Annotated in this window: 201 protein-coding genes, 2 tRNA genes, 1 other RNA gene and 1 pseudogene (2 of these 205 running past the window's edge); 94 read left to right on the top strand and 111 right to left on the bottom strand. The window is 50.4% G+C overall.

Going from position 1 to position 230,686, the window contains the following annotated elements; translation table 11 throughout:
* Positions 1-165, top strand: the 3' portion of a protein-coding gene (locus tag AWQ24_RS13675; RefSeq protein WP_065717129.1) for a type II secretion system F family protein. Its footprint begins 762 nt before the window's first position; 165 of the gene's 927 nt are visible here — the last part of the coding sequence; the start codon falls outside the window, past its left edge; the stop codon is at positions 163-165.
* A 65-nt stretch (positions 166-230) separates the two neighbouring features.
* Here the strand turns inward: AWQ24_RS13675 and murF are convergent, their stop codons facing one another.
* Positions 231-1,583 carry a UDP-N-acetylmuramoyl-tripeptide--D-alanyl-D-alanine ligase gene (gene murF / locus AWQ24_RS13670; RefSeq protein ID WP_198161481.1) on the bottom strand — a complete coding sequence of 451 codons (1,353 nt, stop codon included), beginning with the start codon at positions 1,581-1,583 and terminating at the stop codon, positions 231-233.
* A gap of 373 nt (positions 1,584-1,956) precedes the next feature.
* On the opposite strand from murF, the gene AWQ24_RS13665 reads away from it, so the two are divergent.
* The gene (locus tag AWQ24_RS13665; RefSeq protein WP_030007381.1) at positions 1,957-3,258 is read left to right on the top strand and encodes a hypothetical protein; all 1,302 of its coding nucleotides are present in this window, start codon (positions 1,957-1,959) and stop codon (positions 3,256-3,258) included.
* A 12-nt stretch (positions 3,259-3,270) separates the two neighbouring features.
* Here the strand turns inward: AWQ24_RS13665 and AWQ24_RS13660 are convergent, their stop codons facing one another.
* Together AWQ24_RS13660 and AWQ24_RS13655 are read right to left on the bottom strand one after the other, a co-directional pair.
* Positions 3,271-3,828 (bottom strand): universal stress protein, encoded by a 558-nt coding sequence (locus AWQ24_RS13660; protein ID WP_012308284.1) that lies wholly within the window; start codon positions 3,826-3,828, stop codon positions 3,271-3,273.
* A gap of 94 nt (positions 3,829-3,922) precedes the next feature.
* The gene (locus tag AWQ24_RS13655; protein ID WP_065717128.1) at positions 3,923-5,641 is read right to left on the bottom strand and encodes an ABC-ATPase domain-containing protein; all 1,719 of its coding nucleotides are present in this window, start codon (positions 5,639-5,641) and stop codon (positions 3,923-3,925) included.
* Positions 5,642-5,820: 179 nt separating this feature from the next.
* Between AWQ24_RS13655 and AWQ24_RS13650 the strand changes: the two genes are divergently transcribed.
* Positions 5,821-6,273: an EVE domain-containing protein gene (locus AWQ24_RS13650; protein WP_062436150.1), complete on the top strand. Its 453-nt coding sequence runs from the start codon at positions 5,821-5,823 to the stop codon at positions 6,271-6,273.
* A 100-nt stretch (positions 6,274-6,373) separates the two neighbouring features.
* On the opposite strand, the gene AWQ24_RS13645 is transcribed toward AWQ24_RS13650, so the two are convergent.
* The 10 genes from AWQ24_RS13645 to AWQ24_RS13600 form a co-directional block, all read right to left on the bottom strand.
* Positions 6,374-7,192, bottom strand: a complete 819-nt coding sequence (locus tag AWQ24_RS13645) for a hypothetical protein (RefSeq protein WP_065717127.1) — start codon at positions 7,190-7,192, stop codon at positions 6,374-6,376.
* Positions 7,193-7,313: 121 nt separating this feature from the next.
* Positions 7,314-8,474 carry an energy transducer TonB gene (locus AWQ24_RS13640; protein WP_065717126.1) on the bottom strand — a complete coding sequence of 387 codons (1,161 nt, stop codon included), beginning with the start codon at positions 8,472-8,474 and terminating at the stop codon, positions 7,314-7,316.
* 6 nt (positions 8,475-8,480) lie between these two features.
* Positions 8,481-9,650, bottom strand: coding sequence for a hypothetical protein (locus tag AWQ24_RS13635; RefSeq protein ID WP_065717125.1), 1,170 nt, complete (start codon positions 9,648-9,650; stop codon positions 8,481-8,483).
* Between the two features lie 40 nt (positions 9,651-9,690).
* A complete protein-coding gene (locus tag AWQ24_RS13630; protein ID WP_083993544.1) occupies positions 9,691-13,014 on the bottom strand; it encodes a CHAT domain-containing protein in 3,324 nt (1,107 codons plus the stop codon).
* A complete protein-coding gene (locus tag AWQ24_RS13625) occupies positions 12,980-13,984 on the bottom strand; it encodes a DUF1822 family protein (RefSeq protein WP_065717123.1) in 1,005 nt (334 codons plus the stop codon). The genes AWQ24_RS13630 and AWQ24_RS13625 overlap by 35 nt, the downstream gene beginning before the upstream one ends.
* Positions 13,985-14,018: 34 nt before the next feature.
* Complete coding sequence (locus AWQ24_RS13620) at positions 14,019-15,437, bottom strand: hypothetical protein (RefSeq protein ID WP_065717396.1); 1,419 nt, start codon at positions 15,435-15,437, stop codon at positions 14,019-14,021.
* A gap of 107 nt (positions 15,438-15,544) precedes the next feature.
* The gene (locus tag AWQ24_RS13615; protein WP_083993542.1) at positions 15,545-15,958 is read right to left on the bottom strand and encodes a hypothetical protein; all 414 of its coding nucleotides are present in this window, start codon (positions 15,956-15,958) and stop codon (positions 15,545-15,547) included.
* A gap of 41 nt (positions 15,959-15,999) precedes the next feature.
* Positions 16,000-16,428, bottom strand: coding sequence for a hypothetical protein (locus AWQ24_RS13610; RefSeq protein WP_065717122.1), 429 nt, complete (start codon positions 16,426-16,428; stop codon positions 16,000-16,002).
* 86 nt (positions 16,429-16,514) lie between these two features.
* Complete coding sequence (locus AWQ24_RS13605; RefSeq protein WP_065717121.1) at positions 16,515-16,994, bottom strand: hypothetical protein; 480 nt, start codon at positions 16,992-16,994, stop codon at positions 16,515-16,517.
* Between the two features lie 98 nt (positions 16,995-17,092).
* Complete coding sequence (locus AWQ24_RS13600; protein WP_065717120.1) at positions 17,093-18,727, bottom strand: hypothetical protein; 1,635 nt, start codon at positions 18,725-18,727, stop codon at positions 17,093-17,095.
* A gap of 80 nt (positions 18,728-18,807) precedes the next feature.
* Here AWQ24_RS13600 and AWQ24_RS13595 point away from each other — a divergent pair, with 80 nt between their 5' ends.
* From AWQ24_RS13595 to AWQ24_RS13560, 8 genes are all read left to right on the top strand, one after another.
* Positions 18,808-19,317 carry a 2Fe-2S iron-sulfur cluster-binding protein gene (locus AWQ24_RS13595; protein ID WP_012308271.1) on the top strand — a complete coding sequence of 170 codons (510 nt, stop codon included), beginning with the start codon at positions 18,808-18,810 and terminating at the stop codon, positions 19,315-19,317.
* Between the two features lie 390 nt (positions 19,318-19,707).
* Positions 19,708-20,523 (top strand): hypothetical protein, encoded by an 816-nt coding sequence (locus AWQ24_RS13590; RefSeq protein WP_157096873.1) that lies wholly within the window; start codon positions 19,708-19,710, stop codon positions 20,521-20,523.
* A 23-nt stretch (positions 20,524-20,546) separates the two neighbouring features.
* Positions 20,547-21,059, top strand: a complete 513-nt coding sequence (locus AWQ24_RS13585; RefSeq protein ID WP_030007395.1) for a 2Fe-2S iron-sulfur cluster-binding protein — start codon at positions 20,547-20,549, stop codon at positions 21,057-21,059.
* 65 nt (positions 21,060-21,124) lie between these two features.
* On the top strand, positions 21,125-21,832 hold the full coding sequence (locus AWQ24_RS13580; protein WP_030007396.1) for a V4R domain-containing protein: 708 nt from the start codon (positions 21,125-21,127) through the stop codon (positions 21,830-21,832).
* A gap of 29 nt (positions 21,833-21,861) precedes the next feature.
* The gene (locus AWQ24_RS13575) at positions 21,862-22,344 is read left to right on the top strand and encodes a hypothetical protein (protein ID WP_065717118.1); all 483 of its coding nucleotides are present in this window, start codon (positions 21,862-21,864) and stop codon (positions 22,342-22,344) included.
* Between the two features lie 134 nt (positions 22,345-22,478).
* Positions 22,479-22,949: a phycocyanin gene (locus tag AWQ24_RS13570; RefSeq protein WP_065717117.1), complete on the top strand. Its 471-nt coding sequence runs from the start codon at positions 22,479-22,481 to the stop codon at positions 22,947-22,949.
* A gap of 2 nt (positions 22,950-22,951) precedes the next feature.
* Positions 22,952-23,629 carry a hypothetical protein gene (locus AWQ24_RS13565; protein WP_012308265.1) on the top strand — a complete coding sequence of 226 codons (678 nt, stop codon included), beginning with the start codon at positions 22,952-22,954 and terminating at the stop codon, positions 23,627-23,629.
* 98 nt (positions 23,630-23,727) lie between these two features.
* Positions 23,728-24,531: an alpha/beta fold hydrolase gene (locus AWQ24_RS13560; RefSeq protein ID WP_083993541.1), complete on the top strand. Its 804-nt coding sequence runs from the start codon at positions 23,728-23,730 to the stop codon at positions 24,529-24,531.
* Between the two features lie 48 nt (positions 24,532-24,579).
* Here AWQ24_RS13560 and AWQ24_RS13555 read toward each other — a convergent pair whose 3' ends face one another.
* The gene (locus tag AWQ24_RS13555; protein WP_065717116.1) at positions 24,580-25,158 is read right to left on the bottom strand and encodes a GAF domain-containing protein; all 579 of its coding nucleotides are present in this window, start codon (positions 25,156-25,158) and stop codon (positions 24,580-24,582) included.
* Between the two features lie 496 nt (positions 25,159-25,654).
* Here AWQ24_RS13555 and AWQ24_RS13550 point away from each other — a divergent pair, with 496 nt between their 5' ends.
* From AWQ24_RS13550 to AWQ24_RS13540, 3 genes are all read left to right on the top strand, one after another.
* Positions 25,655-27,199 carry a DASH family cryptochrome gene (locus AWQ24_RS13550; RefSeq protein WP_065717115.1) on the top strand — a complete coding sequence of 515 codons (1,545 nt, stop codon included), beginning with the start codon at positions 25,655-25,657 and terminating at the stop codon, positions 27,197-27,199.
* An 86-nt stretch (positions 27,200-27,285) separates the two neighbouring features.
* Positions 27,286-27,357 (top strand) — tRNA-Val (locus AWQ24_RS13545).
* A gap of 380 nt (positions 27,358-27,737) precedes the next feature.
* Positions 27,738-28,739, top strand: a complete 1,002-nt coding sequence (locus tag AWQ24_RS13540; RefSeq protein ID WP_012308260.1) for a phosphoribulokinase — start codon at positions 27,738-27,740, stop codon at positions 28,737-28,739.
* An 85-nt stretch (positions 28,740-28,824) separates the two neighbouring features.
* On the opposite strand, the gene bfr (AWQ24_RS13535) is transcribed toward AWQ24_RS13540, so the two are convergent.
* Both bfr (AWQ24_RS13535) and bfr (AWQ24_RS13530) read right to left on the bottom strand, forming a co-directional pair.
* Positions 28,825-29,292: a bacterioferritin gene (gene bfr / locus AWQ24_RS13535; RefSeq protein WP_012308259.1), complete on the bottom strand. Its 468-nt coding sequence runs from the start codon at positions 29,290-29,292 to the stop codon at positions 28,825-28,827.
* Positions 29,293-29,359: 67 nt separating this feature from the next.
* A complete protein-coding gene (gene bfr / locus AWQ24_RS13530) occupies positions 29,360-29,824 on the bottom strand; it encodes a bacterioferritin (RefSeq protein WP_030007402.1) in 465 nt (154 codons plus the stop codon).
* Positions 29,825-30,049: 225 nt separating this feature from the next.
* Between bfr (AWQ24_RS13530) and AWQ24_RS13525 the strand changes: the two genes are divergently transcribed.
* The 5 genes from AWQ24_RS13525 to AWQ24_RS16295 all read left to right on the top strand — a co-directional run bounded on the left by AWQ24_RS13525 (position 30,050) and on the right by AWQ24_RS16295 (position 33,353).
* Positions 30,050-30,253, top strand: a complete 204-nt coding sequence (locus tag AWQ24_RS13525) for a (2Fe-2S)-binding protein (protein WP_012308257.1) — start codon at positions 30,050-30,052, stop codon at positions 30,251-30,253.
* Positions 30,254-30,430: 177 nt separating this feature from the next.
* Positions 30,431-31,444, top strand: coding sequence for a multicopper oxidase domain-containing protein (locus AWQ24_RS13520; protein WP_065717114.1), 1,014 nt, complete (start codon positions 30,431-30,433; stop codon positions 31,442-31,444).
* 72 nt (positions 31,445-31,516) lie between these two features.
* Complete coding sequence (locus AWQ24_RS13515) at positions 31,517-32,341, top strand: hypothetical protein (protein ID WP_065717113.1); 825 nt, start codon at positions 31,517-31,519, stop codon at positions 32,339-32,341.
* 74 nt (positions 32,342-32,415) lie between these two features.
* Positions 32,416-33,075, top strand: coding sequence for a Fe2+-dependent dioxygenase (locus tag AWQ24_RS13510; protein WP_062436117.1), 660 nt, complete (start codon positions 32,416-32,418; stop codon positions 33,073-33,075).
* A 113-nt stretch (positions 33,076-33,188) separates the two neighbouring features.
* Positions 33,189-33,353, top strand: a complete 165-nt coding sequence (locus AWQ24_RS16295) for a hypothetical protein (protein ID WP_157096872.1) — start codon at positions 33,189-33,191, stop codon at positions 33,351-33,353.
* A 203-nt stretch (positions 33,354-33,556) separates the two neighbouring features.
* Here AWQ24_RS16295 and AWQ24_RS13505 read toward each other — a convergent pair whose 3' ends face one another.
* From AWQ24_RS13505 to purB, 5 genes are all read right to left on the bottom strand, one after another.
* On the bottom strand, positions 33,557-34,045 hold the full coding sequence (locus AWQ24_RS13505; protein WP_157096871.1) for a hypothetical protein: 489 nt from the start codon (positions 34,043-34,045) through the stop codon (positions 33,557-33,559).
* A 212-nt stretch (positions 34,046-34,257) separates the two neighbouring features.
* Positions 34,258-35,388, bottom strand: a complete 1,131-nt coding sequence (locus tag AWQ24_RS13500) for a GTP-binding protein (protein WP_065717111.1) — start codon at positions 35,386-35,388, stop codon at positions 34,258-34,260.
* A gap of 61 nt (positions 35,389-35,449) precedes the next feature.
* Entirely contained in the window at positions 35,450-35,578 is a 129-nt protein-coding gene (locus AWQ24_RS16685; RefSeq protein WP_257784383.1) for a hypothetical protein, read from the bottom strand.
* Positions 35,568-36,266 carry an EAL domain-containing protein gene (locus AWQ24_RS13495; RefSeq protein ID WP_232318826.1) on the bottom strand — a complete coding sequence of 233 codons (699 nt, stop codon included), beginning with the start codon at positions 36,264-36,266 and terminating at the stop codon, positions 35,568-35,570. Before AWQ24_RS13495 ends, AWQ24_RS16685 begins: the two co-directional genes overlap by 11 nt.
* Positions 36,267-36,497: 231 nt before the next feature.
* The gene (gene purB / locus AWQ24_RS13490) at positions 36,498-37,793 is read right to left on the bottom strand and encodes an adenylosuccinate lyase (protein ID WP_012308248.1); all 1,296 of its coding nucleotides are present in this window, start codon (positions 37,791-37,793) and stop codon (positions 36,498-36,500) included.
* A gap of 266 nt (positions 37,794-38,059) precedes the next feature.
* Here purB and AWQ24_RS13485 point away from each other — a divergent pair, with 266 nt between their 5' ends.
* Positions 38,060-38,404 carry a hypothetical protein gene (locus AWQ24_RS13485; RefSeq protein ID WP_030007409.1) on the top strand — a complete coding sequence of 115 codons (345 nt, stop codon included), beginning with the start codon at positions 38,060-38,062 and terminating at the stop codon, positions 38,402-38,404.
* 24 nt (positions 38,405-38,428) lie between these two features.
* On the opposite strand, the gene AWQ24_RS13480 is transcribed toward AWQ24_RS13485, so the two are convergent.
* The 5 genes from AWQ24_RS13480 to AWQ24_RS13460 form a co-directional block, all read right to left on the bottom strand.
* Positions 38,429-38,647 (bottom strand): hypothetical protein, encoded by a 219-nt coding sequence (locus AWQ24_RS13480; protein WP_030007410.1) that lies wholly within the window; start codon positions 38,645-38,647, stop codon positions 38,429-38,431.
* Positions 38,648-38,711: 64 nt separating this feature from the next.
* The gene (locus AWQ24_RS13475; RefSeq protein ID WP_062436110.1) at positions 38,712-39,428 is read right to left on the bottom strand and encodes an OB-fold-containig protein; all 717 of its coding nucleotides are present in this window, start codon (positions 39,426-39,428) and stop codon (positions 38,712-38,714) included.
* A 101-nt stretch (positions 39,429-39,529) separates the two neighbouring features.
* Positions 39,530-39,715 carry a PCP reductase family protein gene (locus tag AWQ24_RS13470; RefSeq protein ID WP_012308243.1) on the bottom strand — a complete coding sequence of 62 codons (186 nt, stop codon included), beginning with the start codon at positions 39,713-39,715 and terminating at the stop codon, positions 39,530-39,532.
* Positions 39,716-39,907: 192 nt separating this feature from the next.
* Positions 39,908-42,022 (bottom strand): NAD-dependent DNA ligase LigA, encoded by a 2,115-nt coding sequence (gene ligA, locus AWQ24_RS13465; protein ID WP_065717109.1) that lies wholly within the window; start codon positions 42,020-42,022, stop codon positions 39,908-39,910.
* A gap of 54 nt (positions 42,023-42,076) precedes the next feature.
* Positions 42,077-42,973 (bottom strand): lipopolysaccharide assembly protein LapB, encoded by an 897-nt coding sequence (locus AWQ24_RS13460; RefSeq protein WP_071932326.1) that lies wholly within the window; start codon positions 42,971-42,973, stop codon positions 42,077-42,079.
* Between the two features lie 298 nt (positions 42,974-43,271).
* Here AWQ24_RS13460 and AWQ24_RS13455 point away from each other — a divergent pair, with 298 nt between their 5' ends.
* The gene (locus AWQ24_RS13455; protein WP_198161479.1) at positions 43,272-44,072 is read left to right on the top strand and encodes a hypothetical protein; all 801 of its coding nucleotides are present in this window, start codon (positions 43,272-43,274) and stop codon (positions 44,070-44,072) included.
* Positions 44,073-44,090: 18 nt separating this feature from the next.
* Here the strand turns inward: AWQ24_RS13455 and AWQ24_RS13450 are convergent, their stop codons facing one another.
* A complete protein-coding gene (locus AWQ24_RS13450) occupies positions 44,091-48,383 on the bottom strand; it encodes a PAS domain-containing protein (protein WP_065717108.1) in 4,293 nt (1,430 codons plus the stop codon).
* Between the two features lie 111 nt (positions 48,384-48,494).
* On the opposite strand from AWQ24_RS13450, the gene AWQ24_RS13445 reads away from it, so the two are divergent.
* Genes AWQ24_RS13445 through AWQ24_RS13430 form a run of 4 tightly spaced genes read left to right on the top strand, consistent with a single transcriptional unit; the run spans position 48,495 to position 50,676 of the window.
* Entirely contained in the window at positions 48,495-49,277 is a 783-nt protein-coding gene (locus AWQ24_RS13445; protein WP_065717107.1) for a peroxiredoxin-like family protein, read from the top strand.
* Positions 49,278-50,189 carry an o-succinylbenzoate synthase gene (locus AWQ24_RS13440; protein WP_065717106.1) on the top strand — a complete coding sequence of 304 codons (912 nt, stop codon included), beginning with the start codon at positions 49,278-49,280 and terminating at the stop codon, positions 50,187-50,189.
* Between the two features lie 42 nt (positions 50,190-50,231).
* Positions 50,232-50,435: a hypothetical protein gene (locus tag AWQ24_RS13435; protein WP_223209935.1), complete on the top strand. Its 204-nt coding sequence runs from the start codon at positions 50,232-50,234 to the stop codon at positions 50,433-50,435.
* A complete protein-coding gene (locus AWQ24_RS13430) occupies positions 50,416-50,676 on the top strand; it encodes a type II toxin-antitoxin system RelE/ParE family toxin (protein ID WP_030007420.1) in 261 nt (86 codons plus the stop codon). The genes AWQ24_RS13435 and AWQ24_RS13430 overlap by 20 nt, the downstream gene beginning before the upstream one ends.
* 28 nt (positions 50,677-50,704) lie before the next feature.
* On the opposite strand, the gene AWQ24_RS13425 is transcribed toward AWQ24_RS13430, so the two are convergent.
* The gene (locus tag AWQ24_RS13425; protein ID WP_065717105.1) at positions 50,705-51,358 is read right to left on the bottom strand and encodes a hypothetical protein; all 654 of its coding nucleotides are present in this window, start codon (positions 51,356-51,358) and stop codon (positions 50,705-50,707) included.
* A 126-nt stretch (positions 51,359-51,484) separates the two neighbouring features.
* Between AWQ24_RS13425 and AWQ24_RS13420 the strand changes: the two genes are divergently transcribed.
* Positions 51,485-52,684 (top strand): Coenzyme F420 hydrogenase/dehydrogenase, beta subunit C-terminal domain, encoded by a 1,200-nt coding sequence (locus AWQ24_RS13420; protein WP_065717104.1) that lies wholly within the window; start codon positions 51,485-51,487, stop codon positions 52,682-52,684.
* Positions 52,685-52,768: 84 nt separating this feature from the next.
* Positions 52,769-53,227, top strand: a complete 459-nt coding sequence (locus tag AWQ24_RS13415) for an SRPBCC family protein (protein WP_012308232.1) — start codon at positions 52,769-52,771, stop codon at positions 53,225-53,227.
* Positions 53,228-53,263: 36 nt separating this feature from the next.
* Here the strand turns inward: AWQ24_RS13415 and AWQ24_RS16290 are convergent, their stop codons facing one another.
* Both AWQ24_RS16290 and grpE read right to left on the bottom strand, forming a co-directional pair.
* Positions 53,264-53,725: a hypothetical protein gene (locus AWQ24_RS16290; protein ID WP_157096869.1), complete on the bottom strand. Its 462-nt coding sequence runs from the start codon at positions 53,723-53,725 to the stop codon at positions 53,264-53,266.
* A 52-nt stretch (positions 53,726-53,777) separates the two neighbouring features.
* On the bottom strand, positions 53,778-54,653 hold the full coding sequence (gene grpE, locus AWQ24_RS13410) for a nucleotide exchange factor GrpE (protein WP_232318825.1): 876 nt from the start codon (positions 54,651-54,653) through the stop codon (positions 53,778-53,780).
* Positions 54,654-54,839: 186 nt separating this feature from the next.
* Here grpE and AWQ24_RS13405 point away from each other — a divergent pair, with 186 nt between their 5' ends.
* Positions 54,840-55,640: an ABC transporter permease gene (locus AWQ24_RS13405; protein ID WP_012308229.1), complete on the top strand. Its 801-nt coding sequence runs from the start codon at positions 54,840-54,842 to the stop codon at positions 55,638-55,640.
* A gap of 35 nt (positions 55,641-55,675) precedes the next feature.
* Here the strand turns inward: AWQ24_RS13405 and glmU are convergent, their stop codons facing one another.
* Entirely contained in the window at positions 55,676-57,025 is a 1,350-nt protein-coding gene (gene glmU / locus AWQ24_RS13400) for a bifunctional UDP-N-acetylglucosamine diphosphorylase/glucosamine-1-phosphate N-acetyltransferase GlmU (RefSeq protein WP_065717102.1), read from the bottom strand.
* Between the two features lie 175 nt (positions 57,026-57,200).
* Here glmU and AWQ24_RS13395 point away from each other — a divergent pair, with 175 nt between their 5' ends.
* On the top strand, positions 57,201-58,274 hold the full coding sequence (locus AWQ24_RS13395; RefSeq protein WP_065717101.1) for a DUF3326 domain-containing protein: 1,074 nt from the start codon (positions 57,201-57,203) through the stop codon (positions 58,272-58,274).
* 13 nt (positions 58,275-58,287) lie between these two features.
* Positions 58,288-58,869, top strand: coding sequence for a CPBP family intramembrane glutamic endopeptidase (locus tag AWQ24_RS13390; protein ID WP_030007426.1), 582 nt, complete (start codon positions 58,288-58,290; stop codon positions 58,867-58,869).
* Between the two features lie 39 nt (positions 58,870-58,908).
* Here the strand turns inward: AWQ24_RS13390 and ssrS are convergent.
* The 5 genes from ssrS to sbcC all read right to left on the bottom strand — a co-directional run bounded on the left by ssrS (position 58,909) and on the right by sbcC (position 68,449).
* A non-coding RNA gene (gene ssrS, locus AWQ24_RS13385) (6S RNA) lies at positions 58,909-59,091 on the bottom strand.
* Between the two features lie 36 nt (positions 59,092-59,127).
* The gene (locus AWQ24_RS13380) at positions 59,128-59,694 is read right to left on the bottom strand and encodes a hypothetical protein (protein WP_030007427.1); all 567 of its coding nucleotides are present in this window, start codon (positions 59,692-59,694) and stop codon (positions 59,128-59,130) included.
* A gap of 139 nt (positions 59,695-59,833) precedes the next feature.
* Complete coding sequence (locus AWQ24_RS13375) at positions 59,834-62,161, bottom strand: nitrite/sulfite reductase (protein WP_030007428.1); 2,328 nt, start codon at positions 62,159-62,161, stop codon at positions 59,834-59,836.
* A gap of 159 nt (positions 62,162-62,320) precedes the next feature.
* Positions 62,321-65,359 (bottom strand): efflux RND transporter permease subunit, encoded by a 3,039-nt coding sequence (locus AWQ24_RS13370; RefSeq protein ID WP_065717100.1) that lies wholly within the window; start codon positions 65,357-65,359, stop codon positions 62,321-62,323.
* A 66-nt stretch (positions 65,360-65,425) separates the two neighbouring features.
* The gene (gene sbcC / locus AWQ24_RS13365) at positions 65,426-68,449 is read right to left on the bottom strand and encodes an exonuclease subunit SbcC (protein WP_065717099.1); all 3,024 of its coding nucleotides are present in this window, start codon (positions 68,447-68,449) and stop codon (positions 65,426-65,428) included.
* Between the two features lie 208 nt (positions 68,450-68,657).
* Here sbcC and AWQ24_RS13360 point away from each other — a divergent pair, with 208 nt between their 5' ends.
* Positions 68,658-69,419: a pentapeptide repeat-containing protein gene (locus AWQ24_RS13360; RefSeq protein ID WP_062436071.1), complete on the top strand. Its 762-nt coding sequence runs from the start codon at positions 68,658-68,660 to the stop codon at positions 69,417-69,419.
* A 180-nt stretch (positions 69,420-69,599) separates the two neighbouring features.
* Here the strand turns inward: AWQ24_RS13360 and AWQ24_RS13355 are convergent, their stop codons facing one another.
* The 5 genes from AWQ24_RS13355 to AWQ24_RS13335 form a co-directional block, all read right to left on the bottom strand.
* Complete coding sequence (locus AWQ24_RS13355) at positions 69,600-70,520, bottom strand: NAD(+) kinase (RefSeq protein WP_012308220.1); 921 nt, start codon at positions 70,518-70,520, stop codon at positions 69,600-69,602.
* Between the two features lie 7 nt (positions 70,521-70,527).
* Entirely contained in the window at positions 70,528-71,127 is a 600-nt protein-coding gene (locus AWQ24_RS13350; RefSeq protein ID WP_065717098.1) for a hypothetical protein, read from the bottom strand.
* A 16-nt stretch (positions 71,128-71,143) separates the two neighbouring features.
* On the bottom strand, positions 71,144-72,286 hold the full coding sequence (locus AWQ24_RS13345; RefSeq protein WP_065717097.1) for a citrate synthase: 1,143 nt from the start codon (positions 72,284-72,286) through the stop codon (positions 71,144-71,146).
* A gap of 82 nt (positions 72,287-72,368) precedes the next feature.
* Entirely contained in the window at positions 72,369-72,866 is a 498-nt protein-coding gene (gene sixA / locus AWQ24_RS13340; protein WP_065717096.1) for a phosphohistidine phosphatase SixA, read from the bottom strand.
* A 216-nt stretch (positions 72,867-73,082) separates the two neighbouring features.
* The gene (locus tag AWQ24_RS13335) at positions 73,083-73,199 is read right to left on the bottom strand and encodes a photosystem I reaction center subunit VIII (RefSeq protein WP_012308216.1); all 117 of its coding nucleotides are present in this window, start codon (positions 73,197-73,199) and stop codon (positions 73,083-73,085) included.
* A gap of 247 nt (positions 73,200-73,446) precedes the next feature.
* Here AWQ24_RS13335 and AWQ24_RS13330 point away from each other — a divergent pair, with 247 nt between their 5' ends.
* Complete coding sequence (locus tag AWQ24_RS13330) at positions 73,447-73,905, top strand: photosystem I reaction center subunit XI (RefSeq protein WP_065714642.1); 459 nt, start codon at positions 73,447-73,449, stop codon at positions 73,903-73,905.
* A 327-nt stretch (positions 73,906-74,232) separates the two neighbouring features.
* Positions 74,233-74,931, top strand: a complete 699-nt coding sequence (gene psb32, locus AWQ24_RS13325) for a photosystem II repair protein Psb32 (protein ID WP_065717095.1) — start codon at positions 74,233-74,235, stop codon at positions 74,929-74,931.
* A 3-nt stretch (positions 74,932-74,934) separates the two neighbouring features.
* Here psb32 and AWQ24_RS13320 read toward each other — a convergent pair whose 3' ends face one another.
* Entirely contained in the window at positions 74,935-75,408 is a 474-nt protein-coding gene (locus tag AWQ24_RS13320) for a TspO/MBR family protein (RefSeq protein ID WP_062436067.1), read from the bottom strand.
* Positions 75,409-75,489: 81 nt separating this feature from the next.
* Here AWQ24_RS13320 and AWQ24_RS13315 point away from each other — a divergent pair, with 81 nt between their 5' ends.
* Positions 75,490-76,812 carry a hypothetical protein gene (locus AWQ24_RS13315; protein ID WP_065717094.1) on the top strand — a complete coding sequence of 441 codons (1,323 nt, stop codon included), beginning with the start codon at positions 75,490-75,492 and terminating at the stop codon, positions 76,810-76,812.
* Between the two features lie 7 nt (positions 76,813-76,819).
* Here the strand turns inward: AWQ24_RS13315 and AWQ24_RS13310 are convergent, their stop codons facing one another.
* The 5 genes from AWQ24_RS13310 to AWQ24_RS13290 all read right to left on the bottom strand — a co-directional run bounded on the left by AWQ24_RS13310 (position 76,820) and on the right by AWQ24_RS13290 (position 81,837).
* Positions 76,820-77,941 (bottom strand): CARDB domain-containing protein, encoded by a 1,122-nt coding sequence (locus AWQ24_RS13310; RefSeq protein ID WP_065717093.1) that lies wholly within the window; start codon positions 77,939-77,941, stop codon positions 76,820-76,822.
* Between the two features lie 41 nt (positions 77,942-77,982).
* Positions 77,983-78,999, bottom strand: a complete 1,017-nt coding sequence (locus AWQ24_RS13305) for a hypothetical protein (protein WP_065717092.1) — start codon at positions 78,997-78,999, stop codon at positions 77,983-77,985.
* Between the two features lie 672 nt (positions 79,000-79,671).
* Complete coding sequence (gene proA / locus AWQ24_RS13300) at positions 79,672-80,958, bottom strand: glutamate-5-semialdehyde dehydrogenase (protein WP_065717091.1); 1,287 nt, start codon at positions 80,956-80,958, stop codon at positions 79,672-79,674.
* A gap of 126 nt (positions 80,959-81,084) precedes the next feature.
* Positions 81,085-81,420: a carbon dioxide-concentrating mechanism protein CcmK gene (locus AWQ24_RS13295; protein ID WP_012308208.1), complete on the bottom strand. Its 336-nt coding sequence runs from the start codon at positions 81,418-81,420 to the stop codon at positions 81,085-81,087.
* A gap of 108 nt (positions 81,421-81,528) precedes the next feature.
* A complete protein-coding gene (locus AWQ24_RS13290) occupies positions 81,529-81,837 on the bottom strand; it encodes a carbon dioxide-concentrating mechanism protein CcmK (protein WP_062436057.1) in 309 nt (102 codons plus the stop codon).
* 78 nt (positions 81,838-81,915) lie between these two features.
* On the opposite strand from AWQ24_RS13290, the gene AWQ24_RS13285 reads away from it, so the two are divergent.
* The 3 genes from AWQ24_RS13285 (at position 81,916) to AWQ24_RS13275 (ending at position 86,344) form a co-directional block, all read left to right on the top strand.
* On the top strand, positions 81,916-82,674 hold the full coding sequence (locus tag AWQ24_RS13285) for a hypothetical protein (RefSeq protein WP_065717090.1): 759 nt from the start codon (positions 81,916-81,918) through the stop codon (positions 82,672-82,674).
* Between the two features lie 69 nt (positions 82,675-82,743).
* Positions 82,744-85,056 carry a cation-translocating P-type ATPase gene (locus tag AWQ24_RS13280; protein ID WP_065717089.1) on the top strand — a complete coding sequence of 771 codons (2,313 nt, stop codon included), beginning with the start codon at positions 82,744-82,746 and terminating at the stop codon, positions 85,054-85,056.
* A gap of 91 nt (positions 85,057-85,147) precedes the next feature.
* On the top strand, positions 85,148-86,344 hold the full coding sequence (locus tag AWQ24_RS13275) for a serine hydrolase (RefSeq protein WP_232318824.1): 1,197 nt from the start codon (positions 85,148-85,150) through the stop codon (positions 86,342-86,344).
* A 204-nt stretch (positions 86,345-86,548) separates the two neighbouring features.
* Here the strand turns inward: AWQ24_RS13275 and AWQ24_RS13270 are convergent, their stop codons facing one another.
* Positions 86,549-87,271 carry a hypothetical protein gene (locus tag AWQ24_RS13270; RefSeq protein WP_065717088.1) on the bottom strand — a complete coding sequence of 241 codons (723 nt, stop codon included), beginning with the start codon at positions 87,269-87,271 and terminating at the stop codon, positions 86,549-86,551.
* 228 nt (positions 87,272-87,499) lie between these two features.
* Positions 87,500-88,858, bottom strand: coding sequence for a Rieske 2Fe-2S domain-containing protein (locus AWQ24_RS13265; RefSeq protein ID WP_065717087.1), 1,359 nt, complete (start codon positions 88,856-88,858; stop codon positions 87,500-87,502).
* A gap of 176 nt (positions 88,859-89,034) precedes the next feature.
* Here AWQ24_RS13265 and AWQ24_RS13260 point away from each other — a divergent pair, with 176 nt between their 5' ends.
* The 9 genes from AWQ24_RS13260 (at position 89,035) to AWQ24_RS13220 (ending at position 102,564) form a co-directional block, all read left to right on the top strand.
* Positions 89,035-89,877 carry a prohibitin family protein gene (locus AWQ24_RS13260; protein ID WP_012308201.1) on the top strand — a complete coding sequence of 281 codons (843 nt, stop codon included), beginning with the start codon at positions 89,035-89,037 and terminating at the stop codon, positions 89,875-89,877.
* A gap of 346 nt (positions 89,878-90,223) precedes the next feature.
* A complete protein-coding gene (locus tag AWQ24_RS13255; RefSeq protein ID WP_232318823.1) occupies positions 90,224-91,471 on the top strand; it encodes an S-layer homology domain-containing protein in 1,248 nt (415 codons plus the stop codon).
* An 88-nt stretch (positions 91,472-91,559) separates the two neighbouring features.
* Entirely contained in the window at positions 91,560-92,387 is an 828-nt protein-coding gene (locus AWQ24_RS13250; RefSeq protein ID WP_065717085.1) for an A24 family peptidase, read from the top strand.
* Positions 92,388-92,436: 49 nt separating this feature from the next.
* On the top strand, positions 92,437-94,104 hold the full coding sequence (locus AWQ24_RS13245; RefSeq protein WP_083993540.1) for an AarF/ABC1/UbiB kinase family protein: 1,668 nt from the start codon (positions 92,437-92,439) through the stop codon (positions 94,102-94,104).
* Positions 94,105-94,593: 489 nt separating this feature from the next.
* On the top strand, positions 94,594-95,718 hold the full coding sequence (locus AWQ24_RS13240) for a response regulator (RefSeq protein WP_065711377.1): 1,125 nt from the start codon (positions 94,594-94,596) through the stop codon (positions 95,716-95,718).
* 77 nt (positions 95,719-95,795) lie between these two features.
* Positions 95,796-96,161: a response regulator gene (locus AWQ24_RS13235; protein ID WP_012308196.1), complete on the top strand. Its 366-nt coding sequence runs from the start codon at positions 95,796-95,798 to the stop codon at positions 96,159-96,161.
* Positions 96,162-96,200: 39 nt separating this feature from the next.
* Positions 96,201-96,701 (top strand): chemotaxis protein CheW, encoded by a 501-nt coding sequence (locus AWQ24_RS13230; RefSeq protein WP_030007953.1) that lies wholly within the window; start codon positions 96,201-96,203, stop codon positions 96,699-96,701.
* 42 nt (positions 96,702-96,743) lie between these two features.
* Complete coding sequence (locus AWQ24_RS13225) at positions 96,744-99,749, top strand: methyl-accepting chemotaxis protein (RefSeq protein ID WP_232318822.1); 3,006 nt, start codon at positions 96,744-96,746, stop codon at positions 99,747-99,749.
* A 46-nt stretch (positions 99,750-99,795) separates the two neighbouring features.
* A complete protein-coding gene (locus tag AWQ24_RS13220) occupies positions 99,796-102,564 on the top strand; it encodes a response regulator (protein WP_065717083.1) in 2,769 nt (922 codons plus the stop codon).
* Positions 102,565-102,580: 16 nt separating this feature from the next.
* Here AWQ24_RS13220 and AWQ24_RS13215 read toward each other — a convergent pair whose 3' ends face one another.
* Positions 102,581-103,138: a J domain-containing protein gene (locus tag AWQ24_RS13215; protein ID WP_065717082.1), complete on the bottom strand. Its 558-nt coding sequence runs from the start codon at positions 103,136-103,138 to the stop codon at positions 102,581-102,583.
* Between the two features lie 149 nt (positions 103,139-103,287).
* Here AWQ24_RS13215 and AWQ24_RS13210 point away from each other — a divergent pair, with 149 nt between their 5' ends.
* The 3 genes from AWQ24_RS13210 (at position 103,288) to AWQ24_RS13200 (ending at position 106,329) form a co-directional block, all read left to right on the top strand.
* Positions 103,288-103,545 carry a MoaD/ThiS family protein gene (locus AWQ24_RS13210; protein WP_065717390.1) on the top strand — a complete coding sequence of 86 codons (258 nt, stop codon included), beginning with the start codon at positions 103,288-103,290 and terminating at the stop codon, positions 103,543-103,545.
* A gap of 98 nt (positions 103,546-103,643) precedes the next feature.
* Positions 103,644-104,291, top strand: a complete 648-nt coding sequence (gene pdxH / locus AWQ24_RS13205) for a pyridoxamine 5'-phosphate oxidase (protein ID WP_030007949.1) — start codon at positions 103,644-103,646, stop codon at positions 104,289-104,291.
* A gap of 64 nt (positions 104,292-104,355) precedes the next feature.
* Positions 104,356-106,329 carry a bifunctional aldolase/short-chain dehydrogenase gene (locus AWQ24_RS13200; RefSeq protein ID WP_065717081.1) on the top strand — a complete coding sequence of 658 codons (1,974 nt, stop codon included), beginning with the start codon at positions 104,356-104,358 and terminating at the stop codon, positions 106,327-106,329.
* Positions 106,330-106,369: 40 nt separating this feature from the next.
* Here the strand turns inward: AWQ24_RS13200 and hemH are convergent, their stop codons facing one another.
* The 3 genes from hemH to AWQ24_RS13185 all read right to left on the bottom strand — a co-directional run bounded on the left by hemH (position 106,370) and on the right by AWQ24_RS13185 (position 110,855).
* Complete coding sequence (gene hemH / locus AWQ24_RS13195; RefSeq protein WP_065717080.1) at positions 106,370-107,530, bottom strand: ferrochelatase; 1,161 nt, start codon at positions 107,528-107,530, stop codon at positions 106,370-106,372.
* 160 nt (positions 107,531-107,690) lie between these two features.
* Entirely contained in the window at positions 107,691-110,273 is a 2,583-nt protein-coding gene (locus AWQ24_RS13190; RefSeq protein WP_065717079.1) for an EAL domain-containing protein, read from the bottom strand.
* A gap of 144 nt (positions 110,274-110,417) precedes the next feature.
* Positions 110,418-110,855 (bottom strand): NfeD family protein, encoded by a 438-nt coding sequence (locus AWQ24_RS13185; protein WP_065717078.1) that lies wholly within the window; start codon positions 110,853-110,855, stop codon positions 110,418-110,420.
* 138 nt (positions 110,856-110,993) lie between these two features.
* Between AWQ24_RS13185 and AWQ24_RS13180 the strand changes: the two genes are divergently transcribed.
* Complete coding sequence (locus AWQ24_RS13180; protein WP_065717077.1) at positions 110,994-112,799, top strand: protein phosphatase 2C domain-containing protein; 1,806 nt, start codon at positions 110,994-110,996, stop codon at positions 112,797-112,799.
* On the opposite strand, the gene murG is transcribed toward AWQ24_RS13180, so the two are convergent.
* A complete protein-coding gene (murG, locus tag AWQ24_RS13175; protein WP_198161477.1) occupies positions 112,783-113,844 on the bottom strand; it encodes an undecaprenyldiphospho-muramoylpentapeptide beta-N-acetylglucosaminyltransferase in 1,062 nt (353 codons plus the stop codon). The genes AWQ24_RS13180 and murG overlap by 17 nt on opposite strands.
* 95 nt (positions 113,845-113,939) lie before the next feature.
* Between murG and AWQ24_RS13170 the strand changes: the two genes are divergently transcribed.
* Entirely contained in the window at positions 113,940-114,746 is an 807-nt protein-coding gene (locus tag AWQ24_RS13170; protein WP_065717075.1) for a hypothetical protein, read from the top strand.
* Between the two features lie 76 nt (positions 114,747-114,822).
* On the opposite strand, the gene AWQ24_RS13165 is transcribed toward AWQ24_RS13170, so the two are convergent.
* From AWQ24_RS13165 to AWQ24_RS13155, 3 genes are all read right to left on the bottom strand, one after another.
* Positions 114,823-115,281 carry a phosphate-starvation-inducible PsiE family protein gene (locus AWQ24_RS13165; protein WP_030007941.1) on the bottom strand — a complete coding sequence of 153 codons (459 nt, stop codon included), beginning with the start codon at positions 115,279-115,281 and terminating at the stop codon, positions 114,823-114,825.
* Positions 115,282-115,353: 72 nt separating this feature from the next.
* Positions 115,354-117,753 carry an endonuclease MutS2 gene (locus AWQ24_RS13160; RefSeq protein WP_065717074.1) on the bottom strand — a complete coding sequence of 800 codons (2,400 nt, stop codon included), beginning with the start codon at positions 117,751-117,753 and terminating at the stop codon, positions 115,354-115,356.
* Between the two features lie 67 nt (positions 117,754-117,820).
* Positions 117,821-119,527: a mechanosensitive ion channel family protein gene (locus AWQ24_RS13155; protein ID WP_083993538.1), complete on the bottom strand. Its 1,707-nt coding sequence runs from the start codon at positions 119,525-119,527 to the stop codon at positions 117,821-117,823.
* Positions 119,528-119,883: 356 nt separating this feature from the next.
* On the opposite strand from AWQ24_RS13155, the gene AWQ24_RS13150 reads away from it, so the two are divergent.
* Entirely contained in the window at positions 119,884-120,243 is a 360-nt protein-coding gene (locus AWQ24_RS13150; protein ID WP_065711361.1) for a hypothetical protein, read from the top strand.
* Positions 120,244-120,736: 493 nt separating this feature from the next.
* On the opposite strand, the gene AWQ24_RS13145 is transcribed toward AWQ24_RS13150, so the two are convergent.
* Entirely contained in the window at positions 120,737-123,310 is a 2,574-nt protein-coding gene (locus AWQ24_RS13145) for a hypothetical protein (RefSeq protein ID WP_157096868.1), read from the bottom strand.
* A 608-nt stretch (positions 123,311-123,918) separates the two neighbouring features.
* Positions 123,919-125,466: a pitrilysin family protein gene (locus AWQ24_RS13140; protein WP_065717072.1), complete on the bottom strand. Its 1,548-nt coding sequence runs from the start codon at positions 125,464-125,466 to the stop codon at positions 123,919-123,921.
* Positions 125,467-125,665: 199 nt separating this feature from the next.
* On the opposite strand from AWQ24_RS13140, the gene AWQ24_RS13135 reads away from it, so the two are divergent.
* Both AWQ24_RS13135 and AWQ24_RS13130 read left to right on the top strand, forming a co-directional pair.
* Positions 125,666-126,007, top strand: coding sequence for a hypothetical protein (locus AWQ24_RS13135; RefSeq protein WP_030007807.1), 342 nt, complete (start codon positions 125,666-125,668; stop codon positions 126,005-126,007).
* A 29-nt stretch (positions 126,008-126,036) separates the two neighbouring features.
* A complete protein-coding gene (locus tag AWQ24_RS13130; RefSeq protein WP_065717071.1) occupies positions 126,037-127,839 on the top strand; it encodes a GAF domain-containing sensor histidine kinase in 1,803 nt (600 codons plus the stop codon).
* A gap of 33 nt (positions 127,840-127,872) precedes the next feature.
* Here the strand turns inward: AWQ24_RS13130 and AWQ24_RS13125 are convergent, their stop codons facing one another.
* Together AWQ24_RS13125 and AWQ24_RS13120 are read right to left on the bottom strand one after the other, a co-directional pair.
* Positions 127,873-128,721: a mechanosensitive ion channel family protein gene (locus AWQ24_RS13125; RefSeq protein WP_232318821.1), complete on the bottom strand. Its 849-nt coding sequence runs from the start codon at positions 128,719-128,721 to the stop codon at positions 127,873-127,875.
* Positions 128,722-128,745: 24 nt separating this feature from the next.
* Positions 128,746-130,071 (bottom strand): AsnC family protein, encoded by a 1,326-nt coding sequence (locus AWQ24_RS13120; RefSeq protein ID WP_232318820.1) that lies wholly within the window; start codon positions 130,069-130,071, stop codon positions 128,746-128,748.
* A 187-nt stretch (positions 130,072-130,258) separates the two neighbouring features.
* Between AWQ24_RS13120 and AWQ24_RS13115 the strand changes: the two genes are divergently transcribed.
* Positions 130,259-135,991: an Ig-like domain-containing alpha-2-macroglobulin family protein gene (locus tag AWQ24_RS13115; protein WP_065717069.1), complete on the top strand. Its 5,733-nt coding sequence runs from the start codon at positions 130,259-130,261 to the stop codon at positions 135,989-135,991.
* Here AWQ24_RS13115 and AWQ24_RS13110 read toward each other — a convergent pair.
* Positions 135,988-137,762, bottom strand: a pseudogene (locus AWQ24_RS13110) (R3H domain-containing nucleic acid-binding protein). The gene AWQ24_RS13115 and the pseudogene AWQ24_RS13110 overlap by 4 nt on opposite strands.
* Positions 137,759-138,823, bottom strand: a complete 1,065-nt coding sequence (gene ldpA / locus AWQ24_RS13105) for a circadian clock protein LdpA (protein ID WP_065717387.1) — start codon at positions 138,821-138,823, stop codon at positions 137,759-137,761. The pseudogene AWQ24_RS13110 and the gene ldpA overlap by 4 nt, the downstream one beginning before the upstream one ends.
* Before the next feature lie 138 nt (positions 138,824-138,961).
* Between ldpA and AWQ24_RS13100 the strand changes: the two genes are divergently transcribed.
* The gene (locus AWQ24_RS13100) at positions 138,962-140,689 is read left to right on the top strand and encodes a succinate dehydrogenase/fumarate reductase flavoprotein subunit (protein ID WP_065717068.1); all 1,728 of its coding nucleotides are present in this window, start codon (positions 138,962-138,964) and stop codon (positions 140,687-140,689) included.
* A gap of 75 nt (positions 140,690-140,764) precedes the next feature.
* Here the strand turns inward: AWQ24_RS13100 and AWQ24_RS13095 are convergent, their stop codons facing one another.
* Both AWQ24_RS13095 and AWQ24_RS13090 read right to left on the bottom strand, forming a co-directional pair.
* Positions 140,765-142,309, bottom strand: coding sequence for a peptide ligase PGM1-related protein (locus tag AWQ24_RS13095; protein WP_065717067.1), 1,545 nt, complete (start codon positions 142,307-142,309; stop codon positions 140,765-140,767).
* An 86-nt stretch (positions 142,310-142,395) separates the two neighbouring features.
* Positions 142,396-142,602 carry a DUF751 family protein gene (locus AWQ24_RS13090; RefSeq protein ID WP_012308162.1) on the bottom strand — a complete coding sequence of 69 codons (207 nt, stop codon included), beginning with the start codon at positions 142,600-142,602 and terminating at the stop codon, positions 142,396-142,398.
* A gap of 156 nt (positions 142,603-142,758) precedes the next feature.
* Here AWQ24_RS13090 and AWQ24_RS13085 point away from each other — a divergent pair, with 156 nt between their 5' ends.
* Together AWQ24_RS13085 and gmd are read left to right on the top strand one after the other, a co-directional pair.
* On the top strand, positions 142,759-143,649 hold the full coding sequence (locus AWQ24_RS13085) for a branched-chain amino acid ABC transporter permease (protein ID WP_065717066.1): 891 nt from the start codon (positions 142,759-142,761) through the stop codon (positions 143,647-143,649).
* 76 nt (positions 143,650-143,725) lie between these two features.
* Complete coding sequence (gmd, locus tag AWQ24_RS13080; RefSeq protein WP_030007797.1) at positions 143,726-144,805, top strand: GDP-mannose 4,6-dehydratase; 1,080 nt, start codon at positions 143,726-143,728, stop codon at positions 144,803-144,805.
* Here gmd and AWQ24_RS13075 read toward each other — a convergent pair.
* Positions 144,802-145,128, bottom strand: coding sequence for a helix-turn-helix transcriptional regulator (locus tag AWQ24_RS13075; RefSeq protein WP_012308159.1), 327 nt, complete (start codon positions 145,126-145,128; stop codon positions 144,802-144,804). The genes gmd and AWQ24_RS13075 overlap by 4 nt on opposite strands.
* Positions 145,129-145,230: 102 nt before the next feature.
* Between AWQ24_RS13075 and AWQ24_RS15950 the strand changes: the two genes are divergently transcribed.
* Positions 145,231-145,401 (top strand): metallothionein, encoded by a 171-nt coding sequence (locus tag AWQ24_RS15950; RefSeq protein WP_071932325.1) that lies wholly within the window; start codon positions 145,231-145,233, stop codon positions 145,399-145,401.
* A gap of 99 nt (positions 145,402-145,500) precedes the next feature.
* On the opposite strand, the gene AWQ24_RS13065 is transcribed toward AWQ24_RS15950, so the two are convergent.
* Together AWQ24_RS13065 and folK are read right to left on the bottom strand one after the other, a co-directional pair.
* Positions 145,501-146,313 carry a tetratricopeptide repeat protein gene (locus tag AWQ24_RS13065; RefSeq protein WP_065717064.1) on the bottom strand — a complete coding sequence of 271 codons (813 nt, stop codon included), beginning with the start codon at positions 146,311-146,313 and terminating at the stop codon, positions 145,501-145,503.
* 108 nt (positions 146,314-146,421) lie between these two features.
* Positions 146,422-146,925 (bottom strand): 2-amino-4-hydroxy-6-hydroxymethyldihydropteridine diphosphokinase, encoded by a 504-nt coding sequence (folK, locus tag AWQ24_RS13060; RefSeq protein ID WP_065717386.1) that lies wholly within the window; start codon positions 146,923-146,925, stop codon positions 146,422-146,424.
* A 139-nt stretch (positions 146,926-147,064) separates the two neighbouring features.
* On the opposite strand from folK, the gene AWQ24_RS13055 reads away from it, so the two are divergent.
* From AWQ24_RS13055 to AWQ24_RS13035, 5 genes are all read left to right on the top strand, one after another.
* A complete protein-coding gene (locus AWQ24_RS13055) occupies positions 147,065-148,399 on the top strand; it encodes a histidine phosphatase family protein (protein WP_065717385.1) in 1,335 nt (444 codons plus the stop codon).
* An 83-nt stretch (positions 148,400-148,482) separates the two neighbouring features.
* Positions 148,483-149,361, top strand: coding sequence for an ACP S-malonyltransferase (fabD, locus tag AWQ24_RS13050; protein ID WP_065717063.1), 879 nt, complete (start codon positions 148,483-148,485; stop codon positions 149,359-149,361).
* Positions 149,362-149,399: 38 nt separating this feature from the next.
* Positions 149,400-150,032 (top strand): transaldolase family protein, encoded by a 633-nt coding sequence (locus tag AWQ24_RS13045; protein WP_065717062.1) that lies wholly within the window; start codon positions 149,400-149,402, stop codon positions 150,030-150,032.
* A gap of 69 nt (positions 150,033-150,101) precedes the next feature.
* On the top strand, positions 150,102-151,526 hold the full coding sequence (locus tag AWQ24_RS13040) for a folate/biopterin family MFS transporter (RefSeq protein ID WP_065717061.1): 1,425 nt from the start codon (positions 150,102-150,104) through the stop codon (positions 151,524-151,526).
* 141 nt (positions 151,527-151,667) lie between these two features.
* On the top strand, positions 151,668-152,327 hold the full coding sequence (locus AWQ24_RS13035) for a M23 family metallopeptidase (RefSeq protein ID WP_065717060.1): 660 nt from the start codon (positions 151,668-151,670) through the stop codon (positions 152,325-152,327).
* 13 nt (positions 152,328-152,340) lie between these two features.
* Here the strand turns inward: AWQ24_RS13035 and AWQ24_RS13030 are convergent, their stop codons facing one another.
* From AWQ24_RS13030 to AWQ24_RS13020, 3 genes are read right to left on the bottom strand one after another with little or no spacing between them, the layout of a single operon-like run.
* Entirely contained in the window at positions 152,341-153,228 is an 888-nt protein-coding gene (locus tag AWQ24_RS13030; RefSeq protein ID WP_065717059.1) for a DUF4922 domain-containing protein, read from the bottom strand.
* A 42-nt stretch (positions 153,229-153,270) separates the two neighbouring features.
* A complete protein-coding gene (locus AWQ24_RS13025; RefSeq protein WP_062435981.1) occupies positions 153,271-154,497 on the bottom strand; it encodes an ABC transporter ATP-binding protein in 1,227 nt (408 codons plus the stop codon).
* A gap of 58 nt (positions 154,498-154,555) precedes the next feature.
* Positions 154,556-155,440: a tetratricopeptide repeat protein gene (locus AWQ24_RS13020; protein ID WP_065717058.1), complete on the bottom strand. Its 885-nt coding sequence runs from the start codon at positions 155,438-155,440 to the stop codon at positions 154,556-154,558.
* A 171-nt stretch (positions 155,441-155,611) separates the two neighbouring features.
* Between AWQ24_RS13020 and AWQ24_RS13015 the strand changes: the two genes are divergently transcribed.
* Entirely contained in the window at positions 155,612-157,036 is a 1,425-nt protein-coding gene (locus tag AWQ24_RS13015) for an efflux RND transporter periplasmic adaptor subunit (protein WP_012308147.1), read from the top strand.
* An 8-nt stretch (positions 157,037-157,044) separates the two neighbouring features.
* Here AWQ24_RS13015 and AWQ24_RS13010 read toward each other — a convergent pair whose 3' ends face one another.
* The 5 genes from AWQ24_RS13010 to AWQ24_RS12990 form a co-directional block, all read right to left on the bottom strand.
* A complete protein-coding gene (locus AWQ24_RS13010; protein ID WP_065717057.1) occupies positions 157,045-158,274 on the bottom strand; it encodes a zinc ribbon domain-containing protein in 1,230 nt (409 codons plus the stop codon).
* A 108-nt stretch (positions 158,275-158,382) separates the two neighbouring features.
* A complete protein-coding gene (locus AWQ24_RS13005) occupies positions 158,383-159,402 on the bottom strand; it encodes an ABC transporter permease (RefSeq protein WP_030007783.1) in 1,020 nt (339 codons plus the stop codon).
* A 32-nt stretch (positions 159,403-159,434) separates the two neighbouring features.
* Positions 159,435-159,953 (bottom strand): adenine phosphoribosyltransferase, encoded by a 519-nt coding sequence (locus AWQ24_RS13000; protein ID WP_030007782.1) that lies wholly within the window; start codon positions 159,951-159,953, stop codon positions 159,435-159,437.
* A gap of 101 nt (positions 159,954-160,054) precedes the next feature.
* Complete coding sequence (locus tag AWQ24_RS12995) at positions 160,055-160,429, bottom strand: ferredoxin (protein WP_065717056.1); 375 nt, start codon at positions 160,427-160,429, stop codon at positions 160,055-160,057.
* A gap of 102 nt (positions 160,430-160,531) precedes the next feature.
* Entirely contained in the window at positions 160,532-162,112 is a 1,581-nt protein-coding gene (locus tag AWQ24_RS12990) for an NAD(P)H-quinone oxidoreductase subunit N (protein WP_065717055.1), read from the bottom strand.
* Positions 162,113-162,547: 435 nt separating this feature from the next.
* Here AWQ24_RS12990 and topA point away from each other — a divergent pair, with 435 nt between their 5' ends.
* The gene (gene topA, locus AWQ24_RS12985) at positions 162,548-165,190 is read left to right on the top strand and encodes a type I DNA topoisomerase (protein WP_065717054.1); all 2,643 of its coding nucleotides are present in this window, start codon (positions 162,548-162,550) and stop codon (positions 165,188-165,190) included.
* Entirely contained in the window at positions 165,187-166,755 is a 1,569-nt protein-coding gene (locus AWQ24_RS12980; RefSeq protein WP_065717053.1) for a glycosyltransferase family 39 protein, read from the top strand. Before topA ends, AWQ24_RS12980 begins: the two co-directional genes overlap by 4 nt.
* Positions 166,756-166,804: 49 nt before the next feature.
* On the opposite strand, the gene AWQ24_RS12975 is transcribed toward AWQ24_RS12980, so the two are convergent.
* The 3 genes from AWQ24_RS12975 to rnc all read right to left on the bottom strand — a co-directional run bounded on the left by AWQ24_RS12975 (position 166,805) and on the right by rnc (position 169,856).
* Entirely contained in the window at positions 166,805-167,194 is a 390-nt protein-coding gene (locus AWQ24_RS12975) for a hypothetical protein (RefSeq protein WP_012308139.1), read from the bottom strand.
* 35 nt (positions 167,195-167,229) lie between these two features.
* Positions 167,230-168,951 (bottom strand): AarF/ABC1/UbiB kinase family protein, encoded by a 1,722-nt coding sequence (locus AWQ24_RS12970; RefSeq protein ID WP_065717052.1) that lies wholly within the window; start codon positions 168,949-168,951, stop codon positions 167,230-167,232.
* A gap of 128 nt (positions 168,952-169,079) precedes the next feature.
* Complete coding sequence (gene rnc, locus AWQ24_RS12965) at positions 169,080-169,856, bottom strand: ribonuclease III (protein WP_065717051.1); 777 nt, start codon at positions 169,854-169,856, stop codon at positions 169,080-169,082.
* Positions 169,857-170,042: 186 nt separating this feature from the next.
* Between rnc and AWQ24_RS12960 the strand changes: the two genes are divergently transcribed.
* Both AWQ24_RS12960 and AWQ24_RS12955 read left to right on the top strand, forming a co-directional pair.
* Positions 170,043-171,227: an NAD(P)H-quinone oxidoreductase subunit H gene (locus AWQ24_RS12960; RefSeq protein ID WP_012308136.1), complete on the top strand. Its 1,185-nt coding sequence runs from the start codon at positions 170,043-170,045 to the stop codon at positions 171,225-171,227.
* A 94-nt stretch (positions 171,228-171,321) separates the two neighbouring features.
* On the top strand, positions 171,322-171,957 hold the full coding sequence (locus AWQ24_RS12955) for an alpha/beta hydrolase (protein WP_065711332.1): 636 nt from the start codon (positions 171,322-171,324) through the stop codon (positions 171,955-171,957).
* On the opposite strand, the gene AWQ24_RS12950 is transcribed toward AWQ24_RS12955, so the two are convergent.
* A complete protein-coding gene (locus AWQ24_RS12950) occupies positions 171,954-172,973 on the bottom strand; it encodes a DMT family transporter (protein ID WP_065717050.1) in 1,020 nt (339 codons plus the stop codon). The two genes, AWQ24_RS12955 and AWQ24_RS12950, sit on opposite strands and share 4 nt — an antisense overlap.
* A 238-nt stretch (positions 172,974-173,211) precedes the next feature.
* Here AWQ24_RS12950 and sppA point away from each other — a divergent pair, with 238 nt between their 5' ends.
* From sppA to gatB, 4 genes are all read left to right on the top strand, one after another.
* Positions 173,212-174,030 (top strand): signal peptide peptidase SppA, encoded by an 819-nt coding sequence (gene sppA, locus AWQ24_RS12945; protein WP_012308133.1) that lies wholly within the window; start codon positions 173,212-173,214, stop codon positions 174,028-174,030.
* A gap of 15 nt (positions 174,031-174,045) precedes the next feature.
* Positions 174,046-174,459, top strand: coding sequence for a chorismate mutase (gene aroH / locus AWQ24_RS12940; RefSeq protein ID WP_065711329.1), 414 nt, complete (start codon positions 174,046-174,048; stop codon positions 174,457-174,459).
* Positions 174,460-174,535: 76 nt separating this feature from the next.
* Positions 174,536-175,096 carry a Uma2 family endonuclease gene (locus AWQ24_RS12935; protein ID WP_065717384.1) on the top strand — a complete coding sequence of 187 codons (561 nt, stop codon included), beginning with the start codon at positions 174,536-174,538 and terminating at the stop codon, positions 175,094-175,096.
* A 116-nt stretch (positions 175,097-175,212) separates the two neighbouring features.
* A complete protein-coding gene (gene gatB, locus AWQ24_RS12930) occupies positions 175,213-176,703 on the top strand; it encodes an Asp-tRNA(Asn)/Glu-tRNA(Gln) amidotransferase subunit GatB (protein ID WP_065717049.1) in 1,491 nt (496 codons plus the stop codon).
* Between the two features lie 131 nt (positions 176,704-176,834).
* On the opposite strand, the gene AWQ24_RS12925 is transcribed toward gatB, so the two are convergent.
* A complete protein-coding gene (locus AWQ24_RS12925) occupies positions 176,835-177,152 on the bottom strand; it encodes a hypothetical protein (RefSeq protein WP_065717048.1) in 318 nt (105 codons plus the stop codon).
* Positions 177,153-177,272: 120 nt separating this feature from the next.
* On the opposite strand from AWQ24_RS12925, the gene AWQ24_RS12920 reads away from it, so the two are divergent.
* A complete protein-coding gene (locus tag AWQ24_RS12920; protein WP_065717047.1) occupies positions 177,273-178,466 on the top strand; it encodes a response regulator in 1,194 nt (397 codons plus the stop codon).
* Between the two features lie 37 nt (positions 178,467-178,503).
* Here AWQ24_RS12920 and AWQ24_RS12915 read toward each other — a convergent pair whose 3' ends face one another.
* The 13 genes from AWQ24_RS12915 to AWQ24_RS12860 all read right to left on the bottom strand — a co-directional run bounded on the left by AWQ24_RS12915 (position 178,504) and on the right by AWQ24_RS12860 (position 187,753).
* Positions 178,504-179,217, bottom strand: a complete 714-nt coding sequence (locus AWQ24_RS12915) for a sulfotransferase family protein (RefSeq protein WP_065711325.1) — start codon at positions 179,215-179,217, stop codon at positions 178,504-178,506.
* 179 nt (positions 179,218-179,396) lie between these two features.
* The gene (locus AWQ24_RS12910) at positions 179,397-180,248 is read right to left on the bottom strand and encodes a YadA C-terminal domain-containing protein (protein ID WP_065717045.1); all 852 of its coding nucleotides are present in this window, start codon (positions 180,246-180,248) and stop codon (positions 179,397-179,399) included.
* A 365-nt stretch (positions 180,249-180,613) separates the two neighbouring features.
* Positions 180,614-181,789, bottom strand: a complete 1,176-nt coding sequence (locus AWQ24_RS12905) for a DUF2827 family protein (RefSeq protein ID WP_065717044.1) — start codon at positions 181,787-181,789, stop codon at positions 180,614-180,616.
* 183 nt (positions 181,790-181,972) lie between these two features.
* Positions 181,973-182,386 (bottom strand): photosystem II protein Psb27, encoded by a 414-nt coding sequence (gene psb27, locus AWQ24_RS12900; RefSeq protein ID WP_065711322.1) that lies wholly within the window; start codon positions 182,384-182,386, stop codon positions 181,973-181,975.
* Positions 182,387-182,478: 92 nt separating this feature from the next.
* Complete coding sequence (gene panD, locus AWQ24_RS12895; RefSeq protein WP_065717383.1) at positions 182,479-182,937, bottom strand: aspartate 1-decarboxylase; 459 nt, start codon at positions 182,935-182,937, stop codon at positions 182,479-182,481.
* A 126-nt stretch (positions 182,938-183,063) separates the two neighbouring features.
* The gene (gene hisH / locus AWQ24_RS12890; protein WP_065717043.1) at positions 183,064-183,690 is read right to left on the bottom strand and encodes an imidazole glycerol phosphate synthase subunit HisH; all 627 of its coding nucleotides are present in this window, start codon (positions 183,688-183,690) and stop codon (positions 183,064-183,066) included.
* A 90-nt stretch (positions 183,691-183,780) separates the two neighbouring features.
* Positions 183,781-184,332, bottom strand: coding sequence for a DUF4340 domain-containing protein (locus AWQ24_RS12885; protein WP_065717042.1), 552 nt, complete (start codon positions 184,330-184,332; stop codon positions 183,781-183,783).
* Between the two features lie 8 nt (positions 184,333-184,340).
* Positions 184,341-184,787, bottom strand: coding sequence for a type II 3-dehydroquinate dehydratase (aroQ, locus tag AWQ24_RS12880; RefSeq protein WP_065717041.1), 447 nt, complete (start codon positions 184,785-184,787; stop codon positions 184,341-184,343).
* A 58-nt stretch (positions 184,788-184,845) separates the two neighbouring features.
* On the bottom strand, positions 184,846-184,989 hold the full coding sequence (locus AWQ24_RS16285; protein WP_156785477.1) for a hypothetical protein: 144 nt from the start codon (positions 184,987-184,989) through the stop codon (positions 184,846-184,848).
* A gap of 185 nt (positions 184,990-185,174) precedes the next feature.
* Positions 185,175-186,434: a competence/damage-inducible protein A gene (locus tag AWQ24_RS12875; RefSeq protein WP_065717040.1), complete on the bottom strand. Its 1,260-nt coding sequence runs from the start codon at positions 186,432-186,434 to the stop codon at positions 185,175-185,177.
* Between the two features lie 63 nt (positions 186,435-186,497).
* A tRNA-Thr gene (locus AWQ24_RS12870) sits at positions 186,498-186,570 on the bottom strand.
* A 58-nt stretch (positions 186,571-186,628) separates the two neighbouring features.
* Positions 186,629-187,273: a response regulator transcription factor gene (locus AWQ24_RS12865; RefSeq protein ID WP_030007607.1), complete on the bottom strand. Its 645-nt coding sequence runs from the start codon at positions 187,271-187,273 to the stop codon at positions 186,629-186,631.
* A gap of 63 nt (positions 187,274-187,336) precedes the next feature.
* On the bottom strand, positions 187,337-187,753 hold the full coding sequence (locus AWQ24_RS12860; RefSeq protein WP_065717039.1) for a ferredoxin: 417 nt from the start codon (positions 187,751-187,753) through the stop codon (positions 187,337-187,339).
* Positions 187,754-187,874: 121 nt separating this feature from the next.
* Here AWQ24_RS12860 and AWQ24_RS12855 point away from each other — a divergent pair, with 121 nt between their 5' ends.
* Positions 187,875-188,615 carry a DUF561 domain-containing protein gene (locus AWQ24_RS12855; protein ID WP_062435935.1) on the top strand — a complete coding sequence of 247 codons (741 nt, stop codon included), beginning with the start codon at positions 187,875-187,877 and terminating at the stop codon, positions 188,613-188,615.
* 90 nt (positions 188,616-188,705) lie between these two features.
* On the opposite strand, the gene AWQ24_RS12850 is transcribed toward AWQ24_RS12855, so the two are convergent.
* Complete coding sequence (locus tag AWQ24_RS12850; protein ID WP_030007610.1) at positions 188,706-188,894, bottom strand: hypothetical protein; 189 nt, start codon at positions 188,892-188,894, stop codon at positions 188,706-188,708.
* A 352-nt stretch (positions 188,895-189,246) separates the two neighbouring features.
* Between AWQ24_RS12850 and AWQ24_RS12845 the strand changes: the two genes are divergently transcribed.
* From AWQ24_RS12845 to argB, 4 genes are all read left to right on the top strand, one after another.
* Positions 189,247-190,473, top strand: coding sequence for a bifunctional sterol desaturase/short chain dehydrogenase (locus AWQ24_RS12845; RefSeq protein ID WP_012308115.1), 1,227 nt, complete (start codon positions 189,247-189,249; stop codon positions 190,471-190,473).
* A 3-nt stretch (positions 190,474-190,476) separates the two neighbouring features.
* Positions 190,477-190,686 (top strand): lipopolysaccharide assembly protein LapA domain-containing protein, encoded by a 210-nt coding sequence (locus AWQ24_RS12840; protein WP_030007611.1) that lies wholly within the window; start codon positions 190,477-190,479, stop codon positions 190,684-190,686.
* Positions 190,687-190,742: 56 nt separating this feature from the next.
* Positions 190,743-191,303 (top strand): shikimate kinase, encoded by a 561-nt coding sequence (locus tag AWQ24_RS12835; protein WP_012308113.1) that lies wholly within the window; start codon positions 190,743-190,745, stop codon positions 191,301-191,303.
* Positions 191,304-191,438: 135 nt separating this feature from the next.
* Entirely contained in the window at positions 191,439-192,350 is a 912-nt protein-coding gene (gene argB / locus AWQ24_RS12830; RefSeq protein WP_012308112.1) for an acetylglutamate kinase, read from the top strand.
* On the opposite strand, the gene AWQ24_RS12825 is transcribed toward argB, so the two are convergent.
* The gene (locus tag AWQ24_RS12825) at positions 192,347-193,528 is read right to left on the bottom strand and encodes an RtcB family protein (RefSeq protein ID WP_065717038.1); all 1,182 of its coding nucleotides are present in this window, start codon (positions 193,526-193,528) and stop codon (positions 192,347-192,349) included. The genes argB and AWQ24_RS12825 overlap by 4 nt on opposite strands.
* 195 nt (positions 193,529-193,723) lie before the next feature.
* Between AWQ24_RS12825 and AWQ24_RS12820 the strand changes: the two genes are divergently transcribed.
* Complete coding sequence (locus tag AWQ24_RS12820; RefSeq protein WP_065717037.1) at positions 193,724-195,265, top strand: pentapeptide repeat-containing protein; 1,542 nt, start codon at positions 193,724-193,726, stop codon at positions 195,263-195,265.
* Here the strand turns inward: AWQ24_RS12820 and AWQ24_RS12815 are convergent.
* Positions 195,262-198,894 (bottom strand): hydantoinase B/oxoprolinase family protein, encoded by a 3,633-nt coding sequence (locus tag AWQ24_RS12815; RefSeq protein ID WP_065717036.1) that lies wholly within the window; start codon positions 198,892-198,894, stop codon positions 195,262-195,264. The genes AWQ24_RS12820 and AWQ24_RS12815 overlap by 4 nt on opposite strands.
* A 121-nt stretch (positions 198,895-199,015) precedes the next feature.
* On the opposite strand from AWQ24_RS12815, the gene AWQ24_RS15945 reads away from it, so the two are divergent.
* Positions 199,016-199,216, top strand: a complete 201-nt coding sequence (locus AWQ24_RS15945) for a chaperone DnaJ domain-containing protein (protein ID WP_012308108.1) — start codon at positions 199,016-199,018, stop codon at positions 199,214-199,216.
* Between the two features lie 80 nt (positions 199,217-199,296).
* On the opposite strand, the gene AWQ24_RS12810 is transcribed toward AWQ24_RS15945, so the two are convergent.
* Positions 199,297-199,506, bottom strand: a complete 210-nt coding sequence (locus AWQ24_RS12810) for a ferredoxin-thioredoxin reductase variable chain (RefSeq protein WP_012308107.1) — start codon at positions 199,504-199,506, stop codon at positions 199,297-199,299.
* Between the two features lie 231 nt (positions 199,507-199,737).
* Between AWQ24_RS12810 and AWQ24_RS12805 the strand changes: the two genes are divergently transcribed.
* Both AWQ24_RS12805 and AWQ24_RS12800 read left to right on the top strand, forming a co-directional pair.
* A complete protein-coding gene (locus AWQ24_RS12805; RefSeq protein ID WP_065717035.1) occupies positions 199,738-201,711 on the top strand; it encodes a flotillin family protein in 1,974 nt (657 codons plus the stop codon).
* 105 nt (positions 201,712-201,816) lie between these two features.
* A complete protein-coding gene (locus AWQ24_RS12800) occupies positions 201,817-203,028 on the top strand; it encodes an S-layer homology domain-containing protein (protein ID WP_065717034.1) in 1,212 nt (403 codons plus the stop codon).
* 67 nt (positions 203,029-203,095) lie between these two features.
* Here the strand turns inward: AWQ24_RS12800 and AWQ24_RS12795 are convergent, their stop codons facing one another.
* Both AWQ24_RS12795 and AWQ24_RS12790 read right to left on the bottom strand, forming a co-directional pair.
* Positions 203,096-203,818 carry a heme oxygenase (biliverdin-producing) gene (locus AWQ24_RS12795; RefSeq protein ID WP_012308104.1) on the bottom strand — a complete coding sequence of 241 codons (723 nt, stop codon included), beginning with the start codon at positions 203,816-203,818 and terminating at the stop codon, positions 203,096-203,098.
* Positions 203,819-204,311: 493 nt separating this feature from the next.
* Positions 204,312-205,403, bottom strand: coding sequence for a Fe(3+) ABC transporter substrate-binding protein (locus tag AWQ24_RS12790; RefSeq protein ID WP_012308103.1), 1,092 nt, complete (start codon positions 205,401-205,403; stop codon positions 204,312-204,314).
* A 113-nt stretch (positions 205,404-205,516) separates the two neighbouring features.
* Here AWQ24_RS12790 and dprA point away from each other — a divergent pair, with 113 nt between their 5' ends.
* Entirely contained in the window at positions 205,517-206,662 is a 1,146-nt protein-coding gene (dprA, locus tag AWQ24_RS12785) for a DNA-processing protein DprA (RefSeq protein ID WP_083993535.1), read from the top strand.
* Here dprA and carA read toward each other — a convergent pair.
* From carA to AWQ24_RS12770, 3 genes are all read right to left on the bottom strand, one after another.
* The gene (gene carA, locus AWQ24_RS12780) at positions 206,659-207,801 is read right to left on the bottom strand and encodes a glutamine-hydrolyzing carbamoyl-phosphate synthase small subunit (protein ID WP_012308101.1); all 1,143 of its coding nucleotides are present in this window, start codon (positions 207,799-207,801) and stop codon (positions 206,659-206,661) included. The genes dprA and carA overlap by 4 nt on opposite strands.
* Positions 207,802-207,956: 155 nt before the next feature.
* Positions 207,957-212,240 (bottom strand): PAS domain S-box protein, encoded by a 4,284-nt coding sequence (locus tag AWQ24_RS12775; protein WP_065717032.1) that lies wholly within the window; start codon positions 212,238-212,240, stop codon positions 207,957-207,959.
* Positions 212,241-212,480: 240 nt separating this feature from the next.
* Positions 212,481-213,149, bottom strand: coding sequence for a hypothetical protein (locus AWQ24_RS12770; RefSeq protein ID WP_012308099.1), 669 nt, complete (start codon positions 213,147-213,149; stop codon positions 212,481-212,483).
* A gap of 388 nt (positions 213,150-213,537) precedes the next feature.
* On the opposite strand from AWQ24_RS12770, the gene AWQ24_RS12765 reads away from it, so the two are divergent.
* The 5 genes from AWQ24_RS12765 to AWQ24_RS12745 all read left to right on the top strand — a co-directional run bounded on the left by AWQ24_RS12765 (position 213,538) and on the right by AWQ24_RS12745 (position 217,254).
* The gene (locus AWQ24_RS12765) at positions 213,538-214,152 is read left to right on the top strand and encodes a class I SAM-dependent methyltransferase (RefSeq protein WP_065717031.1); all 615 of its coding nucleotides are present in this window, start codon (positions 213,538-213,540) and stop codon (positions 214,150-214,152) included.
* 119 nt (positions 214,153-214,271) lie between these two features.
* Positions 214,272-215,201 carry a metal ABC transporter solute-binding protein, Zn/Mn family gene (locus AWQ24_RS12760; RefSeq protein ID WP_065717382.1) on the top strand — a complete coding sequence of 310 codons (930 nt, stop codon included), beginning with the start codon at positions 214,272-214,274 and terminating at the stop codon, positions 215,199-215,201.
* 7 nt (positions 215,202-215,208) lie between these two features.
* Positions 215,209-216,012, top strand: a complete 804-nt coding sequence (locus tag AWQ24_RS12755) for a metal ABC transporter ATP-binding protein (protein WP_065717030.1) — start codon at positions 215,209-215,211, stop codon at positions 216,010-216,012.
* Positions 216,005-216,832: a metal ABC transporter permease gene (locus AWQ24_RS12750; protein ID WP_065711301.1), complete on the top strand. Its 828-nt coding sequence runs from the start codon at positions 216,005-216,007 to the stop codon at positions 216,830-216,832. Before AWQ24_RS12755 ends, AWQ24_RS12750 begins: the two co-directional genes overlap by 8 nt.
* Positions 216,832-217,254, top strand: a complete 423-nt coding sequence (locus tag AWQ24_RS12745) for a Fur family transcriptional regulator (protein WP_065717029.1) — start codon at positions 216,832-216,834, stop codon at positions 217,252-217,254. Before AWQ24_RS12750 ends, AWQ24_RS12745 begins: the two co-directional genes overlap by 1 nt.
* On the opposite strand, the gene AWQ24_RS12740 is transcribed toward AWQ24_RS12745, so the two are convergent.
* Positions 217,218-217,730, bottom strand: a complete 513-nt coding sequence (locus AWQ24_RS12740; protein ID WP_065717028.1) for a gamma carbonic anhydrase family protein — start codon at positions 217,728-217,730, stop codon at positions 217,218-217,220. The genes AWQ24_RS12745 and AWQ24_RS12740 overlap by 37 nt on opposite strands.
* A gap of 65 nt (positions 217,731-217,795) precedes the next feature.
* Between AWQ24_RS12740 and AWQ24_RS12735 the strand changes: the two genes are divergently transcribed.
* Positions 217,796-218,221, top strand: coding sequence for a secondary thiamine-phosphate synthase enzyme YjbQ (locus tag AWQ24_RS12735; RefSeq protein WP_030007627.1), 426 nt, complete (start codon positions 217,796-217,798; stop codon positions 218,219-218,221).
* On the opposite strand, the gene AWQ24_RS12730 is transcribed toward AWQ24_RS12735, so the two are convergent.
* Complete coding sequence (locus AWQ24_RS12730; protein ID WP_065717027.1) at positions 218,206-218,748, bottom strand: pyridoxamine 5'-phosphate oxidase family protein; 543 nt, start codon at positions 218,746-218,748, stop codon at positions 218,206-218,208. The two genes, AWQ24_RS12735 and AWQ24_RS12730, sit on opposite strands and share 16 nt — an antisense overlap.
* Positions 218,749-220,008, bottom strand: coding sequence for a pitrilysin family protein (locus tag AWQ24_RS12725; RefSeq protein WP_083993533.1), 1,260 nt, complete (start codon positions 220,006-220,008; stop codon positions 218,749-218,751).
* A gap of 239 nt (positions 220,009-220,247) precedes the next feature.
* Between AWQ24_RS12725 and AWQ24_RS12720 the strand changes: the two genes are divergently transcribed.
* Positions 220,248-220,577 (top strand): Mo-dependent nitrogenase C-terminal domain-containing protein, encoded by a 330-nt coding sequence (locus AWQ24_RS12720; RefSeq protein ID WP_065717025.1) that lies wholly within the window; start codon positions 220,248-220,250, stop codon positions 220,575-220,577.
* A gap of 213 nt (positions 220,578-220,790) precedes the next feature.
* The gene (locus tag AWQ24_RS12715; protein ID WP_045442251.1) at positions 220,791-221,309 is read left to right on the top strand and encodes a phosphate-starvation-inducible PsiE family protein; all 519 of its coding nucleotides are present in this window, start codon (positions 220,791-220,793) and stop codon (positions 221,307-221,309) included.
* A gap of 27 nt (positions 221,310-221,336) precedes the next feature.
* Here AWQ24_RS12715 and yqeK read toward each other — a convergent pair whose 3' ends face one another.
* The gene (yqeK, locus tag AWQ24_RS12710; protein ID WP_012308087.1) at positions 221,337-221,936 is read right to left on the bottom strand and encodes a bis(5'-nucleosyl)-tetraphosphatase (symmetrical) YqeK; all 600 of its coding nucleotides are present in this window, start codon (positions 221,934-221,936) and stop codon (positions 221,337-221,339) included.
* A gap of 87 nt (positions 221,937-222,023) precedes the next feature.
* Here yqeK and AWQ24_RS12705 point away from each other — a divergent pair, with 87 nt between their 5' ends.
* Positions 222,024-223,730, top strand: coding sequence for a transglutaminase domain-containing protein (locus AWQ24_RS12705; RefSeq protein ID WP_232318818.1), 1,707 nt, complete (start codon positions 222,024-222,026; stop codon positions 223,728-223,730).
* 20 nt (positions 223,731-223,750) lie between these two features.
* On the opposite strand, the gene alr is transcribed toward AWQ24_RS12705, so the two are convergent.
* Positions 223,751-224,935, bottom strand: a complete 1,185-nt coding sequence (alr, locus tag AWQ24_RS12700) for an alanine racemase (protein ID WP_065717024.1) — start codon at positions 224,933-224,935, stop codon at positions 223,751-223,753.
* A gap of 187 nt (positions 224,936-225,122) precedes the next feature.
* Positions 225,123-228,371 carry a carbamoyl-phosphate synthase large subunit gene (gene carB, locus AWQ24_RS12695; RefSeq protein WP_065717023.1) on the bottom strand — a complete coding sequence of 1,083 codons (3,249 nt, stop codon included), beginning with the start codon at positions 228,369-228,371 and terminating at the stop codon, positions 225,123-225,125.
* A 255-nt stretch (positions 228,372-228,626) separates the two neighbouring features.
* Here carB and argH point away from each other — a divergent pair, with 255 nt between their 5' ends.
* On the top strand, positions 228,627-230,018 hold the full coding sequence (gene argH, locus AWQ24_RS12690) for an argininosuccinate lyase (protein ID WP_065717022.1): 1,392 nt from the start codon (positions 228,627-228,629) through the stop codon (positions 230,016-230,018).
* 88 nt (positions 230,019-230,106) lie between these two features.
* Here argH and AWQ24_RS12685 read toward each other — a convergent pair whose 3' ends face one another.
* Together AWQ24_RS12685 and AWQ24_RS12680 are read right to left on the bottom strand one after the other, a co-directional pair.
* A complete protein-coding gene (locus AWQ24_RS12685) occupies positions 230,107-230,490 on the bottom strand; it encodes a type II toxin-antitoxin system death-on-curing family toxin (protein WP_065717021.1) in 384 nt (127 codons plus the stop codon).
* Positions 230,490-230,686: the 3' portion of a DNA-binding protein gene (locus AWQ24_RS12680; RefSeq protein ID WP_065717020.1), read on the bottom strand. Its footprint extends 1 nt past the window's final position; 197 of the gene's 198 nt are visible here — the last part of the coding sequence; the start codon is cut by the window's right edge — 2 of its three bases fall inside, at positions 230,685-230,686; its stop codon occupies positions 230,490-230,492. The genes AWQ24_RS12685 and AWQ24_RS12680 overlap by 1 nt, the downstream gene beginning before the upstream one ends.

Below are 230,686 nucleotides of genomic sequence, written 5' to 3'. Positions count from 1 at the left end.
AGCTTTAGTCAAATTCGCCAATATTACCAACGGGAACTGTCCCGCCGTTTTACGTTGTTGCGGGTGCAAATTTTGCTGTTAAGCCTGTTGAGCTTTGGGGTATTTGTGGCGCTGTTAGGGGCCGATGTGATTCAGTCGATGCAACAGCAATTTGAGGCCTTTTAGCCTTCCCCAACGAGGAAATAAGCGGGCAGAGGTGTGCAAAACCTCCCCTCCCTACGTTTAGGTCATTAGACAGAATAGGCCTGTTGGAGCGCTTCCACCACACGACTGAGGCCCACGGAATTGGAGGCTTTAAATAAAAGGCGATCGCCAGGTTGCATAGTTACCCGTAAATGCTCGATTAAGCTCCCATGGTCGGGGAAACAAAGACTCGGCACCCCTGGGGCACCATCGGCGATCGCCTGGGCTTCGGGGTCATCCACCAACACATAGAGCTGATCGAGACCGAGGGCCTGGGCCTTTTCACCCACTTGAATATGGAGCGCTTCGGAAAATTCCCCCAGTTCTTTCATTGTCCCCAGCACGGCAATGTGGCGATCGCCGGGGGTCTGTTTCAGCAGATCAAGGGCCGCCAACATCGACTCTAGCCCCGCATTGTAGGTTTCATCTAACAGCACAATGTCATTGGGAAGCACAATGCGCTGCGATCGCCCTTTGGGCATGGCCAGGGAAATTTCCGTCGTTAAACCCTGCCAACCAAAACCCAGCACTTGCATCACCCCTAGGGCCGCCAGGTAATTGAGGGCATTGTGCTGACCCGCCAGGGGCACCGGAAATACTTGATCGGCCACTTTGACTTGATCCGGCGCGATGTATTCCCCGGTTAAATCCCCCTGGCTAAACCCATAGCTGAGGGTTTCCCCAGACCAAACCGTTGCCGCCGTCGCCATCAGTAACTCATTATCGGCGTTGAGCATCGCCACGCTGTCCTTGGGCATAAATTCGAGCAGTTCGCATTTGGCCTTGGCGATCGCCTCCCGTGATCCGAGGCGACCAATGTGGGCTGTCCCGACGTTGGTAATAATGCCGATCGTTGGCTGGGCAATTTCTGCGAGTCGGGCAATTTCCCCTGGTCCCCGCATCGCCATTTCAATCACAGCAAAATCATGGTCTGGGGTCAGGTTTAACAAGGTCTTGGGGACGCCGATTTCATTGTTAAAATTGGCCTCGGTTTTGAGAACGTTTCCCTGGGTGCCCAAAACCCCCGCAATCAGTTCCTTGGTGCTGGTTTTCCCCACAGAACCCGTAATCCCAATCACCGGAATGTTGACCTGTTGCCGCCACCACGCCCCTAAATCTTGGTAGGCCCGGAGGGTATCGTTGACGATCCACTGGGGTAAATCCGTCTCTAGGGGCCGACTGGTAATGAGGGCGATCGCCCCGGCCTGGTATGCTTGGTCAACATAATCATGGCCATCAAATTTCTCGCCCATGAGGGCCACAAATACATTGCCCGGCTGTAAGTCTCTGGTGTCCGTCGAAACGCCGGTGGCGGGTTCAGGGGAAATCTGTTGGGGCGATCGCCGTAAATTTTCCCCCAAGATTGCCGTCAACTGAGACAACATCAACACAATCCCCATGACTTGAGTAACCCCACAACAAACTTTCCTAGGCAATCTTACGGGATTTTGGGTAGCCCTTCGTGATATTTATCACCATCGTGGCGGCGGCGATCGCCTACATTATAAAGAGATGCCCTGTGACAAAATTAGCAACCAAACCCCAGAAGCCTAGTAAAATCAGAGAAAATAGCCGCAGCAAAGCTCAACCCTCCCAAGACCCGTTTTTACAACCGTAGCCTTGATCTTTACCAAGAAAACACAAAAAGCCGCGCCTCTTCCCCTTAGTTGCCACTTAAGATAGAAAAAATCAGTCTCCCCTAAATCTAATAGCTCTCCTCTGTCGTCCCTCGCCTTGTAATCAGCCTATCCCTTACCCAGTTCCTCGATTAGCGTGACGAAAGTAACTCCCATCGCCTCTTATCTCCGGCAAACCAATTCCGCCGAACAAGAGCTATATGACTATTTGATGCACGCCGTCCAGAGCCATACCCCCGATGAGCTGCTCCAAGAATTCAAGCAATTTCTCCTTGAAGGACGTCAAGCGCCGACCCCCGAACTACACCAGGCCCTAATCACTATCCTCAAAACCCCCGGTGTCGAAGAAGATTTTAAATTCATTCTGAACCGCTGCTGTCACATCATTATCAACCGCTGGCAAATCCACCCCCAGCTCCAAAAATCGATCCCTCGGTTGGTTGAACTGTTTGACTCTATCCCGCCGCCGAGCCTTTCGACGCCCCGCCTGACGAAATTACATCGCCAATTAGTGGCGGACTTTAGTACCTCCGAACAATATCTCACCCTGCAACGTTTGGCGCGGGTGGTAGAAGACGACGACAGTAAAAAGAAATTTACCTGGAATGACCAAAGCGTTTCGGTAGGCCAATTAATTCAACGCTATCCCTATCTGTATGAACACTGCCTGCTCAGTGAAGATAGCAGCTTTGAACACCAGCAGACCGTCCGTCAGGTGCAAGCGAGAATTCAACGGGCCTTTGAGTTAGACCTTTCTAAATATGTCATGTATCAGGTGCGTTTGGCTCAACTGGCTCGCCGTAAGCATTCGATTCAGGATGCTAAACAAATGCTCCAGGGGGTGCAAAATCCTACCCTACTCACGGAGCGAGAGTTGGGAACGGCCCTGAAATATTTTGTGGGGAAACCGGAGCGGGGCCACAGCTACCGGGACTTATCCCAATATTTTTTACGCCGGACGACGGAAATTCTCTCCTACGAAGACTTTAAGCATGAGCTATTTAGCTACTTAATTTCTAGCGTCGATCAAAAGTATGGCAAGTTGCAGTTTAACCAGAGGCTCTACCAAAAGCTGCAAACCATGTTGCCGAACTACGATCACCAAAAACCCAATGAGTTGTTGATGATGCGTACGGCCAGTCAACTGCTCAATTATCTCATTGTGGAAAGTCCCCAGCGGCCGGAGCATTACGTTTTTGTAGATATGATCACGAACCTTGGCCCGACGGTGACGGTGGCATTGCTCCTGAAGTTGGTCTTGATGTGCGGTAAGGCGAAACCCCACCTCGAAAGGCGCTTTTCAATTCTCTTCAGCCACTACGAATCCCAATCCCAAGAGGGGGTACCTTGGTTGATCAAATCCTTAGAAAACCTCCACATTGCCCTCAGTGTGCATTTTGGTGATGCGGATGTGTCGTTTCTCAAGCAAATTATGTAAAGGGATTTACGATTACTTGCGGTGTTTAGGGGATTTTTCCGGAGTTTGGGGATGTTGCACGACCAGAACGGAACAGGGTGCATGGTGGAGTACGTAGCTGCTGACACTCCCTAAAAAGACTTCCCCTAGGCCCGTTAAACCCCGGCGTCCGAGGATAATTAGGTCGGCTTGTTGGTTTTTGGCGATCGCACAAATGGTTTCGCTGGGATCGCCAATTTGTTGGTGGATGGTGGTTGGGATTTTTTTGTGGCGGGCTTGGTGAGCGAGGCTTTGGAGCCAATGATCGACATTGGTGAGGTGCTGATGGAATTGTTCTTCTTGGAGGGCGATCGCCGTTGAATCGATCATGCCTCCGTAGGCCGCGAGGGAGCCGATTTCGGGCATCGCCACAGGTTGGGGCTGGACGCAGTGAAAAATGGTGAGGGCCGCTTGGAATTTTTCGGCGAAATTGAGGGCCTGGGCAAAGATGCTGGGATCTTCGGTGCGATAGTCGAGGGCCACGAGAATTTTTTGAATCGCCGTCGTCTGTGGCCCAGGGGTAGTGGTTTGGGCAGATGGGGTCGGTAACATAGCAGTGTCCTCCGACAGTGACAACAAGAGCAGTGCCTTTCTCCTTCCAGTGTGTCATTCCATCGGGGAAATCCCAGGGCTTTGAGAGAAAAATTTATGTTGTCACCTGGGGGACAATGGCTAGCGATCGCAGACGGTTGAGGGCCGCCACCAGTTCAAATTTGCGGAAATAGCTCAAATCGGCCTGGGGATATTCACTGAGAATATCAAGTCCTTCTGCTTCGATGTCGCCTAAAACCCGGTTCAACATTTCTGTAAGGGTGAGATTATCTTGGCCATACCGATCACGACCGTAGAGAATACCAAGGGCGATCGCCCGCAGTTGGGTCGTTTCAACTAACTGTTCCACGGCACTGAGGTCAATGTCTTCGGAGCCAAACCCAAGGCGACTGGTATCGCGCACTTTAATGGTGACGGCCCGTTTTCCCCGACTGGCATCAATGCTCTCGGCAGCAGGAACACGGGGGGTAATGGTGCCAAATTGTGTACCTCCTTCTAGGCGTCTTTCGGTTTTGTGGTTGGCGGCAATGTGTTTAGCGGTGGCGGTGACATCCTGGGGTTGAAAATTATCCATGGCAATCACCGTATCGGCCACATCGAAATAATCGCCACTGCCCCCCATCACGAGAATCATTGAAACCCCATGATCTTGGTAGAGTTGGCGCACCTTATCCACAAAGGGCGTGATTGGCTCTTTGTCCTTGTGGATGAGCTGTTGCATGCGGCGATCGCGGATCATGAAGTTCGTGGCGGATGTGTCTTCGTCTAGCAGTAAAGCCGTTGCTCCCACTTCTAATGCTTCGATAATGTTGGTGGCCTGGGAGGTACTACCACTGGCATTATTGCTCGAAAAAGTCTGGGTCGATTGGCCCTGGGGCAATTGGTTAATGAACGGTGAAATATCGACACTGGCGATGCTGCGTCCGTCCTCGGCCCGAATTTTTACAGCGTTAGCATCGGTGATCACCCATTCCCGCCCGTCCCCCGGCAGATGGTTATACACGCCTAATTCAATTCCTTTGAGCAGGGTTGATTTACCATGGTAGCCGCCCCCAACGATGAGGGTAATGCCCTGTTTGATCCCCATCCCTGTGATTGGGCCATGGTTTGGGCAGTCAAAGCTCACCGCAAGTTCTGGGGGACTCTGGAAGGGAATTACATTTTCCGTTAAAGGATGGGCATCGACACCGCTCTGTCTGGGTAAAATCGCCCCATTGGCAATGAAGGCAACAAGACCCCGTTTCGCCAGTTCACTGCGGATCCAGTCGGCATCTTCGCTAGTTTCGACGTGGGTTTTTAGGGCCGCGGCGTTGAGGTTCTGGAAAAGCAAGGACTTTTGGACAATCTGGGGTAGGTCGTAGCACAGCATTTCCTCCGCTTGGCGACCTAAAATCGACCGTCCCTTAGCGGGTAAGCCCACCCAAAAACGTACTTCTAAGTCCTGGTCATCAATAAATACAGCAGTGCGTTCTAATATTTCCTGGGCAGGTTCTACCCCTTGGATCAAGCCGCTTTTACCTGTCCCCCGAAAGCCACTAAAGTCTTTGGCCACTTGATAAAACTGCCTGGTGAGGTAATCCCGTAGGGCAATTTCGCGACTGAGGCTGTTGTAGAGGGCAGGGGGAAACTGGGCGATCGCCTGGGGGACAATCACACTGCACTGGGTCGGAGCGGCAAAGGGATCTCCCTGGACGTAATCAATGATCAGTGTGAAGTCTGGGAAGCTGTACTCCCCTTTTATCTGCTTGTAGGCCTTATATCCCCGGCTATCGAGTGCAAACAGGAGCGCGGAAAGATCGGCTTGGCTTTTCATAGATCAACTGGCAAACGCACTAAAATCAAGTGGCTGAGAAACGAATGACGTGCTCTCCAGATTACACTTTAGGGCCGATGCAACCCAAATTTTCACCCTAGAAATTGTCCTTCTGCCTGACCAAAACACGCTACAGTAAACGTGATTCTTGTAATTTTTTTCCTTTCATCACTGCATCCATGCGCTATTGGTTGATCAAATCAGAACCCAGTGAATATAGTTTGGCGGACTTGGCTGCCGATGGGACAGAACTCTGGGATGGGGTGCGGAACTATCAAGCGCGGAATTTTTTACAGCAAATGGAAAAAGGCGATCGCCTCTTTTTTTACCACTCCAACACCAAACCCCCCGGTATCGTCGGTCTTGCTAGCGTCACCCAAGCGAATCTGGTTGATCCGAGCCAATTTAACCCGGAAAGTAAATATTTTGACCCCAAGGCGACCCCAGAAAAACCTCGCTGGTACACCGTCGAAGTGGGCTACCAAGAAACCTTTGCCGAGATCATCACCCTGGATCAACTCAAGGCCAGCTTTACCCCCGAAGAATTTGCCGTGGTGCGGCGGGGTAATCGTCTTTCTGTGATGCCTGTTCCTGAAACCGTTGCTGAACGACTCCTGGCGATGGTGTCTTAGATAAAGCTTGTTTGTGACCATAGAAAAAGGTAAAAGGTGATTCCCAAACCCTTTACCCGTTAAAACTTTAAATTTTGCCTTGCTGGAAGTGATACCAGAGTTAATTCTGGGCTTGGACTTGCAGGAGGTGGACAGAGCCAGCCGGGATTTCGACGATCCGGAGGTCATCAGGGGAACCCATGCCGGAGAGAATCCCTACCGCCGCGCCGAGGAAGCCAAACTGTTGTTGGGTACCAATACTTGTGCCAGCAGCCCCAGCGAGGGAGGTGGTGAGATTTCCCCAAACGGCACTGTTTTGCTTGGCCATTTCTTGGGCAGTGCGTTGGGTGACGGTGCGGCCAGGAATCATCGTGCTACTTTGGGCCTGGATGTTCACCACTTGGCCATTGACAATAATCGAATCAGCGACAAGGATTGCACCATCTTTATGGGGTTTGACCAGTAGGGTAATGGGGGTATTTGCTGGGGCGAGCAGTTCTCCCGATGCACTCCGGAGATCTTGGAATAACGGCAGGGTCAAAGGATAGTCATCTTTTTGGCCGACATCGACAACGACAGCACTGGGAAAGTTCACCAAAATGGCACTGGCGGGGCTGAGTTTTGCCATCAGGGAAGTGGGGGCAGCGGGAGTGACGGAAGGCGTTGCAAGGGTCGTCGGCGTAGGAGACTGATGATTCGGGGAAGAGTTAATCGGTGCTGCGGCAACGGTTTGGGTAGTGGTATCGGTGCTGCCAGTGCGGGCTTCGAGACCAGCAAGGCGAGCTTTGAGTTGTTGCAATTGGACTTCAAGGGAAGGCTCGGCGATCGCCCCTTGGGGGTTGGCAAAGGCGGGGGCCGGGGTACCCATTACCAAGAGAGACAGAAAAGGAATCGTTGCAGACTTGAGGAGGCGTTGGTAGAGAGAGGATTGAAACAACATGGCAGGTTCTTCCAGTAAAAATAGCGGCTTCGAGGGGTGCGGGAGAATCATCACCTTGGCTCGATGCTGGGTAGTAGTTACTGGCTTGGGGAACTGATGCAGTTTTTTAGGATCAACGCCTCTATTGATAACGGACGGTGAAGTTGTTATCGACGGGCAAAGCTTCGTAGGGATAGCAACTAGGGAACGGCTCGAATCGCTGTTCGAGGGTACGCACATGGCTTAGGGCTGCCTGATCAATAATGTTGGCGCCGCTGGACTGGGCCACCTGGAGATTTTGGATGCGACCATCTTTAGTGAGGAGATAGTTAACTTCGGTGCGCCAGACCCCAGGGGACGGCGGATAGGGGGGCCGCCAGGTATTGCCCATGGTGGCTTTGAGGTTGGCTAGATAAAAATCCACCTCAGCTTGACAGGCTAAACTCAGGTCGGTCATGTCCGGGGTATCGGTAGTGGCCGTATTTTGATTGAGATCCCGAAACGCGATCAGGTGGTTGTTGATGTCCTGGGAAACGGGAGCCGGTAACTGGGACTCGCGCCAGATCTCAGGGTTTAAAAATTCCTGTAAATCTGGGGAATTGGCGATCGCCTCGGTGGGGTTAAAAGGCTCCACTTGATCTTGACCGTCACCCAAATTGAAATAACGCTCACCACTACGGAGCCGCAAACCCTCTGGATATTGGGCCGAAATAATCAAAATTTCCCCTTGGAGCGTTTCAACGGCCTGGAGATTATCGTCAACAACGGCCCTGAGCAAAATTGGATCATTGCCCAGGGGTTGAATGGTGAGGGAGGCTTCCTTGATCTCCGAAAAATCCTGGGATAGTTGTTTGCTGGCAGCACCGGATTTCTGCTGTCGTTTAGGGGCTGCTGAACTCCGTCCTGGACTGAGATGGACACCATATTTACAGCCGCGATTGTTACCCTGACGCCAACTGAGGGTCACTTTGCCGCCGACAATGACACAGGGAAAGCGGTACTCCGTTTGTTGTTGGTCTGGCCCCGCCTGTAACAGGAGGCCATCGTAACTTTGGCCACCGCCCACGAACGCAAGGCGCGCTAGGGAACGGTTATTGCCGGGGACGATTAAGGCTTGACTTTGGTTGGTCAGACGATTGCCCACGCGGGCTGGGTTGGGGCGTTGGTTGCCATTTTGGAGTAAGAGGCGATCGCCCTGGAGAGAAGCAATCTGACTGGCATTGGGGGTGCTGGCCTGGAGAAGGGGGGTAAAACCCAGAAGCCCCAGAAGCGCAACATTCAATAACGTAATGGGCTTAAACATAGTTTTTTAGTAGAACGAAGGACTATCGGGATAAATTTCCGGGGGTGAATTTGGATTTTCGGGGGAGAGATCGTTGGGATTGTTTTCAGGTTCGGGATCAGTCGGTAAATCCGGTAAGGCAAACTGACACCGCTCAAACTCACGGATAAAGTCCTCGGCCCGTTGCTGGAGTCGCGTCAGTTGTGGCCCCTCAGGAGCATTGACATCGTTTAGCCAACTGGCCTCCGGTTGCGCCAAAAAAGCATAGGGGTTGTTGGTAAAGTCCCAAGCCCCCGGCGCGATTGTTTGGGCTTCCTGGAGAAAACTTTGGAGAGCGGTGAAGTAGTTTTCGCAGAAACCGCCATTATTTGACCCAGCGGTATTTCCGGTCGGCAGTTGCTGGACGGGGGGACGGATCGGCCAGCCGGAGTTGGGGGTCGTCGGAGCATTGGCCAGGGTTTCTTCTTGGGGAAGCCAACTACTGGGGGCGAGAAATTCTTGCAATTCGGGGGAATTGAGAATGGCCGTCGCATTAATCGGTTCCACCTGGGGGCTGGCGTTAGGGTTCGTCCCATCGAGGCTGTAGCGTTGGCCGGGCTGGAGCTTAAACCCTCTGGGGTGAGCCGCCGAAGTGAGGGTGATTTCGCCAACTAGGGCATCAACAATCTGGCGATCGCCTAGGGTGCGGGCCTGGAGGATCACTTCATTGCTGTCCTTGGGCTGGATGACAATCCCCTCGATAACCTTTGTCGTCGCCTTTTCTTTTTCTGTTTGTTTCAAGCCTTTTTTATTGCTGCGGTTGGGGCTGAGATAAATCCCTTCTTCACAACCGCGATTATTGCCCTGACGCCAACTGAGGGTGACTTTACCCCGACTGACGACACAGGGAAATTGATAATGGGTTTGCTGGAGATCGGGGCCAGCTTGCACCGCTAAACCAGCATAATTTTGGCCGCCACCCACAAAGGACAACCGCGCCAGGGAGTAGTTATTGCCGGGGACAAGGAGAGTTTGACTACGATTTTCGAGGCGATCGCCGATCCGGGCAAAGCTGGGCCGTTGATTCCCCCGTTGGATCATTAAGTAATTGCCCCGCACGGAAACAATTTGGCTGGCTTGGGGCAAGGTCGCCACGGCCAAGGACGTAAAACCGAGGCAACAAAGGCTACTCAGGAGGGCAATTTTCGGGGGCTTCACGGTATTTTTCCTCAATGGTTTGGCTAAATAATGCGTCAAATTATTCATAGGGATCAGCGGATTCTGGGGCCACTTGGCAAGCTTTCAGTTGCGTGGCGATCGCCTCGTAATCCCCCACAAAAATCGTTTCTGTCAATGTTCTGCCTTGGAGGGGCGCACAGGTCGGGGCGGCATAAAAGGAGCGATCACCGTAGAAACCACATTGTTGATCGGTGTGGTCACGCCAGAGGGCTTCAAGGTCTTGGAGAAGCTGACAGGGGAGTTGCTGGGCTTCCGTCGGGTTATTGATTTCCCCGTCCTGGTTGAGGTCAGCGTTTGTTCCCTGGGGACGTAAAAGGAGGCCATAAGTTTCCCGTAATGCCCCAGGGGTATATTGATCTTCATAATCCAAAAGGTTAGTTTCGGGCTTGAGACTGCCAAATTCTCCCTGGGCGAGGGCGGTTTCGAGGGTGGGCAATTTTTGCTGTTGGATCAGCGCAACCAATTGTTGTTCTGTTTGGCTGGCAAGGTCTTGTAATTCCTGCTGCTGGGCCGCCGCTAAATCAGGTCGCGCCTGGAGTTTGGTGATCTCCTGCAAAATTTTCTGGTAATAGGCGATCGCCAAATCAAAGTCCCCCGTATTTTGTCGCCGTTGGGCAATGGTCAGGAACCGGGGTAAATCCCGGAGGAGGGTCGGGGTTGTGGCCGAGCTATTAATCGAAACTGTCTCGATAATTTTGAGCGATCGCTGGCGTTCCCACCAAGTCCAGCCTCCCGCTAAACCTAGCAATACCAAAGCCACAGAAGAAAGTACCGCCAGTTTTTGGGCACCGCGCCGAATTTTCCGTTCCTGGTCTAGCTCCCGTTGTTGCCGTAGGGCGATCGCCGTTTCCTCTTGGGTACGTAAATCCAGACCCAAGTTGATAAAAAACCGTTGGGCATCACTGAGGCGATCGGGACTTTTATCCAGCCAAAACTCTGCCTCCACCAAGGGCGCTTGTCGCAACAGATAACCGTCGCTGTTGTTGTGGCTTTCCCATTGCTCAATGGCGTTATTTAAACGGGTTTGCCACCGCAGGAAATCAGCATTGTCGGCAATCCAACCCTGGAGACGTTGCCAGTGACGAATTAACGCTTCATGGACAATTTCGACGGTTTCAGTATTGCGGATCGGGTCGCGGTTCGTCGTCAACAGCCGTTCTGAAGCTAATTGCAACGCGAGAGGCCAGGCTTTAACTTCTGTTTGCGGCAGAATCCGTCGGGTAGCTTCGGCTCCTTCCCGCACTTGGATCAGTTGCAAAAAGAGGGCTTGCACCTGGGGCCGCTGGTCAGCGGAGAGTTTTCCATAAACCTGTTCGGCATAGTCCCGGAGCGCGGCGGTAATTCCCCCCAAATTTTCGTAGGCGGTATGGGTAAGCCAACCTTTCTCTTGGTGGGGCCACAGTTGGGTCAGGGCAAATTCGAGGAGGGGTAAATTCCCCACCTGGTCTTGTACTTCTGTGATTATTTTTTCCACTAAACCCGGCTCAAACCTTACTCCCATCAGGGCTGCGGGTTGGGCGATCGCCGCCTGGAGATCCGCACGGGAAAGGGGCAGCAAAAATTCTGGTTCATGGCGTTGCCAGAGTTTCCCCAGGCCGGGATGTTCTAGCACTGGCCCGACACAATCGGCCCGCAGAGTAAGCAGCACCACAAACTGGGGCGCTTCTTGGATGGCGGCCACCAACAGATCTAAAAATTGCCGCTGTGCCTCTGGGTGATTAAGGGTAAAAAGTTCCTCGAATTGATCAATGATCAACAGTCGGCGGGTTTGCCTTGGTTGGGTTTGCTGAATTTGTCCTAACGCTGTCCCTAAACTTTGAGTATCCCCTCGGAAGGATTGCAACAATTTTGTTTCTGAAATATCGGGCTGCCACATCGCCACGGCATGGGCCAACCTTGCTACGGGATCATTTTCGGGACGCATTACCTGGATCGCCCAGTTGTACCTGGCATCCTGTCGCAACTGGGGCACAATCCCCGCAAACACCAGGGACGATTTCCCACTACCGGATGCCCCCACCAATGGTAACAGCGGTTGGCTTTGGAGCCGTTCTACCAACTTTTCTCGCAAACTTTCCCGCCCGAAATAAACCGCCGCATCCTGTTCCTGGAAGGTATTTAAACCGCGATAGGGACAGGGGGGCAAACCACCGAGTTGCAACCAAGTGGGGGGCAATAAAGCGCTATTTTGGCAAATAATTGGTAGCCAAGCAGCCCCAGGATAATCATTTTCTAGGCCTTGCAGTTGGCGACGAGCCTGTTTCACTGCTTGATAAAGGGGCAGTTGGGCGATCGCATAACCTTCAAGAAAGTGCTGAAAAAAGTCCTGGGCGACCCGATTCGGCACCGGTTCGCGCATCACAATGGTCACGGGAATTTGGAGATTGCCTAAACTATTCGCCAAACCCAACCCGTCACAGGAATTGAAAATTGCCAACTGCAAACCCCATTCCAGGGCCGTGCGCAGGCCTTCCTGTAAATGCTCCAGGGTTAAGCTGCGATGTTCTGGCCCATCGTGGAGATAGAGGCGGCCCGTTTGTTGTTCTGTCTGGCTGTGGCCCGCAAAAAATAAAATATCCCAACCCTGGTCATCCCAGAGGGCCGCATCAAATTCCTGGCGGGTGGGCTGCGTTAAAAAGTGCACCTCCGCATCGGGAATTTCAGAGAGTTGTTGTTGTTCCGCCGTCAGATCGATGCCCTGGCTGCTGCCGAGGATCGCCAAAATGCGTACCTGTTGCCGTTTTTTCTGGGGGGTGATGTCTTTTAAACGATAAAACTGGGGCTGACTGAGGGCCACTTCCGCCAGGGGATAATCCACCAAAAATTGCCAACCCTGCCAGGGCAAATGGTGCAGGTGTGGGTCATCCGTCTGCAAAATTAACCGCAGGGGCATCTCTGGGGAAAGATGCGATCGCAATGCCTGGACAATGGGCGTAAATCCGGGGCTGAGGAGCCATTCATTCAGTTGCCGTTGGAGCCGCTGGGACAAGTCTTCAAAGCTGACCTGGGACACATGGGTAACGGCGTCTTCTTCGATCTCAAAATCATCGTCATCACCGTCAAAACTGCGCATTCCCTCGGCCTGTCGCTGTCGTCCCAATTGCAGCCGTTGGGCGAGGGCGAGATAAACCGTTTGCCATTGCTGTAGACTATTGAGCAAGTCTGGGAAAGCGGGCAGTTGTCCAACAAATTGCTGGGGTAAAGGGACATCCATCTCCCAAATCTGGGCTGTGATTGTCGGAAACCCTTCGGTGAGGCTCCCCCGACCAAAGGCCAGGGAAATGGTGACGCTAGCATCACTGAGCCAATTAAATTTCAAAGGTTTCGTTGACGGTGCAACCATCGCCGCTTACCTCCACTTGAAATACTTTACCGGGGACACCCTTGAAGGGTTTGAGTTGAATGTAGCTATCCTGTTGCCGACTGGTGATTGTTTGTAAGACTTTGCCAGATTTAGACTTGAGGGCAATGCTTAAATTCGCTGGGAGATATTCTGCCTCGAAGGGGAGGAGTCGCGCCTGGATACGCACTTTATCGTCTTCGTCACTGGGGGCGAGGGTGACAAGCAAAACCACCTGCTGATTGCCCAGACTTAGACCGAGATCAAGGAGTTTTCCCGCTTGAATATCTTCACTGAGATTACGGGTCGCAAAGGCGAGCTGGGCTTCTGGCAGCATCAGTTGATCGAGGGCTTGCCAACCTTGGTCGAGGAGGCCGTCAAACCAGTTGCCGAGTTTGGTAGCAGTTTCGGTGACTTGGGCTTTCAGTTCCGCGAAGACATTCACAGGGAGGGGAATGGCGGCAGGGGAAAGGTAACGGCAGTCGGCGAGGAAGTGATTCAGTTCCGCATCAAAGTGATCAAGGGTTAAGTGATAATGACCGTTCCGCTTGGGGGCATTTTGGAGGCGATCGCCCCGGCTAATTCCTCTGAGAATGACGGTTTCTGATTCTTCATCCACTTCGATAATGCCGTAGAAATGGGCGGCGAGTTCTGGCTGTTCAAGATAGTCCTGGGGCCAGAGCACCTGTTCGTCGAGGTAATCGCTTTGGGCCAGGAGACAAACTTTAAAATCCCCCACCGTCACATAGGCCACCTGAGAGAGATGAGAGAGATCCCGCTGGTGGCGTTTTTCCGGGAGGCGATCGCCAAGCCAATTTTCAAAGGCCACTAACCCCAGCCCGTTTAAATAAGCCTGCCACTGGTCAGCTTCTGGCAAATTTCCAGCAGGCCAGGTTTGGACGAGGGCATAGTCAAGCTCGCTGAGGGTAATTTCTTCGGGGATGAGTAGGCGGAATTCAGATTGGGTGAACATTTTGGGGCTCCTCGGCGTCAAGCAAGATTAGGGGTTAGTTTGGGGTGGCATTCGTTAAGTAATGCTTTAGTTTTTGGGCGTAGGCACTGTCGAAGCGACGGTTCTTGCCACTGCGGATTTCAGCGGCCGCTTCCGTAAACAGTTCATGGTCTACAAATTGTTCTAGTTGCTGGCAAAGGGAACTTAGGTAGTTTGGGTCAGGTTCTGGGCCAGCCAGTCCTTTTTGGTGGGCCAGCTCAAGGAGTTTGGCGAGTAATTTTTCCGTGGTTTGGCGGCGCACTTGGTTCAACAAATCGCCGGGGTTGAGGATGCGGCGGGCTTGATCCCAGCTACTCATGCCCAGTTGGGGGGCAATTTCTGCCAGGGATTGGGCCTGGATGTAATAAAGAGAAAGACCTTGCAAATAGTGATCGGCAAAGGGTTTGTAGCGTTTACTTTTGGCTAATTTGGCTTGTTTCTGTTTGAGGTTGTCCTGGAGGCTCTCATCAAAGGCGATCGCCAATTGGTTGTGCAAAAATTGGATCATCTCCCGTTGTTCGAGGTTCCCTTCGTCGAGGCTTTCGTGGGGGAGATCTCGCCTGGGGGCATAGTCGCCGCTGTCGGCATCATAGGTTTCTAAACTTTCGCGCGATCGCCAAATATCATACTGCCGCAACTGTTCGGCGAGGCGATGCAAATCTCCCAGGAGTAATTTGGGGGCGCGGCTCGGATAACCCTGATCAACACAGTAGGCATCCATTTCCAAAAGTTGCGCTTCCGTAGGGGTCTGGCATTTGGTGCGTTGTTTCGTCTGTTGGCGGCGATCGCGGCGATACACGGCATGGAAAGCTTTGAGTAAACGTTGATCCGCAGGCGCTAACTGCTCAAACTGACTTTTGCGGGCGCGGTTTAACAAGGCCCAATCCGTAAGGTGCTGAAAACCAAATTCCGCTAAAAAAGCACGGATTTCTGGATGTTGTTTTGTTTTTAGAAAAGCCCAATTTTTCAAACTGAGTTTGTTATCCCGCTGCGCCCCATAGGAACGTAAAATTTCCACCGCAAAAATTTGGAACTGGCAGGGACTAAGCTGAGCCGCTTCGTTGAGTTGAACTTGATTGCTGTCTGTAGCCTCGTCGATCAAAATTAACCTCTGGCCGTCATCGTGGAGCACCAGGGGCAAAAGGTCTTGGTAAGAAAAATTCTGTTGGGCACTAAATAAACTCGCGAGGCGTTGGCAGCTTTGGAGAATCGGCTGGGACACATAACACCGTAAACACAATCCCGCTAAGGCCTGGTAGTACGGCTCCCCTTGGGTCGATTGAAACACCTGGAGGAGCTGTTCTGGTAAAGAATTAGCCGAAAAAGTTGTAGTCTCTAACCAAGTTTGGGCGGTCGGGAGCGGTGCCCAGTGATATCCTTGGCGGTGCTGGAGACTGATGCGATATAAATGCCAGTACTGCTTCGGATAACTCATGATCTCCCCTTGGGTTTCCCATTCAAGCAAAAATGCATAGCGGTGTTTTTGTAAGTACCATTATCTTGCCGCTATACATCTTAGTTGAGCTTTTTCTTAATAACCGGTTACCAAGCCAACATATTGCCGAGGAGTCCCTGACGCAAATTAGAGTCATTGACATAGCGCACATTTTCTAATTGTTGGTAGGTGGCGTAACGGTGGGCTTCTGCTTGGATGACAGCAGAGCAATCCTTGGCACTCATTGAACCGATGGTTTGCATGCCCCAGCCGGTATTTTGGGCATCGATATGTTGGGTCGTAGTACTGTCTGGGGTGCTGGTGCTGTCTGTCACCGTGGCCTCGTTATGGAAACTGTTCACTTGGGTCATGTCTTCCATTTCCTGGGTATTACAGAATTCTTGGGCATCTTCTACGCTTAGCCAGGGTTGATAGTCGTCGGCGATCGCCCCAGGGACAAAACTAAGGGGCAGTAGCATTGTTAAACCAAAAACAGCGAGGTTGCGAGTTGTATTAAACATGGTTGGTTTCTCCGGGGGCGAGTAAAAAGTAAGCGGTCAATTTAAGGGTTAATGGGTAATCCCAGGGACTCCAGGAAATTTGGATCGTGGGCGGGACTGTAGATATCAATGGGAACACTAATTTGGGTACCAATGGTCGGACTTTGGATGCCGTAGGGAGCCAGGGGACTTGCGCCATTGCCATCAACAAAGTGACTACTGGTGCGTTGTTGGGTGGTGTTACCAGAACCGACATAAAGCTGACTGCTCGTATTGGTCGTGGTGTTGCCCCAGCAGGGTTGGTTGCCTGTGCCCATAAAGACTTGGTTGCTTTGGTTCGCTGGAGTGTGGGAGCCGTGGATCGCCACTTGGAGGGAGACATCGGTCATCACGCAGGCTGCCTGGGCAGGCATCCCGATCGACGTCACGGGAACAAACAAGGAAGGGGTAAAGATAATCCAGAAGGGGGAACCAGCAAAGAGAATTTTCATTGATTTGGCCTCGGTGAAGGGAACAGGGGAAAAACAGGGCAGTTGTGAACGGAGAGTTGGGTTAAACCACTGCCCTGGTGTTGGTTTTAGAAAGCAAAAATAGAGCTTTGGTTTTGGAAGCTGTTCTGGAAGCTGCTGTTGTTGACGCTGTTGCCGAAACCAATTCCCGCGCCTGTTTGGCTTGCACCCACCTGGGCAACACTGGCATTATTGCCAAACCCAAAGGCATCAGATTGGAGCTGGGTGCTAGATTGACCGAGGTTGTTATTGACGTTGTTGAAAAAGCCATCAGCCACGGCAGTCTGGGAACCGACAATCGTTGACTGGGCACCGTTGTTACCACCACTAAAGAAACCGCTTTGGTTTTGGAAATTCGATTGGCCCATGGTGTTAGAAGTAGAGTTGCCGACGCCAACAGCGGCACTGGTCTGTTCAGAAATCATTGTGCTGCTAGAAACATTATCAGCTTTAGCGGGTTGAGCGATACTCAGGACACCGAGGGCAAGGAAAGCACCAGCGGTAGCAAGTTTGAGGGATTGGGGACGAGAGAAAGCGAAAGTAGTCATTTGTTTTACCTGGTTGAATTGATTGATTGTGTGTTGCCAGGTGATAGTGACCAGAAATTTTGCTTATGCAGTTTTTTTCTTCCGCCCCAGAAAATTTTCTAGAAAAGTTCAGCGGCGATCGCCTTGAGGGGAGACTCCGTTGTGATTGGTTTTTTCTCAGAAGGAACGAGGGTAAAGTCGGGTTCGAGGAGAGCATCGTCCACCCAGCCGGAAAAATAATCCACGGTGGTACTGTCTAGGTCGAGGGCAAAAAGTGTTAAGTCTCCCCGCAGGGCATTGAGATCCTGGATCCCTTCAGGGTTATAGCCCTGCTCACTAATGCCCACTGGCCCCAGGCCCACCTGTTGCCCCATCACTTCATCGAAACTCCGCCCAAAGCGATCGCCTGCCCAATGCCATTCTTCGCCGGGCCAGTAGAGACGATCTTCCCAAGGCAACAAATCCGCACCAGGTTCACTGTCCCACTGGAAAGCCCCTTCCGGTACCGTCACCCGAAAACCTGTAGGATAAGCAACTTCAAAACGCCCTTTTTTCGGCTGTTCATGGGCAATGCCAAAGGGGACGGTACTCGCCCACCAGAGCACTTCGGCGGTATCTGTGGTTAGGGTGGTGCTGGGAGTTTCTGCCAACAGACTGCGGTAAATAGGTAAGCCTGACTCTGACACCTGGGCTTCTAGGGCAAAGCGCCAACAGTTCCACGCGTCCCACTGGTCAATATTGCGCCACTGAATGTTGCAAATGCCGTTCCCCGTCGCCGCCCAGAGCACATCCCCCTCGGCATGGAGTTGGGTGGGAATTGCACCAATCAAGGGACTGTTGTGAATCGTGTGAAACGAGATTTTGCCATCACGCCAATCTTGATTAAATTCATAGGCCACCAAGCCCCGTGCGGGAATGAGGCTTGAACCTTCGGCGGCATATTTTGTTCCCAACCAAAGAGTTGTTTGATCGTCGTTGATTGTGGCCTGGAGGTCAGTAATTTGGGTGGCAATCAACTCGTCCGGCTGCTGTAATTCGAGGCTGCCGTTGCTTGGGTCATAGCGAACTAGGCTACTCAAGCCGCTAAAGCCTTCCCCTTGCTCTGAGGAAACCGCAAAAAATAACATGTCTTCGACAGGAATGGCCGCTGTCACCGTGGGAATGCCTAGATCCGCACCAATGCCACTGGCCCGCAACTGTTCGAGGGTATAAAGATCTAAGGCGATCGCCTCGGTTTCCCCTGGGGGAATCAGTTCAAAAATTGCCTTTTCGGGGGGATTCTCAAAATCTAAAAAAGGATTGGGCCGCAAGAGGACGCGATATTGATAGGTTTCGCCTGCTAGCTCGATCGTTTGAAACGCCGGATCTTCCCCTGCTAAAAGCAACTCCTGATCCTGGGTGACGTTAGATGTGGTGTCTGTGGTTGGCGGCAGCATCGCCCAACTCTGGGTTTCCCGACAAAAAACCAATTGATGATGCCGAGTTTGCACCGTCACAGTATCTGAATCGGCTTGAATGTCCCACGCCGTAAAATCGAACTGATCCGCCACTGACAGATCCGCTTGGATCGTTAATCGCTGGGCTGCTCCATCGGTGCTGGGACAATTGGCCGGGGTAGATGGCGCTGTTACGTCCCCTGGCTGTTCCTCCAAACTAATAGACTGTCCATTACAAGCACCAAGGCAAATTAACCCAACCCAAACCCAAGGCGATCGCCCCAACCCATTTTGTCTAGCCCATAAACTTTGTCGCATCACCTTTACTGACTCCCTAAAACTATTGAAATAAATTTCCCTGCCGTTTTCACCTGAGAAAGTTTGCCAGGGGAAAGCTTGTGACTTATTTTGATAAAGATTTCTTGTTTGTTCCCTTACCTAATCCCAATTCTGAGCCGAATTTAACCATGGCGCAAATCCGCATCGACCCCCTGGCGATCCAACTCCAAACCCTCGAAACTGAAACTCTCCTCAAGGCGCTCCTGCGGGCCAAAGTTCACCTCGATGCCATCTGCGGCGGCAAAGGCTATTGCGGTACCTGTGTCGTTCATGTTGTTAGTGGTGCGACCCAACTCAGCCCGGTGACGGCCCAAGAACAAACCATCCTCAACAATCTGAAAAAATCTAGTGACACCTATCGCCTCAGTTGCCAGGCCTATGTGCGTGACGGAGAAACCGTTGTTTGTGACCTACCATCCCGCACCCTCACAAAGTTACAACAAATTCTCGATCGTCTGAAAAATCGCTATGCCCCGAAAGATATCCGTCACCCCCGCACCGGAGAACTGCTTGTTAAGCAGGGGGGCATTGTGACTCAGGATATTCTCGAACGCCTGTTAAGTGCCTGAAGTCTTTTTCCAGAAAAAATATAAATTTTCATTAAGAGACAATTAAGTTTTGTTGATTGATTGTGGGTTCCGCCGGGGGTCTGAGATTTCCATGCTATGTTTGGTTTCCATAACAAAGTCCTAGTCTTATAACTCTCGTTTTTTAAGGGGTTTCTTAGATATCGTCCAAAATCCAGGACTTTCAAAGGGTTCTAGTCCCCTTTGAGAATGTGTAATGAGTTAACTCGATTTTTAGCCATACTAACCAAACAAATTGCGGACTTGGACGTTTGAATTGCTTGGTTCCAGTGGTGCCCCCCTAAAAAATTAGATTTAGACATCGACAATGTTGTCGCCAATGACAATTTGTTGAGTTTTGTATCGTCGTTTGCTTGTTCCAAGCTACCGCCTATGGTTGGTACATCTACTTTGCACAACCAGATCATTCTCATCGCGGAAATGAATGAGCGCGTGTATAAGCCCATTGCCACGCAGCTCACCCGCGCTGGAGCCGTTGTTTGCGTCTCTGAGACGAGGCAGGCTTTACTCAAAGAATGCGACCGTCGTCATCCCCAGTTACTGTTACTGGGCACGCTCCCCCATACCAACAGTCTCGATTTATTTCGGCAATGTCGAGATTTTTGGCAAGATTTACCCGTGGTACTCCTCGCCCACCAACCCCTAGTCAATGATTACTTTCGTGATTGGGCGCTGAAACAGGGGGTGCGAGCGGTACTCAGCAGCTATGTGCAACATCTCGCCCAGTTACAAGCTACGGTCCAAGATATTTTGTTTCCTCTGCTAGAGCCCGTTGCCGTCACGGCCAAGCGCACCATACCGCCCACTCCAATCCCAGTGGTCACAAGTCCAGCTAAGGGCACGGATATTTCTCGGGCCAGGGCCATCATTGCTTTGAATCAAATTAGTGAATTTAGCCAAAAGTATTTTGGGAACCTTGCCATCGGTAATTATTGGCGAAAAGCCCAGCAAACGCTCCAGTCAGAACATCCCCTTTTGGACTTTTGGGTGGTGGATCACTGGGGCAGTTTTGATCCGGAGCAAGGGGCGATCGCCTCTCCCGAACCGCGCCTCAGTCAGGCCGAACTACAGAGCCTCAAAGTATGGGTAGCGACTTTTACCCAAGAGTGCGAACGCATTGTTGTAGACTTTGCCCAATTGCTCCGCCAATATGCCCTCAGCGAAGCTGATTGTCGCTTTCTCCTTTAAATTTTTTACCCCCCCAATCCCCCGTGAATAAAATCTCAATCCAACCCCTCGATAAAACCGTTCCCGTCCAGGGCCAAGAGACCTTACTTGATGTGCTACTCCGGGAAGACATGAGTGTCATGCAGGCCTGTGGTGCCCAAGGGCGCTGTGCCACTTGTCATATTTACGTCAAATCTGGAGGGGAAGCCCTCAGCCCGATGAATGACCAAGAACGACTGACCCTCAGTTTTATTGCCACCGCCCAAGCCAATTCTCGCCTTGCCTGTCAAACGAAGATCTGTGGTGATGGGGCCGTTATCGAAGTGCCCAGGGGGATGTACATCGGTTCCATGGGCGAGCTCAAATCCCTTGTTGGTACCCGCGCTAATCAAAATATTATTCACCCTTTGACCGGAGAAATTCTCGTCGAAGAAAACAAGTTAATCTTGCGCTCGGCCCTCGAAAAAATGGCCAATATTGATGCGGCTTTAGAAACCAATCTTTTGGATGTGTTCCAACCCTCTTCTGTGTCAAATATTGCCAACTACTTTGATTAGTTTTGGCTTTTCTCGCTTTTTTAAGCTTGTCTTTCTAACTGTTGTGATTGCGATTTATTGATCCTATGGTTTCTTCTGCCCGTTCCCAAACTCTCCCATACCACCGTTCCTGGCAAAAAGCCTGCCACTATAGTCGTCATACCTTCTTTCAGTTTGATCCCACCCAAGGCACCGTAAGCGATCGCCATGGCCAACGGAATCTCCTTACCACGGAAGATTTCATTATTGGGTTACAAAAGGGCCTTGAGCATGAAGTCGGTGAAGCTTCCGGTTGGTTAATGTACCTGATCGGCCAGGAGTGGGGCGTCGAAGATGCGGCCCAATTTAAGGTTTGGTTCCAGGATGAGTTCGGCCTGTATTTTAAAGATGCGGCGCTCCGGTTTGCCCTCGAAACCTGGTGGTGGCCCCTGACGGCCCAGGGGTGGGGGAAATGGCAGGTGGATTTGTCTTCGATTAAGGAAGGATTTTTATTTATTGATCTATTTGACTCGGCGGTGGCGAAAACCCTCGGTGATGTCGGTAAGCCCGTGTGCTTCCTCTATGCAGGGCTATTTGCGGGGTTCTTTTCGAGCTTTTTTGACCGGGCCTTGAGTAGCACTGAAATTCAGTGTTATTCCATGGGGAATGATTTTTGTCGGTTCCTAATCGGTTCGGAAAAACGGGTGAAGGCGGCGGAATTTTGGCTGACATCTGGGGCAACGGCGGCGGATATTGAAGCTCGCTTTCAGGCGCTCAAAACGGAAGCGGCACTTGATGCGGTTGGGCGCGAATAAAGCAAAGGCACACTTCGAGGACAAATCACATGGCACAAGATGATTCTCTACTCCGGCGCTGGTTTCCGACTTTTGTGGGACTTTTTGAAAAACTCAAGCCTCCTACGGCAGCCCCTGTCCCTACCCGTGGAGTGACCCCTGCCCCGACCCTCGTCCGGCGATCGCCTCGACCAGATGGCCCTTTTTTTCTCAAGGGGTTTGAGGAAGCAGCTTTTCTCTCCCGGGATGATCTGCTGTTAGCCCTACAGTGGAGTGCGCCACCTTCCGAATTGGATCAATATGCTGCCACCCTCCAAGGGACTTCGCCAAGGCGATCGCCCGTTGTTGAAACCGAGGAATCTGATACCGACTTTTTCATTCGGGGTCTACAGAATATCGAAACCGTCGATGGCCTCAAAAATTTAGACCTTGTCGCCCTCCTCACCTGGGAAGAGCAAGGTCAAACTCTCCGAGAAGTTGACCCCGATGACTACGACCTACTCGACGATTTGTTAGATGTCGCCGATATTTAGGGCGTTAGGTGGCTAAAACTCCTTGCAAAAATGGAATTATTAAAAAATAAAACAATTTACCGTCCCTTTTCGAGAAAAACCTAGAATTTTTCCAGCGTAAATTTTGCCTACTTTTTTCATCAGGATAAATTTTTATGATCACCCTCTTAGAAACCCTCCTTGAACGTTCCGACGGGGCTTATATCGAACCCCAAGATCTTGATCAAGTCGATCAGACTCTCCAATCCTGGGGCGATCGCCGGATCACCTATCAATTGATCCAAGAAAAAGAAGAAAAAATCGTCGACGAGACCCTCCGGCGCTTCCAAACCGAAAACGAAGTGTTATTGCGCTCGGCCCCAGAGACGGTTCTCAAAAAATGCAAAGGCGACCTCATCTCAGTCCTCCGCAACTGCGCCACAGCGATGCTCCTCCAGGACGAAGAACTCCTCAAAGATCGCTTCCTGTACTGGATGCAAAATATTATGCGGGCCTTGAAAAATCAAAAATACAACAACGAAGTTTACCGCATTATCCAAGAGGTCATCCAAGAAGAACTCCCCACCCCATACGCCCAACTGACGCTGCCCTATCTCCAAGTCACCCACCAATACCTGAGCGAATAACCATGACTTTGTCCCCTGTCCCTGGGAATTACTTTACCCCCCGCACCTATATTCAATGCCAACCGGAAACGGGCCTTTTAAAAACACGCCACGGAAATCGCCTTTTGGCCGTCCCAGAAGTGTTGCTCCGGAGCATCCATAAAGCCCTACGGGAAGAAACAGGTGAAGCAACCCCTTTCGCCCTCTATACCTTTGGTTTTTGGTGGGGGGGAGCCTTTTACGACCGCTTGAAAACAGAAATTGAAGCATACTACCAACGCACGATCCCCCAGATGAATGCCCTAGAATTTTTGGTGATGATGCGGCAAATTTGGGAAACCCACGGTTTTGGGCATTTAAATTTAGATTTTACCCACCGTGATTTGGGCCTAATCAAGGTACAGGTAGAGGCCTCGATGATGCAGTTGGGTACGGAAATTGGCCTGAAACCAGAACAAACACCGTCCTATCATTTGGAAGCGGGTTTTATTGCAGCTTGGTTTTCCCGTTGGGCTGGGAAAGGCATTCGGGCCTGTGCAGTGGATTTACCAAAGGATGCGGCAACGTTAATGGCGAATCCGCCACAATTTGCCAACTTCTTGGTGGGCTTAGGGCCAAAAATTGAACAGACGGAAATGTGGGTCAAACAAGGTCTTTCTAGCGCCGAGATTATCGAAAAATTTGCAGTGACCGATGCCTAAATTGACGTCGGTTTTGCTAAACCCTGGGCGCTGCGGCCTAAAGCGTTTCTTGGCATGATGGAAGCAAGTTCAACAAGTGTTTTGCTTACATAATCGATATGACAACTGATGTTCTGACCAAACATAATGTTCAAATCCTCGGCAATGCCAGTTCAGACAAGGTACTCCTCTTCGCCCACGGCTTTGGCAGTGATCAAACCAGTTGGCGTTTAGTGGCCCCGGCCTTTGCGGCGGACTATCGTTTGGTGCTTTTTGATTTGCCGGGTTGTGGGCGATCGCAGGCAGACGAAAACGAGACACTACATCACACACGCCTCGAAAGTTACGCCCAGGATATCCTCGACATTTGTGAGGCCCTCGACCTGGAGGAAGTGCAACTGGTTGCCCATTCAGTCAGTAGTATGACCGCCACCCTGGTGGCTCTCAAGCACCCCAATCTGATTACCCGTTTAGTGTTCATCAGTGCCTCACCCCGGTATATCCATGACCAAGATTATGTGGGGAGTTTTGATCAGGCCACAGCCGATGAAATCTTGGCGGAAATGTCCCAGAACTATTTCCAATGGGTGCGTAAATATGCGCCATCGATCATGAATACCCCAAAGCAACCATTACTCTCGGCGGAATTTTCAAAAACCCTCCTCCGTCTACGGCCTGATTATGCTTTTTTGACCTTTTCGCTGATCCTCAAATCTGATTATCGTCGCGAGGTGAGTCAATTGAAGCTCCCAACGTTAATTTTGCAAGCCGAGAATGATCCTTTTGTGGCTAAAGCTGTAAGCAAATATCTCCACCAAGCCATTCGCGGTAGTCAACTCCACTGGATTGACGCCAAAGGGCATTTTCCCCAATTGAGTAATCCCCAGGCGGTGATCGCTGCCCTCAAAGATTTTCTCCATTAAACTCACGGAAAAAGGCGATCGCCATCCCATAAAAAATTTGCCACAGCGCTAAACAACGGAAAGACTACAGTGGGGGCCTTGATGAGCTGCTTCCTTCGGAGAGACCAATGTTTGGGAGTCAGGATACTGAGCCAAAAACGCGGTGCGCCAATGGATATGTCGTTCCACTTGTTTTGCCAAGCCCAGTAAATGGTGGCGCTGTTTGTCAGAAAGAGTTTGGGGGCGATCATCGATCGCACAGAGAGTACCCAAACAATAACCGTCGGCTGTATACAGAGGAACACCCACATAGAAACGAATCTTGGGCGCTTGAACCACGAGGGGGTTGTCCCAAAAACGCTTATCCAGGCTGGCGTCAGGAATTTCAAAAAGCTCAGTATCCTCGATCGCGTGGGCACAAAAAGAAATAACCCTGGAGGTTTCTTCGAGGGTGAAGCCATAGCGTGACTTAAACCACTGGCGATCGCGATCCACCAAAGAGATTGCCGCAATTTTTGTGCCGCAGAGCCGCGCCACCAACCGCGTGATGAGATCAAAGGCTGCTTCCTGGGGGGTATCCAGTAGATAGGTACGGTGTAGTGCCGCAAGACGATGTTCTTCGTTAGTCAGGATTGGAGGAGCAATCATAGAATCCACGGACAATCATTAAAAAATGATGGGGGTATATTGTGGTGTGGCTTAACCAAAAATTAACTTTATCGGAGTGTTTACCCCAATAATGATGAGCAAAAGAATGACATCAGCTACTCAAATTAAATCTTAGCAATAAATAGTACAAGTCATACATATTTCTGACAGTTTTTTGTGTTTAATCTTAACTTCTAAAAAAGGCATAAATCGCCCAAAATCTCTTGGTAGACTAGCTTGGAAGAATTTTATGACGATTAGTAAGATACGCTAAAATGCCGAAAAATCACATTGGGGACTAGCATTTGAATTGCCTCTTATCGATTTGTTTTTGGGATATTTCAAGTGATTTTCAGCAAAAACTATGACAGTTTTATTTTGAGTTGAGAGGACAATTTTTAAAACTCATAAAAATCATGCGTCCCGGAATCAATTGAATCTCCATGGCAATTAACGTTACCTTATGAGCCTCTACTTTATCGTTCGCTAGATCACAATGTCTTCTGTCAATATTCTCCTGTGGTATCGCCGTGATCTCCGACTCCATGACCACCAGCCACTCCAGGAAGCCCTAGCACAACAGGCCCAGATTTTTCCCTTCTACTGTTTTGACCCCCGGGAGTTTGGCTCAATTGGGCTAGATTTCCCAAAAACAGGTGCCTTTCGGGGTCAGTTTCTCCGGGAAGCCATCCAGGATCTCCGGCAAAATCTCCGCGCCAAGGGCAGCGATTTGATCGTGCGCCAGAATATTCCGGAAAGGTTAATCCCTGATTTATGTCAGCAATGGCAGATTGGTGTTGTGTATTGGCACAGGGAGGTAACGGCAGAGGAAACCCGCGTTGAACGAAAACTGCGCCAAGCTCTCCAAGAACAGGGTGTTCGAGTAGAAACGTTTTGGGGAACGACCCTCCACGATCCAGGGGATTTGCCCTTTGGCATTAATGAAGTGCCGGAGGTTTTTACGCAATTTCGTAAGGATGTGGAAAAGTATGCGGCGATCGCCTCCCCAGTACCCACACCAACCCAATTGCACCCCCTCCCCGAAACTGTTGCTCCAGGTGAGATTCCCAGCCTCCAGGATTTGGGTTTGCCGGAACCAACCATTGATTCCCGTGGTGTACTCCCGTTCAAAGGCGGTGAAACGGCTGGTATGCAACGACTCCAGGCTTATTTTTGGGCAGGCGATCGCCTCAAGGTTTACAAAGAAACCCGCAATGGTTTGTTAGGAGCCGATTACTCCTCAAAATTCTCACCCTGGCTCGCCCTGGGCTGTCTCTCGGCCCGTTACATTGCCGCCCAAGTCGCCGAATACGAACAAAAACGGATCGCTAACAACTCCACCTACTGGCTGATTTTTGAGCTGCTCTGGCGGGATTATTTCCGCTGGATCTGTGCCAAACACGGCAACCAAATTTTCCAACCCGAAGGTTTACAGGGGGTAAAAATTCCTTGGAAACAAGACCACGAAGCCTTTGAACTGTGGCGGACGGGCCAAACGGGGATTCCCTTCGTCGATGCCAATATGCGCGAACTCCTGTATACGGGCTTTATGTCCAACCGGGGCCGGCAAAATGTTGGTAGCTTTCTGACGAAAAATCTGGGGATTGACTGGCGCTGGGGAGCCGCTTGGTTTGAGTCGCAACTCATTGACTACGATGTGTGCAGCAACTGGGGCAATTGGAACTACACCGCTGGCGTGGGGAATGATGCGCGCGGCTTTCGCTACTTCAACATTCCCAAACAGGCCAAGGATTACGATCCCCAGGGGGACTATGTGCGCCACTGGCTTCCGGAATTGGCGACTCTTCCCGGTGAACAGATCCATCAACCCTGGCATTTACCTGTACAAGCGTTAGGCGATCGCCAAATTATTTTGGGGGAAACCTACCCGAAACCGATGGTTGATCTGCAAACCTCTGTTCAGGAAAACGAACGCATTTACCAAAAAGCCCTGGGTCTGGCCCCTAAGTCCAAATCCCGAAAGCCCCGTAAAAATTTCAAACGCAATCAAGACACCCCCAAAGCCCGTTGGCGGCGTTAGTCAACCTAAAACGGGGCAGTTCAAAAAAACTTTTGCCTCTCCCCTTGCGTTTTAAAAAATCCCCTGTTATATTTGTTAAGGCTTAAGGGCGTTTAGCTCAGCGGTAGAGCGCCTGCCTTACAAGCAGGATGCCACTGGTTCAAATCCAGTAACGCCCATCCTTAAGAAGAATATGCCAAGGTCACCTTCTGGGGTGGCCTTTTATTTTTCCGTGACCCATTAGGCGCAAACGGGGCATTAACAGGGATTTAAGAAAATTTGTGTTTCCCCATGAACGGCAAACAAACTCCATATTTGTTCGCTTCTGGGGGAGCACCATGGTTAAATGTTAGTGCCGTTGTATAATAAGCGGCGAAATTAATAAAAGCAATTATTTTCGTACCGAGTTTATCTGGGCGATCGCCTTCGGGGTGACAGTGTGGCAAAGCTAAGGTTATTTACACGCCTGAGCCTCGCGAATAAACCGATTCGTCACGAGTTCCCGCCATAGATAACGGATGAGTTTAAAACATAAAATTTGCAGATCCAGAGGAAATTTATGACCAGTCAGACAGACCGTGTAGTTATTATTGGTGTTGCCGGGGACTCCGGCTGCGGAAAATCTACCTTTTTACGCCGGCTTACCGATCTGTTCGGCGAAGAGTTCATGACGGTAATCTGCCTTGATGACTACCATAGCCTTGACCGCAAAGGCCGCAAAGAAGCTGGGGTAACTGCCCTCAATCCCAAGGCCAACAACTTTGATCTCATGGCAGAGCAAATCCGTGATCTAAAGAACGGAAAGGCCATTGATAAGCCCATCTACAACCACGAAACCGGGGAAATTGACCCGCCCGAACGCATTGAACCCAACAAAGTTGTTGTGATCGAAGGGCTACATCCCCTCTACGATGCCCGGGTGCGGGAACTAGTCGATTTCGGCGTGTACCTCGACATCAGCGATGAAGTCAAAATCCAGTGGAAGATTCAACGGGACATGGCAGAACGGGGCCACACCTACGAGGATGTTCTCGCTTCAATTAATGCCCGGAAACCGGATTTCAGCGCCTATATCGAACCCCAACGGGAATTTGCCGATGTGGTGATCCAGGTGCTTCCCACTGAACTTGTGGATGACAAAGAAGGGAAATATCTCCGGGTGCGCCTCGTTCAGAAAGAAGGAGTTGCTGGCTTCGAACCGGCCTATCTCTTTGATGAAGGCTCTACGATTAACTGGCGTCCCTGTGGCCGGAAGCTTACCTGTAACTATCCTGGCATCAAGATGTACTATGGCCCCGATAACTACTTCGGCAATGAGGTTTCTGTTCTGGAAGTGGATGGGAAATTCGATAATCTCGAAGAAATGATTTACATCGAAAGCCACCTCAGCAAAACGGGTACCAAGTATTATGGTGAAATGACTGAGCTGCTTCTGAAGCATAAGGACTACCCCGGTTCTGATAATGGTACAGGTCTGTTCCAAGTGCTCGTGGGCCTCAAGATGCGCCAAACCTATGAATATCTCACCACTGGGAAAGGGGCGATCGCCGCAAGCGTATAGAAAGAATCAACACCAATAAGTAGTTGTAGGGGCCTGCCATGGCAAGCCCCTACATTTTTTTATGGCAATGACGATATATGGCGCTTTACATCTGGGATTGCAGATAATTTTGCAGGCCAATTTTCTCGATCAGTCCCAACTGTTGCTCTAACCAGTGGGCATGGTCTTCCTCGGTGTCGGCCAGCATCTGCCGGAGGATATCGCGGGTTTGGTAGTCTTGTTCTGTTTCACAAATGGCGATCGCCCCCTTGAGATCCCCAATGACTTTGTACTCATAATCGAGGTCGTTTTGGAGCATTTCAGGCACAGTCTTACCAATGTTCAACCCATCCTGTTGGGACAGATCAGGAGTGCTTTCGAGGAACAAAATCCGCTCAATCAATCGAGATGCGTGGCCCGTCTCATCCTGCATCTCGTGGTTAATGCGTTCATAGAGCTTCGTCAGGCCCCAGTCTAGGTACATCCGGGAATGGGTAAAATACTGATCCCGGGCTGCTAGCTCATTGCGCAGCAGTTTGTGGAGTTGTTCTAAAACGTTTTGATTACCTTTCATCGGAATTGTCTCAATACTCTAAGTGAATAAAAACATGGCCATAGCGTGGCCCATACCCTTGCCCTATCTACATCATCGACTGTAAATAGTTTTCTAAACCAGAATTTTCGATCAGCCACTGCTGGGACTCGAACCAGTCGATCTGTTCTTCGGTTTCTTCAAGAATTTCGCCCAAAAGATCACGACTGACATAATCTTGTTCTGTCTCACACAATTGGATCGCCGCTAGTAACTCATTGCGGATCGTTGTGGCGGTCGCTAGCTCATTGGCCAACATTTCTGGCACATCTTCACCAATCATCAATTTGCCAAGGCTCTGGAGGTTGGGCAAGGCCTCTAAAAACAAGATCCGTTCAATAAGACTGTCGGCCTGCTTCATGGCCTTGATGGAGTACTTATATTCTTGATCATTCAATGTCCCCAAGCCCCAATTCTTGGCCATTCTCGCGTGGAGAAAGAACTGGTTAATTGCAGTCAACTGGGACTTTAAGACTGCATTAAGCTGGGTGTTAATGCCGGATTTTCCTTGCATTTCGCCTTATTTCACTCCAAATCGGCCACCTTTAATCTAAAAGGTGTCATAAATACTTCGGTATGTCTAGCTTAGGGCAGTTCCCAACATTGGGGGGCTTTACTCACAAAATTTTATTTTCTGATCAACTTTAGGAGAAAGAATGAGAATCTATTGCAATAATTTTCAGAATAGGGCATAGTAGGGGATGACAGTTAAATCAAGCATTTTCCCCTTGAGGTCACCATGTACGTTTGCCTTTGCCGTGGCATTACCGAAAAGCAAATCCGCCAAGCTGCGGAACAACAAAGCTGCTCTATGAAAGAGCTTTCGAGTGTGATGGGCGTCGGAATGGATTGTGGCACTTGCCTAGAATATGCCGCCCAGCTATTGCAGGATCACCATGAACAAGGCTGTGTGAAGCAACCCTGTACTTCGAGCATTGCCTAAGATAGACAAAATTTTATTTGCAAGTCTTTCTGTTTAGATCTTTTTGTTTTAGAGAAGGTTTTGGATTTATTAAGGTATTGGATTGTTAAAAAAGCCCAGTTCAGGATCAATGGCGTTTCAAGTTAGGGTGGTCAACCACTGATAACGGGCGACGAATTGGGTAGTAGAAATTAGTTTATGGATAATTTAAGGCGTGGTGGGGTTTTCTCTCGCTGGAGTCGGCGGCGAATTTTACAGACAGGATTAGTCGGTTTGGGAACAGGGGCGATCGCCACCTATGCCTGGCGTAAAAAAAACTCTCTTGCCCAAGCTGAAGTCAAAATTCCTCCGGTGACCTTCGACCAAGACAGCATTACCCGCAATGGCTTTGACCCGATGCAAATTTTGCGAGATTTTGACTACGGGGAAGTGAGCGAAGAAAAGGGGCAACGGGTGCGAGAATTTCACCTAGAAGCCAACAGCAGCACTATTTACCTCAATGCCGCCCTTGAATATGTGAGTTGGAATATTAATCAACGGGTGCCGGGGCCAACCCTACGGGCAACGGCGGGCGATCGCGTCCGGATTATTTTTCATAATGCCGATGGACACTCCCACACCCTCCACTTTCACGGGACTCACCCCGACACGATGGATGGGGTCAAACCAGTGCGCCATGGTCAAACCACTATCTATGAATTTGACGCAACACCCTACGGTGTCCACCTTTACCACTGCCACATTGCCCCGGTGACGCGCCACATCGGTAAAGGCTTATTTGGACTTTTTATTATTGATCCCCCTGAACCAAGACCGCCCGCTGACGAAATGGTGTTGGTGCTAGGGGGCTACGATATTAATGATGATGAAAAAAACGAATTGTATGCTTTCAACGGCATTCCCAACGTGTTCCGCGATCGCCCCATCCCCATCGTGCAAAATCAACTGGTACGACTTTATGTCTTGAATATGATCGAATTTGATCCGGCGATTACCTTTCATATCCACGCCAACTTTTTTCAGCTTTATCGCACTGGCATGGCCATGACGCCCCACGAAGCAAGCGATGTGGTCACCATGGGCACCGCCGAACGCCACATCCTAGAGTTTGCCTATCCTTTCCCTGGTAAATATATGTTCCATCCCCACCAAGATTACATCGCTGAACATGGTTGCATGGGCTTTTTTGAAGTGCTCCCAGCCGGAGCCTAGATCTTTATTGACAAAACTTACTAAAAACCTTAGCGTATTGCAATATTAGCTTGAAAATTATTCTTAATTAGTATGAAATCTATGAAGCCCGTTGAATTGTTCTTAACCCTGAGTTTAGCTGTTAGCCTTGGGGCTTGCGGTACTTCTGTCCCAGACAACGGTGGGGAGGGAGGAGAAAATGCTGCCACGACGGAAGCCGTAGAACAGAATAGTGCTAACCATGGCGGCGAAGGCGGAGAGGGTGGTGAAGGGGGCGAAGGTGCCAGTTCCAGCAATCCCGATGAAGACTATGCCACGACCCTCTCGTTGATGTTGGGTCATTTGATGGTGGCCGAAGAACTGATTGCGGTGGGGGAATATGAACAGGCAGAACCGCATATTGGCCACCCTGTAGAAGAATTGTATGGTGCCATTGAGAGTCAATTGGGCGATCGCGGCGTGGCCGATTTTAAAGATGTCCTCAACAGTGCCCATGATTTGATTAAGACAGCACCGGAATCCCCCGAATTACAAACCCAACTCGATGCTTCCATTGAGGCCATCGATACAGCCCTTGCGGCCCTGAGCGAAGCAGAATTGCAGTCCCCTGAGTTTGTCCTTGGGGTCATGAATAATCTCCTCCAGGTGGCTGGGGAAGAATATGCGGCGGCGATCGCCAATAATCAGATCGTCGAAGCGGTGGAATACCAAGATTCCCGTGGTTTCGTTTTCCATAGCGAGATGCTTTATGAACAAGTTGCGGATCAACTTAGCCCGGAGACCAGAGAGGCGATCGCCACGGCTTTAGCCGATCTTAAAACCGCTTGGCCCACGGTGGAACCACCCCAACCCCCCGTGAAAACGCCCCAGGAAGTATTGAGTCGTATTGTTGAGATTGAAGCCGCCAGCAACAGCTAATCCCCAGCTTCTGTGAATATCATTGACAGTGACCCCGGTAAAACTGGGGTTTTTTAGATTTTTTGGTAAGGCAAATGTTCTTTAAAATTCCCCAGGTGTTGACACCAGAGGCCCTCGAAAAAATAACCACAACCTTGACCGAAGCCGAATTTGTCGATGGCAAACTTACGGCAGGTTGGTATGCCAAACTGGTCAAAGAAAATCAACAATTGGCCAAGGCAACCCCCACGGCCCAAGCTCTAGAAGAGCAAGTGCGCCAAGCCCTCCAGAACAATGCCCTGTTTCAAACGGCGATCCGTCCCAAAACTGTCCACACCCTGCTATTTAGCCGTTACGGCCCCGGCATGGCCTATGGTCGCCACACCGACAATGCCCTGATGAATGGGATGCGCTCAGACGTTTCATTTACCCTGTTTCTCAATGAACCTAGTGACTATGAAGGGGGCGAACTTGTCATCGAAGGGGCAGATTCTGAACAAAGCTATAAACTGCCTGCTGGAACGGCGATCGCCTATCCTTCTACCTCGTTGCACCGGGTGAATGTAGTGACAAAAGGAACGCGCTTGGTGGCGGTGGGTTGGGTACAAAGTTGGATCCGGGATGCCCAAAAACGAGAAATTGTATTTGATCTCGATGTCAGTCGCCGTAGCCTGTTTGCCCAGAGCGGTAAAACCACAGAATTTGATCTCCTCTCGAAAAGCGTGGCGAATCTCCTACGGCTCTGGAGTGAGTAAACAAACTCATCCAAGATTTTATTGAAAATAAGTATCAATACTATTGACGAGCTGTCCAAGTATCGATACACTTTATCTAGTTTAAATAAGAATTATTTTCATTAAAATATCCCATGAAAATTGTCCACTCCTGCGGTACGACCGATATTACCCAGCAGCTCCGCCAAGATAGCCAAGCCCCAGAGCAAGCCCAAGGTAGACAGCCCCACACGGCTCCTGATCTTGCCCAATATTATTTAGCGACCCTCAGTTTAGACCATGCTTTAGCGGAGTCCTGAGGTTAGACCAGATATTTCGTTAAAACCACTTTATTTTCTCGGTATAAAAAAATGATTGATTTCTTTTATTTTATGTTTGCGGCTTGCCTCGGTTTTTCGCCAGTTGATGCGGAATCACCCCGCTAGCATTCTTGCTAACTAGACTTCATAAAAATAACGACTTACTCTCACTTGATCACCCTTGTTTAGGGGTAAGGCGCAGTTTATCTCAGACTGGGAGTGGTGTGGGCGATCGCCTGGGCATCGGCAAAAATAGCCGCCGCAACCTGGGGTTGGGCCTGGCTTTCAAGGAGATAGCCGAGTTGATTGAGCACCACAACTTGGGTCTGTACGTCCTGGCGATCGCGGGCCAAATGGAGTTGTTGCCGCAGGACGGTTTCTGCTGCCTGGAGATTATCCTGAGTCAAATAGGTATCAGCTAAGGCTGTGAGGGTTAAATTCAGCTGATCCCAAGTGCGAAACTGTCGATAAATCGTTTCGGCCCGGTGCCAGTGGAACAGAGCCGTTTCTAAGTTTCCTTCGCTGTGAGCCTGGCGAGCGAGTTCAAAATGGCGATCCGCATCTTTACGCTGGAGTAATTTTTGTTCGGCGTTTTGTTTGCGCCCCTGGCCAAAGGCGGGCACTGTCCCTAAAACGCCCACAGTGCCTAGGCTGAGGAGTAAGCAGAGGGTCAGCCAAAAGGGAAAGGTCACAGTTCGGGAAGGGGCGGGCGATCGCATAGCTAATTTAATTCCCAAAAAATCCAAAAACAACAAGCACACAAAACCAAAGTTCTTCCATCTTAACGGTAAATCTCAACCCTTCCCATGACCCTAAAACTCAAAAAAAGGCAAAGGAAAGAAATTTCTTTCCTTTGCCCCCCATTAGTTGCCCAGTACTGCTGGCAGATTACAACAATCTTACTCTAGACAAAACCCTTACCACGATTCTCAGAGGCCATACAGAAGCAATTTTCTATCTGTTCCCGTAGTGTTGCTTCATCTAGATTTTGGCCGATCAGCACCAACTGATTTTTTTTCGTTTCCCCAGGTTTCCATTCCGAATCATCGATCGTAAACCGCTTTCCACTCAGGTGAAACACATGGCGTAGCGGGCTTTCATCAAACCACAGAATTCCCTTCGCCCGGAAGACATTCACGGGTAACTGATTATCTAGAAAATATTGAAACTTGCGGATTGCAAAGGGTTTGTCACTTTGGAAAGAAATTGACGTAAACCCATCGTTTTCTAAATGGTTTGAGTGGTGATGATGGTGTTCGTGGTCGTGGTCATGGTCGCACTCTGGGGTGCAAACATGGTCATGATCATGGTGGTCGTGGTGGTCGTGGTGGTCGTGGCTGTGGTGGTGATGCACATGGGTATCTGCCGCATCAAAATACTTATCCGACTCAAACAGGCCCACACTGAGTAGCAACGGCAAAGGTACTTCAGACTTTTGGGTGCGCAGGAGTCTAGCCCCTTCTTTAAGGTCGCGGATTCTGACTTCTAGGGCGTCAACGTCTGACTCCTCAACCAAATCCGTTTTATTCAACACGATGATGTCACCGTAGGCGATTTGGCTGTAGGCCGCTTCACTATTAAATAAATCCAAACTAAAGTTGGCGCAATCCACCATGGTCACAATGGAATCTAGGCGGGTTAAGTCTCGTAACTCTGTCCCCAGGAAGGTCAAGGCCACAGGTAATGGATCTGCCAGCCCCGTTGTTTCAACGACGAGATAATCAATTTTGTCACCCCGATCAAGGATTTTATGCACCGCATTCACCAGATCTTCGTTGATGGTGCAGCAGACACAGCCGTTGCTGAGTTCCACCATGTTGTCTTCGGTGGTGACAATTAGCTCATTATCAATGCCGATTTCCCCAAATTCGTTTACGAGGACAGCGGTTTTTAGTCCCTCTTGGTTACTGAGGATGTGGTTTAGTAGTGTCGTTTTGCCACTGCCGAGAAATCCGGTGATAATCGTTACGGGAAGACCACTTTTACTGGCATCTAAGGTATCGGCACCTGGGGCTTGGCTACTGACTGTGGGCATAATATTTTTCACTTTCGATTAGAAAACAACTTCTTCTTATCTTACACAGTATTTTTGGCGTCTAGAGTCGGGGCGATGCTTCGGGAAAAGTTAGGAATGCGTAGAGGTGAAGGCCACGGTCAACTTGGAAAAAATGCGTCAGAGGAGAAGGGCGATATTGACCATGGCGATCGCCAAAATTAAGCGACATTAACAAACCTGTCTGGCGGAATTTGGGCCAGGGATTGAAATGTGGGTTTAGCAAAATAAAAGCCTTGAAAAAGGTTAATACCCAGCCCTTGGAGGGTGGTTAGTTCTGCTTGGGTTTCAATGCCTTCAGCAATAACAAGACTTGAGAGTTCCCCGGCAACTTGTAGTACACCTTTGACGATCGCTTGCCGCACTTTATCTTGGTCAATGCCGCGAATTAAGGCCATGTCAAGTTTGATCAAATCAGTCTGAATTTCTGATAGAAGATTTAACCCAGCATAGCCTGCCCCAAAATCATCAATGGCTGTTTTAAAACCACGGGCCCGATAATATTCAACGATTTTTCGGAGGTGGACTAAATCTGTGATTTGTTCACTTTCGGTAATCTCAAAAATAATTTGCTCAATGGGAAATCCATAGGTTTCCGCCGCTTCTAGGGTTGTGCGAATGCAGCGTTCTGGTTCATAAACGGCATTGGGTAAGAAATTAATACTCAAAAAACAGGGAATATGCAGTTCTGCGGCAAGACGAATTGCTGTGGTGCGACAGGACTGGTCAAATAAGTAGCGGTTGCTGTCGTTAATGTGTTGAAAAATTGCTTGGGCTGACTCATTATTTAAACCCCGCACCAGGGCTTCATGGGCAAAAATTGTTTGGGTTTCTAGGTTGACAATGGGTTGAAAGGCCATTGTGAATTCGAAATCGAGTTTATTTCGATTCGTGCATTCTCTACATTCCATGGTGCACCTAATTTGTAGGGTCTCTTAACTATCCTGGCGATGATCAATATTGAACATCAACATATTCAGCGGTTAGGGTTTGTTTCCATGAAGATCAATATTTATCCATAAAAAATCGCCTCTCTTGGATCTTAGTTCAAAAAAGGCGATCGCCAAATTGACCTCGGTTAAACGAAAGGTTTAGATACCGAGGCGTTGGTAGACTTGATCGAGGTGACGCAGTTGGAATTGCGGATCAAAGCAGGCTGCAATCTCCTCGCCAGAGAGGTGTTGGGTAATTTCCGCATCTTGCTCGACGTTGGCGCGGAAGTTCCCGCCTTCAGTGTTCCAGGCGGTGTGGGCGCAACCTTGCACAAGGCGGTAGGCATCCTCACGGGTCAAGCCTTTCTCGACGAGGGCCAGCAGTACCCGCTGACTGAAAATCACGCCGCCATAGACGTTCATGTTACGTTTCATGTTCTCTGGATACACCAAAAGATTCTTCACGAGGCTAATGGTTTCCCGCAGCATAAAATGCACGAGGATGCAGCTATCGGGCACGGCGACCCGCTCGACGGAACTGTGGGAAATGTCCCGCTCATGCCAGAGGGCAACGTTTTCGAGGGCGGCCATCGCATTACCCCGCACCAAGCGCGCCATCCCGGTTAAGCGTTCAGAACGGATCGGGTTGCGTTTGTGGGGCATCGCCGAAGAGCCTTTTTGACCCTTGGAGAAATATTCTTCGACTTCTAATACATCGGTGCGTTGGAGGTTGCGAATTTCCACGGCAAAGCGTTCGATGCTGGCGGCTAACACGGCCAGTTGGTTCATGTAGTTGGCGTGGCGATCGCGGGAAATCACCTGGGTCGAAGCAGTATCGGGATCCAGGCCGAGTTTTTGACAAGCTAAAGCTTCAACACGGGGTTCAATGTTGGCGTAGGTTCCTACAGCCCCAGAGATTTGTCCCACGGCAATTTCTTTGCGCACAGCGACTAGGCGATCGCGGTTCCGGAGCATTTCAGCCAGCCAACCCGCCAGCTTAAACCCAAAGGTCATCGGTTCGGCGTGGATGCCGTGGGAACGACCCACCATGACGGTGTAGCGGTGTTGTTGGGCTTGGTAGCGAATCGCTTGGATCAGTTCTTCGACACAGGTCAGGATCAGATCGAGGCTATCCACCATCTGCAGAGCAAGGGCCGTATCCAGAACATCGGAACTGGTCATGCCGAGGTGAATATAACGCCCCGCATCGCCGACATATTCATTGACGTTGGTGAGAAAAGCGATCACATCATGGCGCACTTCTTTCTCAATTTCTAAAACCCGCGCTTCGTCGAACTGGGCTTTGGCTTTGATTTCTTCTACGGCTTCTGTGGGGATATACCCTAACTCTGCTTGCGCTTCACAGACGGCAACTTCGACTTTCAGCCAGGCCTTGAGTTTTGCTTCATTTGTCCAGAGATTCCCCATTTCGGGGAGGGTATAACGTTCAATCACGAGATGTGCCGCAGAATACAACCTAGCTATTTTACAAGGGGTTGTTCAAATTTTGGCAATGTTTTTACGGGGGTTTACGGGGGAAGCGATCGCCTTTGGGACAGAAGCCTCTCGTCGGCATTGCCCTAAAGTTCGGTTTAGACCATAAAGCGCCATCAAGCTCAAGATATGTACAGTTTCCGGCCTGCCCCCAAAGGAGGGAGTTAAGCTAAAAGTAGCCGATGTTGTTCTAAATTATCGTTGGCGATCGCCGAGGGGTTTGTACCATGACAAACAAACTATTCACCACAGAAATCACCACGGGTGACATCACCCTCACCAGTAATGTGACCAGCGTGACGGCACGGGCCAATCGCATCTCTCGCGTGGAAGAAAAACGAGACGATCCCCGCAAAAACCCTGCTGCTATCTACATTGACCTAAGCGTTGATCACCCAGAAAAATTCCATGATGTCCTCGAAGCTACCGAAGCCGTTGATCTAGCCCTGAGCCTCAATGATGCGGTGGAAATGGGCCTATTGATGGTGGCCATGGGCCTAGAGCATAAAACCGATGCGCAAATTAAGCAGGTACTCGACCGTCTGGCGGATTTAATTGAACAGTACCGTTAGCCAAAGGTCTTTAATGTTTATGCCTTAGCGGTTATTGAAAAAGTCCCAGATGATGCGGGGGAGTTCAATAATCTGTGTAATCACCTGCCCCGACTGAATCCCGAAGACCAGTTGCAACACCAGCACAATGGCCGCAATGGTCACAGCGGTTTGCACGCTGGTTTTCACGATTTTGATAAACGCGGTAAAAACTAACCAAGAAATAATTAAAGCGGCGACGATCACAATAATTTCGATCGGCATCGGTGCTCACTCTCCACAAGGTGCGATTTGGCCTGGCCTTATCCTAGGGCAAAAGGGGAAAAGATTATTGGGGAAGCTGTTTCACTTCAGCGAGCCAGCGGTCTTCGTCGGAACTATCTTTGGCGATCGCCAGATAGCTATGTTCGGTGCGATCAACGATCAAAATTTTGTCGCCCCGTCGGGGAATCACTTCGGCCCAGTGGGGTAAACTCACCGGGACAGTCATCAGGTTCCGAGCCGAATCGTACACATCCGCTTGGCCAATTTTGCCAGCGACATAGTGGGGGAGAGTTTTAGAAGAGACCACCCCCAGGCACCCAATCAGGCGATCGCTGCTGACATCTTCCCCAAAGGCGGCAAACACTTTCCCCAGGGGGTAAGCCAACAGTTTCCCGATCCAGAAGGCGATCGCTCCACTCCCAAAAAAGACCACAATTCCTAAAAATCCCGTCGGTGTCCTCAGGCCCACGTTGAACATCCATCCCAACAGACCCCACAGACTCAAATCTGTGGCCAAAAGCAACATCAACGGCGCTTGCCCGAAACCAAACCAAGACAGCACCGACCAGAGACCAAACCCTTCGCCCTCAACCTCGGTATCTCCATCGAGATCACCATCAACGTCGGCATCTAAGTCCATATCGGCGTCGATGTCCGCATCAAAATCGGCTTCCATATCGAGGTCATCGTCCCCACCCCCAGAGAAAATGACAAACAAATACAACAGGATGCCACTCCCCAGGAGCACCCAGTAGCCTAAGTTTGACGCATCAAAAATCATGGACGCACCGTATCCGGGACAGAGTAAAAAATTCGCACGGGTCGCCCCCCAAATCTAGGAATTTTTTTGGCGATCGCCACCACCATAATCTAGCTCTAGACTTATTTCCCAAATTTTTGTTGCGCGCGCATCACCAGTTCCGCCGTAATTTCTTCGACTTCTTCTTCACGGGCAAGTTCTTCGATGGTTTGTCGCGCCTGGGAACGGGCATAAAAAGGAATATTTTTGTATTTGGTTTTCGCTTCTTCCGTCCAGGGGATTTCGTCAGGAAAATTAGGATAAGTCATCGTTTCAGTACCTTAGGGGGAGTTTTCTGAATCATAGCAAGGATTTCCGGGGGTTAAAAGCGCGGTTTCGTTAAATTTCTTGATATTTTTTTAGTGCAAATGTTTTTATCTCTAAGGCAAATCCCAAGTCACTTGCCATCGATTCTCTAACGGAGCGCCAGGGCGGCAATTGGCGGTTGAGATTGCGTCATATTAAAAAGATTTTTTCCATACCAACAACTCTAAAAGCTGGTTTTCATTCAGTTCTTGAATCCCCAATTGTCGGGCTTTGTCTAGTTTAGATCCGGCATTTTCGCCCGCCACAAGATAGTCAGTATTTTTGCTGACAGAACTCGTGACTTTGCCGCCGGCTGCTTTGATTTTTTCGGCAGCTTCAGTGCGTTTGAGGGTCGGTAATGTCCCTGTGATCACAAAGGTTTTACCGGAAATCTGACGATTGGTCTGGGTTTGGGCCGTCTGGGTTTGGGCAAAGGTCAAGCCCGCTTGTTGCAGCTTTTCGATCAATTGTTGATTAGCATCTACCCGGAACCAATCGACGACGGACTGGGCAATTTCTTCGCCAATGCCATAAACCCCCTGCAATTGGGCGAAGCTGGCTTTTTGGAGTTGGTCTAAAGTTGGGAAGTTTTGCGCCAAAATTTCTGCATTGACTTTCCCCACAAAGCGAATCCCCAGACCATACAAAACACGGGCATAGTCTTGAGCTTTTGAGTGGGCGATCGCCTGGATTAAATTTGCCGCTGACTTTTGCCCCATACGGGGGAGAGACTGCAACTGTTCGCTGGTTAGGTCATAAATGTCGGCGATGGATTGCACCAGACCATGCTCAATCAAAAGAATCACATTTTTCTCGCCTAAACCCTGGATATCGAGGGCGTCGCGGCCAGCCCAATGGACGAGGGAACCCCGCAAAATCGCCGGACAAGAACTATTCACACAGCGGGCGACGGCTTCCCCAGGGGGACGTACTAAGGCTGAGTTGCATTCAGGACAATGGCTTGGAAATTCGTAGGGAATAGTTGCTTCTGGGCGTAAATCAACTAAAACTCGCAAAACTTCCGGGATAATTTCCCCTGCTTTACGAATGACGACCGTATCACCGATTCTAAGATCTAATTCTTTAATGCGGTCTTCGTTGTGGAGGGTGGCCCGTTGTACCGTTGTTCCTGCCAGTTGCACCGGTTCCATGACGGCCATGGGAGTGACAGCGCCCGTTCTGCCCACATTGACGATGATGTCTTTGACGATGGTGGGGGCTTCCTCGGCGGCATATTTTAAGGCGATCGCCCAGCGGGGAAATTTTTGGGTGAAGCCCAGCTCAGCCTGGAGGGAAAAGTCATTTAGTTTAACGACAACTCCATCGGTCAGGTAAGGGAGTTTTTTACGGCCTTCATCCCATTTTTCAAAATAATTTTTTACGGCAGTTAAATTAGGGCAAAGCTCACGGTTTGGATTGACCCGAAACCCTATTTTTTTCAGAAATTCGAGGGCTTCCCATTGGCTGTTTAGCTGAGGGGAATTGTGCGATTCTGGGAGGTGGAGGGTGTAGGCAAAAAAGTCTAACTTGCGAGCTGCAACAATCCGGGAATCAAGTTGTCGTAGAGTACCAGCGGCGGCATTTCGCGGATTAGCAAATAGATTTTCGCCCGCTTTTTCCCGCTCTTGGTTAATCTTTTCAAAGGTCTCTAGGGGTAAAAAGGCTTCCCCCCGCACCTCCACTAAAGGGGGCGGATTGTCGAGGTTTAAACGCAAGGGAATGGTACGAATAGTACGCAGATTTTGGGTGATTTCTTCCCCTGTCACACCGTCGCCCCTGGTGGCTCCGCGCACTAAAATCCCGTTTTCGTAGGTTAAGGCGATCGCCGAGCCATCGATTTTGAGCTCACATACATAACAGGGCTTCTTATTCGATTGAGTAGTTTGAAAATTAACAAAGAAGGATTGAACTATCGGAGTGCGCTGTTCAGTTTGTGCTGAATTTTGGTCGAAATCTACTCCCAAAACTCTTTTCCACCGTTGTTCCCACTGGGTCAGTTCCCCAAAGTCAAAGGCATTTTCCAGGCTGTAGAGGGGAATATTGTGCTTGACGCTGGTGAATTGGGTGGCGGGCTGGTCGCCGATCCGTTGAGTGGGACTGTCGGGGGTAATGAGTTCGGGATATTCTGTTTCCAGGGCCACCAGTTCCCGATAGAGCTGGTCATAGACAGCATCCTCCATGAACGGCGCATCGAGGACATAGTAGGCATAGGCTGCTTTTTGCAGTTGCGATCGCAGTTGGGCCAGGCGGGTTTGGGGGGCGTCGGACATGGGTTCGGGGGAAAGATTTTCAAGCCGCCATTATAGGCGATCGCCCCAGGGAAATTATTCCGTTGCCTCTGCTTCTGGGTCGGTTTCGGTGGGGACGGCTTCGAGGGCCTTAAGATCTGCGGCACTGAGTACGGCCATTTCCTTAATTTGGTCTTTGTAGGTGGCGGGGGCGAGGTTGATCGCGGTCATGAAAAAGGGTTTCGCGGCGGCTTCATTCCCTTGATTTTTTAAGACCATGGCTTTGGCGAGGACTGGCCGAAAGTCTGTTTTATTCACTGTGGCGGCTTGGTCATAGATGGCGATCGCCTCCCCGAAGCGTTTTTGGGCGACGTAAATTTGCCCCAGCATCAGTTGGATAGACGTCACCTTTTCTGGATCAATTTCAATGGTTTCGTCTTCTGTTAATTGCCCCATGTCCTTGAGGGTGGTTTGGAGCAGTTCAATCGCCCCCTCTGGCCGATTTTGCACCAGGAGCAGATCCACCATGCCCTGGAGAGCGTTGATGTGGGTCGGATCTGTCAACAACACTTTTTTGTAAGTGGCCGCCGCTCCTTCATAATCCTTGGCCTCCTGTTCCACCTGGCCCAGCAGGACGAGGTAATCGGGATTATCACGGTGGATTTGTGCCAGACCATCGAGGGCAGTGGCCGTTTTTTCTAAATCATTAAGCTTGAGGCTGGTATCCAAGAGACCCCGCAGCGCTTTCTCGTTATTGGGTTCTTTTTCTAACCAGATTTCATAACTTTGTTGGTCTTTTTCGAGGAGGGCGATCGCCGGATCTGGGGTTGTTGCGGGTTGCACCTTGGCCGCTGCTGCCGTTTGCCGGGCCAACATCCACTGGTCGAAGCGGGGCATCACCAAAAGTCCCCCTGCCAGTAGAAATAAAAGCCCGGAAAGACCATAGACCCAGGGGCGGGGACGATAGTATTTTTCGATAATGTGACTCGCCATGGCTATAGATAGTGGGGAAAACTAGAGGGATAAAAACCAGACCCAAAAGACCGAAAAAGTCAGAAGGTTGGCAAAATTTTATCTAAATTTTACTGATTTATCACCTCTGACACCCCATTGAGTACAATAGGCAGGCGCTAAACGTCTTCGTCCGTCCTATATGATCGAAGGCAGAATGCTAATTTTTATCGTGATGGCGATCGCCTACCGATGATGTTGATGTCTGATAGTTGACTATCTGGTATCGAAAACGATCTGTATTTTTTGTTAGCCCACCTAGAAAGCATTGGATAAGCCCGTGTCTGAATCTAACCATCATCTATCGTCTCCACCAGCGCCGAATCCCCATGAGGACCAGACGACCTCCCAAAAACTACGGCAACATCCCATTCCCCCCGCGAGCCATCCCCGTCAATATCGGGCCATTGGCATTGTGCGCGGCAAATATACCCCCGAAGATCCAGAGCAAATTAGTAAGGGGGCGATCGCCACAGCAGATGGCACCATCGAAGCCGTTTTATTAGGTCGTGTGATTAGCCTGATCAAAAATCACATTGACCTCAACCAAGAGCACGTTTGGGTCGTCTATCCCCGCACCCGCCAGGATGATAACCATCTCCACCTCCAGATTCTCGGCATTTGGGAGCCCGAAAACCTTGATGATCCAGAGGCCCTCACGGAGTCTATTCCCACCAGTGACCAAGTCGAAGACGGCTATTTTTCCATTCGCGGCCAGGTGGTTTTCTATGATGCCGAATCCAAAAAAGTCATCGTTAAAATTCGCCAATCCCCGAAGAAGCAAGGGGACAAGCCCAAGTTTTTCAAGATTCAACTGATCGGTGCTCTGCCGGATCGCCCCGTTAACCATTTCTACGATCTCCAGGCGAAGCTCCTCGATAATATGCTGATGATTCAAACCTGCGAAGATATTGGCTATATCAGCAGTCGTCGCAAAGGCCCCAAGCCAGGCGGAAAACCCTTTAACCGCGACAAAAGCAAACCCAGACCCATCGCCGATCATCATGCCAGTGATAGCCATGGGGCAACTGCTAGAGCGAGACCTGTGCCCCGACCCAAACCAAAGGATAGTGAGGGCTAAATCACGGTCGTTTTTAGGCTAACTTCCAGTTTCCCCCTTTGATGAAGAAAAGTCATTGGGGGTTCTTTGTTGGCTGAGTTTGGCTAGGGTATCAAAGGCGAATTTTTGCACTAGGATTTCTAGGGCCCGGGCGATCGCCGTTGCCTGGGGCGGCAGTTGATCAATGAGGGCTTTGAGGTGTTGGGCCCTGGCCGCGAGGGCGGCTTGGTGAAAGGCCGTTAACCATTCAGGGGGAAATTTTTGTAAGGCCTCTGGTGTTAAGGCTGGGAGTTGTTCATCCCGTGCTTGGGGAGGATAGAGGGCCAGGTGCATCGGGTTGGCCGGGGTCGCCCCCGTGAGCTCAAAGGAAAAACAAGAACCGACTCCCGGCTGGCTACTGACGACGATTTCACCGCCCATGAGGTTGACAAATTTTTGGCTGAGAGCCAAGCCCAAACCACTGCCTTGACCCATGCGATCGCCCGCTTCTAATTTCACAAAATTATCAAAGAGTCTGGTGAAATCTGTTTCGGCAATGCCAATCCCTGTATCCGTGACGCTAAACCGGAGACGGAGGGGATTTTGCGCCAGGGTTTTGACCGTCAGTTGAACGCAGCCACTGTCGGTAAATTTGAGGGCGTTATTCAAAAGATGGAGCAGCACGGAGTGAAGTTTTGCTTGGTCGGCGTTGATATAGCGGGGCACCTGTTCGTCCCAATGGATATCAAGCTGGATATTTTTGTGCTGGATTTCGAGGGCATACATTTGGGCGAGATCATCCAGAAGATCATGGAGATTAAACAGGTTGGGGTTTAGTTGTAGGGTGCCCTTTTCAAATTTCGCCAGGTTAAGAATATCGTTGAGCAACGCAAGGAGATGCTTCCCCGACCGATGAATGATGCTGAGGTATTCCTGGTGATCCGTCGAGAGGTCTGGCGATCGCTCCATAATTTGGGTAAAGCCTAAGACCGCATTCAGGGGGGTTCTTAGTTCATGGCTCATGCTTGTGAGGAACTGATTTTTGGCATGGTTCGCAGCCTCCGCCAATTCCTTCGCCAGTTCGAGTTGCTTATTGGCCTGCTGCCGCTGGTAATAGTTGTAGATTAAGTTCCCGGCGATCGCCAAAATATCCGCATCTTCCTTTGACCACAGCAGATGATCTGCCGCTGTCGAAGAGCAAGCAATGTAACCCCAGGGTTGCCCGGTCGCATCCTGAATCGGCACCCACAATACCGCCTTAAGATCCAAGTAAGCGACCAATGTCTGTTCCGGTTTTGCCGTTTCCGGGAGGGGATGTTGGCGATCAAAGAGAATGACTTTTTGTTGCTGCCAATGGTCTAACCACCAAGGATAGGCACTGAGATCGATGGTGTTAAAGTTTTCGTCGAGGTCGAGGTGAGGGCCAGCGTGCCAACTCACAAGGCGTTCGACAGAGTTGGCCTCCATTTGGCTGATCATCACCGAAACGCGGTCTGCCTGGAAAGTACGCCCCAGTAACGCTAAAACTTTCTCTAAATTCAGCTCAGCTTCAACGACCATCAGGTGGGACATCTCAGCCAGCATGGTTTCGAGCTTGAGGCGATGGCGGAGCACCTCATCAAAGTTTTTTCGCTCCGTAATATCTAGGGCAAAACCATCAATAACTAAATCGCCACCATCGACCGCATGGATATTAAAGGAGCAGTCGTAGAACCAGTGCCAATTTCCAGTAGCATCCCGGATCCGATATTCCAGCTCAAAGTTTTTCCCGGTGTGTAAGGTTTGGAGGACTTGATCGACATCGACGACATCTTCTGGGTGGATCGACCGGTGCCAGAGTTCCGGTTCATCTAGCAAATGTTGCACTTCATAGCCAAGGATCTGCTCCACCTGGGAAGAATAAAACAAACCACCCCGTTGGGGCGAATATTGGTAGATGATCGCAGGGATGCCATCGACCATTTTTTGGTAGCGATGCTGGCTTTCAACGAGGGCGATCGCCGCCTGTTTGTATTCACTAATGTCTTCGATAATGGTCAAAAGATATTCTGGTTGGCCCTGGTCATCGTAAATATAAGAGCAAATCACCTTCACCCAAATAAAATGTCCCAGGCGGTGACGGTAACGCTTTTCTAAAACAGCACTGGCCGCTTGGTGGCGGTCGAGCTTTGCCCGTGCCTCATGACAGATACAAATATCTTCAGGGTGGGTGAGTTCTTGCCAGGTGAACTGCTGTAATTCTGCTTCACTGTAGCCGCAGATCTCACAGAAGGCTTGATTGACCAGAGAGAAATGATTGGTGCGGTCGATTTGCACAATCCCCAGGGCAGCCTGGTCGAAGATTGTTCGTAGGCGCGCTTCCTGGGATTGTAGTTTGAGTTCTGCTTCTTTGCGTTCAGTAACATCGGTCATGACCCCCACATGGCGCAACAGTTGCTGAGTGTTTGGGTCGTAGATTTTGAAAGAGCGGGCATAGATCCAACGCACAACCCCATCGGGGCGGACAATCCGGTATTCTTCGTCGAAGTTTTGGCCCTGCTGCATTTGGGCGATCGCCTGTTGGATTTGCCCTTCGTGGTCTGGGTGTACTGCTGCTAGCCAAGATGTGCCGTCATCAAGGAGACTTTGACAGCTAAGGCCCCAAATTTTTTCGTAATTCGGACTAACATAAATCACTTCGGTGGGGTCAGGGGAATTGATCCAGAACGCTTCGTCGATATGCTCAACCAGTTCACGGAAGCGCGTTTCACTTTTTTGCAGGGCATTGAGGGTCTGCTGCATTTTCGTAATATCTTGAACGGCTCCCCATAGAAAACTGGGTTGTCCCTGCTTATCCAGCTTTAGCTCATGATAGTCCTTGAGATAACGCACTTCGCCGTCGGGCGTAATAATGCGATATTCAGAACTTGGGAGAGATTGACCAGTAAAGATATTTTCAATATTGGTGCGAATGCGATCGCGGTCGTCGGGGTGCACCCGCTCAAAAAAGGTTTCCGCATTGGGTTGAATTTCACCGGGGGCAAAGCCAAAGATTTGAAATGTTTCTGGAGACCAGTAGGTTTGATTTGCCTGGACATCCCATTCCCAAACGCCAATCTGGGCGATCGCCTGGGCTTGGGCAAGGCGGGCTTGACTCGCGGCAAGGGCTTGGGTGCGTTGCTCGATGAGATCTTCGAGGTGGGTTTGATAACGGTTAACCTGTTGGGCTAGGTGATTACGGGCGGTCACATCCGTCAAGACGACTAATAGCCGAGAGTGATGGTTTGTTTGTTCGCAGACAGCCGCCAACTCCACTTCTAGAATGTCGCCATTTTTCTTGATGAACTGATAGGCATCATCTTCTACGGAGCCTTGGGTCGTTAAGGTGAGCAGGAGGATTTGTTGGGCTTTCTGGCGGGAAACTGGTGTCAAAAAATCAGTTACATTGCAGCCAATAACTTGCCGCCGTTCATAACCCAGCACCTGCAACCAACGATCGCTAACCGCAAGGATTTGCCCCGTTGCATCCATCGAATGCAACATTGCCGGCGTTTTTTCGTAATAGTGGATGGCCTGTTGGTTTAATTCGAGGGCGATCGCCTTTTTCTCGGAGATATCAATGATCACCCCATCGAGCCACAGCAAATTTCCCTGGTCATCAAAGACCCCTTGCCCCCGTTCATCGACCCATCGCACTGTCCCATCACGATGTTTGAGGCGATATTCAAAGGCGAAGGGCTTTTTCTCCTGTACTTTTCGCTCAACGATTTGGCGCACAAAGGCCCGGTCATTGGGGTGGATTAGGCTCGCATAATGGCGATCGCCCCCTGGGAGAAAATCCGCAGCAGGATAACCCACCAATTGTTCAATGGTTTCACTGAAGTAAATCCCGTGCCATTCCGCCGTGTTTAAACAGCGATACACGGTGCCCGGAATATTTTGAATCAATGTTTGGAGGCGATCGCCTTGGAAATCACCTAAAGGTGCAGGCGAAAGTGTCCCCTGGCCATGGCCCAACATCGTCCGTAGGGCAACCCGCAGCGTATGGACCAGCAGCGGCCCCGTCAGTTCAGACCACAAAAAACAATCCAAAACCCCAAGGCGCAACATTTCATCCTGTAGCGCCACCTCATTCGCCAACCCAATCCAAGGCCACCGTTGCAGCACTTCAGCATGGTCAATCAAATAAGGCAGTGGTGCATCACTGAGATAAAGATCATGGCGGCCCAAACTTTGCAGGGTAGACTCCGTCGTCAAATCAAGCCAAACCAGTTGTAAATCTTCAGCCTGTTCCCCTACCAAAAGCGTTTGCAGCCGTTGGTAAACGCTGATATCCGTTGATAAAACCGCAACACTATAATGAGTAGCAACCATAGGGCGACAGGCACTGTAGCATTTTTAAAAGAAATCTGTTTATCCTGACGAAGGCGAGGCTATGGCTCCATAGCAACCCTTGTTCTCTATCCTAAATGTTTCCCAATAACCGTGGATTATCTTCAGTTTTTTCAACACACAGAACGGCAGCGGGTGAGCGATGGTCAACTGACACCGTTGGTACCGTCTGGTTTGACTCGACCCCTTATGGTGCTGATCCTATCCCAACTCGGCGATTTTGACAGTCTTGAGTATGCTTGGTGGCTCCAAAAAGATGCCGATCTCTGTCGCCGGGTAGATTGTGTCGCGGTGGGCATTGGCGATCGCCGTTCCGGTCAGAAATTTTGTGACTATACGGGTTTCCCTGCGGAGAAATTATTCATCGATCCTAAGGCAACGATTCATCAAGAACTGGGTCTATATCGCGGTCTAACCTGGAAAATTCCCGGACTCAACGCGGGCCAAAATGCTTGGGTGAATCTGATGTTGATGTGTGCTGGCATTGGTAGCCCAGGCACCCTCAAGGAAGTTTTGCGGGGTTATACAGGGGATAAAAAAGCACCCCAACTGTTTGCCGATGATGAAGTCGTTAAAGCGGCTCCTTTACCAGCCCTAAAAGGAGAATTTTTTGCGGCGGCTGGCGGAAAAGGGTTTCAGCGGCCCTTAGAATTGGCGACCCTCCGTTTGCGAAATATGGCCGAAGTCCTGGGGAATTGGTCTACCTACGTGCCCGATGCCCAGTACATGACCCAAAGAGGAGCGACATTTTTATTTGATGCCGATGGCACGTTGCAATATCAGCACTGCGACCAAAACATTTTAGGGTTTGCGGCAAATATGAGCCGGCCTTTGACCTTCCTGGAAAATCTTCCTGATGTGCAGCGGGTCGCGTAGGTGAATTATCAATTTCGCTTTGCCCCCTACCGCCGCCCCTTTAAAACGCCTCTGCAAACTCACCATGGTTTGTGGACGGTGCGGGAGGGCATTATTCTGTCGCTCCGGGATGAAGTGGGACAGATTACCCAGGGGGAAATAGCGCCTTTGCCGTGGTTTGGGACAGAAACCCTTGAGCAGGCGATCGCCTTTTGTGCTGCCTTTGGGGAAAACATTACTGATGGGCAAATTGCGGCGATTCCCGATGCCCTGCCAGCCTGTCAATTCGGTTTTGAGACGGCCCAACTTAATCTTGCCAGTACCGAAAATTTAGCTCCTCTACACCCTATAAAATTCTGTCAGTTAATCCGGCGATCGCCCACCCTGTTCCAAGACCTACAAACTTTACTACAACAAGGATTTCGCACCTTTAAACTGAAAATTGCCCTGGATATACCCGCAACTGAAATCGCCCTCTGTCAGCAGATCCTCGAAACCTTGCCCGCCGATGGTCGGTTGCGCCTTGATGCCAATGGTGGTTTAACCTTAGAACAAGCGAAGCAATGGTTAGATTGGGGGGAAGCCCAGGCAAAACTAGAATTTATCGAGCAACCTTTAGCTCCTGGGTATTTTTCGGATTTATTGCAGCTAAACGCAGAATTTCAGACCCAAATCGCCCTGGATGAGTCCGTTTCCCAGATCGCTTCTTTAAAACATTGTTATCGCCAAGGGTGGCGCGGTGTCTTTGTGATCAAATTGGCGATCGCCGGCTTTCCGTCCCGCGCAAAAAAATTTTGCCAAGCTCATCAGCCAGATATTGTGATTTCCACTGTTTTTGAAACGGCAGTCGGCCAACGGGCACTTTTAAATTTTTCTCAGGATTTTGTCCAGTCCCGACGAGCCTTGGGTATGGGCGGCACCCAGTGGATTTGATGTTACGATGCTGAATATCCGTTTCCAACACCTGTAATGATTATGAATATTGCAGATTTGCATCCGAAATATGTCACAGATTCAAGCGGGAAACAAACAGAAGTCATTTTACCCATCCGAGAATTTGAAGCGCTACTTGAAGAGCTTGAAGACCTTGCCATCGTCATTCAGCGGCAACAAGAAGAAACAACAGAACATCAAGTATTTATCGAAGAATTAAAAGCTGATGGACTCCTACCAAATTAGCTGGAAAGCTTCAGCAAAAAAAGAACTTCGAAAAATTCAACCTCAGATTATTCCAGAAATTATTAAAGCTGTTGAATCTTTAGCGGCTGATCCCTATCCTAATGGTTGTAAAAAAATGGCTGGGATGTCTTCAACTTATCGTATTCGCAAAGGCAATTACCGCATTATTTATTCTGTCTTAAAAAATGCATTAATCATTGAAATTATTCGTGTTGGTCATCGCCAAAATGTTTATGAATAAGTAGAAACGACTCTTTGTTGATAAAAACTTAGGCGATCGCCTCTGGTTCGAGTTTAATCTGGTGGGCTTGGCAAAACTGATAAATCTCTTGTTTGGCTCGTTTTGCCCGTTCAACCTGAAGACGATGTTTAAACTGCCGATTGATATCTGCCAAAATATTTTCGGTGATGGTTTGTTTTGGCTGGAGTTGAGCGATAATTGTTGCTCCGAGACCTTTGTGCCAAGTCGTTTGCTGGGAAGATAGGGGCAAACCATGGAGGATATAGTTCGCAAAATGTTCACAGTTATGGAGAGCGATGTTGTAGCGGGCTGTCTCGACAAACTGTTGCACTCGCGTTACCTGCGTTTGGGTGATTTTGACTTGGCCCCGCAACTCGATGCCCTTTGGCCCCCACCCCAGGGAATTAGATAAACCCGGTGTTTCACTGAGAAAGTAGTGATCGGCTAAGCCCCCAAGAACGGCAATACTTTCTTTGAACACGGACAATTGATTTTCAGGCACCAATTCAAAATAGTCCACTAAGATTAAGGCCTGGTTGAGTTGGCCCAACAATCGTTCCATTGCCCGTTGAATCGCTAAATCTGGATTAGGGGCGATCGCCTTTTCCCAGAAGCCCTCACAGGTTACTGTCGCCTGGGTCAAGTTGTTAATAATTGACTTGGTTTGAATCTCCATGGTCATCTACTTGATTTTTTGTCTTCAATCATCCTGACGGCGATCGCGTTACAGTTCGTCACAAAAGCTCCCTTTCCGGTAATCCTTTCCATTACGCTGACAAATACTGTTCTTTGATCGACTCTGCTGCCCATGACTGCCCAAATTCCTGCCCACAAGAAAGCGAAAGGTTTACCCCGGGGAAGTGTCCGTCCGGCCAAGGCCCTGTGTAGTGACTGTGGCCTCTGTGACACCCATTTTATCCACTATGTCAAAGAAGCCTGTGCTTTTCTGAACCAGCAGTTTGACAAGCTCGAAACCAAAGTCCATGGCCGCAAGCGGGATCTAGACCAAGAGCAGGAAATGTATTTTGGCGTGCATCAAAAAATGGTCGCCGCCCGGAAAACGGAACCCATCGAAGGGGCGCAATGGACGGGGATTGTCAGTTCCCTCGCCTGCAAAATGCTCGAAGAAAAACTGGTAGAAGGCGTGGTCTGTGTGCAGAGTTCCCCGGATGATCGTTTTCAGCCGATGCCGATCATCGCCACTACCCCAGAGGAAATCCTCGCCGCCCGGGTCAATAAGCCAACCCTCTCGCCCAATTTGACGATCCTAGAGCAGATTGAACAGGGGGAATTTAAGAAACTATTGGTGATCGGTGTGGGTTGCCAGATCCAAGCTTTGCGGGCAGTACAGGATAAATTGGGCCTCGAAAAACTTTATGTTTTGGGTTTGCCCTGTGTGGATAATGTCACTCGCGCGGGTTTGCAAAAATTCCTCGATACCACCAGCCGCTCCCCGGAAACGGTGGTTTACTACGAATTCATGCAGGATTTTAAGGTGCACTTTAAGCATGAGGATGGTTCGACGGAAACAGTCCCCTTCTTTGGTTTAAAAACCAATCAACTGAAGGATGTTTTTGCACCGTCTTGTATGAGTTGCTTTGACTATACCAACGGTTTAGCGGATCTCGTGGTGGGTTACATGGGCGCACCATTTGGTTGGCAGTGGATGGTGGTGCGCAACGAAACAGGCCAGGAAATGTTTGATCTCGTCGCCGATCAAATTGAAACGCAGCCGGTTAGTTCTAAAGGCGATCGCCGCGCCGCTGTGCAAAATAGTATTCCTGCTTACGATAAGGGCGTTACTCTACCAATGTGGGCCGCGAAACTGATGGGAATTGTGATCGAAAAGATTGGCCCGAAGGGTTTAGAGTACGCAAAATTTTCCATTGATTCTCACTTTACGCGGAACTATCTCTATACCCGCCGCAATTACCCAGGCAAGCTGGAAGCCCATGTGCCAGAGTTTGCGAAAAAAATCGTCGCCCAGTACGAACTGCCTAAAGACTAGGGGCTATTTCCCCCTCCAGAAGCGGTACCAATTCATTCGGGAATTCTGTTACAGTGAGGGGGATGTTTGGTTTTATAAAGTTTTATGTCAGGTTGGCTAGAGCACAGCGTACAGGTAGAAGTTGACGCCCCCATCGATCTCGTTTGGGAACTCTGGTCAGATCTCGAACAAATGCCCCAGTGGATGAAATGGATTGATTCTGTCGCCATCCTCAAGGACGACCCAGATCTGTCCCGCTGGAAATTGGCCAGTGGTTCCTTTGAATTTACCTGGCTCTCTCGGATCACAAAGGTTGTTAAGCACCAAATTATTCAGTGGGAATCCGTTGATGGCCTGCCAAATCGGGGGGCGATCCGTTTCTATGACCGCCATGGCAAAACCATTGTTCGCCTCAGCATTGCCTACGATATCCCCGGTATTTTGGGACAGGTTATGGATAATCTCTTCTTAGGCCGGGTCGTGGAATCAACCATCCAAGCCGATCTCCACCGTTTTCGGGACTATGTTAAAAATCTCCAGGAACAATCGCCCACCTCTGTCTAGATCCCTGGGGTGTGTCATCAATTCAGCCAGATGTAGCTATGGGTTTTGCAAGAAAGTTGTGATTCGATCTGCAACTTGGTGCTGAGTGGCACAGGATTGGTAGGACATTAGCCGCGATCGCCCACCTGACTTCAAGCAAACATTGGTGCTACAAGGCCGCCCTCGGCGCACATTTCGGATTACGGTTACAGTGTCGATGTCATTGATGGAGTAGATGAGGGACTGCTGCTGACCTAAACTATTGCGACGAAGAATGCTTAGCTGTGCTGCGGTGCGGTCTATTAAGCAGGCGTAGGGAATTTTTTCTAAAAAGCAATAAACTGCGACCACTATTGACAGTACTAGAAAAAAAAGACTTTCGCCCCCTCCTGCCATCAGTACTAATCCTAGGGAAAGTAACGCCGTAATTACAAATACGATTCCTAAGGTTGCTTGGGCCGTACATTCTTCTGGAAATTCGATATGTAGTTGGCGGGGAGTGCTTTTTAGGATGCGCATGGTGGATTTGTCATCTCACTAGGGCTTGGAGATTAGGATTCAATGACAAACCTTAGTTTTCTGTCCCTTTGGGTTCTTCCTGATGGATCACTTTCGCCCGATGCAAAAGGCGATCGCCTTGGCGGTAGCCCGCATTTTGAATTACCACCGCATCCCCTGGGCCGACATCACCGTGATTTTTCACCAATTGATGCTCTTGGGGGTCGTAATCAACGATTTCGCCAACGATACCGATGGGAGTTACGTCCCAGCTCGCGAGGAGTTGCTCAAAGGGTTGTGTGAGGGCCACGAGGGTTCTAGCGGGGAACTGGGCATTGTCTTGGGCGGCCTTGGCAGCGGCAGACCATTGCAACAGCCAAGCTTCGAGGATATCCAGGGCTTCCTGTTGCCAACGTTGCTCATTTTGCGCTTGTTGGCTATCGAGTTGGGTTTCTAGGCGGGCATACTCGGCTTTGAGGGTTTCTTCCTGCTGGGCCTGGGCTTCGGCTTGGTCGGTTAACTGTTGTTGGAGATGATCGATTTTATCGGTATATTCCTGCTGCTGGGCTTGGAGATGGTGTTGGAGCTGTTCGATTTCCTCGGCGTGGTTGATGGCCTGGGTTTCTAGTTGGGCGCGGAGGCGATCGCCTTCTGCCTGGAGCGCTTCGAGTTCGGCGGGGTCAACGCCAGTTGCTTGGGTTGTTTTGGGGGTAAATTCTAACGGCTGAATCCCTGTGGGCAGAAATAGAGCGAGAAATTCATCCACCGATTGATCGAAATATTGAGCCAATTTCACCACGGCTTCGACGGGGATGCTATGAATGAGCCCAGCTTGCAGTCGGTAAATTTGCCGCGCTGCGACCCGCGAATAGGCCGCCAGTTGAATGACATCGCTCACATTGGCTTGGGCCATGAGGGTTTGGAGTTGGGCAGCGTGGGGATGGCTCATGGGGAGGGGCAGTTTCGTCTGTAGGGATACTCTGGCATTCTCACCCATGGCTGAGAAGGGATGCAGCCTTTTTTATTAAATCGTTAAAAAATCACGATTTTGGGGTGTTTGTCGGGGCATTTTCGCTGCGGGATGAAAAAATCTTGATATGCTGTTTCCTTGATGCTTGTCCTGTTGAGAAAAGCGATGAATCTTAAGCGCATTTGGGCGATCGCCAGTAATTGTTTTCGAGAAGTGATCCGCGATCGCATTTTGTATTTTTTGGGGTTTTATGGTCTGGTGTTTGCCCTGGCGGTACGGATTTTACCCGATGTGTCGGCGACGGCAGGGGCGAAGATCGTCGTGGATTTTGGCCTGGGGATGATCGGTATCTTGAGTGTGCTGGTGGCTGTTTTTGTGGGCACAGGCTTAGTCAACAAAGAAATTGAAAAACGCACAATCCTGGTGCTGATCCCCAAACCGATTAGCCGCGCTGAACTGATTGTCGGGAAGCATCTGGGGCTGTCGGCGGTGGTGGCGGTGATGTTAGTTGCCATGGGAATTATTTATTTCGCGCTCTTGGCTTGGTCACAGAGTATGATGCCGCTGTTGTGGCAAGGGTCAACGGTGCCGCTGGGGCCAATCTCTCTTTCCCTCGGTTATTTATTTATTGAGCTAATGCTGATCATTGCCGTGGCGATCGCCTTTGGGGTATTCACCAGTTCTCTGTTGGCGACCTTGTTCTCCTTTGGGATTTACCTGATGGGCCACTTCAGCACCGATTTAGTGAAATTAGGGGAATTGAGCCAAAATGCCGGAGTTCAGTGGATCACCGAAAATCTCTATAAAGTTTTGCCGGATTTATCGCGTCTCAATTTCCGTAATGAGGTGGTTTATGGGGTGGTTCCCGATGGCCAAACTCTACTACTCAGTGCGATTTATGGCCTTGTCTACGTGATTTTGCTCCAGGCGATCGCCATCTTTATTTTCAGTCGACGGCAATTTTAATCAGGTTTGATTCCCCATTACGCCTGCTTCCCCGTTCAAGACTGTAAGCGCCACCCTTTAATCTCCTTCTGGCGAGCCCGGGCGACAACGAGGCAATCATTATCCACATCCTTGGTGATTGTTGAGCCTGCCGCAATGGTCACATCTTCGCCGATGGTGATGGGCGCAACCAGGACGCTATTGGCTCCGGTTTTACTGCGATCGCCAATCACTGTTTGATGCTTATTCACACCGTCATAGTTCGCTGTGATCGTCCCAGCGCCGATATTTACCTTTGCTCCTAGGGTGGCATCGCCGATATAGGAGAGGTGGGCCATGTTGGTATTGCTGCCGATGGTCGATTTTTTGACCTCCACGAAATTCCCGATCCGGCATTGCTCCCCAACCTTAGCCTGGCCGCGAATGTGCGTATAGGGGCCAATTTGGGCATTTTCTCCCACCTGGCTATCACTCACCACGCTGTAGAGAATTGTTGTATTGGCTTCAATGACGCTATTTTCAATCAAGCTGCCCGGCCCTAGGCGGCAACCAGTCTTGATCAAACTATTGCCCCGCAGATGGGTTTGGGGTTCGATCATCACATCTGGTTCGAGCTGCACGGTGTCGTCAATGGTAACTGTATCGGGCTGGTGGATCATGACCCCGGCCTTCATCCATTTTTCCTTGATGCGGTCTTGCAAAATTTCGTAGGCTGCCGAAAGCTGAAAACGGTCATTAATACCGCTAATTTCCTGGAAATCCGCCACATCCATCGCCATCACTTTATCGCAATGGAGAATAACGTCCGTGAGGTAATATTCCTGTTGATCGTTGTTGGTGGTTAATTTGGGTAGCGCCTCGGCCAACACTTCCCACTTAAAACAGTAGACACCCGCATTGATCCGATTATTCTTGCGCTGGGCATCGTTGCAGTCGCGATGTTCGACGATTTGGGTGACTAGGTTGTCGCCATCGCAAAACACACGACCATAACCCGTGGGATTTGGCAGTTGGGCCGTTAACAGGGTCGCGTCATTATTATTTTTCTGGTGGGTTTTAACAAGATCTGCAATGGTTTCAGGGCGCAGGAGAGGCACATCGCCGTTGAGAATCACGACATCGCCCACAAAATCTTTGAGAGGTTCGAGGAGCTGTTGGACAGCGTGACCGGTGCCGAGTTGTTCTGTTTGTTCAACAAATTCTAGGTGGGGCAAATGGGCCAGGGCTGTTTTTACCTCAGCCGCGCGGTAACCGACGATGGTGCAAATTCGTTCTGGTTTAATGAGGGCACAACTTTCAATCACCCGTTCCACGAGCGATCGCCCGCCGAGGGGATGAAGGACTTTCGGGAGATCCGACTTCATCCGTGTGCCTTTGCCTGCTGCCAAAATTGCTACCGCTACCATTGCCTTTGCTGTGTTCGATTGACTGACATCGTTTCAGTGTGGAGTATATCGTATTGTTTGGGACTTCCGGCATCGGTGCCGGAGAAGATTCTTGTTTACACCCAAAAACCTGGGGGCTGAAGCGGTTACCGGATTAGTGCTAAATTTCTCAAACGTTCTTTTCCAGTGAATTTTTATGTTCCTCGCACCGACCCCAAGCCGCACTGCTCCCTACACCTCAATGCTGATCATCCCCACGGGGATCGGCGCGAAAATTGGTGGCTATGCGGGGGACGGGATTCCCATTGCACGGCTGATGGCCCAGGTGTGCGATCGCCTGATTACCCACCCAAACGTGTTAAACGGGGCGCAACTGTTTTGGCCTATGGCAAATACCTTTTATGTAGAAGGCTATGGCCTCGATCAATTCGCTGCGGGGAACTGGGGGTTACGACCCGTGCGACAAAATAGAGTGGGATTACTCCTCGATCAAGGCATTGAAGCAGAATTAAAAACCCGTCACATCCAGGGAGCCGAAGCCTGTCGTGCGACTTTGGGTTTGCCGATCACAGATTATGTTGTGACGGATGCGCCCTTGAATGTCACCCTCAAAGTTTCGGAAACGGGGGTCAGTTGGGGGACGATTGAAAATGTGGGCAGTTTGTTGCGGGCGGCGGAAAAACTAATTACCCAGGCCAAAGTGGAGGCGATCGCCGTTGTGGCTCGCTTTCCTGACGACGAAGATAGTGAGTTACTCGCCCAGTATCGCCAGGGATCTGGGGTCGATGCCCTCGCGGGTGCTGAGGCAGTGATTTCCCACCTGCTCGTGAAAAAATTTCAAATTCCCTGCGCCCATGCCCCAGCTTTATCGCCTTTACCCATTGAACCGGAACTTTCCCCAAAAGCCGCTGCCGAAGAATTGGGCTACACTTTTTTGCCCTGTATCTTGGCCGGGTTGAGCTACGCGCCCCAATTTGTCACCAAAGGCGATCGCCAAGCCGGAGAGATCTGGGCGGATCAGGTCGATAGCCTGGTGATCCCCGCCAGTGCCTGTGGCGGTAGTGCCGTTTTGAGCCTCGCCCAGACCCAAACATTCATCATTGCTGTAAACGAAAATGACACTGCATTAAGCATTTTTCCAGAATCCGTTGGGATTAAAGCCCGTCGGGTAGACTCATACTTGGAGGCAATTGGGATCATGGTCGCCCACCGTGCCGGCTTAGATTTTTCGAGTCTGCGACCCACTGTGCCCCCCCTCAATGCAATCTAGATCGATATTTATTGTGAATCAATCCAACCAACCGCCCTTAGAACCGTTATCCCGCCAACAGGTGCTCCTTCTTATGGGGATCACAGCGCTGTTGCTGTTCATTGTGGGAAATCTCTGGCGGTTAATCGGCAATGTAGAACTTTTGGCCTGGGAATTTTCGGGACTGGCTCTTATCCAGGGGGTGGCGATCGCCTTGGGGATCATTGTCGCCAGCAGTCTCCTCTACGCCGTCTGGGCGGAATACCGTCGCAGTGTCGATACTTACCTTGAATTTGTCCTCAAACCCCTGGCCGTGCCCGATGCCATTTGGTTGGGACTGTTGCCGGGGCTGAGTGAAGAATTTCTGTTTCGGGGGATTATGCTACCGGGCTTGGGCTTGGGTTGGGGTGCCCTCTGTTTATCGAGCTTGATTTTTGGGGTACTCCACATCAGCGGCGCCCAGCAATGGTCCTATGCCGTTTGGGCGACGGTAATTGGGTTTATTCTCGGTTACAGTGCGATCGCCACCGGAAATTTACTTGTGCCTGTGATTGCCCATATTGTGACAAACTTCACCTCAAGCCTGATTTGGAAGCTCCGCCACGAAGCACCCTAGCCTTGGGCGGCAAAAATTGAGCAAAAAAAATACAGGACTTGCACCCGCCACGCCGTCTTACCTCAGCTTCTGACCTGGAAAATCCAGGGGGGAAGAACAGCTCTCAGCTTTCGTTTCCGAGTACAAGCTCGGTTTACTGCCGCGAGAACTTAATCGGCTTCCCAATTAGCTCAAGCATAGATCAACAAACAATATTGGTAGTCACCAACGCGGTAGGCTTGATCCTGTTAGAAGTCATCTTAAAGGATTTTTTTATCCTTATGCAACCGTACAAAGTTCGGCGATCGCCACCGGACTATCCACCTTGACAGAAAGGGTCAGACGCTCTTTGGGATTGTTTTGTACCCGCTCAATGGTGAAGGCTTTCCCACCATAGATTTGAGTTAAGGCAGCGCTGAGATCTGCTTTCACCGCCGCAAATCCTTCATCGGTATTTGGCCCGTTCAGGCGGTCATTGCTGATGTAGAGAAATTCATTGCCCTTGAGGGTAATCTCTGTTTCTTGTTCAAGTAAACTTCCAAATTTAGCCGCCGACTGGACTAAATCGGCGATCGCCTCGGTATGGGGTTGATTTTCCACGCTACTCCAGCGCCGCTGGGCATAAAGGCCATAGCCCCCTTGGTGCTCCATCATGTAGTTGATTTCGTAGGTGACGAGCATAATCCCTGGGCCGTCGGGCACATGGCGGTAGTCCACCACATCAATTAAGGTGCCCCCAATTTTTTCATCCCGGATCCATCCTTGAAAAACGCCAATTAACGATGCCTCATCAAAACCAGCGGGCATTTGGGCCGGGAATTTTACACAAAAACGTTCAATATACACAAGCTTTTTTACTTTTCAGTGACGACTTAGACAATAATTGCTTCGAGCAACATTAAAGCAGATCAAGGCGGGCATAAATGGAGTGAGCAACTTTGCCCACCCGATTTTCTCTGAGGAACCTAACGCAGCATTGTGCCGTTTAGTTGATACCAAATCCTTGCTTCAGGAGCCATTGCTTAAAGCTCACTGGGCTGGTGATCCCTGCCTCGATCATCCGACCGTTGCAAGCGTGGGCCGCTTCAATAAAGAGACGGGATTCTTCCACCAAGCGCTGGGACTGTTCAAGGCTGGCGGCTTTGTCTTTATGCTTCAGGGCGGAGAAGAAGAACTGGGCAAATTTCCCCTTGGCAAAGGGATCAAAGAACAGTTCCGTATCGTAGAAATACTTGCGGAACTCGGCACTCACCACTTCCGGATTATCGCTGATGTCGATGTTCTGGAATTTCAACAGGGCCTGGGCCGCACTGACCATGGCGGCGATCGCCTTATCCGCCGCCAGTTGAACATCCCCATTTTGCGGATTGTCAAGCAGCACCGTTGCATCAAAGTGGAGACTTTCTGCGTCGGCCATACTAAAGTCCGTGAGGGTGACCACTTCCCCAGCACATTCACCGACACCAATATCCCCAAGGGTAAATTCGCGGGTATCGGCCCAGTCAGAATAGAACGAAGGATCTTCTTCGTAGCTAGGCACTTCCGTGAAGGGCTGGAGTCGCTCCTTCATTTCCTTACGGCCAATGCGGTTGAAAAATTCTGTAAATTTCTCATTCTCCAGGCGTTCCTGCATGAACGTATCAATGAGAAATTCCACCACATCGGGAATCCGTTTCGAGGGCAAAACCCCCATAGATTTGCCGTAGGTAGAGGCATTATTCGCCCATTCTCCACCTAGTACCAAGTTAAAGTGGGGCACCCGTCGCCGTTGTACCTGACGACTAGAACCATAGAAACCAATTTCTGCCACCATGTGTTGGGAGCAGGAGTTGAAACAGCCACTGATCTTGACGCGGATATCCTTGACCGCCTGGTCATACTGCCAACCCTTGAGGGCCATGCGACGCCGTAATTCCCCAGCTAAACCGCGAGAACTACCGATCCCTAATTTGCAAGTATCTGTACCCGGGCAAGCGGTAATGTCAATGATCGAATGGGCACCACCACTATGGAGGTTAATCGCCTTGAGATCCGCATAGAGGGCGGGAAGATCTGCTTCATGTACCCAACGGATCAAGATATTCTGCTCAACGGTTGTCCGTACCGTGTCATTGGTATATTTGCGGACGATATCAGCCAGACCCCGGAATTGGGGCGAAGTAGCATCCCCTAGGGGCAAAGAAACCGCAACCGTATAGAAGCCTGCTTGCCGTTGGGGATAGAGGTTTGTGGTTTTCCACTTGGTGAATTCTTCCCCATGGTCGAAGGTTTGATCCGCAGCGACAGGAGCGAGTTTACCTTTTTCTGCGTAGGTTGTCAGGCGATCCACCCAGGCTGTCCAACCGGGATCAGCTTCGAGAGTCGCCCGTTCTTCGGTAACCAGACGTTTAAATTCTTCTAGGCCCAGTTTCTGCACGAGGAACTTGATCCGGGCTTTGTTGCGGTTTTTCTTTTCCCCAAGGCGGGCAAAGACGCGGAAGATGGCCTGGGAGAGGGGAAAAATTTCCTCAAGGGGCACAAAATCTTCAAAGAGCTTGGCGAGGAAGGGTACAGAACCTAAGCCGCCACCGACATAAACTTTGAACCCTTTAACGATTTCACCATCAATTTCTTTGGTTTTAGCGATGAACCCAAGGTCATGCATGGAAGTCAAACCACAGGGATGATCTTCACAACCAGAAAAGGCAATTTTTAATTTACGGCCAAAATCCTGGATATCCCGGTGACCGAGGAAAAAGTCCGTTAGTTCTTGGGCATGGCCTGTGACGTCAAAGACTTCGTCATGGCAAACACCAGCGAGGGGACAAGCGGTAACGTTGCGTACGGAGTTACCACAGGCTTCCCGTACCGTAATGCCCACTGCCGCTAAGCGACGGTGCATATCCGGGACATTATCGAGGGAAATGAAGTGAAGTTGGATGTCCTGACGGGTAGTGATGTGGAGAATGTTGTCGGAGTATTCTTCGCAAATGTCAGCGAGAACATCCATTTGTTCGGCGGTCATCCCCCCATAGGGAATTTTGATCCGCTGCATTCCTGGGGCCTGCCATTTGGTATCGGGGCCTTTGGTGAGTTCTGTTTTGGGAAAAGGAATTGCTTTGGCTTTGACCCCATCATTCCGGAAGCCGTTATCGTAACGCTGACCGTAGGCGCCCCGACGAAGACGCAGTTCGGCAAACACTTTTTCGTCGAGTTTGTCCTGGCAGCGGAGGGCCATTTGGTTTTCAAAGGTGTCAATTTCTTCGGCCATCTGGGGCGGAATGCGATCGCCAAGGACCTCTTTCCAAGTTTTGGGAGTTGTCGTCGTGGTCATAGGGTGTTCTTCTTCTGTAGGAGCTAATTCGGATTGGCCTGGAATGGTTTAAGGGTCAGGCCCGCAATATCGATAAAAATTACTCGGATGTACTATGGTGACACAAAATTTCGGTGATCCGAGCAAGTCCGATAAAATCTGTAATTTTGTGGCAGGAAATCATAGGGGCGCAGATTGGGCATTTTGGAAGGGTTTAACGAGCCAGCGGACAAAGCGATAAATGTAGGTAAAGATCACCGGTACGACGATCAGGGTCAAAACGGTGGAGGTACTAAAGCCCCCAATCACGGCGATCGCCATCGGACTCCGGGTCGCACCGTCGGCTCCCAACTCCAAGGCAATGGGCAACATCCCGGCAATGGTCGAGAGAGATGTCATACAGATGGGCCGTAACCGGGAGACCCCAGCTTCGACGAGGGATTTTTTTAGAGTTTTGCCTTCCCGTAGGCCAGAGAGGGTAAAGTCCACCAGTAAGATTGCGTTTTTTGTCACCAGACCCATCAACAACACAATGCCAATCAGGGCAAATAAACCCAGTTCCTTTTGGGTAATCATCAGCCCCAACAAAGCCCCCCCAATGGAGAGAGGCAAAGCGGTTAGAATCCCAAAGGGATAGAGGAAGTTGTTGTAAAGCAGCACCAGAATTGCATAGATGCACAGGACAGCCGCCCCCAACGCCGTGAGGAAACGGCTAAAAATATCGCGCATAATTTCTGCGTCGCCCGCGGGTTCAATGGTCACGCCAGAAGGTAGGGGGCTCATCACGGGCAAGGCATTCACGGCAGCAAAGGCATCCCCTAGGGATGTTCCTTCTAGGTTAGCCCCCACTTCCACTTGACGGAAGCGATTAAAGCGGTCGATCTGGGCCGAACCACTACCGAGCTTTAATTCAGCTACAGCAGCTAGGGGGACTAATTCACCGGTGTTACTCGGTACCTGGAGATTTTTCAGGGTTTCAATGTTGCTGCGTTGGGCGGGATCGAGTTGAACGCGGATCGGGATTTGGCGATCGCTTAAATTGAACTTAGGCAAATTAAAATCATTGTCGCCAATTAAGGCCAGGGAAGCAGTGCGGGAAATGGCCGCCACAGAAACACCAAGATCGGCAGCCCGTTGCGGATCAGGCTGAATGATTAGTTCGGGTTTAACCAAGCTTGCGCTCGACGAAATGTCCACTAACCCCGACACGCTGCCCATCTGTTGCTCTAGGGTCGTCGCTGTTTCTAGTAGAAGCGGGGCATTTTCACTTTTGAGCACAATGGAGAGATCCTTAGAATTGCCTGTCCCGCCCGTACTTTGGAAGGAGACCCTTGCCCCCGGAATCGTTTGGAAATCACGCCGTAGGGTTTGTTCAAATTCTGCCTGGGAAACCCGTTCCGCTTGGGGCACAAGGTTAACGTAAATGGTGCCGCTGTTGACGTTGGTCGCCGTTGCCAAAACACTACTCACGGCGGGATTGGCCTGGAGGCGATCGCTCACTTCCGTCATCACTTGCTCGCTATCGGCCAGGGTGGCACCGGGGGGCAGATCAAAGGCGATCGTACTAATGCCCGTATCACTACTGCTAAAAAGCCCTGTAGGAATGAAGGGGATCAGCTGGAGGCTACCGATAAAAAAGGCCAGGGCAACGAGGAGGGTCGTGAGACGATGGCGCAGCGCCCAGCCGAGCAGATTCCGGTAAAAACCGGGTTGTTTCTGGCCATTAAAAGCCCCCAGTTTTGATTTTAATAGGTAGGCACTCAGCATCGGCGTCATGGTGGTGGCCACCAGGGTCGAGAACATCGTTGAGACGGCGACAGTGACCCCAAAGGGCTGGAAAAATTGTCCCGGCACGCCCCCCATAAAGGCCACGGGCAGAAATACAGCCACAATGGTTGCGGTGGTTGCCACTACGGCGAGGCCAATTTCCCTGGCACCGTCGATGGCAGCCTGGAAAGGTCTTTTGCCCATTTGCAGGTGTTGGTCGATATTTTCAATCATGCAGATCGCATCATCGACTAAGTTACCGATCGCCAGGGCCAAGGCGAGGAGGGTCATCCCGTTCAGGGTATAGTCGAGGGCCTGCATCACAAAGAACGTTGGCACAATGGAGAGGGGCAAGGCGGCAGCGGTGATCAAGGTGGCGCGCCAGTCCTTGAGGAAAAAGCCCACGGTAATCACCGTTAAAATGCAGCCCGCCCACAGGGCCATAATGGTGCCGTCATAGGAGGCTTGAATCTCTGTGGCGCGGGTAAAAATCAAATCGAAACGGAGATCCTCTGGGAGGGTGGTTTGCAACTCGGCGATCGCCTTTCGGATCCCTTGATCAACGCCGACAACGGTACTCCCAGGACTCCGGAGTACGGAGAATGCCACCACTGGTTCATTGTTGAGGGTCGCTGCCACCCTGGGTTCCCGGAAGCTATCTTCCACGCGGCCCAGGTTTTCTAAAGACACCAGATCTCCGTTAGGTAACGTGATCGGGTATTGCTGCAATTCTTGAATGCTTTCTGCACTACCAAGAGTCCGGACATTTTGCTCATTGCCCCCTAGTTCGAGGCGGCCTCCTGGACGGTTGAGATTAAACTGAGCAATCTGGTCATTAACTTGGGTTGCGGTGATCCCCAAACTCTGTAACAAATCAGGATCGAGATCGACGCGAATCTCCCGGTCAACACCGCCCAGCCGTTGAATTTCGGCCACCCCTTCTACATTGGTGAGTTCTCGGCCAATGCGACGATCGATGAGATCACTGAGTTCTTCGACGGTACGCTCCCCAGAGGAGAGGGCATAGGTCATCACAGCTCCCCCAGCAAAATCAAGTTTTTGGACAATGGGATCGGTGATGTCCTGGGGTAGAGATGAGCGAATTTGGGCGATCGCATTGCGCACATCATTGGTCGCCTGGTCAGTGTCGGTGCCCAACTCGAAATTCACGACCGTCTGGGAATTGCCATCGGTCACGGTGGAGGTGATTTGATCAATATTGGCGAGGCTCGCGACGGAATCTTCGATTTTCTTGGTGATTTCCGTTTCAATCTCTTCTGGGGCGGCCCCTGGCTGGCTGACGCTCACGGTCACGGCAGAAATATCGATGTTTGGCGTATTATCAATGCCAAGATTCAAAAACGAATAGATCCCCACGATGGTCATAATCATGAAGGCCACGAGGGTCGGCACTGGATTTTTGATGGACCAGGCAGAGAGGTGAAAGGACATACCAGGGGCAACTGTTGCGATTTGTTACAGCTTCTATTCTAGGCACAGTTGTTGGCAATGTGGGGGTTAGTTGTTGACCTGGAGTTGGGAGCCCTGCTGATCTTTGTAGACTTCGATGCGGCTTTGAAAGGCTTCCTTGAACTGGGGAATGTGGGTCACAGCGAGGATACAAGCAAAGTCAGCGGCGATCGCATTGATCGCCCCGATTAAGCGGTTACAGCCTTCGGTGTCCTGGGTGCCAAAGCCTTCATCAATGACCAGCATTTGCAAAGTGGTGCCCGAACGGTAGGCTAAGAGTTTTGCGAGGGCGAGGCGGATTGAAAAGTTGATTCGGAATGCTTCCCCCCCAGAATAGGTTTCGTAGGCGCGGGTGCCCCGGGCGTCGGCAATGACAATATCGAGGGTATCGATCATCTGGGCGGCAGTTTTTTTGCTGCCTTTCTTGGCTTTTTGGGTGAGGAACTGCACATGGAATTGGTGCTCTGTGAGGCGACCGAGGATTTGGTTGGTTTCGGCCTCTAGTTGGGGCAGGGCATTTTCGATCATCAAGGCCTGAATCCCATTTTTACCGAAGGCTTGACCGAGTTCGTGGTGGATTCGGTATTGGCGTCGCAGTTCCTTGAGTTCCGTTTTGCTGTTTTTCTGGGCGGTGGCGATCGCCTGGAGATTTTCTAAGGATTGTTGCCGTTGGCCGCGTTGGGTAATTGCTGTTTCTAGGGCTTGGCGACAGGTTTGCAATTGATTCTCTAGGTGGTTAATCTCCCCTTGATCAGCGTGAAGATTGTCTAAATTTTCCTGCAATTGCGTAATCTGTTCTTCGAGTTGCGCCAGCTCCGTTTGGGCGACCGTTTGACGTTGGTTTAAATCCTGTAGTTGCGCTTCGAGGCTGGTTTGTTGCCGTTGGGCTTGGCCCAGTTCGAGGTAACGCTGTTGCCAAATTTGCCCCTGCTGGAGTGCTTGGCGGAGTTGTTGGTGGGCGTTGCGGTCGTAGTTGAGGGCGTTTAACTGTTCCTGGAGCTGCGTGAGGCGGACTTGCCAGGGAGATGTTTGCCTATTTTGGTCGAGTTGATGGCGCTGGGTTTCAAGTTCTGCTTCTTGTTGGGGGATTTCCCGCTGGAGGGTGTCCAGGCGTTGGCGCGCTTGGTTTAATTCCACCTCTTTGAGTTCTGCCCAACGGTATTCTTTTTCAGTTTCCCTGGCGATCGCCAATTGGGATTCATCGTATTCCAGGGTCTCTAACTGGTGCTGCACTTCCGCCAATTCTGCCCGCAGATCCTCGGCGTAGGCTTCCAGGCGGAGGGCACGTTCTAGGTTGAGTAATTCTTGTTCTACCTGTTTCAATTCCTTTTCGAGGGCTTGGTTCGTTTCAATGGCCTGCTCCAGGCGGATCATCTGTTGGTCATAACTTTCATAGCTACTCCGGACTTGGTCGAGGGCCGTCAGTTCCTGGTGGTAGTCGCGCAGCAGTTGATCGCAACGTTTAAGCTCATTTTGGAAGGTGAGAATTTCTGCTTCAGTGGCACTGTACTGGGCCTGGGTTTTGGCCATCACATTTTGGTGGTGGTCATGGTCGAGGTTTTGTTCGCAGAGGGGACAAGTCGCCCCCGGTTGTTGCAGCAGGGCAAGTTTTTGTTGGAGTTCCTGGAGTTGCGTTTGACAGTTGCGTTTAGCGTCCTGGAAACGGACTTGTTGGGTTGAAACATCAAGGTGTTGTTGCTGAATCTGATCTAGATGTTTTTTCTGGCGGTCTAGATCGGCCATGGTTTGATCGAGGCGTTGCAATTCCGCCCGCTGTTGGGGAATTTGGGCAATTTTTTCCGCGAGGTTTTGCTGTTGCTGTCGGGATGCGGCCAATTGTAACTTCAGTTTTTCGGCGGCCTGACTAATTTGGTTTTCTAGCTGTTGCCGTTGCTGCAGGAGGGGTTGGGCTTGGTGATAGGCGGTTTCGAGGCGATTAATCTGGTTGCGGGTGCGCTTTAGTTGGTCTAGAGCGGTGGTCAGATCGGGGGCGATCGCCAAGGTTTCTTGGACTGCGGCTTGCTGTTGGGTGAGGGTCTGGATCTGCACTTCTAGCTGCTGAATCTGCCGTTGTCCCTTGTTTTCTTCGGCTTGGATCGTTTGCTGAAGGGTTTGTTGTTCCTGCTGGAGGTCTTGGTATTGCTGGGATTTCTGGTTGAGTTGTTCTTCCTGCTGCTGGAGGGTTTGCCAACGTTGGTATTCGGCTTCGATGGTATCGGTCTGGTGCAGGATCGCTGTATTTTGCGCTAAATCCTGCTGGAGTTGTTGGGCCTGGGTACTGAGGCGCGTTAGGTCTTGGTGGCGGCGCTGGTACTGTTGCTGGGACGTATCGACTTGGTTTTTCAGGAATTGCTGTTGTTGGGCGATCGCCTGAATTTTTTGGAGCTGCTCCTGGAGTTGGTTTTCCTGCTGCTTGCCTTCGCTAATGGTCTGTTCAATGGCGGCGAGTTCTGCTTCTAGCTGGGGTTTCGCCCGGAGTTGTTCGGTTTGGGGGGCGAGGCTTTCTTCAAGAAGATCGGCTTTGAGTTTAAAAGATCTTGCTTTGTCCTTAGCGAGTTGGGCGAGGCTTTCGTAACGGTCGAGCTTGAGGAGATCGCTCAAAATCTTTTTGCGGTCTGCGGGCTTGGCCACCATAAATTCATCGGCGTGGCCCTGGCGTAGATAGGCGGAATTGATAAACGTGTCGTAGTCTAGCTTGATCTCTTGATCGATGAGCTCTTGGGTTTCCCGAATCCCTTTGCCTGTAATGCTGGTAAAGTCCCCCGTTGGCGATCGCACTTGGAATTGTAAAGTCGCCCCTCGCCCCCGCGATCGCATCCGAATGATTCGATAAACCTGTTGGTGACAAAGTAGCTCAAAATCAACCCGTACATCCATTTCACCCATGTGGATCACGTCATCGGCACTGCTGGTGCGGCTTTTGCCCCAAATCACCCAAGTCACCGCTTCTAACAGGGATGATTTCCCGGCTCCATTTGGCCCACAAATACAGGCCGTGTGAAAGCCCGTGAAATCTAGAACAGCATCACGGTAACTGAGGAAATTTTTCAGGGTAAGTTTTAGGGGCGTCATGGGTAGACTGTCGGTGACAAACACTAATCCCCATCATATCCCCGTTGTTTCGTCCCCCAACCCCAAAGAATTTTACAGATCTATTACACAGATCTATTACCTCGTCAGAAAGTGACTGCTACCATGGACGCAGAAAAATCGGTGGTAGCCGGAAACGTTTTGCCCTGATTGATGGTCTACAGTTCCAGTCCTCCCTCCCCAATTCCCGATGAAAAAGCTACTCTTTACCGCCTGTTGTGTTTTGCCTTTGGCGATCGCCCCCCAGGTACGGGCCGAAAACCTAACCCACCTCAGCCAACTGCTATCAAGTCGTCAATGTCAGAATTGTCAACTGACCCGGAGCGGCCTTGCCAATGCCCGTTTAGATGGGGCTGACCTGCGGGGAGCGGATTTACGTCAAGCGAACCTGAGCCGGGCTGACCTCAGCCTTGCGGATCTGCGGGGGGCTAATTTAACGGGGGCTTCCCTGGTGGGGGCCAATTTAGCCGGGGCTGACCTAGAAGGGGCCAATTTAGACGGTGCGGATCTCCGGGAAGCCTATTTAGCTGGGGCAAATTTTACCAATACTTCCCTGCGGACGTTCTACATTGCGCGGGCGGTGGGTTTGTTGGATGCTCCTGTTTCGGCGGAGCAGCTTTATCAATGGGGCTTTGTGGAAGGGGAAAATAAAAATTACCGCATGGCGATCGCCTACTATGATGCCGCCGCCAACCAAGAACCCGACAATGGGGCCATTTATCTATCCCGGGCGATCGCCCGCTACCAACTGCGAGATTTTGCCCAGGCCCAACAGGATGCCACCTTTGCCCAAACCCTGTTTACCAGCCAAGGATCAACTGTTGGTGTAGATGCCAGCCAGAGATTACTCGACGAAATTGACCTCGCCCTCAACCCGAAACAAGATTCTGGAAATACTGCTGGTAATATCCTCAGCGCCATTAGCTCCGTGCTGTTACGTTTCTTCTTTTAAAACTTCTAGGCTGTTCCCAAACTTTTTCGCCATCTCTTTTGCCTCGGCCTAAGAGGTTATTTATAAAGTAAATGAATTTCTTAATTTGTCCCGTTCGACTGAGCTCACGCCGAAGTCTCACGCCGAAGCCTAAATCTCCCCAAATTCGGGGCTGGGGGGCTTCATAAATGGACTCTAAGCTCAATTGCGGTGATTATTCTGGTAGCGGATCCGCGATCCGGCCCACTGGAGCTTATCGCGAATGGTTTGGTAAAACGAATAGGTTTCCCGCAGGATAATGAATTTGCAGTAGCAATGGGCTTTTTGGACATTGACCCACTGGCCCGGCCAAACTGAAGTCGCCAAGGCCCCATCCATCCAGAGCTTGTTGTTCAGGTCGTAGTCTCCGAGGGGCCAGATATCGACATTGGAACGGGCGGGCAAGACAATCGGGCGACTCGACAGACTCAAAGGACAGATGGGCGTTACCACGATCGCCTCTAGGCCAGGGTGCATAATCGGCCCATTCGCAGAAGCAGTGTAACAGGTTGACCCAGTGGAAGTTGCCACCAACAACCCGTCCCCGTGGTACTGATCCACAATGGTGCAATCGACTTCCATTTCAAAGACGGCTGTGGGCATCCGGTCAACGGCAGCGGGTTTGACACACATTTCATTGAGGGCATAGAAGGTTTCGCTGACAATTTCTGGATCTTGGCGATCGCCTTCACAGATTTTGGCCTCTAACATCATCCGGGTTTCCACCGCGTAGGTGTCGTTGCGGAGTCGCTCCCACAGGGCCTGACTATTTTCAAGTTGCTCAAAAGGTTCGGTCAAAAAGCCCAGGTGGCCGCCGACATTCACCGCCAAAATCGGAATATTTTCCTTAGAGAGGTGACGGGCTGCTGCTAAAACGGTGCCATCTCCCCCCAAGACAATGGCGAGATCAATCGGTTCACTGACCGAGGCCAAAAACACAGGGTAAGGATTATCCTTAAAGCCGCTGGGGCCGAGCAAAATCCGACTCCCCTGGGCTTCTAATTCGTGGGCACAGCGTTCGGCCCATTTTTTAGCAAAGGGGTCACCCGCTTTATAGGCAATGATTACTTGATCAAGGTTCACGGCATTTCTAAGATGACTCGGGGCGCACCTGAAAACTTGGTTGGCTTTGCTCGACCCCAGCCGTAAAGGCAGCGGTGGGTCTATCACTACTATAGGTAATTACCCAAAAGGTGGTCGTTTCTGGATAGACATAACTCACTTGGGTGAGGTCGCCTCGGTTCAATTCTAAGCGTCCTTGATCCGCCGTTTGGGTAAGGCTCACCGTAATGCCAGCGGCCTGGAGTGTCGCCACCTGTTGTTGGAGATAATCCTCTAAAGTCAGGGCTTCCGGGCGCTCTTCTTGGACGATGGTGATGCTGTTCAGGCGATCGCCCTCTGCTTGGAAAGCGAGCAATTCTAGGGTTTCGGCATTTTGATTAAGCCACTCAAGGCGATCGCCTTTATCCCAGGCTTCTAAGGTGGCTGCCAGAGCGGGGAGCTCTAAACCTGGATTGCCGCCCACATAGCCCGGTGGAACGTCCAATTGCACCTGTTCCGTAGTGAGGGTTTGCCATTGATTGCTGGGGGTCAGGATTTCGGTTTCTAGGCCAGGGGGATTTGCCCCACAGCCCCACAGAAAGAGCAGCAATACCCCCAGTCCTAAGCTGCGCCATCGGCATAATTTCATCGTGAACACTGTCCCTTTAGCCGCGTTTTTCTACTGGAATATAGCTTTGATTATGCACACCGGTATAGACCTGGGTCGGCCGGAAAATCCGGTTGACACCCAGTTGTTCTTTCCAGTGGGCAAGCCAACCCGCAACCCTGGCGATCGCAAACAAGGGCGTAAATAGATCGCTCGGAATCCCTAACTTGCGGTAAACCAAGCCCGAATAGAAATCAACGTTGGCGAAAATTCCCTTGTGGCCGTATTTTTCCTCAACGATTTTTTCTAATTCCAGAGCAATTTTGTAGTACGGGTCTTCCCCTTCGAGTTCGAACAGTTCCTCCGCTAACCTCTGGAGGATCACCGCCCGGGGATCTTTAACCTTATAAACCCGGTGGCCGAAGCCCATGATCTTTTGTTTATTCGCGACACAGGTCTCGACATACCCACGAACATTTTCGACGGAGCCAATTTCTTCGAGCATCAAAAGCACTTCTTCGTTCGCTCCTCCATGCAACGGCCCTGCCAAGGTCCCAACGGCAGACGCAATCACCGCGTAGGGATCCGTCAAGGTAGAAGCCGTCACCATCGCCGAGAAGGTCGAAGCATTAATCGTGTGTTCCGCGTGGAGCATCAAGCAAATATCAAAAATCTTTGCCTGGAGATCGTAGGGGCGACGCTCGGTCATCATGTAGAGAAAATTCGCCGCGTAATCAAGGCTATCGTTGGGCTGAACCGGATCATTTCCCTTGCGCATCGAATTGGCCGCCGCAACCATGGTGGGGATTTTGGCTAACAGACGAACAACGGCGTGGCGAATGTACTCTGGATCATCCAAGGCACGCCGGGAATAAAATAGCCCCAGGGCCGCCGCCGATGTTTGCAAAGAATCCATCGGGTGACCGGTTTCGGGAAAACATTTCATCATGTCCCGGATGCGGTATTTGATCCGACGGTGATAGAGAATATCGTTTTTAAAATCTTCAAGTTCCTGGTAGGTCGGCAGTTCACCCCAGATCAGGAGGTAGGCAACTTCGAGGAAAGAACTTTTTTCGGCCAATTCTTGGATCGGAATCCCCCGGTATTCGAGGATGCCATTTTTTCCATCGACGAAGCTAATGCTGGATTGGGCTGCAGGAATTCCTTCTAAGCCGGGTTTAAATTCGCAACCAGTCGTCATACTGTGTACCTTGATTAGATCCTAAAAATAATATTGAGGCTAATTTCTTGATGCCCGTGGCTAACTTAGCCTATCACGGGGATTATGGCAGTAGCCATTTTGGCGAGGTCAACAAAAATAGCTCATTATCGGTGTGGGCTTGGATCCGGGCGGCACCGGAACGAAGGCCAATGATGCCTGCTTTTTTGAGGTTGAGGTGGTGGCCTGTCTGACCAAAGGCGATCGCCTCAGCCCATTCGCCCAAGTCTGGTTGATGGCCCACAAGTACCAATTTTGCATCCGGAGCCGCTTCCCAACGTTCTAGCCAGGCTAAAAACGCTCCCAGGGAACCCCGTGGTGCTAGGCCTTGAAAAACCTGGGGATGGGGGCCTAGTTCTGCGGCGGCCAAAATTTCTGCGGTTTGTCTGGCCCGTAACAAAGGACTGGTAAAAATCCCTTCAAAGTGGAGACCAAGCTGCTGTAATCGTTGGGCCACAAGTTTTGTTCGGGTTTCGCCTTTGGTCGTCAAAGGGCGATCGCCATCCTCTACATAATCAGCCCGGTCAGCGGCGATGCCATGGCGAAAAAAATATAATTCCATTACTTTTCCTCCTGGGAGATGATGGTGCTGGAACACGCAGCAGCCATTTTCTATTCTTAACGACAATGGCCAGCAATGGGCCAAGCTTGCCCTGATCCCAGGGTGCCACACCCCAAAAACAATTCCCCACACAACCTCTGGTTACGGTGCATGGGGAAATGAGAACAATCTTAGATGTGAGGTAAATTCCTGAGGCGATCGCCCAGAATTTTTTACTTAAGCGTCAGATTCGATGTAGTTAAACAGAAGTCCCATCGCTAAAGCCGGGAAAACAACACCCGCCAAGGGGACAAGGATTACAGGCAGAAAAGAAGCTGCGTAGGCGCCGTTCATATTAAATCTTTCCTAAATGCTATTAACAAACTGGTTTTCACAATACCTTGGATATTACTGCCAGACGTCTTAGGAGGGAACAGACATTACGATTCTTAACATAAATAGCCGAAATTCCCAGGACTTGCCCTAAATGTTGCCAAATACTAAGAAAGCCAGTAAATCTAGCAATATCTCTTATAATCCGTAACAAGTGTTTATCTGAACTTAAATTGTAAGTTTGTTTTGAGAGGAGCTTAAACATTAAATGGACATTATTCAACATGGTGGAGATCCTCAAGTAGGAAACCTCGCGACTCCGATTAATGCTTCTGCATTTAGTAAAGCTTTCATTAATAATCTACCGGGTTACCGTCAAGGGCTTTCGGCACAGCGCCGTGGTCTAGAAATTGGCATGGCCCATGGTTATTTCCTCTATGGCCCCTTTGCTCTCCTCGGCCCGCTGCGGAACGCAGACTTTGCTGGAGTTGCTGGCCTATTAGGAACCGTTGGCTTGATTTCCCTGTTGACCCTTGCCCTTTCCCTCTACGGAAGTGTCGGCGTCAGCACACCCACCGCAACTCTAACCACGCCCAATCCTCCTGAAAATCTTGGGACAAAGGAAGGCTGGAGCGAGTTTGCGGCTGGCTTCTTAATTGGCGGCTGTGGTGGTGCCCTGGTTGCCTATGGTCTTTGTGTTGCCTTACCGATGATGTACACCATCTAGGGATTGGTTGATAAGTTTTTATACAGGGTGTTCTGTGCGGTGATCTGAGTTTTGATTTAGTTATCCGACAGCCACCACAATATATGACTTTAAAAATTACAAATTGGTAGATCTGGTCAATTGAGTTTGTTGTTTGTAAAGCCCGGTGAAAATTCACTGGGTTTTTTTGTGTCTAAGAGAAATCAGTCCCTAAAATTTAAAAAGCTCAGGGAAAAGCTCGGTGGGGTTAATCGGTGCAGTTTAAAGGTAAGTTAGTTTCGGTGGCGATCGCCCTTGGTTTATCCTAGAGCCTAAAAGATACGCACAATTTTTGGAATAATTTTTAAAATGATATCTCAACCCAAAAGCTTGCAATGGTGGCAAAAACTGGGGGTGTGGCTCGCAACGGTATTGTTTACCTTTGGGGGTTTTGTTTCGGCAGCCCAGGCCACTGGTGTTTATGATGTGCCCTACGCCACGGGGGATCAACCGATCTGGATTGTGGATCAAGCAGAGGCAATTAGTCGTGCCAACGAAGGGCGTTTAAATCGAGAGCTCAGCGAGTTAGCGGACACAACGGGCAAGGGTCTGCATTTTGTCGCGATTCGTCGCCTTGATTATGGTCAGACCATGGAAGAATTTACCGACAAGGTCTTTGCAAAGTGGTTTCCGACACCGGAGGCGGGGGCCGATGAAATCGTGGTGGCGATGGATGTGCTGACGAATAATGTGGCGATCGCCCTGGGAAATAATATCCAGGAGTTGATTCCACCGGAGACAGCCGAGAGTATTACCGGGGAAACGATCGGTTACCCCCTGCGCAGCAGTTCCTATAACCAAGCCTTCCTGGATGCTGAGGCCCGCATTGGCACCATTTTGAACGGGGAAGCAGATCCTGGCCCCCCAGACATTGCCGAAATTAACATCGAAAGCACTTTCACCAAGGCCGAAGACACAAAAACAACCAGTTCAACCATTTGGGTTGTGGTGTTGCTTCTCTTGGCGACAATCATTCCCATGGCTACTTACTGGTGGTACGTGCGCTAGGGATTAACTTTTGCCAGGATTAAGCCAAATCATTTCCCAGGTGATGTAGGTGCCGACTGGACTCCACAGCAAAAAAGGCAACAGAAGCCAAAAACTCGTTTTCGAGACGGGAAAAACGGCGATCGCCAACAATAAACCCACTACGAAACCCGCAGCCCCAATAATGGTTCCCACCGTTAGGCTGCGGGTTTTGCACATCACAGGGGTATAGGCCAAGATCACCAACTCCAACAGACCATAGCCCGCCATCAATAGCCAGGTGCGAAACCCCTGGGGATCTGCATGCCAAACATAGTTAGCGGAAATAATCCCACAGATAAAAATACTCGTCCACACCACTGGGATAATGCCTTCAAAGGTGAGCCAGGCCGGACGGCGCAATTGGAAAAACCAGCGTTGATCGGCGCGAATCGCTCGGTTGAGTAACACCCCAAGGGCGATCGCCACCAAGGTGATCAATAATCCCGTTCCCAGCATTTCTCTGTCCCCCAGAATTTCAACCCAATTCTATACTGGTAACAGAAGCCCCCCAGATTATTTCTAACGATCCAAAGAGCCATGACCTTCTCGCCCCAACTAATGCGCGCCGTCGAAACCCTCCAATATCGAGCGACTGTCGGGGAAGTGGCGACCCAGGCTGGCCTAGAACTCAATGTGGCCCAAAACGGTCTTTATAATCTCGCGGCCGATGCTGGTGGGCACCTCCAGGTGGCAGAAACGGGGGATGTTGTCTTTGAGTTTCCCAAAAACTTTCGGACGATCCTCCGCAATAAGTATTTTAAAATTCGGCTCCAGGAATGGCTCGATAAAACCTGGCGAGTTGTCTTTTTCCTGATTCGGATCTCCTTCGGTATCGCCTTGATTCTTTCGATTCTTTTGATGACGATCGCCATTCTGGCTCTAGTGACAGCCGCTAGTAGTCAGGACAATAATAATTCCTCCCGCCGTCGTAGTTCTTCTTTTAATCTACCCTGGCTCGTTTGGTGGGGGCCTAATCCGTTTCGTGTCTTTAGCCCCAACTACTACGGCCCCCGACGCTATGGTTCTGCAACATCTTTAAAAAACACGACGAGCAACACCGAGAAGGGGGGAATGAATTTCCTCGAAGCCGTTTTTTCGTTTCTATTCGGCGATGGTGATCCCAATCCAAACCTGGAGGAACGTCGCTGGCAAACCATCGGTCAAGTCATCCAAAACAACGATGGGGCCGTGATCGCCGAACAACTTTCCCCCTATTTCGACAAGTTATCACCCACGGAACAGACGGAAGAAAGTTATATGTTACCGGTCTTGGCCCGGTTCAATGGCTACCCGGAAGTGTCCCCCACGGGAGACTTGGTTTATTATTTCCCAGAACTACAGGTCAAAGCCCAGGAACGCCGTCAGAAATCCGTCCCCAACTATTTAGAAGAACAGCGTTGGACGTTTACCCTTGCCCCTACAGGTCAGAAATTTTTGGCGATCGCCCTTGGGGGCGTCAATTTAGTCTTGGCCCTGATGCTAGGGGTTTTGTTACAGGATTCAGCCCTGGTGGCCGAACTCGGTGGCTTGGTGGGTCTTGCCCAGGCCCTCTATCCCATCTTGTTCGCCTATGCGATCGCCTTTTTGACGGTTCCCCTCGGCCGCTACTTTTGGCTCCAGCGCCGCAACCAAACCATCGAAAATCGCAACGCCCAGCGGCAAGAACGAGCGGCCCTACTCAACACTGGCGAACCTGAACTGCAACAAAAACTCGCCTATGCCCAGCAATTTGCAACCCAGAAAATTCTCACCGCCGAAACCATCACCTATGGCACTGATCAAGATCTCCTCGATCAACAACTGCAAGGGCATGATGACCTCGCCAAAGATTGGGAACGACGCCTAGAAGAAGGTCAATAACGCTTTTTTAGTCCACGCGAATTGGAATGTAAGCCCGATTATTAGAACCACTGACCTCAGAGATGGTGTTATTCTCATCCACGATGATCCCAAGCCAGTAATTTTGACCAGGATTCAGATTACTCGGAATCGTGACTGGAATTGTCGTCGTATAAACGTCCGCCGGATGGATTGACCCAAACGACCCACCGCCAATGCGGGTATCACCATAACTAATATAGTCATTGGTTGAAATGTAGATCCCATAGGAAACATTATTATGGGTCTGCTTACCATTATTCTCAATCGTAAATTCAGGACGAACTGTACTGCCACGATTGACGCGATAGCCCGGCTCCCCCGCAATCGTAATACCACTTAAGGTAGCTGTATTAGAAGCATTACGAATCCTTACCCGCCCATGACTTGAATACTCACCACTTGCACCTGTTCTGCGCCAGTGGGATGCAGAAACATCATTAAACGTAGAATTTTGACTGCCGTAAAGAACACGGGAACCATGGGAAGCATCTTCCCCAAAATAAGTACGTGCCGTGGCACCATTGGTATGGTGATGCCGCCAAGAATCTCCCATCACGTTATATTCCCAATTGACATGCATCAAGCCGAGGTAATGCCCAGCTTCGTGGTTAATGACTGCGTCGATCGGCAAACGAGACCCTGTGTAGACCGTATTAGAGCTCTTATTCTGGGAAGTCGTCCAAGAACGGCCCGATGAATCAAGGACAATATCCACTTCATCTAAACCATAGTGCCAACCAAATAACCAGTAGCAGTGGTACCGCATCCGGGCGACCCCAGGCGGAGAAATACTACTCGCGTAAATCTCATTTTGTCCATTGCCACTACCAACTCCTCCTGTTTCCGTTGTTGTGTTGATCACAAAGGGAGAGGGGTTGGTATTGGTCGCGTTAATGCCCCGCTCCACCGATTGCAGTAAACTACCGGGCGGAAAACTAATGGTATTGATACGGGCTGTTGTCGAATTGCCACTCCACCGTAATTTCTTACCGCTATCACCATTACACTCCAGCCAGGAAGCTGCCTGGGCGGGTTTTGGCAGGATAAAACAAGCAGAGATAATGGCTGAGGCCGCAAGTAGATAGGGATTAAACAAGTTGAACTTCATAGCAAAAGTCCCTGTAATAATTGGTTATGATTCTGGCTGAATTAGGGGTTTATCCGTCTTAAGTCGGGTCTTAGCTCAGGTGAAATGGGTTGCGGTGAAAGGTCTCTCAAATTAGGCGAAAGATCACGAATTTGTCCTTCTCCTTCCCGGGCCTGAACATCATTCTTTTCTTCTTCGGTAATCTGATCCGGAACTGTGACAGCTCTGACTTCTTCTAACCTTGGATCGGCCACATTGAATGGTTTGTTCGGATCAGCCGATGGGATTGAAGACTGAGGCGGTTGTACCCGGTTGTTCCACTGGCGCACAGCTTCAAAAAACGCAGACAAACTGAGGGGCGGCCCAAAGGTTTCTATGGGAGCTGCTTCAGGAGAATCGAAATTATCACCAGCTGCCACTGCCGCCTGAAAACCATAACCCACCCGATAAGCAGCAGGTGCTTCTGTTTCGTAGCGTCGTTGTAGCTCGGCAATGCTTTGACCCGTTCTCTGGCTTTCTTGCTGAATAATTCTTTGGGTTTCTGGTTGTTTCAATAACAGCTCAAAAGAAGGCCTTGGTAATTCGATTACATTGAGATCAAAGCGGGGTTTCCCCCCAATCCTTAGTCTTTCTGTCGCTTCAACTACGGGAATTCCCCAACCATTAAACACACGATTGTCTACGACCCTAAAGCGGCCATCAACGCAATTTACCAAGGGACATCCCGTTACGGCGTCTCCGGTTAGAAATAAAATATCTGCCTGGTTGCGAGCAAATATCGGTGCAGTCGTCTCCATGTAGATGCCACCACTGCCATCGGCGCCACCGGGCACTCGCAAGGTAATCGTTTCCCCTGGCGTTCTGCCCCGTAAGGTTTCACGAATTTTGTAAGTTACAAAAGTATGGGGTAATCCTTGGGGTTGTTCCCGTGTGGGTTGGGAGTTGCGATATTGAATGTCAATAACTTCGCCGAAAATGATTAGATCTGACTCGCCGACGAGAAATTCAAGCCCAGATGTTTTGGCAGAGGCCGGGTCATTTTGCAAATTAGTCGGACTGTGGGCAAGACTAGACTGCATAGGAGAAATACAGCACAATCCTAAGGTTATTAGTTTGAGAAAAGTCAGCCTTAAATAATTTTTCATGTATTTCAACAGACCTCCAATAAATTTAATGGCGTAGAATCAGATTTTGAAATCAATCAAAAAGTCATTGCTTACTTGGATTTAATACATTAAAATTTTCTTTTGCAATTCGTTTTTTTTTGAAAATTAAGCAATAAAAGAATTGTGTGTGTTTGCTTCAAATTTGACAAATCCCAACAACGAATTTCGTCTTTAAAATTTACTTGGAATTCTCGACAACAATCCTTTATAAAAGCTTTAAGCAAACGATTCTTTATTTTCGACGAAAGTATTTCACATATTTAATATGGATTTTAAAGCATGAATTTAAAGGATTCAAAGATACGATCAGTGCCGCAACAAAAAACAAAACAAATTCAAATAAATTTAGAGTAAAAATAATTGCAATCAGTTTTGATGAAGTTGTTTTTACAAAACGATCTATGATCTATATCTAAAGAAATATTTTATATTCTTAAATCACTATTAAATTGACAATGACCACTGATGCTTCACAAAAAATCAAGAAGTTGCTTATAAAGTCAATTAATCCCACTGATCACAAAAAAAATGCCCCAAAGCTAGGGGCAAATTGGAATTTCATCTATCCGGCGATCGCCATAATCGCTAGAGATCTCGGTGGGTAAAAGGCTTGGCATCGGGGCCACTATAGGTCGCGGCGATTTGACCATTGCCAACGAGATGATATTTGTAGGTCACAAGTCCTTCTAAACCCACGGGGCCACGGGGTGGCAGAGTTTGGGTGCTGATGCCTACTTCTGCACCAAAGCCGTAGCGGAAACCATCGGCAAACCGGGTCGAGCAATTATGGTAAACGCCCGCTGCTTTCACTTCATTGAGGAAAATCTGGGCCGTGGCCGCATCTTCTGTGATAATCCCGTCGGTGTGCTTGGAGCCGTAGGTATTGATGTGGGCGATCGCCGCTTCGACATCGGGCACAATTTTAATTGCCAGGACTAAATCGCTATATTCTGTGCGCCAATCTTCTGCCGTCGCAGGCTGGACAGGCATAATCTTTTGGGTTGCCGCATCGCCGCGTAAAGTGACCTGTTTCGCCGTTAAAGCTGCGGCAATCTGGGGTAAAAATTCTGGGGCAATTTTTTCGTGAATTAACAGCGTTTCCACCGCATTACAAGCCGCCGGATACTGGGTTTTCGCATCGACGACAATCGGAATGGTTTTGCTTAAATCTGCCGCCACATCAACATATAGGTGACAAACGCCATCGGCGTGGCCCAGCACGGGGATAGTCGTATTTTGCTGCACATATTGCACAAAGGCATTGGAACCGCGCGGGATGATCAAATCCACATACTGATCGAGGGACAGGAGGGTTTTAATTTCTTCGCGGGTGGTCAGGAGGGTGACAGCCTGGGGGGAAACAGCCGTGTCCTGGAGGGCGGTTTGGATAATTTCTGTCAACACAGTGCAGGATTGGATCGCTTCTTTGCCCCCTTTGAGAATCACACCATTACCCGATTTAATTGCGAGGCTGGTGATTTGGATCAGAGCTTCCGGGCGAGCTTCAAAAATAATCCCTAAAACCCCCAGGGGACAAGTGACCCGCTTCAGCACTAAATCTTGATCTAATTCTCGGTGTAGCTGGAGATGGCCGACGGGATCGGGGAGATTAATCACGTCATGGATACCGGCGATCGCCCCTTGTAATTTGCTCTCTCCCAACTTCAGACGGGCATAGAGGGCTGGCGCAATCCCATCTCGCTGGGCCGCTTCACAATCTGCCTGGTTTGCCGCGACGATCTTCGCCTCATTTGCCGTGAGGGCCTGGGCTACTTTTGCCAAAGCATCATTGCGCTGGGCCAGGCTTAAGGTGCCTAGTTTTTGAGCCGCCGCCCGCGTTTGTTGCGCCAAGTCAATTAGCTGAGTTGCCATGATTCCCTCCAAATTTATCCAGTCCTATGGTTCTATTTAACATCACCCGTAGCCCGACCCAACAACGAAAAAAGCCCATCAAAATAGGCTTTTTTGTGATGAATCTGCGGTTTTGAGAAGGTTAATTTAAACGCGGGTTCCTTCTACGGCGGCCCGGTAGGGTTCTACATCTTCGCTGTAGTCGATGGGCAGTACCGCACAGACGTTGGGATGGGGACGGGGAATAATCACCCAGGATTCTAAAACGCCACCATGGGCTTTCTCAACGGCTTCAATACCCGCCGCCATTGCCGTTTTGACTTCTGAAACGTCGCCACGAATGTTGATATTGAAGCGGGCACTACCAACCCGAATGTAACCCACCAGGGTTACACGACCGGCTTTAACCATCGCATCGGCAGCGGCAAGTACTCCGGGAAAGCCTTTTGTTTCAAGTGATCCAACCGCAGCTTGAGCGGGCATAGGGGGTCTCCTTTATCTTTGTGATTAGTAAAACTTATTTATATTTGGTTCTTCACCCAAGCACATATTATTCTCTAAACTGGGCAAAACACCAAGATCTTCGCTGCACTAGGAGCGAAATTCGAGGGAGGCCTGGGTATATTCCAGGGGTAAAATCCCGACAACATTATCCGGGGGATTGGGCACGGTGTAATGGCTCATCACTTGACCACCGACAGTTTCCTCGGCGGCCCGTAGACCGGCTTCCATGGCAGGGCGCACTTCTGAGGTACGACCCCGAATGACAACGATAAAATTACCTCTTTCGGCTTTGTCAAAAAACACAATGGTGACACGGCCCGCTTTGACCATGGCATCAGCGGCGGCAAGGACGGCGGGAAAACCTAGGGTTTCAATGACTCCCACGGCTTCTTGCATAATCTCGACTCCTGGGGGCAAGGGATAGGGCTATATTCTCCCACATTGGTTCCCTTCTGCTATAGGAAATTTTTTGGAATGGTCTTGACTGGTTCTTTGCTGCCACTGCCCCCGGAGATTTTGGGTTATCCCCAGGCGACAACACCGGAGATCGAGCGGCGGCGATCGCATTTGAAACAGTGGGGCATTGAGGCGATGGTTGCGGTAGGGACGAAAAACCTCGGTACTTTACCGATTCTAGGGTTGGGTTACGTGGGGGTTGTGGTCATGGTGCTTTGGCGGGGGCAGCCCTGTGCCCTGAAAATTCGCCGTTTGGATAGTAACCACAACAGCTTGTGGCCGGAAATTGATTGTTTAGCAAAAGCCAATCAGATCGGCATTGGCCCCCGTTTGCTCAAAGGCGCAGCGGATTTTCTTCTAATGGAATTTGTGGCGGGGCGATCGCTCCTGGCTTGGTTGCAGGCCCACCAAGGTCAAGCACATCAAACCTTGAGACGGACGGTGATGCAAAATATCCTCTCCCAAGCCTTTGCCCTCGATCAGGTGGGGTTAGATCGCGGGGACATGGGGCGTTTGACCCAGGATGTGATTGTTAACGCTCAATGCCAGCCCGTGCTTTTAGATTTTAGTGGTGCTAGCCTGAACCGCCGCCCCCAAAACCTAACCAGTGCGCTCCAGGGACTGCTGTGGGGGAGTGCTTTAGCAGACTATTTTGCCCCGGATTTTCCGGCGAATCAGCGACAAAGATTAATGCCGCACCTGAGACTTTACAAACAAAAACCCCATTCTGAACAGTTTCAAGCGATTATGGCGGCCCTAGGCTGCAAACAACAGTAATAATCGGCCCTGGGACAAGAAATTTTTGGCATACTCAGGGGACAGCCTGTTGCAGTTGGGGCCTTTGGTATGACTTCCCGTTCTCTTTTTCCCGAATCGCGCCTTGCGCCACAAACCACGACGACCTTTGATGTTCAGGGGATGCGTTGTGCAGGTTGTGTCAAGGCCGTAGAACGCCAGTTAACGCAGCAGTCTGGGGTGCTTTCGGCGGTGGTGAATCTGATTACGGAGGTGGCGGTGGTCACCTATGAGCCAGAAAAAATTCAACCAGAGGCGATCGCCAACCGTTTATCCCAAGCGGGCTTTCCTAGCGAACCCCGAACCACAGAAGTCGAAACCTTTAACCAATACCAAGAAAAACGCGCCCAATCCCAGCGGGAACAATATTGGCGTTTGGGGGCGGCGATTGTCTTGCTCCTCGCGTCGAGCCTGGGCCATTTGCATCATCTGACGGGCCTGAAAATTCCTCTGCTTCATTTGATGGGTGTCCATTGGGCGATCGCCACCTTGGCCTTATTTATTCCGGGGTTGCCGATTTTGCGGGACGGCTGGACAGGGCTGATTAAAGGCCATGCCAATATGAATACTCTGGTGGGTCTCGGAACATTGAGCGCCTACCTGACAAGCTGTGTGGCTTGGCTGATGCCCCAGTTGGGTTGGGAATGTTTCTTTGATGAACCGGTGATGTTACTGGGTTTTATCTTCCTTGGCCGCACCCTCGAAGGTAATGCCAGACTCAAGGCGATCGCCGCCCTCGAATCCCTCCTCGCTCTGCAACCCCAGGGGGCGCGCCTGATGGGTCGAGAACAAAAGGGCGAAACCGAAGAAATTACAATTCCCGTGGCCCAGGTACAGATTGGCGAATGGGTGCGCATTTTACCCGGCGAAAAAATTCCCGTGGATGGAGCGATTATTCGCGGTGAAACCACTGTGGATGAATCGATGTTGACGGGGGAAGCGCTGCCCCAGGAAAAAACGGTCGGCGCATCGGTGAAGGCCGGCACCCTCAATCAACTGGGGGTGATCATTGTGCAAGCCACCCAAACGGCCCAAAATACGATGCTCGCCCAGATTATTCGCACCGTAGAGGCGGCCCAGACCCGCAAGGCTCCCGTGCAAAAAATGGCAGATACCATTGCGGGATATTTTGCCTATGGGGTGATGGCTTTGGCGGTGTTGGTCTTTTTATTTTGGGAGCTGATCGGTAGCCAACTCTGGTTAGATCCAGGGGCGACGAACCCAGAAATATTAAGCCTGAAATTGGCGATCGCCGTTTTGGTGGTGGCCTGTCCCTGTGCCTTGGGGTTAGCGACGCCCACGGCTCTCCTGGTGGGGACAAGTCTTGGGGCTGAGCAGGGCATTTTAATCAAAGGGGGGGATATCCTCGAACGCCTCAATCAACTGACCACCGTTGTTTTTGATAAAACAGGCACCCTCACCCAGGGCAAACCGCAGATTGTCGAGTGGGTTAGCTTTGCCCCTTGGTCGCAAGATTCCCTGCTGCAATGGGCTGCGAGCCTAGAACAGCGCAGCACCCATCCCTATGGTCAAGCCTTTGTGGCGATCGCCCAGCAGCAAAACCAAAAACTCTTTGCCCCTGATCAGGTTGAAACCGCTTTGGGTAAAGGCATTGTCGGTCAAGTGAAAGGCCAGTCGGTACATATTGGCAACCAAGCCTGGCTTGAGACCGCCCAAATTACAATCCCGGAAGCCTGCCATCACCATCTCGAAACCTGGTCAGCCACGGGCAAAACCACCATTTTTATTGCCATCGATCACCAGGTGGCTGGTTTAGTGGCGATCGCCGATCCAATTCGTCCCGATGCCGCCGCTCTAATCGAAAATCTACGCGCCAGACATCTAGAAGTAATCCTCCTCAGTGGCGATCAAGCGCCCGTCGTCAAAAATCTTGCTCAAACTCTCCAGCTTGATCATTATCAAGGTGCCCTTTCCCCCATCGAAAAAGCCGCCGCACTCCGCACCCTCCAGGCTCAACAAAAAGTAGTCGCGATGATCGGTGATGGCATTAACGACGCGCCAGCCCTCGCCACCGCCGATATTGGCATTTCCCTCCAGGGGAGTACCGACGTTGCTCTCGCCACCGCCGACATTATCCTCATGGGCGATCGCCTGATGGATTTTGCCCAAACCCTCCATCTGAGCCAAGCGACCGTCAAAGTGATCCGCCAGAATTTGATCTGGGCCTTTGGCTATAACCTCATCGCAATTCCCCTCGCCGCAGGGATCCTCTTGCCGCAATTTAACTTCACCCTCAGTCCCGCTGTGGCCGCAGGCTTAATGGCCATGAGTTCTGTATTAGTTGTGACGAATTCCCTCACCTTAAAAAAATCGTTCCAAAAAGCAAATCAAAATCCCCAATAAAGCCTCACATCAATATTTTTAAACCACTGGACTCGCCTCTGAATATTCATTTCATAATGAATGCGGTGTCAAATAGAATTAAATATTTATCATGCTGCAAATGCTGGCTTTAGCCTTCTTGGGAATTACCACTTCCATGACCTTTCCAACCATTGCTAAAGCGCTACCCGATCAAAAAATTAATCAATATTTAGCAGAACACTACACCCAATACCAAACACGAGAAAATTTCTCTGGAATTCAATTATCCGTTAAAGTTAACGAAGCCCCAACCCAAATCTACGTCATCGGTCGGGAAAGTCATGACCCCAACAGTGCGCCCATTACAGCCGAAAGCCTCTTTCACATCGGCAGCATCACGAAATCTTTTACGGCGGCTTTACTGCTTCAAAATGACAGTAACCAAGCCCTTGATCTAAATGCTGACTTTACCCAATATTTACCCGAATATTCCCACTGGTCTGGCATTACAACCACGCAGCTTTTGAATATGACATCTGGCTTGCCAAATTATACAGATAGTCCCACTGTTAATTATTTGTTGTCGCAAGACCTGGAGCAATTTTGGGAAGAACGCAGTTTGATTGACTTTGTTTATCCACAACATTCTTCTGCTAAACCGCCCCTCAGAAGCGGGTATGACTACAACAACACAGGATATTTATTAAGTGCCCTGCTTTTGGAAACAGTTACCGAAAAATCCTTTGCTAATCTGATTACAGAGCAGCTTTTGCAACCCTACGAATTGGAAGACACATTTTATCCTGTGCCTAATCCTAGTGCCGCTGTTCAGCAACGTCTCGTCGAAGGTTACAATTTCAACCCTTATACCAACCCAGAACTTGTGGGAAAAGATGTTAGCCGTAACAACCTGTCTTGGGCAGGGGCGGCAGGGGCCTTAGTTTCAAATACAGAAGACATTATTCACTGGGTACGAACATTATTCATTGAAGACAATTTGCTGTCCGCTGAAGAAAAAGAAGAAATGCAGCAAATCGTTTCTTTACAGACAGGAGAGGCGATCGCCCAAACAACAGCGACAGATCCCTATGGTTTTGGTTTGGGGATTATCCAGGGTTACGACGAACGTTGGGGCAATTATTGGTTTTATCAAGGCGAAACACTGGGCTATCGTTCATTTTATGTGTATTTCCCTTGTAATCAAGTGATTATTTCTGCTCTATTTAATAGCTCTGTAGATGCTCAGAATAACCACGCCCGCAGTTTAATCCAGCAGGTCTACGGTACTCTTTTAGAAGATGATCCTGCGTTGATATGTCAGACTTGAGTGTTGGAAAACGAATTTGCCCATCCTAGACAAGCAAATTTAGCCTGAGTTTAGACCCAAGTCGATTTTATTTGTTCGATGCCGTCTTCATAAGCAAAGGTTAAAAAAAATCTTCCGCTGCTTAAGCTTGGTGAATATTTCTATCGGGGAGCTTAAGCATTGGAAGACAAGAATCAATTAAATTTGGCCTAGGTTGGTGGCTGACTAGCGCACCGTAAAGGCGTAACGATCTTGGACGACATAACCACCCGCAGACCAGTTGTAGTAGACGCGTACTTCATAATTGCCTGGGGTGAGACCTCTGAATTGACGGGAACCTGAACGCTGCCCTTGGGTATAAAACCATTCACCGTAGCTGTCGTCGGGGGCATTGGCCGCAACAATGGTGATCCAATCCTGGCGATTACCAGGGAGATTAGCGTAGTTCACCATAATCGGTTCATTAGCTTGGTAGACCGTTTTATTGGTGGAGATATGACGGTTGTTAATTGGTGTTGCCGCTTGTGTCCCGACAGTGAAACGATACCGATCCTGGACGACATAACCGCCATTGGGCCAGTTGTGGTAAACCCGTACTTCGTAGCTGCCAGCAGCGAGACCTTTGAATTGACGGGAGCCAGAGCGCTGACCATCGGTATAAAACCATTCTTCGTAGCTATTGTCGGGGGCATTGGCCGGAACGATGGTAATCCAATCTCCAGAGTTGCCCGGTAGATTGGCGTAGTTCACCATAATTGGCTCACTGGGGGCGTAGGTTGTTTTTTGGGTGGCAACTTGTCGTCCAACTGGAACTTGACTCACCAGCACCGGGTAGGCGTTAGGGATTGTGGTGGGAACCGTGGGACTGGGATTGGCGATCGCCCCCTCAACCCAAAAGCCGAGGAGGACGGGTAAACAAGAGAACAGGGGCCGTAAGGTGGATTTCATGGGGATTTTTAGAGGGAAAAGATAGGGAAAAAGTAGTGCGCGAAGTAAATTTCAGTTAGGTCTTGGGCAAACAAGTCCGTTAGATAGAGATAGTTGCTGAGGCCAAGGACTGATGCAGATTTTCTCGGAATAGCCGACTCTAGCTGAATTATAGGCAGCTCTTGGGGAGGTGACCTAGGTTTTCTGGCTGATTACAAGAAATTTTTCCCTAAAGAGAGTATGTCCTGATCACTTTTGATGGTTTCGCGTTGGGGGATATTCTCCTTCAAAAAATCGACGTTCTAGGCGATGGAGTTGCCACCAGAGGCCCGCTAAGACAATGATCACCGTGGCGATCGCCCCAAGGCTCCAAGTGGGCAAGCCAGAAAAAATCGCGAAGGGCAAGCCCAACCACAGCAGAAATCCCAAACCAATGACGCCTTTTTTCCCTTTCTGAATTCGATGAAGAGCCTGGGTACAACTGGCGCAATTTTTGGTGTGGGAATGGTACCGCTCTAACAATTGGCTTTGTTGTGGTTCTGCGGGCGAAAAATCTTCGTCTGGGAAAGGTTCGCCATACCGTTCTACCCATTGGCGATAAGCCAGCACAAACGAATCTGAACTGGTCGGTAAATAACAGGTTTTGGCATAGTTTTGGGTCGATTTTGCCAGTTCCCGTTCCTGGAGATGCAAAAAGATTTGATCATCTTCGAGGATGCCCATTTGATTCAGATGGGAAAACCACCGGGGGGTAAATTTAAACGCGAGTCGGGGTATGGCTGCTTTAAAACGGAAGGGGAGCCGCACAATCGCCCGGCAGCGTCCTTTTTCGGTGGGAGTCGCGTAGACAACGGTCATCACCTGGCCAAAGGGACTTTCGGGAATGTCGTGCCACATGGCAGCCGGCGCAAAAAAGGTTGTTTTCTGGGAGCCGAGGGTGCCGCGTCGGGGGCCTTCTTCCCAATTGCCCGTGAAGCCTGTTTTTTCTACCTCAGAAACGTCCAGGATAAATTCCTTGGCATTTTTGCGGTTACCGACCCGGGGGTGGTGGGTAAAGGCCACATGACTCGTATCCAGGACATTTTCTAAGAGGGTTGTGGCGTCATAGGGAATATCACGAAACACATCGGCCATCACCCATTCCCCTGGATGTTGGTCTAGCTGGGGCACCGTCGGGATCGGCGTTTGGGCTGCCTCATGGCGATCGCCCCCATAGACAAACAGCAACCCTTGTTTAACGCAACTGGCATAGGTTTTCACCTGGGCTCTGGGACTGTGATGGGCCTCACCGCCTGGGGCTTGGAAAGGAATTTTGGTACAGGCGCCCGTCTCCGCAAATTGCCAACCGTGGTAAGGGCATTCTAAACAGCCATCGACAATGCGACCTTCGGATAGGGGCGCGAGGCGGTGGGGACAGACATCGCTAAAGACTTGCCATTGCTGGGTTTTGGGTTGCCACCAAATCACGAGGGGGTCCCCCAGCAGCACAAAGCGGGTGGGTTTGGTTTTGTCGAGATCCTGCACGAAATGGATCGGATACCAGGCTGCGTGCCAATCAAAGGCAGGCGTCGTGTCGGCAGTGGGTTCAGGGAGGGGCGTTGCAACCATAGATTTAGAAAAGGAAATTTCAGACGGAATGATTGGGGTCAGTGCTTTTAGCTTAACGAATTGTTACATTTCCTTGGGGCGATCGCCTTTGGGTTTTGCCCTTTGCCTCCTGGTCGTCTTCACTACAATGGGATGGAAAACCGAGCCGCTAGAACTGATTTGGAGACCAAAACCGCGTGCGTAACATTACTCCCAACCAAAATTTTCCCCTCTCACTGATTGGGGTGGCGATCGCCCTGTTATTTTTCATTGTGCTCAATGCGTTTGTCATCATTAATCCTGGCCAAGCCGGTGTCTTGAGTGTTCTTGGGAAAGCCCAGGACGGCGCTCTCCTCGAAGGAATTCATTTCAAACCGCCCCTGATTGCTAGCGTGGATGTCTATGACGTAACAGTCCAAAAATTTGAAGTCCCGGCCCAAAGTTCGACCAAGGATTTGCAAGATTTGACCGCCCGTTTCGCCATTAACTTCCGCCTCGATCCCGTAAAAGTCGTCGAAATTCGGCGTACCCAGGGCACTCTACAAAACATCGTCTCAAAAATTATTGCCCCCCAAACCCAAGAATCCTTTAAGGTTGCCGCCGCCAAGCGCACCGTCGAAGAGGCGATCACCAAACGCACCGAGCTTAAGGATGACTTTGATACCGCCCTCGAAACCCGCTTAGAAAAATATGGCATCCTTGTCCTCGACACCAGCGTTGTTGATCTAAACTTCTCCGCCGAATTTTCCCGCGCCGTCGAAGAAAAACAAATCGCCGAACAGCGGGCGCAGCGAGCCATCTACGTCGCCCAAGAAGCCGAACAGCAGGCCCAGGCAGATATCAACCGAGCCAAGGGGAAAGCCGAGGCCCAACGCTTACTCGCTGAAACCCTCAAGGCCCAGGGGGGAGACCTAGTGCTCAAAAAAGAAGCCATTGAAGCTTGGAAAGAGGGAGGCGCTCAAATGCCTAAGGTGCTCGTCATGGGCGATCAACGCTCCAGTGCCCCCTTTATCTTTGATCTCAACGACATGCCGAAATAGCCCCACAACAATCAAAATTTTCACAAAATTACTATCGGGCGATCCAAAGGCGATCGCCTTTTTATGTTGCTTTTGACTAGCTGGAAACATTTTTTAAGCAGGGCTAGTCTTCAATAATCCCTGCATAAATTTAGCAATCCCCATTATTGTTCAGAACATTTCCAAGCAGTTGAAAACGAAAAAATCAGCGGAACATTTACGGGAACAAGTCGTCTAAAACCCTAGTAAATTTAGCTTAAATAATTCGATTTAAGCATTTTTTAAGTGAGAAGTGACGGTAACAACGCTAACCTGAAAATAAGCAGTCACCCTAATCTGAAACGCAAGGAAAAATAATATGCCTTCTATGAAGCGAACCCAGCAATCCACCGCTCTTCTTTTAGCCTTATCCCTCGGACTAGGAAGTACATTACCCTTCCAGGGATCGTTGCTGCAACCCGCAGCGGTGGTGGCCCAAACAAGCCAATTTCCAGATGTTCCGAGTAACTATTGGGCCACAGGCTTTATTAATGAATTGGTGAACCGGGGGATCATTGCCGGTTTTCCTGATGGTTCTTTTCGGCCCGATGCGCCTGTGACCCGTGCTCAATTTGCGGCCATGGTGCAGAAAGCCCTCCCCAAGAGCCAAGACCGCAATGCGATTAATTTTGTGGATGTCCCCAGCAGCTATTGGGCTTTTAATGCGATTAATAATGCCTACGAGATGGGCTTTCTTTCGGGATATCCAGGTCAGGTTTTCCGCCCCGAACAAAATATTCCCCGGGAGCAGGTTTTAGTCGCCCTAGCCAATGGTTTAAATTATTCAGCCCGTAACAACATCAATACCACCCTCGGCTATTACCAGGATGCAGCGAGTATTGCTGATTTTGCCCGGAGCCCCATTGCCGCCGCGACAGAACAAAAAATGGTGGTGAACTATGCCAATTTGCAACAACTCAATCCCAAGCGCAATGCCACACGGGCTGAGGTGGCCGCGTTTATTTATCAGGCTCTCTTTTCCCAGGGTCAGGTACAGGCACTAAATTCCCCTTATATCGTTACCCAGGATGTGGTGGCTGTGGACTATCGCATCACAGCGGGCACGATTATTCCGATTAGTTACACCGCTGACAAAATTCTCTTAACCCAAGATGAAATTTTACCGGTGACCCTCACGGTGGATGCCAATATTGTCAATACCCAGGGGATAGTGCTGATTCCCCAGGGCAGTGAAATTCAAGGGGAGTTCCGACCGTCAGGAAATGGGACGCGCTTTGTCGCCCAACGCCTAGAGTTACCCAACGGCCAAATGTACAATATCAACGCGGCCTCCCAGGTGATCACAGATACGGAGAGTGTGCGTCGGGGCACTGATGTGGGCAATTTGTTGAGAAATGCGGCCTTAGGTACGGGGGCCGCCGCCGCGATCGCCGCCATTACCGGAGACCGGGCGATCGCCACAGAGGAACTCTTAATTGGTGCTGGTGCTGGCATCCTTGCCACCTTGATCCCCCAATTTTTGGGCCTTGATCGCGTGGATCTGTTGGTCGTAGAAACCAATACGGATCTTGATCTCACCTTGGCCAATGACCTGATTCTTCAAGTCAATCCCTAGGAAAAAGATTGTTTTAGGGTTTTTGAAAATTTGGCGATCGCCTAAGGGGATAATGGGGCTGGTTGGCTAGGGTTTGAGAGACATCACCATGCTCGCGCTTTTACAACAGTCCGGTTTACTGGCGATCGCCTTTATTTTTCTATTCATCTGGGGAGCCTGTTTCGGCAGTTTCCTCAACGTGGTGGTTTATCGGCTGCCAGCGGGTTTATCCCTGGCACATCCCCCCTCCCGCTGTCCCCACTGTGGCCACCAACTGGGCGCACGGGAAAATATTCCGGTGTTGGGTTGGCTCCTGTTGGGGGGCAAATGTCGCTGGTGCAAAACGCCCATTGCCGCCCGGTATCCCCTCGTCGAAGCGCTGATGGGTTTGCTCTGTGTCGCCACGGTGGTTCAATTTGGGTTGACCCTAGAGGCGATCGCCGCCTTTACCCTATTGTTTTGGTTAGTGGCCCTGGCCCTCATTGATTACGACACTTTTACCCTGCCCAACCCCTTAACCCAATCGGGCCTCGTACTCGGTCTCCTCTTCCAGATGGGGCTGGGTTTCCAGGCGAATGGCTTCCCTGGCGCGATCTATGGGCTAATGGGTGGCATTGGGGCGGCGGTATTGGGGCTTTGGCTACTCGATGGCATTGGTGTCATTGGTTCGGCGGTGCTGGGTCAAGAGGCCATGGGGGGCGGCGATCCGAAACTTTTGGCGATGATTGGCGCTTGGCTGGGTTGGCAAAACGTCCTCTTAACGGTAATTTTGGCCTGCGCCCTGGGAACAGTTATTATCGGCGGGGCCATGGGCCTCGGCAAACACCAACGGGGTCAACATTTACCCTTTGGGCCATTTCTCGCCCTGGGGGCGGTGGGCAGTCTTTTTTGGGGAGATCGCCTGATCGAACTCTACCTAAACGCGTTTTTGGGTTGAAGCTTTTCTGTATGATGAGGGATGGTCGAAATCTAGGGCAATACCAATCGTGAAAACTCCCCGCTGGCAACGGCGCAAACTGAGTCTCAGGCAACGGCAACTGGAAATCTTTACCGTGGCCGCCCAGTTTATCTTCCGGCTGGGCAAAGACCGACTCCCCGGTGGCAACCCTGCCCGCAAACGCCATCGCCAAGCCCGCTGGCTCGTGAATCACCTCCTGGATCTGGGGCCGACCTTCATCAAAATTGGCCAGGCCATGTCAACCCGCCCGGATCTATTTCCCATCGAATACATCGAGGAACTGAGCCAACTCCAAGACCGGGTGCCCCCATTTAAGGGTCAAGCGGCGATCGCCGTCATCGAGCAAGAATTTAACAAATCCATCTACGCCCTCTTTAAGGATTTTGAACTAGAGCCCCTCGCCTCCGCTAGCCTGGGCCAAGTGCACCGGGCTACCCTCTACAGCGGCGAAGAAGTAGCCGTAAAAGTCCAGCGCCCCGGCCTGAGTCGTCTGTTCCAAGTGGATATGCAAGTCCTCGAAAAACTTTTGCATTGGGCCAGTTATTTTTTAAAAGACCTCAAAAAATACAATCTCAATCAGATTTACCGGGAATTTTTCGAGCTTCTCTACCAAGAAATTGACTACATCCATGAAGGGAAAAATGGCGATCATTTCCGGCAAAATTTCGCCGACGATCAGCAAATTCTTGTACCCAAGGTTTATTGGCAATACACTACCCGCAAGGTCTTAACCCTCGAATATCTACCGGGCATTAAAATTGACGACCGGGCCGCCCTCGAAGCGAGCAATATTGACCCAGACCATGTGATCAGCCTCGGCATTTCTTCTTATCTCAAACAACTGCTCCAGGATGGCTTTTTTCAGTCCGATCCCCACCCCGGTAATATGGCCGTCGATGCCACAGGGAAGCTGATTTTCTATGATTTCGGCACGATGACCGAAGTCAAATCCATGGAAAAGACCCAGATGATGCGTACGTTTTTTGCGGTGCTGCGCAAGGATACGGACGAGGTGGTCGAAACCCTGGTTTACATGGGCCTCATCGAGCCGATGGCAGATATGACCCCGGTGAAACGGATGATCGCGTTTCTTTTGGATCGGTTCCGCGATCGCCCCATTGATCTCCAGGAATTTGAGCAGATTAGTAACGAGCTCTACCTGATGTTTGAGCAGCAACCGTTTCGCCTGCCGCCCCAAATGACTTTTATCATCAAGGCCCTCACCACCCTCGATGGCATTGCCCGCGCCCTCGACCCCCAATACAATCTCATGGCGGCGGCCCAACCGTTTATTCGTAGCTTGGCCGTGAGCGCTAAACCTGGGGAAAATCGCCTGGGGAGCCTCGCTCAACAGACTAAAGAATTTGTCCTGTACCAATTCCAGAAACCCAGCCGCACCGAAATGGCCATTAAACGCCTCGAATCACGCATCGAGTTAGGGGAACTGCAATTTCGCGTTAAATCCGTTGAAGGCGATCGCCAATTGCGCCGAATCTACCTCGCGATCAAAACCATGATGTATGGCATCCTCTGGGGTTTTAGCAGTGTGGTCGGTATTTTAGTCTGGAGTCAGGCGGCCTCTCTCTTCCTCATCGGGGCGATCGCCCTTACCGTATTTTTCTTTGGCCTCCAAACCCTCCGCGCCCTCCTCCAACTGCTCATCCAAGAACGCCTCGATCACTTAATCCGTCGTTAAGAGGCTCCCCCAATTTCAATTTAGACACCATTGGAACAGCACAAGGTAAAAATCCTGAAATTCCTTGCTATATCTAGGTTTGAAACATATTAATGGGGTGTCAAGATCGGTGGGGTCAAAGTCTTTTCGTAGCTAAACATACTACTTTTAACCAAGTCTTTATGGTAAGAAAATAATCTCTTTCTGTAGCATTAGTATTGCTCAGATTAACTAATAGAGTTGCCCCCAAGCACCATGAATTTTCAATCTTGCCCTAGCCCCATTTATTCAAGCTTTTTGTACTGCGGTTTGAGCCTAGTCACCAGGCAACCCGATAAAACTATGAAATCCATATTTTTCAGGCGATAAAGTCGATCTAGAATAAATTGCCCCTGACATAATTTTGTCGCTGCGCTTACCCACTACCCTCCCGATCCATGTTTCCCAGCCATGGGTAAAGACCAAAGGCGCTAAACCCTCTTCAAATCAATTCCCGCTAGTGTGTTTCATATGAAAGTGCAAGATGCCATCACCAAAAACGTTGTGATTCCGGGCCAAGTCCTCCAATCCCTGATCCAACGGCAAATGTCGGGGACCATGACCATTTACGATCCCTTAGATGAATCGGTATTTTGGCAGCTTTATTTTGGGGGCGGGAAGCTGCATTTTGCCACCAGTGGTATGGGCAAACGGGAGCGCTTAACGTATCTTTTGGGGCAACTGTTTCCGAAAGCGAAATTTCCCATGGGAGATAGCTTTTCCCAAGATTATGATTACATTTGTCAAATTTGGAAAGCTGGAAAATTATCCCTCCAGCAAGTCCGCCAAGTTTTATTTTTTACGACCCAAGAGGCGATCGCCCAGTTTTTATCCCTGCCCCGCGCTGCCATTAAATTTGAACGCGCCCTTAATTTAGATCCCCTGTTGCTATCCCTGTCCCTCAAAGAAATGGTGCGCCCAATCCAGCCGACCGTTCGCCAATGGGTACAACTCCGCCCCGAAATCGCTTCCCCTTTCCAGCGCCTACAAGTCAAAGATTTCCGTGAAATCCGGAGCCGCTCCTGGCTAAACCTCCAGGACTATCAATTTATGGAAAGCCTCCGGGAGCACCTCGACCAACAAGTCACCCTCTATGAGCTGAGTCACCACACCCGCCGTTCCACCCTCGAACTCAGCCAACTCTTCCATCCCCTCGTCAAAACAGGCTTGATTGAAGTTATTCCCTATGCGGGCGTTCCCCAAAAACCCAAACCCCGCATTGCCTGTATTGATGACAGCAAATCAATACAACGGGTCGTCAAAATGACCCTAGAAGCCAGTGGCTTTGAGGTTATCGGGGTCACTGAACCTGCTTTATCTCTGAGTACCTTTGCCCGCCAACGGCCAGAACTAATTCTGATGGATATCAACATGCCCGAAATCGATGGTTACGAGCTTTGTCGCCTGTTCAACCAATCCGAAATGCTTAGGGATATCCCCGTGGTGATGCTTACGGGGCGCGATGGAATTATTGATCGCCTCCGTGCCAAGATGGTGGGGGCTTCTGACTACATCGCTAAACCGTTCAATCCCCAGGATTTGATACGGATGGTGCAGTCCTATGTGGAGCAAACATCAGCGCAATCTACGCCCTAGAGGTTGTATTTCATAATCTCTAAACTCAATTTTCAGAATAAATTGCGCCAAGTTCTAACACTGATCAAGAAAATAAGATGAAAAAAGTTTTAGTTGTTGATGATTCTAAATCGGAACAAACCCTTGTCCGGGCACTCCTGGAAAAAATGAGCCTAGAGGTCAGCCTGGCGGACAATGGCGATGAGGCCTTAACTTGGCTGCGCAACCATGACCAACCGGATCTAATTTTCCTCGATATTGTGATGCCTGGGCTCAATGGCCTCGATTTATGCCGAGAAATTCGCGAAAGCCTGGGTTACGAGGAAGTGCCAATTATTTTTTGTTCTAACAAAAGCCAGGACTTCGACCGTTTTTGGGCGTTACGTCAAGGGGGCAATGCTTATTTAACGAAACCCTACAGTCCGATGGAATTCATGAAAACAGTCAAAGAGTATTTGGCTTAGATAGTGCTGTTTTTTCTTCGATAAAGGTCTGATTTTGCCATGGTCGCTCCCCCTACCCAAACCGATTTCTTCCGGGTTCAACTGTATCCTGCTGGGGCTGATCCCCTTGCCCAAACACGCTTGTTGATTCCCCTAGAAAATATGTTGGAAGTGATGACCCTGCCCCGCCAAGACATTTGCCCGGTACCAGGGGTCGCTCCAGGGGTGTTGGGGGTGACGAACCAACGGGGGCAGTTGATTTGGGTGGTGGATCGGCGATCGCCTTCGGGATTAGGAACATCTGCAGCACGGCCCAATCCCCAGGAAAAGCTAACGGTGGTGCTCCTGGGCCAGGGGGATGCAGGGCAAGTGGGCTTTGTGGTGACCCAGCTTGAGGGCATTGCGCCGTTTGACTTGGGGGAGGCGGCTCCGGTGGCGGCGGCTTGGCAGAGATTTTATCCCCATTGCGATCGCCAACTGGTCAAGGGGCCAGAGACGGGATTTACGTTGGCCATGGCCCATTTATCCCGCCACCTACAGGGCGTCCCGGTCAATCAGTAAGTTTTGAGTTTTTTCAACGTCAATTTCACAGAATCACTACCTATGGGCACAACAGAACAGACCATGAACACGGCAACTTCTCCGGCTTTTTCTGAGGAAATCAAAGAACTCCAGGCGGCGATCGCCCTTGATCCGACAGATATTGTGATGAAAATCAGTCTGGCGAGTCAACTGGAAACCGAAGGCTTTTTGCCGGAGGCGGCGGAAGTTTACCGCGACATCGTGGCTTCGGATCAAGACGGCGTCTTTGCCGCCAGTGCCCAACAGGCGCTCCTTGCCCTAGGGGAAGCGATGGATTTCCCAGAGGTAAAGAATGGCAATGGTAACAATGGTGATCGCCCAGCGGCATCAACCAACGGGAACGGAACAGCGGCTACGGCCCACCCGCCGGAATCTCCCATTGTCCTAGAAGTCTCAGAAGCGAAGGAATACAGCCCAGAGATTGTGGCATTGCAAGCAGCGATCGCCGCTGACCCCACGGACATGGTGGCCCAAATTAGCCTCGCCAGTGCCCTCGAAAGTGAAGGCTTTTTTCCAGAGGCGATCGCCAGCTATCAGCAAATCATTGACCAAGATCCCGAAGGCATTTTTGCCGCCAGTGCCGCCAAAGCCCTTGAAGATCTCCAGGCACAGTTGCCCCAGTCCGATCCAGAGACCGATGACCCCTCGGCGATCGCGCTTCCAGACCAAACCCCCAAACCCGTTGCCCTGGTTTACGACGATGTTGACTATACCGATGTCGATGTCACCTCCCCTCCCCTGAAGCGATTACAAAACCTTTCCATTGCCCAGAAACAATTCATCGGTATTTTTGTTTCCAGTGCCATTGCGATCGCCGGAGTGGTGGCAGCAGGGGCGGTGATTATTGTTACTTCTGGGCGATCGCAGCTCCGGGAACAGGCCACCTCAGAGCTCGCGGTCAACGACATTAACTACAACGTCAAAATTGACCAGATGGGTTTTGGGTTCCGGGGCCAATCGGATAACGCCGCAATCATCGCCGCCGCCGCGGCCTACCAAAGTACAGGTACTGTTCCCCCTGAGCAGCTCGCCCAGGTGCAGGCCATTCTCCAAAACGAAATCCAAGCCCGTAATATCGAATATGCCACCCTGGTCAGTACAAATCTCCGGATTATCACCAACGGCAACGGCGATCGCCAAGGGGAAGTGTTTGACCCCAATGGCCTCGTCACCCAAGCCCTCCAGACGAGACAGCAACTCAAAACCAGCGAACTACTCTCTTGGGATGACCTGAATCGAGAAGTAACCAGATTCCCCATTGGCACCAAAAAAGGCGAATTTGCCCTCGTCCGCTACACCGTCACCCCCGTGATCGGCAGTAACGATAATCTTCTTGGAGCCTTGGTTTCCGGCGATGTGATTTTCAATGCCAAATTGGATATTGCCGCGAATACTGTCAGTGCGTTCAATGGCGGTTACAGTGCGATTTACCAAGTCAACCCTGATGGTGGTTTCCAGCTCGCCAGTGCCCTCTACCAACAGGATGCCCAGGAAGAAGGGGAAGACAGTACCCGTAAGGTGATCCAGACCTCCCTTAATGCCCCTGATCTGCTCACGCTACCGGATTTCTCTTTCCTGACGGCCGCCGTCAACGCTAGGGGGGAAACCGTGGTCGATACCCAGGTGATTGATGGCATCTCCTACACCCTCGCGGCGGAATCCATTCTCAATAGCGCCGGGGAACCCGTGGCGATCATTGTCCGGGGCACCGATGAAAATACCCTCAATGCCCTGATCCAGGACAGCTTACTGCTTCAGACAACGGTGGGTTTAATTGGGGTCTTTGTGGCGGCTGGTTTAGCGTGGCTCCTGGGGCGCACGATCACAAGACCGATCAAGCGCCTCCAAAAGGTAACCACCGAGTTTGGTGCCGGGAACCTTGATGCGAGGGCCGAAGTTTTTGCCAAGGATGAAGTGGGACAGTTAGCCACCACGTTCAATAATATGGCAGCGCAAATTCGCTCCATTACCGATGCCGTCGAAGCCCAAGCTCAAGCTAAAGATCAAGAGGCGGCCTTCCAACGCCAGGAGCGGGAACGTCTCCAGGAAGGGGTGATTCGGTTGCTGCTCCAAATTGAAGAGGTGCGCCAGGGGAACCTCACGGTACAGGCGATGGTAGACGAAGGGGAAGTGGGTTCCATTGCCGATGCCTTCAATGCCACCCTCCGGAGTCTGCGGGCCTTGGTTTCCCAGGTGAAATCTTCGGCAGACGAGGTGTATGATTTGGCGATCGTCAACAATGACTTGATCACGCGCCTCTCCACGGAAGCCACAGTCCAGGAACAGGCGATTCAATCGGCGGAACGTTCGGTACAAGGTATTGCCCAATCCATTCAAGCGGTAGCGAAATCGGCCCAGGGGGCAGCCCAAATTGCCCGAAAATCCCGCTTGGCGGCCCAGGAAGGCCAGGCGACCATGGACGAAACGGTGACAAGTATTGATCTAATTCGGGGTTCAGTGGCAGATACCTCGAAGAAAGCAAAACGTCTGGCGGAATCTTCCCAGGAAATTTCGAAGATCGTTAACATCATTTCTGACATTTCCGAAAAGACGAACCTTCTGGCCTTTAATGCTTCCATTGAGGCAACGCGAGCCGGGGAAAATGGCCAGGGTTTCCGGGTGGTCGCTGATGAAGTACGTCGCTTGGCAGAACAGGTCACCACAGCAGCCCAGGAAGTGGAGCAGTTGATCGGCGGGATCCAAGAAGAAACGGCCCAGATGATGCAGATGATGGAGGAAAGTACTTCCCAGGTGGTCACGGGGACGGAATTGGTGAAAAAGACGAAAACAACGCTCCAGAGTGTGTCCCGCATTAGTGAGGAAATTGACAAAGTGCTGGCGCGGATTTCGAAGGCGATGGTCTCCCAGCGGGATGTGTCTGGGAAGGTCACGAAAATTATGCAATCGGCGGCGGAGGTGGCCCAAAAGACGGCGGCAGAATCCCAAACGATGTCTGGTCAGTTGGATGCGCTAACCCAGGTGGCGATCGCCCTGAAGGATTCTTCGTCCCGCTTTGAGATTGAGTAACGTTTTTATTTTTCGGCTGTTTTAATGTTCTTTTACTATCTTTGCCATGTTGGATGCTGCTAGTTTAAAGGCGATCGCCCTCGAAGCCCGCCACTGCTTTTTGCTGGAAGATGCCCCGGATTTTGTTGAGTTGTTCCACCAAAGTATGGGGCTGTTGCAAGCAGAACTCCAACAACCCGCAGGCCACGATCAGGCAAAGCTATACCAAGATTTGGTGCGCGCTGCCCATTCCATCAAAGGGGGCGCTGGCATCGCAGAATTATCGACCCTGCACAACCTAGCCCACCAGATGGAGGATCTCTTAGAGGCGATCGCCGCCGGCCGGATTAAAGAAGAACAGACTGCACTGGATTTGATCAGCCTCGCCATGGAAGAGGTGCAACATTGCCTCGACTTGGCAGCCCGGGACGACAACCACCCAGGGGACAGTCCGGGGGCCGCACAAATGGCGATCTCCCTCCAAGAATTTCTCGGTCAGGCCCAGACCCCTGCACCCGAAGCCATTGCTCCTGCTGGTAATGCCCCCAGTAAATTTGTCGCCACCGCCCTCAAGGTGGATCTCGAAGCCTGTGTGCAGCGCCTCGAAAAACTCCTCACCCACGATCCCACCCCCCGCAGTGCCGCCCGCCAACTCAAAACCCTCGAAGAAGAATGCCGCCTCCTAGGGGATGCCCTTGGGGTTCCCTGGCTGAAGGCCATTGCCACCCTGATCCAAACGGCCCTAGATAGTGCGGCCATTGATTCCGTTACCCTCAGCCAAGGGGCGATCGCCGAAATCCGTCGTCTGACCCAGGCATACCTAACCAACCCTGATGAGGCCAAGATTAGCGAATCATTCCAAGCTCTCCTAAGCGTTCCAGAACCACCAAAACTTGAGATCCCAGCCGAGGCTGACCCCAGTCCCGATCCAGTTCCTGCCACGCCGGTTAATGCCACGCCAAAACCTGCTCCCAAACAAACCTCTAGCCTGCAAATTCGGATGCCGATCCAGCAACTCAACCGCATGGGGAATGCTGTCGGGGAACTGTTCATTGGCTACGAAAAGCTCACCCGGCACCAAGATCAACTCCTCCGGGCCAGCCGCAATCTTAAAAAAAGAACCCAGCAACTCAACCCGATCCGTGATGAAGTAACGGCCCTCTACGATAAATTGGCTGTGGCTACCGCTGGTTCAGGCCAAAATGGTGGCAGCCAGAAACCGTCCTTAGAATTGGCCACTGCGACCCACACGGAATTTGACACCCTCCACTTTGACCAATACACCCAGGCCCATTCCCAACTCCAGCAGTTCCAGGAACTGATGGTACAGGTGCAGGAGATCCAGGAAGATTTGGAACTAATGCGGTGGGAGTTCCAAGAATCTTTAGAAGGGGTGCGGCAACAGTTAGAGTATCTCAACCAGGATCTGACTCAATCGCGCCTGATGCCCTTTGGCAACTTGGCACGCCGTTTCCGTCAGTCCTTGGAGACCTTGAGTAAACGCTACCCCCAGATGGCACAGCTCGTGATTGAGGGCGAACAGGTTTTGGTGGATCAAGCAATTTTGGAACAATTGCGCACGCCCCTGACCCACCTAATCCGGAATGCCTTTGACCATGGCATTGAACCGCCCCAGGAACGCCGCCAAGCCCAAAAAACCGAGACGGGAACCATTCGCCTCAGTGCACAATTGCGGGGCAATATGGTGGAAATTTTGGTGCAAGACGATGGCCGGGGCATTGATTTAGACCGGGTGCAACAAAAGGCGATCGCCAAGGGACTTTGTGCGCCCAATCACCAACCGACCGAAGCCGAAATCCTTGAATATCTATTTGCCCCAGGCTTTTCGACGAGGGACACCGTCAGCGATCTCTCCGGTCGGGGTTTAGGCCTGGATATTGTCCGCCTCGAACTGGCCCAACTCAAGGGCACCATTACCGCCAGTAGTGAGCGGCACCAGGGGACAAAATTTACGATCCGCATTCCCCTGAGCTTTAATATTTTGCCGTTACTCCTCTGCCGCTGCCAGCAACAGGCGATCGCCTTTCCTTCGGTGACTGTCCAGGCTGTGCTCTCGCTGGTTAACAAAGACAATTTAGAGTATCCAGAATTTCTTGATTGGCAGGGCACCCCCCTTAAACTCCACGCCCTCGATCAACTGCTGCCCTATCCCCAAAGCAATCTCCTCTTGCCCCCGGAACAGCGGCCAGCGCCCACCATCGGTCTGATCGTGCGTCAGGGGAAAAAATCTTTGGCGATCGCCGTGGATGAAATCCTTGGGGAGCGGGAACTGGTGCTGAAATCCCTAGACAATACCGTGGCCTATCCTCCCTACGTTGCGGGGTGTACCGTGTTGGGTTCCGGGGAAGTGATTCCGGTGCTTTTACCCGATGCCTTTGAGCAACTCTTGGCCAGCCCAGAGCAACCCCAAGCATCCAGTCCCACCCCTGAACAACCCAAGCGCCAACCGACGATTTTGGTCATTGATGACTCTGTTGCTGTCCGCCGTACCCTCAATAAACTGTTAAATCAAGTCGGCTATCAGGTGCAGCAGTGCCGGGATGGCAAAGAGGCCTGGAACCTCCTCAACCGCTCAAAACAAACCTTTGATCTCGCAATTTGTGACCTGGAAATGCCTGGTTATGATGGCTTTACCCTCTTGCAAATGGTGCGGGGCCAAAGCCAATGGGATCACTTACCCTTCGTAATGCTCACCTCCCGCGATAACGATCTCCACCGCCAGAAAGCCCAGGATCTCGGTGCCAATGATTACTTCACAAAACCGTTTCACCCGGTGCGCTTCCTGAAGGCGATCGCCCAATATGTTGAAACCTAACCAACCAGGCCAGTTTTCAGATGGCGGGAATCAAAATAGTTTGCAAAAGTTCCTCTACCCGTTGGCGTAGCTTGCGGTTGTGGGGGTCAGCCAGGAGTGCTTTGTGGAGATAGGTGCGGGCTTTGTGGTTTTGCCCCTGTTGGAGTAAATGGCGGCCCCAACTGAGATAAGTGATCCCTTGCCATTGGCGCACCTCTAGATCCTGAGGGAGCCGCTGGGCTAGACCTTCCATTAAGGCGATCGCCCTAGCATAGCGCTGTTGTTGTAGGCAGTCCTGGAGCCGTTGGTAACTTTCCCACTTCAGCCGCTGATCTAGAGGAGAAAGGATCGCCCTCCCTGAGGGCTGCTGTGGTTCTGGGGATGGGAGCCAGGTTTGTTTGTCCGGGGAACGGTGGATTTCTGCTAGGACTTTGTAGGCTTGGGTAATCTGGATGAATTTGTATTCCGCTTGGCGATCGCCACGATTTACATCCGGGTGACATTGCCGCGCTAAACGACGATAGGCCGCCTTCACTGCTTCCAGCTCTGCATCAACCCGTAACCCTAAAATTTTGTAGCACTCAAGGAGATTCATCGATGGTTGTTATCTGGAAGGAGGCGAAATTTAACCCAAGGATACCCCAAAAAAATCCTGTCAGCGTGATTCCTTTGGCGAAACCCCAACAACACCGCTATGATCCTCTGAAAATGTCCTCACAACTCCCCCTCACCCGAAAACATTCAATGTCTGCCCCGCTCCAAATCATCATTAAGCTCTTCGCAATCTACCAGGAAACCTACGGCACCGAAGTTTTACATTGGCAAGTTGCCCCTGGCAGTACGGTTATGGACGTTTTCCAGCGCATTCTCAGTGAACATCCCAGTTTGGCAGAATGGCAGGCCGTCACCCGCTTTGGCGTGAATTTAGAATTTGTCTCCCCGGAAACAGTGCTCCAGGAGGGCGATGAGGTGGTTCTGATTCCTCCCGTCAGTGGTGGTTAGTTTTTAGGGCCAACATCTGCAAAAAAATTCCACTACAATACAAAGCGACTTTTGTTCTGTCCTTTGAGTTCATTACCGTTAGTTCGTTGGTGCCGCCGATGATTATGCACGTTGCCAATCTCCGCCAAAATTACACCAAAGCGGGTCTCCATGAAGATGATGTGAGTAATGACCCCATGGTGCAATTCGCCACTTGGTTCCAACAGGCAACGGAAATTGATGAAATTCGTGAACCCAATGCGATGGTTCTCAGCTCCGTCGGCCCTGACGGGAAACCCAGTTCACGGGTTGTGCTTTTAAAAGATTTTAGTGAAGCAGGGTTTACATTTTTTACGAACTACACCAGCCAAAAGGGTTTGGAACTAACAGGAACCCAATATGCGGCTTTGGTCTTTTGGTGGGAACCCCTAGAAAGACAAGTACGCATCGAAGGCACCGTCGAAAAACTGCCTCCTGAACGCTCCGATGAATATTTCGCCAGCCGCCCCCGGAAATCCCAAATTGGGGCCTGGGCCTCTGCCCAAAGTCAGGCGATCGCCAATCGGGAAGTCCTCGAACAGCGCTTCAAAGACCTCGAAGCCGAGTACGCCGATAAAGAGATTCCCCGGCCAGACCATTGGGGCGGCTTTTTGGTGAAGCCCGAAAAAATTGAATTTTGGCAAGGACGTCCCAGTCGGCTCCATGACCGGCTTGTGTTTACCTTACAAGGCGATCGCACTTGGCAGCGGCAACGCTTAGCACCGTAAATTTTAGCTCTGCAACCCGAAGCGGCCTAAGATTTGTACTGTGTAATTTAGCGGAACTCAGTATATGAAAAGCCTTTGGAATGATCAAGAAGCAGCCACCTACCAGGGGGATTTGGCCCTGCGGGTTTACACATCGCGTTTGTTAGGGCGAGATCCCTCTTTGGTACTCCATGGCGGTGGTAATACCTCTGTCAAGGTCACGGAAACGAACCTAGTCGGCGAAACAGAAGAAATCCTCTACGTCAAAGGGAGCGGTTGGGATTTGGCGACCATCGAAGCAGCCGGTTTTGCCCCAGTGCGGATGCAGCATTTGTTGAAATTGGCGCAATTACCCAGCCTAAGTGACCCCCAGATGGTCAACGAACTAAAGACCCAAATGACCGTCGCCACCGCCCCGACCCCTTCGGTAGAAACGATTCTACACGCGATTTTGCCCTACAAATATGTCGATCACACCCATGCCGACGCGATTGTGACAATTACCAACACACCGGAGGGACTGGAGCGAATCAAAGAAATTTATGGCGATCGCCTGGTGATTATTCCCTATATCATGCCGGGGTTTGACCTCGCTCGCCTTTGTGCCGAAAAATTTGCCGCCGCCGCCCACGCCCAAACCGAGGGGATGATTTTGTTAAACCACGGGATTTTCTCCTTTGGGGCGACGGCCAAAGAATCCTACGAGCGGATGATTGCCCTTGTCCAGGAAGCAGAAACCTATCTCCAGCAGCAAGGGGCTTGGCAGATTCCCCAACGTTCTGTAAAAACCAGTGACACTCCCATCGCGAAAACCCTAGCCCAACTCCGTTACGACGTTTCCCAGGTGGCAGGTTTCCCGGTCATTCTCAAAGGCGATCGCCGCCCGGAAATTTTGAACTTTACCCAGCGGGAAGACTTAGGGCGCATTTCCCAACAAAATCCCGCCACTCCCGACCATGTGATCCGCACCAAACCTGTGCCCCTAATTGGCCGCGATGTGCAAGGATTTGCCGCCGCTTACAAAGCCTATTTCACCAACCAAGCGCCCCAAGCCAAGGAACCCAAAACCATGCTCGATCCAGCCCCCAGGGTAATCCTCGATCCGGACTTGGGTTTAATTACCGTCGGCCAAACCGCCAAAGCCGCCAACATTGTCGCGGATATCTATCGCCACACCATCGAAATTATTTCCCGCGCTGAACAGCTCAGTCGCTACCAAGCCCTGTCCCAAAAAGATATTTTTGATATGGAATATTGGGATCTAGAGCAAGCCAAACTGAAAAAAGGCGGCAATCCACCAGAATTTACCGGCGAGATTGCCCTGGTGACAGGGGCCGCCTCTGGCATTGGCAAAGCCTGCGTTGAATCTCTCCTCAAACGAGGTGCTGCAGTGGTAGCTCTGGATATCAACCCCGCCATTGAAACCCTCTGCGATCGCCCTGATTTCTTGGGTCTGACCTGCGATCTCACCGACGAAACCCAACTCAAAAACGCCCTAGCGCAAGCTGTCCAGTATTTTGGCGGCTTGGATCTGGTAATCCTCAATGCCGGTATTTTCCCCCCCAGTCAGGCGATCGCCAATCTCCCCACCGACCACTGGCGACAGGTACTCGACATTAATCTCGACAGCAATTTGGTTCTGCTGCGGGAATGCCATCCTTTCCTGAAACTGGCACCGAAAGGGGGTCGGGTTGCGCTCATTGGCTCGAAAAATGTTGCTGCTCCAGGTCAAGGCGTCGCCGCCTATTCCGTTTCTAAAGCTGCCCTCAACCAACTGGCACGGGTGGCCGCCCTCGAATGGAGTTCAGACGGGATTCGGATCAATACCGTCCATCCCAATGCCGTCTTTGACACAGGGATTTGGACGCCCGAAGTCCTCGAAAAACGCGCCAAAGCCTACGGTCTGACCATTGAGGATTACAAGAAAAACAACCTCCTCCAGGTGGAAATCACCAGCCAAGACGTCTCCGAATGTGCCGTAACCCTTTGCAGTGATCTATTCGCTAAAACAACCGCCGCCCAAATTCCCCTTGATGGCGGTAACGAGCGCGTCATTTAACAAAAATCCCCCTTTGAAAGGGGGAGCTAGGGGATGTTATTTACATAATGCCAACAAAATGGAGCGGGCCTTGGCCACTAATCAACTCCAACAACAGCGCCAAAAAGCCGATCATGGCGAGGCGGCCATTTAAGACCTCGGCGCTGGTATTCATGCCCCAGGACAATTCTTGGGGATACATTTTCATATTTTCTTTGGGGTGGGTGACCTGACCAAAGGTGCGAGGACATTGTTCGAGGGAATCGGTGACCAAGTTCGCCAAAGATTCGATGAACAATGGATGAGTATTCAGAGCCGGAACGCGGCGGAAATTTTCAATGCCAGCTTCCTCGGCTACCTCACGGTATTCGATGTCAATTTCCTGGAGGGTTTCAATGTGCTCAGACACGAAACTAATGGGGATGACGACTAGATCTTTGACGCCTTTTTCGCCCAGGGCAATGAGGGAATCTTCGGTGTAGGGTTGGAGCCATTCCACAGGGCCAACACGACTTTGGTAGGCCAGGGTGTAGTCATTGGGACGACCAAGGGCTTCCATGATTAACTTGGTGCATTCTTCGATTTCTCGCTGGTAAGGATCCCCTGCTTCTTCGACATAGCTTTGGGGGACACCATGGGCACTAAAGAAAATGTGAGCCTGGTCAGGATGTTCGAATTGATCCAGTTCCTGGCGAATGAGATCGACCATCGCAGCAATGTACTGGGGATGGTCATACCAGGAGGGAATGAGGGTGTAATCGAGTTGATTGAGGTCTTTGTCGGTGCGCCACATTTCTTCGAGTACCCGGAAGCTAGACCCGCTAGTACTGATGGAAAACTGGGGATAGAGTGGCAATACCACAAGCTGATCAAGGTCGTCTTTTTTGATTTCGGCGATCGCCTCTTCGGTGAAGGGGTGCCAGTAGCGCATCCCCACATAAACTTTGACCTCTTGACCCCACTCCGCCAACTTTTGGGCGAGAGCTGTCCCCTGGGCTTCGGTGATTTGTCGGAGGGGCGAACCACCGCCAATTTCTTTATAGTTTTCTTGGGATTTGCCGGCCCGGAGCGTGGAAATGAGCCAAGCAAGCGGCTTTTGCATCCATGGCGCGGGTAAACGAATAATTTCGGGGTCAGCAAACAAATTAAATAAAAAAGGACGGACATCCTCTAATTTGTCTGGCCCACCTAGGTTAAGTAATAAGACCCCAACACGACCCATAGCTGATACAAATTAAATTTACTGGTATTTTCTTTAAGTTATTGTAACAATATATCTCTTTGGGACGGCGTGCCTGTCGTGGTGGCTACAAGAAAGTCGAAAAAGTTTACATTTCACCACTTTATTTTTCAGGTTTTCGGCAAGCCCAAGTAGTGTCTTTCTAAACAACTCGCTTGAGGCCTTCAGCGGAGAAGCGATGGACCTGTTCGGCCCTTTGGGGACGCCCGAGAAAATATCCTTGGGCTATGTCACACCCCATTTCTTTGAGTAAATCCAGGATGGCCTGATTCTCGACCCCTTCTGCCACCACTTCTAGGCCGAGGCTGTGGGCTAAATTAATCGTCGAGCGGACAATCACCAGGCTCTGTTCGTTGGTGAGCATATCCACCACAAAGGATTGATCAATTTTTAGGGCATGAACCGGAAACCGCTGTAAATAACTCAGGGAAGAATACCCAGTACCAAAGTCATCAATGGATAAATGCACGCCCAGATTAGCGAAGCATTGTAATAGCTCTAGGGCATAGCGGGGGTCACTCATGAGGGCGGTTTCGGTAATTTCGAGTTCAACCTGTGCAGGGATGATCTCGTATTGCTGGAGCAGGGCTTCAAAGGTGGTGAGACAGTTTGGATCGAGCAGGCTACAGGCGGATAAATTTAAGGCGATCGCCAAATCAAGGCCTTCGTCTTGCCAGACTTTTTTTTGTTGGAAAGCTTCTTCCCAAATCCAGTAGGTCAGCGCGTGGATTGCATCGCTTTGTTCCGCGAGGGGGACAAATTCGGCGGGGGAAATCAGCCCAAATGTGGGGTGGTGCCAACGGGCCAACGCCTCTACGCCGATGAGTCTTTTTTGCCGGAGATCAAACTTAGGTTGATAGCACAAAAAGAATTGTTGGCGGGCGCTCGGTTTCCCCAGGCTAGACAAGATGGCGAGCCGTCGCGGTGTGTAGTAGTCAATATCTTCGTGGTAAATCTCATAGGTCGTGCGTTTTTGTTTTGCCGCATACATCGCAACTTCGGCACTGCGGAGGGCGGCGTGGCTGTCTGTACCGTGGTTGGGGAACATCGCAATCCCCAGGCTCGCCGTAATATGAATCACATTGCCCGCCGTGACAAAGGGTTGCTTAATCGCCGCCTGCAAAATATCGGCTAGTTCCACCGCATGCTGGCAGGCTTCTTCCCATTCACTGTGCATCATCGGACAAGCAACGGCAAATTCATCGCCCCCCAAACGACAGACGATCCCCTGGTAGGGACTGAGGGCCGAGAGCAAACGCAGGGCAATCTGTTGCAGAAAGGTATTCCCAAGCTTGTGGCCCAGGGTGTCATTGAGATCCTTGAAACGATCTAGGTCAATGAGCATCACAATGATTAACTCATACCCCAAAGAGGGGGTATTTAACCATTCTTGAATTGTGTCGTGGAATAGATTGCGATTGCCAATGGTGGTCAGGCTATCGTACCGGGCCTGGTAACGCAGTTCTTTGAAATGGTGGGCATTGGCGATCGCCAAAGAAATCGATTGACCCAGGGCGCGGAGGGTATCAACTTCATAGGAAGCTAAGGTTTTGTCTTCCTCGAATAGCATCAACAACAAGCCAAACTGTTGTTCATGGAAAACCAAAGGAATCGTCAACACCTTCGCTGCATTACCCAAGGCAACACTTTGGGGACTGAGATCATCACAAAAACAAGCCAACTCCGCAGCGTCTAAAATTTGGAGCGTTTTGTCCTGCAAAGCATAGCGAAAAAGACGATGGTTGGCTGTGAGTTGATTGAGAGCAACGCGCCTTTCCGACGAAAAACCCGCATGGCTCTGTAGCCTCAAGAGACCATCTTCAAAAGTTGTACCCTCTAATAAATAAAAGCCGATACAAGTTTCCGCATAATGTTGATGCAGCGTTGCGGTAGTTTCCCGGGCGATATCTTCAATTTCGAGGGAACTATGTAAACGCTGGGTGAGGGCATGGGCCAGGGTCAAAAAGCAATTGTGCATCTGCAAAGACCGTTGAGAGCGGCGGAGTTCCGCTTCAACCTGCTTAAGGGCAGAAATATCAATGGCAATGCCCGTAAATCCCGAAGCATTTTGATCGAGATCGAGCTCAACCCGAGACGCAAAGCCATATAGTCTTAATGTATTACCCTGTTTTGTCCGGACTCGAAATTCCCCTTCCGCATAGCCTTGATTAAAAACTTCTAGTAACTGTTGCTGCACAAACTCTCGATCTTCGGGCATGATTGTCTCGATCGCCTTGAGGCGAGACATCTCTGCATCACTAAAACCGAGCACTTCTTGATAGAAGCGGTTCCAACGGATGAATTTGCCGGCACCATCACAGACGAACAACGCGCCTTGGAGGCTATTAAATAATCCTTGCAGAATATTACGTTCGGATTCTAAAGCTTCACTGGTCTGTCTGTAGGCAGAGGCCCGCCGCTGGGACGTCGATAAGGTTGGCAACCACCGCACCAGTCCAACGCCAACGAAGATCAGCCCAACACCTTCACTAATAAATCGCTCACCGAACTGCCAGACCGTTCCTAAAGATTGCCACTGGGTACCGAGGTATTGGGAGAATTGCAAAAAAGATAACCAACGTCCTAAAGCTAACAGGATACAACCAAAAATAATGTAGCGATAGTCCTGTTGCCGCATCGCGATTTTTTGATCATGTTTTACGAGGACATAGACAATGCCCGTTAACATCAAAGCGGCACATAGGGCAGCAAGGGACTGGTACATAGATATGGCTAGAGCGGTAAGAAATGGTGTCGGAAAAAAGCTGCAATCTAAATGTATTTTATCGGTGAAAAACTTCTCAAATTATAGAATTGCTTATAGGTTAACTGAGCTTAACTAAACCTCTTCTGGGTTTGGGACATTGGTCTAGGGTTCAAGGAGATGCCGGGGCATCACAATCAAGGTTGTGCCCTCCCGACGTAGTACATAAACGGTTTGGTGGGGATCGATGGTGACGGTTTCGTCGGCACAGCGGGCGCGCCAGGAGTTGCCTTCGTACAAAACGCGGCCAGGTTCACCGGGGGCGATCGCCGTTAGGGTTTCGGCATCGGCAGCATCACTGAGGGTGCGAATGGAAGTTTTGGGGGTAAAAAAACGGCGGGAACTCACAATGGCGATGGTCGAAAACAGCAGCCATAGAAAAATCTGCACATTGGGATCTAGGCTCGGAATGAGATACACAATGACAGCCACGGCCACGGCCCCAAGCCCTAGCATAAACTCCATGAAGGCGGTGGGAAAAATAAACTCTAGGGAGCAAAGCACCGCGCCAATAATTAACCAGACCATTAAAGGATTGAGCATTCACCGAGACCCTAATACTGGGGATTTTTCGCCATATAATTCGATCAGGGATGGCCTCCGTACCATTGACCGCTGACTTCATCATAGCTTGACTACTGGGCCTGGGCTGTTTGTGCGCTGTACTGTTTTCTAAAGTTTATGTCTATTACTCTTCCTTATCTCCGAGCATCGGGTTCCTTGGCGTTAACCTTTCAGGCAGCGGATCTCGTCGGCGATCGCTACTGGGTGGTTGCACCGCAAATTTGGCAAGACACCAAGCCCGAAGCACCACCAGACTGCACAGCCCCCAATGACCTGGCCCAACGCTATGGCAAATTATATTCCCGTCAACTGCACTTGCCCCGCATTTACGATATTTTGTCTCTCCCAGAAGGAGAAATTTTACTCCTCGACAACATCCCAATTAACAATCAAGGGGAACTGCTGCCTGCCCTAGGATCGGTTTGGGCCGATGCTTCCCCGCTGCAACAGTTAAATTGGCTATGGCAAATGCTTGATCTCTGGGAAGATTTGGCAGCCGTGGCCATGGGCACTAGCCTTTTGCCGTTAGAAAATATCCGGGTCGATGGTTGGCGACTCCGACTGATGGAATTATTGGCCGATCCCCCTGGTGCGCCTGTCACCTTAGGGGCCTTAGTAACGCCCTGGCGATCGCTCCTGGCCGAAAGCACGCCGCCAGTCCAAGCAATGCTGACAGAAATGATTGAGAGTTTCAGCGAAGCGGATGCAGATCTAGAGATTATTTTGCCCCGGTTAAATCAGCTCCTTTTAGAGCAGTCGAGCCAGCAACATCTGCAAATGGCGATCGCCAGTGCCACCGACCAGGGAAAACTCCCCACAAGCAACCAAGATGCCCACTACCCCACGACCCAGGATTTAGCCGCTCCCCCTACGGCAACCCTGGCCTTGAGTGATCATTTACTAATGGTGTGTGATGGCGTTGAAGGCCATGGCCAAGGTGAAGTAGCGAGTCAGTTGGCAATTCAATCCCTCAAGTTGCAACTGACAGGTTTCTTCCAAGGGCTATTTGATACCGATGAAGTGGTGCCCCCGGCGGTCATCGAACAACAGCTAGCGGCCTACATTCGCATTACAAATAACTTGATCGCCGAACGTAACGATCAAGAAGGACGCACAGGGGGCGATCGCATGGCCACTACTCTAACCCTTGCCCTCCAGGTACCCCAAAGACCCAGGGCCGACGAACTCCAGGATAGCCACAGCCACGAACTCTACATTGCCCAGGTGGGGGACAGCCGGGCCTATTGGCTCACCAGGGAACAATGCATTTGCTTGACGGTGGACGATGATGTGCTCAGTCGGGAAGTCCAGGCGGGCCGGGCTATTTATCGTCAAGGGTCACAGCGCCCCGATCACATGGCCCTCACCCAAGCCCTAGGGATTAAAGGGGGTGATCGCCTCCATCCTGTGATTCGCCGCTTCGTGTTCGCTGAAGATGGGGTGTTGGTGGTCTGTTCCGATGGCCTGAGTGACCAGCAATTTTTAGAGTCCCATTGGCAGACCTTCGCCCCGGTGATTATCCAGGGTCATTTGCCCCCGGCGGCCCTGCTCCAGAGCTTGATTGAGAAGGCGATCGCCAAAAATCCTGAAGATAACATTACGGCGGCGATCGCCTTCTACCGCTTCACAACGGACACCTTCACCCAGGCCCCAGAACTTGAAACGGCTCCCGCCCCTGAAGACTTTGAGCCGGAATTTGTCCCCCCGGATCTGGCCCTAGACACAACCCTTGAGGCGGAACTGGCGTCGGAACCAGAGGCGGAAAATAGTCTGTCCCAGTTCACCTTAATTTTGGTGAGTTTAGTAGCGATTCTTCTGATGTTAGTCCTGGCGGCCTTTGGTTTGAACTGGCTGTTAAACCGTGAACCTCTACCGACGCAACCGGATGATCCGAATCTTGAAACCCCTACAAACGCAGAGTAGTACGCAGGAAATAAGCAATTTTTTCGGCACTCTCCGGCATCCCTAGGGCAGCGACATTGGCGGCGATCGCCTCCCGTTTTCCCGGTGCTTCCAATAGACCCAAGACCATCGCTGTGAGGGATTCAGGGGTTAATTCAGCCTGGGGTGCTAACAGTGCAGCTTCGTGTTTCGCAAAAACCTGAGCATTAAGGGTTTGGTGATCCTCGGCGGCGTAGGGATAGGGAATCAGAATGGCTGGCGTTTTGGTAATAGTTAATTCCGTCAGGGCGCTGGCCCCAGAGCGACTAATCACCACGTCCGCCCGTTGCAGGAGGGGAGCAATATTCTCAACAAAGGGTAAGGTGAGATAGTTTTCGGCTTGGAACTGGCCAACGTCAGGGTCGTTTTTCCCGGTGATGTGAACGATCGAGGCTCCGGCTTCGAGCCAGCGGCCCGCACATTGACGCACCAATTGATTAATCCCCACGGCCCCCTGGGAGCCTCCCATCGCCAAAATCAAGGGGCGATCGCCTGGAAGATCTAACTCTAGGGGTTGGGGCGTGAGAAATTCGGCTCGCACTGGGGTGCCGAGGTGAATGGTTTTTGCTTTGGGTAAATATTGGGCCGACTCCTGAAAGCCTACAATCACAGCGGTGGCATATTGCCCCAACAGGCGGGTCACTTTACCAGGAAGCACATTCGACTCGTGGAGGATCACCGGAATTCGTCGCAGTCGCGCTGCCAGGATTGCTGGAGCGGCAATATATCCCCCGGTGGTAAAGACAAGATCAATCTGGCGATCGCCCAAAATTTTGTAGGTTTGAAAAATAGACGCGAGCAACTGCAAACCATTGGCTAGCTTTTGGAGGGGGTTGCCCTGGAGTCCCTTGGCCGTGACCGCGTGACGGCGATATTGATTAGGTACTAAATCCGTTTCGAGGCGATCGCGTACCCCCAACCATTCAATCTCACAGTCCGTTAATTTTTCTGCCACCGCCAGGGCCGGAAAAAGATGTCCCCCGGTACCACTGGCCGCCATCAAGATTCGGGTCGCTGCCTTTGCCACAATTTCAGTCGTTTTTCGTCTCAGGTTCTAGAATAGATTACACGTTCTGATCAACTGATGGGAACTTGTCCGCTTGAAGGAGTGATCGAAATTTTATGGGCTACTGGCAATCTTGGCAACGGTTTTTTGGCATGGCGATCGCCACGGGAGTTTTAACCCTGGGATTTGGTTTACGCAGCGAGGCCCGCACTCCGGCCACTGCCCCAGCTTCCCTCACGGATCTTTTGGTAGACATTGACCAAGCCGCCAATGACCAACAACTAGAACAACTCTTAAATTTTTATGGTGAGAATTTCACCCACAGCGACGGGCTAACCAAGACGGATCTCCAGGACTTGTTAACGCAACTCTGGGAAGAGTATCCCCGCCTGAGCTACAACACCAAGCTCCTCAATTGGGAACAAACAGGCGATCGCCTCGTGGCCGAAACCGAAACCCAAGTGCGGGGCCTCAAGAAACAAGCAGGCCGCTGGGTTCATTATGAAAGTACAATCCGTTCCCAACAGACATTCCAAGGGGACAAACTGATTAGCCAAGATATTTTGTCTGAAGCGTCAACCCTCACCAGTGGCGACAATCCCCCCGCCTTGAAAGTCTTGATCCCAGAAACCGTTGCCCCTGCCGCTGATTTTGGCTTTGATGTGATTGTGCAGGATCCCTTGGGAGAAGAAATTTTATTGGGGGGTGCCCTCGAAGAACCGATTACCAGTAGCACCTACACGAATCCGGAGGCCTTTGACCTGGATATTCTGCCTGCTGGCGGCATTTTTAAACGGGTAGAAGCCCCCACCGAAGCGGGAGATATGTGGTACTCGGCCCTGGTGGTACGCAGTGATGGCATGGTGCTCACCACCCACCGGGTCAAGGTTGAAGATGCGCCTCTCCAGGCCAACGGTCTATAGTTTGTCCGGCTAATTTTGTTTGAGTGAAATCTCTAAATAGCGTCAATTACCGCTCCGTGTTCAATGTTTGAGAACGCTACTGGGGCGGTTTTTGGTCTTTGGTCGGATCTAGGTCGGGGGAATACCCATCTTCGGGGTGGCTTTGCTTCATGAAGTAATAGCCCACCGTCAGGGAAAGAATAATTGCGGCAATGCCGAATAAACTCACGCTATCGGTGGTTTTGATGTCTAGGATAATTACCTTCCGGGCGATCGCAATAATGGCGACGGATAAAACCACCTCAAAATGGGGGCGTCCCTTAGAAAGATAGGTGTTGATAATGCTCTCTAAAAGTTCGATGCCGATAATGATCAGCATAAAGAGACTAAAAACTTCTAGCAGTTGGTCGGCGTTTAACAACAGTATTGGGGGGGCGGCAATACTTTGGAACAGGAACCAGCCAAAATCCAGGGTTGCTAAGCCAATGGCGATCGCCATCATCGCCAGCAAGATTTGAATCATTAATTTTTCGTAGCGTTTAAAGAGCTTGAGCATTGAGTCCCTGGGGCTAGAGTGCTGTTCTGGTACAAAAGGATTCCCAGGGAAATATTGTAGTATGCGGCCTTCTTAGGAAAAATAGGCCAGGGTGACGCCAGCCCCCCCTTCTTTCTGCTCGGCGAGTTCGTAGCGCTGAATTTGGGGATGGTATTTCAAAAATTCATGGACGCCTTCCCGGAGCTTGCCGGTACCTTTGCCGTGGATAATCCAAATGACCTGGGAACCCGCAGCAGTGGCATTGGCGATCGCCTGTTCGAGACTACTTTCTGCTTGGTGCATCCGTTGTCCCCGGATATCGATGGTATTGCGGGTGGTGCGCACCGTCACGGTTTCGGGTGTTTTTGCTTTGGGGGGCGCTTGTTTTTTCGGGGTTTTTGGCTTGGGCTCTGCTTCGACTTTCTGGCCCTGGAGCGATTCAATTTCTGTCCAATCGAGGGACATTTTCATCACCCCAAAACGGGCGACGAGGGTTTTATTGTCAGGGTCTAGTTCAATGACCTCGGCGGTTTGTCCCAGCTTAGAAATGCGAATTTTTTCGCCCAATTGCGGTTGATAACCCGGTTTTTTCCGTTTGGGTTGACTCATTTTGCTGGCGGCAATGTCCCCCAGGGCTTCGGTGGCAACCTGGGCTTTTTGGGCGGTGGGTTGGCCCTTTTGTAAGGTGCGAATTACCTGGGCAATCTCGGCTTTAGCTTCGGCGATCGCCGCTTGCACCTGTTGGTCTTGGGCGAGTTTGAGTTCTGCTTCCCGGCGTTGGAGATCGGCGGCTTTACTGGAAACTTCCGTATAGAACCGTTCGGTCTGTTTGAGGAGGGCTTCGGCTTCCTTGGCTTTTTGCTCCTGTTCCCGGCGCTGGGCTTCGAGGGCGGCAATCACCTCGTTGACATTGGTATTGGTATTCCCCAACAGATCCTGGGCCGTTGTCACAATTTCTGCATCTAAACCTAAACGCTGGGCGATCGCCAGGGCATTGGAACGTCCCGGAATCCCCCAGAGCAACTTGTAGGTGGGCCGCAGGGAATATTCATCAAATTCGACCGAGGCATTTTCAAAGCGCTCATCCTCGTACTTCAGGGCTTTCAGTTCCCCGTAGTGGGTGGTGGCCACCGTGAGCTGGGTCTGGTCTGCCAAATATTTCAACAGGGCGATCGCCAAGGCACTACCTTCGGTGGGATCGGTGCCGGCCCCCACTTCATCGAGGAGCACAAGATTGTTCTGACTCTCCTGGTCTAAAGCTTCGATAATGCGACCCACACGGCGAATATGGCCAGAAAAGGTCGATAAGCTCTGCTGGAGGGATTGTTCATCGCCGATATCGGCTAAAACCTGGTCAAACCAAGGGATTTTCACCGGGGCGATCGCCGGGATAAAAAGGCCCACCTTCGCCATGAGCGCGGCCATTCCCAGGGTCTTTAAGGTGACAGTTTTGCCGCCAGTATTGGGGCCTGTGATCGCCACAACGCGGATTTCTGGGCGAATTTGCACATTGATCGGGATAACTGCCAGGCTTTCTTCTTGCTTCTCTTGCCACACCAGCAAAGGATGGCGCAACTGCCGCAGTACCGTCGGTTGATCGGGGGCGATAAATTTGGGCGGATGCCCATCGAGCCAAAGACTATAGCGAGCGCGGGTCATGGCGAGATCGAGGGTGGTGGCGATCGCCAGGAGTTTTTCGAGATCCTCGACTACCTCGGCCACTTTTTCGGTGAGCTGACGCAGGACAATTTCAATTTCCCGCTCCTCTTGTTTTACGGCCTGGCGGAGGCGATTGCCCAACTCCACAATCCCCTTGGGTTCGATGTAAAGGGTCGAGCCCGTGCTAGAAATATCGTGGACGATGCCAGGAATTTGTTCCTTTTGCCCTGCCTTAACGGGTAACACAAAGCGATCGCCCCGTTGGGTAATGACCGCTTCCTGGATCGAGCCACTGTGCCGTTGCATGATCCGCTGCAAGGTTTGGTAAATCTGCTCCCTGGCCCCTTTAATTTTGACGCGAATTCCTTCGAGCTTTGGGCTGGCTCGGTCTGTAACATCTCCCCGGTCATCGATGCAATGGTGAATATCTTGTTCTAATTCCGGGTAGGTGCGCACCTGCTCAACCAGGCGCGTCAGTTGGGGGAGTTCTAGTTCCGCATTTTCCACTAAGCGCCGCAAACGACGCACTCCGGCCAGGGTGGTGGCAATGAGCAATAGATCTTTGCCAGTGATCAGCCCGCCCACGGTGGCCCGTTCCAAAGCATCACTGATATCGCCAATCCCCTCAAAGGAAACGCCGTTGTCCACCGCTCCATCCAAGGCCTGCATTTCGACGGTTTGGGCCAAGAGAATCTCACTGTCCGCTTGGCTCTGGGGGAAAACCAAATGCTGCGCGGCGATCGCCCCTAACTTTGTTGCGGCAAAGGTCGATAAATGTTGGCACAGGCGTTGCCATTCGAGAAGTTTAAGGGTTTCGGCTTGGATCTCAGTCAAGGACGGTTAAAAGGAAATACAGCAGAGTTCAATTATATAGAAAATGAATTGAGCAAGGCGATCGCCCTTAATGGGGAGGCTCTAAGGGCTGATCTGTACCGTGGAGCCACACATCACTCTGGAAGACAGGAATGATGATTCCCGCTTTTTCAAAGGCAATTTTGACCCGTCGTCGGAATTCCCGTGACACTTCCCACTGTTTTAGGGGCAAAGTTTTGATCCACAGCTTGATCACCATGCCCCGCTCATTGAAATTATCCACCCCCAGGACTAAGGGCGCTTCAATAATGCGCGATCGCCAATCCCGATCCGTATACATTTGTTCGGCCACTTCCCCCAACACCTTGAGGGCAAAATCGACATCTGTTTCGTAGGGCACCGGAATATTGAGATCGGCCCGTGACCATTGATTTGAAAGGTTAGCGACGATCCGCACTTCTCCATTGGGAATCGTAATCAAGCGGCCTTCTGCGTCCCGAATTTGGGTAATGCGGAGGTTGATATTTTCGACTAAACCCGTCACCGAGCCCACATTAATCACGTCGCCAACGGCATATTGGTCTTCGAGGATAATCGAAAAACCATTGATAATATCCTTGAGTAAATTTTGAGCCGCAAAGGACACCGCCAAACCAATGATCCCGGCCCCCGCAAGGAGGGGAGCGATATTGATATTAATCGACCAAAAAAAGACCAGCAGGGCAATCACTAAAATAATCAGGGTGACGACGCTACGCATCACCTGGGAAAAGGTTTGTACCCGCAGTTCTAGCCGTTGGTTCGACTCTTGGGTGATGAACGTAAACGCTTCGAGGGCACCATCGGCCAGGAGTTGGTTAAATTTGGCAATCAGAGCATAACTCAGCCGGATTAGTAAATAACTCACTAGGGCGATCAAGGCGAGCCAAAGAGGATATCTAAAAATGCCCAACAGCCAAACCTGGGCAATCCGCGTTTGGGGAAATAAGCCCAAGTTAATAAAAATGGCTGCGGTAATCGCGCCTCCCTGAAGCAGTTGGCTCAAACGGACTTTGACTTCCCGGAGGTTGTTGCTTTGCCGTTGGCTCAGTTGAATTGAAATGAGGGTTGTATTGCCTTGGGGAAATTCCGCTTCCCGCTCCTGTTGTTTGTGGAGTTTACGCTGCCAGCGCCGCCCGAAAATTTCTAGGATTAAGGCCACCACGGCAACACCAATGGCGATCGCCACCCGTTGTTTTAAAAATGTGTCCGTTCGTTCAAGCTGAGCCCGGTCTAAGGCACTTTCAATCTGACCAATAATCTGCCCGGTGCGTCCTTCAATATCTTCGCCACTCAGTTGTGCGTCCCAGCGGGTCACGGTCATCAAGCGGATGGATTCATCATCTCCCACCTGGATTTGAATATTATTTTCTAGATCACCGTTCGCTTCCCCCTCAGATCCAACAGGTATCACTTGAATGTTTGGGGCATTTTCCGCGTCATACACTCGTTTAATTCGGTTGAGCTGGGTTTGGATATAGTTCAGCCGTGTCGAAAGTTCCGAACGGGGGGCCGCCACCTTAAAAATACAGTGGCCATCCAAATACACACACCGATCGACGATTAGCTCCTGACCATTGTTCGGCAACACCTCCCCTAGATCTGCTTCCGGTAAGGGGAGACTAAAAATTGCTCCCGCTGGTTGCTGCAATCCAAGGCTAAGGCTGATCACCAGCAGGCAGGAGGAGAGGAAAAGGAAAAAAGGCGATCGCCAAATTTTGAATAAATGACTATATAAAAATTTAGTAACTCTCACAAATGCAAGGTGTTATGGAAACTTCAATCTTTATTTTTGGCCAAAAACAATCTAATTAACAACCCAAACCCATAAGCAGTACACGAAAACTAACTGCCCTTGCTGTCAAAGTTATACTTACGTAAAGATTGTTCCCTGGGATACTTGAAAAAAAAAGCTTTCAATGTAGTTGTTAATTTGACTGATTCTTAACAAAAAAAATATTAATTACTCACAACAATTAAACGTAAATTTCTTATAAAGAATGATCGTTTTTTTGGGGAAGTGGGGTATATTTACTAGAGTAAGGGGCTATATATTAAGTATAAGCTCCATCCAATTACACATTCAAAATTTTGATTATTGGAGAAACAAAAATGAACTTTGTAAAAATCGCTGCTGTTGCCGCTGGTGCTGCTGCTCTTTCTCTCGGTTTTGCCTCTTCCGCAAAAGCTGAATTCGCTGCTTCCGTTTCCTTTGTAGATCAGGAAGTTGTCGGTGGTTTTGGCACTGATCAAACTGGCTTCTCTGGCTCCGTTGCTTTTGGTGACGGCTACGCTGCTGCTGCAACCGGTGCTGCTGCTGTGCAAATTCCTTTTGGTCCCGACATTGTCATTACCCAAGGTTATGCTATCGGTAATTCTGAAACCTCCGTATTTATCGAACTTAACGAGCTAAACCCCTTCGATGATGAAGGAGAAGTTGTTGAATTCACTATTGGTGAAGATCCTTCCTAGGTTTAGGTATTCAGTTCTTGAAATTGAATAATCAATTATTTTAAAGGCTTAGATGTTATGTCTAAGTCTTATTTTTATGGCTTGATTAAGATGAGAAATTACCAAGCTATTCTTTGATGCAGAAAATAGATTTTTTACTTTCCGTAATCAGATGGCATTTTAATTTCTAAGAATGGTGACATAAAAAAGTCAATTTAAAGAGATCTTAGTCTTAGTTAAAAATTCGATGTGTAAGTAATTTCCAGAAACACATTCTCTCAGATTATCTGGCCGTGTCTTAATCTTTGTGCTTGTTGTTAGACAATTTATCCTCTTATCCTCGATCTTAAAAATGAGGAATACAAAAATAAGCTCTTAAAAATAACTTGTCAATAACAAGGTTGCTATATCTAAACTGTTATTTGTTAATAGTACTAAGAATAAAAATAAAGATGGCGAAAATTTACTTTTCGCCATCTTTCTGCTTTTTGAATGGAGGAACTTAAATTGACTCTTACCGAGGACCAAACGGATTGCCAGGTCGACCAACACGGAAGGTCAACGTGTAGCGATTGTCAATGAAGTTATTAGTATCAAATCGATACTCATTTTGACTCCAACCCAGAGATAATCTTGGGCTATTGTAGTCAGTACCGAAGCGGAAACCCAGGTTTGCTCCCACTAGAGCGACATTATTGCCTTCATCGTAGGGAGTATAAAAACCGGCAAAGGTAACACTTTCTCCAAAGTCAATGCCTGCGGATAAAACTGTGCTTGCGTCATCAGAATTCGGGAAAAAGTCAATATTTTGATCCACACCCAGTCTGATGGAACCAAAACGAGCACCGGCACTTAATAAAAACTTACTGGCGTCTGCATCAACGAAAATATCGTTACCAATGTCGTCTGCTTGGTCAATGGCATAAACGAGAGATGTGCCGAGAGTAAAGCTGGTATTTTTATCAGCTGAACTAAACGTTTTGGCAATTTCACCCCAAACTTGACTGTAGTAGTCTCGGTCAGGATTAATGTAACCAATCAAACCAGTAAAGGCTCGCACACCTCTTTCTGGGTTGAGATATTGATAATCAGCACCTAGATAAGAACGGAACTTTTGCCCTGATTCTCCTTCGGTATAGTCCCAAAGCAGACCAGTGTAATAGCGCTTACGATTGCGAGCATCAACTTTAGTTCCGGTGAAACTTACATGGGGAATGTAGTTTGTTCGTTCACGATAAACAAGAGTATTAGGGGCGATCGCATCTCTCTCGAAAATGTCAAGACCTACCTGGGTATAAGCATCCGGAATGTCGCTAAAGTCAAAGTCGATGATATCTGTTACTTCTCCAAATTCATCCAAAAACAAACCAAAGATATCAACATTGATTTGCTCTTCGTCGAGATCACCTGAACCAGCTTCTTCAAATACAGAATCTACTAAACGTGGTGCCGAGATATTTCTAAAACGAGTTCCGTTCTCGGTTACTTCAAAACTGCGATTAATGACAGGTGATAAACCAAGCCAGATCCCGTTATAGCGACCAACTGGAATGTCTGATAATTTACGTTCTTCACCTGGTGCTAATGGGGGCAGACTTTCTGCTTTAGCAATACCCGCGTGATACCAAGCAAAGCTACCCGCCGGGACTCTAGCTGCATCGGCCGCTCTAAAAATATTAACGTTAATATTAGCGTTATAGGGTTCGTCTGTTCCCTCTAGAGTTGGCTCTGCATCAGGTAACCAAATACTCGCAAGTTGAGCAACAATATCTAACTCAACACTTTCATCATTGGGAATAATATTAAGTGCCCGGACGGTACGACCTAAAACAGCTTCTTCGCTGTTCTGCTTAATGACTTGCCGAACATTGGCAACTTTAGTAGTCACTACATAATCAATTTCTTCAGATCTTCTGGTAAACCGGTCTCGGCTCGTATCTTCAGCAAAGCCAGAATTGCGCACATCTACATCAATACCTAACTGCTTCTCACCTTCCAACAAAGTTTCTACAGAGCCAATGTAACCATCACCATCAAATTCTTCAATTCTAGCTAGTAGGGATCCCGGAATAGGCTCACCATCGCCATCTGAGGCCGGAACAACTTCTCTAAATTGATAACCATCGGGAATGTCATCCCCAAGGAGAATATCTGTAGGAATTAGATTGGTCGGTTCATTTTCATCATAAACAAGCCTTACCGGTGGTGTATAGCTACAGATAGAACCATCTGGTGGATTTTCTCCTGCTTGAGGTACTAGCTCACAGGAGCCAGTAAGACTAAATCGAATACGAAAGCCCTGAATTGTTACAGGCACTTCCAATGTTGTCGTCACTTCTCTAAGCTGTTGGGCTGTCTTGACTTGGAGAAAATTCCCATGGAATTCTGTGGTTAAGACATTATCTTCAACACTGGCGCTCGTACTAGACCCTAAATTTTGCAGGATTTGGAAACCAGTGTCCCGAATAGTGAAATCTCCACTGAGAATATTAGTCGATACCTCTAGGTCAGAGAGGTGAGAAACAGGAAGTTCGTCCAGATAAACAGTGGAATACCGGGGATTTAACGTTCGAAGCTGACTGTCAGAAATGACTTGTACGTCAGTGTCTTCGCTCTGATTGTCTGATTCAGAAAGAATATCTTCTAGCTCTTGTTCTGGATCCTCTCCTTCCCCGACGATACTTTCGTCACCAACTTCTGACTCTGGCGATACTTCGTCTGGCTCAGAGAGCAGCTGCTCTAATTCTTCATCAACATTTCTGAGATTAGAGGGAGAACCGGGTTCTGAAACACTTGTGTCCCCGACTTCATCAACACTAGGAAGCGATGATTGTCCTGTCGATGAAGCACCACTACCAGATTGAGCAATCAAACTTGTCTGTTGTCGAGTTTCAAGCTCAGGGACGGACTGAGGTTTGACGCGTCTTTTGTTTTCTTGTCTTTCTATGACCGGGCTGGAGTCTGAGAGAAGATGCTCTGCCGGATTCGCTGAAGCCGCGAAGATAGGGCCACAAGATAGAAGGATCGCAGTATAGACTACTGCCCTAATACCTTTGACTTGTTTTAAATTCTTGAAGTTCATACCCACACACCAAAATTATGCTTCTATTTTACGTAGACTTCCCGAAAAATCCGAGGGAATCCAAACTTATTTAACAAGTGAAACAATATTCTTCACATATTAGATGAGCTACTTTATTTTTCAATCACTCTTCATCAAAAATTCAAGACGATCGGAAATCTATCCTTAGACTGATTGCTTTTTATTTATTTGGCAAAATAGTTGATTTGAGGTGGTGAATAGCTAGATAAACTAGGCTCTTGATTACTATTTGTTATGAAAAGTGCAAGTTTTATCGATGATTTTTGTCCTAATACTTTAAAACCACACCTAAACCTGCATAAATTACTGTTTCGAGAATTGTTTGTGACACTTTGTAGCTATTCTTAATATTTCGTGATTTGAACATAACATTCCCTACAACTCATAGCCCTGTGAGGTGTTTGCATTGGTGTGCATAAACACTTTGGCTGTATTTCATTAGTCAATTAATAGCGTGTCAGTTTTGACCGACGATAATTTACCTCTATGGTTTCAGTAGAGTGTATCTACACACAAAGGTAAAGGCCTTTAACTCTCTGGGATGTACTCGCACCGCGTTTTTTGATTCTGAGGCGATCGCCTTTATTCCGTCTCTATTCCGTCGGTGCCGACACCAACTTCCCAACGGTGCGATTTTCTGGGATGAAGGTTTCCTGGGCAACCCGTTGCACATCCTCTGCGGTAATTGCAGCAATGCGGTCTAGCTCCGTGAACAACTCCCGCCAGTCCCCCGTTTGCACTTCATAGGTCGCCAACAGACGGGCCATCCCCATATTGGAATCTAGCGATCGCAACAGACTGGCCCGGGCTTGGGTTTTTACCCGCTCTAGCTCCTCAGGACTCACTGGCTCTGTTTTCAAGCGTTCCAATTCCGCCGCAAAGGCCGCAGCCACATCATCTACGGTTTTTCCTGGAGCTGTGAGGGCATAGAGCAACATAATATTCGGATATTTTTCGCCGGGAAAACCATTAAACCCCTCCGCATTCAGGGCCACTTGTTGTTCTTCCACGAGGGACTTGTACAAACGGGATGTGCGACCATTGCTGAGAATCGAAGCGATAATTTGGTACACCACATAATCTGGATCCGTTAACTGGGGCGCATGGTAGCCTTCCAAGTACCACGGTTGGCTGGGCAGTTCGAGGGTGACAGAACGGGTTTCTGTTTGGGGCGGCTCCACGGGAAGCGGCGGTTCCTCCAAGGCCGCAGCTTTGGGGAAACGACCAAAGTAAACCTCTGCCATGGCTTTGACCTGGGTGGGGTCTACATCTCCCACAATGGCGATGGTGAGGTTATCGGGGGTGTAGTGTTCTGCAAAGAAATCCTTAATGTCTTGGCGAGTCAGATTACGGATATCTTCGTCGTAACCGATCACCGGACGACGGTAGGGGTGAGTCGAAAAGGCCGTATCAAGAAAGACTTCGACCATTTTGCCGATGGGGGAATTATCCGTGCGCATCCGCCGTTCTTCGAGGATCACTTCCCGCTCTTTATAAAATTCCCGGAAAACAGGATCTAAAAAGCGTTCCGACTCAAGGGACATCCACAATTCCAATTTGTTGCTAGGAAAACTGTAAAAGTATTGGGTATAGTCGGCGGACGTGGCGGCATTTAACCCAACCCCCCCAGCGGATTCAACCACTTGGCCAAAGGCATTTTGGATGACATATTCGTTGGCTTCTGCTTGCACCTGCTGAAATTCGGTTTCAAGGGTCTCGAACTGGGCCATGTCGCCAGCTTCCTTGGCCTGCTGCATTTGGTCAAAGAGTCGATCAAGGCGATCTAATAGGACTTGTTCGGCCTCGTAGTTAGTGGTGCCGAGGTTTGTGCTGCCCTTAAAGGCGAGGTGTTCGAGGAAGTGGGCCACCCCTGTTTTGCCGTCGGGTTCATCGACGCCGCCCACATCGGCATAGGTGACAAAGGAAACGACGGGGGCGCTCCGGTCTTCGAGTACGATAAATTGCAAGCCATTGTCGAGGGTAAATTCGGTGATATTTTCAATGACTTGGTCGAGGTAGGGTTGAATCGAGGGGGTCACACCAGGAACCTGGGCCCAACTGATGGCGGGGGAAAGTTGCCAACTGATCACGGCGATTAAGCAACTGGCGAGTAATCTACGACGGAACAACCCTTTAAACATGGAGATTTTTGGTGATGATCTTAAAGAAAATATTCTCGTCCTATTCTAAAGGAAAGTTTTTGGAATGCCCGACGGGTTAGAGCGGAAAATAGCGGCATTGATCCTCTGAAAACCGGAGAAATGGGCGACTCCCTGGCAAATTTTGGCGGGAATAAATAGTAAGATCGACGGGTCTACTTTGTCCTATCTTTGATTTTCGATGCCCATGGTTTCCCCTGATTCTGCCGCTAATCTCTCTGAACAACTTGACCGTATCCAGCAGGAATTATTAGCGATCGCCGCCCAATATGAAGGCAATGGGGAAAGGCTCCTGGAGATTTTGCGCGAACTAGAATTCACCCATCGTCAAATTTCTGAAGATTATTTTTATCCGAGTCTCCCGGAACGGCGGCGGGATCTGTATAACATCCTGCGGGACATGGAAACGGAAGGGGGATGGCCCTACATTGCGCGGCCGAAGTTACAGTTTATTTTGGAAAAGTTTTTGGCGGTGGAGTCAGAAGCCCTAGAGAATGATTCTGAGGATGACGGGGAAGAATAAAAGTAGAGCAAGATATTTCAGGCGAAACCATGGTCTCCGCTGCCCTCTACGACTGCTTAGAATTTGGCATTTCATCCCCGCGCCTTTTAGCCCGCCTAACGGCGGCGATCGCCCAGCAGTTACAGGTGGACTGGGTTTGTTTGAGGGTCGATTTAAGCCCATCCCAAAGCCTCACCGAGACCTGGCCCACGAACCTAGCCGATGTCAATTTTGTTCTACCCCAAGAATTTCATCCTGACATTTGCACCTATGCCGATTTACGTCACACGCCCTACCACGCTCTGATGGCCCAGGGTCTGGAGGCGATCGCCACTGTGCCCCTCCCCGCACAGCAGGCCCAGGGTTATCTATGGCTCGGTTGTCAGTCCCAAACCTTACCCCAGATAAATACCCTTGAGGCACTCCGCCCACCGCTCCAGTTGGCCCTTGGGATCTTGGCCCAGCAAAACCGCATCGTCAACTGCCAACAGTACCAACAGGCCCAGCGGGAAATTCAGCAGCTTATTGATGAAATTCAGGACACACAAAAATTATTTCAGGCCGCCAGTACCCAACTCCAAACAATTTTCGGCGTCGAGCAGGGAGGTATCCTTTTACTCAAATCGGCAAATCCCCTCCGTCAACGACAGGAACCTGATCCGACGGATACTTTGGAGCTTAAGTCTAGCTGGTCTGAGCTGCCGACCCAATGGTCGCTCCAGGACTGTGAACTCTGTCAGGTGGCTTGGCAAAAAGCGCCTCTGGTGTGGGCGATCGCCGATACCACAACCCATCCCTGGCAATCTCCTCTCCTGGGATCCCCAGTTCGTAGCCTATTATTTGCTCCGTTAATGGGTGGGCAACTGTCTTCCCAGCACAGTCAACCGGTCTTAGGCTTTGTGATTTTGGCCCAGCGATCGCCCCGACAATGGCTCCCCGAAGAAATTCAAACCATGGCCAGCATTGCTCACCAATTGGGCCGCACGATGATCCACCACCAGGCCCTCCGGCAGGTGCAATCCCTGGTCGAAGAACGCACGAGTCAATTGAAATGGAGCCTTGAAGTCCAGGCGAAACTTAGTCAACAGATGCGGCACCAAATTCAACAACTGCGGCACCTTAATCGCTTGAAGGATGATTTTTTGAGCACTGTTAGTCACGAACTCAATACTCCCCTGGCAACGATGAAGCTGGCGATTAAAATGCTCAAACAACCGGGGCGATCGCCAGAAAAACAACGGACTTATTTAAACATCCTCGATCAAGAACTCAACCGAGAAAGCAAACTCATCCACGACCTGCTCCAGCTCCAACAGGCAGAGGCCAGTGAATTTGCCCTCAAACGCCAACGCCTCGCCCTCGGCCCGGCCCTCTCAGAGCTTGTGCAAAAGTTCCAAGATCGTTGGACTCCCCTCAAACAACTCCAGTTTCACCTCCGGTTTAAGCCCAAGGCTCTCAGCACAAAATTGCAATTTGAGACGGATCCCGAACAGTTTCTCAATGCCATGAGTGAACTCCTCACCAATGCCGGGAAATATGCCACCCCCAAGAGTAACGTTACCCTCAGCGTTGAATATTTGGGGCGATCGCCAGCCCGGATTCAAATCCGCCTTTGTAACGATGGGGCCGCCATCCACACCGAAGAACAATCCCAAATTTTTGATAAATTTCGTCGGGGCACCGGGGCCACAGCCCAGGCTATTCCTGGTACTGGTCTTGGTCTCGCCCTCGTGAAAACCATTGTTGAACATTTAGAAGGTAGCATTACCGTTTCTAGTGACCCCAATCCTCACCGCAATGATTACCGCACGTGCTTTCTATTGGATTTTCCCCAGGCGATCGCCGGGTTTTAACGGGCGAATTTTTAAATCAATATAATTAACGACTTACTCCTCGGCATCCATGGTTTGGGGCACAAGCCTCGGATAAGGCAGACCTTGATGGGCGAAGGCTTGTTTCGCGCGACGGATTAAATCTGTTTTATAGATAAATTCGTCCCTCGCATCCATGGGATAGCAACGGAGTTTGAATTGGGTGCCCCACATTTTTTCTTGCATCACCACCACAATGGGCAGCTTAAGCTGGGTATATTTGCTGCTGTAGGCCGCTTGGTAGAGAATTTGGATCACCTGCTCCACATCGACGCCATGGCCAAAGAAAAAGTCCGTGGCGACCTGGGCTTCGAGTTGACCGCTATTGGCATTGGAAACCGCCTCTGTCCAGGTTTTGTTATGGGGAATGGTGACGAGGTTATCGTCGGGGGTCTGGAGCTGAATCCCCCGCAAGCCATAGCCAACGACTTCGCCATAATGTTCGCCAATTTTAATGCGATCGCCAACACGGTAGGGCGCTTCAAATAAGGCCACGGCTCCGGCAATGATCGAACTGACATAATCCTTAAAGGCAAAACCCAAGGCCACAGCGATGGTACCAGTTAGGGCGATGAGATTGTTTTGGGAGAGATTAAAAAATAAATTCAGCAGATAAGCGAGGATTAAAATTAGGATCAAGCCTTTCCAGAAGGGGATTGATTGTTTAATCAAGAGCCGCAAGCGCCGGGGCACCCGTTCCGACAACCAGTTAATGGTGCCTTGGATTAGGGCCATCGTGCCATAGGCGGCGGCGATCGCCAGCACGGCCCGGAGGATTTTTTGAATCGTGAAATCCGTTAAAAGTCTTTGGGGTAAATTTTCAGGCGGGTCAACCTGGGCGAAGAGGGTGAACCATTCAGACATCGGCACAAAGGATACTCCCATCGATCAATCTTCCCCCACGAAAAAATTGTTATTGGCCAGCTCACTTTTGAGGCGGATATAATGGGCCGCTTGGATGGAGAGGGCCCCTTGATTTTCCCGCAACACCCCCTGGCGGAGGAGCCACTGGATCCGCGCTTGGATGCGATTCCGGGATTCCCCCAAACTCAAGGCTAGGTGGGCGCGGCTAATTTGGCCATGGATCAAGACGGAATGGAGAATGTAGAGATCACCACTGGCTAAGCTAGGAAGACTAGGCAGGGCTGGTTTAACGCTCTCAAGGGTGAGGGGCTGTTGGTGCGGATCTGTTGCGTCGAAATCAAATTGGAGGTTTGGGTGTTGCTCGATTTGCTCCTGGTGAATCCGTAAGCTTTGGAGCCAAAGATTTGCAGCGATTTGACCTGTGCCGTCGGCTTGACTAGCGAGATTTTGCCAATCATCGAGGCGATCGCCTTTAGGGGAATCTGATTCAGCCGTATCCTCTGGCGGGTCTTTGGGGACGTTAGGGGGCGGCAAAACCACCTGGGCAATGGGTTCTAACCAAGTCTGAAGCATTTCTCCTTTTAACTTAGGCAGGGTGTCCACATGGCTAAAATAGGCACTAATTTGTCCCACAAAATCCAGAAAGTCCCAGGCCCAATGGTTACAACTCATGATCCAGAAACAGTGGCGATTTTGAATGGTGATATCCCGGAGGGTTTCGATGCCTTCCCAACCGCCAATACACCGGAGAAAACATTGCTCCAGACAGGGAATAATCACCAGGGTTTGCCGTTGTTCTAGCTGATCCACAGTAGGCTGATCTTGGCGATCGCCTGGGCTGAGATCAATCTGGGGATAAAGTTCTAGGGCTTTTTGGATCTGTTGACTAATGTGCCTGGGGTGGAGGGGGCGCTGTAGACAATCCAGGGGAGTGAGGATTTCCAGATCAGGGAAAGTTTGGCGGGGGATACTCTCACTCAAAATTTTTGGGAGCGGCTCCACGGGATTGCCCAGAAGCACAAAACTGTTGGGGGCTTCTAAATTGGTTTGCCAAGTTTCAATGGCCTCGGTAATGGAGGTTTTGACAGGCGCACAATAGCCCTCTGGACTCGCCAGGGTTTCCAGTTGACGCGCCAACTGGAGGGACAGGGTATCGGGGAGTTCTACCAAGTCGGCAGCTTCTTCCGTGGTTGCCTGCTGCTGGGTAAACCAGGTGTGGAACTGCTGTTTGAGGGAGTCAACAAAAAGAGGTGCCATGGCATCGGTAGGGAAAAGCTGCGGGGCGATCGCCAATCTATTCCCGGAGGAATCATCGTTATCAAGCCCATTTGCTCGCAATTTGTCCGCCATTTTAGGGGATATTTGCAGAGCAGCCGACTTTTTCATCAAGATTGCGTCATTTTACCCAATGGCTCCCCAGGCGATCGCCACAATTTCGTCGCGAATTAATATCTTTGTCGTTTTTAAGAAATATACAAAAAATCGTTTATTGCCAGGGTGATTCGTTATCACAGAAGAGAGAATCAGAGGGCATTGTATGGGGTTCCCACGTCGCTTTGTTAAATTTCTCTTACTGGCCTGTTTAAGCTGTCTGTTGGCGATCGCCGGATTGTCTGGGTGCCAACAAATCCTCCAAATCAGCCAGGTCACCAACCAAGCCGCGCCCTTTCCCGCCGTTGCCGCACTCCCTTTACCAGAACTACCCGACTGGATCACCGAAATTAGCCCCACTGGAGACAGCGCTGACCTCGCCCAAATCAGGATTCTGTTTAAACATCCCCTGATTCCCGTCGCCCAACTCGAAAGCCCCCAGGAAACGGCCCTCCTCCAAAAGATTGAACTGATTCCCGCCATTTCTGGGCAATTTCGCTTCCTCACACCGAAAATGATTGGTTTTCAAGCCGACCAACCCCTGCCCAAAGCCACCCGTTTCCGAGTTACTCTCAAGTCCGGTTTAGGGGATCTCGAAAATAATCAACTCACGGAAGATTTAGCTTGGACATTCCAAACGGCCCAAATTCGTCTCAGCAATTTACCTGGGGTTGTCGGCACTTTGCCCGAAGATGCAGAACCCTTGGGTCTTGAGGAAGAAAGCACAGTGACTAGCAACACCCGACTCGACCTCGACTCCCTCAAGCAACATACTGTTTTTGTCAGCGGCCAGAGCAAAGTTAAGGCAACTGTTACGATGCAGGAACCGCCAGCAGATATTCTTTCAGACGGTCAATTCGATCCAGAAAAAACTTGGCAATACATTGTTAAACCCCGTCAGCCTTTACAGAAAGCGAGTCAATACACCCTAGAATTTCAACCGGGAATCGCCCCAGACCAAGGCAACTTGCCCACCGAAAAAAGCTTTCGCTCCGTCTTTAAAACCTATGCCCCCTTGCGATATGAGGAAATGACTTTCTACGGGCAACCGGATGCGGGGGGAGCCTATGGTCGCTTTGTGAAAGGGAGTGCCCAACTGGTTTTTAATAATGGTTTAGATGCGGATGCGGCGGTGGAAAATATTACGATTAGTCCGAAACCGGAGGGGGATGATCTCGCCGTTCGTACCTATCCCGGTAGCAGCACGGTGGATCTGAATCCGTGGGTGCTCCAACCGAATACCGATTACACGATTACCATCGGCAAAAATCTTAAGGATCAATACGGGCAGACCCTCGGTAAGGATCAAACCATTACCTATAACCCCGGTGATGTGGCGGCGGATATTTGGGCGCAACGGGATCTGAATATTTTTCCGGCGGGGACGGATCTGAATCTTGATATTGAAACGATTAATTTACCGGAAGGGAAGTTTCAGGTGGGTTATCGGGTGGTGCAACCGACGGATTTGGTTTACGCGGAGACGGCTTATCCGCAAAATAACAGCACCGATTTAGTGCCGTCCGAAAGCAGTTGGGAAAGTATTACGGTTAAACAACCGAAAAATCAGTTGGTGAAAACGCCGATTCCGATTCGGGAAAAATTGGGTGGGAATACGGGTTTACTCGCCTATGGGATTACGGCAAAAACCAATACCTATAAGGATCAGAATAATCAAACCCAGTGGCGATCGCCACAATATTATGGTTTGGTGCAGTTGACGAATTTGGGGGTGTTTGCCCAGTGGTTTCCGGAGTCGGGCATTGTGCGGGTACACCATCTGGATACGGGGGAGGCGGTTTCTAATGTCCAGATCGAAATTTATCAATCCAAGTTAGATCAAACAACGAAGGGCAATCCCCAAGCTTGTTTTACTGGACAGACCGATGGGGGTGGTAATTTGCTGGTGACGGGACGTGATTGGCGCAGATGTGTGCAGGGTCAAGAATATGCGCCGCAATTACTCGTGATTGCCCGCGAAAATTCGGACTGGGCTTTTACGCGTACCGATGAGTACAGTGGTTCCTACGGTTACGGGATTTATGCCGATTGGGATAATGGGGAAACCCAAGGGCGGGGCACAATTTTTAGCGATCGCCAACTGTATCAACCGGGAGAAAAAGCTTATTTTACAGGGGTTGCCTATTATTTAAAAAATGGGAAATTGCGGCAAGATATTAACCAAAATTACAAGGTGATCCTGAGTAACCCAGAGGGGAAAGAGACCACTTTAGGCAACTTCCAAACGAATCGCTACGGCACGTTTACGGTGGAATGGGATGTGCCGAAAACGCAGGATTTGGGGAATTATTACCTCCGCGCCGAAGCTGCCAATGGGGTGAATATTTACGGGGATTTTCGGGTGGCTGAATTCCGGCCGCCCAATTTCAAAGTGGATCTCAAGCTCGATCAAAAATTTGCAAAGATGGGCGATCGCCTGACGGCTACGACCCAGAGCGATTATTTGTTTGGTGCGCCCGTGAGCAATAGCAAGGTGAATTATTACGTCACCCGCAGTCGCGGTTATTTTCAACCGGAGGGGTGGGACGAATTCCAGTTTGGGCGGCAGTGGCATTGGTCGGAAACGGAGCCGTCCATTAGTAGCGATGTGTTGCAAACAGAAAAAACCTTAAACGATGCGGGGCAAAGTTCCCAAACCATCGACGTGGCGCGGGATCTGCCCTATCCAGTGACCTATCGCGTGGAAACGGAAGTGACCGATGCGGCGAATTTGTCCGTGTCCAATACCCAAACCTTTACCGCGTTGCCCGGCGATCGCCTGATTGGGATCAACCATGATTTTGTTGCCGATGCGGAAAAACCCTTTAAAACCCAAGTGATTGTCACCAGTCCCGACGGGAAAGCGATGGAAGGGCAAACGGTCAAATTAGAATTGCAGAAGGTCAATTACAGCGAAGTTTCCCAAATTATCGAGGGATCTCAAGTTAAACGCCCCCAAGTGGAATACGAGGCGATCGCCAGCCAAACTATTAAATCTGCCGCCAAACCCCAAACCGTAGAATTAACCGCCCCCGACAGTGGTTCCTATCGCCTCCATGCCACCATTAGCGGGCAACCCGATGCCGCTGCCACCAATAGTTTCATTTGGGTCAGCGGTGCGGGCTGGTTTAATTGGGGCGATCGCTTCGACAATAACCGCTTAGAAGTCACCCTCGACAAAGACGAATACAAAATTGGCGACACCGCAACCGCGTTAATTCAATCTCCCTACCCCGAAGCGGAACTATATTTTTCTGTGATTCGCCACGGCGTGCTGTACGAAACCCAGCAAACCGTGACCGGAGCCGCGCCCCAAGTGCAATTTACCGTCACGCCGGAGATGTTGCCCAATGCTGCGGTGGAAGCCGTTTTAATTCATAAGGGGGAATCCATTGAAGCTGCCCGCAAAAATGGCGTGGATAAGCTGATGAAAATTGGCTTTGACAATTTCCGCACGAGCCTCGCCGAGAAAAAATTAACCGTCGCCATTCAGCCGCAGCAGGATCAGGTGATGCCCGGTGACGCACAAACCTTAAATCTGCAACTTAAGGATCAAGGGGATCAACCCGTTGCCGGACAGTTAACGGTGATGGTGGTCAATGAAGCGATTTTGCAATTGACGGGCTATCGTCCTCCCGATCTACTGGCTGAAATTTATCGCGATCAACCGATCACCACCCGCTGGGCAGACAATCGCCCCGATGTGACCATTGCGCCGATGGACTCGACCGAAGCGAAAGGTTGGGGTTATGGCGGTGGTGCATCCTCGGCTTTAGCCAATACCCGCACCCGCACCGATTTTAAGGCGATCGCCTACTATAACGGGGCTGTTTTAACCGATGAACAGGGTCAAGCGGAAGTCTCCTTCACGCTGCCCGATGACCTAACCACATGGCGTGTCTTAGTCGTCGCGACGGATGATCAAATGCGTTTTGGTAATGGCGACGAAACCTTTATCGCCACCCAACCCCTGCTCACCAATCCCGTTCTCCCCCAATTTGCGCGGGTAGGCGATCGCCTTGAGGGGGGCGTGATGGTCACCAATACCACGGGTTCCAAAGGTCGCTTAAATATTGAAGCCCAAGTACAGGGGGCGATCGCCTTTACCCAAGGGAACCAACAACAGCACAGCCAAACTGCCGAGATTGGCAATGGTACGGCGGTGTATCGTTTCCCGATGGTTGCCAACGAAGCCGGAACCGCCACCTTTAAATTTACAACCCAGAAAAATGGGGTCGCCGATGCCGTGGAAGTGCCCCTCGAAGTGAAGCAATTAGCGGTAAAAGAACAGGCGATCGCCACGGGGATTTTGACCGAGGCTGAAGTAAAAATTCCCCTGAACATTGATCGGCAGGTGCTGCCCAACCAAGGCGGCTTAACGGTCACCGTTGCTAGTACCCTGATTCCAGAATTAACTGCCCCTGCCCAAGATACCTTTAACGACGACGATTTCCCGTTCCTCGAACCTACCGCCAGTCAACTACTCATTGCCGCGAATTTAGAAATCCTCAAACAGCGGTATAGTCAAGCCTCCGAGAATTTTGATATCCAAGCCGAAGCGAGCCAAGCCCTCACCCATCTCAGCCAATTGCAACTTGCCAGTGGCGGATTTGCGACCTTCCCCGGAGACGACACCTCCGATCCCTACGTCACCCCCTACGCCGCCGAGGCGATCGCCCTCGCCCAACAAACCGGATTGAGCATTGATGAAAATTTGGTGAGCAAACTGAAAAAATATCTCGACCAAACCCTCGCCAACCCTAGCCAATTTAGCGAATGCAGCACGACAAATTGTAAAAATACCGTCCGCCTCGAAACCCTATCAGCCCTCGATCAATTCGGGGATGTGCGCGGCGATTTTGCGGCGACCCTGTATGATGCTCGCGCAGACTTTGATACTGTTGGCAAAATTAAATTAGCCCGCCACCTGTCCCAACTGCTCGATTGGCAAATCCAAGCCCAGGAGTTAGCTGATGAAATCAACGAGTTAATTTATCAAACCGGACGCACCGCCCAGATTAATTTGCCCCAACGTTGGTTCTGGTATCACTCCAATACCACCGCCCAATCCCAAGCCCTCCGCCTATTTGCCGAGATCAAACAAACCCCCGCTACCCTCAGCCAGGTCTTACAAGGGTTGCTCGATCAACGGCGCGATGGCACCTGGCAAACCAGTTATGACAATGCCCAAGCCCTCACTGCTTTAACTGCCTATAGCGAAACCGAAACGACCCCACCGAACTTGAGTAGTATTGTCAAACTTGACCGCCAACAATTGGGTGAATTTAATTTCCAAGGCTACGAAAATCCCAGTGCCACCGTCGATGTGCCGATGCAGGATCTCCCCAAAGGCAATAGGGATCTGATTATCCAAAAAGACGGCGACGGCAAACTCCATTACCTGAGTGAATTTAACTATCGTCTCCCAGGCAGCCAACCCGGCAAACTAAACGGATTGCGCATTACCCGCTATATCCGCCCCGCTAACCAAACCGAAGTCGCCCGTAAATATGGGTTGTACGATCTAAAAGAACCCTTTAGCGTCGCCGCCGGACAAGTCTTTGACATTGGTTTAGAAGTAATCACCGATCACCCCGTCAATCATGTGTTGATTAGCGATCCCCTCCCCGCCGGCTTTGAAGCGATTGACACTGATTTTCAAACCGCCACCACCTATTACCAACCCCAACAGGACGCATGGCAACTCAGCTACCAAAAAGTCTATAAAGATAAAGTCGTTGCCTACGGCGATCGCCTGAATGCGGGCGTGTATAACCTGCACTATCTCGTGCGGGCGATCACCCCCGGCAGCTTTGACTATCCTGGGGCTGAAGTGTCACTGCAATACAACGCCGAAACCTTTGGCAGAAGTACTTCTTCGACGTTAGAGGTGAATTAGGCGGGGAAAATCCGCAGGCGGCGATTGGGTTCTTCCCCAAAGCTCGATGATTGCAAACGGTAATGTTCAATCAATTCGTGTTGCATCTTACGGATTTTGGCCGAACGGGGCAGCAGTTCCACGGGTTGACCCTGGGGAATGACAATTTGCTCCACCGCCAGGCGGGCTTCTTCGAGGGCATCGATTTCGTCGTCGCTATTGCTTTGGGCAAATAACCGTAAATCTGTCGGTTCCTGGTTTTGGGGATCATCTAAATTCAAAATGCGCCGCAAACCCCGCGTGATTTGGGGGATTGTATTGGACTTCACCGCATGGATCGGCACATGGCAAGTTTGGGCGATTTGACGCAATTTAGAATGATTTTTCAACTGCGATCGCAACGCTAAAACCGCATCGGCCCCTTCGAGGTCTTTGGTGAGTTCGATGGGCAGCCGCAAAATTTCGATCACCTGCTCTAGCTGCGATCGCCCGACGCCATAGGGATAGACATACACGGGGTAATCTTCACCGTTGGGGCCAGGCACCCGCACTTTCTCCTGCTGTTGTGGATCGCGGGCAATCCAAGATTGATCAATGAGGGGATCAAGGGAGGCACTTTTCGGGGAAACTAATTTTTTTTCTGGCTACCGAAAGGGAGAGGGGCCATTTTTCCAGAAGCACGCAGTCCCCGTGGGCGACTGGGTTCAGGGGCCATCTTTGTTTGGGGGTTCCAGTTGGGAATCTCAACGGGATGCTCCATTTCCTCGGTGATTTTCACGTTGCCTTGATCATCGACGGTGCGTACTTCCAGTAACGGTTGGTGACCCCGCAAGAGGGTATCAATGGTGATCGACACATCGCTATGAACCACCCACCGTTGCCGTTCTAGCATTTCTACGGCCACATCAAAAGTCGGGGGCGCTTTTCGTTCGAGGACGGTTTTTTGCGATCGCCGTTTTCGAGCCTCTTCATCCCCCAGGGTAACGGCTTGGATGCCGCCGACAAGATCCGAGAGGGTGGGGTTTTTAATCAAGTTTTCAATGCGATTACCATGGGCTGTCCCGACAAGTTGAACACCCCGTTCGGCAATGGTTCTGGCGGCCTGGGCTTCAAGTTCTGTACCAATTTCATCGATGATAATCACTTCAGGCATGTGGTTTTCCACCGCCTCGATCATCACCTTATGTTGCAATTCCGGGGTGGCCACCTGCATCCGGCGGGCGCGACCAATGGCGGAATGGGGAATATCACCGTCCCCGGCAATTTCATTGGAAGTATCGATAATCACCACCCGTTTACCAAAGTCATCGGCGAGAACCCGCGCAATTTCTCGCAGAGCTGTGGTTTTACCGACCCCAGGCCGTCCTAACAAGAGGATCGATTTACCGCTTTCAACGAGTTCCTGGATCATCAAAATCGTGCCAAACACGGCGCGACCGATGCGACAGGTTAAACCAACGATGTCCCCCTGGCGGTTGCGCATGGCACTGATCCGGTGCAGGGTGCGTTCGATACCCGCCCGGTTGTCGCCACTAAACATCCCCACCCGCTCCACGGAATATTGCAAATCTTCGCGGCTAATGGGGCGATCGCCTAGATCTTCGGTGCTATTTTCAAAGCGAGCTTCAGGGATGCGACCGAGATCCATTACCACTTCAATCAGGGCGTTTTTATTGGGGTGGTCGGCGAGGCGATCGCGGATCGCATCGGGCAAAATTGTCAGCAGTTTTTCGAGATCGTCCGTCACGAGGCGACGGTGGGCCGGAAAAGCAGGGGATTGGGGTGCAGTCATAGACTAAGGCTTGGGTTTAACGAAGATTTTAATGGATTTATCAACTGGGTGGCGTGGGCGATCGCCTGGTCAAACCGTTCGGGATCGCTTTCGAGGGGTTGCGGCTGCATTTCAACGGCCTTTTCAAGGATCGGTTGGAGTATTTTTCGGGCATAACCGCCAAAGGCAACCCCAGCAATAAAAGGCGATCGTCCTTCATTCAATAGACCAAGATGTCGCAATTTATCGAAGGTGTGATTATTCGTACCGCCCGCCAGTTGCACATATCCCGGTAAACCGCTCTGGAGTACCTTCTGGGCAAACTGAATACTGGCATGGATTGTCCCTTTACCAATGTCGCCACTCATCGGTCGTCCGTCGGTCTGCCAAAGGAGGAGACAGTCGAGGGGCTGAATTTCTATGAGCAATTGTTCGAGATAAGACAACACATCGGGATGATCCTGGCAGCTAATCGCAAGTAATTTGAGGTGATGGTGGACGGGTTTGAGGGTCTGCCAGAGTCGCTGAAAATCGGCAAAATGGCCCGCTTGGGTATGGATTTCCACCGCATCGATCGCCATGGTTGTGATCATTTCCGCCGCAATGTGGGGACTGGAAATATAATTTTTCGCTTCGATTAAACCCAAAGGACAGATAGGCAAACAGCGGCCGCAACCATAACAGCGATCGCCAATTACACCCGTGTGATCAATCGCTAGGGCAGGACAAACGGTTTCGCAGGGGCGTGGGCAATCGGCGGGACAACGGTTCGGGTCAAAATAAGCTTTGCGGAAATGGGGATCTTCGGCATCATTGAGGCTAATCATCAGCCAGGGTTTGCCCTGCCATTGGGGAAATTTTACTGGGTTTTGACGGGCGATCGCCTCCGCCTGGGTGAGCGCTTCCTGGGCCATGGTCACCACCGCTGGATCGGCGGCCACATCAATGCAATCGGCACCTGCCAAGCTATAAACGAGGTTCAAATCACGGATGGCGGGGAGGTGCTGGAAACTCGCACCACAGATGAGTTTGAACCAGTGGCCAGCAGCGAGGGATTGGGCAGGAAAAAGAGATTGCTTCACCTCTTTATCGTAACGCTCTAATTTTCCCTTTGGAAAGTCTTGATCAGGAGACAAAGATGTAAAAAACCGTAAGGGCGATCGCCTTTCTTTCTGACCGCTGACCCACAATAGGAAGAATAACCCCTGAGCTTTGTGGATATGTTGCAACACGACGTGATTATTGTCGGTGGTGGTTTGGCTGGCTGCCGCGCTGCCCTTGAGATTAAAAAGAAAAATCCCAACTTTGATGTGGGACTCGTGGCGAAGACCCATCCGATCCGCTCCCATTCCGTTGCCGCCCAGGGGGGCATTGCTGCCAGCTTAAAAAATGTTGACCCAGAGGACAACTGGGAAGCCCACGCCTTCGATACTATCAAGGGTTCTGATTATTTAGCTGATCAGGATGCCGTCGAAATCTTAGCCAAAGAAGCTCCGGACGTGATTATCGAGTTGGAGCATTTAGGGGTTTTGTTCTCTCGCCTAGAGGATGGTCGCATTGCCCAGCGCGCCTTTGGCGGACATTCCCATAAACGGACTTGCTATGCAGCCGATAAAACGGGCCACGCTATTTTGCACGAACTGGTGAATAACCTACGGCGCAATGGGGTCAAAATCTATGATGAATGGTACGTGATGAATCTGATCTTTGAGGAGAATCAGGCGAAGGGCATCGTCATGTATCACATCGAAACCGGACATTTAGAAATTGTCCAAGCCAAGGCGGTGATGTTTGCGACGGGGGGCTATGGTCGAGTGTTTAATACAACGTCCAATGATTTTGCTTCCACCGGAGATGGTCTGGCGATGACGGCGGCAGTGGGCCTTCCCCTAGAAGATATGGAATTTGTGCAGTTTCATCCGACCGGACTTTTTCCCGTTGGTGTTTTAATCTCCGAGGCGGTGCGGGGGGAAGGGGCTTACCTAAGAAATAGCGAGGGCGATCGCTTTATGGAAAAGTACGCCCCAAAGCAGATGGAATTGGCCCCACGGGATATTACCTCCCGGGCAATTACCCTAGAAATTCGGGCTGGACGGGGGATTCATCCCGATGGCAGTGCTGGGGGAAATTTTGTCCATCTCGATCTGACCCACATGGGCAAAGAAAAAATTATGGAGCGGGTGCCCTTTTGTTGGGAAGAAGCCCACCGTCTTGTCGGCGTTGATGCCATTAATGAACCGATGCCTGTGCGTCCCACGGCTCACTATTCCATGGGCGGCATCCCCGTGAATACCGATGGTCGGGTGCGGCGCAATGGTACCGAATTAACCGAGGGCTTTTTTGCGGCAGGGGAATGTGCCTGTGTCTCCGTCCATGGAGCCAACCGTCTCGGCAGTAATTCCCTTTTAGAATGTGTGGTCTATGGCCAGCGGGTCGGTGGCAAGATTGCCGATTATATTGGCGATCGCCCTTTCCCAGAGATTAACGAACAACAATATTTAGACGAAGCGAAAAATCGCATTGGTCAGCTCCTCAATCAATCCGGCAATCTGCGCATCCATAATCTCAGGCAGCAGTTTCAAGACGCCATGAGCGACCATTGTGGTGTCTTTAGAACCGAGGCAACCATGGCGGCAGGGCTAGAACAAATTCAACATCTTAAGGATCAATACAACCATCTTTTTCTCGATGACAAAGATATCCATTGGAATACGGAACTGATTGAAGCCCTAGAGTTACAGAGCATTTTAAAAGTCGGAGAAGCCATTCTTACCTCTGCTTACCACCGCAAAGAAAGCCGGGGGGCGCACTCCAGGGAAGATTTCCCCACCAGGGATGATCAAACCTATCTAGCCCATACCCTGAGTTTCTGCAATGACACAGGTGTAACGATTGAGTATATGCCCGTCGTCATTAATCGTTTTGAACCCAAAGAGCGTAAGTATTGAAGCCCTCAGCCCTTCTCAAAGATGGTGCTGTGGCATCTTGCCCAAGAATACGGATTGAGGTTCCTTAGAAAAGACTTACCATGTTAAGGGAAGCGTCACCGTTGCAGGGCGCTGACTGGTCGTTTCTAAATCTAAAGCTTGCTCGACCTGTTGATAAATTTGGGCGGCTTCTTCGGGAGAATTACCAATGCTGGTCAGCCCTAATTTGCCAAATTCTGAAAGGGTGCCCATCAGGTGGAACACGCTCCCTGTTTTCGTGCTGCTGTCGAAATGGAGGCCATGGGCGGCGATGATATCCATCAAATCACTGGGCAGGAGGCCTTGGTATTGGGGTTTCTGGAGATTGTCAGAGGCGATGTAGTATTTTTTCTGGTGTTGGGGGGTAAAAAATGACCCTGTAGCGCAGTCATAGAAGCCGTTGGTTAACAGTTGCAATGTCATCAACGGATGGGTCGTGCCCCCTTTGCGGAGATTAATTTCAATGGCCTGGAGATCCCAACTGTGGTCGGGGTTTTCGGTGGCAATAAAATCGACGCCATAGCGTTCCATCGCTCCCTTTTTAGCGAGAATCTTGCCAACTTTTAGGCCCAGTTCCTGTAACTGTAGGCGATATTCGCTGGCGGCTGGAAAATGGCATCCCAAGTAAATTTGGCCATCCTGTCCCCCCAGAATTTGGTCGTGGGTCGAGAGGATTTGGACTTCGCCACTGGGCGTAATTAACCCTTGGACACTGGGCGATCGCTTTGGATTTCCTTCGATAAAGGCTTCGGCGATCGCCCCTAATTCGGGAATGCGCGAGGCAAAATTATCCCAGGTTTCGCCGTTGGCCTGGAAACTGAGCTTGGGCAAAGCCGCCGCAATTTGTTCACAACGTTCCGTAAAACTGGCTCCTGGCGACAGAGCAGGTAACTTTAACACCGCATTCCCTTCCCCCGAAAACCCCTCGTTTAGTTTGATCACGATTCGTTTGAGGTGGGGGTGTCGCTCCCACAGTTGCGCCGTAACCTGGATCAATTCCGGCACCGTTTTCACCAAAGCACTGCCATCGGGAAACGGAACGCCCGCCGTTTGAAAAATTTCGCGACTGCCACTTTTCGAGCCCCAATAGTTCAGGCTGGGGCTGGCGGCAAAGAGGGGAATTTGCAGTTTTTCTGACAGTTCCTGTTCTAGGGGCGTTGAGTTGTAACACACCATATAGGACTGGTTGGGGCGCAGGGCGCGGCGAATTCTTTCCACCAGCCGGGGCCGCTCCAAAATCTTTTGGGTTAAAGGTTTGTAGGAATTGTCATAGGTGGTCACCAACAGCAGGCGATCGCGGGCGTGGGAAAACGGAATCCCCGATAGGAGCTGGAGATAGTAGTCAATGATCAAAGGAGCGAGGGGTTGGGCGGTAACGTAAATCAAGCGCGTGTGGGGATTGCGCAGGCGAATCAGTGAGAACAGTAACCGCTCTTCATAGTGCAAAAATCCAGGCACCTTCTGGCCGACCCGCTGATCCACACTAAAAGAAGGCACCACTAAAATATCTTGATCGTCCGCCTCAAAATCAGCAGAATCTTGCCAACGCTGGCGCAGTTGCTGTTGTAATGCCGCAAAGGTCTGGAAAGAAGGATTATGCACCGTTTTTTGCCCAGATCGAACTCATAGGATCGTTTTTGACCACCCTACGTCTGATCTTAAAATTTTCTGTCCAGCTTACAAAAAAGCTAAACAACACTTAAACCAAGCATTGCCCGCAGGGTGAAGTAAAGAAACGCGAAGAGACCCACCAAAAGCCCAATCGTGGCGGTGGCCGTTGCTTTATTTTTAAAAAATAGTGGCTTCAGCCATTCAAATACACTAATAAAAATCCCCAGGATCAAACTAATCATGTAACGGGGATAGCGGAGGACGTTCTCAAAAAACTCTTGCATAGCACCGGAGGGGGAATTTTATGGGTTTAAATAGGGAAGATTTTATGGCTTCAAATTGTAGCATTCCCCTCTGCGTTCCCAGTTTTCCCCTGCCAAGGTAGGCTTGGTAAGATTAATTCATTTTTTATTTCCTTAGCCCTTACCTTCACCTTCGCCATGGACACCCTGCAACTCGTTCTCAATGGTCTGTCGGTCGGGAGTATCCTGGCCCTTGCTGCCGTGGGACTGACCCTAACCTACGGGATTCTGCGCTTATCCAATTTTGCCCACGGGGATTATATGACCCTGGGAGCCTACATTACCTGGCTGAGTAATTCCCTGGGGTTAAATATTTGGCTGTCGATGGTGGTAGGGGCCTTTGGCACCATTGGTGGGATGCTCGTGGCAGAAAAATTACTCTGGCAGCCGATGCGGGATAAGCGGGCGACACCGACAACCTTGATCATTATCTCCATTGGTTTGGCACTGTTTATCCGTAGTGCAGTGCTGTTTATTTGGGGCAGTGGCAATCAACAATATGATCTTCCGGTGGTGCGGGCCATTAACTTGACCGAACTTGTGGGACTCCCGGAAACGGTGCCAGATTTGCGCATTGCCTACTATCGGGTCGTGGTGATGGTGCTGACAGTTTTAGTAATTTTAGGGCTGCACTTTATCCTGCAAAATAGCAAGGTTGGCAAAGCGATGCGGGCGGTAGCTGACAATATTGACCTGGCACGGGTGTCTGGCATTGACGTGGAACGGGTGGTGCTCTGGACTTGGATTATTACAGGAACTTTAACGGCGATCGCCGGCAGTATGTATGGGCTGATCACCACGGTGCGGCCGAATATGGGCTGGTTTTTAATTTTGCCGATGTTTGCCTCGGTGATCCTGGGGGGCATTGGTAATCCCTACGGGGCGATCGCCGGTGCTTTTGTGATTGGCGTTGCCCAAGAACTCAGTGTGGCCTGGCTCGGCCCAGACTACAAGCTGGGGGTTGCGCTGTTCATTATGGTGGTCTTGCTGTTGGTGCGGCCCCAGGGTCTTTTTAAGGGCACCATGTAAATGGCGTCTTAAAGTCCATATCGGTGAATACTGTTCTAAAATTGCTTAGTTGATATGTTGAGTAAACACGAGCTCCATGGGTAATCGAAAAGCACTGGTAACAGGGATCACCGGACAAGATGGCTCTTATTTGGCGGAGCTACTCCTCGAAAAGGGTTACGAAGTTCATGGCATTATCCGTCGCGCTTCTACCTTTAATACCGACCGCATTGACCATCTCTATGTCGATCCCCATACCCCCGACGCTCGGTTCTTTCTTCATTACGGGGATCTCACCGATGGCACATCCCTGGGCAAATTAATTGAAAAAATCCAACCCCACGAAGTTTACAATCTGGGCGCCCAATCCCATGTGCGGGTGAGCTTTGATTCACCGGAATATACCGTAGACACCGTGGCGATGGGCACGCTGCGCATTTTAGAAGCCATTCGGGACTACCAGGAGCGGACGGGCAATGAGGTGCGTTTCTACCAGGCGGGCTCCTCGGAAATGTTTGGCCTCGTGCAAGAGGTGCCCCAGAAGGAAACAACTCCCTTTTATCCCCGCAGTCCCTATGCCTGTGCCAAGGTCTATGGCTACTGGCAAACGGTAAACTACCGCGAATCCTATGATCTATTCGCTTGCAATGGCATTTTGTTTAACCATGAAGGGCCGCGCCGGGGGGAAACCTTCGTGACTCGGAAAATCACCAGGGCGATCGCCAGAATTATCGCCGGACAGCAGGACAAACTGTACCTCGGCAACCTCGATTCCAAGCGGGACTGGGGTTACGCAAAAGACTATGTGCGGGCGATGTGGCTGATGTTGCAGCAGGACAAACCCGACGACTATGTCATTGCCACGGGGGAAACCTATTCAGTCCGCCAATTTTTAGAAACAGCCTTCGCCTACGTCAATCTGAACTGGGAAGATTATGTGGCCTTTGACCGCCGTTATCTCCGCCCTGCCGAGGTGGACTTACTCATTGGCGATCCCACAAAGGCTAAAAAACAACTGAACTGGGAGCCGAGTATTGATTTTCCGACCCTCGTCGGGATCATGGTCGAAGCAGATCTTGCCATTCTGGGTTTACCGCCCCAAAACCCAGCCATGGGCAAACTCTACGAGGCAGATCAAGCCTATATCCGCCAAGCAACCGGCAGCCGCGTTGATTAGTGGGTGTGTCCATCCTCTGGTTCGTCTAGGTGCTCCGAAGCGTCACGATAAAGATTAAGAATGTGGTGATCCTTGAGGCGATAAATCACATTCCGCCCTTCCTTGCGATAGCTCACTAAACGTGCTGTGCGCAGGGTTCTTAGTTGGTGGGAGACAGCCGATTCACTCATTTCAACGGCAGCGGCGAGTTCCCCCACCCGCATCTCTCCAGTGGCCAGGGCCGAAAGAATACGCCAGCGGTTGGCATCCCCCAAGACACCAAAAAATTCGGCCATCCGTTGGGCCTTGGCTTGGTTCAAGATTTTGCCACTGTGGTCTGTCACGGTTCGTTGATCTAAACAATACCTGAATAGTTGTTCATGCGTTAATCTAAAAATGTGAACAATCGTTCAACTATTTAAGACAATACCTTGGAGGTTTAAACCATGGTAACTGTGACCCAAATGAAGTGTGCCTGTGAATCTTGTCTTTGCATCGTGGATCTCAATAGCGCTATCCAAAAGGAAGGTAAGAGCTATTGCAGCCAAGCCTGTGCCGATGGCCATCCCGCAGGGAGTGAAGGCTGTGGCCATGAGGGCTGTACTTGTCACCAATAGAGCCATCAATAGAAAAAAGTTGAGCCAAATTTATAAGCTGAAGCAATACCCATCACCGAAGCTGGGTATTTTTTTGATAAAGATTGATTTAGTTGAAGTTTAAAGTTGCTCTAGGGCAGCTTGGGCAATTTCTCGGTTAATCAAAGCGTCTTCGTAGTCTGGGTCAATGGCGAGGGCTTGGTCATAGCTGGCGATCGCCTCGGCATAGCGCCCCAGTGCTTCGAGGGAAATACCGTGATTATTCCAGGCTTCGGCGTCGTCGGGATCGAGTTCTAGGAGGGCAGCATAGGTGGCGATCGCTTCTTCATGGCGACCTAGATCGGCCAGAACATAGCCTTTATTAAACCAAGCATCCACATCTGCGGGATCTAATGCTAGTACTTGATCGTAGCTGGCTAATTCTTCTTCATAGCGTTCCAGAAAGCCCAGGGCAATGCCCCGGTTATACCAAGCATCCACATCCCCCGGATCCAGTTCCAGGGCGCGGTCATAGCTGGTCAGTTCTTCTTCGTAGCGCTCTAAAGCTCCTAACACAACGCCCCGGTTGTACCACACCAGGTTTTGATCGGGGTCAAGGGCGATCGCCTGATCATAGCTGGCCAATTCCTCTTCGTGCTGCCCCAAGGCCCCTAGGGTAACGCCCCGCCAGATCCAAAGCTCTGCATCGTTCGCATTCAAAATCAAGGCGGCATCGTAGGCCGCGAGGGCCAGTTCATATTGCCCTTGGTCGTAATATTCATTGCCCTGGAATACCAATTCATCCACTGAATCGGCGGTCATGCCAGCACCTTGGGCGAAGAGGCAAGGAGTCGAACCACAGGGGCGCGCTTGGGCGATCGCCGGCGTCAATGTTCCTCCCAAAACCAAGGCTAGACCCATACCACCCAACAGCCCAGAAAAAATACGCACCATGGGAACACTCCACCAAATATTGCCGTTCGTCCAATATCTTCCATCATAGTCAGAATTACCGTTGCCGCTGCTTTTCCTAGGGGGAGATGTTTACAATCAATAATGGTTTTAGGTAGTTTCGCTGTCTAATCTCTGAATTCCAGTGAGGGGAAGCTGTTCCTTGAGGGCTTGGATCGTTTGTTGGGTGCGGGGTTCACACCAATGGGGCGCAATCTCTGCTAGGGGCACCAACACAAAGGCCCGTTCCTGCATCCGGGGGTGGGGCACCTGCAAATGGGGCAGATAAATTATGTCCTGGCCATACAAAAGCAAATCCAAATCCAACGTCCGCGCCCCCCAACGTTCCCGCCGTTCCCGTCCAAACAGTTGCTCTACTTTCAACAGGATTTCGAGGAGAGCTTCGGGACTGAGATTATGAACCTGACCAGTGACGCAACCATTGATGTAGTCCGGTTGCGGGGGGCCAACCGGGGCCGTGCGGTACCAAGCAGACCGAGCTGTTAGGGCGATCGCCGGATGTTCGCTCAAATGTTGAATGGCATTTTCTAAAATTTCTAAGGAGTTACCCAAGTTACTTCCGAGGGCGATCGCCACATCCACAGCCCGTTCCATTGCGAAAAATTTCCCCGTATTCATGCCCCAAAATCATAGCCCGAACTTCACCTTTTCCCCTGACCCCGAACCAGATACTATGGTGTAGGCAAAAATCCCCCCCTCGCAACACCACACCCAAATAATGGAGGAAACCAAGGTGGCAACCCGCGTCATAATCGTGCGTCACGGACAAAGTAGCTATAACGCCCTCAAAATGATCCAGGGCCGTTGTGATGAATCAGTACTCACCGACAAAGGCTGTGCCGACGCCGCCACCGTAGGCCAAACCCTCCAGGGCATCGACTTTGCTGCGATCTATTGCAGCCCTCTCCAACGGGCAAAGCAAACCGCTGAAATTATCCACCAGCACCTCGACAAAGCCCCCGCCCCCATCACCAGTGAGGGTCTGCTAGAAATTAATTTGCCCCAGTGGGAAAAACTCCTCAAAAGTGACGTCAAAGAACAATATCCAGAAGCCTATCGCCTCTGGCACGACAATCCCGCCGAATTTGTGATGACCCACGCCGATGGGAGCGAACATTCCCCCGTCAAAGACCTCTATGACCAAGCCCGACAATTTTGGCAGGAAATCCTTGCCAAACACCAAGGGGAGAATATTCTAATCGTCGCCCACAATGGCATCAACCGCTGTTTACTGATGAGTGCGGCGGGCATCCCCCCCAGTAAATATCAGAGCATTCAACAATCCAACTGCTGCATCAATGTGCTGAATTTTGTCGGCCAGTTGGGAGACATTGTTCAATTTGAATCGATTAACCAAACGGCCCACCTCGGCCTATCCCTCCCTAGCTACCGTCCGGGCCACAAAGGTCTCCGTTTGCTGCTGGTGCGCCACGGGGAAACCAACTGGAATAAAGAAGGGCGTTTCCAAGGCACCATGGATATTCCGTTAAATGAGAATGGCCAAGCCCAAGCCGCTAAAGCCCGTGAATTTCTTAAGGATGTGACCCTGCATTTCGGCATGACCAGCCCCATGAGTCGGCCCAAAGAAACCGCTGAAATCATTCTGCAAGCCCACCCTGGGGTGGTGTTGGGTACCCACCCTAAATTAGAAGAAATTGGCCATGGTCTCTGGGAAGGCAAACTAGAAGCTGACATTGAAGCGGGCTTTCCCGGCATGCTGGCCCAGTGGAAAACCAAGCCAGAAACCGTCCAGATGCCAGAGGGGGAAAATCTCCAACAGGTGTGGGACCGGGCCAACGAAGCTTGGGATGAGATTGTGGCGCAGTACAGCCAAACCCCGAATCAAGTGGGTTTAGTTGTTGCCCATGATGCCATTAACAAGGTGATTCTCTGTCGCTTGATGGGACTACAGCCCCAGGATATTTGGGCGGTGAAACAGGGGAACTGTGCAGTGACGGTGATTGACTACCTCCAGGGGGCAGACAGTGAACCGGTACTCCAGGCGCTGAATATTACGTCGCACCTCGGCTTTGGGGTGATTGATCAGACGGCAGCCGGAGCTTTGTAAGCCTGGGAAAAAATGAGGGGCGATCGCCATCCCCTATAATCAAGTCTGGAAAATTTTTGTAGCAAAAACAACGAGCGTGTGTAATGGGTAAAATTGCGTGGGTCTTTCCGGGCCAAGGATCTCAAACGGTGGGCATGGGTGTCGATCTCGCCGAACATCCCGTCGCCAAAGCAAGATTTGCTGAAGCAGAGGCAATCCTCGGTTGGTCAATTCTCGAAAAATGCCAGGGGGATGAAGCGACCCTCTCCCGCACCCTTTACACCCAACCCTGTCTCTATGTGCTAGAGGCAATTCTCTGCGATCGCTACCGGGAGAAAGCGCCCCAGGTAGACTTTATGGCGGGCCACAGCCTCGGTGAATATTCCGCCCTCTATGCGGCTGGGGTCTATGATTTTGCCGCTGGTTTGCAATTAGTGCAAAAGCGCGCCCAACTGATGGATCAAGCGTCTGGGGGGAAAATGGCGGCCCTGATAAAGTTTGACCGTACTGAATTAATGGAAAAAATTGCGGCAACCGAGGGAGTAACCCTCGCCAACGACAACAGCGAACAACAAGTTGTCATTTCCGGTACCCCAGAAGCCGTTGATGCGATTATGAATGGCGTTAAAACCAAGCGGGCGATCGCCCTGAATGTTTCTGGTGCGTTCCATTCCCCGTTTATGGCCGAAGCCGCCGCCCAATTTGAAGCGATTCTCGATGCCGTTACCTTTGCCGATGCCCAGGTACCCGTACTGTCTAATGTCGATCCCCAACCGGAAACCCAAGCAGCCGCCCTCAAGGAGCGCCTCAAGGCCCAAATGATCGGTTCTGTCCGTTGGCTCGAAATCATGCAGCAACTGAGCGCCCTAGAAGTTGCAGAGGCTGTAGAAATTGGCCCCAGTAAAGTGTTAACGGGTTTAATTAAACGCACCTGCAAAGACATGGCCACGGCAAACATTGATACCCTCGCCAGTATTGGCTAGGCTCAAGGCATACCAAACCACTGCGCCAAAAGGGAACCATGATTTATTTAGATTCGGCGATCGCCACCGAAGCCACCGAAGCCATGGCCTGGGGTTGGGTCAAGGGCATTACCACCAATCCCACTCTCCTGGCCAAAAGCGACGCGCCCCCGGAAGTGACCCTAAAAACCTTGGCGGCCATCACGCCTGGAGAACTCTATTACCAGTTAGTCAGTGAAGACCGTGAGGGGATGCTCCGCGAGGCCCACCGGGCACGGGAAATCATTGGCGATCAGCTCGTGCTTAAAATTCCCGCCACCTTCAGTGGTTTTCAGGCTTTGCCCAAACTCTCTCCAGAAATAAGCTGCTCTGTCACCGCCATCTATCAGCCGACCCAGGCTTTAGTTGCCGCAGAAGGCGGCGCCAAATATGCGATCGCCTACGTGAACCGCGCCACAAACCTCCAGGGGGATGGTGGTAGCCTTCTCCGCGCCATGAAAGCTCTGTTACAAGGAAGTGAAACCACAATCCTGGCCGCCAGCCTTAAATCCGCCGCCGAAGTCACCCATGCCATAATTGCTGGGGCAGACCACATTACCGTTCCTTTTGCTCTGCTCAAAACCCTGACTACACATCCCTTATCGACGGAAACCCAAGCCGAATTTGATCGCTTAGGGTGTGGTTTACGCTAAACAGATTTCAGAAAAGGTTGTCTATACTGAGAAAAGACTTTACAAAACTTCATCATAAGCGTTCCCTTGATGACCTTTCTCGACAATCTCAAAAAACCAACCCTCTTCGGCCACTCTGTCACCCCAGAGTTGTTTGCTCTGTTGACGGTGTATTTCGTCCAGGGGATTCTCAATCTCTCCCGGCTTGCGGTGAGCTTTTTCCTCAAAGATGACCTCGGCCTAACCCCGGCAGAAGTGGCAGCCCTTACGGGACTCGCGGCATTTCCCTGGGTCGTCAAGCCCCTTTTCGGCTTTTTGTCGGATGGCTTTCCGATCTTTGGGTATCGACGACGCTCTTACCTAATTTTGGCGGGCTTACTCGGTTGTGGCGCTTGGGCAGCAATGGCCACCATTGTCCAAGCACCCTGGTTGGCAGCAACGATGATTGTCTTGAGTTCGATTTCCGTGGCGATTAGTGATGTGATTGTCGATTCGGTGGTGGTCGAACGCGCCCGGGCTGAATCTTTGGATAAAGTCGGGTCACTCCAATCCTTGACCTGGGCAGTGGCGGCGGTGGGGAGTTTAACAACGGCCTATTTGAGCGGTTGGTTACTGGAACAATTTAGTACCCGGGTTGTGTTTGGGATTACGGCCATTTTTCCGCTGTTGGTATCAGCGATCGCCTTGTTAATTATTGAGCAACCCCGTGAAGCCATATCCCTAAAAGCCACCACCGATAACATTGGCAACCAGATGAAAACCCTCTGGGGAGCAGTACGACAGAAAAAAATTCTGTTGCCCACGGCCTTTGTTTTCCTCTGGCAGGCCACCCCCAGTGCCGATTCTGCCTTTTTCTTTTTTGTCACCAACGAGCTAGACTTTAACCCGGAATTTTTAGGGCGGGTGCGCCTAGTTACTAGCTTTGCGGCCCTGGCGGGGATTGCTATCTACCAAAAATATCTCAAGCAAGTTTCGTTCCGGAAAATGTTGGGGTGGAGTACCGTCATTTCCGCCGTGCTTGGTTTTACCACCCTTATTCTTGTGACCCACGCCAACCGTGCTTTGGGCATTGATGATCGCTGGTTTAGCTTGGGGGACAACTTGATTTTGACCGTTACCGGCGAAATTGCCCTGATGCCCATTCTGGTGTTGTCAGCGCGCCTTTGTCCGCCCGGCGTTGAGGCGACCATGTTTGCCCTGTTGATGTCGAGTTGGAACCTGGCGGGTTTACTCTCCCATGAGTTGGGGGCTCTTCTCACCCAGTGGCTCGGAGTGACAGAAACCAATTTTGACCGACTTTGGCTTTTGGTCACGATCACGAATTTGACGACCCTATTGCCCCTCGTCTTCTTGAAATGGCTCCCGGCAGGGGATCCCCAGGCTGATCTTGAAGAACACACCACGCCCTCAGTGGAACTTTACGAACACCACGCGGCGATTTCGGGAACAGAATCGGCCCTTTTCCCGACGGTAGAACCGAATTTGGTGGGTTCCCAGTCGGAAAAACAGTCTTAAAATGTCATGCCAGCAGTGGTGCAGGTCAAAAATCTGTGAAACAAAAGTGCGCAGACTAAAGACTAGACTTACAATGGTTTGTCAACATGATCTTTTTTGTCTGGGACATCCCCTTACCATGGATTTTAGGCTTTGATGTAAATGCTTAACCTACAGTTTTATCTCCGTCGTGCTCGCCGCTGGATTAAACCAATCCTGCTGGGGGCTGTGACCTTGGCCCTTGTGTTGGGGTTTAATCTCCTGCCCCAGCCACAATCAACACCCCTGGCGATCACCCAGGCCCAAACCCGCGTTAGTATCAACAACAGTTGGCGACAGGCTTCCTTTCCCGTCGAAAATTTTCAAAGTTACACATCTGGGTTTGGCTATCGCACGTCGCCCACCAGTGGCCAACGCCAATTTCACCAAGGCTTAGACATTGCCGCCCCCCTCGGCAGCTACATCCGTAACTGGTGGAGTGGTAAAGTTGTGGGCCTTTCGGATAACACCGCCTGCGGCACAATGATCCAGATTAAATCCGGTGATTGGGAACATATTTACTGTCACCTCAGTGGCTATGTTTCTTCCTCTGGTCAAGGGACTTTCCTCATGGATCGCAACGGTGGCATTCAGCTTTGGCTTGGTCAGGAAGTGAGCGCTGGCACCCGCATTGGTCGCGTTGGCATGACCGGACGCACCACTGGCCCCCACCTCCACTGGGGCTTGAAATATTCTGGGAACTATGTCGATCCGGCCCTTGTGCTCCAGGCAATGTACAACCAGCCCACGGCTTCCCTGGATGATTTGGTACAGCCCACGTAGTCAGTTTTTTTGCTTATTCAAAGGGGGCGATCGCCCTTTGGGATAAATCCCCCTGTGCCGCCACTGAGGCTAATAGTTGCAGGGGGGTTAATTTTTTGAGCAAACTCAACTGCATCTGGTTACGCACCAAAAGAGCCCCCGCAAACCCCAGGGAATTCACTGGAATTTTTTCATACTGATCCTGGGCCCGTTGCACCAGCAACATCCAACGGCGGGTAACGAGGAGATTATAGGCTTGGGTTTGCCAACCAGGGTTGAGCGGCCCGTCAATAAAGCGGAGAAAACGCAGCAGGGCGAGGTAACAATCGAACAAAATTTTGCCGTCGTAATCCTGGGGTAGGGGGATAATCCCGTGCAGGAAAGGAAATAAAGGAATCTGCTGGGGCTGCATCTGATCATTGAGGTGAGACAGCACTTGGTCGATGGGCACTGAAAAGGTTTCCCCATTGCTCTGGAAAGGGATCAATTGCAAATGTTTGTGGGGTTGACTCGCCCCGGCGATCGCCCCGGCATTATAAAAGGCCAAGCCATCAAGGCGTTGGAGACAATGGGCCAGGGCAGTAAAATCGGCTTCCATTAACCAGGTTTCCTGGGGCTGAAACTCCCGGGTGATGATCAAAATATGGTGATCGACGATGTTAAATTTGTTCAGCAGACAGACATGGTGGGGCGTCAGATCACAAACAAATAAATCCTGTTCGTAGGGCAAAAAAGGATTCACCTTCGCTTTTTCTTGTTTCGCTTGATAATTTTCCTTGCGGTCGAGTTGCTCTAAAATGCGCACCACAAAGGGAATCCCATGGTCAACAATCACTTCCTGGGCCGTGGTCAAAGAATGCAGCGCCCCTACCTGTTTGGCGTGGCGCGTGGTGTGTTGAATTTTGGTCAGCAATTCATTCATAGGGTGCTGGGGCGATCGCCACACGACTCAACATCCCAAAGTTTAGCGGATCAGTTGTTCCGCTTCACCCTTGGGGTGGGGTTGACCGAGGCTAAATTCCGTCTCTGGATCAAAAAAGTGGAGTTGCTCTAAATCAAAGGCCAACCAGACTTTTTCCTGGGGGGCAACCTTAGCCTTGGGGGGAATGCGCACCTTGAGATTTTGTAGCGGCAAGTCAACGGGATGAGCCGAAAGGAAAGTTTCATTGCCGAGGGCTTCGACAAGATTGATCGCCACTTCAAGATTTTCGGGGGCGGCGGTACTGAGGCTGAGGTGTTCGGGCCGGATGCCTAGGAGGAGCGATCGCCCCTGGTAGGGCTGGAGTAATGGCCGCCAACCCTCTGGGATGGGAAAGCGGAATTGGGGATGTTCAATAATACCAGCGACGGTCAACTGCACTGACAGAAAGTTCATCGGTGGCGAGCCAATAAATTCCGCCACGAAGCGATTCACCGGGCGATTATAAACTTCAAGGGGCGGGGCCACCTGGAGAATTTCCCCTTGGTGCATCACCGCAATGCGATCACCCATGGTCATTGCTTCGGTTTGATCATGGGTCACGTAAATCGTTGTAATCCCCAGTTGACGCTGGAGTTGAACGATCTGGGCGCGGGTTTCACTGCGCAGGGCCGCATCCAAATTAGAAAGGGGTTCGTCCATCAGAAAAACCTGGGGATTGCGGGCGATCGCCCGCCCTAAAGCAACCCGTTGTTTTTGGCCGCCGGACAATTGTTTCGGGAGTCGTGTGAGGAGATGGTCAATCTGTAGCAGTTGGGCGACCTGCTGCACTTTTTGGCGGATCTGTAATTCGGCAGTCGGTTGGTAACGCAGGGATTTTGGGAGTGGTCTGGTGACGCCCCGCCAAGTATTTTGCAGCCAATGGCTTTTCGTTTCTGCCGTGGGCATCCGCCGCAACCCAAAGGCAATGTTGTCATAGACATTGAGGTGGGGATACAGGGCGTAATTTTGGAACACCATGGCAATGTCTCGCTGTTTAGACGGAAGATCATTCACCGGGCGATCGCCAATGGCAATTTGTCCCGTTGTTACCGTTTCGAGGCCCGCAATGAGGCGCAGTAATGTGCTTTTGCCGCACCCAGAAGCTCCCACCAGCACCATAAATTCCCCCGCCTGGATCTGGAGGTTAATTCCCCGCAAGACGGCGGTCATTTTTCCGGTGGAGCGATCCGCGAAAGATTTGTGAATATCGTTGAGTACAACCTGGGCCACGGCAATGTTTTCCCATCAACAGAGAAGCAGTGATGCTTATGGTATCGCACCCTTGTCCCTAGGGTTCCATCTCCGGTTGAAATGCCCGGCGGTCGAGTTCTGTGAAGAAAGCCTGGACGGTTGGCGTATCAAATACAGCTTGGGTGGCCTGGATCAACTTTTCGCCCCAGAGGTTTTCCACGAGGAAATCAATTTCGCCGTAACGACCATCGAGATCTAGGGCGGTACGGGTCAGTTCTAAGCCCTTCGCGCGATCGCCTTTGGTGTAGGTAGCCACGGCAACGGCGAGTTGGGGCTCTGCGGCGGTGGGGTCGAGGGCGATCGCCTTTTGCCAACTGTCAATGGCAGCATCAACCTTGCCTTGTTCGTACTGGATTAAGCCAATATTATTAATCCCCGGCCAAAAGGTGGCATCAAGGGTAACGGCTTGGTTGTAGGTGGCGATCGCCGCATCATATTGCTTGAGTTTGTACTGGGTATTACCGAGATCGAAGAGGGTTTCGATGGAATTGTCCCCAAGCTGGGTAGCCGTTTTCAGCGACCGGAGTGCCCCTTCATAATCTCCCTGTTGGAAATAGGCCGACCCCAAAATACTATGGACACCACTTTCACGGGGATTGAGTCGTTTTGCTGTGGTGAGGGCCTGAATCCCGGCATCAAGTTCCCGCTCTTGCACGAGGAGAGTGCCCAAAATGTACCAAGCTTCAAAACGTTCTGGCACCAGTTGGGTCGCGAGTTTGGCCCGGGGAATCGCCCATTCATATTGTTGGAAGCGAGAAAGTTGAATTGCATCTTCGATGAGCATCAGCCCCTGTTGTTCCATTTGGGCCTGGTCAAAATCCCGCCTCAGGGGCAGTACCGCCTGCGATCGCACAGGACTATTTCCCATCCACAACACACTAACACAGGCTCCAAGGGCAACTAACCAACGATGTTTAGGCACGGTTCAACTCTTCACGAAACAACGATTCTTAAAACCAAGTCTAGCGACTTTCCCCCGCAATTGACGTAAAACCATTGTAAAAAGATTCCCCACGGGGGACTATTTCAATTTTGAGGGATTACAGTAGACTACGGATTAGTCCTGTTTACTCAACCCCCCGCAAAAATTCCTATGATTGGTGCCCTTGTCACCCCCAAAAAAGTTGTTTTGTCCTTGGCGGCCTTAGCTGGTGGGGTGCTACTCATTGGTCTGCCGGTGGCGAGAATGTTTGGCGATCGCCAGGCAGGGGTGAATGAAGAACAACTGGCAGCCCTGACCGTTCCCGTTGAAGTGGAAAATTTAGCGGTGCGCATCGAAGCCAACGGCATTGTCGAACCGATCCAGAGCGTTAACATTAGTCCCAAAACCCCCGGTCGCCTCGCCCAACTGCTGGTGGAACAGGGAGATGTTGTCACCGAAGGCCAAGAACTGGCAATTATGGATAATAGTGAACTGTATGCCGAGGGGATTCGTGCTGAATCTCTGACGAAACAACGCATTGCCGAACTCCGGGCCACAGAAACCCGTATCCAGGGAGAAATCGAAGAAGCCCGCGCCCGCTACATTCGCACCCAAGCCCAACTGCAACAGGCGGAACAACGCATTCCCAAAGAAATTGATCAAGCCAATGCGCAACTAGCGGCAGCCCAAGCCAATCTCCAGCGCACCCAGGACAAGGTTGAACGCTTTGAAACACTCCTCGATAGTGGGGCGATCGCCCAGGAAACCTATGACGATGTCCGCAATGAATTTGACAATGCTAGCGCCCGCTTTTTTGAAGCCCAGCAACGGTTAGCCCAGGTCAGAAATACCGCCAATCCCGAACTCGAAGCCCTGACCGCTGCCACCGTCGAAGCCAGAGCGAGCTTAGATCGCCTTGAACGCAACGCTGAACCCCAATTAACTCAACTGACAGCGGCCCTCGAACAGGCCCAGGCCCAGCGACAAATTGCGGCGGTACAGTTCCAAGACAGCATTATTCGCGCACCCTTTGATGGGGTGATCACCCAAAAATTCGCCACCGAAGGGGCATTTGTAACGCCAACGACTGCCGCATCGAGTACGGCCTCGGCTACCTCTTCGTCTATTTTGGCCCTAGCGCGGGGTTTGGAAGTGGTTGCCAGGGTGCCGGAGGTGGATATTCAGCAAATTGAACCGGGTCAGGATGTGGAAATTGTTGCTGATGCGGATCCCGCCCAGGTGTTTCGGGGACGGGTGTTGTTGGTGGCCCCGGAAGCGATTGTCGAAAATAATGTGACTTCCTTTGAGGTGCGCATTGCCCTGTTATCGGGTCGGGAATTTCTCCGCTCGAAGATGAATACTGACGTTACTTTCGTCGGCCAAAATTTAACTAATGTGATGACAGTGCCCACGGTGGCGATCGCCACAGAAAATGGCGAAACCGGAGTTCTCATTCCTGATGCGAATAACACCCCCCAATTTAAGCCTGTGATCATCGGCGCGACCGTCGGCGATCGCACCCAGATTGTCCGGGGCGTCACCCCAGAAGACCGGGTCTTTATTGACCTCCCAGAAAACCTAGAGCGGCCTGAATAATTTTAGATTTACTGGGGCAGAGAATCCGATAAATCCACCCCGCACTGGCGACAATATTCTGTGTATTTATAGGTTTTTGCCGCACAGTTTGGGCAACTAATCCATTGTTCAAATCCACAAAAAGGACAAAATTGATCGTCTTTGCGGAGCCGACTACTACATTGAATGCAGCGCTGTTTTTGAATGCGACTTTTTGCCTGGACTTTGGGATTAAAAACAAACCGCTGGAGAAATTTAATCAAGCCAAAGCCCAACAGCGGAATAATCAAGATCAGCAGATAGCTAGAAATAAAAACTAAGCCACCAAAAATTGCGATCAAGACATCAAAAATTGCCCGCACTAGATTCCCAAACTGGATAAATTGAAGAATTTTAATTAGCAGGGGGATCAGAAAAATAAGTAATAAATGCCAACTTAAAAGCGCCTGGGTTCCCCGGTGCCGCTCTACGGCCTGACGATGCCAAAAATAGCTAATCAAAATCAGCGGTAAGAGGAAAAGGGTCTGCAAAAAGAATTGCCGATTGGGGTGCCAAAATTCAGCCCGTTCAAAATCCTGTTTCAAAGTGGCAAAAAATTGGCGATCGCCAATGGCCGTTAAATAAGCCTGTACCTCTGATTGATTAAGAAGCTCGGCTTTTTTACGATCTAGGGTCTCGGTCAGGGTTGCTTTTTGGGCTTCGGCGGCCTCAATGTCCGCCTTCGTTTGGGCTGCCGTTGTTTCGTTGATCGATTGATTCGGATCTTGACCCGCAATTTCTTCTAAAAGCGTCGAATCATATTGCTCTTTGTAGGTGGCAATGCGTTGGTTGACTTCATTAATTTGGGTTTGTAAATTCTGAATCTCTTTGGATAAAGCTAGGGTTTCCGGATTTTTTACCGTTGGTGTGAGGGCCAAAAGGCGATCGCACTGGCCAGAAACTTCCCCCAAGCGCCCTTCTGTTTCAACGGGCTGAATGTCTTGGGAAGGATAATCCCCCAACATTTCCATTACCCAGGTGAAGTCTTTATCGGGGTTATCGTTATTTTGATAGGTCTGATAAACCCGGTAGCAAGGATACCGTTCCTGGGGCGAAAGGGGCCAGTTACCAACACTATCAAGACCCTGAAACACGTTGATCAACACAAAAATGTCGATCAAAATCAGGATTACAATACTCACTTTATTGAGTGGTTCCTGACGGACATGGGTCGATTTACGGACAAGATTCCGCCAAAGACGCTTCAGCCAACGCACCATAAAATAAGTCCCCCGTCGTTTTCTCTACTCTAGGAAAAGAAGCCCCAACGGGGGAACCTTGGTCATAAATCTTTGCTGCTGTGGCGCTTTTTGGAGGCCATGATGCAATTACTTCAAATCGTCTAATTTAATGCGGGGATCGGCAAACTTTAACATCAAATCTGCCAGGAGATTCCCCACAATGAGCATGGTTGCACTCATCATCAGGGCCGCCATGACTAAATACAAATCCTGGGATTGCACCGCTTGTAACGTCAAAGTTCCCAGGCCCGGCCAGTTAAAGAAAAATTCAGAAATAAATGAGCCACTCAACAGACTGGCAAATTCAAAGCCCAGCAGGGTAATGAGGGGATTGATCGCATTGCGGAGGGCATGGACATAGATCACGCGATTTTCTGGTAAGCCCTTGGCCCGCGCCGTTTGGATATAATCTTGCCGCAACACATCCAAGAGTTGACCCCGGGTCAGCCGTTGCAGCCCCGCAAAGCCCGTTAAGCTCAAGGCAATAGTGGGTAGGATCATGTGCCAGCCGATGTCGAGAATTTTGCCGTACCAGGGGAGATCCACGAAATTAATACTGGTCATGCCCCCCACCGGGAGCAACGGAGAAACCTGTTGGGCCACCATCAGTAAGGCGAGGGCCGTGATAAAGCTGGGTAAGCCCTGACCGAGATAACTAATCACCCGCAAAAATTTATCGAGGACGGTATTTTGCTTCACCGCACTGAGAATCCCTAAAGGAATGGCGATCGCCCAGGTACCGATAATTGACGTGAGCGCCAGGAGTAGGGTGGCGGGCATCCGTTCTAGGAGCAGCTCATGGACAGGCCGGAAGGATTCAAAACTAATGCCAAAATCAAAGTAGCGCACCACCCGCCATAGCCAGCGGCCATATTGGGTCAGAATCGGTTGATCGAGGCCGAAACGACTTTGGAGATCTAAGAGCGTCTCCTCGGTCATTTTCGGGTTCTGCCGGAGGGCATCAAGGTAATCCCCTGGAGCCAATTGGATAATCACAAAGCTCAGGATCGAAGCCAAAAATAGGGTAAAAATCGCCTGGAGTAGGCGCTTTAAGATATAAAAAATCGTTTCTCGATCAAAGATCGTCAGGGGATTACGAATGCTCATTGGGGGGTTAAATCGGGTGTTCCAAATCCTGCCTAGTATTGTATGAGGGAAAGCACGGGGGCGTCTGGCAGGCGATCGCGGCCCTTGAGATCTAGGAGTTCGACGATAAACACAAAACCAATGATGTCACAGCCAATTTTTGTAAGCAGTTCTGCGGTGGCTTTGGCGGTACCCCCGGTGGCGATCAGGTCATCGACGATGACAATTTTGTCCCCAGACCCCACGGCATCCTGGTGAATTTCGAGGGTGTCGGTGCCGTATTCAAGTTCGTATTCGACGGTGTGGACGGCGGCGGGGAGTTTGCCGGGTTTACGCACGGGGACAAAACCAGCATTGAGGTTATAGGCGAGGGTCGGCCCAAAGATAAACCCCCTAGACTCCATCCCCACCACATGATCGGGTTTGAGGTTGGCTTCAAGGCAGAGTTGCACTAGGGCATCCATGGTGTAGCGCATCCCTTCGGGGTGGTTGAGGAGGGTGGTAATGTCGCGGAAGAGAATGCCGGGCTTGGGGAAATCGGGGATGTCACGAATCAGGGATTTTAGATCCATAGTTTTTAGAGCGGTTTAACGGGAATAAAAGGCGATCGCCCCTCATCTTAGCGAGTTCTGGCGCGCAAACATCACTGGTGGCCAGCTTATTTTCATGATTTTCAAAAGACTTCCGTGTGACTAGCCAAGAGCCAACATAGCCCGATCAGAAAGCCGAAAAAGGAAAAAAATAAAAAGAGAGCGGCGATCGCCCCGTGATTGGGTTGGTGAAATTTACGGTAGAGCTTCTGTTTGACGGGTCGGTTTTGGCGCAAATGCTGTTTAACAATCACTGGAATATCGGCTTGTTGTACATGGGCATACCACACCTCATCGGGCAGCACGCGCACCAGAGGGCCATTGCCACATTCCCCAAAACAACCAGCCTGTCGCACTTCAACATCAGCAGGCGCTTGGGCTTGAAAGGCTGCCAAGATTGATGCCGAACCTTGTTTTGGACAGGTATGGTGACAACAGATCAACACTGTACGGGTCATGTCGTTTGCTCAGTCGAACTCTGCTCCCATGCTAATCAAAACCCCCTACCAATTGCGGCAGAGGGTGATGATCTTGAACTGAAAATATTGTTTTACCGTTGTCTAGTGATCGGCGATCGCCACTCCAAGCATTTCACTTTCTACTTGGGCAACGACCTGTTCTGTAGGGTGATTTGCCGCCTGCAACATCGGTGTACTGGTGACAGATTGATCCGCAATCACAAACAACGGATTCGAGAGAATTCCCGCCAAAGACGTGATAATCACCGACAGCACCAGACCCACTTGTAAAGGTTTCATCCCCACAGCCGTCCAGGTGACCGCTGGATAATTGCGCACAGAATCAGACATTTCCTGGGGTTCCTTGACCACCATCATCTTAATCACGCGGATGTAGTAGTAGATCGAAATCACACTGGTGATCAAACCCAACAGCACTAGGCCATAGAGGCCCGCTTGCCAGCCAGCCCAGAACAGATAAATTTTCCCGAAGAACCCAGCTAATGGCGGAATGCCCCCAAGGGAGAGTAGGCAAACACTGAGGCCGAGGGTCAGTAACGGATCTTTTTGGTATAAACCCGCATACTCCGCGATTTGGTCTGTGCCCGTCCGGAGAGAGAAAAGAATCACACAGGTAAACGCACCCAGGTTCATGAACAAATACACCAGCAGATAGAAAATTACGCTGGAATAGCCCGCATCAGTGCCCGCAACGAGGCCAATCATCACAAAACCCGCCTGGGCAATGGAAGAATAGGCCAACATCCGCTTCATGCTGGTTTGCGCCAGAGCCACCACGTTCCCCAAAACCATGCTGAGGATTGCCAAAGCTGTGAAAATGAAGTGCCATTCTTCGCTCACGGGGTTAAAGACCGTTACCAACAAACGAATCGCTAGAGCGAATCCAGCGGCCTTGGAACCTACCGAGAGAAAGGCAACAACGGGGGTAGGCGAACCTTCGTAAACGTCAGGGGTCCATTGGTGGAAGGGCACCGCTGAAATCTTGAAGGCGATCCCGGCGATCGCAAAGACCAGGGCGATCGCCAACGCCAGGGACTGGCCCCCCTGGGGATCCGTAAATCCAAGGGCAATCTCACTGAGAATTGTCTTGCCACCCGATAGGCCATAGAGCAAAGACACACCGTAGAGGAAAATCGCCGAACTCGCGGCCCCAATTAACAAATACTTGAGGGCGGCCTCATTGGAACGGGGGTCTCGCTTCATGTAGCCCGTCAGTAGATAAGACGAGATACTAAGCATTTCGAGGGAGACAAAAATCATCACCAACTCATTCGCCCCAGAGAGGAACATCCCCCCCAGGGTGGCCGTGAGCAAGATGCAGATAAATTCAGAGAGGGCGGTGCCGGAACGTTCCACATAGCGCACCGACATCATGATCGTGAAGGCCGTAGACAGGACAATGATGCCCCGGAATAAAATACTGAGGTTATCGCTGTTAAATGCCCCCAAAAAGGCGACGGGATGGGGATTATCCCAACCGAGGTACAAGGCGAATACTGACCCCAACAGTCCGGCGATCGCCGCGTAGGGAATCCAACCCGAACGAGCGCGTCCGACAATTAAATCCCCCACCAAAACAACGATGAGGGTCAAAATAACGATACTTTCCGGCAGAATTGCCCCAGTGTACAACTGGCTTGCCACAGTGCTTGAAAAATCCATCTTTGCTCTTCGGCTTAGTGAACCAACTTCCAGTGAACTACCCCACCACAGACGGGCAGAGCTTCCTGATTCGACAGCAATGGCCTCTAGATCTCAGTCGTTCTTTTGGTCTTACATTGCCTCCACAGGCAGGCGTCCGGGTTCTCCAGACCCAATACTTTTTCTTGCGACACGACCCGCTGGGCTTAAGTTTGCACTGCGGGATGCAGTGGTCAAGATGTATCAACCCATGGTACGCCCCAAAGGACGGGGATTTCAACCCGTTGCCGTGCAACAAAACCTTAAAAACAGGGTAAACGCCTGAATTCTCAGTTCTATCCCGGAGACTTAGAAAAATTTAATCCTTGACGAAACAGGGGCTTATGGGCCATTGATTAGATATGTAAGGTATATAAGAAGCCTAAACACCTAAACCCTCACTTTTTTTGACAGCCCATGTCTACCCTTGTCATCGTTGAATCCCCGACCAAAGCCCGTACCATTCGGAACTATCTACCGAAGGGATATCATGTGACGGCATCCATGGGCCATATCCGCGATTTACCCTCCTCTGCCGAGGAAATCCCCAAGGAACAAAAAGGGCAGCCCTGGTCTCAGCTTGGGGTCAATGTGGAAAATAACTTCGCGCCCCTCTACATCGTGCCGAAGAAAAAAAAGAAAGTTGTCACCGAACTCAAGCAAGCCCTCAAAGAAGCCGATGAGTTAATCCTGGCGACGGACGAAGACCGCGAAGGGGAAAGTATTAGCTGGCATTTGCTCGAAGTGCTCAAGCCCAAGGTGCCGATTAAACGGATGGTCTTCCATGAAATCACCCAAGAGGCCATCCAAAAAGCTTTAACCAATTGCCGCGAAATTGACGAAAACCTCGTCCATGCCCAGGAAACCCGCCGGATTTTAGACCGTTTGGTGGGCTACACTCTCTCGCCCTTACTCTGGCGCAAAATTGCTAAAGGTCTCTCGGCGGGACGGGTACAGTCGGTGTCTGTACGCCTGTTGGTGCAACGGGAACGAGAACGGCAGGCCTTTCAATCGGCTAATTATTGGGACCTCAAGGCAGAATTACTCCAGAAGAAATCAAAATTTGAGGCCAAGCTGATCACCCTCGGTGGCAAGAAATTGGCGTCCGGGAGTGACTTTGATGCGGCCACGGGGAAACTCAGCAAGGGTAAAAAAGTTGTCGTCCTCTCCCAAGCAGAGGCGATCGCCCTCAAGGAGCGTTTACAAGATCAACCCTGGACGGTCAGCAAAACTGAAGAAAAACCCAGTACCCGCCGCCCGTCGCCCCCCTTTACCACCTCTACCCTGCAACAGGAAGCCAACCGCAAACTCGGTATTTCGGCGCGGGATACAATGCGCACTGCCCAGAAGCTCTACGAAGAGGGCTACATTACCTACATGCGGACGGACTCGGTGCATCTTTCCGAACAGGCGATCGCCGCAGCCCGTAGTTGCGTTGCAGAAAAATACGGCACAGAATATCTCAGCCCCAAGGTGCGCCAATACAAAACGAAAAGTAAAGGAGCCCAGGAAGCCCACGAAGCGATCCGGCCTGCGGGCAACACCTTTCGCACGCCCCAGGAAACCGGCCTCAGTGGTCGAGAGTTAGCCCTCTATGACCTCATTTGGAAACGCACCGTCGCTTGCCAGATGGCCGATGCTCGTCTCACGCAATTGTCGGTCATTCTCAAGGTCGATGATGCCGAGTTCCGCTCTGCTGGTAAACGCATTGATTTTCCGGGTTTTTTCCGGGCCTATGTGGAAGGCTCTGATGATCCTGATGCTGCCCTCGAAAACCAAGAAGTGGTGCTCCCCGATCTCAAGGAAGGAGACCAGCCCACCTGCAAAAAATTAGAAGAAGTCGATCACAATACCCAACCCCCGGCCCGTTATACCGAGGCTAGTTTGGTCAAAGCCCTCGAAAGTAAAGGCATTGGTCGCCCCAGTACCTACGCCACAATCATCGGCACTATCGTGGATCGCGGTTATGTGCAAATTCGCGATAAAGCCTTAACTCCCACCTTTACGGCCTTTGCGGTGACGGCCCTCCTGGAGGAACATTTCCCTAATCTGGTGGATACAGATTTCACCTCCCAAATGGAACAAACCCTCGATGAGATTGCCACCGGCAAAGCCCAATGGTTACCCTATCTAAAAAATTTCTACCTCGGAGATGATGGCCTGGGTACCCAAGTAAAAGTGCGCGAGGAAAATATTGATCCGGCCACCGCGAAGGCGATCGCCATCGAAAACCTCCCTGTGAAGGTCAAAATTGGTCGCTTTGGCCCCTACATTGAAGCTGCTAACGGCGAAGAAACGATCACTGCATCCCTACCAGCGGACTTAACCCCCGCTGATCTCGATCCGGAGCAGGTTGAAACCATCCTCAAACAAAAAACCGAAGGCCCCGAACAATTGGGGACGCATCCTGAAACAGGCGATCCCATCTATTTACTTGTGGGTAGCTATGGCCCCTATGTTCAACTAGGCGAAGTCACCGAAGAGAAGAAAAAGCCCAAGCGTGCTTCCCTCCCCAAAACCGTTAAACCAGAAGAGCTCACCCTACAAATGGCTGTGGATCTGTTAGCGTTGCCGCGCCTATTGGGAGAACACCCCGAAACCAACAAACCCGTTAAAGTGGGTCTCGGTCGCTTTGGCCCCTATGTTGTCCACGATCAAGGGAAAGAAGGTAAAGACTATCGATCTCTTAAAAAAGAAGACAATCTTTTTACGATCGATTTTGAACGGGCCATGGAACTGTTAGCGCAACCAAAGCGTTCCCGTGGCCGGGGCAAAACAAAGACGCCCCTGAAGGAACTAGGGAAACATCCCGCTGATAACGAACCAGTCAATGTTTATGAAGGCCCCTATGGTATCTACGTGAATCACCTAAAAGTGAATGCAGGTTTGCCAGAAGGAGAAACCGTAGAAACAATTACCCTCGAAAAGGCCCTCGAACTAATCGCCGAAAAAGCGGGTAGCAAAGCAACGAAGAAACGTTCGACGACAAAAAAGAAAACGACGACGAAAAAAACAACAGCAAAAAAAACCACCAGCCGTAAAACAAAAACTTCTTCATGAGCCACAGCAAGCGTCGGTGGGAAGATTGGGGCCAAACCCTTGGCGATCGCCAAATTATCTTAGGTTTAAGTCTAGCGGCCCTTTTTTTGTTTTGTCTGAATCTGGGAAATATGCCCCTCCGGGATTGGGATGAAGGCACCAGGGCACTGGTGGCGCGGGAAATTTTCCGTACTGGCAACTGGTTGCATCCCACCCAATTCGGCGATCCTTACCTGCTGAAACCCCCCTTAATGGATTGGCTCGTGGCCAGTAGCTATACCCTCGGTGGCGTGAATGAATGGACAAGTCGCTTACCAGGGGCTGTAGGAAGTGCTCTGGGAGTGCCTCTCCTCTACTGCCTCGGACGGCAATTATTCCAGGGGCGATCGCCTGCCCTGTGGAGTGTCTTGGTCTATCTCACCCTCTTACCTGTGGTACGCCATGGTCGTCTGCTGATGCTTGATGGTCTGGTTTTAACGGCCCTCATCTTCAGTCTCTGGTGTTTACTCAAGGCGCAAAAATCCCCCATCTGGGGACTGGGCTTCGGTCTGGGCTTGGGCATCATTGCCTTTGTCAAGGGGTTATTAATGCTTCCCCTGGGGGCGATCGCCCTGTTGTTTGTGATTTGGGATCGCCGCTGGTTTATTTTTAAGAATTCCTATATTTGGCTGGGGTTGGGTCTCGGCGCTTGCCCGGTGCTTCTCTGGTATGGGGCGCAAATTCAGCATTATGGTGCGACTTTTATTCAGGTGCATTTTTTCAACCAAGGGTTTGACCGGGTCGCCAGTACCGTTGAAAGTCACCAAGAGCCCCCCTGGTTTTATTTATTAGAAATAGCCAAATACACGGCCCCTTGGTTATTTTTTCTACCCCAAAGTTATCAATACCTTTGGCAGATCCGCCAAACTTCTAGCAGCAGATTAATTTTGACGGGCAGCATCTTTTATCTGGGTTTAATTTCTGCGATGGGGACAAAATTGCCCTGGTATGTGATGCCGATTTACCCGTTTTTGGCCCTTGCGCTGGGACATTACTTAGCGAAACTCTGGGATGCACCACCATGCAAGGCGATGTTTCTGCGGGGGCTATTTGGGTTGTTGGCGATCGCCGCTTTGGGGGGAGGTATTTATCTCTACTTCACAGATCCCCAGGTTCCCTTAATTTTGATGGCCCTGACCCTAGGGGGGATGTTTGCCGTGACTACCTGGCTTTGGCCCCGGCCCCAGGCTCTTTATATTTTGGTGGGAGGAATGTATTGCGGTTTGGCTCTGCTGTTTTGCTCCCAGGCTTGGGTTTGGGAAATTAACGAAGCTTTTCCGGTCAAACCCATTGCCGCCATCATTCGGGCAGAGACCCCAGCCGATGCGATTATTTTTACCACCTTTGATTACAGTCGGCCCAGCTTAGATTTCTATGGCGATCGCCCTGTGCGTCCCCAGCCCCTCGAAGCGCCCGTTGGCGAGCAATATTGGCTCATTCACCAAGATTTGTTGACAGAACAACCGGCCCTAAAAGAAGCATTGCCTCCCTTTGAACTGCTGGGACGGGCCTCAGGGTTTAACCTGGTGCATTTTTTCCCGGACTAAAGGAGGCGATTGCGCGATAATTCGGTTGTGTTGGGCGGCTAAATTGGCCTTAAAAAATATTGAAAGAATCAACTTCTAAGGCTTTTGATCCACCTTCCCGGAGAATGGCAAAGACTCGCTCCAATTGTTTCCATAAAAGACCCACAGTGCCGATAGTTAAAGGTAAAGACAAGCTGTAGGCAAACCAAGCGGGGATAAAAAAGACTTCTAAACCACTGGCGAGAAAAATACTCATGCCCATACCAATGCCAAAGAGAGGCAGTTGTAAATCAATGGTGGATAACTGTTTGTGAATATCGTCGTTATTGGCAACAATCCCCCGTGCTTTGAGCTTCAGGGTACTCTGGAACGCAAAGCCGCTAGTTAGGGCAATAAACAAGCCAAGGCCTACCAACAAAAACGGCGGCTGGGGAATGTAATAGTAATAATATTCTTCCATGGATTTTTTAACAAAACTTTATTAACTAGCCTTCATTATGACCGAGATTGGGCGAAACTCGGCAAAACAGCCGTTAAACGCTTACCGGAAAATTGGCGGAGGTTTGACCAGGCGGCCCCCAGTAATTTTTGGGGTTGAAATTCGTCTTTCAGAAGCGCCCAGAGTCGTTGTACTTCTTCGGTGTGGAGTCGATCGTCTTCCGTTAAGGCCAGGAGGATCATCCGGCGAATTTCTGCACCCTCTTCGGACATTAGATACTGGAAACCCATTTGGGCCGTGGGTAAAATATCAAACTGATTATCGGCCTGGGCGATCGCCAACATATTTTCGAGGCGATGCCATTGGAATTTTCCGTCTTTAAAGAGTACTTCTAGGAGCTTGCGGCGTAGCTCTGGGGTTTCGGCAGTTAACAAACGCCGGGAAACGTAAGGATAGGAAATTTCGACGATCTTGAAATCCGGATTCAGACTTAGGGCCAATCCCTCCTGGGTCACAAGGGAGCGGATAATCAGCGCAAACTTGGCCGGCACCCGGAACGGATATTCATACATCAGCGCCGAAAATTCATCGGTAATCGTCTTAAAGTTAAAATCACCAACACTTTCCCCCACCGCTTTTCCTAATACTTTTTCTAGGGCCGGAATAATCGGACGGATATCTGTTTTAGGGGCAAGAAAACCCAATTCCACAAAATCCTTCGCCAGAGTTTGATAATCCTGATTAATCAGCTGCACAACGGAACTAGCAATGGTCTCTTTGGTGGTGTTATCCAATTGATCCATCATGCCGAAATCAATGTAGGCCATGCGTCCATCAAAGGTGGCAAACAGATTACCTGGGTGGGGATCAGCATGGAAGAAACCATGTTCAAGCAATTGCCGCAGTCCCGTGGTTACGCCAATTTCAATAATTTTGTCAGGGTCTAGGCCAGCGGCGCGGATGCGGTCTAATTCGTTGAGCTTATAACCTTGAATCCATTCCAGAGTGAGAAGGCGATGGCTTGTATATTCCCAATAAATGGCAGGAACTTTAACGGTGGGATCGTCGCGAAAATTAGCGGCAAATTTCTCGGCGTTGCGACCTTCGTTAATGTAATCAATTTCTTCAAAAAGCTTGGTGCCAAATTCATCAACAATCAACGTCAAGTCATGGCCCAAGTTGAGGGGAAGATAGGGGGCAAACAGGCTTGCCCCTAAACGCATCAGGTACAGATCAAGGGTCAGCAGCGGGAGTAATTTGGGACGTTGTACCTTAACGGCAACTTCTTCGCCACTATACAAACGTGCCCGATAGACCTGGGCGAGGCTGGCTGCCGCGACGGGATGGGGGGAAATTTCTTGGTAAATGTCATCGACGGGACGACCGAGATCTTTTTCGATAATCGCAAAGGCAATCTCGTTATCAAAAGAAGGCAGTTGATCCTGGAGCTTGATTAATTCTTCGAGAAAGTCGGGACGAATCAAGTCGGGCCGGGTTGAAAGGGCTTGCCCCACTTTGATAAATGTCGGCCCTAAGCGGGTCAGAATTTCACGCAGTTCGTTGGCGCGACGGGCGCGGGTTTCGGGTTCTTCTTCGCGTTTACTATCTAGCCACAATTTGAAGGAAAACCACCCAAATAACCAAATAATCGTAAAGGCCCGCCATAGGGATTGCCAGGGTCGCCAACGGTAATGTTTGGCGATCGCCTTGGCGTCATAGCGGGTCAAGGTGGTAGAACCAAGTTTGTGGTCGGGGGCAACGGAAGGATACTGGGTCACAGTGGTTTCGCCGTCAATGAATTGTGTGGTTTTGTAAAGTAAATCACACTATATTGTATCGAAATTTTTCGCAGCGACACCAAACCAAGCCTGCATCGGGGATCAAGCACAGCCATTTTCTCGCCCAATTAAGGGGATTGGCGCGGGGTGATTTGGGTGGCAAGGGCTTGGAGGAGGGCAAAACGATCATCTGTTGCAGGTGGTTTAGGAGACGGCTCGGTGGGCACTGATGAAGGGGTTAATTTTTGTAAAGCAACCTGGGCCGCGGCTTTTTGGGCTTGCTTCTTCGAGGCCGCTTGACCCCGGCCCCATTCCTGTCCTTGGAGATAAACCGCCACCGTAAAAGTTTTTGCATGGTCGGCCCCGGATTCCTCTAGGGTTCTGTATTTCGGAATTTCACCGTGGTTTGCTAAGGCCCACTCCTGCAATTGGCCTTTGAAATTTTGGGCGAGGGGATCGCTTGGTTGTTGCACGAGGCGATCGGCCACGGGAATGACTAAGGTTTCAACAAAGGCGATCGCCGCTTCGATCCCCGCATCTAGAAAGTAAGCCCCGACGACCGCCTCAAAGGTATTACTTAAAATCTCTGGGTTTTGCCTGGCTCCTTCCTTTTCGGCCCCTTTGCCGAGGCGCAAGATCTGATCGAGACCCAAGGCCTGGGCAAATTCAGCGAGCTGGTGGCGATTATTTTCTAAACTGGCCCGCAACCGGCTCAGTTCCCCTTCCTGAAAGTCAGGATAACGCTCATACAGCAGCTTGCCCATGATGAACTTGAGCACCGCATCGCCTAAAAATTCCAGACGCTCATTGTCTTGGATTGTCTCTGGTTGTTCGTTGGCAAAGGAGCGGTGGGTCAACGCCTGTAACAGAAGAGGCGATCGCCGAAAGGGAGGCAAGCTTGTCATGGTTAAGCGAAACTTTATAATGTTCAGAGAGTAAATAAACCTAGCGTCAAACCATCTAAAAGCCAATCACTGCAACTCATAAGCAACGGTGATTCAGGAGATTGGAAAAACGCAATGCACAAACAAACCATCTCACCCCATCACCAGATTTAATTTAAATAAGCATAACGGAAGACCTGCGGATCCATGACAAGAATTGAAACTCGTACCGAACCTATGGTGATTAACATGGGGCCTCACCACCCCTCCATGCACGGCGTATTACGCTTGATCGTCACCCTTGACGGGGAAGACGTCGTTGATTGCGAACCCGTCATCGGCTATCTGCACCGGGGTATGGAAAAAATTGCCGAAAATCGCACCAATGTCATGTATGTCCCCTATGTGAGTCGTTGGGACTACGCCGCAGGGATGTTTAACGAAGCGATCACCGTTAATGCCCCCGAAAAACTCGCCGATATCGAAGTGCCGAAGCGCGCCCAATATATCCGCGTGATCATGCTGGAGCTGAACCGCATTGCCAATCACCTTCTTTGGCTTGGCCCCTTCCTCGCGGATGTCGGTGCCCAGACGCCTTTCTTCTACATCTTCCGGGAACGGGAAATGATCTATGACCTGTGGGAAGCCGCCACCGGGATGCGCCTAATTAACAACAACTATTTCCGCATTGGTGGTGTAGCTGTCGATCTGCCCTACGGTTGGAACGATAAATGTTTAGATTTTTGCGATTATTTCGATCCCAAAGTTGATGAATACGAAAAACTAATCACCAATAACCCCATTTTCCGCCGCCGGGTAGAAGGGGTCGGCACGATCACCCGCGATGAAGCGATCAACTGGAGTCTGTCAGGGCCAATGTTACGGGCCTCTGGGGTGAAATGGGATCTCCGCAAGGTAGACCACTACGAATGCTACGACGATTTTGACTGGGATGTGCAGTGGGAAACTGCTGGGGACTGTTTTGCCCGTTATCTGGTGCGGATTCGGGAAATGCGCGAGTCAGTGAAAATTATTCGCCAAGCCCTGAAAGGAATGCCCGGCGGTGCCTACGAAAACCTCGAAGCCAAGCGGATGTTAGAAGGGAAAAAATCCGAATGGAACGACTTCGATTACCAATACATCGCGAAAAAAGTTGCGCCGACCTTTAAAATTCCTGACGGTGAACATTATGTCCGTCTCGAAAGTGGCAAAGGCGAAGTGGGAATTTTCATCCAGGGCAATAACAATGTGTTCCCCTGGCGCTGGAAAATTCGTTCGGCAGACTTCAATAACCTCCAAATTTTGCCCCACCTGCTAAAGGGCGTGAAAGTAGCGGACATTATGGCGATCCTCGGTAGCATTGACGTGATTATGGGTTCCGTTGACCGTTAATTGTTCTGAGTGAGAAATGTGAAAGAGGGCTATGGCGGCTCTCTTTTTTTGTTTGCGGTATTTAATGTTTTGAAAATTTGGAGAATAGAAAATTATGGCGATCGCCCCGTTAGAAAGTTTAGAATTTGCCAACTGCCCACCGGAGACCGCGCAATATTTGGTGGTGATGCTCCACGGTTGGGGGGCCAACTACCATGACCTCAAGCCCTTGGCCCGGATGCTGGATCTTCCCCACTGTCACTTTCTTTTCCCCAATGCACCTTTTCCCCATTTCCAAAGTCCCCAGGGGCGGGCTTGGTATGCCCTGGAACGGGAAGATTTTCAGGGTTTGCCAGAGGCGCGTGATCGCCTTTTTCAGTGGCTGCAAATCCTACCAGAAAATACGGGCATTCCTCCGGAACGAACCGCGATGATTGGCTTTTCCCAGGGAGGCGCGATGACCCTCGATGTCGGTTTACAGTTCAATTTCGCGGCCCTTTGTAGTTGCAGCGGCTATCTCCATTACGAACCCCAAAGACGGCCAGGGGATTTTTCGCCGACGTTACTAATCCACGGCACCCAAGATCCCGTGGTGCCGATCCAAGCAGCCCACCAAGCCAAAACCCAACTGGGTCAAGTGGGCGTTCCCCTCGACTATTTTGAATTTTCTGGGGGCCACGAAATTCCGGCGATCGCCTTAGCCCGAATATCCCAGTTTCTAAACCAGCATTTGCTTCAGAAAGAAACCTAATTTTGTTTACTGCTTTCGACGGGAATTTTACTGTCCTGGGGCGTGCTTACCCCTGCTACAGCTTCAGTTTGGGAAAACCAAGCGGCAATTTTTTCCCGTTGGTTAATTAAATAAATGCTCACCAGGGTCAAGCCCACACCGACCCATTGCAGGGGGCTTAATTTTTCGTTGAGGAGGACATTGCCGAAAATTAGAGCAAAAACAGGGGTGAGGAACGTCAGGGCGCTAAGACTGGTTAAATTCCCCTCGGACGCCAGGTAGAAAAATAAACTATAGGCGATCGCACTGCCAAAAATCGTGGCATAGGCCAAGGCCCACCAGCCCGACGTGCTAATAAATTGCCATTGCAGGGTTTCTAGTTGATCCGAAGCGATAAAGAGTGGGATGCCGCCAAGAATCATGTGCCAGCCCGTTGCCATCACCGGATCCGCATGGCGACTGACATAACGGATCAAAATCGTGCCCACTGCCATCGATAGGGAAGCCCCCAGCATCAACACTTCACCACTAATACCGAGGTTTTCCCACTGAAAAAAAGAAAGATCTCCCTGGAACAGCGCCAAAATCCACGCATCGGGAATGCCAATTAAGCTAATCCCCAAAATCCCGAAACCTAACCCTAGCCAACCCCAGAGGCCGATTACTTCCCCAAATAGCCAACTCGATAAAAGGGCCACGGCGAGGGGTTGCGAATCAATCATCACAGAACCCAATCCTGCTCCTGTTTTCACGAGTCCCTCTGCTAAAAAGCCTTGGAACATGAGGCCATCGACTAGGGCAAAGAGGCCAATCCAGAGCCAACCCTGCCAAGAAATGTGGCGATCGCGTCCCGATAGGAGTCCGAACAGCAACACCAATAATCCCGCTGGCACTAAGCGCAACCCCCCTAGAAAAAGAGGTGTGGTTTGGGGAATCACGCCCTTCATCGCGACCATGGCCGTACCCCACAGGAAAAAGGGTGCAATCAGTACCAAGGGAAATTGACTAAAGTTCGACTTCGAGAGATTGAGGGCCATAAATTCAGGGCAACTATAAAGACTCGCGGTAATGTGTAGTAATGTTAAGCATAGGGGAAATTTATAATTTTTGTTGTTCTTTCCCGTACAGTCCCCTCGCCACTGGCTCTCAAGACTTGCCCACTACCGCCGAAAAAACCACGGTAAAACCCAGCGGATCAGTTAGCATAGGGGATTAGTGCCCTCAACGTCTAATCTGCAGGGCCTGCTAACATTTCATTATTTTTGACAAATCCCTATGGTGTGGCCGTTTCCTCCGAAAACCCGTAAACAAGTTGCGCGTATTGAAATCACCGGGGCGATCGCCGCTGATACCCGAAAACGAGTCCTAAAAGCCCTCGAAGAAGTCGAAGAGAAAAAATATCCGGCCCTGCTGTTGCGGATCGATTCCCCTGGGGGCACCGTGGGCGACTCCCAAGAAATTTATTACGCCCTCAAAAAACTCCAGGAAAAAACAAAGATTGTCGCCAGCTTCGGCAATATTTCGGCTTCCGGGGGCGTTTACATCGGCATGGGAGCGCAGCATATCGTTGCAAATCCGGGGACAATTACAGGCAGCATCGGCGTTATTTTGCGGGGCAATAACCTAGAGCGGCTCCTCGAAAAGGTTGGTGTCTCTTTTAAGGTGATTAAGTCTGGCCCTTACAAGGATATTTTGTCCTTTGACCGGGAGTTGACCGAGGCGGAAGAAAATATTCTCCAGGAAATGATCGATGTCAGCTACGGCCAGTTTGTCAAAACTGTCGCCGAAGCCCGCAATCTGGATGTGGAAACAGTGAAAACCTTTGCCGATGGTCGCATTTTTACCGGAGAGCAAGCGCAGGAACTTGGTGTCGTTGATCGCCTCGGCACCGAAGAAGATGCACGCATTTGGGCCGCAAAATTAGCGGGCTTAGATCCAGATAAGGCAGAATGTCGCACCATTGAGGAACCCAAACCCCTGATTACTCGCCTTTTGAGTCGCAATCAACTGAGTTCGCCCGTGGGGAACGCCCTTAATTGGGTAGAATTTGAACTGGCAACGGCGGGACAACCCCTGTGGCTCTATCGACCCTAATTTCGAAAATTTTTGATGCTTGAGGCGGAGGAAACCAACGTGGACTGGAAGGTGCGGGCTATTCGAGGCGCAATTACAGCAACGGCCAATACCAAGGAGGCGATCGCCGATGCGGTGCGGGAACTACTCGATGACATTGAAGTCCGCAACCAACTAGACCCCGAAGAAATTATCAGTGTGGTGTTTACTGCCACTGCCGATTTGGACGCTATTTTTCCGGCGGCGATCGCCCGGCAGCGGCCCAACTGGGATAATGTTCCCCTCCTCGATGTGCAGCAAATGGCTGTCCAAGGGAGCTTAGAGCGTTGTATTCGCGTTTTAATTCACCTCAATACCCCCAAACCCCAGGCGGAGATTTACCATTCTTACCTGCGCCACGCCCAAAACCTCCGCCCCGATTGGCACCTCGCCCAAATTGCGAGCCGTTAACGTTTAACGATGCCTGGAAAAACAGTCCAGTACAATGGGAAGCAATGAAGTTATTTCCCTAAAGAAACTTCCGCCCATGGTTGCCACCTCGACAAACCGTTATAGCTTTGAAGCGTATTGCCAATATGATGACGGCACCGATACCCGCTACGAACTTGAAGATGGCAATTTAGTTGCAATGACGCCCCCCACCTTTCGCCATATTTTACTTGCGGAAAAATTAGGCGATCGCCTGAAACAAGAAATCACGCGCTTAAATCTCCCCCTGTATTGCCTCCGGGAAACAGGGTTGCGGGTCGGTTACGCAAAATCACGGATTGTCGATTTGATGGTGGTTGATCAACAAAAGGTTGCCGCTGCGGTGGATCAAGCTGGCATCTATCAATCGACACCCAACTTGGTCGTGGAAATTGTCAGTCCAGAGTCGGTAATTCGAGATTACCGCTATAAGCGCTCTGAATATGCGGCGATCGCCGTTCCGGAATATTGGCTCATTGATCCGAGCGCCGAAAAAATTACGATTCTGACTTTTAATGAAGGTCTATACGATGAAAGGATTTTCACACAAGAAGAGAAGCTGGTTTCACAACAGTTTCCTGAATTGACCCTGACCCCACAGGATCTCTTTGCTCTCTAAGCTGTAATAACAATGCTTTTTCCTTGGTCTCACCCTAACCGAGCACAGTAACTCAACCAGCCAAGGATAGAATAGAGGCTATTGATTTTTGTACGTTTCCTAAATAAAAAAGTCCTATGGCAGTTGCAGCACCCCGCAAAACCGAGTATGAAGCGATTATTGGGCTCGAAACCCATTGTCAGCTCAATACCGCCAGCAAAATTTTTTGTCATTGTTCTACTAAATTTGACAGCGACCCCAACAGCAATGTCTGTCCCGTCTGCCTAGGCTATCCTGGAGTTTTGCCCGTTTTAAACGAAAAGGTGCTGGAATCAGCGGTGAAAATGGGCCTGGCCCTCAAGGCAAAAATCAGCCCCTACAGCAAATTTGACCGGAAACAATATTTTTACCCAGACCTACCCAAAAATTACCAAATCTCCCAATTCGATCTGCCCATTGTTGAGCATGGTCACCTAGAAATTGAAATCGCCGACAAACCCAGTGACCCCCCAGTCAAAAAAACCATTGGCGTGACCCGCCTCCACATGGAAGAAGACGCCGGAAAATTAGTCCATGCCGGGAGCGATCGCCTCGCGGGTTCTACCTACTCCAAAGTGGATTTTAATCGTACCGGGATTCCGCTCCTGGAGATTGTCTCAGAACCCGATATTCGTTCTGGCAAAGAAGCCGCTGAATACGCCCAGGAATTGCGCCGTCTCGTCCGCTATCTCGGCATCGGCGATGGCAACATGCAAGAAGGCTCTCTCCGCTGTGACGTAAACATTTCCATTCGTCCTGTTGGCCAAGAAGAATTCGGCACCAAAGTCGAAATCAAAAATATGAACTCTTTCAGTGCGATCCAAAAGGCGATCGACTACGAAATCGAGCGACAAATCAAAGCCGTCGAAACAGGGGAACCCATCTACCAAGAAACGCGCCTCTGGGATGAAAGTAGCCAGCGCACCTTTAGTATGCGGAAAAAAGAAGGCTCCAGCGATTATCGTTATTTCCCAGAGCCAGACCTGCCCCCCATTGAAGTGACCCCAGCACAACTAGAAAAATGGGCTGCCGAACTCCCCGAAACCCCCGCCCAAAAGCGAGAGCGCTACGAAACCGAGTATGGTCTGTCTTCCTATGACACGAGGGTTTTAACCGACGACCGCGACGTAGCTGAATACTTTGAAGCGGCTGTGGCGGCTGGGGCAGATCCCAAACAAGTGACCAACTGGGTGACCCAAGACATCGCTGCCCACCTCAATAAAAATGTCGGTCTAACGATTGTTGAGCTTCCCCTAAAGGCAACGCAATTAGCTGAACTCGTCAATTTAATTCACGATGACACCATTAGCGGCAAAATTGCCAAAGAAATTCTTCCGGAACTGTTAGAGCAAGGTGGTTCGCCCAAGGCAATTGTTGATAGTCGCGGCTTGACCCAAATTTCAGACACAGGTGCCCTAGAGGCCATGGTGGATGAAGTTTTGGCCGCCAATCCTGAGAAAGTAGAACAATTCCGCGCCGGAAAAACAAAGCTACAGGGCTTTTTTGTGGGGCAACTGATGAAAAAAACTAGCGGCCGTGCTGATCCGAAACTGCTCAACCAAATCCTGGCCCAGAAACTGCGGGGCTAGAAATTTTCTTGGGGTGAGGGGATTGTCCCCCCAGGTAGACTGGGCTATATTAAAGATAGTAGATGCACCCTGATGATTGGGGGAGTCACAAGGTGGCTCTCCTTTTTTTTGTACGCTAGAGAAATTAGTCTTTAACAGATGTCGGCATCACTCAGGTATTGCTGCATCTTTTCTAGGGAAAGGTTTTGTTCAAGGAAAATAGGCTGGTTTGGATTGTAGGGACTTTGGAGACGATCAATCCTGAGAATTGGCATCTCTGCTAGAACTGGGTTATCGGGATTATAGTCTGTTGGCTGCATCAAAGAACTAGAAAAGCCTTTAAAAATAATAATTTGGTCTTCTATTTCCCCGTGGCCTAGGTGAAGTAGCAGCACTTCATGGGCATACTTACGGGTATAGGCTTCGAGGTGTTTGGCTAAACGGGAAAAATCTGTACTTTGGTGTGTCATGGTGATGATAGGAACAGAATAAATGACTTAGTATTGAGTATTAGTGTAGGCAATCACTGCGGTTTGTTTGTCAATTAATGTTGCAGTGGTGTTTCTATTTTGAAGCTTAAGGGTTACGCGATGACAAATGCCAACTTGCCCCCGGAAATTCCGATTCGCAATTTTGATGCAGCGAAGCAAACAACCCTTTTTCAGACCCTCAAAATGCCGCAGTTTACGGGTCGCTTGATCTTGACGGATCCGCGATCGCATCAATGGTCTTTTTTCTTGTATTTTGGTCGTCTGGTCTATGCTTCGGGGGGAACCCACTCGGTACGGCGCTGGCGGCGTCATCTGACGGCTCAAATGCCCCACATCGCGGCCAATACGCAACTATTGCAACAGGGTTTATCGGCCATTACATCCCAGGCGATTAAACTGCATTGGGAATATGATTTGATTCAAACTTGGCATGGGCAACAACGGATTACGCGGGATCAAATTCGTCGCATGATTGAGGCGATCGCCACCGAGATTTTTTTTGAAGTCAGCCAGAGTACGCAAGTCACCTACCATTTCGACCCCGTCACAGAGCAGCAGGAAGATCCGCTCATTTTAATTGACCCAGCCCAAAGTATTTTGCGAGCTTGGCGCCTCTTTGAACAGTGGAATAATCTAGAGATTGCCCACCTGTCGCCCCAGGTTGCCCCCGTTATTGTTAAACCAGATCTGTTACAGGCGCGCTCTTCGGAAGCCAATTACCAGTTACTAACAAGTTTGGTCACGGGACGGCGAACCTTTTGGGATTTATCGATCCGTCTCAAACAGGATGTGCCCCAGGTCGCCCGACTCTTGATGCCCTACATGAAGTTAGGGTTTATTGATGTCAAGATGTTAGATGATCTGTCGTCACCGCTGACGAATGCTCCCCCCCAGCCGACGGCTTCAAAGCCAGTGATTGTTGAGAATCAGCCACTCATCGCCTATCTAAGCCTAGACTCCAAACAACATCAGCACCTCCGTCAAATCCTCAAGCAACAGCGTTATCGTTATTTGGCGATCGCCGATCTCACCAAGGCACTGCCGGATCTCTTAACAGAAAAACCGAATCTCATCCTTTTAGATCTAGAACTTGATGGCAACACAAATGGCCTTGAATTTTGTACCCAATTGAAAAAACTATCACTATTTCGTCAAACACCAGTCTTGCTCATGACCGATAATAATCGTCTTTTTGATCGCGTTAAAGGGCGCTTAACTGGGGTCACAGACTTTATTTCAAAGACAGGTACACCAGACGAACTGCTTAAAGCACTGCAAAAATATCTCCGCTAGGATCAGTGCTTTTGGCAAATAATTGTGAAAAATTTAGTTAAGCAAGCGTCGGGTAATAATAACGTAAAACTGAATCATCTATCTGCTTATCAATCATGCTAGCAATGTCATCAGTAATTGGTTCCAGAGGTTTTTGAGGGGCACTAGAATTACTAGCATCCACTGGAAATTGTAGCCAATGTTGATAGATAAGTTTTTCAATAGTGCGATTCGTTAAAGTTAAATTCCAACCAACGCCACCATGCATATATTGGTTGAAAATTTCCGGCTTTTCTGGTTGAGGTATCCATTGATATAAATCCTGAAGAACAGCTAATTGATCTTTTTTGAAATCTTCATATCGAATAACTTTTACATAGGGCACCAGTTCGATGAACTTTTGATAGCTAGCATATTTTTGATTCCACATATCTAAAATACTTGCGTAGTCTTCAATGGGATAGTCTAAGAATCGCTTGAAACTGTACCGGTGAATGACTGCATCAGAATCGCAGTACGGCCAACGGTGCATTGCTGCCGCCCATTCATAGGGATGACGTACTGTGATAATAAATAATGTGCGAGCAACCAAGGGCTTATTTTGCAATTCCTCTGCATTAGGAGCTTTGCGATGTTTCCAACCGAGGAAATCATAGTAAGGATAATCTAAATCAAAGTTTTGTATCAGTAATCTCGCGATCGCATTTGTTGCAGTGTGGCGCTCTCCAAAGATTTTAAATTGGATAATTTGATTTTGATATTTATTCATCATATATTGCAAATGAAAGTTTTTTTGAGTAGATAGGCTAAATCACCTTAGTCTACACTTGGCATTAGTGTCGTAAGTCATTTTTTTATAAAAAATAAACCTCATACCTAAAGATATAAAGTACGAGGTTTATCTTACTTAAAGTAGAGAAAAAAATTCTACCCAATCAATAGGATGTGATCTTAGAAACTAATACCGAGACCAGCACCTGCTGAGAATGTATCTTCATTCAATCCCCATCCGGCACTACCTTTAAAAGTCACAGCCGTACCGGTACTGTTTGGATCAGTGAAGAGGAATTTTGCGGCGGCACCGAGGGCCGTTTCGTCTTGGAAAGTACCAAAACCAACACCAATACCAAAGCGGTGGCCAGGACGTAGTTCAGGTTCTGCATTATCCATTGCAATAACACTAGCTACACCAGCTCTGAGCTCCTTGACATCTTGCTTAAGATCAGCAATGTCAGCAGCGTTGGTCGCAATGTTGGTGGAGTTGGTCGCGATATCGTTAGCGTTGCTCACAATGTTGGTGGAGTTGGTCGCAATATCGTTAGCGTTGCTCACAATGTTGGTGGAGTTGGTCGCAATATCGTTAGCGTTGCTCACAATGTTGGTGGAGTTGGTCGCAATATCGTTAGCGTTGCTCACAATGTTGGTGGAGTTGGTCGCGATATCGTTAGCGTTGCTCACAATGTTGGTGGAGTTGGTCGCGATATCGTTAGCGTTGCTCACAATGTTGGTGGAGTTGGTCGCGATATCGTTAGCGTTACTCACGATGTTGGTGGAGTTAGCATTGTTGCAACTAACTAAATTATCAACAGCATTTTGAGTAGAACCTTCAGTTGCCACTTCCGCAGTAGTGATGTTCAATTGGAAGTTCTGAAAAGAGACAGAGCTAATTACAGTAACACCATCAATTGTTTGGGCAGGACAAGCTTGTGCTGCTGCACGAGGCGATGCAAAAGACCAACCACTGAGGAGGACAGCAAGTCCAAGGATGTTGTTGAATAAGAGGCTATAATTTTTGATTTTCATTGGAGAATTGTTTCCCTAGTTGTACTGTTTAGACTAGTCACCTTAAAAATCTTTCCTGGATTGCAAAGCCCAGATTTTAACTTATTGCGTTTGTCAAGAATTTAGGTTTAGCAAACTAGTCTAAGAGAGTGCCGTTTTGAGGAGACGAAACAGGTGTGTGAACTGATTGCTTCCAAAATATACCTCGAAACCTTCCGAAAAACAGCAAATGTCTTTGTGTTGCAGTATTTGTTTTTCTTAAGTCTTTTGCGTAATACATGACTATATCTCATGTATTAATCAATGTGACTTTTATGACTTTCTGATACTGGTCATCATGAATTCAATCCACTTTTTGAAGCACATAGGAAATGTAGCCGTAGTGCTTATGCTTGTTCAAGTTGATCATTAACCAAATTTTGGATAATGCTTCGGTAACCACGAATATTGTCTGGATTCTTAGTACTGTACCGATACAAAGTCTTTTGAGCTTGATCTCTATACTCGTCTAACTTCAGATCATGCTCCGTTAAGGCCTGTTTAAGAGCTAGTGCACCTTTTTTGACATCGAATTCCGGATAGTAGTAACCGCAGTCTTGCAAGAAAGGAGAGTTATGGACTAGAGGAATATCGTAATACAAAGCATCAAGATAAAGATAATTTAGTTCACAGAGATGTTGGTGGCTGATCACTAGACTGCAGTCAGAGTGAAAAATATCAATTACTGGATAGCGTTTTTCAGAAGACAAAATCTTTTGGCAACTCAGATAGCTATAAAAATGCTTAAAAGCCTGACGTTCAATAATATGATTAGAGCAATAAATTCGAGCATTCTTGCGTCCAAAAATAGACGAATCTTGAGAATATAAGGATTCCACAATTGTTGTCGGAATCACAAAATTTTTCACAAGATTGATATTGGGTTCTAATATGCCAATATGCTTACTATTATTCTTTTGATAGCGTGGGTTAAAATTAGGATTGATAGTTGTTCGATCAACTTCTAATTTTTGCAAAAACCAAGGTTCATATAAATAAGGACTAATCGTCACTCGAGATTTAGAGACTGTCTCGACATAGGATTTGTGATAGGCATGATGAGGTGATATCCAGATTTCATCAACCATGCCGGGTTCACGTTGAAGAAGTGCACCGCTAAAACGATTTTCAATATTGTAAATAACATCTTCAATCAACCCCCACATGATGATCCCAGCATGAAATTCAACAATTTTAGTGGAGTACTTTTTCTTGATTTTTTTCATCAAGTTAGGCGCAAGATAAGCCTCTGTCGTGATCAATACATCATAGACAAGATGACTATCTAAATCTGGGTTGAGATCTTTTTGTTCAACTAATGGCGTATCTTCTCCAACTTCCACACGATTTTTTAGAGATTCTTCCAGGACATTTTCCTCACAAATGACATAGGAAATATCAAATTCTGGAATAGAGCGAAATAACTGCACCAGAAAATAAGTGTTTTGTTCTAGCCCATAATTATATTTGGTGGCTAGTCCTTTGTACTTAGAAATGATAAATCCGATTTTGATTTTTTTCATTGCTTATTTATTGATTCTCTTAGAGCATTGATCGGCTTCATTGGTTAAAAGTAGAAGTACAAAAAAATCTATGAATTCATATTGCTTAAACAGAGCATTCTTCTTTTTTTGGTTTGCCAAGAAATAAAAAAGGAATTAACATAACTATTCGTTAATTCCTTAAATATCTTTGGAGATGATTAATTAAATTCCACGTTTAACAGCAATATTCGCTTTTTCAAATTCTGTCGCTAAACGTGTTTTTAATTTTTCAGGTAAAGGGCGACTACCAAAGGAACTGTAATAGCCAGCCAAAGCATTCAATGCAGTTTGCATGGTAGTGAAAGAACGCAACCCAGAGGTTTTGGGGTCACGACGATAGCGGGACATGTATTCATTCATCTGCAAGCGGGCCGCTGCCTGCACTTCGCTGCGGTTAGGGGCATCGCCAGGTAGTTGAATGGCTTCAGTCAGATTTTCGACGACGAGCAAAGTATCATCTACATATTTCCCGGTTAGGCCACTGGCACTGGTGCCGCTACAGGCTGTTAGTCCGGTTACGCTCACCATAATCACCAGGGCGATCGCCACAAGGCGAGATAAAAATTTCTTTAACATAGTTTTTCGGTATAACAAAGCACGCTTAGAGCTAACTGTTATCCTACCGCGAAAATTCAACCAATGCTTATCACCCTATTTGATAGGATTTGTTAGCAAATTAGCATCGGTGCGTCCGTCGTCACTGAGGATTGATCTGTTACCTGTAAGTTAGCCCCTGGTTGGCCTTGGGGATTGAGGCGTTGCTCAAAAAACGTCTGGCAGCGGTTTTGCTCATCGGCCAGGATCACTTTTGCTGTATGACCTTGCGCTAAAACACTGGCGCGATCGCGTAATTCATAGGCTGCGACAATCAGGCGATCGCCGGGAGTACAAAGATGGGCCGCCGCACCATTTAGACAGACGACACCACTATCTCGCTCACCAGGCAAAACGTAGGTGGTCAGGCGGTTACCATTTTCGACATTCCAGATATTGACTTCTTCGAGGGGCAAAATTCCTACTTTCTCGATCAGGGCTTGGTCGATGGTGATACTGCCCACATAATCTAGCTCAGCCTGGGTCACCCGCAAATGGTGGAGTTTCGCGTGCATCAGTTTGATTTGGGCCATGGTAAAGGAGAACGGTAAAGGTAAAGAAAGTTGATTGGGAAAGGGGGACATCCCTCTAAATCTCTCTTCGGAAGGGAGACTTTAATAAATCTCTAAATCATTTTTCTGCAAGAGACTTGAAGAATTTCATTGCTGCTTAACCCAGTGCACAAAATTTTCGAGGATTTTTAGGCCAATCGCTGAGGATTTTTCGGGGTGAAATTGCATCGCAACTAAGTTATCTTTGGCGATCGCCGCTGTGACGGTTTGCTGGCCGTGGGTGACGGTGGCGGCATTTACTTTAGGATCTGTCGGGGCCACATAAAAAGAATGCACAAAATAAACGAAGGGATCTTTCGGTAAATCCTGCCAAATGGGATGATCCGGTTGGGTTAGTTGCAGTTGGTTCCAGCCCATGTGGGGAATGGTAATCTCTGGCTCTGGCTGAAATCGTTTCACGCTGCCGGGAATAATGCCTAAACCTTTTTCTGTGCCTTCGGCGGAACTGTCAAATAAAATTTGCATCCCCAAACAAATGCCGAGGAAGGGTTTGCCACTGGCGATCGCCTGGTGAATGGAAGCTTCGAGGTGGCGATCGCGGAGATGTTGCATCGCCGGATCAAACGCCCCAACCCCCGGTAAAACGACCGCATCGGCCCCCAGGATTTGTTCCGATTGATCCGTGATTGTGGGAGTTGCCCCCGCTTTTTCTAGGGCTTTGCAGGCGGAGTGGAGATTCCCCATGTCGTAGTCAACAACCGCAATATTCACCATCTTCTCATTGCCCGAACGTTCACGTTAGAAACCCCTAACATACACCACAAAAGGAATTTGATCCTAACAATTTCTTTAGAATGTTGACGCTTAACTTTCATTCACCCATTCCGACAACTGCCGGGTTACAGCATGACGAAATTCCAGCGGCAAGACTAGAACAATATTTTCATCATTTAGGCGACCATAGATTTTGGTTTGGTCAAAATTTTCAGTGCCGAGGCTGAGTTGAGAGGGTTGAGTTGCCGCTGTTTGGAGCGTGATCACAGCTTTGGGTTCAAGGAGGCCATAATCGGCGAGTTCCTCAGAGGCCACAGAAAAACTAGCGTAACTCTGGGGTTCGATGAGTAAATTGAGCAAATAAGCGATCGCCCCCCGATTTGCCGGTTTTTCAACGGGACTGGTCAGCCACCATTGAGGGACGGGTGCAAAGCGTTGTTCAAAGTTGAGGGTTTCCCCCTGAATTTCTAAAGACAAAGAACGGATCTCCGCTTCCTGAATGGGAAGAAGCACCTCAGCATCTGCGGCAACGAAACCTGATTCTGAGGGTGTTAAGGTATTTTGTCGTTGCGTAACAGCCCAGGTGATTCCCCCAAGTCCCAAGGCGATCGCCAGCCAAATTCCTGTACTCCGCTGCACCATGGCGATTTTTATCTAGCGCGGATATGGTTTACCAAAGCCCGTAAACCGAGATAGTAACTTTCCGCCCCAAAGCCGCAGATTTGACCCACTGCAATGGGCGCGATATAGGAATGGTGACGGAAGGTTTCGCGCTGGTGAATATTGCTGAGATGCACCTCTATGGTGGGTAAATTTACCGCCGCTAAAGCATCCCTAAGGGCGACACTGGTGTGGGTGTAGGCCGCCGGATTAATCAAAATGCCAGAAAATTTACCGAGGGCGGCCTGGATCTGATCGACTAACGCGCCCTCATGGTTGGATTGAAAACAGTGCAGAGAAACACCAAGAATTTTTGCCTCCTTTTCGAGGCGGGTGTTGATGTCTTTGAGGGTTGTGGCGCCGTAGATTTCAGGCTCCCGTAAGCCCAACAAATTCAAATTGGGCCCGTGGAGCACAAGGATATTCAAAGTGGACAACGGTGGTGAACCTAACGCAGATTAACTAATAAGGTTAGCATCCCAACGTCCGAGGCCTTTAGTAGCGGCGACGTTGACGGTCGTGGACAGGGATCGGGATGAGTTCAGGCTCAGGTTCGGCCGCTGGCCCAAGGAGGGTTTCAATGACTTTGCCCGCCCACTCTCTGAGTTTTTCCAGTACTTTTTCGATATAGCCCATCAAAAAGACGACTCCTGTAAACTCGATGTACCACGCTCTGATTTATTCATCATAAATCTTGGCGTCTTTGGTACGTTGTTCTTATAGATATATTAAGAATAACACAAGCTTTTCGGGGGGCGATCGCCGAATCCTTAGTTAGGGCCGAGACTTTTTCCTCAGAAACCATAATATTTCGTAACAAAACTTTAAGATTTGTCGCTCTTTAAATATCGCCTGAGGCCATCGAGGGCATCACAGGCACTTAGGTAACGAATCAATTCCCGGTCTCGGTTTGTACCGTAGCGGTAGGTGTGGCTAAATACGTGATTTTGGGGATCGGCCCAGGCGATACAAACCAAGCCGATGGGTTTGGCGGAGTCATCACTCTTCGGGCCAGCAATGCCGGTAATGCCAATGCCCCAATCGCTACCGAGGGCTTGTTTGGCCCCCAGCGCCATTTGTTGGGCCACGGTTTCACTGACGGCTCCCTGGTTTTGCAGGTCGGCAGAATTCACGCCGAGAAGGTTGATTTTTACCGCATTGGCGTAGGCAGTAATGCCTCCTAAAAAGTAGTCGGAGCTGCCGGAAACGCTTGTAATTAGTGCGCCTAGGCCGCCGCCAGTGCAAGATTCGGCAACGGCTAGGGTTTCCTGGCGCGTCCGTAGTAAGTCGCCGATGACTAGGGGGAGACTGGCCCCATCGGAACCGAAATAATCTAATCCGGCGATCGCCTTAATTTCTGCAACCACCGGATCCATTAATTTTTTAGCTGCGGCAACAGATTCTGCCCGGGCTGCCACCCGTAACTTGACTTCTCCCTTGGAGGCATAGGGAGCTACGGTCGGGTTCGTCAACGCAAAAAGATGATTCACTTTAGCGGCTAGACTCGATTCACCAATGCCCCGGAAGCGCATCATTTCACTGTGAATCACAATCTGACCGTAGCCTTGGGCCTTGAGGTAGGGGACAGCAGTTTCTTGCCACATCCGCTTCATTTCCCCAGGGACGCCCGGAAAGGTAAAAATTGTTAGTCCCTCAATGGGTTGCCAAATCAGACCAGGGGCAGTTCCCGTTGGATTCGGGAGAATCTCTGCTCCCTCTGGCAAAAGGGCTTGTTTACGGTTGTTGGGGGTCATGGTGCGCCCCCGTTGGGCAAATTTTGCGGTGATATCGGCGACAATCTCTGGTCGCTCGATGAGAGGCGTTTGGAAATAGGCGGCGATCGCCTCGGTGGTGAGATCGTCGGGGGTGGGGCCAAGGCCACCCGTAAAGACGATAATTTCTGTCCCCCGTTGCACGGCAATCTCTAGGAGGGAATGGATGCGAGCAATATTGTCTCCCACCACAGACTGAAAATAATGGCTGATGCCAAGCTTTGCGAACTCCTGGGCAAGGTACTGGCTATTGCTATTGACGATATCTCCCAAGAGAATCTCGGTGCCGACACAAATAATTTCCGCCGCCATGGTGCTCCTTCAGTAAAAGGCGATCGCCTTCTCTCATTTGTTTGGTAAACATTTAATTTTAGAAGCCCACAACAGGACTTGAACCTGCGACCGGCTGATTACAAATCAGCTGCTCTACCAACTGAGCTACGTGGGCATTGGTCTCTAAACCGTATGCAAGTATAGCAAAAACGCACTGGAAATTGTCAAGCCTTTTAGACCAATCGACTATCCATGGCCCACCGCGCTAGTTCCGTGCGGTTATTTAAGCTGGTTTTGTTCAACATATTCGACACATGGCTTTCGATGGTGCGCTGGCTCACATTGAGCTTTTCGGCAATTTCGCGATTGGAAAGTCCCTGGGCCACAAAGCTCACAACCTTAGTTTCCGTGGGGGTAAGCTCCACATGACTCGGCACCTGAAAGGCCATGGACGAGGTTGTCGCCCCAGAATGACTCAGGATACGCCGGGCCTGGTTTAACGACGATTCCACCTGGGCGACTAATTCTTCTGGTTCAAAAGGCTTCACAAGGTACACATCCGCCCCTTGGTTCAGGCCCTCGATGCGATCGCGGGTTTGCCCTTTTGCCGAGAGGAAAATTACAGGGATCCAGCTAATTTGCGAATTTTGACGGACATTTTGGATAAAGGTATAACCATCCATTTCTGGCATCATCACATCACAAATGATTAAGTCAGGGGTTGTCTCTTCGAGGATTTGCAGGCCTTCGACACCATTGGCCGCGGTCAACATGTCATAGCCGCGAAATTCGAGATAATCGCGCACTAACAAAATGAGATTGGGATCGTCATCAATCAGGAGTAGAGTCGTACCTTGGGGATTAGGAAAATCGCTCATGGCAGGAATAGGGTCGCAAAGATCAGGGTTAGCCAAATCTTAGCAAAGGAATTTTGGCTGGGATTATGGATTTGGGACGGGGTTTACTGGTGATGGTTCGGGTAGGGGATGGGCCATAAATACATAATCCTGGACGGGGCGATCGCCGATTAAATGCTCCTGAATAATCCGTTCAATGACTTCCGGTGTAGCACTGTGATACCAAATGCCATCGGGATAAACCACCAAAATCGGCCCCTGACTACAGACCCGGAGACAGTTCGCTTTCGTGCGAAAAATGTGGGGTGAAGCGTCACTAGGAGCATCTAATCCCAATTCTTTGAGGCGTTTTTTGAGATAATTCCAAGCGTCAATGCTGGCCTGCTTATCACAGCATTTGGGCTTCGTTTGATCAGCACAGATAAACACATGGCGATCAATTCGGTCGAGGCCAAGATTCTGCGCACAGACTTTCAAACTTGCATCGCATTGTTCTACCATTACCAAGATTCTCTAGGGGGACGCGAACAATTTTAGCGAGTCAGGCGATCCAGCGGCGAAGGAAGGAACATTGAAGGATACACTAGAGGGAAGCAAAAATTTTGAATAACTGTTTGATTCTATGGATCCCATGCTCAAAGATGCCTTTGCTCAACGTCGGGCATTAAAAGTCATTAGTGGTTTGAATAACTTTGATGCGACCAATGTTCTCGCTGTGGCCCGGGCAGCCGAAGCCGGTGGCGCAACATTCGTCGATATTGCCGCCGATGCAGATTTGATTCGTCAGGTGAAAGAAGTCATTTCTCTGCCTGTATGCGTGTCTGGGGTTGATGCTCAAGTTTTAGCTGATGCGGTTGAAGCGGGGGCTGATCTTGTGGAAATTGGAAACTTTGATGCATTCTACGCCCAGGGGATTCGCTTTGAGGCAGAAGAAGTGCTGGCAATCACTAAAGCAACCCGTGCGTTATTACCCAACGTAACCCTCTCGGTAACGGTTCCCCATATTCTCGCCCTCGATGAGCAGGTCGCCCTCGCCGAACAACTCGTGGCAGCGGGTGCAGATATTATCCAAACAGAAGGGGGTACTTCCAGCCGTCCCACCAGCGCTGGAACCCTCGGTTTAATCGAAAAGGCAGCGCCCACCTTGGCTGCAGCCCATGCCATTTCCCGCGCGGTAGATGTCCCTGTGATGTGTGCGTCTGGGTTGTCTGATGTGACAGCTCCCATGGCGATCGCCGCTGGTGCTGCTGGGATTGGCGTCGGCTCTGCAATCAACAAACTCAACGATCCCCTGGCGATGGTGGCAATGGTGCGCCAATTAGTCGAGGCCCTTGATGGTGCCGTTGTGGGCGTAGAAGCTTAAAATTTCGTGCCAGCAGCTTCGGTTAAGGCCAAAATAAAACCCTCCATCGTGCATGGGGGGCTTTATGTTAGGAGTTTTATTTCTTGCTTCTCAGGACAACAACAAATGATGGAGACAGTTGTTCATCAAAAAGTACACAACCATCATGGCAGCGGCGGCGGCGGCAACTAAGGTTCCTGCCAACATCAGAGAAAACTCCTGTTGGTCAAATGCCTGTTGCATCAGGTGGAGTGACCACGCAACTAAGGCAACATCAAAGATGAGAATTGGAACCAGCATATTTTAATTTTTGTTAACTTGGCTCCATTCTAATACATTGTCTTGCAAATCAGCGGGAAAAATTCAGGGTGTCTTAAGATTTACGGAGCTGCCTAAAGCCTTATTTTGTCGAAGCTTGCGGGGATCGCGATCAAAAATAACTTTAAAATCCACTGATTTTTATTTTTGTCAAGTACAAATTGGCAGACATCAAGTCCGAGGTGTAACGGGGTTCAAGGCGATCGCCAAAGGGAGGGCTTGGGTTGTTAGCCTGGGAAGGCTCGACAGCAGAGGAAGTTCCCAAGAAAAAGAAACAATGCTACAACAATTGGGTAGCAAAAACTCTCGATAATTCTTTTGTAATTCTTTGGGCATGATCAGCAGTAGCCAACTTGTTCTCGGTAGTGGTCTGGTTTTTGGGTCTGTCTTTTGGGTGGAACTGGTGCGGGATTTGTACCATGTCCTTGCCCATGTTTGGGAACCAGTGGGCCGCCTCCATGGATGGCACCATCGGGTTTTCCGGCGAGATCTAACGCCAGTCAACGCGGAAATTTACCGAAAAGCCCATTGGTACAATGATGTGCCAGAGGCGCTGGTGATGCTCAGTTTTGGGCTACTGCTTTGGGGGCTATTGGTTGCGCTAGCGGTGCCCACGGCTTGGCTGGGATTGGCGGGCTGCTTGTACACGCTCTCGTTTTTGGGGGCGGCGATCGCCAGGGGTTTGGGTTTACCCTACGTGGATGAACTGACGGATCTGACCCATCGTCCCGGAGACTTTACCGAGTTACCAGGGGATTGGTTTGTGAATCGTCCTTACCACTGGCGACACCATTTTGATAACCAGGAGGCCTATTACTGTGGCACTTTTACCCTCGTGGATAAACTAATGGGCACAGCACTTTCTCTCAAAGGTAAACGAATCGCTGTAACCGGTGCTTCGGGGACCCTGGGCCATGCTCTCCTCACAGAACTGCACCAGGCTGGAGCCAAGGCGATCGCCCTCACTTCGAGCCAAGAAACGATTTCCCTGACAATTAAAAATCAAGAAATCCCCCTGCAAACGGTGCCTTGGCAAATCGGCGCAGAAGCAGATTTATTAGAAACCTTAAAAAAAGTTGACATTCTTGTCCTTAACCACGGGATCAATGTCCATGGCGATCGCACCCCCGCAGCAATCCACAAATCCTACGCGATCAATACCTTTTCCCAGCAGCGTTTAATTGAGCTGTTCCTTAGCACCGTGGAAACCAACCAAGACCGGGTACGCAAAGAAATTTGGGTAAACACCTCCGAAGCGGAAGTCAGTCCCGCCGTCAGTCCTCTCTATGAACTGAGTAAGCGGGCCCTAGGCGACCTCGTTACTTTACAGCGGTTGGATTCTCCCATCGTGATCCGCAAGCTAATTTTGGGGCCATTCAAAAGTGCCTTAAATCCCGTGGGCGTGATGTCAGCCCGCTGGGTCGCGAAGGGGATTGTCGGTGGGGCTAGGCGAGATTTTCGCAACATTATTGTCACCATCAACCCCTTCACCTATCTGCTATTTCCCATCAAGGAATTTTTTGTGGCAAGCTATTTCAAGCTGTTTAGTCGCGGAGCATAACCCATGCAGACCCTAGGCCGCTTGATTGCCATGTCTCTTCTTGCTGCTGTGATAGTGGTGGTGGCGGTGGTATCGATCCAGAATATTGAACTGGTGTCGATCCGCTTTCTTCTGTGGCAATCGGTGCGTTTACCTTTCGGCATCTTACTCGCCATTGGGGTCGGGCTGGGTCTGATTTTGGGCAGTTTAATTCCCCTCGGCTCTCGTCGTTAGGGCAGTGGGAAAAAACCCTTTATGATGGTTGTCTGTCGGTTTGGACTCGCTAATCCATGGATGATTTGCTCAAAGGTTTAAATATTTATCTCATCGGCATGATGGGCACGGGGAAAAGCACCCTCGCAGAAATTATTGCGGAGTTGATGAATTACCGCAGTTTGGATTCGGACAGCATCATTGAAACCCTGGCAAAGCAGTCGATCAGTGAGATTTTTGCCGAGATGGGAGAGGCGGAATTTCGCAAACTCGAAACCCAAGTCCTGAAGCAAATTGCTGTGCAAACACGGACGGTCGTAGCGACAGGAGGCGGCATCGTTGTGTCCCAGGCCAATTGGTATTATCTGCGCCAGGGTTTGACCATTTGGCTGGATGTGCCAGTGCCAATCTTGGTAGAACGGCTGCGGAGTGATACATCGCGCCCCCTTTTGCAAAATGTTGATCTTGAGCGCAAATTAACGCAACTGCTCCAACAGCGGCGATCGCGTTATGCGGAGGCAGATTTACATATCCAAATTCCCGGCAATCGTCCCCCCCGGGCCGTGGCAGAGGACATCATCGCCCAAATTCCTTCGGTGCTGCGAAAACCGCCAGAATTTATTGGCGATCGCCCTTGAATTAAGGCTCAAACCTAAAAATTCGTTAAAAATGCTAATCGGGAACAAATGGGGCGATCGCCGATCCCGTACAATACCGACCCATGTCGAGCCGCATCACCGGGCTCAGTCCATCCTTAGAAACGACAACAATTCATGGAAAGCGAATACATCAGAGAAGTCGAAGCCACCCGCGTCCGCATCCTCAGCGAAGCCCTCCCTTATATGCAACAATTTGCGGGGCGTACCATTGTGGTGAAATATGGTGGCGCTGCGATGAAAGACAGCACCCTCAAAGATAAAGTGATTCGCGACATTGTCTTTCTCTCTTGTATCGGTATGCGGCCGATTGTTGTCCATGGCGGTGGCCCAGAGATTAATACCTGGCTGGCCAAATTAAACATCGAACCCCAGTTTAAAGATGGCCTGCGGGTTACCGACGCCGACACCATGGATGTGGTGGAAATGGTGCTTGTGGGTCGGGTGAATAAAGAAATTGTTTCCTTAATCAACCAAGAAGGCGGCGCTGCCGTGGGCCTCTGTGGCAAAGATGGCAACATGATCCAAGCTCGCCATGTCGGGAAAGAAGGGGTTGGTTTTGTCGGGGAAGTGACCACTATTGATACCAAATTGATTCAATCTCTCGTGGAAAATGGCTATGTGCCCGTCATTTCCAGTGTTGCCGCCGACGAAACAGGTCAAGCCCACAATATTAATGCCGATACCGTCGCCGGGGAATTAGCCGCCGCCCTAAGTGCTGAAAAGCTGATCCTACTCACCGATACCCCTGGCATTCTAGAGGATTACCATAATCCCGCAACCTTGATTCCCCGCTTGAATCTGCAGCAGGCACGGGAGTTAATTGATCAAGGCGTTGTGTCCGGGGGGATGATTCCCAAGGTGACCTGTTGTGTGCGATCGCTGGCCCAAGGCGTTAAAGCCGCCCACATTATCGACGGACGGATCCCCCATGCTCTGTTGCTCGAAATCTTTACCAACGATGGCATTGGCTCGATGATCGTCGCATCGGACTACCTCAGTCAGTTTCCGATGTCCCCTTTCCACTAGCCCTTGATGCAAAGCACTTGTTTCAGGGTGGCGACCACTTCCACTAAATCTGCCTGTTGCGCCATCACTTGTTCGATGGGTTTGTAGGCGGCGGGAATTTCGTCGATGATGCCAGTATCTTTGCGACATTCAACCCCAGCCGTTTGGGCCACCAAGTCATCTAAGGTAAAGGTTTTTTTGGCTTTGGCCCGCGACATTAAACGTCCCGCACCGTGGCTACAGGAACAATAGCTCATCACATTGCCTTTGCCCTTAACGATGTAGGATTTTGCGCCCATGGAACCGGGAATAATACCGTAGTCTTCCTGGCGTGCCCGCACTGCCCCTTTACGGGTGACGTAAATCTCTTCGTCAAAATGGGTTTCTTGTTCGGCATAGTTGTGGTGACAATTCACAACCATCAAGGCTTTTGTTGGTTTGCCACCAGCGAGATGTTTTTCGATGACCTTTTTAAACCGCGCCAGCATCACATCGCGATTGAAATGAGCATAATTTTGAGCCCATTGGAGATCGCGCCAATAAGCTTCAAATTCCGGCGTACCTTTCACGAAATAAGCGAGATCGGGATCTGGTACTTTAGTTTCCGCGAGTTTCAGAAGATCCTTGGCGGTGCCAATGTGACATTGGGCAAGTTTGTTACCAATATGCCGCGAACCGGAGTGGAGCATTAACCACACATTATTTTCTTCATCCAAGCACACCTCAATGAAATGATTGCCGCCACCGAGGGAACCCATTTGTTTGAGGGCTTTGCTTTCGAGGTTTTTCACGCCCCGATGAAGATCTTTAAAGTTTTGCCAACCACCCCAATTACTCACCGTTTTATCAACGTCTTTGTTTTCTTCAAAACCAACGGGAATAATGGCTTCGAGGTCTTTACGGATTTGCTTGAGTTTGCCGTCGAGGCGATCGCCTGTAAAGGGCAATTTGAGGGCGGCCATTCCACAACCAATATCGACCCCCACCGCTGCGGGAATGATGGCATCTTTTGTGGCAATGACAGAACCCACCAAGGCTCCTTTCCCTAGGTGAACGTCGGGCATCAGGGAAACGTGTTTAAACACAAACGGTAGTGAGGCCACATTTTTCGCCATTTGCAGTTCCTGGGAGGCTAAATCATGGCCAGCCCAAGAATAAACGGGTTTTTCGGTTTGGATCGGTAGGGGTTGGTGGGGCATCGGGGGCTACGGAACGGTAGTAAAAATGAGGTGATTCAAAAAAGAAATTGGGTTATTTATCACTCCTTCAGATCATAACGATTGCGTATCCAAGCATAAATATTTTTAACGTTTAGTTGATAAATCATGGCACCCTTGCGACGGGTTAAAGGGTGGGCACTAGGATAGAAAATCATCGGTCGCAGCAGGGCACTTATGAATTATTACGAGATTTTGGGGATTCAGATTACGGCCAACCAACGGGAAATTAAAACAGCCTACCGACGCAAGGCGATCGCCCTCCACCCAGACACCCTGACGATCAATACCCCCGCCGACCAACGGAAACAAGCGGAGGAAGATTTTAAGGAACTCAATCAGATTTACGAAATTTTATCTAATCCAGAACAGCGACAAAAATATAACCAAGACCTCCAAGGCACTGAAAAAGCAGATCGATTGCGCACCGTCCGGCAACTCCGGGATCAACAAAATTTCCAGGCGGCGATCGCCCAGGCTCAGAGCCTCTACGGGCAATTTCCGACCGATACCCAATGCGCCAATCTCTACGGCGAAGTTTTAATGCTCTATAGTCGCCAGTTGCTCGACAACAATCCGGTGGCGATCGCCCCAGAAATTAAAACCTATCTCGAATTAGCCCTATCGGTGGTGCACTCACCCCGTATCAAACAGCAGATCCAACAACTTCTTGCTCACTTTGAAAAAACAGCCAAACAAAAAAAGACTACCCAACATCCGCCCGATAGTGAAGCGCCCCAGGAGTCATCTAACCTGATCAGCACTAAGCGCGCGATCCAACTCCTCAAAGCCGGGGAAGCTGGCATCAAAGCCTGGAACCAATTCCGGGAATATGAAACCTATTTACCCGACCTCGCCGGTGCTGATTTGAGCGGCATGGATCTCAGTCAGACCAATTTGCAGGGGGTCAATTTACGAGGGGCCGATCTGAGTCAGGCGAACCTAGGAGGCACAAATTTAAGCCAGGCCCAACTGATGCAAGCGAATTTAACAGGTATCAACGGTGAGTTGGCTAACTTTAGCCAAGCAGATCTGACAGAAGCTAACTTAACGGATAGCTGTCTAGTGAACGCTGATTTCAACCAAGCCAATTTAACCGCGGCAACTCTGAATCAAGCCAATGCTTACCGCGCCAATTTCCAGGGGGCAAATCTCCAGAATGTGCACTGGTGCGGGGGAAATCTGGGAGAAACCAACTGTCTCCAGGCGAGCTTTGCGGGAGCGATCCTCAACCAAACCAACGGCAAAAAAGGCAACTTTACAGCAACGACATTTACCAACAGTCAGTGGGAAGGGGCGGTGTTGGTAGATGCGGACTTTTCCCAGGGGAATCTGGAGCGAATGGAGTTGGCCAATGCCAATTTGTCGAACGTTAAATTTATCGGCGCGCGGCTCTGCGGCACGAACCTCAATGGCAGCGCCACCCAAGGCAGCAAAAAATATCCCTATTACCAGGGCAGCATTGATTTTTCTGGGGCAGATTTGTCCTGTGCCACCTGCATCGAAACGGTTTTTCCCAAGTCAAATTTCAGCAATACCCGCCTGCAAAATACCAATTTCGACCAGGCAGACCTCAGTGGCAGTAATTTCCAGGATGCGGTACTCCACAACACCAGCTTTCTGGGGAGTAACCTACGCGAAACCGATCTCAGTGGCACAAAGTTTTATTTTGCCTACGTGAACGCTCAGACGAAAATTACCGGGGCGAAGGGCATTTAACCAGGGGAGCCATAGCCACCCCCCCCAGGGGTCTGGATTTCTAGGCGATCGCCTTTTTCCATCGCCACTTCAACGGTACTGGGCAATATTCTTTCAATGCCATCGCTGCGGATCACTTTATTTTTCCCACAAGCGCCCGGTAAGCCCCCCTCTAAACCAAAGGGTTCTACTAATCGCCGACTGGACAAGATCGCGGCGGTCATCGGTTCCCGAAATTGCAAGCGACGGATCACGCCATTCCCGCCATGAAATTGCCCTGGGCCACTACTATTTTTACGTATGGAAAATTCTTCTAGGAGCACCGGGAAACGCCATTCCAAGACCTCTGGATCCGTCAGGCGAGAATTGGTCATGTGGGTTTGCACCGCATCCGTCCCGTGGAAATTTGGGCCAGCGCCGGAGCCGCCGCAGATGGTTTCGTAATATTGATACTGGGCATTCCCAAAGGTGAAGTTGTTCATTGTTCCCTGGGAAGCCGCCATCACCCCCAAAGCGCCATACAAACAATCGGTAATATTCTGCGACACTTCCACATTGCCTGCCACCACTGCTGCTGGATATTGGGGGTTGAGCAGACAGCCTGGAGGAATAATCACCTTGATGGGCTTGAGGCAACCATAATTTAGCGGGATGTCGTCCTGTACCAAACTCCGAAAAACGTACAACACCGCTGCTTGGGTCACAGCTTTCGGGGCGTTAAAGTTCGTCTTTGATTGGGGGGAAGTGCCCGTAAAATCCACCGTGGCCGTTTGCTGCTCGCGATTAATTTGGATGCTGACCTGGAGGCGATCGCCATTGTCTAGATTGACGGTAAATTCCCCGTCTTGGAGTCGTTGAAGCTGCTGTTTGACCGCTTGTTCGGCGTTATCTTGCACGTGCTGCATATAGGCCAAAACCATCCCCTGACCGTAATGGCGCACCAGTCGTTGCAGTTCCTGGAGTCCTTTTTCGTTGGCGGCAATTTGCGCCTGGAGATCCGCTAAATTCTGCGTTAAATTGCGCACGGGATAAACCGCGTCCGTGAACAATTGCGCCACAGTTTCCGTTTGGAATTTCTCCTGTTTCACAAGGCAAACATTGTCGATTAAAATCCCTTCTTCCTGGATCTGGGTGCTTTGGGGCGGCATCGACCCCGGTGTAATCCCCCCTAAATCGGCATGGTGACCGCGAGACGCAACGAAAAATAAAGGTTTAGCCTGAGTATTTTCCCCTTGTCCCGGCGCGAAAACAGGCGTAATCACCGTCACGTCGGGTAAATGGGTGCCGCCATTGTAGGGGTTATTCGACATATACACATCTCCGGGTTGGAGGTGCGTTCCGTGGGCCTGGATCAAGCTGTAAACGCTCTCACTCATGGAGCCGAGGTGGACAGGAATGTGAGGGGCGTTGGCGACGAGGTGACCCTGGGGGTCGAAAATCGCACAGGAAAAATCGAGCCGTTCTTTGATATTGACCGAGTAACTGGTGTTTTGCAGGGTCACGCCCATCTGTTCGGCGATCGCCCGAAAGAGATTATTAAAAATTTCGAGGGTGACGGGATCTGGTTGACTGAAATCTGTTGGTAAAGGTGTAATTTCCTGAGAGATGTCACTGACTTTTTCGAGGATCAAGTGATTGTATTCATTTAAGCAGCCTTGCCAACCGGGTTCGATCACATTTGTGCCAGTTTTTTCGATGATCAAGCCAGGACTGGGAATAACATCACCGGGCTGGAGGACGGCGCGGTCATAAACGGGGGTTTGTTGCCATTTACCACCGCTGTACATCGCAACTGTTTCCATCAGTTTTACAGTGCCAGCAGTGCGTTGGGAATGGGGCGTTTCCGTCGCGGCTTGGGTTTCGCAAATGAGTTCTAGGCTAATGGATTCGACGATCAACGCCTTATCGGGCAGAGTAAACCCATAGCGTTGTTGGTGGAGGGCGGAAAACTCTGCCACCATGGTTTTTTGATCAGCGAAGGTGACGATTAACGTCGAGTCGGTGCCCTGGTATTTCAGATGAGCTTTCTGTTCCTCAAAAATTTCGGCCTCGCTTGGGGGATGTTGCTGACTAAGTTCCGTGGTGGCCTGGTGCTTAAGTTGCTGGAATTCTGCTTCTAGTTCAGGGAAAAGATCCGCTTCTAAGACTTTTTCAGTGGCTTTTTCCTTTAAGATGCGAATTTCGGCCAAACCAATGCCATAGGCGGACAACACCCCCGCAAAGGGATGGATCACAATAGTTTTAATCCCCAGGGTATCGGCGATCGCACAGGCATGTTGTCCCCCAGCCCCCCCAAAGCAGCAGAGGGCATAGTCACTCACATCGTGACCCCGTTGCAGGGAAATTTGCTTGATTGCGTTACTCATATTCTCCACGGCGATCGCCAAAAAACCAGCGGCAATCTCGGCGGGCTCTTGCGCTAAAGTTTCAGCGAGGGCTTGGAACTTTTCTGTAACAATGGCGCGATCTAGGGGAGCTTTACCGTCTGAGCCAAAAACCTGCGGAAAGAAATCTGGCTGAATTTTTCCTAGGAGCACATTGCAGTCCGTGACCGTCAGTGGCCCCCCTTTGCCGTAACAGGCTGGCCCCGGATGCGCCCCGGCAGATTCTGGCCCGACCCGAAACCGTGCGCCGTCGTATTGCACTAGGGAACCGCCCCCCGCCGCGACAGTGTGGATCGCCATCATCGGTGTTTTCAAGCGTACCCCGGCAATTTCCGTTTCAAAGCTGCGTTCGTAGCTACCGTCGTAGTGGGCGACATCGGTGGAGGTGCCTCCCATGTCAAAGGTGACAATTTTCTCAAAGCCGGCGATCGCACAGGTTTTTACCGCCCCGACAATGCCCCCCGCTGGCCCGGAGAGAATGCTGTCTTTCCCTTGGAATTGCGTTGCCTCCGCCAGCCCCCCATTGGACTGCATAAACATCAGCTTTGGCCCCTGGCTCTCGGCTTGGAGATAACCCGCCACCTGATCCACATAGCGGCGCAAAATTGGCGATAAATAACCATCTACCATCGTTGTATCCCCCCGACTAACCAGCTTCATCAACGGACTGACCTGGTGGGATAGGGAGATTTGCGTAAACCCGATTTCTTTGGCGATCGCCCCAATTTGTCGTTCGTGGTCAGGGTAACGGTAGCCATGCATCAACACCACGCCACAACTGCGAATCCCTGCATCAAAAGCGTTTTGTAAATCCTGCCGCACTTGATCGAGATCCAATGGCTGCAAAATATTGCCTTGGGCATCGACTCGTTCCGCCGCCTCGATCACCCGTTCATAGAGCATCTCTGGCAGCTTAATCTCTAGGGCAAAAATATCCGGGCGATGTTGATAACCAATACGCAACGCATCCCGAAAGCCCTGGGTGATCACGAGAACTAGGCGATCGCCTTTGCGCTCTAGGAGGGCATTGGTCGCCACCGTCGTCCCCATTTTGATCACTTCAATATTTTCAGTGGGGATCGATTGATCCGGACTGAGACCCAATAAATTCCGGATACCCTGCACCGGCGCATCGGGGTAACATTCTGGATTTTCTGACAGCAACTTATGGGTAACCAGCCCGCCATCGGGGCGTTTTGCGACGATATCCGTAAAGGTGCCACCTCGATCAATCCAAAATTGCCAGCGAGAAGAAATTGTCACCATAATCCTCTGGGTTCCAAGGTTTGCGTGGTCTTGAATAAAGTCTATTTGTTTTGCGTTCTGTGGTGTCACCAGCGAGAAATTTGGTGTTCAATGGAGCAGGCTTTTTATTTTCTTCTGTGCCATGACAACTGATACCACAACTCTTTTGTGCCAATATTGTGCGGGTCAAGGTTTTATTATCGAGCGCGATTGTGGTGGCCAAGCCCAATACGAAATGACCTGTCCCCTGTGTGGCGGCACTGGAGAACTTACCCCAGAGGTAGACATTGACTCCACAGACCAAAGTGAATCTAAAAACTTAAGGACACTAGGTCAGTCCTAATGTCCCATCGAGAGCACCCTCAAAAAAATAATTCGTTGGGTTAATTTATAGCTGGGCCGGCGATCGCCCCTGACTGAGTTTTAGATGACTTCGATTTCCTCTTCCCGGAGGTGGGCCGCATATTTCGGGTCGAACCGGACTTTGATTGGTAACGTTGCGGTGATCGGGCGGCCGATAATCGTTTCGATGGTCCCTTCCATACCTTTTAGATCAAAGGCTTTTTTCCGGTTTTGGGGGTGGTTGTACACAATGACAGATGCCGTAACACGGATGCGATCGCCAACGTTCATAAACCTTTCTTGTCCTCTCTCGTACAAATATCTCTAAAGCTCTCTGGAGAGCAAACAGTTTTTCCATTGTACATAGCCATGGGCTCCCTACCGCACTGTTTTTTTGGAACTGGCGATCGCAAAAAGCCCATTCATCGGACAGATGTAAATATTGTTGCGTGAATCGCTTGATTCCCAGGGGACACGGGCAAAATAAAAACAGAATGCCCGTTACCAAAGGATGCGTGCCCCATGAAGTTTTGGTTTACCCTGCTCCAATCTCTGCCTGAACTGAGCACCATGGATGTAGAGTTACTCGATTCCGAAATCGACACCCAGGCACTGCGGCTTGATCCGCATCCCACCTCCCCGGCCTCGGCCACCCTGACCCCCGCCCAACTCCCCGTTAGTGGCGCGTTGATCTTTCCAGGCATTATCGTCACCCTGATTGTGCTCTTTTTGATGAGCATTTGGGCCTACACCAGGGTCTATGTCATTACCCCCAACAACGAAGCCTTTGTCCGTACCGGGGGCGTGATTCGCAAAAAGAAAACGGTCATTCTCAACGGGGGTTGCATTGTTCTACCGGGATTCCATGAGTTAACTCGCGTACCGCTGCGGGAAATTTCCATCGATGTCGAACGTACCGGAAACCTCGCTGTCCGGACTCAAGATTACCTGCGGGCAAATATGCGGGTCACATTTTACGTTTGTATCAATGCCAATGAAGAAGATGTTTTAGTCGCCGCCGCCCGGTTATCCAAGCAGGGGCGCATTTCCGAAGCAGATATCAAAGAAGCCCTGGAGAAACGAGCCGATGACGCAATTCGGGCCGCCGCTAAACGCAAAAGCATCGCCGAAATTGATTCTGACAAACTGGGATTTGCTGACGAGGTCTTGAATCTAATTCAGCAGGATCTCAAGAAAGTAGGTTTGACCCTTAACAATATTGCCATTTCTGAAATCGAAGAAAGCGACACCTACGATGAAAATAATTTCTTCGATGCCCAAGGCGTCCGCCTCCGCACGGAAACAATCCAAAAATCCATTAAACAAAAACTCGATGTTGAGTTAACGGTGCTGAAGGAAAAGCGGGAGCTGGAACTCAACACCAAGGTAGAAATCGAAGAACAGGAACTCGCCGCCGAACAAAAATCCCTGAAGCTGGCTAAGGCAAAGGAAGAAGCCAAGCTCAATCAGGCGAAGGAAATTGAGTTTCTTAAGGCACAACAGGCCCAGGAAATTCAGGCATCTCAAGATCAAGAGTTAGCCAAGATTGAACGCAATCGTATTCTTCAGGAAAAGGCCGTCGAAGAGGAAAAAATTCAACAGAAACTTTCGATTCAGCAAAATCAAATTGCCGCTGATATTTCCCTCGAACAGCAAAATAAAGCCCTCAAAATTGCCATGGCGGAGGCGGAAGAGGAAGCCAAAATCGCCCAACAACAGGCGGCGATCGCCATTGCCAATAAAGAAAAAGAACGCCTCGCCGCCGAGGCCGAACGCACCCGGGCCGAAGAAGCTGTGGCCACCTCCAAGGCCGTCGAACAGGCCAACCGGGAACAACGCCTGGCGATCATTGATGCTGAAAAAGAAGCCGATCAAAAACGCATCGCTGACCAAAACGTGGTGGAAATCGATGTGTTCCGGCGGCGGCGTCAAGCAGAAATTGCCCGTCAAGCGGCGGAACTAGAGGCCGAATCGATCCGCACCCTGGCCGATGCCAACCGCTACCAAGCCCTCGCCGAGGCCCAGGGGAAACAGGCTCTAATCGAAGCAGAAAATGCCCTGAGCAATGCCAACCGCACTGCGGAATTGATGAAGCTCTTTTTACCGACCCTCGCCGACCAACTGCCAGACATTATGAAATCCCTCGCTCCCCAACCCGGCGTCCTGGGCGATGCAAAAGTATTTGCCTTTCCGGGCACCAATGGCGATGGGGCTGGCCTGGGGGAGATTAATAAATTGTTGCTCTCGACGAGCGGTTTGTCGTTGGTCAATGGTCTTTTAGAAGACGGTAAATTGGGGACGCTGTTGGCCCAGGTGAAAGGCTTGTTGCAGGATAACGATGCAGACACCAGCAATAACGAGGTGTTGCAAAATGTGGAAACTCTCCTGGCTGAGTTAAAAGAGAAAAAGACAACGACAACATCCTCTGAAACCTCGCCGCTACCCACTACTTTTGTCCCGCTGCCCAAGGAGGCAAAAGATTCTGAAGGGGCATAATTTTTTCAGGGATTCTTAAACTCGATTTTCCAAAAAGGCGATCGCCAACCGAGCGAGGGAATACGCTACGATCACAAACGATGTGAATTTAGCGGCAAACCAGGCGTGCAGTACAGTTGGCAGAAATTTGGACTTTTGGGTGGGTTATTGGTGCTCTTGGGGGGCTGTGCCCAGTTAGGCAATTTAGAGGAGAGTCTAGCTCCCGATCCGCGCCTCGTAGAACAACAGGAACAGGCTGCGGAAACCGACCCCCCAGCAGATTCGTCCTTACCGACTGATTTTCCGGCAGAAATTCCCCTCTATCCCGAAGCAACCCTCATTCAAGCAGAAGACAAGACCACCGTCTGGGCGATCGCCGATAATGTCCAGAGCCTCGAAGCCTTTTACCGTAAAGCCTTTGGCGAAGCTCCCTGGGAAATTGTCGCGTCCCCCACTGCCGCGACGGATAATCTCTTAGAAATTGTCGCCCGCACCAGCGACCTAGAAGTAACCCTGTCTTTGTCGGAAGCTGCTTCTCCCACTACCAATGACTCCGACCAGGCCGTCGTGGGCACCACCTTTGTCCTCAGTTACCGAACTTTAAGCACCACCGGGACTAACGATCCAGTACCGACCGATAACGCAAATGCGGAACTTCCTACCCAGGTGCAAGATCTCGTTGCCCTCCAGGTTTTTACCGCTGCGGATTTTCAGGCCGATACGGTGATCACCAGACGCCAATTTGCCCGCTGGCTTTTCAAAGCCCACAACGCGATCTATGGCGATCGCCAAAACCAACAAATTCGCCGCGCCAATGCCAGCAGTAAACCCATCTTCACCGATGTACCGGCCAGCGACCCCGACTTTCCGTTCATTCAAGGGTTGGCCGAAGCCGGAATTATTCCCTCAAGCCTGACCAACGACACCATTACCACCTTTCGTCCCGATGCCCCCCTCACCCGGGAAAGCCTGATCGCCTGGAAAGTGCCCCTTGACCGTCGCCAGGCTCTGCCCCAAACTAGCCTCGATAATATTGCTGAAACCTGGGGCTTTCAGGATGCCGCCCAAATTGACACCAGAGCCCTCCAAGCCCTCTATGTGGATTTTCAAAACGGCGACCAAGCCAATGTGCGGCGGGTATTTGGCTATACCACCCTCTTCCAACCCCAAAAAACGGTCACTCAACAGGAAGCGGCGATCGCCCTGTGGTATTTCGGCTATCAAGGCGAGGGCCTCTCCGCTGCCACTGCCCGTGGCGATCGCCAAACCTCGAACCAAAACCAAAGTAACCAAACCACTGATACAGAGACCAATCCCCCTGCTTCCCAAAACCCATAGCTAAAAAAAATTCCCCAATCACAACCGCGACTGAGGAATTCATTGTTTGAGGTTTAGACGAAACTTGTTAGTTGCTCGCCGGGGATAGATCAGCGTCGGTGCTACCCTTGGTGCGGCGACGGGTCAAGGTATTGAAAAGCATTACACCAATGGCCTTAACGAGGTTTCCTTCTAGCTCCTTGAACATATTCATATTCATGCCAAAGGCATCATTAGCTTCTTGGACAATTTGCTCTGCCGTTTCTTCCGGCACATCCAAGCTGTTCATTGCTGCCCGGTACTTGTCTTTAAAGGCCTTTTCATCAGAGATATTCTCAAACTCATAGAAGGCCGTCCCTTCGCCGTCGAGGTTCATCGCGTTTTGGGCAATTTTCTTGAGGATTTGTCCCCCAGAGAGATCGCCCAGGTAGCGGGTGTAGGAATGGCTGACTAAGAGTTCCGGTGCGGTCTGGGCCACTTCATGGATGCGATCCACATAAGCCTGACCAGCGGGAGTAATTTTTGCTTCGGCTTGCCAATTGGGGCCAAAATAATAGCGTAGATCCGTTTCGAGACTTTGTTTACGGTTTAACTCAGGGAAATAAATTTGGGAGACAACGGGATGATCCTTGAGGCGCTCCATCTCCTCTTCCATCGCTGAGTAAACATAGTAAAGGTCTGCCACAAGCTTCCGGTAGGATTTTTTCTCCACGACTCCCTTCAGGAAGCATTTCACGAAGCCAACGTTTTCCGCCATCGTGTGGGAAGTTTTCGTTCCCTCTCTCAACATTGTTGCTAGGTTAGCGACCATAGAAATAAGTCCCTTGTTCTTACTGAAAATGAATAGATATTAAAAGGTTTGTTAAAGAAAGTTAACAAAATTAAAAGACTGCTCAGTTTCGTAGGTTAACTGGTTTTACGGGTTTATGCTATTAAGTTTTTTTACGGGGAAATCGACGTGTTTTTTGTCAGACTTGCGCGGGCTTGGCGTTGGGATAAGACGGGCTTTTGGGCGGCTCGGCCCTGGAGATTGGGGGCAATTTTCGCCGGGGATAGCTAATGTTTGTGATCCTGAATAATCTGCTGAGGAACTGATTCGGTTTTGGTTTCCTTTCGGTGGCGATCACCATCAAATCTTCGCCTCATTGCGGTTATGGGAAAAAGTCAATCTCCTGAAAAATAACAGAAATGAACGGGCCTCGATGGAGCCTCTTGCAAAAAAAATCTTCCCCCAAAGGTCTTGAAGGAAGATCATTGCTATGTACATCAATAAGAGGAAAAACAAATGGTGCAGGGGGCCGGATCTATTTCCAACCAGCACGATCCATCAACATGACGGCTTCGGCGTTTTGCTCACCAAAACTTTCGAGGGGTAGATCCGAAGCTGTCCAGTCGCCAAACTGAGCTACCACATCATTGGGGGCAACGGTATCCACCACGGGATATTCATTATTATTGTTGGCGAAAATTTCCTGGGCTTCTGGGGTCACCATAAACTCTAGAAATTCTTGGGCTGCTTCGACGTTCGGTGCATTGGCGATAATGCCAGCCCCACTGATGTTGATGTGGGTGCCACCTTCGCCTTCGTTTTGGTTCGGGAAAAATGCTCCAATATTTGCCACGATTTCTTGATCTTGGGGATCTTCAGAGGCACGCAGACGGGCGACATAGTAGCTATTGACCAGGGCGACATCACAAACCCCAGAAGCGACGGCTTGAATTTGGGCGGTATCGTTCCCTTCCGGCTCGCGGGCGAAGTTCGCCACTAAACCCTGTACCCATTCTTCGGTGGCTTCAGCGCCTTTTTCGACAATTTTCGCAGCCACGAGGGACTGGTTATAGGTGTTGCTGGAGCTGCGGACACAAACCCGGCCTTCCCATTTCGGATCAGCGAGGTCTTCGTAGGTGGACAGTTCAGCCGGATCAACGGTTTCGGTGTTGTACACAATAATCCGCGCCCGTTTTGTCAGACCAAACCAGGTGTTGTCGCTACTGCGCAGGTTTTCGGGAATGGCACTGGTCAGCACTTCGGACTCTGTGGGTTGCAGTAAACCATCCTGTTGGGCGCGCCAGAGTCTGGCCACGTCTACTGTGATCAGGACATCAGCGGGACTATTTTCACCCTCGGTTCTGATCCGTTCTAGGAGTTCGTCGTCACTGCCTTCGATGAGATTAACCTCAATGCCGGTGGCTTCAGAAAATGCTTCGTATAATTCTGCGTCGCTGTCGTAGTGCCGCGAAGAGTAAAGGTTAATTTCACCGGTTGCTTCACTGGAGGGAGCACCAGGATCAGTGGTTGTATCGGTGGCACCATTGTTATTGGTAGCTGGGGTGCAACCGGTGGCGATCGCCAAGCCAAGAAAAAGTCCGCAGAGGGACAGGGAACGGGATTTCATAAAGCGTTGTAATCGAGAGATGATGTTATGTTTTCCAAGGTAATGGTGATTTTAGCAGCTACTGCAACTTCTTCTCAATACATTTTTGTTTTTTAATTAAATTAGTCATCAAGATGGAACAGCATTACTGGGTGGCTTGGTCACAAATCAAGGGGGTCGGCCCAAGTCGCCTCAAAAAAATTTGGCACTGTTTCGGCTCCATGGAACGAGCTTGGCAGGCTTCTGGCCAGGAACTGGGGGCAGTGGATGGTTTAGGGGATAAGTTGATTCGTCTGATTTTGGCTGGGCGATCGCCCCTTGACCCAGAGCGTATTTACCGTGAGCACCTTGAGAAAAATCCGCAATTTTGGACGCCAGCGGATCCAGAATACCCAAAGTTATTGTTAGAAATTCCCAGTCCGCCACCGTTGCTTTATTACCAAGGCCAAGTCAAGCTGTTAGAAAATCAAGGCCAAATTCCGGCGATCGCCATGGTGGGCACAAGGCATCCTTCAGAGCATGGTAAGCGTTGGACAGCGCGCATTAGCCAGGCCCTCGCCCAGGTGGGCTTTTCGATTGTTTCGGGTATGGCCCAAGGCGTTGATGGTGTTGCCCACAGTGCCTGCCTCAAGACAGGGGGACGCACCATTGCCGTCCTAGGAACTGGCATTGATCAAATCTATCCCGCGAGCCACCGCAATTTATACAACGAGATCCTGGCCCAGGGCTTAATTTTGAGTGAATATCCGGCGGGGACGCGACCAGACCGGAGCCATTTCCCCGCCCGAAACCGGATTATTGCTGGGTTAACCAGAGCGACCCTGGTGATGGAAGCCCCTAGCCGTTCTGGTTCCCTCATTACGGCCCACTATGCGATGGATTTTAACCGTGAGGTTTATGCCCTGCCCAATTCCCCCGAACAGCAAGCAGCCACGGGGTGTTTGGACTTGATTCGGCGGGGAGCGGGCATGATTTTAGGGGAGACACAACTGATCGAGGAGTTGGGCGGACTGCCCCAGTTGGATGCAGCTTTCCCCCAGCTTAGTTTGTCATTCCCAGAGCCAGCGGTTGAGCCGACCCCACAGCCCAGCACAGATTTTCGGCAAATTTCCCCAGAGTTACTTCCCCTCTGGCAGGCGATCGCCCCTGAACCCACGGCCTTTGATTTGATCGTTGTCCAGTCTGGCATGGGGGCAGATCAGGTTTCGGCGACCCTATTGCAATGGGAACTCGAAGGATTCATTACCCAACTGCCAGGGATGCGGTACCGTCGCCTTTAGGCATTTTTGTGGGCTTTCATGGAACGCACAAATTTTTCAAAGAGGTAGTCAGCATCGTGGGGGCCGGGGCTCGCTTCAGGGTGATACTGTACCGAGAAGAAAGGCAAGGTTTTATGTTCTAAGCCAGCGACAGTGCGGTCGTTGAGGTTGAGGTGGGTAATGGCGACATCTTCGGCGAGGGAGGCTTCGGCGATCGCAAACCCATGGTTTTGGCTGGTAATTTCAATTTGCTTTTGCTTGAGACCAGCGGGTTGGTTGAGACCCCGGTGGCCAAATTTGAGTTTAAAAGTTTCAGCCCCCAATGAAAGCCCCAGAATTTGGTGCCCCATGCAAATGCCGAAGGTGGGTTTTTCAGCCTTAAGAATATCTTTAACCGTGGCGATGCCTTCGGTGACGGCGGCTGGATCCCCAGGGCCATTGGAAAGGAAAATGCCATCGGGATTATAGGCAAGGATTTTTTCGGCGGGGGTGTCGGCGGGAACAACGATTACCCGGCAGCCATAACTCGCCAAACGGCGCAGAATATTGCGTTTCACACCAAAGTCAATGGCAACGACGGTGAGTTCCTGGGCTTCGGTTGCGCTACTGCTAAATTCCCAATGGCGATCGGTAATTTCAGTCCATTCGTAAACGCTAGCGGTGGTGACATCCTTGACGAGGTTTTGGCCTTCCATGGAGGGGACGTCTTGGAGTTGGCGGAGGAGTTCTTCGGGGTCGAGAATTTCTGTGGAGATCGCGCCATTCATCGCCCCAGATACCCGCAGGCGACGGGTTAGATCCCGCGTATCAATGCCATAGATGCCCACAACTTGGTGCTCTTTGAGATAATCGGGTAGGGCTTGGGTAGAACGCCAATTACTCGGTCGGGGAGCAATGTTCCGGGCGATCGCCCCTTTCACTTGGGGACGGCTGGATTCTTCGTCTTCAGGAGTTACGCCAGTATTGCCCAGCTCAGGATAGGTAAAAGTCACAATCTGGCCGCGATAACTGGGATCGGTGAGGACTTCTTGGTAGCCCGTCATGCCTGTATTAAAAACGACTTCCCCAAAGGTGGTACCTGTCGCGCCAAATGACCGTCCGTGGTAAGTGGTGCCATCGGCTAAAACAAGGAGGGCGGGTTTTGCTTTCACAAGAGACATGGGCGGATTGACCTTTGATATATGCGTAACTTCTGCTGCTCAATCTTACTTGATCCGTTCCCTTCTCTACCGCTCCCAGGGGCGATCGTCGTTAATTTTTCTTGACCTAAACATTCTACTCTCCTACTTGAAACCGGATCGATTGGGAAACTTGCTCAGTTTCTGGCTGTTTCAGGGCTGTCCTCGGCGAGGGGAATGGTTACTGTAAACTGACTGCCTTTGCTGAGTTGGCTCGTGAGTTCGATCTGGCCGCCGTGGAGTTGCACGTATTCTTTCACGATATTGAGGCCGAGACCTGTGCCGGGGATATTTTGGGTATTACTGGCCCGGTAGAAAGATTCAAAAATGTGGGGTTGGTCTTCTGGGGGAATGCCGACCCCTTGGTCAATGATAGTTAAGGTCAACGCTTCGGCACTGCTGCCTAACTGGACAGTCACCGTGGTGCCGGGGGCTGAATATTTACAGGCATTACCGAGAAGATTATTCAGGATGTGTTGCAACAAATTGGGGTCGAGGGCCAGGGGAGCGGCGATCGCCCCGGTGGTCTCAAGGTTAAAATGGTGCTGCTTCCCAAGACCAATTTTGAGTTCGGCGATGAGATCTTGGCAGAGGGTCACAATATCCACCGCTTGGCGTTGGCAACCCAGTTTTCCGGCTTCGAGGCGACTCATGGTCAGTAGATCATCGATCAGTTGTCGCAGTCGGATCACGCTATCTTCAATATTGTTGAGATATTGCGATCGCCGCGCTTCGGGGAGATGGTCGTGGTAAGCACTGAGGATTTGAGCCGCACCGAGGATCACCGTTAGGGGCGTGCGGAACTCGTGGGAGGCGGTATCAATGAAGCGGGTTTTCAGGTGATTGAGTTCCCGTTCCTGGGTGAGGGCTTTTTCGAGCTCCCGTTTGGCCCGGCGCTGTTGGGTAATTTCTGAAGCCACGCCCAACACTTGATATTGGGGGCGATCGCCAGGGAGTTGGAGGGGCAGTTTCACCGTCCGAAAATAACGGGTTGCCCCTAGGAAATCCGTCGCCTTCGCCTCGTCAATGACCACGATTTTTTGTTCCCGGAGCACCTGCTGATCGGCCTGGATAAAACAGTCTGCTTCCTCAGAGTCTGGATGTAGATCACATTCTCGTTTCCCGACTAATTCATTGACCGTGGTGCCATAGAAATTCGCCATCGCCTGATTCACCAACAAGAAGCGGCCATCTTTATCTTTGACAAAAATTAAGTTGGGATTGTTATCGATGACCAGACGCAAAAAGGTTTGGCTCTGTTGCAGATCCCGTTCAGCCCGTTTGCGCTCCGTGAGGTCTTGGGTATGTACCATCACCAGATCCGGCTGGATATAAATATAAGTGGCCAGAAAATAGCGTTGAAATGCCTCAGGGTCATCGGGAGAGGGAATTTGCAGCGCCTCTTCAAAGGTCGTTTTAAAGTCGAAACAGCGGCGAATATTCTGATGAATCGCGTGGTCTGCGCCGTAAATGGCGTGGCTGGGGCAATGGAGAAAATCCTGGAGGGAGCCATCGTTGGCAATCTCGGCGGCACTGTTGTAGTCAATGAGGTAAAAGTTTCCCTGACGGTGCTGCCAGGTATAGGTGGGAATGGGAAAGTTGCGATATTGGGAACGGAGGAGGGCTTCGGTCTCACGGATTTTGAGGGCGGCGCGATTCCGGGCGGTGATGTCTCGACAGACGCAGATATAGTCACCGTCACTGGTGATGGTCAGGGAGATTTCTTGGGTAAAAATCTGACCATTTTGGCGTTGGGCGATCGCCTCCCCTTGCCAAGATTTGTGGCGATTGAGGTGGGGGAGAATATCTTTTTCTAAGCGTTTTTGCTCACTGGGGGCAAACAGCACCTCTTTCCAGGAATGCCCTGTCAAGCTCAAGCGGTGGGGATAGTCAAACAGTTCTAAGAAAGCGGGATTGACTGAGATGAATTCTTCCCGCTGCAAAATGGCGATCGCATCCACCGCCGCATCCACCGCCGCCAACTGACGCCGCAGATTTTGTTCGATATTTTCTAGCACACGGGTGCGCTGTTCCACCCGAAACTCTAGCTCTTGGTTGAGGGTTTTGAGGGTGGTTTCAAAGGCTTGGCGATCGCTCATATCCATCCCCGTGGCGATCACATAATGGACGTTCCCTTGTTTATCCAAAAGAACGCCATGGGACCAACGCAGGTGGTGAACTTTCCCCGATTTAGCGCGCCAATCTACCTCGTAGGTACGGGGCTTTTTTTGTTGGAGGAGGCGTTGAAATTCCTGGACAATCTCCGCGACATCATAACGATCCCATAACAACAGATCCCAGAGGTACTGGTGGGCCACCTCGGTAAATTGATAGCCCGTAAGTTGCTCACAGGCCGGGTTAAACCGGATAATGCGCCCCTCCCGGTTCAGCACCATGAATAGGGCCGGGGTGAGGTCAAATAGGGTTTCGAGGAAATCCTGTTCCTGGCGGAGTTCCATCTCCGTGAGCTTCCGTTGCTGAATTTCGGTGTTGAGGGTTGCATTGAGGGCTTTGAGCTCCCTGGTGCGCTCTTGGATGATGGTAGTGAGGTTTTCTTGATCGGTGATCAGCTTTTGTTGGGAGAGTTTGAAGGGGGTGACATCGTGGGCGGCCCAGACCACTTGCTGCTGGTTAATGGCGACGATTTTGGCGACAAACCATACGGGGGCGAGGTGGGGATCTGGCTGCAGGGAATATTCATACTTCACGCTTTCCCCTGACAAGGGTTCATGGTCTGGGGTGGTGCCTTTGGCGATCGCCTGGTGAAGGTATGGCGTGAGGCGGCTTTGGTGCGCTTGTAAAAACTGGTAAGTCTCCTGGCAGAGATCTAGGGGGCCACAGCAATGGTTATTCTGGGGAGCGGTCACCTGCTTGATTTTCCAAGTTTGGGGATTGATCACAAAGACAATGTCGGTGATCGCTTCAAACAGGGCTTTCATCTGGCCATCGGTCAGCTTCAGTTGTTGGGCGATCGCCTGTTTAGCAGTCTTTTCTTCCTTTAGTTGTTGATTTAAATTTTGCAGTCGTTGATCCTGCTGCTGGAGAGAACGTTTGGCTCCTGCTGTTTCGAGGACATAGCGCACCGAACGCATCAAAATTTCCCGCTCCGTTTGGGATTCCCCCGCGCACAGACTCCGCAGGAGGTAATCTTGGGCACCCAGCTCGATGCATTGGTGGGCCAGTTGGATATCTTCTTGGCGATCATCGGTGAGTAACAAAATAGGTCGTTGGGCGGCGCTGTTTTGTAAGCGCATAAAGGCTTCTAATTTGCCAGAAGAAACGATGTTGACATCGAAAATAATCAGGTCGTAGGTGTCCGTTTTTAATTGGGCGATCGCCTGGGGCAGACTGTCCACCTGGGTCACTTGAAAGGTTAGGGTACTGCCCAGGGGGGGATGCAACAGATGCTGGAGGATCACCGACTCGGTGGCAAGGCCTTCGATCAAGAGCACCCGTTGGGGCAATCCTTGTGGGTGGGGTTCTAGGGCCGCAACCTGGGCGATCGCCCTCTGGGGACGCCGGGCCACTTGGTCTAAGCGTTGTTGGAGGCTATGGGTTTGCCAATGAAGGGCGACGGGATCTAAGACCTGCAAAATTTCTCGCCAAGAAACCTTCCCCAACAGTTGTTCTTCTTCGTCAACCACAGCGGCCCAACTGCCATTAGTTTCGACTAAATGGGCCGCCACTGACCAGAGAGAGTCCGTGGGTTTGACCCGCTGAAAATCATGGCTCCCCTCCGTGGCGATCGCCGTTGTGAGACCCTCTTTCCCCTTACCATAGCCCCGCAAAACATCCCATAGGGTCACCGCCCACAAGCCATTGGATGAGGGGGTAGTCATGGCACTGGCTTTTTCCATAACCATCAGGAGGGACTGTTGTTTTTGGTGTAAACGATGGGCCGCCATCAACAGAGTGCTATGGGAAGGCATCAAGGACAAATCCGTCACCATCACATCCTGGACTTGTCGCATTTGCAGGAGAGGCTCCGACCACAGGAGGCGCTGGAGGGAAAGACGTTCCACAAAACCGAGCCAAAATCCGTTCTCTCCCTGCACCGGCAGGAGATCCCGCTGCTCCTGGTGCATACGGTCGAGGCCCACCCAGGGATGCTCTAGATCTGCCAGGGCGATCGCCTTGGGGGGAGCCGTCATCACATCCCGTGCCAGGGTCTGCCTCAAATCAACATCTTCCGTAATCAGCTTCAAAACCGTTTGGGGCGAAACCAAACCCTGCAATTGATCTGCCTGCACAATCGGCACACAGGGGGCCACCATCTGCAACCCGACGCACTGGGGCACTGTCCACGGTCGAAATCCCGCCAACACATCGGCGATCGCCGCCGTCGGCGGAAAAGTTGGCATTCGACTCGGATCAATAATCTGGGCCTTGAGGGCAGCAAAGTTCACTGGAATATTGACCATGCGTTGCAGCTCGTAATTTCTGGGCTAGGGTTGGATGACAAACAAGAACTTTGACGATTTACACCAAATAAGACCGCACTGTATCTATCCCACTAAACTCAACCCTCTGTTGCCAGAAAAATTAACTTAATCGTAACCTTTGCTAAGGTTTTACTCCCACAACTATTACGGAATTTAGCAATCTCCTGCCGTGGTCTGATTTTGATGCTGGTGTAGAGGGCATTGGCTGAGACGACTGTGTCAAAGCTGTTTGGGGTCAAAGTCTTCAGCCTTGATCAAATCAAAACTGGTCGCAAAAGCTTCTTCCGGATTAAAGGCGGGCTTTTTCGGTGGGTTGAGTTGGGGGTTTGTTTTTTTCGCTGCCTGGCGGTTCAAAAGTTTTTTGGAAGGCTTGGGGGAAGCCTGTTTCGGTGGTTTTTGGGGCAGGGTTTCTTTTAATGTCGCTCTGTTCCGTGGCGGCGTAGGCTTTTTCGTGGGACGAGAGGTCAAGGAAGTCCGAGCGAAAGGAGTCTTGTTGGTGGCGTGCAACTGATCCGGGAACAAATGTTCAATGAAAAAATGAATCGTATGTTGATTGACATAGCCCTTTAATACCGCAATTTCCCCGAAGCGCAGAGAGCGTCCCCAGGCATCATGTTTTTGGGCTGCCAGAATATCCTCTAGCTGTTCTTCATCAATGAGGTGGGCTTCCAGCAGATATTGACCAATATTTTTCCGTTCGGGCTGTGTGTGACGCATTTCCCAAAGCAGTTCAAAAAAATCAATGGTTTCTTCGACTGCCCAACCCCGGAGCGCAAGAATTTCACCGAGGGACATTTCTGGATGCAACTCTCGGTCATATCGCACCACCTGGGCCTGGGTATCACTTAAAAGCCCCGCTTGGATTAGGGTTTGAATGAGAGTTTCCATAAGTACCGGGTTTAGATGCAGTGGTCAGGGGCCTAGGTTAAGGCTCACTTTAAGAAATCGATGGGGAATAGGTAATGCTGCTTTTGATTGGTTGGAGATGCCTACATTTTAAGACAGTGGAGTTTTAGAATTATAGAACTTAATTTACATTTTAAAAAATAAAGAGTTTAGTGGTCGATGACTCAAAAATCAGCCGTTTTCTCGGATCGTGACCATGAAAATGTTGGCGTTTAGGGTATGATTTTTCTCAATTTTTCAAAAGTCATATTGTTCATATTTTTAATCATGGCATCATCAAAAAAGAGAATATTTCTTAAGTAAAAATACCGGCCATTGCCCCGCCTCGCAATAAAATCATGGGGGTGTGGCCAAGGCTACGGAAAAAAATATGCATATTTACAATCGCTTTATTCTTCCCTCTTTACTGGATTATGTGATGCATCGCCAGGCGATCGCCCAACAACGGCAAACATTACTTCAGGCGGCCCGGGGCAAGGTCCTAGAGATTGGTTTCGGCACCGGGGCCAATCTTCCCCATTACCCAGGGGGAGTAGAAACTTTGCATGTCGTAGAGCCGGAAAGAATGCTACAACAACGGGTCGAGCAGCGGATTCGTCAATCGGGGTTACGGGTCGAGTGGCATGGCCTGCGGGGAGAAGCGCTCCCCTTTGAAGACCGCTATTTTGATACAGTAGTGAGCACTTTTACACTTTGTACGGTACAGGAACCCGCCCAAGTGCTCCGGGAAATTCGTCGTGTCCTGAAAAAAGATGGCTACTTTCTGACCCTAGAACATGGCTTGAGTCCAGACGGGGCGATCGCCCAGTGGCAACATCAGCTAAATGGCGTAATGAACTGTTGCGGCGGCGGCTGTAATTTAAACCGACCGATGGGGTCGCTCCTCAAGGCGGCGGGCTTTCAGGTGGAGACCCTCAAAGAATTTTATTTACCGACCCTGCCCTCCATTGGTGGCTATCTCACCATGGCGAAACTTGCTCCTTAGGGCTTGGGGGTTTACGGGGCGATCGCCTTTCTCTTAAAATAAGAACGATTATCATTTCAAGAAAGCGAGAAACGAACGTGCGATCGCCAATAACTTTTTCCCTCGCCGCCCTAAGCTGTCTGGGGCTCCTCTTCGGTTGTGGTGCAGACCCCGCTACCCAGACGGAAACATCCACTTCTAGCCCCGTAACCCCAGAGGCAACGACCCCCCAGCAGGAACCCCTGAAGATTACCGTTAGTGTTCTACCCCAGCAGTATTTTGTCGAAAAAATTGGTGGCGATCGCGTCCAGGTTTCAACTTTGGTTGGCCCTGGGATCGAGGCAGAAAATTACGAACCCAAACCCCAGCAGTTAAAGGATCTCAGTGAGGCCGACGCCTACATTGGCATTGGCATCTTTTTTGAAGAAGTGTGGGGCGATCGCCTCCGCTCCGCCAACCGAGAAATGACTTGGTTAGACACCGCCGAGGGCATCGAAAAATTACCCCTCGCCGATCACCACCACCATGGCGACGACGGTCATAGCCACGACCATGACCACGAAGGCGAACTACTCGATCCCCACATTTGGCTCTCTCCCCAACGGGTTAAACAGCAGGCCGAAAGTATTTATCAACTGCTCATCCAACTCGACCCCGACGGCGAAACCATCTATGCTGATAATCTCAATCAGTTTTTAGGGGAACTGGATCAACTCGACCAAACTATCCGCGAGCGGTTAGCGCCTTTAGAAAATCGCACCTTCTTGGTCTTTCATCCTGCCTGGGGCTATTTTGCGGCGGACTACGACCTAGAGCAAGTCTCCATCGAGGTAGAAGGCCAGGAACCCAGTGCCGCAGAACTCGCCCAACTTGTCCAAACCGCGAAGGAAAAGCAAATCCGCACCATTTTCGTGCAATATCAATTTAATGTCCAAGCCGCCGAGGCGATCGCCCAGGAAATTAACGCCGAGGTGGTACCCCTCGATCCCCTCGCCCCCAACTGGTCAGAAAATATGTTGGCCATGACCGATGAATTTGTCCAAGCCAGTCGCCCCAATCCCACGGAGTAGTTCCCCCATGGAAACGGTCATTTCCCTCGAACGGGTCTGGGCGGGCTATCCGAAGACCCCTGTCCTCGAAGACATTAACCTACAGGTACAGGCCTTGGATTTTATTGGTCTGATTGGCCCCAATGGTGGCGGGAAAACCACCCTACTGAAAGTGCTGCTTGGTTTGGTGCAACCCCAACGGGGGACGGTCAAAATTTTAGAGCGTCCTGTCACCCAGGGCCGCCGCTACATCGGCTACGTGCCCCAGATCCTAGAACTTGACCGGGATTTCCCGATCCAAGTCCGGGATGTGGTAAACATGGGGCGTTTGGGTAAACGGAAATTATTCCACCGCTACAATCGCAAGGACCGGGAAATTGTCCAGCGTTCCCTCGTCCAAGTGGGCATGGCTGATAAAGGCGATCGCCCCATTGGGGAGTTGTCTGGGGGGGAAAGACAACGAGTTTATATTGCGCGGGCCTTGGCTTCAGAACCGAAAATTCTGCTCCTCGATGAACCCACCGCTAACGTTGATTCCCAGGTGCAGAATAGTATTTACGAACTGCTCAAAGAGCTTAATCAATCCATGACGATTATGATGATCTCCCACGACCTTGGCGCGATTTCTACCTATGTCAAAACCGTGGGTTGCCTGAATCGCCGCTTGCATTATCATCATGATCGCCTGATCACCCCCACCATGATCGAAGAAACCTACCAATGCCCCGTGGATCTCATTGCCCACGGCATTCCCCACCGGGTTTTTCCAGATCACGGTGATGGCTCCCCGACCTCAACCCACCACCATTCTTCATCCTGCGACCATGCTTGACGCCCTCCAGTTCGACTTTATGCAAAATGCCCTCATGGCGGGAATCCTCGTCAGCATCGCCTGTGGCATTATTGGGACTTTTGTCGTCGTCAACCGCATTGTTTTTATTAGTGGGGGCATTGCCCATGCCGCCTATGGGGGTATTGGTCTGGGCTATTTTTTTCAATTTAATCCTATCTGGGGGGCGATCGCCTTTGGCCTGATTTCTGCCCTGGGAATGGGCTGGGTTGAACAACAAACCAAGCAACGGGGTGATACCCTGATCGGCGTAATGTGGGCGATTGGCATGGCGATCGGTATTATTTTGATCGACTTTACCGAGGGTTATAAAGCGGGTTTAGAGAGTTATTTATTTGGCAGTATCCTGGCGGTGCCCCGGTCGGATCTGTGGCTAATGTTTGGCGTTGACTGCGTGATTATTGCCCTGATTGCCTTGCTTTACAAAGAACTCCTCGCCATTTCCTTCGATCCGGTGTTTGCCACGACCCGCAATTTGCCCGTGCGCAGTCTGTACCTCGTCCTCGTGGGTTTAATCGCCCTGACGGTGGTAATGGTGATGCAAATTGTCGGTTTAATTATGGTGATTGCCCTCTTAACGATTCCGGCGGCGATCGCCAGCCAATGGCAGAAAAAAATCACGACGATGATGGGTTTAGCCAGTCTTTTAGGGATTAGCTTTACGACGACGGGCCTCTGGCTCTCGTATCGCTTTAATCTGACTTCGGGGGCAACGATTATCCTAGTTTCAGGGATTGCCTATCTCCTGAGCCTCGGACTCAAAGCCTACGGCGATCGCCAATCCACCCAACCAGAAGCCTAATGTCCAAGAAACTCACCAAAAACCAACGCACCATTCTCCAGCTCATCCAAGCCAAAGAAACCGAAACCAGCGCCCAAAATCTCCATTTCGAGATGCAGCAAACGGGCCTAAAAATCGGCTTGGCCACCGTTTATCGCGCCCTGAAATTACTGAAAGTCAAGGGCAAAATCCAAGAGCGGGTCACCCCAGAGGGAGAATCGTTCTATAGCAAAATTGGCATGACCGAACACCACCACCATCATTTAAACTGCGTCAACTGCGGCCAATCTTATCCCCTCGATAGTTGTCCTATTAGTCAAAAAATTACCGACTGGTGCCAAACCCAGAAGTTCAAGGTCTATTACCACACCCTCGAATTCTTTGGCCTCTGCGCCGACTGCCAGACTCAGGCCGATAATGCTGAATGTTTTAACGCCAACTGATAATAGGCTTTGGCATGGTCAATTAATTCCGCTGCTTGGGTATCGTCCACATCCTTGAGGCGTTTGGCGGGAATGCCCACCATTAGAGATCGCCCTGGGACATCTTTTGTGACGACACAACCCGCGCCGATAATACTGCCAGCGCCGACCCGTACCCCATCTAGAACAATCGCCCCAATACCAATCAAACAGCCTTTCTCAATGTGGGCACTGTGGATCACTGCTTTATGGCCGATGGTGACGTAATCTTCAAGCACCGTCTGTTTACCCGGATCACCATGGAGCACCGCTCCATCCTGGACATTGCTAAAACGACCAATCTGAATCGCCTCTAGGTCGCCCCGCACCACCGCCCCGTACCAAATGCTTGATCCCTCGGCGAGGCTGACATTGCCGATCACGGTGGCATTCGAGGCCACAAAGGCCGCTTGGCTCAGATCAGGGGTGGCAAGGGAAATATTAGACCAGGTGGACATGGTGGCTGTTGGCTCATTTTTCCCTATTCTAAAATGAGTTAGCCCGCATTTTTTTACTGTCCCCTATGCTGCACCAACATCAACGCGCCTTACAAATCCAAACCCAAGGAAAATCTCTCCACAAAATTACGGCCAAAATCGAGTCTTATGTGGCCGAATCGGGCATTAGAGCAGGATTATGTGTTGTGTTTGTGCGCCATACTTCGGCTTCGTTAATCATTCAAGAGAATGCGGATCCGGATGTGCTGTTAGATTTAGAAAATTTCATGGCGAAATTGGTACCAGAAGATGGCCGTTCGTATATTCACAGCGCCGAAGGCCCCGATGATATGCCTGCCCATATTCGTTCAGTGCTAACCAAAACCTCTGAACAAATTCCCATTGCCAATGGTCGCTTGGTGTTGGGGACATGGCAGGGCATTTATCTCTGGGAACACCGCAGTTATCGCCATACCAGGGAAGTGGTGGTGCATATTTACGGGGAAAAATAAGCCTTGAGAGAGTCGAGATCTAACTGGACTTTGGTGTCGATCAATTGCCCTTGGGATAACAGGCGATCGCCACTGACCCAAGCTTGCTGTACGGTGAATTGATACATCCGCCGGGGGGAAGCACTGAGGTAATCTGCGGCTTGTCGGGGTGTGGGTCGTTTGGCCCGCTGGTCGAATCGGCTTAAAACTTGTCGCAGGGGTTCTAATGCGGTTAATTCTGTGGCTGTTCCTGCGAAAAAGGCAGCCTTAATACGACGAGGATCATAAACTGTGACCATCGCCCGGCCTTGGTTCTGGTAAAGATTTTGGGAATGTTGGGCGGCGATCGCCGATGACCAATAGAGGTTTAAGCCCTGATCCCAGACGAAGAGCAATGGGCTACTCCAAGGCAGTCCGGTCGGTGAACAAGTGCTGAGGCTGCAATAAATTTGTGTTTCGAGTAACTCTTTGACGAGGGCGATCACCCCTGGATCGGTGGCTTTGGTTGTGTCCACCCAGCCGTTTTCTGCCGTTGCAAATTGTGCCATTTAGGTGCCGGTTAAAGTGACGATACCGTAATGTTCCGGAGAAAGATATTGTCGCACTAAACGCTGGAGTGATTCAATCGTAAAGGTTTCGACCATCTGGGGATAGTGGTGGGCATAATCAAGGTTACCGAGGGTTTGGTAATAGCCGTAGAGCCCGGCCAACTGACTCGCACTTTCCGTCGAAAAAATATGCTCATTACACAACATGCGTTTTGCCCGGCGTAGTTCATCTTCGCTCACACATTGGGTCTGCAGATCAGCGAGGCGATCGCCAATCACCTGTTCCACATCGTCTAAATGTTCTGGATCGAGCCAGGCCTGAATCGTAAATAAACTAGAATCCCGTTGCAAAGAGAAACCACTGTTAATATCCAAGACCCACTGGCGTTTTTCCCGCAGCTCTTGCACCAGCCAAGCGGAAGTTGTCCCGGCCAGGATCACCGACAGCAAATCTAGACCGACTGCGTCATTAAATTGTTCGACCCCCGTCCCCAGCCAACCGAAGATTAAGCGCGCCATTTCCACATTGGGCACTTGAATTTCATTGCGACGAATCTCGATCAGAGGGGGTTCTGCCTCCACCTCAAAGGGGGGACATTCAGAGGGCACCTGAAAATCGCTAAAGTTGCTTTGAATGAGATCCAAGGCCTGGTTGACTTGAATATTACCAACCATGCTGATGATCAAGTTTTGGGGTTGATAATGGGTCCGGTGAAAACAGCGCATTTGGTTGGGGGTATAGCCACATAGTTGCTCGGCATTGCCCAAAATCGAGCGGCCATAGGGGTGATTTTCGTACAGCAGACGGCTCAAGGCTTGGAAGGCGAGCCAGTCGGGATCATCTTGGCTGATGCTAATTTCTTCGAGTACTACCTGGCGTTCCCGGATAAATTCGGCGTCGGGAATGGTGGCATTGCGTAAAATATCGCTCAGATAGGGCAGGGTTTCTGGTAGGCGATCGCCTGTAGTGCTGAGGTAGAAATGGGCGTAATCGTAACTGGTGGCGGCATTACTCAGCCCACCACAGGTTTCGACAATTTGATCAAACTCACCGGGACAGACTTGGTGCGATCCCTTAAAGATCATGTGCTCTAAAAAATGAGCCATTCCTTCCCATTCTGTCGGTTCGGCGATCGCCCCTGCTTTAACCCATACATCGGTGACCACCACAGGCGTCCCCGGCAAATATTGATGCACCACCTGGAGGCCATTGGGGAGCGTAAACAATTGCACCGGATCGGGTTGGAGAGAGTAGGGCAAGGGGATAACCGAGGCTAAACTTACCCCCCATCATAACCGCTTCTTTTCCGGGGCTTAAAGGAACGTGAACTTAGCTAAACAACAACTTTTTTTTGCGACGCCCCGATACAGGCTTTAGTTAAGCAGACATTATTAAACATAAATAAGATTTATATGATTTTAGGGTTTATATTCTTTGAGCTTATTACTAGACTGTAGAAGAACAAGGTTTTTCGCCTACTTCCCCAAAAATACTTGCCATGATTATTTTTTCCCGCCGACCCTCTCTCAAAAATCCCAATCAGCAACTGCGGTTTTTGCCCACGACATCTTTCGATCTGCTCCAGCCTCTCCGTCAATGGCTCAAGGATCTAGAAATTGACGATCCAGATCGCGCCCGATTGATTTGTCAACTGGTGCCCGCCCAGTGCCCCTTTGCCCAAGAAATTTCCTTAGCGGGTCTGATTCACTTTAAAATTCCGCCACTGTGTAAGCTCAATCCCCTTTACGAAGAAGTCATCGGCCTACGATTTAGAGCGCTTTGTTACCTCGCCGAAAAATGTCCGAGCGAAGTTTGTCGCTATTGCTAACGCTTTAGGTTGGCCAAATTGCCAATCTTGAAAGTCCAACTCTGGGTTTGCTCCTTAGGATGATGAACTGCCCCAGGATTTCTGAATAGTGAAGACGAGAAAAATCAATGGTCAAACTGAAACCAATCAGAGCGTATTCCACTTCTTTTCGCTGCATGGCCCAAGCGACGCGGGTTCATCCAGCAACGTAGTTTTTAAATTAATTTAATGCCAATGAAAACGCCTCAAACTTTCTCTCTCCCTTGGTACCGCTGGCTCAATAGCCAATATGTTGTGCGGTTGTTAGAAACGGTTCAAGATCTGATTGTGATTGGCCTGTGTGTTGGGCTGTTTAGCTTTATGGTGTTGCAACTGCGGGAGATGGTGCTTTCGTTGTTGCCGCCTCTGCAATTTCAGACGGTTACTTCTGATATTCTCTTTTTACTGATTTTGGTAGAGCTGTTTCGTTTGCTGATTATCTACCTCCAAGAACACCGGGTTTCTATCGGTGTGGCGGTGGAAGTGTCGATTGTTTCTGTGCTCCGGGAAATTATTGTACGCGGTGTTTTAGAAACGCCTTGGACACAGGTTTTGGTTGCTTGTATTTTTCTGTTGGTTTTAGGGGCGCTGTTGGTGATTCGCGTTTGGTTGCCACCGACCTTTGACGGCATTGATCCGGAGCAAGTCGTCTCGCAGCGGCACCGTTCTCGGCGTCATCCCCAAGAAAAAGAGAATCACACGCTGATTTCCTAGGGAAGTATTTTATCGGCAGCACCGGGTTTAAGTAATAGATGACTCGGTGCGATCGCCTTTAATTTGTAGAGCCCAATTGCGGGTCAAGATCATCCGGGGATGGATGATTTTGTGCTGTTTAATGAGGTGTTTCAACATATAGTCACACACTCCTGACACGGCTCGATAAAGATTTTTTTCGCTCAATTGCCGCAGTTTTTGCAGTTTTTTACCATCACCTCGATTCGGTTCTAGGGCATCGGCCACAAAAATAATGCAACTTAATTGATCCATGCCAGGGTGGCCGAGGGTGTGGTTGGCGATCGCCTGTAGAATCTGTGCATCCTGAATCCCAAACTCTGTCCGCGCCACAATTGCACTCACATCTGCATGGAGGAGGTGGGGTACATGGGCACAAATCGAATCAATCTCTAAACCGTGCTGTCGGGCGATTTGCAGCAATTTGGGCGGCGGAAAAAACTTCGCGAGGTCATGTAATAATCCCGCCTGGGCCGCTTGGTCTGGGTCTGTTCCGTGGCGTTGGGCCAAGGCTTGGGCCATTTGTTCGACTCCAAGGATATGCTCTAGGCGATCGCGCGAAACATTGTCTTGCAACCAACTGATCACCTGTCCTCGATCTAGTGTCATGCAGCCCCACTCCTCCGACGAAACATCAAGATCTTTGTACAAAACCCCCTAAATCTCCCTTACTAAAACGATAACGAAAGGAGTTTCATGGGTGATAATCCTAGTGAAGAATACAACCTACGACCGGAAATTGGGATTTTGAGTACTGCCACCCCGACAAACCACCGCACCATTCGCCCCATTTCAACCTATGCCCTCCACGGTGTGGCATTCCACAACGGCTATTTTTGGGCCATTGAAAATATTAATGGCTATCTGATGCGGATCGATCCCCAAACCGATGCAACACAAATTATAAATTCCCGCACTTGGTCAGCTTTTATCGGGGCGACGGGCCTCGCGATCCAAGACGAGATTCTTTGGTTTACCAGCGGCGATCGCCTCTACAAATGCGCCATGACCGACGACCAATGGAATCCCGAACTCTTTACCCGTTTTCCCGATACCGTCAATGGCGTCGCAATTTCTGGCAATAGCCTTTATATTTCCTGCCAAAAACGGGGTGAAATTTTTATCTACGATGCCACCAATGGCCGCTCTATCACTAGCCTTTATGCCCCCGGCATTGGCGTTGAAAATCTTGTAATTCGCGGCGAAGATCTCTGGGTTTCCGATAGCCTCGAACAAACGGTTTATTGCCTGGAACGGGCCACTGGCGAAGTAAAATTTAGTCTACTGACCCCCTTTGAATCCCCCACGGGTCTGACATTCTACCCGAATCCGGAAGGAGGCCCAGACATTCTTTATGTCGCCTACGCTTCCCAAGAACCCTACATTCGCGATAATCCCAACGCCGACCCCAACTACGAACTCCAATACCGCGACGTTACCTTTCTGCATCCCCTCTATTTCCGCTATGACCCAGAGGAAAAATATGCCCTCTCCAATGGCTTTCTCCTGGAGATGAGCTACGTTGAAGAACTATCGCCCCTCGATCCCGTTGAATTGCAGGATCTCGAATGGAAAATTGCTCTCCCTGCCGAGACCGATCGCCAGCAAGTGGTTAGCATCGAACCCGTCGGTCTCCCCTTCACCATTGAAGAAAAAGAAGGCCAAAAGGTCGCCGTCTTTAAATTCGACCAACTCAATGACCGACATCGTCATATCTTTGGCTGGCGGGCCATCCTCAAAGTGTGGGGCATTAAATATCAATTTACGCCGCCGGACTGCGAAAACCTCGCGCCGATTCCAGAAGCACTCCAAGCAAAATATTTGGTGGATAACGAAAATTTGGCCATGGAAACAGAGATTATCCAGCGGGCCGCAACCGATGCCGTGGGGAGCGAAACCAATCTGCTCCGCCAAATGTACAACATCCGCAACTACGTTTATGACCATCTCTCCTACGGCATTAAGCCCCACATCGACACCCCAGATATTGCCCTCCGGCGGGGGGTCGGCTCCTGCGGTGAATATTTAGGTGTCCTCTTGGCTTTGGCTCGGCTCAACGGCATCGCCAGCCGGACGGTGGGTCGCTACAAATGTCCAGCCCACGCCCACCTGAGAAATCTCCCCCTCCAACCCGATTACAACCATGTCTGGATGGAATTTTATTTGCCGGGTTATGGTTGGCTGCCAATGGAATCGAACCCCGATGATCTGTGCGAGGGAGGGCCATACCCAGCCCGCTTTTTCATGGGACTGGCTTGGTACCACGCAGAAATGGCGAAGGGCGTCCCCTTTGAAAAGTTGTACCGCCAGGGGGAAATTGTCCCAAAAGAGCAAGTTTCCCTAGGAGATCTGGCCCTGAACCATGTGCGGTTTACGATCCTTGAGGAATTACAACCTCAATAGTTAGAAAGCGTGTGCAAATCTCAGAGGTTAATCCGGGGCAGGCGATGCTTGAAACCGCAGAGAATTTCCCAAGAAATCGTGCCCAATTGATTCGCCCATTGGTCAACGGTTAGCTGCTGGTCATGATCTGTACCAATGAGCGTCACCACATCACCGACTTGGACGTCCGGAAGATGGCTAACGTCGAGCATCAGTTGATCCATCGTAATCGCCCCAATTTGGGGGGCAAAGGCACCATTAACCAAGACTTTTAAGTTATTGGAGAGGCGACGGGGCACACCATCGGCGTAACCAATGCCCACCACTGCTGTTTTTGTGTCTGTGGCGGTAATAAAGCGATGGCCGTAGCTGACGCCAGTATCGGGGGGCAAAGTTTTCAGTTGAGTAATGCGGGCTTTGACCTGGAGCACGGGTTTGAGGTGAACTTTGGGGCTGAGGTGGGGCGCTGGATAGACACCGTAAATAGAAAGGCCCAAACGCACCAGATCGTAGTGGAGATCGCGGCTGTGGAGGGTGGCAGCGGAATTACTGATATGTCGTTTTGGGATCGGTATTCCCTGTTGTTCGAGTTTGGCGATCGCCGCTTGGAAGCGTTGGTGTTGCTGATCCATCGTCGTGGGGTCTGGGTCGTCAGCGGTGGCAAAGTGGGAGTAGATGCTGGCGATGTTGAGGTGCGGGGCTTGGTGAACCGCTGCAACGAAGGGCAAAGCTTCCTCCCAGCGGGTGCCGAGGCGGGACATTCCGGTGTCGATTTTGAGGTGTACAGGAAGTATTTTCCCTAATCGAGCGAGGGTTTCATTAAAAATAGCCACCTGGGACAGGTTACAGAGGGTCGGTTGCAAATCCCAATGGGCGATCGCCTCAATTTCTTCGGTGGTATTGGTCGCCCCCAAAACGAGGATCGGCGCAGTAATCCCGGCTTCGCGCAGTTCGACCCCTTCCCCTAAGGTGGCGATCGCCAACCAACTGGCCCCCGCCTTGAGTACCGTTTCAGCGACCTTGACCGCACCATGGCCGTAGGCATCGGCTTTTACCACCGCCATCAATGCCGTTTGGGGCGCGAGAATGTCCTTGAGGGCACGGATATTAGCCGCCAGCGCTTGATGGTCAATTTCTACCCAGGCCCGTTGGCGAATCGCTTTAGAAAACTGATAATGACGGCACGCTTGGGACACGATATGGGATAGCTGTTCTCCATCTAACACAGGCGATCGCTCCAATTTTGATAAGAATTTTTTGCTTATTTTATCGAGTGTAGAGTCTAGGCTCGTATTTTGGGGCCACAAAAACAGCAATTATGCTCCATGGAAACAGGCTGATTCCTCCAAACCAGAGTACAAAAAATCGCCCCTTGAATGAACGAGAGGCGATCGCAATTCAGAACTAGAAAAATTAAGCGTTGATGTATTCCTGGAGCGGTTTCACATCGAGGGGATGCTCTTGGAGAGACCGAATTGCTGCCACCGTTGCTCTAGCTCCTGCCAAAGTCGTGATAATCGGCAATTTGTAATCGAGGGCTGTGCGACGAATCATCCGCCCGTCCGCTTGGGATTCTTCCCCAGAGGGCGTATTGATAATGAACTGAATCCAGCCATTTTTCATCCAATCGACCACATGGGGCCGCCCTTCATGGAGCTTTAATACCAACTCCACATCTTCAATACCGTTCTCTAGGAGCACTTGACGGGTACCAGAAGTGGCCACAATCCGGAATCCCAATTCCATGAGATCCTTAACCACAGGCACGGCGGCTTCTTTATTGCGGTCATTCATTGAAACAAAGACCGTTCCTTCTGTCGCCAGTTCAACCCCAGCACCAATCTCCGCTTTAGCAAAAGCCTTACCGAAATCAACATCGATGCCCATCACTTCCCCGGTCGAGCGCATTTCGGGGCCGAGGAGGGTGTCTGTGCCTTCAAATTTGTTAAAGGGTAAGACGGCTTCTTTGACAGCAACGTGTTTCGGGGTAATTTCACCATCAATGCCTAATTCATCGAGGGTTTTACCGGACATCACCAAGGAAGCAATTTTCGCTAGGGGCCGTCCAGTAGCTTTAGAAACATAAGGCACAGTACGGGAAGCTCTGGGATTCGCTTCGAGGATATAGACTTGGTTATCTTTAACGGCGTATTGAATGTTCATCAAGCCGACGACTTTGAGGGTTTGCGCCAGTTTGACGGTCCATTCGCGGATGGTGTTGATCACGTCATCGGGTAGGGAAGTGTGGGGGATGGAACAGGCGGAATCCCCGGAGTGAATACCCGCTTCTTCGATGTGTTCCATGATGCCGCCGATGACGACTTTTCCGGTGTGGTCACAGAGAGCATCCACATCCACTTCAATCGCATTTTCGAGGAATTTATCGACAAGGATCGGGTGATCGGGTTCGACCTGGACGGCGTACTTCATGTAGTGGTCGAGTTCTTCGTCGGAATAGACAATCTCCATTGCCCGTCCACCAAGCACGTAGGAGGGACGCACGACTACCGGATAACCGACGCGATTGGCAATCTTTTGGGCTTCTTTGTAGTCGCGGGCAATGCCGTTGGCGGGTTGGAGAATTTCAAGGTCGTGGAGGATTTTTTCAAAGCGCTCCCGGTCTTCGGCGGTGTCGATCGCATCGGGCTGGGTTCCCCAGATTTTGGTATCGACGGGACAGTCGCCTGCGTTGAGGTAATTGTCGAGGGGGACAGCTAATTTTAACGGGGTTTGGCCGCCGAATTGGATGATTACGCCTGCGGGGTTTTCCGCTTCGATAATGTTTAAAACGTCCTCCTTGGTGAGGGGTTCAAAGTAGAGGCGATCGCTGGTGTCGTAGTCGGTGGAAACGGTTTCGGGGTTGGAGTTGACCATGATCGTTTCGTAGCCCGCATCACTGAGGGAAAAGGCGGCATGGCAACAGCAATAGTCAAATTCGATCCCCTGGCCAATGCGGTTAGGGCCACCGCCGAGGATCATCGCTTTGGGTTTGTCGGAGGGGACAACCTCTGATTCGGTGCCGTCATAGGTGGAGTAGTAGTAGGGGGTAAAGGCTTCAAATTCTGCCGCACAGGTGTCCACGAGTTTATACACGGGCAAGACACCGATGGATTTCCGGTAGGCGCGCACCGCATCTTCGTTGGTTTTGGTGGCGTAGGCAATTTGGCGATCGCTAAACCCTTGTTGCTTAATCACCCGCATATCTGCCGCAGAAATTTCCGTCAGAGGCGTTTGTTTCATAAAGCGTTCCGTGACTAGCAGTTCCGCCATTTTGTCGAGGAACCAGATATCAATCGCCGTCAAATCATGGATTTCTTCGACGGTCATCCCCAGCTTTAGGGCCTGATAAATAGTAAAGATTCGCTCCGGGTTTGGGGTTCTGAGGCTCGTAGAAATGTGGCTCAGGCTGGGAAGGGTTTCTTGGCGATCGCAGCCAAAACCATACCGTCCCGTTTCAAGGGAACGTAACGCCTTTTGGAAGGATTCTTGGAAGGTGCGCCCGATCGCCATCGCTTCGCCCACGGATTTCATTTGGGTGGTGAGAATCGGTTCTGAACCGGGGAATTTTTCAAAGGCAAAGCGCGGAATTTTCGTGACCACATAGTCAATGGTCGGCTCAAAGGATGCGGGAGTTTGCTTTGTAATGTCGTTGGGGATTTCGTCGAGGGTGTAGCCTACCGCCAACTTCGCTGCAAATTTGGCGATCGGGAAGCCCGTTGCCTTAGAAGCCAAGGCTGAGGAGCGGGAGACACGGGGGTTCATCTCGATGACAATCACTTCGCCGTTGAGGGGGTTCACTGAAAACTGAATGTTGGAGCCCCCCGTTTCGACGCCAATTTCACGAATAATTTTCAGGGAATAATCCCGCAGTCGCTGGTATTCCTTATCCGTTAACGTTTGGGCTGGGGCTACCGTAATCGAATCCCCTGTATGTACCCCCATCGGGTCAATATTTTCAATGGAGCAAATAATCACGACGTTATCGGCGAGATCCCGCATCACCTCCAGTTCGTATTCTTTCCAACCGAGGAGGGATTTTTCCACGAGAATCTGGGATACGGGGGAGGCTTCTAAACCGGACTTGCAGATTTTTTCGTATTCTTCTTGGTTATAGGCGATGCCGCCGCCACTACCGCCCATGGTGAAGGCTGGCCGAATAATGAGGGGGTAACTACCGATTTCGATAGCGACTTCCCGTGCTTCTTCCATCGTGCTGGCAATGCCGGAAGGACAAACGGGGACACCGATCCGAGCCATGGCTTCTTTAAAGAGGTTGCGATCCTCGGCCATCTCAATCGCTTCTAATTTCGCACCGATCAACTCGACGTTAAATTTTTCGAGGGTGCCATTCTTCGCCAGGGAAACCGCTGTGTTTAGGGCCGTTTGGCCACCCATGGTGGGGAGCAGGGCATCGGGCCGTTCTTTCTCAATCACTTTAGCGACAATTTCGGGGGTGATTGGCTCAACGTAGGTGCGATCGGCGGTTTCTGGATCCGTCATAATCGTGGCTGGGTTGGAGTTGACCAAGACCACTTCATAGCCTTCCTCCCGCAACGCCTTACAGGATTGGGTGCCGGAGTAGTCAAACTCACAGGCTTGTCCAATCACAATGGGGCCAGAACCAAGGATCAGAATTTTTTTGATATCGTCGCGGCGAGGCATAGGGCTACTACGTTCACTTTCGAAATTGTCTCAATCATTCTATCTGCTATGATGCCGATTCTTAACGCGATCTGGGGCGGAACGGCAAGCCAAGTTAGATTTAGCTGACATCCGTGGTTTTGTGGCGATCGCCTTGGGGAAAATATCGTCAGTTCCTCACCGCTTTGGGGAAGATCGGCGTTTAGGGGAATGGCTTGATGCCGTAAGATTTACCGAGAGAATTGATTGTGATTTCCTGCGAGGGCTAGTGCCGTTATGACAGAAGCAAAAAAAACCTGGAGCGATCGCTTTGATACATCGCTACATCCGGCGATCGCCGTGTTTAATGCCAGTATCGGCTTTGATATTGAACTAATCGAATATGACATTACGGGTTCGGTAGCTCACGCCCAGATGCTTGCCCACACTGGGATTATTTCCGCCGAAGAAAGCGAAACCCTCGTTAAAGGTTTAGAACAAGTCCGCCAGGAATATCGCGAGGGCAACTTTCACCCCGGCGTTGAGGATGAGGATGTCCATTTCGCCGTAGAAAAACGTTTGACGGCAATTGTTGGCGATGTGGGGAAAAAACTCCACACAGGGCGATCGCGCAATGACCAGGTAGGCACTGATATTCGTCTCTATCTGCGGGACAAAATTCGCGGCATTCAACAACAATTGCGAGACTTTCAACAGGTTTTATTGAATCACGCGGAAAACCATGTGGAAACTTTAATCCCCGGCTATACCCACCTGCAACGGGCGCAACCGATTAGCCTCGCCCATCACTTGATGGCCTATTTCCAGATGGCCCAACGGGATTATGAACGGTTGGATGATGTCTACAAGCGCACCAATACTTCTCCCCTTGGTTGCGGCGCTTTGGCGGGGACAACTTTTCCCATTGATCGCCATTTCAGCGCGAATTTACTCGGCTTTGAACGCCTCTATCAAAACAGTCTCGATGGGGTCAGCGATCGCGATTTTGCCATTGAATTTTCCGCCGCTGCCAGCTTGATCATGGTGCATCTGAGCCGTTTGTCGGAGGAAATGATTTTTTGGGCTTCCAAGGAATTTAGTTTTATTATCCTAAGAGACAGTTGCGCGACGGGGTCGAGCATTATGCCCCAAAAGAAAAACCCGGATATCCCTGAGTTGGTGCGCGGAAAAACGGGCCGGGTTTTCGGACATTTGCAAGGTTTATTAGTGCTAATGAAAGGACTGCCCCTCGCCTATAACAAGGATCTGCAGGACGACAAGGAAGGCCTTTTTGATACCGTTAAAACGGTGCAGGGTTGTCTCGAAGCGATGACCATTTTGCTCGGTGAGGGGATCGAATTCCGCACCCAACGCCTTGAGGAAGCGGTAAATGAAGATTTCTCCAACGCGACCGATGTAGCAGATTATCTGGCGAGTAAAGGGGTACCTTTCCGGGAAGCCTATAACCTCGTGGGCAAAGTGGTGAAAACCAGTCTCGCGGCGGATAAATTACTCAAGGATTTGACGATGGACGAATGGCAAGCACTGCATCCCGCCTTTGAGGAAGATATTTATCAGGCGATCGCCCCCAAACAGGTGGTTGCCGCTCGTAATAGCTATGGGGGTACAGGGTTTGAACAGGTGAAATTGGCGATCGCTGAAGCCCAAAATCTTCTGACCAATCCCTAGCATTTCGCTGGAGGGGGTATCGAGAGGATACTCCCTTTGTAATGGATTTGTAATGGATAGTGGCGATCGTTATTGCACTAATGATTTGTTAGCGAGCTATAGTGTTTTCTCTCAACCATTCTACTAATGCTTCTCGTCCTAGCTCACCCGATGCGATCGCCAACACCACAGACTCTTGTTCGTCCACAGAGGCGTTAATTTCCATACCATTCAGGACAAGAAAAGTTTCCATCACAGCATGACCTGTACGTTTGTTTCCATCGACGAATGGATGATTCATGATGATCGAAAATCCTAGTGCTGTGGCTTTTTCAAACAAACTTGGGTATAGATCTTCTCCACTAAACGTCATACGAGGTTGGGCGATCGCCGACTCCAACAAGCCTAAATCTCGAATGCCAAATGCCCCACCGGATTGCTCAATGACTCTGTGGTGTAATGCCAGCACCTCGATTAACGTCAGAAAACGCACTATGCTAACCGCTGATACAACTCAGTATTTTTTGTGAGAACATAATCGGCTGCATCAACAAACCCCATTTTTTGAGAATTAAGCCAATCCTCTAGGCTTGCCTTCAGTAAAACTTCAATCTCAATCCCATGCATGGTTGCTAAATCTTGCAGCTTTTGGAATTGGGTATCTGAAAGGTCAAGGGTAATAGAAGCCA

It is taken from the genome of Picosynechococcus sp. PCC 8807, assembly GCF_001693295.1.
GTDB lineage: Bacteria > Cyanobacteriota > Cyanobacteriia > Cyanobacteriales > MRBY01 > MRBY01.
Note: the sequence above shows the minus strand (reverse complement) of the source record. Positions and strands in the feature narration are given on the sequence as shown.

What these genes read in the sequence shown, in the direction of transcription:
- AWQ24_RS13305 (WP_065717092.1), bottom strand. Translation starts at nt 78,999, where the DNA reads ATGCAGTCTAGTCTTGCCCACAGTCCGACTAATTTGCAAAATGACCCG.
- grpE (WP_232318825.1), bottom strand. Translation starts at nt 54,653, where the DNA reads ATGAGCCATCCCCACGCTGCCCAACTCCAAACCCTCATGGCCCAAGCC.
- AWQ24_RS13005 (WP_030007783.1), bottom strand. Translation starts at nt 159,402, where the DNA reads ATGAGCATTCGTAATCCCCTGACGATCTTTGATCGAGAAACGATTTTT.
- AWQ24_RS12810 (WP_012308107.1), bottom strand. Translation starts at nt 199,506, where the DNA reads ATGAACGTTGGCGATCGCATCCGTGTTACGGCATCTGTCATTGTGTAC.
- AWQ24_RS12975 (WP_012308139.1), bottom strand. Translation starts at nt 167,194, where the DNA reads ATGGAAGAATATTATTACTATTACATTCCCCAGCCGCCGTTTTTGTTG.
- AWQ24_RS13100 (WP_065717068.1), top strand. Translation starts at nt 138,962, where the DNA reads ATGTTGCAACACGACGTGATTATTGTCGGTGGTGGTTTGGCTGGCTGC.
- folK (WP_065717386.1), bottom strand. Translation starts at nt 146,925, where the DNA reads ATGGAACGGGCTGTGGATGTGGCGATCGCCCTCGGAAGTAACTTGGGT.
- AWQ24_RS13520 (WP_065717114.1), top strand. Translation starts at nt 30,431, where the DNA reads ATGGATAATTTAAGGCGTGGTGGGGTTTTCTCTCGCTGGAGTCGGCGG.
- AWQ24_RS13510 (WP_062436117.1), top strand. Translation starts at nt 32,416, where the DNA reads ATGTTCTTTAAAATTCCCCAGGTGTTGACACCAGAGGCCCTCGAAAAA.
- AWQ24_RS13435 (WP_223209935.1), top strand. Translation starts at nt 50,232, where the DNA reads ATGAATATTGCAGATTTGCATCCGAAATATGTCACAGATTCAAGCGGG.
- AWQ24_RS13375 (WP_030007428.1), bottom strand. Translation starts at nt 62,161, where the DNA reads ATGACCACGACGACAACTCCCAAAACTTGGAAAGAGGTCCTTGGCGAT.
- AWQ24_RS13350 (WP_065717098.1), bottom strand. Translation starts at nt 71,127, where the DNA reads ATGAAATTATGCCGATGGCGCAGCTTAGGACTGGGGGTATTGCTGCTC.
- hemH (WP_065717080.1), bottom strand. Translation starts at nt 107,530, where the DNA reads ATGGGTCGTGTTGGGGTCTTATTACTTAACCTAGGTGGGCCAGACAAA.
- AWQ24_RS13615 (WP_083993542.1), bottom strand. Translation starts at nt 15,958, where the DNA reads ATGTTTAATACAACTCGCAACCTCGCTGTTTTTGGTTTAACAATGCTA.
- rnc (WP_065717051.1), bottom strand. Translation starts at nt 169,856, where the DNA reads ATGACAAGCTTGCCTCCCTTTCGGCGATCGCCTCTTCTGTTACAGGCG.
- pdxH (WP_030007949.1), top strand. Translation starts at nt 103,644, where the DNA reads ATGATTATGCACGTTGCCAATCTCCGCCAAAATTACACCAAAGCGGGT.
- AWQ24_RS12815 (WP_065717036.1), bottom strand. Translation starts at nt 198,894, where the DNA reads ATGGTGACAATTTCTTCTCGCTGGCAATTTTGGATTGATCGAGGTGGC.
- AWQ24_RS15950 (WP_071932325.1), top strand. Translation starts at nt 145,231, where the DNA reads ATGGTAACTGTGACCCAAATGAAGTGTGCCTGTGAATCTTGTCTTTGC.
- AWQ24_RS13115 (WP_065717069.1), top strand. Translation starts at nt 130,259, where the DNA reads ATGGGGTTCCCACGTCGCTTTGTTAAATTTCTCTTACTGGCCTGTTTA.
- AWQ24_RS13295 (WP_012308208.1), bottom strand. Translation starts at nt 81,420, where the DNA reads ATGCCCGCTCAAGCTGCGGTTGGATCACTTGAAACAAAAGGCTTTCCC.
- AWQ24_RS13605 (WP_065717121.1), bottom strand. Translation starts at nt 16,994, where the DNA reads ATGACTACTTTCGCTTTCTCTCGTCCCCAATCCCTCAAACTTGCTACC.
- AWQ24_RS13310 (WP_065717093.1), bottom strand. Translation starts at nt 77,941, where the DNA reads ATGAAGTTCAACTTGTTTAATCCCTATCTACTTGCGGCCTCAGCCATT.
- AWQ24_RS13640 (WP_065717126.1), bottom strand. Translation starts at nt 8,474, where the DNA reads ATGTTTAAGCCCATTACGTTATTGAATGTTGCGCTTCTGGGGCTTCTG.
- AWQ24_RS13045 (WP_065717062.1), top strand. Translation starts at nt 149,400, where the DNA reads ATGATTTATTTAGATTCGGCGATCGCCACCGAAGCCACCGAAGCCATG.
- AWQ24_RS13495 (WP_232318826.1), bottom strand. Translation starts at nt 36,266, where the DNA reads ATGGCCTTTCAACCCATTGTCAACCTAGAAACCCAAACAATTTTTGCC.
- AWQ24_RS13040 (WP_065717061.1), top strand. Translation starts at nt 150,102, where the DNA reads ATGACCTTTCTCGACAATCTCAAAAAACCAACCCTCTTCGGCCACTCT.
- AWQ24_RS13235 (WP_012308196.1), top strand. Translation starts at nt 95,796, where the DNA reads ATGAAAAAAGTTTTAGTTGTTGATGATTCTAAATCGGAACAAACCCTT.
- AWQ24_RS12705 (WP_232318818.1), top strand. Translation starts at nt 222,024, where the DNA reads ATGGGTGATAATCCTAGTGAAGAATACAACCTACGACCGGAAATTGGG.
- AWQ24_RS12835 (WP_012308113.1), top strand. Translation starts at nt 190,743, where the DNA reads ATGGATGATTTGCTCAAAGGTTTAAATATTTATCTCATCGGCATGATG.
- AWQ24_RS13030 (WP_065717059.1), bottom strand. Translation starts at nt 153,228, where the DNA reads ATGAATGAATTGCTGACCAAAATTCAACACACCACGCGCCACGCCAAA.
- carB (WP_065717023.1), bottom strand. Translation starts at nt 228,371, where the DNA reads ATGCCTCGCCGCGACGATATCAAAAAAATTCTGATCCTTGGTTCTGGC.
- AWQ24_RS13280 (WP_065717089.1), top strand. Translation starts at nt 82,744, where the DNA reads ATGACTTCCCGTTCTCTTTTTCCCGAATCGCGCCTTGCGCCACAAACC.
- AWQ24_RS13555 (WP_065717116.1), bottom strand. Translation starts at nt 25,158, where the DNA reads ATGATTGCTCCTCCAATCCTGACTAACGAAGAACATCGTCTTGCGGCA.
- AWQ24_RS13580 (WP_030007396.1), top strand. Translation starts at nt 21,125, where the DNA reads ATGGTTTCTTCTGCCCGTTCCCAAACTCTCCCATACCACCGTTCCTGG.
- hisH (WP_065717043.1), bottom strand. Translation starts at nt 183,690, where the DNA reads ATGGTGAATATTGCGGTTGTTGACTACGACATGGGGAATCTCCACTCC.
- AWQ24_RS12915 (WP_065711325.1), bottom strand. Translation starts at nt 179,217, where the DNA reads ATGATGAATAAATATCAAAATCAAATTATCCAATTTAAAATCTTTGGA.
- AWQ24_RS16290 (WP_157096869.1), bottom strand. Translation starts at nt 53,725, where the DNA reads ATGCGCATCCTAAAAAGCACTCCCCGCCAACTACATATCGAATTTCCA.
- AWQ24_RS13630 (WP_083993544.1), bottom strand. Translation starts at nt 13,014, where the DNA reads ATGGTTGCACCGTCAACGAAACCTTTGAAATTTAATTGGCTCAGTGAT.
- AWQ24_RS12775 (WP_065717032.1), bottom strand. Translation starts at nt 212,240, where the DNA reads ATGGTCAATATTCCAGTGAACTTTGCTGCCCTCAAGGCCCAGATTATT.
- AWQ24_RS16295 (WP_157096872.1), top strand. Translation starts at nt 33,189, where the DNA reads ATGAAAATTGTCCACTCCTGCGGTACGACCGATATTACCCAGCAGCTC.
- AWQ24_RS12950 (WP_065717050.1), bottom strand. Translation starts at nt 172,973, where the DNA reads ATGGCCCTCAATCTCTCGAAGTCGAACTTTAGTCAATTTCCCTTGGTA.
- AWQ24_RS13415 (WP_012308232.1), top strand. Translation starts at nt 52,769, where the DNA reads ATGTCAGGTTGGCTAGAGCACAGCGTACAGGTAGAAGTTGACGCCCCC.
- AWQ24_RS12990 (WP_065717055.1), bottom strand. Translation starts at nt 162,112, where the DNA reads ATGGATTTTTCAAGCACTGTGGCAAGCCAGTTGTACACTGGGGCAATT.
- AWQ24_RS12955 (WP_065711332.1), top strand. Translation starts at nt 171,322, where the DNA reads ATGGCGATCGCCCCGTTAGAAAGTTTAGAATTTGCCAACTGCCCACCG.
- AWQ24_RS13190 (WP_065717079.1), bottom strand. Translation starts at nt 110,273, where the DNA reads ATGTACCAGTCCCTTGCTGCCCTATGTGCCGCTTTGATGTTAACGGGC.
- carA (WP_012308101.1), bottom strand. Translation starts at nt 207,801, where the DNA reads ATGTCTCTTGTGAAAGCAAAACCCGCCCTCCTTGTTTTAGCCGATGGC.
- gmd (WP_030007797.1), top strand. Translation starts at nt 143,726, where the DNA reads ATGGGTAATCGAAAAGCACTGGTAACAGGGATCACCGGACAAGATGGC.
- AWQ24_RS13285 (WP_065717090.1), top strand. Translation starts at nt 81,916, where the DNA reads ATGGTCTTGACTGGTTCTTTGCTGCCACTGCCCCCGGAGATTTTGGGT.
- AWQ24_RS13180 (WP_065717077.1), top strand. Translation starts at nt 110,994, where the DNA reads ATGTCTATTACTCTTCCTTATCTCCGAGCATCGGGTTCCTTGGCGTTA.
- topA (WP_065717054.1), top strand. Translation starts at nt 162,548, where the DNA reads ATGTCTACCCTTGTCATCGTTGAATCCCCGACCAAAGCCCGTACCATT.
- AWQ24_RS13130 (WP_065717071.1), top strand. Translation starts at nt 126,037, where the DNA reads ATGGTCTCCGCTGCCCTCTACGACTGCTTAGAATTTGGCATTTCATCC.
- AWQ24_RS12910 (WP_065717045.1), bottom strand. Translation starts at nt 180,248, where the DNA reads ATGAAAATCAAAAATTATAGCCTCTTATTCAACAACATCCTTGGACTT.
- AWQ24_RS13420 (WP_065717104.1), top strand. Translation starts at nt 51,485, where the DNA reads ATGACTGCCCAAATTCCTGCCCACAAGAAAGCGAAAGGTTTACCCCGG.
- AWQ24_RS13570 (WP_065717117.1), top strand. Translation starts at nt 22,479, where the DNA reads ATGATCACCCTCTTAGAAACCCTCCTTGAACGTTCCGACGGGGCTTAT.
- bfr (WP_030007402.1), bottom strand. Translation starts at nt 29,824, where the DNA reads ATGCAAGGAAAATCCGGCATTAACACCCAGCTTAATGCAGTCTTAAAG.
- AWQ24_RS13270 (WP_065717088.1), bottom strand. Translation starts at nt 87,271, where the DNA reads ATGAAATCCACCTTACGGCCCCTGTTCTCTTGTTTACCCGTCCTCCTC.
- psb27 (WP_065711322.1), bottom strand. Translation starts at nt 182,386, where the DNA reads ATGTTAAAGAAATTTTTATCTCGCCTTGTGGCGATCGCCCTGGTGATT.
- AWQ24_RS13485 (WP_030007409.1), top strand. Translation starts at nt 38,060, where the DNA reads ATGACAAACAAACTATTCACCACAGAAATCACCACGGGTGACATCACC.
- AWQ24_RS12865 (WP_030007607.1), bottom strand. Translation starts at nt 187,273, where the DNA reads ATGAGCGATTTTCCTAATCCCCAAGGTACGACTCTACTCCTGATTGAT.
- proA (WP_065717091.1), bottom strand. Translation starts at nt 80,958, where the DNA reads ATGGCAACTCAGCTAATTGACTTGGCGCAACAAACGCGGGCGGCGGCT.
- AWQ24_RS13575 (WP_065717118.1), top strand. Translation starts at nt 21,862, where the DNA reads ATGGCACAAGATGATTCTCTACTCCGGCGCTGGTTTCCGACTTTTGTG.
- AWQ24_RS12735 (WP_030007627.1), top strand. Translation starts at nt 217,796, where the DNA reads ATGCTGCACCAACATCAACGCGCCTTACAAATCCAAACCCAAGGAAAA.
- AWQ24_RS13265 (WP_065717087.1), bottom strand. Translation starts at nt 88,858, where the DNA reads ATGGTTGCAACGCCCCTCCCTGAACCCACTGCCGACACGACGCCTGCC.
- AWQ24_RS13550 (WP_065717115.1), top strand. Translation starts at nt 25,655, where the DNA reads ATGTCTTCTGTCAATATTCTCCTGTGGTATCGCCGTGATCTCCGACTC.
- AWQ24_RS13345 (WP_065717097.1), bottom strand. Translation starts at nt 72,286, where the DNA reads ATGACGACTGGTTGCGAATTTAAACCCGGCTTAGAAGGAATTCCTGCA.
- AWQ24_RS13215 (WP_065717082.1), bottom strand. Translation starts at nt 103,138, where the DNA reads ATGAATCTCCTTGAGTGCTACAAAATTTTAGGGTTACGGGTTGATGCA.
- AWQ24_RS12860 (WP_065717039.1), bottom strand. Translation starts at nt 187,753, where the DNA reads ATGGTAGAACAATGCGATGCAAGTTTGAAAGTCTGTGCGCAGAATCTT.
- AWQ24_RS13515 (WP_065717113.1), top strand. Translation starts at nt 31,517, where the DNA reads ATGAAATCTATGAAGCCCGTTGAATTGTTCTTAACCCTGAGTTTAGCT.
- AWQ24_RS13560 (WP_083993541.1), top strand. Translation starts at nt 23,728, where the DNA reads ATGACAACTGATGTTCTGACCAAACATAATGTTCAAATCCTCGGCAAT.
- AWQ24_RS13460 (WP_071932326.1), bottom strand. Translation starts at nt 42,973, where the DNA reads ATGGCGAGTCACATTATCGAAAAATACTATCGTCCCCGCCCCTGGGTC.
- AWQ24_RS13330 (WP_065714642.1), top strand. Translation starts at nt 73,447, where the DNA reads ATGGACATTATTCAACATGGTGGAGATCCTCAAGTAGGAAACCTCGCG.
- AWQ24_RS12960 (WP_012308136.1), top strand. Translation starts at nt 170,043, where the DNA reads ATGACAAGAATTGAAACTCGTACCGAACCTATGGTGATTAACATGGGG.
- AWQ24_RS13185 (WP_065717078.1), bottom strand. Translation starts at nt 110,855, where the DNA reads ATGCTCAATCCTTTAATGGTCTGGTTAATTATTGGCGCGGTGCTTTGC.
- AWQ24_RS13015 (WP_012308147.1), top strand. Translation starts at nt 155,612, where the DNA reads ATGATTGGTGCCCTTGTCACCCCCAAAAAAGTTGTTTTGTCCTTGGCG.
- AWQ24_RS12770 (WP_012308099.1), bottom strand. Translation starts at nt 213,149, where the DNA reads ATGGAAACTCTCATTCAAACCCTAATCCAAGCGGGGCTTTTAAGTGAT.
- AWQ24_RS13475 (WP_062436110.1), bottom strand. Translation starts at nt 39,428, where the DNA reads ATGATTTTTGATGCGTCAAACTTAGGCTACTGGGTGCTCCTGGGGAGT.
- AWQ24_RS12750 (WP_065711301.1), top strand. Translation starts at nt 216,005, where the DNA reads ATGCTTGACGCCCTCCAGTTCGACTTTATGCAAAATGCCCTCATGGCG.
- glmU (WP_065717102.1), bottom strand. Translation starts at nt 57,025, where the DNA reads ATGGTAGCGGTAGCAATTTTGGCAGCAGGCAAAGGCACACGGATGAAG.
- AWQ24_RS13565 (WP_012308265.1), top strand. Translation starts at nt 22,952, where the DNA reads ATGACTTTGTCCCCTGTCCCTGGGAATTACTTTACCCCCCGCACCTAT.
- AWQ24_RS12995 (WP_065717056.1), bottom strand. Translation starts at nt 160,429, where the DNA reads ATGACCCGTACAGTGTTGATCTGTTGTCACCATACCTGTCCAAAACAA.
- AWQ24_RS13065 (WP_065717064.1), bottom strand. Translation starts at nt 146,313, where the DNA reads ATGGTGCGTATTTTTTCTGGGCTGTTGGGTGGTATGGGTCTAGCCTTG.
- panD (WP_065717383.1), bottom strand. Translation starts at nt 182,937, where the DNA reads ATGGCCCAAATCAAACTGATGCACGCGAAACTCCACCATTTGCGGGTG.
- AWQ24_RS13010 (WP_065717057.1), bottom strand. Translation starts at nt 158,274, where the DNA reads ATGGTGCGTTGGCTGAAGCGTCTTTGGCGGAATCTTGTCCGTAAATCG.
- AWQ24_RS13200 (WP_065717081.1), top strand. Translation starts at nt 104,356, where the DNA reads ATGAAAAGCCTTTGGAATGATCAAGAAGCAGCCACCTACCAGGGGGAT.
- AWQ24_RS13500 (WP_065717111.1), bottom strand. Translation starts at nt 35,388, where the DNA reads ATGCCCACAGTCAGTAGCCAAGCCCCAGGTGCCGATACCTTAGATGCC.
- AWQ24_RS12840 (WP_030007611.1), top strand. Translation starts at nt 190,477, where the DNA reads ATGCAGACCCTAGGCCGCTTGATTGCCATGTCTCTTCTTGCTGCTGTG.
- AWQ24_RS12905 (WP_065717044.1), bottom strand. Translation starts at nt 181,789, where the DNA reads ATGAAAAAAATCAAAATCGGATTTATCATTTCTAAGTACAAAGGACTA.
- AWQ24_RS12755 (WP_065717030.1), top strand. Translation starts at nt 215,209, where the DNA reads ATGGAAACGGTCATTTCCCTCGAACGGGTCTGGGCGGGCTATCCGAAG.
- AWQ24_RS13645 (WP_065717127.1), bottom strand. Translation starts at nt 7,192, where the DNA reads ATGTTGTTTCAATCCTCTCTCTACCAACGCCTCCTCAAGTCTGCAACG.
- psb32 (WP_065717095.1), top strand. Translation starts at nt 74,233, where the DNA reads ATGATATCTCAACCCAAAAGCTTGCAATGGTGGCAAAAACTGGGGGTG.
- AWQ24_RS13470 (WP_012308243.1), bottom strand. Translation starts at nt 39,715, where the DNA reads ATGACTTATCCTAATTTTCCTGACGAAATCCCCTGGACGGAAGAAGCG.
- AWQ24_RS12805 (WP_065717035.1), top strand. Translation starts at nt 199,738, where the DNA reads ATGAAGTTTTGGTTTACCCTGCTCCAATCTCTGCCTGAACTGAGCACC.
- sppA (WP_012308133.1), top strand. Translation starts at nt 173,212, where the DNA reads ATGGTGTGGCCGTTTCCTCCGAAAACCCGTAAACAAGTTGCGCGTATT.
- AWQ24_RS13240 (WP_065711377.1), top strand. Translation starts at nt 94,594, where the DNA reads ATGAAAGTGCAAGATGCCATCACCAAAAACGTTGTGATTCCGGGCCAA.
- ligA (WP_065717109.1), bottom strand. Translation starts at nt 42,022, where the DNA reads ATGTCCGACGCCCCCCAAACCCGCCTGGCCCAACTGCGATCGCAACTG.
- AWQ24_RS12855 (WP_062435935.1), top strand. Translation starts at nt 187,875, where the DNA reads ATGGATCCCATGCTCAAAGATGCCTTTGCTCAACGTCGGGCATTAAAA.
- AWQ24_RS12925 (WP_065717048.1), bottom strand. Translation starts at nt 177,152, where the DNA reads ATGACACACCAAAGTACAGATTTTTCCCGTTTAGCCAAACACCTCGAA.
- AWQ24_RS13370 (WP_065717100.1), bottom strand. Translation starts at nt 65,359, where the DNA reads ATGTCCTTTCACCTCTCTGCCTGGTCCATCAAAAATCCAGTGCCGACC.
- AWQ24_RS13650 (WP_062436150.1), top strand. Translation starts at nt 5,821, where the DNA reads ATGCGCTATTGGTTGATCAAATCAGAACCCAGTGAATATAGTTTGGCG.
- AWQ24_RS13625 (WP_065717123.1), bottom strand. Translation starts at nt 13,984, where the DNA reads ATGTTCACCCAATCTGAATTCCGCCTACTCATCCCCGAAGAAATTACC.
- AWQ24_RS13450 (WP_065717108.1), bottom strand. Translation starts at nt 48,383, where the DNA reads ATGGTTGCTACTCATTATAGTGTTGCGGTTTTATCAACGGATATCAGC.
- AWQ24_RS12820 (WP_065717037.1), top strand. Translation starts at nt 193,724, where the DNA reads ATGAATTATTACGAGATTTTGGGGATTCAGATTACGGCCAACCAACGG.
- yqeK (WP_012308087.1), bottom strand. Translation starts at nt 221,936, where the DNA reads ATGACACTAGATCGAGGACAGGTGATCAGTTGGTTGCAAGACAATGTT.
- AWQ24_RS13610 (WP_065717122.1), bottom strand. Translation starts at nt 16,428, where the DNA reads ATGAAAATTCTCTTTGCTGGTTCCCCCTTCTGGATTATCTTTACCCCT.
- AWQ24_RS13250 (WP_065717085.1), top strand. Translation starts at nt 91,560, where the DNA reads ATGCTCGCGCTTTTACAACAGTCCGGTTTACTGGCGATCGCCTTTATT.
- AWQ24_RS16685 (WP_257784383.1), bottom strand. Translation starts at nt 35,578, where the DNA reads ATGTCGCTTAATTTTGGCGATCGCCATGGTCAATATCGCCCTTCTCCT.
- AWQ24_RS12920 (WP_065717047.1), top strand. Translation starts at nt 177,273, where the DNA reads ATGACAAATGCCAACTTGCCCCCGGAAATTCCGATTCGCAATTTTGAT.
- AWQ24_RS13085 (WP_065717066.1), top strand. Translation starts at nt 142,759, where the DNA reads ATGGACACCCTGCAACTCGTTCTCAATGGTCTGTCGGTCGGGAGTATC.
- AWQ24_RS12740 (WP_065717028.1), bottom strand. Translation starts at nt 217,730, where the DNA reads ATGTCCACCTGGTCTAATATTTCCCTTGCCACCCCTGATCTGAGCCAA.
- AWQ24_RS12715 (WP_045442251.1), top strand. Translation starts at nt 220,791, where the DNA reads ATGAAAACGCCTCAAACTTTCTCTCTCCCTTGGTACCGCTGGCTCAAT.
- AWQ24_RS13210 (WP_065717390.1), top strand. Translation starts at nt 103,288, where the DNA reads ATGTCTGCCCCGCTCCAAATCATCATTAAGCTCTTCGCAATCTACCAG.
- AWQ24_RS13230 (WP_030007953.1), top strand. Translation starts at nt 96,201, where the DNA reads ATGGTCGCTCCCCCTACCCAAACCGATTTCTTCCGGGTTCAACTGTAT.
- AWQ24_RS12845 (WP_012308115.1), top strand. Translation starts at nt 189,247, where the DNA reads ATGATCAGCAGTAGCCAACTTGTTCTCGGTAGTGGTCTGGTTTTTGGG.
- AWQ24_RS13660 (WP_012308284.1), bottom strand. Translation starts at nt 3,828, where the DNA reads ATGTTACCGACCCCATCTGCCCAAACCACTACCCCTGGGCCACAGACG.
- AWQ24_RS12850 (WP_030007610.1), bottom strand. Translation starts at nt 188,894, where the DNA reads ATGCTGGTTCCAATTCTCATCTTTGATGTTGCCTTAGTTGCGTGGTCA.
- AWQ24_RS13540 (WP_012308260.1), top strand. Translation starts at nt 27,738, where the DNA reads ATGACCAGTCAGACAGACCGTGTAGTTATTATTGGTGTTGCCGGGGAC.
- AWQ24_RS12825 (WP_065717038.1), bottom strand. Translation starts at nt 193,528, where the DNA reads ATGCCCCACCAACCCCTACCGATCCAAACCGAAAAACCCGTTTATTCT.
- sixA (WP_065717096.1), bottom strand. Translation starts at nt 72,866, where the DNA reads ATGGAATTATATTTTTTTCGCCATGGCATCGCCGCTGACCGGGCTGAT.
- AWQ24_RS13405 (WP_012308229.1), top strand. Translation starts at nt 54,840, where the DNA reads ATGAATCTTAAGCGCATTTGGGCGATCGCCAGTAATTGTTTTCGAGAA.
- AWQ24_RS12885 (WP_065717042.1), bottom strand. Translation starts at nt 184,332, where the DNA reads ATGGTGCAGCGGAGTACAGGAATTTGGCTGGCGATCGCCTTGGGACTT.
- AWQ24_RS12765 (WP_065717031.1), top strand. Translation starts at nt 213,538, where the DNA reads ATGCATATTTACAATCGCTTTATTCTTCCCTCTTTACTGGATTATGTG.
- AWQ24_RS12980 (WP_065717053.1), top strand. Translation starts at nt 165,187, where the DNA reads ATGAGCCACAGCAAGCGTCGGTGGGAAGATTGGGGCCAAACCCTTGGC.
- AWQ24_RS12730 (WP_065717027.1), bottom strand. Translation starts at nt 218,748, where the DNA reads ATGGCACAATTTGCAACGGCAGAAAACGGCTGGGTGGACACAACCAAA.
- AWQ24_RS13135 (WP_030007807.1), top strand. Translation starts at nt 125,666, where the DNA reads ATGCCCATGGTTTCCCCTGATTCTGCCGCTAATCTCTCTGAACAACTT.
- AWQ24_RS12790 (WP_012308103.1), bottom strand. Translation starts at nt 205,403, where the DNA reads ATGAAATCCCGTTCCCTGTCCCTCTGCGGACTTTTTCTTGGCTTGGCG.
- AWQ24_RS15945 (WP_012308108.1), top strand. Translation starts at nt 199,016, where the DNA reads ATGACAACTGATACCACAACTCTTTTGTGCCAATATTGTGCGGGTCAA.
- sbcC (WP_065717099.1), bottom strand. Translation starts at nt 68,449, where the DNA reads ATGACGCCCCTAAAACTTACCCTGAAAAATTTCCTCAGTTACCGTGAT.
- AWQ24_RS13395 (WP_065717101.1), top strand. Translation starts at nt 57,201, where the DNA reads ATGTTCCTCGCACCGACCCCAAGCCGCACTGCTCCCTACACCTCAATG.
- argH (WP_065717022.1), top strand. Translation starts at nt 228,627, where the DNA reads ATGACAGAAGCAAAAAAAACCTGGAGCGATCGCTTTGATACATCGCTA.
- murF (WP_198161481.1), bottom strand. Translation starts at nt 1,583, where the DNA reads ATGGGGATTGTGTTGATGTTGTCTCAGTTGACGGCAATCTTGGGGGAA.
- AWQ24_RS13170 (WP_065717075.1), top strand. Translation starts at nt 113,940, where the DNA reads ATGGGCTACTGGCAATCTTGGCAACGGTTTTTTGGCATGGCGATCGCC.
- AWQ24_RS13090 (WP_012308162.1), bottom strand. Translation starts at nt 142,602, where the DNA reads ATGCAAGAGTTTTTTGAGAACGTCCTCCGCTATCCCCGTTACATGATT.
- AWQ24_RS12795 (WP_012308104.1), bottom strand. Translation starts at nt 203,818, where the DNA reads ATGGTCGCTAACCTAGCAACAATGTTGAGAGAGGGAACGAAAACTTCC.
- AWQ24_RS13655 (WP_065717128.1), bottom strand. Translation starts at nt 5,641, where the DNA reads ATGAAAAGCCAAGCCGATCTTTCCGCGCTCCTGTTTGCACTCGATAGC.
- AWQ24_RS12745 (WP_065717029.1), top strand. Translation starts at nt 216,832, where the DNA reads ATGTCCAAGAAACTCACCAAAAACCAACGCACCATTCTCCAGCTCATC.
- bfr (WP_012308259.1), bottom strand. Translation starts at nt 29,292, where the DNA reads ATGAAAGGTAATCAAAACGTTTTAGAACAACTCCACAAACTGCTGCGC.
- AWQ24_RS13150 (WP_065711361.1), top strand. Translation starts at nt 119,884, where the DNA reads ATGAACTTTGTAAAAATCGCTGCTGTTGCCGCTGGTGCTGCTGCTCTT.
- AWQ24_RS13120 (WP_232318820.1), bottom strand. Translation starts at nt 130,071, where the DNA reads ATGGCGGACAAATTGCGAGCAAATGGGCTTGATAACGATGATTCCTCC.
- AWQ24_RS13275 (WP_232318824.1), top strand. Translation starts at nt 85,148, where the DNA reads ATGCTGCAAATGCTGGCTTTAGCCTTCTTGGGAATTACCACTTCCATG.
- AWQ24_RS13125 (WP_232318821.1), bottom strand. Translation starts at nt 128,721, where the DNA reads ATGTCTGAATGGTTCACCCTCTTCGCCCAGGTTGACCCGCCTGAAAAT.
- AWQ24_RS13425 (WP_065717105.1), bottom strand. Translation starts at nt 51,358, where the DNA reads ATGACCATGGAGATTCAAACCAAGTCAATTATTAACAACTTGACCCAG.
- AWQ24_RS13360 (WP_062436071.1), top strand. Translation starts at nt 68,658, where the DNA reads ATGAAAAAGCTACTCTTTACCGCCTGTTGTGTTTTGCCTTTGGCGATC.
- AWQ24_RS12935 (WP_065717384.1), top strand. Translation starts at nt 174,536, where the DNA reads ATGGTTGCCACCTCGACAAACCGTTATAGCTTTGAAGCGTATTGCCAA.
- AWQ24_RS13315 (WP_065717094.1), top strand. Translation starts at nt 75,490, where the DNA reads ATGACCTTCTCGCCCCAACTAATGCGCGCCGTCGAAACCCTCCAATAT.
- AWQ24_RS13600 (WP_065717120.1), bottom strand. Translation starts at nt 18,727, where the DNA reads ATGCGACAAAGTTTATGGGCTAGACAAAATGGGTTGGGGCGATCGCCT.
- AWQ24_RS12875 (WP_065717040.1), bottom strand. Translation starts at nt 186,434, where the DNA reads ATGGCGGCGGAAATTATTTGTGTCGGCACCGAGATTCTCTTGGGAGAT.
- AWQ24_RS13255 (WP_232318823.1), top strand. Translation starts at nt 90,224, where the DNA reads ATGAAGCGAACCCAGCAATCCACCGCTCTTCTTTTAGCCTTATCCCTC.
- AWQ24_RS13000 (WP_030007782.1), bottom strand. Translation starts at nt 159,953, where the DNA reads ATGGATCTAAAATCCCTGATTCGTGACATCCCCGATTTCCCCAAGCCC.
- AWQ24_RS13035 (WP_065717060.1), top strand. Translation starts at nt 151,668, where the DNA reads ATGCTTAACCTACAGTTTTATCTCCGTCGTGCTCGCCGCTGGATTAAA.
- AWQ24_RS12720 (WP_065717025.1), top strand. Translation starts at nt 220,248, where the DNA reads ATGATTATTTTTTCCCGCCGACCCTCTCTCAAAAATCCCAATCAGCAA.
- AWQ24_RS13620 (WP_065717396.1), bottom strand. Translation starts at nt 15,437, where the DNA reads ATGAGTTATCCGAAGCAGTACTGGCATTTATATCGCATCAGTCTCCAG.
- AWQ24_RS13225 (WP_232318822.1), top strand. Translation starts at nt 96,744, where the DNA reads ATGGGCACAACAGAACAGACCATGAACACGGCAACTTCTCCGGCTTTT.
- dprA (WP_083993535.1), top strand. Translation starts at nt 205,517, where the DNA reads ATGGAACAGCATTACTGGGTGGCTTGGTCACAAATCAAGGGGGTCGGC.
- AWQ24_RS13335 (WP_012308216.1), bottom strand. Translation starts at nt 73,199, where the DNA reads ATGAACGGCGCCTACGCAGCTTCTTTTCTGCCTGTAATCCTTGTCCCC.
- AWQ24_RS13525 (WP_012308257.1), top strand. Translation starts at nt 30,050, where the DNA reads ATGTACGTTTGCCTTTGCCGTGGCATTACCGAAAAGCAAATCCGCCAA.
- AWQ24_RS13430 (WP_030007420.1), top strand. Translation starts at nt 50,416, where the DNA reads ATGGACTCCTACCAAATTAGCTGGAAAGCTTCAGCAAAAAAAGAACTT.
- AWQ24_RS13290 (WP_062436057.1), bottom strand. Translation starts at nt 81,837, where the DNA reads ATGCAAGAAGCCGTGGGAGTCATTGAAACCCTAGGTTTTCCCGCCGTC.
- AWQ24_RS13590 (WP_157096873.1), top strand. Translation starts at nt 19,708, where the DNA reads ATGGTTGGTACATCTACTTTGCACAACCAGATCATTCTCATCGCGGAA.
- argB (WP_012308112.1), top strand. Translation starts at nt 191,439, where the DNA reads ATGGAAAGCGAATACATCAGAGAAGTCGAAGCCACCCGCGTCCGCATC.
- AWQ24_RS13220 (WP_065717083.1), top strand. Translation starts at nt 99,796, where the DNA reads ATGTTGGATGCTGCTAGTTTAAAGGCGATCGCCCTCGAAGCCCGCCAC.
- aroH (WP_065711329.1), top strand. Translation starts at nt 174,046, where the DNA reads ATGCTTGAGGCGGAGGAAACCAACGTGGACTGGAAGGTGCGGGCTATT.
- AWQ24_RS13140 (WP_065717072.1), bottom strand. Translation starts at nt 125,466, where the DNA reads ATGTTTAAAGGGTTGTTCCGTCGTAGATTACTCGCCAGTTGCTTAATC.
- AWQ24_RS13320 (WP_062436067.1), bottom strand. Translation starts at nt 75,408, where the DNA reads ATGCTGGGAACGGGATTATTGATCACCTTGGTGGCGATCGCCCTTGGG.
- AWQ24_RS13165 (WP_030007941.1), bottom strand. Translation starts at nt 115,281, where the DNA reads ATGCTCAAGCTCTTTAAACGCTACGAAAAATTAATGATTCAAATCTTG.
- gatB (WP_065717049.1), top strand. Translation starts at nt 175,213, where the DNA reads ATGGCAGTTGCAGCACCCCGCAAAACCGAGTATGAAGCGATTATTGGG.
- AWQ24_RS13480 (WP_030007410.1), bottom strand. Translation starts at nt 38,647, where the DNA reads ATGCCGATCGAAATTATTGTGATCGTCGCCGCTTTAATTATTTCTTGG.
- fabD (WP_065717063.1), top strand. Translation starts at nt 148,483, where the DNA reads ATGGGTAAAATTGCGTGGGTCTTTCCGGGCCAAGGATCTCAAACGGTG.